Annotated in this window: 199 protein-coding genes and 1 tRNA gene; 121 read left to right on the forward strand and 79 right to left on the reverse strand. The window is 50.3% G+C overall.

The annotated features are described in order from the left end of the window. Positions 1-10: 10 nt before the first annotated feature. The 5 genes from Q1A04_RS01000 to Q1A04_RS01020 form a co-directional block, all read right to left on the reverse strand. Positions 11-373 (reverse strand): response regulator, encoded by a 363-nt coding sequence (locus tag Q1A04_RS01000; protein ID WP_299699956.1) that lies wholly within the window; start codon positions 371-373, stop codon positions 11-13. 35 nt (positions 374-408) lie between these two features. Beyond that, positions 409-1008, reverse strand: coding sequence for a chemotaxis protein CheW (locus tag Q1A04_RS01005; protein ID WP_299699959.1), 600 nt, complete (start codon positions 1006-1008; stop codon positions 409-411). 14 nt (positions 1009-1022) lie between these two features. Beyond that, the gene (locus Q1A04_RS01010) at positions 1023-5306 is read right to left on the reverse strand and encodes a HAMP domain-containing protein (RefSeq protein ID WP_299699962.1); all 4284 of its coding nucleotides are present in this window, start codon (positions 5304-5306) and stop codon (positions 1023-1025) included. A 134-nt stretch (positions 5307-5440) separates the two neighbouring features. After that, complete coding sequence (locus Q1A04_RS01015; RefSeq protein ID WP_299699965.1) at positions 5441-6187, reverse strand: ParA family protein; 747 nt, start codon at positions 6185-6187, stop codon at positions 5441-5443. Between the two features lie 89 nt (positions 6188-6276). Then, the gene (locus Q1A04_RS01020) at positions 6277-6768 is read right to left on the reverse strand and encodes a histidine phosphatase family protein (RefSeq protein ID WP_299699967.1); all 492 of its coding nucleotides are present in this window, start codon (positions 6766-6768) and stop codon (positions 6277-6279) included. Positions 6769-6935: 167 nt separating this feature from the next. Here Q1A04_RS01020 and topA point away from each other — a divergent pair, with 167 nt between their 5' ends. From topA to Q1A04_RS01035, 3 genes are all read left to right on the forward strand, one after another. Then, entirely contained in the window at positions 6936-9368 is a 2433-nt protein-coding gene (gene topA, locus Q1A04_RS01025) for a type I DNA topoisomerase (RefSeq protein WP_299699970.1), read from the forward strand. 159 nt (positions 9369-9527) lie between these two features. Next, the gene (locus Q1A04_RS01030) at positions 9528-10226 is read left to right on the forward strand and encodes an NAD-dependent deacylase (protein WP_299699973.1); all 699 of its coding nucleotides are present in this window, start codon (positions 9528-9530) and stop codon (positions 10224-10226) included. Positions 10227-10528: 302 nt separating this feature from the next. Beyond that, entirely contained in the window at positions 10529-13306 is a 2778-nt protein-coding gene (locus tag Q1A04_RS01035) for an outer membrane beta-barrel protein (protein WP_299699976.1), read from the forward strand. Positions 13307-13394: 88 nt separating this feature from the next. On the opposite strand, the gene Q1A04_RS01040 is transcribed toward Q1A04_RS01035, so the two are convergent. After that, positions 13395-14471 (reverse strand): o-succinylbenzoate synthase, encoded by a 1077-nt coding sequence (locus Q1A04_RS01040; RefSeq protein WP_299699979.1) that lies wholly within the window; start codon positions 14469-14471, stop codon positions 13395-13397. A gap of 154 nt (positions 14472-14625) precedes the next feature. Here Q1A04_RS01040 and egtB point away from each other — a divergent pair, with 154 nt between their 5' ends. From egtB to Q1A04_RS01060, 4 genes are all read left to right on the forward strand, one after another. After that, on the forward strand, positions 14626-15891 hold the full coding sequence (gene egtB / locus Q1A04_RS01045) for an ergothioneine biosynthesis protein EgtB (protein WP_299699982.1): 1266 nt from the start codon (positions 14626-14628) through the stop codon (positions 15889-15891). 4 nt (positions 15892-15895) lie between these two features. Beyond that, the gene (egtD, locus tag Q1A04_RS01050) at positions 15896-16903 is read left to right on the forward strand and encodes an L-histidine N(alpha)-methyltransferase (protein WP_299699985.1); all 1008 of its coding nucleotides are present in this window, start codon (positions 15896-15898) and stop codon (positions 16901-16903) included. A 202-nt stretch (positions 16904-17105) separates the two neighbouring features. Continuing rightward, a complete protein-coding gene (locus Q1A04_RS01055) occupies positions 17106-18446 on the forward strand; it encodes an MATE family efflux transporter (RefSeq protein ID WP_299699988.1) in 1341 nt (446 codons plus the stop codon). 140 nt (positions 18447-18586) lie between these two features. Next, positions 18587-19099: a DUF922 domain-containing protein gene (locus Q1A04_RS01060; protein WP_299699991.1), complete on the forward strand. Its 513-nt coding sequence runs from the start codon at positions 18587-18589 to the stop codon at positions 19097-19099. 74 nt (positions 19100-19173) lie between these two features. Here Q1A04_RS01060 and Q1A04_RS01065 read toward each other — a convergent pair whose 3' ends face one another. Beyond that, a complete protein-coding gene (locus Q1A04_RS01065; protein WP_299699994.1) occupies positions 19174-20715 on the reverse strand; it encodes an FAD-dependent oxidoreductase in 1542 nt (513 codons plus the stop codon). Between the two features lie 192 nt (positions 20716-20907). Between Q1A04_RS01065 and Q1A04_RS01070 the strand changes: the two genes are divergently transcribed. Further along, positions 20908-21264, forward strand: a complete 357-nt coding sequence (locus Q1A04_RS01070; protein WP_299699997.1) for a tRNA-binding protein — start codon at positions 20908-20910, stop codon at positions 21262-21264. Between the two features lie 7 nt (positions 21265-21271). Here the strand turns inward: Q1A04_RS01070 and Q1A04_RS01075 are convergent, their stop codons facing one another. Continuing rightward, positions 21272-21688 (reverse strand): DUF4296 domain-containing protein, encoded by a 417-nt coding sequence (locus Q1A04_RS01075; protein WP_299700000.1) that lies wholly within the window; start codon positions 21686-21688, stop codon positions 21272-21274. A gap of 59 nt (positions 21689-21747) precedes the next feature. Here Q1A04_RS01075 and Q1A04_RS01080 point away from each other — a divergent pair, with 59 nt between their 5' ends. The 7 genes from Q1A04_RS01080 (at position 21748) to Q1A04_RS01110 (ending at position 27245) form a co-directional block, all read left to right on the forward strand. Further along, positions 21748-22629: a DUF58 domain-containing protein gene (locus tag Q1A04_RS01080; RefSeq protein WP_299700003.1), complete on the forward strand. Its 882-nt coding sequence runs from the start codon at positions 21748-21750 to the stop codon at positions 22627-22629. After that, entirely contained in the window at positions 22622-23533 is a 912-nt protein-coding gene (locus tag Q1A04_RS01085) for a hypothetical protein (protein ID WP_299700006.1), read from the forward strand. Before Q1A04_RS01080 ends, Q1A04_RS01085 begins: the two co-directional genes overlap by 8 nt. Beyond that, complete coding sequence (locus Q1A04_RS01090) at positions 23514-24566, forward strand: VWA domain-containing protein (RefSeq protein WP_299700009.1); 1053 nt, start codon at positions 23514-23516, stop codon at positions 24564-24566. Before Q1A04_RS01085 ends, Q1A04_RS01090 begins: the two co-directional genes overlap by 20 nt. Before the next feature lie 88 nt (positions 24567-24654). Next, entirely contained in the window at positions 24655-25341 is a 687-nt protein-coding gene (locus tag Q1A04_RS01095; RefSeq protein ID WP_299700012.1) for a YggS family pyridoxal phosphate-dependent enzyme, read from the forward strand. Between the two features lie 40 nt (positions 25342-25381). After that, positions 25382-25837, forward strand: a complete 456-nt coding sequence (locus Q1A04_RS01100; RefSeq protein ID WP_299700015.1) for a DUF2750 domain-containing protein — start codon at positions 25382-25384, stop codon at positions 25835-25837. A gap of 114 nt (positions 25838-25951) precedes the next feature. Then, positions 25952-26827, forward strand: coding sequence for a glycerophosphodiester phosphodiesterase family protein (locus tag Q1A04_RS01105; RefSeq protein WP_299700019.1), 876 nt, complete (start codon positions 25952-25954; stop codon positions 26825-26827). A 94-nt stretch (positions 26828-26921) separates the two neighbouring features. Then, positions 26922-27245 (forward strand): DUF423 domain-containing protein, encoded by a 324-nt coding sequence (locus Q1A04_RS01110; RefSeq protein WP_299703613.1) that lies wholly within the window; start codon positions 26922-26924, stop codon positions 27243-27245. A gap of 73 nt (positions 27246-27318) precedes the next feature. Here Q1A04_RS01110 and Q1A04_RS01115 read toward each other — a convergent pair whose 3' ends face one another. The 3 genes from Q1A04_RS01115 to Q1A04_RS01125 form a co-directional block, all read right to left on the reverse strand. Beyond that, a complete protein-coding gene (locus Q1A04_RS01115; RefSeq protein ID WP_299700022.1) occupies positions 27319-27765 on the reverse strand; it encodes a DUF1573 domain-containing protein in 447 nt (148 codons plus the stop codon). A 79-nt stretch (positions 27766-27844) separates the two neighbouring features. Further along, on the reverse strand, positions 27845-29251 hold the full coding sequence (locus tag Q1A04_RS01120) for an AAA family ATPase (protein ID WP_299700025.1): 1407 nt from the start codon (positions 29249-29251) through the stop codon (positions 27845-27847). Positions 29252-29378: 127 nt separating this feature from the next. Then, positions 29379-29846, reverse strand: a complete 468-nt coding sequence (locus Q1A04_RS01125; RefSeq protein WP_299700028.1) for a PaaI family thioesterase — start codon at positions 29844-29846, stop codon at positions 29379-29381. Between the two features lie 37 nt (positions 29847-29883). On the opposite strand from Q1A04_RS01125, the gene Q1A04_RS01130 reads away from it, so the two are divergent. From Q1A04_RS01130 to coaD, 3 genes are all read left to right on the forward strand, one after another. Further along, a complete protein-coding gene (locus Q1A04_RS01130; RefSeq protein WP_299700031.1) occupies positions 29884-30372 on the forward strand; it encodes an NUDIX hydrolase in 489 nt (162 codons plus the stop codon). Between the two features lie 75 nt (positions 30373-30447). Further along, on the forward strand, positions 30448-31335 hold the full coding sequence (locus Q1A04_RS01135; RefSeq protein ID WP_299700034.1) for a DUF3822 family protein: 888 nt from the start codon (positions 30448-30450) through the stop codon (positions 31333-31335). Positions 31336-31520: 185 nt separating this feature from the next. Beyond that, positions 31521-32000: a pantetheine-phosphate adenylyltransferase gene (gene coaD / locus Q1A04_RS01140; RefSeq protein WP_299700037.1), complete on the forward strand. Its 480-nt coding sequence runs from the start codon at positions 31521-31523 to the stop codon at positions 31998-32000. On the opposite strand, the gene Q1A04_RS01145 is transcribed toward coaD, so the two are convergent. Next, positions 31954-32634 carry an NUDIX hydrolase gene (locus Q1A04_RS01145; protein WP_299700040.1) on the reverse strand — a complete coding sequence of 227 codons (681 nt, stop codon included), beginning with the start codon at positions 32632-32634 and terminating at the stop codon, positions 31954-31956. The two genes, coaD and Q1A04_RS01145, sit on opposite strands and share 47 nt — an antisense overlap. 108 nt (positions 32635-32742) lie before the next feature. Here Q1A04_RS01145 and pyrE point away from each other — a divergent pair, with 108 nt between their 5' ends. The 4 genes from pyrE (at position 32743) to Q1A04_RS01170 (ending at position 35991) form a co-directional block, all read left to right on the forward strand. Further along, positions 32743-33381 carry an orotate phosphoribosyltransferase gene (gene pyrE, locus Q1A04_RS01150; RefSeq protein ID WP_299700043.1) on the forward strand — a complete coding sequence of 213 codons (639 nt, stop codon included), beginning with the start codon at positions 32743-32745 and terminating at the stop codon, positions 33379-33381. An 18-nt stretch (positions 33382-33399) separates the two neighbouring features. Continuing rightward, positions 33400-33897 (forward strand): metallophosphoesterase family protein, encoded by a 498-nt coding sequence (locus Q1A04_RS01155; protein ID WP_299700046.1) that lies wholly within the window; start codon positions 33400-33402, stop codon positions 33895-33897. Between the two features lie 369 nt (positions 33898-34266). Then, positions 34267-35307 (forward strand): GntG family PLP-dependent aldolase, encoded by a 1041-nt coding sequence (locus Q1A04_RS01165; RefSeq protein ID WP_299700058.1) that lies wholly within the window; start codon positions 34267-34269, stop codon positions 35305-35307. Positions 35308-35355: 48 nt separating this feature from the next. After that, positions 35356-35991 (forward strand): DNA-3-methyladenine glycosylase, encoded by a 636-nt coding sequence (locus Q1A04_RS01170; protein WP_299700060.1) that lies wholly within the window; start codon positions 35356-35358, stop codon positions 35989-35991. 4 nt (positions 35992-35995) lie between these two features. Here the strand turns inward: Q1A04_RS01170 and Q1A04_RS01175 are convergent, their stop codons facing one another. Together Q1A04_RS01175 and Q1A04_RS01180 are read right to left on the reverse strand one after the other, a co-directional pair. Further along, entirely contained in the window at positions 35996-36907 is a 912-nt protein-coding gene (locus tag Q1A04_RS01175) for a DUF58 domain-containing protein (RefSeq protein WP_299700061.1), read from the reverse strand. A 12-nt stretch (positions 36908-36919) separates the two neighbouring features. Beyond that, positions 36920-37333, reverse strand: a complete 414-nt coding sequence (locus tag Q1A04_RS01180) for a septal ring lytic transglycosylase RlpA family protein (RefSeq protein ID WP_299700064.1) — start codon at positions 37331-37333, stop codon at positions 36920-36922. 147 nt (positions 37334-37480) lie between these two features. On the opposite strand from Q1A04_RS01180, the gene Q1A04_RS01185 reads away from it, so the two are divergent. Beyond that, the gene (locus Q1A04_RS01185) at positions 37481-37837 is read left to right on the forward strand and encodes a DUF3276 family protein (RefSeq protein ID WP_299700067.1); all 357 of its coding nucleotides are present in this window, start codon (positions 37481-37483) and stop codon (positions 37835-37837) included. Between the two features lie 132 nt (positions 37838-37969). Further along, complete coding sequence (ychF, locus tag Q1A04_RS01190; RefSeq protein WP_299700069.1) at positions 37970-39067, forward strand: redox-regulated ATPase YchF; 1098 nt, start codon at positions 37970-37972, stop codon at positions 39065-39067. Between the two features lie 318 nt (positions 39068-39385). Here ychF and Q1A04_RS01195 read toward each other — a convergent pair whose 3' ends face one another. Then, complete coding sequence (locus Q1A04_RS01195) at positions 39386-40705, reverse strand: DUF5103 domain-containing protein (protein WP_299700071.1); 1320 nt, start codon at positions 40703-40705, stop codon at positions 39386-39388. A 184-nt stretch (positions 40706-40889) separates the two neighbouring features. Here Q1A04_RS01195 and Q1A04_RS01200 point away from each other — a divergent pair, with 184 nt between their 5' ends. Then, positions 40890-41753, forward strand: coding sequence for an SDR family oxidoreductase (locus Q1A04_RS01200; protein ID WP_299700073.1), 864 nt, complete (start codon positions 40890-40892; stop codon positions 41751-41753). Positions 41754-41786: 33 nt separating this feature from the next. Here the strand turns inward: Q1A04_RS01200 and Q1A04_RS01205 are convergent, their stop codons facing one another. Both Q1A04_RS01205 and Q1A04_RS01210 read right to left on the reverse strand, forming a co-directional pair. Further along, entirely contained in the window at positions 41787-43145 is a 1359-nt protein-coding gene (locus Q1A04_RS01205) for an ATP-binding protein (RefSeq protein WP_299700075.1), read from the reverse strand. After that, positions 43135-44523: a sigma-54 dependent transcriptional regulator gene (locus Q1A04_RS01210; protein WP_299700077.1), complete on the reverse strand. Its 1389-nt coding sequence runs from the start codon at positions 44521-44523 to the stop codon at positions 43135-43137. The genes Q1A04_RS01205 and Q1A04_RS01210 overlap by 11 nt, the downstream gene beginning before the upstream one ends. A gap of 249 nt (positions 44524-44772) precedes the next feature. On the opposite strand from Q1A04_RS01210, the gene Q1A04_RS01215 reads away from it, so the two are divergent. The 4 genes from Q1A04_RS01215 (at position 44773) to Q1A04_RS01230 (ending at position 49243) form a co-directional block, all read left to right on the forward strand. Next, a complete protein-coding gene (locus Q1A04_RS01215; protein ID WP_299700079.1) occupies positions 44773-45480 on the forward strand; it encodes an ABC transporter ATP-binding protein in 708 nt (235 codons plus the stop codon). 12 nt (positions 45481-45492) lie between these two features. Next, the gene (locus Q1A04_RS01220) at positions 45493-47913 is read left to right on the forward strand and encodes an ABC transporter permease (protein ID WP_299700082.1); all 2421 of its coding nucleotides are present in this window, start codon (positions 45493-45495) and stop codon (positions 47911-47913) included. 150 nt (positions 47914-48063) lie between these two features. Beyond that, positions 48064-48135, forward strand: a tRNA-Glu gene (locus Q1A04_RS01225). Positions 48136-48241: 106 nt separating this feature from the next. After that, complete coding sequence (locus tag Q1A04_RS01230; protein WP_299700085.1) at positions 48242-49243, forward strand: endonuclease/exonuclease/phosphatase family protein; 1002 nt, start codon at positions 48242-48244, stop codon at positions 49241-49243. Between the two features lie 36 nt (positions 49244-49279). On the opposite strand, the gene Q1A04_RS01235 is transcribed toward Q1A04_RS01230, so the two are convergent. After that, positions 49280-49564, reverse strand: coding sequence for a hypothetical protein (locus Q1A04_RS01235; protein WP_299700088.1), 285 nt, complete (start codon positions 49562-49564; stop codon positions 49280-49282). A gap of 343 nt (positions 49565-49907) precedes the next feature. Here Q1A04_RS01235 and purL point away from each other — a divergent pair, with 343 nt between their 5' ends. The 3 genes from purL to Q1A04_RS01250 all read left to right on the forward strand — a co-directional run bounded on the left by purL (position 49908) and on the right by Q1A04_RS01250 (position 55670). Then, positions 49908-53591, forward strand: a complete 3684-nt coding sequence (gene purL / locus Q1A04_RS01240; protein ID WP_299700091.1) for a phosphoribosylformylglycinamidine synthase — start codon at positions 49908-49910, stop codon at positions 53589-53591. Between the two features lie 179 nt (positions 53592-53770). Continuing rightward, a complete protein-coding gene (locus tag Q1A04_RS01245) occupies positions 53771-54337 on the forward strand; it encodes a Crp/Fnr family transcriptional regulator (protein ID WP_299700094.1) in 567 nt (188 codons plus the stop codon). A gap of 70 nt (positions 54338-54407) precedes the next feature. Continuing rightward, entirely contained in the window at positions 54408-55670 is a 1263-nt protein-coding gene (locus Q1A04_RS01250) for an MFS transporter (RefSeq protein WP_299700097.1), read from the forward strand. A gap of 69 nt (positions 55671-55739) precedes the next feature. Here Q1A04_RS01250 and Q1A04_RS01255 read toward each other — a convergent pair whose 3' ends face one another. Beyond that, on the reverse strand, positions 55740-56123 hold the full coding sequence (locus tag Q1A04_RS01255) for a hypothetical protein (RefSeq protein WP_299700100.1): 384 nt from the start codon (positions 56121-56123) through the stop codon (positions 55740-55742). 218 nt (positions 56124-56341) lie between these two features. Between Q1A04_RS01255 and Q1A04_RS01260 the strand changes: the two genes are divergently transcribed. From Q1A04_RS01260 to Q1A04_RS01280, 5 genes are all read left to right on the forward strand, one after another. After that, positions 56342-56758, forward strand: a complete 417-nt coding sequence (locus Q1A04_RS01260; RefSeq protein WP_299700102.1) for an Rrf2 family transcriptional regulator — start codon at positions 56342-56344, stop codon at positions 56756-56758. Positions 56759-56867: 109 nt separating this feature from the next. Next, positions 56868-57158, forward strand: a complete 291-nt coding sequence (locus Q1A04_RS01265) for a DUF2061 domain-containing protein (protein WP_299700105.1) — start codon at positions 56868-56870, stop codon at positions 57156-57158. Then, positions 57124-57840, forward strand: coding sequence for a phosphoadenylyl-sulfate reductase (locus tag Q1A04_RS01270; protein ID WP_299700108.1), 717 nt, complete (start codon positions 57124-57126; stop codon positions 57838-57840). Before Q1A04_RS01265 ends, Q1A04_RS01270 begins: the two co-directional genes overlap by 35 nt. A gap of 7 nt (positions 57841-57847) precedes the next feature. Further along, entirely contained in the window at positions 57848-58753 is a 906-nt protein-coding gene (gene cysD, locus Q1A04_RS01275) for a sulfate adenylyltransferase subunit CysD (RefSeq protein WP_299700111.1), read from the forward strand. A gap of 3 nt (positions 58754-58756) precedes the next feature. Beyond that, a complete protein-coding gene (locus tag Q1A04_RS01280) occupies positions 58757-60004 on the forward strand; it encodes a GTP-binding protein (protein ID WP_299700114.1) in 1248 nt (415 codons plus the stop codon). Positions 60005-60093: 89 nt separating this feature from the next. On the opposite strand, the gene Q1A04_RS01285 is transcribed toward Q1A04_RS01280, so the two are convergent. From Q1A04_RS01285 to Q1A04_RS01295, 3 genes are all read right to left on the reverse strand, one after another. Next, positions 60094-60708: a MarC family protein gene (locus Q1A04_RS01285; RefSeq protein ID WP_299700117.1), complete on the reverse strand. Its 615-nt coding sequence runs from the start codon at positions 60706-60708 to the stop codon at positions 60094-60096. 81 nt (positions 60709-60789) lie between these two features. Continuing rightward, complete coding sequence (locus Q1A04_RS01290) at positions 60790-61470, reverse strand: site-2 protease family protein (RefSeq protein WP_299700120.1); 681 nt, start codon at positions 61468-61470, stop codon at positions 60790-60792. 95 nt (positions 61471-61565) lie between these two features. Further along, complete coding sequence (locus tag Q1A04_RS01295) at positions 61566-64343, reverse strand: cation-transporting P-type ATPase (protein WP_299700123.1); 2778 nt, start codon at positions 64341-64343, stop codon at positions 61566-61568. 216 nt (positions 64344-64559) lie between these two features. Between Q1A04_RS01295 and Q1A04_RS01300 the strand changes: the two genes are divergently transcribed. Continuing rightward, positions 64560-66443 carry a gamma-glutamyltransferase gene (locus tag Q1A04_RS01300; protein WP_299700126.1) on the forward strand — a complete coding sequence of 628 codons (1884 nt, stop codon included), beginning with the start codon at positions 64560-64562 and terminating at the stop codon, positions 66441-66443. Between the two features lie 4 nt (positions 66444-66447). Here Q1A04_RS01300 and Q1A04_RS01305 read toward each other — a convergent pair whose 3' ends face one another. Next, entirely contained in the window at positions 66448-67023 is a 576-nt protein-coding gene (locus tag Q1A04_RS01305; RefSeq protein ID WP_299700129.1) for a hypothetical protein, read from the reverse strand. 264 nt (positions 67024-67287) lie between these two features. Between Q1A04_RS01305 and Q1A04_RS01310 the strand changes: the two genes are divergently transcribed. After that, entirely contained in the window at positions 67288-67518 is a 231-nt protein-coding gene (locus Q1A04_RS01310; RefSeq protein ID WP_299700132.1) for a DUF6132 family protein, read from the forward strand. Beyond that, positions 67519-67764, forward strand: a complete 246-nt coding sequence (locus Q1A04_RS01315; RefSeq protein ID WP_299700135.1) for a hypothetical protein — start codon at positions 67519-67521, stop codon at positions 67762-67764. 50 nt (positions 67765-67814) lie between these two features. Here the strand turns inward: Q1A04_RS01315 and Q1A04_RS01320 are convergent, their stop codons facing one another. Beyond that, the gene (locus tag Q1A04_RS01320; RefSeq protein ID WP_299700138.1) at positions 67815-68069 is read right to left on the reverse strand and encodes a SemiSWEET transporter; all 255 of its coding nucleotides are present in this window, start codon (positions 68067-68069) and stop codon (positions 67815-67817) included. A 297-nt stretch (positions 68070-68366) separates the two neighbouring features. Here Q1A04_RS01320 and Q1A04_RS01325 point away from each other — a divergent pair, with 297 nt between their 5' ends. Beyond that, positions 68367-69506 carry a BamA/TamA family outer membrane protein gene (locus Q1A04_RS01325; protein WP_299700140.1) on the forward strand — a complete coding sequence of 380 codons (1140 nt, stop codon included), beginning with the start codon at positions 68367-68369 and terminating at the stop codon, positions 69504-69506. 29 nt (positions 69507-69535) lie between these two features. Here the strand turns inward: Q1A04_RS01325 and Q1A04_RS01330 are convergent, their stop codons facing one another. Both Q1A04_RS01330 and Q1A04_RS01335 read right to left on the reverse strand, forming a co-directional pair. Continuing rightward, complete coding sequence (locus Q1A04_RS01330; protein WP_299700143.1) at positions 69536-69919, reverse strand: response regulator; 384 nt, start codon at positions 69917-69919, stop codon at positions 69536-69538. Between the two features lie 5 nt (positions 69920-69924). Further along, positions 69925-71061 (reverse strand): PAS domain-containing sensor histidine kinase, encoded by a 1137-nt coding sequence (locus tag Q1A04_RS01335; RefSeq protein WP_299700146.1) that lies wholly within the window; start codon positions 71059-71061, stop codon positions 69925-69927. Positions 71062-71271: 210 nt separating this feature from the next. Between Q1A04_RS01335 and Q1A04_RS01340 the strand changes: the two genes are divergently transcribed. Beyond that, entirely contained in the window at positions 71272-71922 is a 651-nt protein-coding gene (locus Q1A04_RS01340) for an SIMPL domain-containing protein (protein WP_299700149.1), read from the forward strand. 12 nt (positions 71923-71934) lie between these two features. Here Q1A04_RS01340 and Q1A04_RS01345 read toward each other — a convergent pair whose 3' ends face one another. Continuing rightward, positions 71935-72603, reverse strand: coding sequence for an NAD(P)H-binding protein (locus tag Q1A04_RS01345; RefSeq protein WP_299700152.1), 669 nt, complete (start codon positions 72601-72603; stop codon positions 71935-71937). Between the two features lie 51 nt (positions 72604-72654). After that, positions 72655-73485 carry an SDR family NAD(P)-dependent oxidoreductase gene (locus Q1A04_RS01350; protein WP_299700155.1) on the reverse strand — a complete coding sequence of 277 codons (831 nt, stop codon included), beginning with the start codon at positions 73483-73485 and terminating at the stop codon, positions 72655-72657. Positions 73486-73711: 226 nt separating this feature from the next. Here Q1A04_RS01350 and Q1A04_RS01355 point away from each other — a divergent pair, with 226 nt between their 5' ends. Together Q1A04_RS01355 and Q1A04_RS01360 are read left to right on the forward strand one after the other, a co-directional pair. Continuing rightward, positions 73712-75091, forward strand: a complete 1380-nt coding sequence (locus tag Q1A04_RS01355; RefSeq protein ID WP_299700158.1) for a vitamin K epoxide reductase family protein — start codon at positions 73712-73714, stop codon at positions 75089-75091. A gap of 67 nt (positions 75092-75158) precedes the next feature. Then, positions 75159-75974: a hypothetical protein gene (locus tag Q1A04_RS01360; RefSeq protein WP_299700161.1), complete on the forward strand. Its 816-nt coding sequence runs from the start codon at positions 75159-75161 to the stop codon at positions 75972-75974. Between the two features lie 319 nt (positions 75975-76293). Here Q1A04_RS01360 and Q1A04_RS01365 read toward each other — a convergent pair whose 3' ends face one another. Beyond that, positions 76294-76812, reverse strand: a complete 519-nt coding sequence (locus Q1A04_RS01365) for a DUF488 family protein (protein ID WP_299700163.1) — start codon at positions 76810-76812, stop codon at positions 76294-76296. 230 nt (positions 76813-77042) lie between these two features. Here Q1A04_RS01365 and Q1A04_RS01370 point away from each other — a divergent pair, with 230 nt between their 5' ends. From Q1A04_RS01370 to Q1A04_RS01385, 4 genes are all read left to right on the forward strand, one after another. Further along, on the forward strand, positions 77043-77702 hold the full coding sequence (locus Q1A04_RS01370; RefSeq protein ID WP_299700168.1) for an NAD(P)H-dependent oxidoreductase: 660 nt from the start codon (positions 77043-77045) through the stop codon (positions 77700-77702). A 94-nt stretch (positions 77703-77796) separates the two neighbouring features. Then, complete coding sequence (locus Q1A04_RS01375; protein ID WP_299700171.1) at positions 77797-78375, forward strand: Crp/Fnr family transcriptional regulator; 579 nt, start codon at positions 77797-77799, stop codon at positions 78373-78375. Between the two features lie 236 nt (positions 78376-78611). Beyond that, entirely contained in the window at positions 78612-79445 is an 834-nt protein-coding gene (ygiD, locus tag Q1A04_RS01380; protein ID WP_299700174.1) for a 4,5-DOPA dioxygenase extradiol, read from the forward strand. 111 nt (positions 79446-79556) lie between these two features. Beyond that, a complete protein-coding gene (locus Q1A04_RS01385) occupies positions 79557-81257 on the forward strand; it encodes an arylsulfatase (protein ID WP_299700177.1) in 1701 nt (566 codons plus the stop codon). A gap of 24 nt (positions 81258-81281) precedes the next feature. Here the strand turns inward: Q1A04_RS01385 and Q1A04_RS01390 are convergent, their stop codons facing one another. The 7 genes from Q1A04_RS01390 to Q1A04_RS01420 form a co-directional block, all read right to left on the reverse strand. Further along, the gene (locus Q1A04_RS01390) at positions 81282-81797 is read right to left on the reverse strand and encodes a RidA family protein (RefSeq protein ID WP_299700179.1); all 516 of its coding nucleotides are present in this window, start codon (positions 81795-81797) and stop codon (positions 81282-81284) included. A gap of 102 nt (positions 81798-81899) precedes the next feature. Beyond that, on the reverse strand, positions 81900-82097 hold the full coding sequence (locus tag Q1A04_RS01395) for a hypothetical protein (RefSeq protein WP_299700181.1): 198 nt from the start codon (positions 82095-82097) through the stop codon (positions 81900-81902). A gap of 96 nt (positions 82098-82193) precedes the next feature. Further along, positions 82194-82880, reverse strand: a complete 687-nt coding sequence (locus Q1A04_RS01400) for a LytTR family DNA-binding domain-containing protein (protein ID WP_299700184.1) — start codon at positions 82878-82880, stop codon at positions 82194-82196. A 198-nt stretch (positions 82881-83078) separates the two neighbouring features. After that, positions 83079-84140, reverse strand: a complete 1062-nt coding sequence (locus Q1A04_RS01405) for a serine hydrolase (protein WP_299700186.1) — start codon at positions 84138-84140, stop codon at positions 83079-83081. A gap of 88 nt (positions 84141-84228) precedes the next feature. Further along, entirely contained in the window at positions 84229-85746 is a 1518-nt protein-coding gene (locus Q1A04_RS01410; RefSeq protein WP_299700188.1) for a histidine kinase, read from the reverse strand. Positions 85747-85821: 75 nt separating this feature from the next. Beyond that, a complete protein-coding gene (locus tag Q1A04_RS01415; protein ID WP_299700190.1) occupies positions 85822-86070 on the reverse strand; it encodes a hypothetical protein in 249 nt (82 codons plus the stop codon). Between the two features lie 438 nt (positions 86071-86508). Next, entirely contained in the window at positions 86509-87399 is an 891-nt protein-coding gene (locus Q1A04_RS01420; protein WP_299700193.1) for a hypothetical protein, read from the reverse strand. Positions 87400-87679: 280 nt separating this feature from the next. Here Q1A04_RS01420 and Q1A04_RS01425 point away from each other — a divergent pair, with 280 nt between their 5' ends. Continuing rightward, a complete protein-coding gene (locus tag Q1A04_RS01425; protein ID WP_299700196.1) occupies positions 87680-88252 on the forward strand; it encodes a hypothetical protein in 573 nt (190 codons plus the stop codon). 122 nt (positions 88253-88374) lie between these two features. Here Q1A04_RS01425 and Q1A04_RS01430 read toward each other — a convergent pair whose 3' ends face one another. The 3 genes from Q1A04_RS01430 to Q1A04_RS01440 are packed head-to-tail and all read right to left on the reverse strand — an operon-like array spanning position 88375 to position 94022. Beyond that, positions 88375-91242, reverse strand: a complete 2868-nt coding sequence (locus Q1A04_RS01430) for a type I restriction endonuclease subunit R (protein WP_299700198.1) — start codon at positions 91240-91242, stop codon at positions 88375-88377. A gap of 17 nt (positions 91243-91259) precedes the next feature. Then, positions 91260-92444 (reverse strand): restriction endonuclease subunit S, encoded by a 1185-nt coding sequence (locus tag Q1A04_RS01435; protein WP_299700200.1) that lies wholly within the window; start codon positions 92442-92444, stop codon positions 91260-91262. 3 nt (positions 92445-92447) lie between these two features. Continuing rightward, entirely contained in the window at positions 92448-94022 is a 1575-nt protein-coding gene (locus Q1A04_RS01440) for a type I restriction-modification system subunit M (protein WP_299700202.1), read from the reverse strand. A gap of 184 nt (positions 94023-94206) precedes the next feature. Here Q1A04_RS01440 and Q1A04_RS01445 point away from each other — a divergent pair, with 184 nt between their 5' ends. Beyond that, entirely contained in the window at positions 94207-95988 is a 1782-nt protein-coding gene (locus Q1A04_RS01445) for a mechanosensitive ion channel family protein (protein ID WP_299700203.1), read from the forward strand. A gap of 42 nt (positions 95989-96030) precedes the next feature. Here Q1A04_RS01445 and Q1A04_RS01450 read toward each other — a convergent pair whose 3' ends face one another. Continuing rightward, on the reverse strand, positions 96031-97002 hold the full coding sequence (locus tag Q1A04_RS01450) for an aldo/keto reductase (protein ID WP_299700205.1): 972 nt from the start codon (positions 97000-97002) through the stop codon (positions 96031-96033). A 141-nt stretch (positions 97003-97143) separates the two neighbouring features. On the opposite strand from Q1A04_RS01450, the gene Q1A04_RS01455 reads away from it, so the two are divergent. Continuing rightward, positions 97144-98298 (forward strand): serine hydrolase, encoded by a 1155-nt coding sequence (locus Q1A04_RS01455; RefSeq protein WP_299700208.1) that lies wholly within the window; start codon positions 97144-97146, stop codon positions 98296-98298. Between the two features lie 133 nt (positions 98299-98431). On the opposite strand, the gene Q1A04_RS01460 is transcribed toward Q1A04_RS01455, so the two are convergent. Further along, positions 98432-99331 carry a neutral zinc metallopeptidase gene (locus tag Q1A04_RS01460; protein ID WP_299700211.1) on the reverse strand — a complete coding sequence of 300 codons (900 nt, stop codon included), beginning with the start codon at positions 99329-99331 and terminating at the stop codon, positions 98432-98434. A gap of 172 nt (positions 99332-99503) precedes the next feature. Beyond that, positions 99504-99974 (reverse strand): fasciclin domain-containing protein, encoded by a 471-nt coding sequence (locus Q1A04_RS01465; RefSeq protein WP_299703614.1) that lies wholly within the window; start codon positions 99972-99974, stop codon positions 99504-99506. Between the two features lie 300 nt (positions 99975-100274). Here Q1A04_RS01465 and Q1A04_RS01470 point away from each other — a divergent pair, with 300 nt between their 5' ends. Continuing rightward, positions 100275-101354, forward strand: a complete 1080-nt coding sequence (locus Q1A04_RS01470; RefSeq protein WP_299700214.1) for an ATP-binding protein — start codon at positions 100275-100277, stop codon at positions 101352-101354. Here Q1A04_RS01470 and Q1A04_RS01475 read toward each other — a convergent pair. After that, a complete protein-coding gene (locus Q1A04_RS01475; protein ID WP_299700217.1) occupies positions 101341-103428 on the reverse strand; it encodes an acetate--CoA ligase family protein in 2088 nt (695 codons plus the stop codon). The genes Q1A04_RS01470 and Q1A04_RS01475 overlap by 14 nt on opposite strands. Before the next feature lie 68 nt (positions 103429-103496). Further along, on the reverse strand, positions 103497-103934 hold the full coding sequence (locus Q1A04_RS01480) for an STAS/SEC14 domain-containing protein (RefSeq protein WP_299700220.1): 438 nt from the start codon (positions 103932-103934) through the stop codon (positions 103497-103499). A gap of 153 nt (positions 103935-104087) precedes the next feature. On the opposite strand from Q1A04_RS01480, the gene Q1A04_RS01485 reads away from it, so the two are divergent. The 7 genes from Q1A04_RS01485 (at position 104088) to Q1A04_RS01515 (ending at position 109573) form a co-directional block, all read left to right on the forward strand. Further along, positions 104088-105482 carry an MATE family efflux transporter gene (locus Q1A04_RS01485; RefSeq protein WP_299700223.1) on the forward strand — a complete coding sequence of 465 codons (1395 nt, stop codon included), beginning with the start codon at positions 104088-104090 and terminating at the stop codon, positions 105480-105482. Between the two features lie 255 nt (positions 105483-105737). Beyond that, positions 105738-106031, forward strand: a complete 294-nt coding sequence (locus Q1A04_RS01490) for a hypothetical protein (RefSeq protein ID WP_299700226.1) — start codon at positions 105738-105740, stop codon at positions 106029-106031. Positions 106032-106107: 76 nt separating this feature from the next. After that, complete coding sequence (gene tatA, locus Q1A04_RS01495; protein ID WP_299700229.1) at positions 106108-106350, forward strand: twin-arginine translocase TatA/TatE family subunit; 243 nt, start codon at positions 106108-106110, stop codon at positions 106348-106350. 238 nt (positions 106351-106588) lie between these two features. After that, a complete protein-coding gene (locus Q1A04_RS01500; protein ID WP_299703616.1) occupies positions 106589-107236 on the forward strand; it encodes a ferritin-like domain-containing protein in 648 nt (215 codons plus the stop codon). 8 nt (positions 107237-107244) lie between these two features. Then, positions 107245-108045, forward strand: a complete 801-nt coding sequence (locus Q1A04_RS01505) for a ferritin-like domain-containing protein (RefSeq protein ID WP_299700231.1) — start codon at positions 107245-107247, stop codon at positions 108043-108045. A 174-nt stretch (positions 108046-108219) separates the two neighbouring features. Beyond that, positions 108220-108777 (forward strand): sigma-70 family RNA polymerase sigma factor, encoded by a 558-nt coding sequence (locus Q1A04_RS01510; RefSeq protein ID WP_299700234.1) that lies wholly within the window; start codon positions 108220-108222, stop codon positions 108775-108777. Further along, complete coding sequence (locus Q1A04_RS01515) at positions 108770-109573, forward strand: anti-sigma factor (protein WP_299700237.1); 804 nt, start codon at positions 108770-108772, stop codon at positions 109571-109573. Before Q1A04_RS01510 ends, Q1A04_RS01515 begins: the two co-directional genes overlap by 8 nt. Positions 109574-109613: 40 nt before the next feature. On the opposite strand, the gene Q1A04_RS01520 is transcribed toward Q1A04_RS01515, so the two are convergent. Next, on the reverse strand, positions 109614-110312 hold the full coding sequence (locus tag Q1A04_RS01520; RefSeq protein WP_299700239.1) for a hypothetical protein: 699 nt from the start codon (positions 110310-110312) through the stop codon (positions 109614-109616). A gap of 104 nt (positions 110313-110416) precedes the next feature. Beyond that, a complete protein-coding gene (locus tag Q1A04_RS01525; RefSeq protein ID WP_299700242.1) occupies positions 110417-111439 on the reverse strand; it encodes a medium chain dehydrogenase/reductase family protein in 1023 nt (340 codons plus the stop codon). 147 nt (positions 111440-111586) lie between these two features. On the opposite strand from Q1A04_RS01525, the gene Q1A04_RS01530 reads away from it, so the two are divergent. The 9 genes from Q1A04_RS01530 to Q1A04_RS01570 all read left to right on the forward strand — a co-directional run bounded on the left by Q1A04_RS01530 (position 111587) and on the right by Q1A04_RS01570 (position 123460). Next, the gene (locus Q1A04_RS01530) at positions 111587-112090 is read left to right on the forward strand and encodes a biopolymer transporter ExbD (RefSeq protein WP_299700244.1); all 504 of its coding nucleotides are present in this window, start codon (positions 111587-111589) and stop codon (positions 112088-112090) included. Positions 112091-112172: 82 nt separating this feature from the next. Next, positions 112173-112757, forward strand: coding sequence for a sigma-70 family RNA polymerase sigma factor (locus tag Q1A04_RS01535; RefSeq protein ID WP_299700246.1), 585 nt, complete (start codon positions 112173-112175; stop codon positions 112755-112757). Further along, complete coding sequence (locus tag Q1A04_RS01540) at positions 112744-113499, forward strand: carboxypeptidase-like regulatory domain-containing protein (RefSeq protein WP_299700249.1); 756 nt, start codon at positions 112744-112746, stop codon at positions 113497-113499. Before Q1A04_RS01535 ends, Q1A04_RS01540 begins: the two co-directional genes overlap by 14 nt. Before the next feature lie 230 nt (positions 113500-113729). Further along, the gene (locus Q1A04_RS01545; RefSeq protein ID WP_299700252.1) at positions 113730-115280 is read left to right on the forward strand and encodes a GAF domain-containing protein; all 1551 of its coding nucleotides are present in this window, start codon (positions 113730-113732) and stop codon (positions 115278-115280) included. A gap of 30 nt (positions 115281-115310) precedes the next feature. Continuing rightward, positions 115311-119423 (forward strand): chemotaxis protein CheB, encoded by a 4113-nt coding sequence (locus Q1A04_RS01550; protein WP_299700255.1) that lies wholly within the window; start codon positions 115311-115313, stop codon positions 119421-119423. A 13-nt stretch (positions 119424-119436) separates the two neighbouring features. Then, complete coding sequence (locus Q1A04_RS01555; RefSeq protein ID WP_299700258.1) at positions 119437-119721, forward strand: antibiotic biosynthesis monooxygenase family protein; 285 nt, start codon at positions 119437-119439, stop codon at positions 119719-119721. Positions 119722-119774: 53 nt separating this feature from the next. Then, positions 119775-120278, forward strand: coding sequence for an ankyrin repeat domain-containing protein (locus tag Q1A04_RS01560; protein WP_299700261.1), 504 nt, complete (start codon positions 119775-119777; stop codon positions 120276-120278). 36 nt (positions 120279-120314) lie between these two features. Then, entirely contained in the window at positions 120315-122861 is a 2547-nt protein-coding gene (hrpB, locus tag Q1A04_RS01565; RefSeq protein ID WP_299700264.1) for an ATP-dependent helicase HrpB, read from the forward strand. 386 nt (positions 122862-123247) lie between these two features. After that, a complete protein-coding gene (locus Q1A04_RS01570; RefSeq protein WP_299700267.1) occupies positions 123248-123460 on the forward strand; it encodes a hypothetical protein in 213 nt (70 codons plus the stop codon). A 79-nt stretch (positions 123461-123539) separates the two neighbouring features. Here the strand turns inward: Q1A04_RS01570 and Q1A04_RS01575 are convergent, their stop codons facing one another. The 12 genes from Q1A04_RS01575 to Q1A04_RS01630 all read right to left on the reverse strand — a co-directional run bounded on the left by Q1A04_RS01575 (position 123540) and on the right by Q1A04_RS01630 (position 140855). Continuing rightward, positions 123540-124187, reverse strand: coding sequence for a hypothetical protein (locus Q1A04_RS01575; RefSeq protein ID WP_299700270.1), 648 nt, complete (start codon positions 124185-124187; stop codon positions 123540-123542). Between the two features lie 5 nt (positions 124188-124192). After that, positions 124193-125962 carry a hypothetical protein gene (locus tag Q1A04_RS01580; protein ID WP_299700273.1) on the reverse strand — a complete coding sequence of 590 codons (1770 nt, stop codon included), beginning with the start codon at positions 125960-125962 and terminating at the stop codon, positions 124193-124195. A 9-nt stretch (positions 125963-125971) separates the two neighbouring features. Continuing rightward, a complete protein-coding gene (locus Q1A04_RS01585; protein ID WP_299700275.1) occupies positions 125972-126985 on the reverse strand; it encodes a hypothetical protein in 1014 nt (337 codons plus the stop codon). Between the two features lie 110 nt (positions 126986-127095). Continuing rightward, positions 127096-130560: a hypothetical protein gene (locus Q1A04_RS01590; protein WP_299700277.1), complete on the reverse strand. Its 3465-nt coding sequence runs from the start codon at positions 130558-130560 to the stop codon at positions 127096-127098. Between the two features lie 222 nt (positions 130561-130782). Beyond that, positions 130783-132234, reverse strand: a complete 1452-nt coding sequence (locus tag Q1A04_RS01595) for a hypothetical protein (RefSeq protein ID WP_299700279.1) — start codon at positions 132232-132234, stop codon at positions 130783-130785. Between the two features lie 2 nt (positions 132235-132236). After that, positions 132237-132650 carry a hypothetical protein gene (locus Q1A04_RS01600; protein WP_299700281.1) on the reverse strand — a complete coding sequence of 138 codons (414 nt, stop codon included), beginning with the start codon at positions 132648-132650 and terminating at the stop codon, positions 132237-132239. Between the two features lie 5 nt (positions 132651-132655). Continuing rightward, entirely contained in the window at positions 132656-134008 is a 1353-nt protein-coding gene (locus Q1A04_RS01605) for a hypothetical protein (protein WP_299700283.1), read from the reverse strand. 402 nt (positions 134009-134410) lie between these two features. After that, positions 134411-134842 carry a response regulator gene (locus Q1A04_RS01610; protein WP_299700285.1) on the reverse strand — a complete coding sequence of 144 codons (432 nt, stop codon included), beginning with the start codon at positions 134840-134842 and terminating at the stop codon, positions 134411-134413. Between the two features lie 48 nt (positions 134843-134890). Further along, on the reverse strand, positions 134891-137014 hold the full coding sequence (locus Q1A04_RS01615) for an ATP-binding protein (RefSeq protein ID WP_299700287.1): 2124 nt from the start codon (positions 137012-137014) through the stop codon (positions 134891-134893). 255 nt (positions 137015-137269) lie between these two features. Continuing rightward, complete coding sequence (locus Q1A04_RS01620; protein ID WP_299700289.1) at positions 137270-138670, reverse strand: pitrilysin family protein; 1401 nt, start codon at positions 138668-138670, stop codon at positions 137270-137272. A 5-nt stretch (positions 138671-138675) separates the two neighbouring features. Beyond that, a complete protein-coding gene (locus Q1A04_RS01625; protein ID WP_299700291.1) occupies positions 138676-140091 on the reverse strand; it encodes a pitrilysin family protein in 1416 nt (471 codons plus the stop codon). A 206-nt stretch (positions 140092-140297) separates the two neighbouring features. After that, positions 140298-140855, reverse strand: a complete 558-nt coding sequence (locus tag Q1A04_RS01630) for a fasciclin domain-containing protein (protein WP_299700293.1) — start codon at positions 140853-140855, stop codon at positions 140298-140300. A gap of 194 nt (positions 140856-141049) precedes the next feature. On the opposite strand from Q1A04_RS01630, the gene Q1A04_RS01635 reads away from it, so the two are divergent. Continuing rightward, positions 141050-142663: a class I SAM-dependent methyltransferase gene (locus Q1A04_RS01635; RefSeq protein ID WP_299700296.1), complete on the forward strand. Its 1614-nt coding sequence runs from the start codon at positions 141050-141052 to the stop codon at positions 142661-142663. A gap of 20 nt (positions 142664-142683) precedes the next feature. Beyond that, on the forward strand, positions 142684-143133 hold the full coding sequence (locus Q1A04_RS01640; RefSeq protein WP_299700298.1) for an N-acetyltransferase: 450 nt from the start codon (positions 142684-142686) through the stop codon (positions 143131-143133). Between the two features lie 30 nt (positions 143134-143163). On the opposite strand, the gene Q1A04_RS01645 is transcribed toward Q1A04_RS01640, so the two are convergent. Further along, entirely contained in the window at positions 143164-143721 is a 558-nt protein-coding gene (locus Q1A04_RS01645; protein ID WP_299700300.1) for a YceI family protein, read from the reverse strand. A 242-nt stretch (positions 143722-143963) separates the two neighbouring features. On the opposite strand from Q1A04_RS01645, the gene Q1A04_RS01650 reads away from it, so the two are divergent. After that, positions 143964-146069: a M13 family metallopeptidase gene (locus Q1A04_RS01650; protein ID WP_299700301.1), complete on the forward strand. Its 2106-nt coding sequence runs from the start codon at positions 143964-143966 to the stop codon at positions 146067-146069. 78 nt (positions 146070-146147) lie between these two features. Here the strand turns inward: Q1A04_RS01650 and Q1A04_RS01655 are convergent, their stop codons facing one another. After that, positions 146148-147674, reverse strand: coding sequence for a malate:quinone oxidoreductase (locus Q1A04_RS01655; RefSeq protein WP_299700302.1), 1527 nt, complete (start codon positions 147672-147674; stop codon positions 146148-146150). A 376-nt stretch (positions 147675-148050) separates the two neighbouring features. On the opposite strand from Q1A04_RS01655, the gene Q1A04_RS01660 reads away from it, so the two are divergent. Further along, positions 148051-149070 carry a hypothetical protein gene (locus Q1A04_RS01660; RefSeq protein ID WP_299700303.1) on the forward strand — a complete coding sequence of 340 codons (1020 nt, stop codon included), beginning with the start codon at positions 148051-148053 and terminating at the stop codon, positions 149068-149070. Positions 149071-149090: 20 nt separating this feature from the next. Here the strand turns inward: Q1A04_RS01660 and Q1A04_RS01665 are convergent, their stop codons facing one another. Beyond that, complete coding sequence (locus tag Q1A04_RS01665) at positions 149091-150614, reverse strand: PAS domain-containing sensor histidine kinase (RefSeq protein ID WP_299700304.1); 1524 nt, start codon at positions 150612-150614, stop codon at positions 149091-149093. Positions 150615-150628: 14 nt separating this feature from the next. Further along, positions 150629-151783, reverse strand: coding sequence for an acyl-CoA dehydrogenase family protein (locus tag Q1A04_RS01670; RefSeq protein WP_299700305.1), 1155 nt, complete (start codon positions 151781-151783; stop codon positions 150629-150631). 407 nt (positions 151784-152190) lie between these two features. On the opposite strand from Q1A04_RS01670, the gene Q1A04_RS01675 reads away from it, so the two are divergent. From Q1A04_RS01675 to Q1A04_RS01690, 4 genes are all read left to right on the forward strand, one after another. Next, on the forward strand, positions 152191-154713 hold the full coding sequence (locus tag Q1A04_RS01675) for a transglycosylase domain-containing protein (RefSeq protein WP_299700306.1): 2523 nt from the start codon (positions 152191-152193) through the stop codon (positions 154711-154713). 70 nt (positions 154714-154783) lie between these two features. Then, positions 154784-155458, forward strand: a complete 675-nt coding sequence (locus tag Q1A04_RS01680; RefSeq protein WP_299700308.1) for a response regulator transcription factor — start codon at positions 154784-154786, stop codon at positions 155456-155458. Next, positions 155458-156741, forward strand: coding sequence for a HAMP domain-containing sensor histidine kinase (locus Q1A04_RS01685; protein ID WP_299700309.1), 1284 nt, complete (start codon positions 155458-155460; stop codon positions 156739-156741). The genes Q1A04_RS01680 and Q1A04_RS01685 overlap by 1 nt, the downstream gene beginning before the upstream one ends. Before the next feature lie 130 nt (positions 156742-156871). Continuing rightward, positions 156872-158149, forward strand: coding sequence for an SdiA-regulated domain-containing protein (locus Q1A04_RS01690; RefSeq protein WP_299700312.1), 1278 nt, complete (start codon positions 156872-156874; stop codon positions 158147-158149). A gap of 62 nt (positions 158150-158211) precedes the next feature. On the opposite strand, the gene Q1A04_RS01695 is transcribed toward Q1A04_RS01690, so the two are convergent. From Q1A04_RS01695 to Q1A04_RS01705, 3 genes are all read right to left on the reverse strand, one after another. After that, on the reverse strand, positions 158212-159009 hold the full coding sequence (locus tag Q1A04_RS01695) for a phosphatase PAP2 family protein (protein ID WP_299700314.1): 798 nt from the start codon (positions 159007-159009) through the stop codon (positions 158212-158214). Positions 159010-159108: 99 nt separating this feature from the next. Next, positions 159109-159966, reverse strand: a complete 858-nt coding sequence (locus tag Q1A04_RS01700; protein WP_299700316.1) for an aminotransferase class IV — start codon at positions 159964-159966, stop codon at positions 159109-159111. Continuing rightward, entirely contained in the window at positions 159950-161056 is a 1107-nt protein-coding gene (locus tag Q1A04_RS01705; RefSeq protein ID WP_299703618.1) for a P1 family peptidase, read from the reverse strand. The genes Q1A04_RS01700 and Q1A04_RS01705 overlap by 17 nt, the downstream gene beginning before the upstream one ends. Positions 161057-161321: 265 nt before the next feature. Between Q1A04_RS01705 and Q1A04_RS01710 the strand changes: the two genes are divergently transcribed. The 4 genes from Q1A04_RS01710 to Q1A04_RS01725 all read left to right on the forward strand — a co-directional run bounded on the left by Q1A04_RS01710 (position 161322) and on the right by Q1A04_RS01725 (position 165069). Continuing rightward, the gene (locus Q1A04_RS01710; protein WP_299700318.1) at positions 161322-162035 is read left to right on the forward strand and encodes a S1/P1 nuclease; all 714 of its coding nucleotides are present in this window, start codon (positions 161322-161324) and stop codon (positions 162033-162035) included. 223 nt (positions 162036-162258) lie between these two features. After that, a complete protein-coding gene (locus Q1A04_RS01715) occupies positions 162259-162450 on the forward strand; it encodes a cold-shock protein (protein WP_007659836.1) in 192 nt (63 codons plus the stop codon). A gap of 119 nt (positions 162451-162569) precedes the next feature. Next, on the forward strand, positions 162570-163277 hold the full coding sequence (locus tag Q1A04_RS01720; RefSeq protein ID WP_299700321.1) for a hypothetical protein: 708 nt from the start codon (positions 162570-162572) through the stop codon (positions 163275-163277). A 139-nt stretch (positions 163278-163416) separates the two neighbouring features. Beyond that, positions 163417-165069, forward strand: coding sequence for a M1 family metallopeptidase (locus Q1A04_RS01725; protein WP_299700322.1), 1653 nt, complete (start codon positions 163417-163419; stop codon positions 165067-165069). A 206-nt stretch (positions 165070-165275) separates the two neighbouring features. On the opposite strand, the gene Q1A04_RS01730 is transcribed toward Q1A04_RS01725, so the two are convergent. Next, positions 165276-166400 carry a hypothetical protein gene (locus tag Q1A04_RS01730; protein WP_299700323.1) on the reverse strand — a complete coding sequence of 375 codons (1125 nt, stop codon included), beginning with the start codon at positions 166398-166400 and terminating at the stop codon, positions 165276-165278. Positions 166401-166655: 255 nt separating this feature from the next. Between Q1A04_RS01730 and Q1A04_RS01735 the strand changes: the two genes are divergently transcribed. From Q1A04_RS01735 to Q1A04_RS01755, 5 genes are all read left to right on the forward strand, one after another. After that, the gene (locus tag Q1A04_RS01735) at positions 166656-167177 is read left to right on the forward strand and encodes a DUF2911 domain-containing protein (protein WP_299700324.1); all 522 of its coding nucleotides are present in this window, start codon (positions 166656-166658) and stop codon (positions 167175-167177) included. Positions 167178-167247: 70 nt separating this feature from the next. After that, positions 167248-168063, forward strand: coding sequence for a membrane or secreted protein (locus Q1A04_RS01740; RefSeq protein ID WP_299700326.1), 816 nt, complete (start codon positions 167248-167250; stop codon positions 168061-168063). A 24-nt stretch (positions 168064-168087) separates the two neighbouring features. Next, positions 168088-168951 carry a restriction endonuclease gene (locus Q1A04_RS01745; RefSeq protein ID WP_299700328.1) on the forward strand — a complete coding sequence of 288 codons (864 nt, stop codon included), beginning with the start codon at positions 168088-168090 and terminating at the stop codon, positions 168949-168951. Continuing rightward, positions 168938-170449: a thymidine phosphorylase family protein gene (locus Q1A04_RS01750; RefSeq protein WP_299700330.1), complete on the forward strand. Its 1512-nt coding sequence runs from the start codon at positions 168938-168940 to the stop codon at positions 170447-170449. The genes Q1A04_RS01745 and Q1A04_RS01750 overlap by 14 nt, the downstream gene beginning before the upstream one ends. Then, positions 170446-171324: a ribose-phosphate pyrophosphokinase gene (locus Q1A04_RS01755; RefSeq protein ID WP_299700332.1), complete on the forward strand. Its 879-nt coding sequence runs from the start codon at positions 170446-170448 to the stop codon at positions 171322-171324. The genes Q1A04_RS01750 and Q1A04_RS01755 overlap by 4 nt, the downstream gene beginning before the upstream one ends. Here the strand turns inward: Q1A04_RS01755 and ppsA are convergent. Then, positions 171321-173729 (reverse strand): phosphoenolpyruvate synthase, encoded by a 2409-nt coding sequence (ppsA, locus tag Q1A04_RS01760; protein ID WP_299700334.1) that lies wholly within the window; start codon positions 173727-173729, stop codon positions 171321-171323. The genes Q1A04_RS01755 and ppsA overlap by 4 nt on opposite strands. Before the next feature lie 315 nt (positions 173730-174044). Here ppsA and Q1A04_RS01765 point away from each other — a divergent pair, with 315 nt between their 5' ends. The 19 genes from Q1A04_RS01765 to Q1A04_RS01855 all read left to right on the forward strand — a co-directional run bounded on the left by Q1A04_RS01765 (position 174045) and on the right by Q1A04_RS01855 (position 195363). After that, on the forward strand, positions 174045-174482 hold the full coding sequence (locus tag Q1A04_RS01765) for a CBS domain-containing protein (protein WP_299700336.1): 438 nt from the start codon (positions 174045-174047) through the stop codon (positions 174480-174482). Positions 174483-174513: 31 nt separating this feature from the next. After that, positions 174514-174948 carry an NADH-quinone oxidoreductase subunit A gene (locus Q1A04_RS01770; RefSeq protein WP_299700338.1) on the forward strand — a complete coding sequence of 145 codons (435 nt, stop codon included), beginning with the start codon at positions 174514-174516 and terminating at the stop codon, positions 174946-174948. 65 nt (positions 174949-175013) lie between these two features. Continuing rightward, positions 175014-175652 carry an NADH-quinone oxidoreductase subunit NuoB gene (gene nuoB, locus Q1A04_RS01775; RefSeq protein ID WP_299700340.1) on the forward strand — a complete coding sequence of 213 codons (639 nt, stop codon included), beginning with the start codon at positions 175014-175016 and terminating at the stop codon, positions 175650-175652. A gap of 553 nt (positions 175653-176205) precedes the next feature. Beyond that, positions 176206-177954 (forward strand): NADH-quinone oxidoreductase subunit C/D, encoded by a 1749-nt coding sequence (gene nuoC, locus Q1A04_RS01780; protein WP_299700342.1) that lies wholly within the window; start codon positions 176206-176208, stop codon positions 177952-177954. A gap of 58 nt (positions 177955-178012) precedes the next feature. Further along, positions 178013-178765 carry a hypothetical protein gene (locus tag Q1A04_RS01785; RefSeq protein ID WP_299700344.1) on the forward strand — a complete coding sequence of 251 codons (753 nt, stop codon included), beginning with the start codon at positions 178013-178015 and terminating at the stop codon, positions 178763-178765. A gap of 61 nt (positions 178766-178826) precedes the next feature. Further along, a complete protein-coding gene (gene nuoE / locus Q1A04_RS01790) occupies positions 178827-179291 on the forward strand; it encodes an NADH-quinone oxidoreductase subunit NuoE (RefSeq protein ID WP_299700346.1) in 465 nt (154 codons plus the stop codon). Positions 179292-179310: 19 nt separating this feature from the next. Continuing rightward, positions 179311-180612, forward strand: coding sequence for an NADH-quinone oxidoreductase subunit NuoF (gene nuoF / locus Q1A04_RS01795; protein WP_299700348.1), 1302 nt, complete (start codon positions 179311-179313; stop codon positions 180610-180612). Further along, the gene (nuoG, locus tag Q1A04_RS01800; protein WP_299700350.1) at positions 180594-183329 is read left to right on the forward strand and encodes an NADH-quinone oxidoreductase subunit NuoG; all 2736 of its coding nucleotides are present in this window, start codon (positions 180594-180596) and stop codon (positions 183327-183329) included. The genes nuoF and nuoG overlap by 19 nt, the downstream gene beginning before the upstream one ends. Next, the gene (nuoH, locus tag Q1A04_RS01805) at positions 183299-184276 is read left to right on the forward strand and encodes an NADH-quinone oxidoreductase subunit NuoH (protein ID WP_299700352.1); all 978 of its coding nucleotides are present in this window, start codon (positions 183299-183301) and stop codon (positions 184274-184276) included. The genes nuoG and nuoH overlap by 31 nt, the downstream gene beginning before the upstream one ends. A gap of 419 nt (positions 184277-184695) precedes the next feature. Continuing rightward, positions 184696-185211, forward strand: coding sequence for an NADH-quinone oxidoreductase subunit NuoI (gene nuoI, locus Q1A04_RS01810; protein WP_299700354.1), 516 nt, complete (start codon positions 184696-184698; stop codon positions 185209-185211). A 3-nt stretch (positions 185212-185214) separates the two neighbouring features. Beyond that, positions 185215-185775 carry an NADH-quinone oxidoreductase subunit J gene (gene nuoJ / locus Q1A04_RS01815; protein ID WP_299700356.1) on the forward strand — a complete coding sequence of 187 codons (561 nt, stop codon included), beginning with the start codon at positions 185215-185217 and terminating at the stop codon, positions 185773-185775. Next, entirely contained in the window at positions 185772-186080 is a 309-nt protein-coding gene (gene nuoK / locus Q1A04_RS01820) for an NADH-quinone oxidoreductase subunit NuoK (RefSeq protein ID WP_299700359.1), read from the forward strand. Before nuoJ ends, nuoK begins: the two co-directional genes overlap by 4 nt. A gap of 4 nt (positions 186081-186084) precedes the next feature. Beyond that, positions 186085-187971 carry an NADH-quinone oxidoreductase subunit L gene (gene nuoL, locus Q1A04_RS01825; protein WP_299700362.1) on the forward strand — a complete coding sequence of 629 codons (1887 nt, stop codon included), beginning with the start codon at positions 186085-186087 and terminating at the stop codon, positions 187969-187971. Then, positions 187968-189605, forward strand: a complete 1638-nt coding sequence (gene nuoM / locus Q1A04_RS01830) for an NADH-quinone oxidoreductase subunit M (RefSeq protein ID WP_299700365.1) — start codon at positions 187968-187970, stop codon at positions 189603-189605. Before nuoL ends, nuoM begins: the two co-directional genes overlap by 4 nt. Positions 189606-189611: 6 nt before the next feature. Continuing rightward, positions 189612-191069, forward strand: a complete 1458-nt coding sequence (locus tag Q1A04_RS01835) for an NADH-quinone oxidoreductase subunit N (RefSeq protein WP_299700368.1) — start codon at positions 189612-189614, stop codon at positions 191067-191069. 305 nt (positions 191070-191374) lie between these two features. After that, a complete protein-coding gene (locus Q1A04_RS01840; RefSeq protein ID WP_299700371.1) occupies positions 191375-192325 on the forward strand; it encodes a GNAT family N-acetyltransferase in 951 nt (316 codons plus the stop codon). 44 nt (positions 192326-192369) lie between these two features. After that, positions 192370-193512, forward strand: a complete 1143-nt coding sequence (locus Q1A04_RS01845; protein ID WP_299700374.1) for an alpha/beta hydrolase-fold protein — start codon at positions 192370-192372, stop codon at positions 193510-193512. 327 nt (positions 193513-193839) lie between these two features. After that, on the forward strand, positions 193840-194712 hold the full coding sequence (locus Q1A04_RS01850) for a lytic transglycosylase domain-containing protein (protein WP_299700377.1): 873 nt from the start codon (positions 193840-193842) through the stop codon (positions 194710-194712). A 132-nt stretch (positions 194713-194844) separates the two neighbouring features. After that, positions 194845-195363: a GreA/GreB family elongation factor gene (locus tag Q1A04_RS01855; protein ID WP_299700380.1), complete on the forward strand. Its 519-nt coding sequence runs from the start codon at positions 194845-194847 to the stop codon at positions 195361-195363. A 100-nt stretch (positions 195364-195463) separates the two neighbouring features. On the opposite strand, the gene Q1A04_RS01860 is transcribed toward Q1A04_RS01855, so the two are convergent. From Q1A04_RS01860 to Q1A04_RS01875, 4 genes are all read right to left on the reverse strand, one after another. Next, positions 195464-197236: an efflux RND transporter periplasmic adaptor subunit gene (locus Q1A04_RS01860; RefSeq protein WP_299700383.1), complete on the reverse strand. Its 1773-nt coding sequence runs from the start codon at positions 197234-197236 to the stop codon at positions 195464-195466. A gap of 299 nt (positions 197237-197535) precedes the next feature. Continuing rightward, complete coding sequence (locus Q1A04_RS01865; protein WP_299700386.1) at positions 197536-198975, reverse strand: TolC family protein; 1440 nt, start codon at positions 198973-198975, stop codon at positions 197536-197538. Continuing rightward, complete coding sequence (locus Q1A04_RS01870; RefSeq protein ID WP_299700389.1) at positions 198972-202733, reverse strand: efflux RND transporter permease subunit; 3762 nt, start codon at positions 202731-202733, stop codon at positions 198972-198974. Before Q1A04_RS01870 ends, Q1A04_RS01865 begins: the two co-directional genes overlap by 4 nt. Before the next feature lie 101 nt (positions 202734-202834). Beyond that, the gene (locus Q1A04_RS01875) at positions 202835-203260 is read right to left on the reverse strand and encodes a hypothetical protein (protein ID WP_299700391.1); all 426 of its coding nucleotides are present in this window, start codon (positions 203258-203260) and stop codon (positions 202835-202837) included. A 221-nt stretch (positions 203261-203481) separates the two neighbouring features. On the opposite strand from Q1A04_RS01875, the gene Q1A04_RS01880 reads away from it, so the two are divergent. The 3 genes from Q1A04_RS01880 (at position 203482) to Q1A04_RS01890 (ending at position 206364) form a co-directional block, all read left to right on the forward strand. After that, positions 203482-203940: a hypothetical protein gene (locus tag Q1A04_RS01880; protein ID WP_299700394.1), complete on the forward strand. Its 459-nt coding sequence runs from the start codon at positions 203482-203484 to the stop codon at positions 203938-203940. Positions 203941-204017: 77 nt separating this feature from the next. Next, positions 204018-205100 carry a COX15/CtaA family protein gene (locus Q1A04_RS01885; protein WP_299700397.1) on the forward strand — a complete coding sequence of 361 codons (1083 nt, stop codon included), beginning with the start codon at positions 204018-204020 and terminating at the stop codon, positions 205098-205100. 28 nt (positions 205101-205128) lie between these two features. Continuing rightward, on the forward strand, positions 205129-206364 hold the full coding sequence (locus tag Q1A04_RS01890; RefSeq protein ID WP_299700399.1) for a GAF domain-containing sensor histidine kinase: 1236 nt from the start codon (positions 205129-205131) through the stop codon (positions 206362-206364). 3 nt (positions 206365-206367) lie between these two features. Here the strand turns inward: Q1A04_RS01890 and Q1A04_RS01895 are convergent, their stop codons facing one another. Beyond that, the gene (locus Q1A04_RS01895) at positions 206368-207363 is read right to left on the reverse strand and encodes a type IX secretion system membrane protein PorP/SprF (RefSeq protein ID WP_299700402.1); all 996 of its coding nucleotides are present in this window, start codon (positions 207361-207363) and stop codon (positions 206368-206370) included. A gap of 6 nt (positions 207364-207369) precedes the next feature. Then, entirely contained in the window at positions 207370-211386 is a 4017-nt protein-coding gene (locus Q1A04_RS01900) for an Ig-like domain-containing protein (RefSeq protein WP_299700405.1), read from the reverse strand. Between the two features lie 402 nt (positions 211387-211788). Here Q1A04_RS01900 and Q1A04_RS01905 point away from each other — a divergent pair, with 402 nt between their 5' ends. Both Q1A04_RS01905 and Q1A04_RS01910 read left to right on the forward strand, forming a co-directional pair. Next, the gene (locus tag Q1A04_RS01905; protein ID WP_299700408.1) at positions 211789-212493 is read left to right on the forward strand and encodes a phosphatase PAP2 family protein; all 705 of its coding nucleotides are present in this window, start codon (positions 211789-211791) and stop codon (positions 212491-212493) included. Between the two features lie 112 nt (positions 212494-212605). Further along, positions 212606-215272 carry a cation-translocating P-type ATPase gene (locus tag Q1A04_RS01910; protein WP_299700411.1) on the forward strand — a complete coding sequence of 889 codons (2667 nt, stop codon included), beginning with the start codon at positions 212606-212608 and terminating at the stop codon, positions 215270-215272. 200 nt (positions 215273-215472) lie between these two features. Here the strand turns inward: Q1A04_RS01910 and Q1A04_RS01915 are convergent, their stop codons facing one another. Genes Q1A04_RS01915 through Q1A04_RS01930 form a run of 4 tightly spaced genes read right to left on the reverse strand, consistent with a single transcriptional unit; the run spans position 215473 to position 218468 of the window. After that, a complete protein-coding gene (locus Q1A04_RS01915; protein WP_299700414.1) occupies positions 215473-216681 on the reverse strand; it encodes a DUF3570 domain-containing protein in 1209 nt (402 codons plus the stop codon). Then, the gene (locus tag Q1A04_RS01920) at positions 216672-216899 is read right to left on the reverse strand and encodes a DUF4266 domain-containing protein (RefSeq protein ID WP_299700417.1); all 228 of its coding nucleotides are present in this window, start codon (positions 216897-216899) and stop codon (positions 216672-216674) included. The genes Q1A04_RS01915 and Q1A04_RS01920 overlap by 10 nt, the downstream gene beginning before the upstream one ends. Positions 216900-216904: 5 nt before the next feature. Then, positions 216905-217954, reverse strand: coding sequence for an FAD:protein FMN transferase (locus tag Q1A04_RS01925; protein WP_299700420.1), 1050 nt, complete (start codon positions 217952-217954; stop codon positions 216905-216907). Positions 217955-217997: 43 nt separating this feature from the next. Next, positions 217998-218468, reverse strand: a complete 471-nt coding sequence (locus tag Q1A04_RS01930; RefSeq protein ID WP_299700423.1) for a thioredoxin family protein — start codon at positions 218466-218468, stop codon at positions 217998-218000. 433 nt (positions 218469-218901) lie between these two features. On the opposite strand from Q1A04_RS01930, the gene Q1A04_RS01935 reads away from it, so the two are divergent. Beyond that, a complete protein-coding gene (locus Q1A04_RS01935) occupies positions 218902-219339 on the forward strand; it encodes a hypothetical protein (protein ID WP_299700426.1) in 438 nt (145 codons plus the stop codon). Between the two features lie 40 nt (positions 219340-219379). Here the strand turns inward: Q1A04_RS01935 and Q1A04_RS01940 are convergent, their stop codons facing one another. Continuing rightward, positions 219380-219889 carry a DUF2243 domain-containing protein gene (locus tag Q1A04_RS01940; protein ID WP_299700429.1) on the reverse strand — a complete coding sequence of 170 codons (510 nt, stop codon included), beginning with the start codon at positions 219887-219889 and terminating at the stop codon, positions 219380-219382. Between the two features lie 6 nt (positions 219890-219895). After that, positions 219896-220102 carry a hypothetical protein gene (locus Q1A04_RS01945; protein WP_299700432.1) on the reverse strand — a complete coding sequence of 69 codons (207 nt, stop codon included), beginning with the start codon at positions 220100-220102 and terminating at the stop codon, positions 219896-219898. Between the two features lie 200 nt (positions 220103-220302). Here Q1A04_RS01945 and Q1A04_RS01950 point away from each other — a divergent pair, with 200 nt between their 5' ends. From Q1A04_RS01950 to Q1A04_RS02000, 11 genes are all read left to right on the forward strand, one after another. Then, a complete protein-coding gene (locus tag Q1A04_RS01950; RefSeq protein ID WP_366943762.1) occupies positions 220303-220917 on the forward strand; it encodes a class I SAM-dependent methyltransferase in 615 nt (204 codons plus the stop codon). Positions 220918-220958: 41 nt separating this feature from the next. Continuing rightward, positions 220959-221801 (forward strand): universal stress protein, encoded by an 843-nt coding sequence (locus Q1A04_RS01955; protein WP_299700435.1) that lies wholly within the window; start codon positions 220959-220961, stop codon positions 221799-221801. A 63-nt stretch (positions 221802-221864) separates the two neighbouring features. Beyond that, positions 221865-223274 carry a porin gene (locus tag Q1A04_RS01960; RefSeq protein ID WP_299700438.1) on the forward strand — a complete coding sequence of 470 codons (1410 nt, stop codon included), beginning with the start codon at positions 221865-221867 and terminating at the stop codon, positions 223272-223274. A gap of 105 nt (positions 223275-223379) precedes the next feature. After that, the gene (locus Q1A04_RS01965; protein WP_299700441.1) at positions 223380-224030 is read left to right on the forward strand and encodes a peroxiredoxin; all 651 of its coding nucleotides are present in this window, start codon (positions 223380-223382) and stop codon (positions 224028-224030) included. 137 nt (positions 224031-224167) lie between these two features. After that, positions 224168-225505, forward strand: coding sequence for an MBL fold metallo-hydrolase (locus Q1A04_RS01970; RefSeq protein WP_299700444.1), 1338 nt, complete (start codon positions 224168-224170; stop codon positions 225503-225505). 118 nt (positions 225506-225623) lie between these two features. Then, the gene (locus Q1A04_RS01975) at positions 225624-226271 is read left to right on the forward strand and encodes a Crp/Fnr family transcriptional regulator (RefSeq protein WP_299700447.1); all 648 of its coding nucleotides are present in this window, start codon (positions 225624-225626) and stop codon (positions 226269-226271) included. A 225-nt stretch (positions 226272-226496) separates the two neighbouring features. After that, positions 226497-227360, forward strand: a complete 864-nt coding sequence (locus Q1A04_RS01980) for a sulfite exporter TauE/SafE family protein (protein WP_299700449.1) — start codon at positions 226497-226499, stop codon at positions 227358-227360. Between the two features lie 122 nt (positions 227361-227482). Beyond that, positions 227483-228895: an MBL fold metallo-hydrolase gene (locus Q1A04_RS01985; protein ID WP_299700452.1), complete on the forward strand. Its 1413-nt coding sequence runs from the start codon at positions 227483-227485 to the stop codon at positions 228893-228895. A 162-nt stretch (positions 228896-229057) separates the two neighbouring features. Further along, positions 229058-229387, forward strand: coding sequence for a rhodanese-like domain-containing protein (locus tag Q1A04_RS01990; RefSeq protein WP_299700455.1), 330 nt, complete (start codon positions 229058-229060; stop codon positions 229385-229387). A gap of 94 nt (positions 229388-229481) precedes the next feature. Further along, positions 229482-230039 (forward strand): YeeE/YedE thiosulfate transporter family protein, encoded by a 558-nt coding sequence (locus Q1A04_RS01995; protein WP_299700458.1) that lies wholly within the window; start codon positions 229482-229484, stop codon positions 230037-230039. 101 nt (positions 230040-230140) lie between these two features. Further along, entirely contained in the window at positions 230141-230554 is a 414-nt protein-coding gene (locus Q1A04_RS02000) for a DUF6691 family protein (RefSeq protein WP_299700461.1), read from the forward strand. The last annotated feature ends 132 nt before the right edge of the window (positions 230555-230686 follow it).

Here is a 230686-nt window from a genome sequence, read left to right on the forward strand (position 1 = left end):
CAGAAAAAGCTTACTCGTCGAGTGCTTTCTTTACCACCTCCAGCACCTTCTCTTCAGAGAAGGGCTTTACAATATAAGACAGGGCTCCATACTCCAAGGCCTCGTTCACGATCACCTCCTGCCCTACGGCACTTACGATGATGACTTTCATATCAGGCTGCTCTGCCTTTATACCCTTCAGCACATCCAGCCCTGTATTGTCTGGCAGAATCACATCAAGCGTGATCAGGTCCGGAGTCGTCTCCTTTGCCAGTTCCAAGGCTGTCTGCCCATTGGGAGCCTCGCCTACCACCTCATAGCCTGCATCAGTTAGCATGTTTTTGAGCATGGTGCGCATGTAGAATGAGTCGTCTACAATCAGAATTCTTTTCATACCTTAAAGTATAGCTTCAATTTGAATGAATCGCATTAGTTATTATGCAACGCCCTAATCTCATCCTGTGTCAGGATCTTGTACATGTCCAGCACGATAATGAGACGATTGTTGACTTTGGCAATGCCCTCGATATAATTTTCGTGGATGTTGATGTCCTGTAGGAAAGAGGGCGTTTTATCAATCTTGGTCATGGATAGGTTGAGCGACTGCGGCACTTCACGCACGATGACCCCAATGCTATATTCCCTTGCCTCGATTACGAGGGTATAGGTGATATTTGGGTTGAAATCGTCTGAGACCGGAGCCGGCCGAATGCCAAAGCGCTCTTCCAAGTTCATGATCGCGATAATATCACCGCGGATGTTGGCAACACCCTTAATGAAATCAGGCGTGCGAGGCATCCGTGTCACACTTGGTGTCACGGTAACCTCTTTTACCTGCTCTATTTTAATCCCATATTCCTCGGACCCAAGTTTGAAGACAATCAAGTGGATCATTTCCTCCTTTGTTGTCTCAGGTTTGGCCGTAGCCTCGGCGACAGATGTTTCTGTGGACTCCTGCGCTCGGTCAACCCCGTTCTCATTTAGCTGAGGAACGGCCTGTTCATCTTTCTTTTTCGCTTTTTCCTTCATCAGTCCAGAACGGTTTATTTACTGTTGTCCTCGCTATTTCTGTTTCTGGAGCTAACGGAGCTTAGTCTTGCGTTACCGGTCAGTTGTTTCACCTGCTTTGCTTTCGAAGGCATAGATGCCAGTCTACGGTTGTTCTGCGTATGGTTGAATACTAAGTTACCGTCTACAAGTTTGAAGGCTGAAATACTGATCTGCAGGTCTGCAGCAATGTCGTTCAGGTTCTGAGAAGAAGAAGTAAGTTCCTGCATCGAAGCGGACAGCTGCTTGGCCGTGCTGGCTACCTGCTGTGTACCAGAGGCCGTCTGCTCGGCAATGGCAACCACTTCTTCCACGTACTTCACTACGTCTCCGATCGATGACTTCTGTACTTCCGTCGCCGTCAGGATGTCCTGTGCGGTGCGAAGCGTTTCACCACTTGAAGCGGCAATGTTTTTGAAGGCACCGGATGCTTCGAATGTCGCATTCTTTCCTTTCAATACACGGCCTTCCATGGTCGAGATCGCCATCGCGGCAGAAGCTGTATCTTTCTTCACATCATCTACCAGCGTTGCAATCTCACTGGCTGACTTACGGGATCCTTCGGCCAGTTTGCGAATCTCTTCGGCTACTACCGCGAAACCACGTCCTGCCTCACCTGCACGGGCTGCCTCAATGGCAGCGTTCAGGGCAAGAAGGTTGGTCTGTGCGGCAATGTCCGTGATTACGCCTAGTGACTTGGAGATTTCCTGCGAACGAGCGCTTAGTACTTCAATTGTTTTAGAGGTAAGCGAAGCCGAGCTGGATATTTCCTCCATGTTCTTCACCACTTCCGCCACTGTTTTTAGACCCAGCTGCGAAGTTTCCTCACCCAGTAAGGCCGACTTGTTCACCACTTCCGCACGGTTGGCCGTGTCTTTCGTGGTTTTCATGATTTCCTCTATCAGTTTGAAAGCCTGGTCTGTCTTGAGGGCCTGATTCTGTGCACCTTCCGCCATTTGCTGCATGGCAAGCGCCACATCCAGCGTTACGCGGTTCATTTCAAGACCTTTACCGGCCATTTCCTCAGAGGAGCTTCCCACTACTAGTGATGAGTCATTGATCTCACCAAGAAGGGCATTCAGGTTATCAACCGCCAGATTCAAGGCATTGGCCATATCGAGGATGTCACCTGCGGTATGGGCCTCTACTTTTTGCGTCAGGTCACCTTCTGAAATCGCACGTACAACACGGGATACTTCCAGTACCGGCGTTACGATGGACTCCAATAGGTCATTCAGGGTATCAACCAGTTCTTTCCAGCTGCCGCCTACACCTTGCAGTGTCGCACGCTCGGTCAGTTTTCCTTCCACACCGGCTACTCTTGCCACACGGCTAACCTCACCCGCCAAGCGGTTCAAGTCAACCACCATGGTGTTGATCGTATCGGCTAGATCGGCTACCTCACCTCTTGCTTCGAGGGTCAGTTTCTGGGTCAAGTCACCTTTTGATACCGCGGTTACTACTTTTACAATGCCTCGTACCTGCGTTGTCAAGTTGGAGGCCATGGTATTTACATTATCAGTCAGGTCTTTCCAAGTACCGCCAACGTTCGGCACGTTTGCTTGGCCACCTAGTTTACCCTCTGTACCTACTTCAAGTGCCACACGGGTTACCTCACCGGCGAATATGTTCAGGGAGTCCACCATGCGGTTAATGTTTTCCTTCAACTCACCGAGTTCACCTTTCACATCCACAGACACTTTCTGCGTCAAGTCGCCTTTCGCAACAGCCGTTGCTACTTTGGCGATGTCACGCACTTGCAGCGTCAGGTTGGAGGCCATGGTGTTCACGTTATCGGTCAACTCTTTCCATGTACCGCGTACTTTTGGCACATTTGCCTGACCGCCGAGGCGTCCTTCTGTACCCACTTCACGCGCTACTCGAGTTACTTCGTCAGCGAAGATGTTGAGCGAGTCCACCATCTGGTTCAAGTTCTCCTTCAGGTCTAAGATCTCACCACGCACTTCCACTGTTATTTTCTGGCTTAAGTCGCCTTTCGCAACAGCAGTCGCTACTTTGGCAATGTCACGAACCTGAGAAGTCAGGTTGGACGCCATGTAGTTCACGTTATCGGTTAGGTCCTTCCAAGTACCACCAACGTTCGGCACGTTTGCTTGGCCACCTAGCTTACCTTCGGTACCCACCTCACGTGCCACACGCGTTACCTCGCTGGCAAACGAGCCGAGCTGGTCCACCATGATGTTGATCACGTCCTTGATCTGGAGGATCTCGCCGCGCACGTCCACCGTAATCTTCTGGGTCAGGTCGCCGCTGGCAATCGCCGTGGCTACCTTGGACACGTCTCGCAGCTGCACCGTCAGGTTGCCGGCCATCGCGTTCACGTTGTCCGTCAAGTCCTTCCAAGTACCCGCTACATTCGGCACATAGGCTTGACCGCCTAGCTGTCCTTCCGTACCCACTTCAAGGGCCACACGTGTTACCTCACCTGCGAAGATGTTAAGCGAGTCCACCATCTGGTTTAGGTTTTCCTTCAGATCAGCAAGCTCGCCTTTTACATTTACTGTTATTTTCTGGCTCAAATCACCTTTTGCTACTGCAGTCGCCACATTCGCAATGTCACGCACTTGCAGTGTCAGATTAGAGGCCATGTAGTTTACATTGTCAGTCAGTTCTTTCCAGATACCGGCTACGTTTGGCACGTTCGCCTGACCACCCAGTATACCTTCTGTACCCACTTCACGTGCCACACGGGTTACTTCCGCGCCAAACACATTCAGTCGGTCCACCATGTCGTTCAAGATGTCCTTCAGATCACCGAGCTCACCTTTCACGTCCACAGACACTTTCTGGGTCAAGTCACCTTTCGCCACCGCGGTTGCTACCTCGGCGATGTCACGTACCTGCAGTGTCAGGTTGCCTGCCATCAGATTCACGTTGTCGGTCAGTTCTTTCCAGGTACCTTCTACATTCGGTACTGCCGCCTGTCCGCCTAGTTTACCCTCTGTTCCTACTTCACGTGCCACGCGGGTTACCTCACCTGCGAAGATGTTAAGCGAGTCCACCATCTGGTTGATGATGTCTTTCAGCTCGGCCATCTCTCCGCGCACATTCACGGTGATTTTCTGTGTCAGGTCGCCTTTCGCAACTGCCGTAGATACGTTTGCAATGTCACGCATCTGAGAAGTCAGGTTGCTGGCCATGGTGTTCACATTGTCGGTGAGGTCTTTCCAAACTCCACCCACATTCGGCACTTTAGCTTGGCCGCCGAGACGTCCTTCCGTACCCACTTCACGCGCCACACGGGTTACTTCGTCAGCGAATATGTTTAGGGAGTCCACCATCTGGTTCATGTTATCCTTCAGCTGGGCAAACTCACCGCGCACATCCACGGATACTTTCTGAGCCAGATTTCCTTTCGCCACCGCAGTCGCCACATTCGAGATGTCACGTACCTGCGAGGTCAGGTTGCTGGCCATGGTATTTACATTATCTGTCAGGTCTTTCCATACACCGGCCACGTTTGGCACCGATGCCTGACCACCCAGTTTACCCTCGGTACCCACTTCGAGGGCCACACGCGTTACCTCCCCTGCGAACAGGTTCAGGTTGTCAATCGTGCGGTTGATGGTTTCGGCCATGACCTTGAAGTCACCGGATACCGGGATCTGGAATGTTTCGTCGAGATTACCACGCGAGATGTTCTTCAGTACTTTACCCACTTCAAGTACCGGAACCGCGATAGAATCCACTAGACCGTTAATGTTATTGATCATGTCCTTCCAGAAACCGGAAGCGTTCTCGGCCGAGGCACGGGCCTTTAGGTTACCCTCCACCCCTGCTACTTTGGAAATACGCGACACCTCACCACCTACACCACCGATCATTTCCACCATCGAGTTGTAGGCTTCGGCGATCTCGGCAAAAATATCGTCATTCTGTTTTGTCAAACGAACGGAGATATCCCCTTTTTTAAAGGCGTCTAGGGCATAGAGTACTTTATTGAGCTGTTCTCCGATATACTCCGGGCTCGATGGCAGCACTTGCTTGCGGCTCTGCTTACCATTCGGGCCGTTTTTTACCGGAATAGTGGTTGTTGCAGCGTTTGTCACAGTAGCAGCCTTCGAACCGGCATCGCCGTCTTTGGTAGCCGCCTTTTGCTCAACTACTGGCTTTTCCTCTTTCTCTTCCACGGTAGTAGTGGCGGCAGGAGCCTGTTGCTTGGCTTTAGCCCGTGAGGGAGTCGCTTTCTCTGGTTGGCTGGTTTCTACGTCACTGATGAGCTTGTCTTTGCTCAGCTTCAAATTTTTACCTAAGGCCATATGTTTAGGGTTGTATGGGTTTTTGCTTTTTGTTCAGTCCATCGTCAGCATCGAAATAGCGCGGCCGGCTGAACAGAACAAAGGGAATATAACGGCAATTTAATCAATTTCAGTCAAAGTATGCAAGCTATAGCTTAGCTAGCATGAAACTCCTCGGCCAATGCCTTGTAATCTTTGGCACCGTTGGAGGAAGTATCGTAATCCAGCACGCTCCTTCCAAAAGAAGGCGCCTCGGCCAATTTGACATTAAGTCGTATGTGATTGTCAAAAATCTTCTCCTGCACGTTTTCTCGCAGGTAATCGAGTACCTCCAGACTAAGCTTGCGCCGCACATCAAACATGACCACTACGATACCCTTGATTTTAAGTTTCGGGTTGAACGCCTTTCTTACTTTTGCAATGGTGTTCATGATCTGGTCTAGCCCCTGTAGCGTGAGTACCTCCATCTGCAAAGGTATAAGCACCTCGTGCGCGGCAGTCAGGGCGTTCAGTGTTAGGACGGAAAGCGAGGGCGGGCAGTCAATCAGCACATAATCAAAACCTTTCGCCTGTGCGAGCATGGTCTTCAGAAACTTTTCCCGTTCAGGCTGTGTGACGAGCGATATTTCCACATCCACAAGTTCATTGGATCCCGGTGCCACCCAAAGGCCGTCTTTCTCAACGATTATTTCCTGCATACTTTTAGAGCCTAGAAAAGCCTCCGCCAGCGTATGGTCCTGAGAAGAAACAGCAAGTGAGTAAGAAAGATTGCTTTGCGGGTCAAGGTCCAACAAAAGCACCTTATACCCCATTTTGCTAAGGGCGCTGCCCAGATTGATGGTGGTGGTAGTTTTGCCTGTGCCGCCTTTTTGGTTGATGACGGCTACTATTTTAGTTTTCATCCGTATTCGGCGATAGAAAAGGGTGCGAGTCTATTGAGTCTATAAAGTTATCAAAATTTTTCCATTAAATAAGACCAAAGGCGGGCTGACTAGTGAGGCGCGGCAAAAAACTGGTCCAATTTACCGATATTGATATGAATGTCCTGCCAACTTTCCAACTCGAGTTTAATGGCGAAAGCACCTGCAGGATCCAGATAGCCGACATGCTGCCCGGTGAGCGTGCGAACCAAACTCGTTATACCCGGGTTATGCCCTACCAAGAGCACATGCTTTGAGGTGTCGGGCACTTTTCCTAAGGCATTAGCCAGTACACTCTCACGGGCATTGTAGAGCTCAGGCAGGTAAGTGATCTCCTCTTCGTCGAAATAGAGCTTGTTGGCAAACAGCTTGGCGGTCAGGTTCGCACGGGGAGCCGGACTACTCAAAACGGTGTCCATTTGATGAAAGGTGTCGCGTAGCCACTGCCCCGTGACGCGGGCCTGATGTTGGCCGTTTTTTGTTAGCTCCCGTTCAAAATCAGGTTGGAGCGGAAAAGGATCATTTGACTCCGCATGGCGGCAGATGACTAATAATCGTTGCATATAAATAAAAAAGAGGTCCGTATAGTAACTTAAGGTATTAAAATCAGCCTGTTCTCCCAAACATAGATGGCATGTTAAACCTATGTTATCAATTTCAGGTTGTATTTGTTTGAAAAAAAATTTGAACTTTGGGCAAAATTCTAACGAATCGCCCCTAAATATAAAGGATGATAAAAAACTTAGTCATAGTCGAGTCGCCAGCCAAGGCCAAAACGATAGAAGGATATCTAGGAAAAGATTTTATAGTGAAATCGAGTTTCGGCCATGTGCGGGACCTGCCTAAAGACAACAACGCCATTGACATCAAAAATAAGTTCAAGCCGACCTACGTCATCTCGAGCGACAAGAAGGAAGTGGTGTCCCAGTTAAAAAAACTTGCCAAGGAAGCGGAGACCGTGTGGCTCGCATCGGACGACGACCGGGAGGGTGAAGCCATTTCATGGCACCTGACCGAAGCCCTCAATCTAAATGTAGCCAAGACACGTCGCATCGTTTTCCGCGAAATCACGAAGAACGCTATCCTCAATGCCATCAGCTCACCGCGTGGCATCGACATGGACCTCGTGAACGCCCAGCAGGCCCGCCGTGTACTCGACCGCCTCGTAGGTTTTGAGTTGTCACCTGTACTCTGGAAGAAGATCAAAACAGGTCTTTCGGCTGGACGCGTGCAGTCCGTGGCTGTGCGCCTCGTGGTGGAGCGCGAGCGTGAAATAGAAAAATTCAAAGCCGAGGCGACCTTCCGCATCACTGCTCAGTTTGATGTGCAGGGCAAAACGCTGGAGGCTGAATTGCCTGCTAAGTTTAAGACCGAAGAAGAGGCGCAGGCCTTTTTGCAGCGCTGTATCGGAGCCACCTATACCATTGGCAATCTCGAGACCAAGCCGCTCAAGCGCAGTCCCGCCCCTCCCTTTACCACCTCAACCCTGCAGCAAGAGGCCAGCCGCAAGCTGTATTTTTCTGTGGCCCAGACCATGACCGTGGCGCAGCGCCTGTACGAGGCCGGTAAAATCTCCTACATGCGTACCGACTCCCTCAATTTGTCGGACGAGGCAATACAAGGAGCATCGAACGCCATTACCAACTCTTTCGGAGAGAGATACGTGAAGACCCGCCGCTTCAAGACCAAGTCATCTGGCGCACAGGAAGCGCACGAAGCCATCCGCCCGACTGACTTTACACAGCTGACCGCGAGTAGCGATCGCAACGAACAGCGCCTGTATGAGCTGATCTGGAAGCGTGCCATCGCCTCGCAGATGGCGGATGCTGAAATTGAAAAGACAACGGCCACCATCGATATCTCCACGCAACCGGAGAAGCTTGTAGCTACCGGTGAGGTGATCAAATTTGAAGGTTTTCTGAAGGTATACATTGAGTCCAAGGACGACGAAGAAGGTGGTGATGAGGATGTAAAAGGCATGCTGCCACCTTTGAATATTGGCCAGTCGCTTGGCTTGCGCCAAATGCAGGCGACGCAGCGCTACTCCCGCCCTGCCCCAAGATATACGGAAGCCAGTCTTGTGAAGAAACTCGAGGAAATGGGCATCGGCCGTCCGTCTACCTACGCTCCTACCATCTCGACGGTGCAGAAGCGTGGTTACGTGGAGAAAGACAGTCGTGAGGGCAAGGAGCGTAAGTTCCAAGTGCTAACCTTAAAGGGCGACCAGATTTCAGCTCAGACCAAAACGGAAATAACAGGTGCCGAGAAGAGCAAGCTGTTCCCGACTGACACGGCCATGGTCGTGAATGACTTCTTGGTGGAGCACTTCCCGAATGTGATCGACTACTCGTTCACCGCCCGCGTGGAAGCTGAGTTCGATGAGATTGCGCACGGTCAACAGGAATGGGAACAGATGCTGGAGAACTTCTATGAGAAATTCCACAAGCGCATCGAGAATAGCGAAAACATCAACCGTGCCGACGTTTCGGGTGCCCGCGAGGTAGGCACCGACCCTATTTCTGGTCAGAAGATCCTTGCCAAGCTGGGTCGTTTCGGTCCTTACGTGCAGCTCGGCGAAGAAAACACGGAAACCGGTGAGAAGCCAGTATATGCCAGCCTACGTAAAGGACAGTTCATTGAGAGTCTAACACTGGAAGATGCATTGGACCTGTTCAAGCTGCCACGCATTGTGGGTGTGTATGAGGAAAAAGAAATGAAGGCGGCTATCGGGCGTTTTGGACCTTACATCAGCCATGCAAGCAAGTTCTACTCGCTGCCAAAGACAATGGACCCGATGACAGTAACGGCAGAAGAGGCCATTGCCCTGATCGAGGCCAAGCGCAAAGCCGATGCGGAAAAACTCATCAAGTCATTCCCGGAGAACCCGGACGTTCAGGTACTCAATGGCCGCTACGGACCCTACATTGTGGCGGGCAAGAAGAATGTGAAAATTCCGAAAGGCAAAGAACCGACTGAGCTTACCCTGCAAGAGTGCCTTGACCTCGCCGAACAGACACCGGAGAAGAAAGGCCGCGGTGGATTCAAGAAAAAAGCGGAGGCACCGGCGGCTGAAAAGAAACCGGCCGCTAAAAAGGCCGCTGCCAAGAAACCTGCCGCCAAAAAGCCGGCTGCGAAAAAGGCAGCCGCTCCGAAGAAGAAGTAAATAAGAAGAAGCCGCTCCTCACCGAGCGGCTTCTTTGCTTTATACCTGCAGGTATAGCTGGTACTAGGTATAGGTATAAATTTATTACTGTCTGTCAGTAGCTGTTTAAACCTAGTATGAGCGCTCGCAGTAAAATAGAACAAACAACATGAAGTCGGTATGGCAAAGAAAAGACTTGTGGTGCTCACGGGTGCAGGTATAAGCGCGGAGAGCGGCATTGCGACCTTCCGGGACGCCAACGGTCTTTGGGAAGGACACGATGTGATGGAAGTCGCTTCCCCACAGGGCTGGCGTAAGAACCCGGAGCTGGTGCTCGACTTTTACAACCAGCGCCGCAAGAACGCGCACAGTGTGAAACCTAACGCCGGACACGAAGCGCTGGCCGATCTGGAAAAAGAATTCGACGTGCGCATCATTACCCAAAACGTAGACGACCTGCATGAGCGGGCCGGCTCTTCCAATGTAATACACCTGCACGGCAAGCTATTTGAAAGCCGAAGCACCCTCGATCCTAGACTTATCTACAAAATGGAAAGTTGGGAGCTTAACCTTGGCGATAAATGCGAGAGAGGCTCACAGCTTCGTCCTAATATCGTGTGGTTTGGAGAACCTGTACCGGTGATGGAGCAGGCCATGGAAGAAACCCTCCAAGCCGATATTTTTCTTGTGGTCGGCACCTCGCTAGTTGTATACCCAGCCGCCGGCCTTGTAGACCTTGTGCCGGATGAGGCCCCCATTATGGTCGTGGACCCTAACCTCCCCTACATGCGACCAAGACAAAATCTGCACCTGTTTGAAGAAAAGGCCAGCACTGGTATGGTAAAAGTAGCTGAATTGTTGCGTGAGAAGCATCAATAGTCCGAACGCACACGCCTTATACCTAAAATTGACACGGGTCAACATGTAGCGGCTATACCTGTCCCTAGGAAAACCAAACAACCGCTTCACAGTGTAGCTTCGTCTGCCCACAAACAGCTTTCATAGAGATATCCTACCCGTTTATCTTATTCTGAAAATATTTCCAATAAGTGTTTAAACCTTAGCCCGCCTTTTCTATTCTAAAGGTACCATCAGGGAAGCTCTGCTTCTCTAATGGCGATCCATACGCTTTAGTACCTTATACTTTATATACCAACACTACTACTCAATTCTACATTCTGATGAGAAAATTATTCTCTTTGCTGATCATGTTGATCAGCGTCGCACAGGTTTACGCACAGGCAGTGACGGGAACCGTGCAGAGTGCCTCAGACAAAAGCGGCCTTCCGGGCGCCAGTGTCGTGCTTAAACGGGCAGCAAGTGATGCGGTGCTCTCCACCATGACAAACGGGAATGGTGAATTCCGATTTGAAAAAGTAACCTCTGGCAGCTATACCCTAGAAGTGCGCTTTCTTGGCTTCGACATGCTGACCAGAACAGTACAAGTAGAACAAGCGCCCGTAAACTTGGGCGTACTGGGTATGCAGGAACAGAATACTCGCCTGAGCGAGGTACAGGTAATCGGCCGCGCTCCGCTTGGCGAAATGAAAGGTGACACCTCCCAATTCAATGCCAAGGCCTTTAAAACGGCACCGGATGCGAGTGCAGAAGATCTGGTCACTAAAATGCCGGGCGTGCAGGTACAGGATGGCCGTATTCAGGCACAGGGCGAAGAAGTGCGCCAAGTGATGATCGACGGTAAACGCTTTACAGGTGATGATGTCACCAGCGCCATGCGAAACATCTCCTCAGACATGATCGAGAACGTACAGATCTTTGATGCTCAGAGCGATCAGGCAGCTTTCAGTGGGTTCGAAGATGGCAACCGCCTTAAGACTATCAACTTCATTACACGCAAAGACCGCCGACAAGGCTATACCGGCAAGATCTCAGCAGGTTATGGCACCGACGACCGTTACATGGCGGGTGCTGCCATCAATTACTTCAACAACGACAGAAGAATAACGGTAACGGGCCTGACAAATAACATCAACATGTTCGATTTCTCGGTTGGTGAAACACCGGGTGGCGGTATGCGTGGTCGCAGAGGCGGTTGGGGCGGTGGCTCTCCTATCGGTATCATCAATACCAACAACTTCGGCGTTAACTACCAAGACAAGTGGGGCAAGAAAGTCGACGTGAGCGCTAACTACAACTACACCAACCGTGACATCGTGAACAACCAATACCGTTTCCGTGATTTCGTATCGGATGATGCCGGTCTGCAGTATACTGAAGACGCCAACAACCGTGACATTGAAGATGGTCACCGTTTGAACATGCGCCTGCAGTACAACATCAATGAAAACAATCGCCTGCTTGTAACGCCAAGCCTAAGATTGCAACAGGATGATAACTTCACAGGCAGAAACGCCCGGACCTTTGATTTGGAAGGAACCCTGTCCGAGTCACTTAACCGCGCATCTTCTGATAACACGAACTTCAGCTTCAACAATAACATCCTTTACTCAAAGCGTTTTGGAAACACTGGCCGCATCCTGACTACGAACTTCAACACCAGCATCAACAACGTGGATGGGGACGGTTACCAGTTTGAGGAAACACAGAACTTTGAAAACCCTGACCGCAACGTACTGCGCGACCAGTACATTCGTCTGGACCGCGCGAATTTCAGCTGGTCAGGCAGCACCAACTACTCTCAGAAACTGGGCGAAAATTCACGTTGGCAGCTAGAGTACAGCATCGGCAACCAAATGCGTGACTCCGACCGCAGAACCTACGACTATGTAGAAACGGCCGGTGATTATACCAGCTTCAATACACCGCTGAGCAGCACGTTCAAGAGTGATTACCTGTCTCAGAACGTGGGCCCCAGCTATCAGTACCGCAACGACAACGCCAGACTCCAGCTCAATGCCCGCTACCAGTACGCCACACTCAACAGCGACAGCCAGTTCCCAGTTAATTTGGATCCGCTGGAGCGCAAGTTCAGCAACTTCCTGCCTTCTGCAGAGTACGAGTACAAGTTCTCTAAATCACAGAACCTGACGCTAAACCTGAGAACTAGTACCAATGTGCCTTCTGTGGAGCAGCTGCAGGAGGTACTCGATATCTCTAATCCACTGCAGGCGCGTATCGGTAATGATGAATTGGATCAGGACTACCAAACCCGTTTGATCATGCGCTACCGTAACTTCAATGCTGAAACCAATCGAGTGTTCTTTATCGGTATGTTCGGTACCATGACCAACAATTACGTGGCCAACAGTGTGTATACGACAAACGTGCCTGAAGGTATAGCAGAAGGCTATGAGCTGCGTCCGGGTGCCCGCCTGAGCCGCCCTGAGAACATGGATGGTTACTACAACGTGCGCTCTTTCTTCAACTACGGACAGCCGCTTAACTTCATTAGTTCTAACTTCAATGTGAACGGCTCGGTGGGTTATTCCAGAATACCGGGTAAGATTGATAACCAAATCAACTACGCCAACAACACAAACCTAGGTGCCGGCTTTAACATCAGCAGCAATATCAGCGAGAAAATTGACTTTACCGTGTCTACCTTCTCAAGTTACAATATTGTGTCGAACACCCTGCGCACGACGCAGAACAACAACTTCTTCAACCAGAACACGAGTGTGCGATACAATTGGATTCTGTGGAAAGACTTGGTCTACCGCACGGAGCTCAACCACCAGTACAACTCAGGTCTTTCTGCTGGAGTAGACAACAGCTTCCTGCTTTGGAACATGAGCTTGGGCAAGAAAATCTTCAAAGACAAGCAGGGAGAGATTAGCTTTAGCGTGAACGACCTGATGAACCAGAACGTGAGCATTCGTCGCAATATCACGGAGTCTTATGTGGAGGACGTACAGTCATCCGTGCTGCAGCGCTTCTTCATGCTTACCTTCTCTTATAATATCCGCAGCTTTAAAGGCGCGGCACCAGATGAGAACATGGAACGACGTGGTCCGGGAATGTACCGCGGAAGCCACTAAACTCAGAAAAGCCAACTAACAAAAAAGGCCTGCAGCAATTGCAGGCCTTTTTTGTTAGACTGTGCAAGAGGAATAATAGGGAATCTGCTTATATCTGCGGCAGATTTCCCCACACCGCCCCACTATACCAAAGCCGCCCTTCCCTGATCTCAAGTGGTGAAGCGATGTTGTTGTGGTAGAGCTGTCCGGTGCCGAGTCCCTGCGGCATGCTGACCTCATAGTTAGCCGTAAACTGGCTGATTGCATTAAGCCCGATGTTGGACTCCAGCGCCGAGGTCATCCACCAGCCGATCTTACGTTTCTCCGCCAAGTCGATCCAGTCAGCGCTCGCCTGCAGCCCTCCTACCAGTGTCGGTTTGAGAATAATGTATTGCGGCTTAATAAAATCTAACAGCTCCATCTGACGTGCAGACTCCTTCACACCAATCAACTCTTCGTCGAGCGCGATCGGTATAGGTGTATAGGCGCAAAGTTGTTGCATGTGTTCAAGTTGCCCCTGTTTTATCGGTTGCTCAATGGAGTGCAGGCTATACCTCGACAGTCGTTCCAGCTTGCGAAAAGCCCCGTCCGGTGCAAAGGCTCCGTTGGCATCAACTCGGATGGTCAGCTCTTCAGGGCCGGCTACCTCGCGAATTTGCTTGAGCAAATCCAATTCGGTTGCAAAGTCAAGACTACCGATTTTAAGCTTCAGACAGGTATAGCCCTCCCCCAGTTTTTTGCGGATCTGCTCTTGCATAAAAGCCTTGTCGCCCATCCAGATCAATCCATTGATAGGTATACCCTGCTCTCCTCGACTGAAAGTATTATCGTATAGCTTCCGCATACCTCCCTGCTTTAAATCCAATACAGCAGTCTCCAAAGCAAACCGGATCGAAGGAAAATCTTCTAGGGCATCAGATTCGAGCTCAGCCTTCAAGTCAGTCATACCCATTTCAGATTGATTAATCCAATCGATTACTTCATTAAGTTTTGGCAGAAGCGCAGGTATGGCGTCAATGCTCAGACCGGCTAAGGGAGCACATTCTCCTATCCCTCTAATAGCAGGATCAACACTCTCAGACAGCACCAGATAATATACCTGATGCGTGGTCATAGCCCCACGGGAGGTGCGGGCATCGAATTTGAACTGCAGCTGGTGCGGTATAAGTGAGAGACGGAGTGGCATAAACAATTAGGGCTTTGAATCGGTGGTATAATTGACTTTCTGAAAACAAAGTACGTAGAAATAGAGTTATTACGACAGTTCAGAAGCGTATAAAGCTTTGTTTCCTGCTTTACACATGACTTTTTCTAAATCTGTTTCCTACCCCTAAAAGCCTATGTCAGTTCTTGAAGCTTCACAAATACAGGCAGTTGCCCAGCGATTTGCTCTGACTAGAGCCCAAACTGAAAAAATATGCCAGCCGCTTGAACCCGAAGATACGGTAGTACAGCCCATGGTGGATGTGAGTCCGCCCAAATGGCACATGGCGCATACGACGTGGTTTTTTGAGCAGTTTGTGCTGCAACCCTACCTAAAGAACTACAAAGTATTTCATCCGAACTACAGTTTTCTGTTCAATTCATACTACAACAGCGTGGGAAACCGGGTACAGCGGGCCGAACGAAGCACACTCACGCGCCCGCCTCTTCGGGATGTTTACTCCTTTAGAGAACACGTAAACGAGCACATCGAGCAGCTGCTCCATACGCTGGATGAAGAAAAGTTGTCGGAGTTAATGCCTGTTCTGGAATTGGGCTTACAGCATGAGCAACAGCATCAGGAGTTGCTCATTACCGACATAAAGTATATTCTAAGCACTAACCCACTCTTGCCAGCTTACCAGCATCTGCACGATAAGACAACATCTACTGCTATACCTACTGCTGAATTTCTAGAGGTACCGGGGGGTATCTACCAAATTGGTTACAAAGGAGAAGACTTCTGCTTTGACAACGAGCTCGGCGTGCATGAGGTGCTGCTGGCCGACTTTAGCATCATGAACCGCTTGGTGACCAATGGGGAGTATTTAGAATTCGTAAAGGGCGGCGGGTATACTGATTTCCGGTTTTGGCTCGACGAGGGCCTAGCGTTGGTACGTGCATCCAACCTAAAAGCACCACTCTACTGGCTGGAGCAGGATGGCGACTGGATGCAGTATACCCTGCACGGATTGGAGAAACTTGATCTAAACAAACCAGTCTCCCACATCAGTTTCTATGAAGCGCAGGCCTATGCCTATTGGGCTGGCAAGCGCCTTTTAACTGAGTTTGAATGGGAAGCGGCGGCACAGGTATACCCGCCAAGCCAAGGTAATTTCCAAGATTCAGGTAGGTACGAGCCTACAGCCGCTACTAAAGCCATCGGCATGCAGCAACTGTACGGCGATGCTTGGGAATGGACTTACAGCGCCTACCACCCCTACCCGGGCTTTTCGACGGCACCCGGAGCTCTGGGAGAGTATAACGGCAAATTTATGATCAACCAAATGGTACTGCGGGGAGGGTCCTGTGCCACACCTCAGAACCATATCCGCACCACTTACCGCAACTTCTTTCACCCAGACAAACGCTGGCAGTTCACTGGAATCCGACTAGCCCAATAAAACTATGCTACTAAACACAACACAGACTTCTTTGATTGACCTGAGCCGCAAAACTGACGGCAGCCAAGATACTGCTGCCTTTGCCAACGACGTGCATACGGGACTTTCTCAGCTCCCGAAAAGCCTTCCGTCACGCTATTTCTACGACGCGGAAGGTAGCAGGCTTTTTCAGCAGATTATGGAATTGCCCGAGTATTACCTTACCCGTTCGGAGTATAGTTTGATCAACTCACAGAAGTCAGGTATGGCATCTGCCTTTGCCAAAGGCGGCTTTTTTCATCTGATAGACTTAGGTGCCGGAGATGCGCTCAAGACCAAGCTGCTGCTGCATGAGTTACAAAAGCAGCATTGCAGCTTCGACTATGTCCCCATCGACATCTCAGGGTCAGCCATGCAGGAGTTGACAGAGAAACTGCACACAGAAATGCCCGATTTGGACGCGCAGGCCGTAGTAGGCGAATACATTCAAGCGCTACAGTGGCTGCAGGCGAATAAAACAGAACGCAAAGTCGTGCTTTTCCTAGGCTCTAACATTGGCAACTTTGAGCGAGAGGATAGTCTTGAATTTCTAAAGCAGATAAGGGCTTGCCTTAGCCCCGGCGATTTGCTCTTGCTGGGCGTTGATTTGCGCAAGGACCCGGACACCATTCTGGCTGCCTACCGCGACGAAGCGGGGGTAACATCCGCTTTTAATCTAAACCTGCTCAATCGCATCAACCGCGAGTTGGGCGGTGACTTTGTTGTGGCCAACTTCCAACATTTTGCCCTATATGATCCGCAGGGGGGCGTTATGAAAAGCTTTTTAGTCAGTCAGCAAGATCAAACGGTATACTTAGAGGCGACCGGCCAGCGCTATACCTTCTCCGCTTGGGAAGCCGTCCATACCGAAAACTCCCATAAGTATACCATTGACCTCGTGCAAGAAATGGCAGACCAGTGTGGTTTTGAGACAGCACAAGTCTACCAAGATGAGCAGGGCTTATTTGCGGATGTGTTATTAAAGGTCCATTAAGAAGAATCACATGCTGCTGAGCAATCTTATCATGAAATCAAAAACAATTCTGATCACAGTCGCGCTATTATTGCTTCCCTTCCCGGCTAAGGGCATTGTGAAAGTGCTCAAAGGGAAACCTTCTGAAAAGGAATAAAAGCAGAAGCGGGTGAAGGAAAGGCAAAAAATTAGCTAATTTTGCATGCCTTTCCAATAAGCCGGTATGAGATCAGAAGAATACAGAGAGCACTTCCGAAAAAATTTCCATTTAGCGTATCCGGTTGTGCTGAGCCAGTTGGGGCATATAATGGTCAGCGTGTTCGACAGCCTGATGGTCGGCCAGATCGGGACCATTCCCTTGGCAGCGGCTTCGCTGGGCAACAGTATCTTTACCATCACGCTCGTCTTCGGCTTGGGGGTGTCTTACAGCATTACGCCCTTAATTGCCGCGGCGGACGGTCGCCGAAACTATACCCGCATTTCGCTGCTTCTGCTCAACGGACTGTTCTCTAATTTACTGCTGGGCATAGTGCTTTTCATAGCGGGCTATTTTCTCTCTCCCTACATTACATGGCTCAACCAACCCGAGGAAGTGGTGCGGCAGGCGATTCCCTATATGAACATTCTGTTCCTTTCCATGGTGCCGCTCATGGTGTTTCAGGCCTTCCGTCAGTTTGCCGAGGGGCTTTCGCTCACCAAGCAGGCTATGTACATCTCCATCGTGGCCAATGCGCTAAACATCGTCCTCAACTACATTCTGATATTCGGTAAACTGGGATTTGAGCCAATGGGTCTTGTTGGTGCCGGATGGGCCACGCTTATTTCCCGCATTATCATGGCCCTGATGATGGGTGGTTACGTCCTTTACGCAAAACGCTTTGCAGCCTTCCACCGCTTCCTGACTTTCCGCTACCTCTCCTTTGTGCACATGTATCATATCTTTCGCCTAGGACTGCCTATTTCGGGGCAAATGGTGTTTGAAATGGGAGCTTTCAGCTTTTCTGCCATCATGATTGGTTGGCTCGGAGCCCGCGAGCTGGCTGCGCACCAGATTGCCATCAATGTGGCCTCCGTTACCTACATGATGGCCAGCGGCATTGCAGCGGCGGCGACCATCCGGGTGGGAAATCAGAAGGGGCTTCGGAATTTCAGGTCCATGCGTATGGCAGGTATCAGCAGTTTTGCGATGGGCACTATTTTTATGATGGTCAGCGGATTGCTTATGATCGCTGGCAAAAATTTTATACCTTCACTTTACATTGATGATCCAATAGTTATCGAATTGGCCTCGACCCTACTCATCATAGCAGCACTGTTTCAGATTTCGGATGGTGTGCAGGTAGTGGGGCTTGGTGCTCTGCGAGGATTGGAAGATGTGCGGATTCCCGGGCTTATCTCTTTGATAGCCTATTGGGTGATTGGTCTACCAGTAGGGTATATACTTTGTTTTAAAGCCGGATTTGGTGCGAACGGAGTATGGACCGGCCTACTCGTGGGTCTTTCCGTTGCCGCTATATTACTATTTTGGCGCTTCAAAATGCTAAGCTATAGATTAGACAAATAAAATAATGCAAAATGGGCACCTATTTTAAAAAGCCTATGTTCCGCCTGTAGAGACTTTTAAACTTTTAGCCGATGTTTATCTTCACTCTATTTTTGAGCCTGTTGGTTGGGCTTTTACTGCCCCATCCTACCCCAGCCGGTATGTCACCGTCTGTCGTCTATGTTCCCGCCCCTCCTGTCGCTGCCAGCAATGAGCATGTGGCATGGTCATCCACCCGGAAATTAAATTGGGAGGATTTCAGGGCTACGCCAGAGTCCGACAATCCGCATCATGCCTTGACAGCCGCTAACCTTGCGGTGGATGCCCGCTGCAAAGACAACAAATTCTATTACGAGGTAAAATGCGTGTTCCTGCCGGGGGAGTCTTGGTCTAAGAATAAGCGGTCTGAGAAGCTGTTGGCTCACGAGCAACTGCATTTTGACCTAACAGAAGTGCATGCCCGCCTGTTACGCAAACAGCTCAATACCTTGGGAAACTCCTGCTCTAACCTGAAAACCAATCTCAATACAACAGTGGGTGAAGCCTTCAAGGCTTGGAAGGCGGAACAGAGTCAGTTCGACAAATTGTCCAGACACGGTTTGGAAGCCGAAACACAGCAGCAGTGGACTGAGAGCATCGCACAGCGCCTAAAGGAATTAGATGCTTGGAAATAAACCTCTACACTAATAAAAAACGCCTGCCTAAAGATGATTCAGGCAGGCGTTTTTATGTATCCATAACATCTAGCCTATTCCGCAGGCCCCAAGTCTTTGCTAGCTGGCCCTGTGATCACTTTGCCGAATGGGTCGAAGCGGGAGCCGTGACACGGACAGTCCCATGAGCTTTCCACGTCATTCCAATGCACGACACATCCTAGGTGCGTACAAACGGCTGAACACTGGTGACGCACGCCATCTTGGTCGCAGTAAACGGCCACCTTGCTCATTCCTTTGCGCATGATGCGGCCAGTGCCCGGCAATACCTCACTTGGGTCCTCTACGTCGCCGGGTGTAACATAATCCTTAAACTGAGCGGCCACATTCAGGTTCTCTTTGAGGAACTCGCCTACTGATTTCGTGCTTTTGCGGGCCGGATCATAGAGTTTCTCCCATGGGTTTGGGCGTCCCATAATCAAGTCGGTAATGAGCATACCGGCAATGGTGCCGTGTGTCATACCGTGTCCTGAGTCTCCGGTGGCGATGTAGACGTTATCCGAATCTCCCGGGTTACGGCCAATGAAGCCCAGCGCATCTACCGGCTCATACACTTGGCCAGACCAACGGTAGATCACATCTTTGGCCATCGGGAAGTGTTTGCGCATCCAGCGCTCCAGTGAATCGAATCGCTGGCTCAGATTAGTGTCCTGCCCGGTTTTATGGTCTTCACCGCCTACGATCAGCAGATCCAGTTCATCCGGGTTTTCCGAGGTCTCTTTCCCCTTGAGCAGGCGCACGTAATGGTAGGGGTCCTGCATGTCCCAGTACAGGGCATCGGGCACATCGCCCACCCTGACTGCCGCACCTATTGCATACGTGCGGTAGGGCGCCTGCTTGGTATGCATCGTCACCATATCATTGACGGGTGTGTTGGTAGTGACCACCAAGTGATTGGCCGCCACTTCATGGCCAGACTCCGAAACCACAGATACCACCGGGCCTGTGTCAAATCGTACGATCTTGGTTTTAGTAAAGATCCGTCCGCCCGCACCAATGAAAGCATTTGCTACTGCAGAAAGGTACTTCAATACGTGGAAATGGGCCTGATTCGGAAATTGAAGGCAGGGAAACTCGGTAAGCGTACTGAGCGGACTGTGCTTCCGGAGCACTACATCAAGCCAACCGATCTTCTGCAGCGCCTCTAGTTCCTGCATCAACTTTTCCTGTTCTTTGTTATCAGTGGCGAACATATATCCGTCCACACGGGCGAAGTCGCAGTCAATATTCTCCTCCTTGATGAGCTCCTCAATTTTATCAATCGCCTTGCCATGACTCTGGGCTGCCAGCCGGGCACCATCTTCACCAAAAAGACGAATCAACTCTGGAAATCCATCGTCAAGCGCGTTGGATAAGTGTGCGGTTGTGCGGCTTGTTTCACCTCCACAGATCTCTTTAGCCTCTACCAACACAACATTTAGCCCTTCTTTGGCCAGCAAGTAGGCTGTTGTTAGACCGGCTATACCTGCGCCTACCACGCACACATCACACTTTACATTATCGTGCAGCGGGTTTGTCTTCGGCATTGAAATATTTTCTACCCACACGGGTAAGCTTGCTCCGGATTCTCTTTTCATAGTTTTAGATTTTTTGCAAAGGTTGATCGGACTTATACTTATACCCTGAAAAACAGGATGAAAGCCGGTTGCATAGGATACGCTTGTATAAACCTAATGTTTCTTAAGTTATAACTGCCCTGAGCAATCTAGTCGCCAGTTTGTATGTTTGAATAGAGAATCTGTACCTTAGGGATTAGATAAATTAAAAGCATGCATATACCTCCAGAACCAGCAGAGATTATCTCTTGGCAGCATTTTGAGCAGACCGATATACGGGTGGGCACTATTGTGGAAGCGACCGAGTTTCCGGAAGCCCGCAAACCGGCTTACAAACTAATGGTAGACTTAGGACCTTTGGGAATAAAGAGATCGAGTGCGCAGATAACCAAGCATTATTCCTTAGAGGAATTGCCCGGCAAGCAGGTGCTGTGCGTGACCAACCTCGGAAAAAAGCAGATTGGAAAGTATATGTCGGAGGTACTGGTAACGGGTTTCGCTGATGATAACGGTGACATCGTGCTGGCACAACCGGCCGGGACCGTACCCAATGGCAGCAAATTGATGTAAAAAACGTTTAGTTGCCTCGTATAAAGTCCTGCGGCGTTTTGGTTGGCTCGGGTACCCTTACAGGTCTTGACGGTGCTTCGCTGCCTGCTCTCAATTTTGCCTCACGCACGCTCAGTGTGTCGAGTATAATCTCGTAGAGCCTGTTCATTTTTTTTATGTCGCTCAGGTAGTACCGGTAGGTGTCTCGGAACAGCTTTTCCTCCACTCCGTGGGCTTCCAAAATGCGCTGCTGCTCTAGGCTGTAAAGCATCATGGCCGTATCGGGGTACACAATGCGGTTCTCAATGCGGGCCTCCGCCACATGCACATCGGCAAGGATTTGCACCAGTTTCTGCTCAGGCAGCAGATTCTTAGGTGTTTTATCGCTTGTCTGGCCGCAACTGGCCAGAACAGCAAGAGAAAGTATGCAGAAAATTCTTTTCACGGATGTAATATTACGGTAATAAGTCCTAATTTTAAAATCTGAGGCGAAGGGGCACGATTATGAAAGAGCTAGTTCAGAAGCTGCGAAAATACGAGATCCGCATACGCAAGGCGATCAATACGCAACTGCAGGGCGATTTCCACTCCGTTTTCAAAGGGACGGGGCTGGAGTTCGACGACGTGCGCGCCTACCAGTACGGTGACGACGTGCGCACCATCGACTGGCACGTTTCCGCCAAGGGGCACGGGACATTCGTGAAGACCTACCGGGAGGAAAAAGAGCAGTCTGTCTTTCTGATGCTCGATGTGAGCGCCTCTCAAACCATCGGCACGGGCAAACAGCATAAACTGGACGTAGGCAAAGAAATTTGCGGTGTACTCTCCCTTGCCGCGGCAAGACAGCAGAGCCAGATCGGCATTATTTGCTTCAGCGACCAGAAAGAGAAGTACATAAAGCCTGCCAAAGGTATAGAACAGGCCTATACCTTGATAAAAGCGTTGCACGAACTGAAGCCCAAGTCAGTTAAAACAAACTTGGCAGCCGGAATAAAACTCACACTCGATATTGTGAAACGGCGCAGCATCATGCTGCTTATCTCTGATTTTATCGATGTGGACTATGAGAAGGAACTAGCCATGCTCGCCAAGCGCCATGACCTGATCGTGATACAGCTCTTAGACCTGCGTGAGCGCAGCATGCCGGGGCTGGGCATTGTACCTGTGGTGGATAAGGAGACTGGTAGAACGGTATGGCTAAACACGTCCGGACCCGAATTTCAGGAACACTATTTCGCCCAGTACAAACAAAATCAGGATCGTGTTATCAGAATCTGCCAAAAGTATCAGGCCAACTATTTAGCCATTCAGGCCAACGAGGATTATGTACTCCAACTGGTCAACCTCTTTAGGCTTCGAAACAGAACGTCCAAAAAAAGTGCGTAAAACCCTTCTTATATTTTTTTGCCTGTTTGTAACGGGCACTCAGGCTCAGCAGCTGCTCCCGCCATCTGGCAGTTTCAGCAAAGACTCCGTGTTTATTGGTGAGTTGCTGCGCTATACGCTGGTACACCGGCATCCGGCGGCCCAAGAAGTTATTCTGCCAGACTCCACGTTTGACTTCTCCCCTTTCGAACTAGTGCGGCAGGATTTTTACCCGACTGCGACGCGTGCAGGAATAAGCACTGACAGCACTGTGTATACATTGCGTACCTTCGAGACCCAGCCAATACAGCAGCTTGTGCTTCCAGCCACTGTGCTGCAGGGCACCGACACGCTGCAGGTTTTCGCCCGCCCGCATTCAGTTGTACTCCGCCAACTGGTGCGTACTGTTTCGGAACCGCTCAATCTGCGCACCCAAACAACGCTGGCACCTGTTGAGAAACGCTTCGACTGGCCCATCCTCCTGCTTTGGATTGTCACAATCGCTGCGTTGGCGGCACTGGTCTGGCTGATTTTCGGCCAAGTCATCAAGACGAAATACCAACTGTACCGCCTGCGAAAGGACCACCTGTACTTTAACTCACGTTACAACTCGCATGTAGACCGGTTTGTGAAGACCGGCACTCCCACAAGCATGGAGAAGGCTGTGGCTCTTTGGAAAAACTATCTGACAAAACTAGAGCGAAGCGCCATCAATTCCTTCACGACCAAGGAGATTGTGGAGTACTACAATGATGATGAACAGGTAAACCTAGCACTGCGCTTCTGCGATAAAGCCATCTACGGCAATGTGACCGCAGAGCCCGATCAAGAGACGAATCAAGCTCTAAGTATGCTGCGGCGATTTGCCCGGAGCCGTTATAAGACACACCGCGAAATAACACGCAATGTTAAAAATAAGCGATGACATGCTGGACTGGCTCAGCCTCGAATGGTTTAGCCTGAGCACCCTGCGCTCCTTTGACTGGGTATACCCGCTGGTGCTTTACGCCTTGCCTGTGGTGCCGCTACTGTTTTTGGCGAAGGGCCTTTTGCGTCTCAAGTCACGCAACAAGATTGACATGGCCATGTTCTCGGGTACTGTAAAGTGGCAGTGGTCTAGTTTACTTCGTTTTGTGCCAGATGTGATTTACATCCTTTTTATTATGCTTGTGCTGGTAGCCTTGGCAAGACCCCAGCGTATCAACGAGCAGATAGAGCAAACGGCAGAGGGCATCGACATTGTGCTGGTGCTGGATGTGTCGGGTTCTATGGAACTGCAGGATATAAAACCAAGCCGACTGGAGGCCGCCAAAGAAACGGCGATTAATTTTATAGATGGTCGTGTGGCCGATCGTATCGGAATCGTGGTCTTTGCGGGCGATGCCTACTCGCTGGTTCCGCTCACGACAGACTATGAACTGCTACGCGAGAATATCAGAACCATCGAGCCCGGCATGATTTCCAATGATGGTACCGCGATAGGCAGCGCGCTGGCTGTGGGCATCAACCGCATGCGCGACTCGCCCGCCAAAACAAAAGTGGCGATACTCATAAGCGACGGTGAAAACACGGCCGGTAGTCTTGACCCCACCATGGCCGCCCGCTTGGCCTTTGCCCACCAGATCAAGGTATATACTATCGGAATTGGCAAAGATGGCCTCGTGCCATACGATGTGGACGCCAACGGCAAAACTTTGTTAGTAGAAACACAGTTAGACGAGAAAAGTCTTCGCAATATAGCCAGTACCGGAGAAGGTGAATTTTTTAGGGCCGACACGCGTGATGCATTGCAAGAGGTTTTTCAGAGTATTGACAAGTATGAGAAGACAGAGGTAACGGAAAAGCGCTTCCGCGACACCTATGATTATTACCAAGTATACCTGAAATGGGCCCTGCTCCTGCTTGTATGCTGGATGCTCCTAAAGAATACGTTTATCACCAACGTGCTGGAAGACTGAGTGAAGTTTGCGAGTTCGAATGTTTAAGAATTTGGGAGTTTGGGTTGTCTCAAATTAATATAGAATATAGAAACCACTACATAAAACTATGTCTGATATTATCGATAATATCCGCGATTTTGATGCAAAGCTTTTGAATACGCCCTGCCGTTTGGTAGCCGTCTCGAAGACGCATTCTCCTGAGAAGATTATGGAGGCCTATAATGCCGGCCATCGTCTTTTTGGGGAGAATAAAGTACAGGAGTTGCTAGAGAAAAGGGAGCAACTCCCCCACGATATCGCTTGGCACCTCATCGGTCATCTACAGACTAACAAGGTGAAACAGATCGCACAGTTCATCGACACCATACAGTCGGTTGATAGCCTGAAACTACTGGCCGAAATAAACAAGCGAGCCGAGCAGTTTAATCGCACCGTACCTGTAAACTGCATGTTGCAGTTCGCCATTGCCGATGAAGAGACCAAGTACGGCATGAGCTACCAAGAGGCTGTTGATTTGCTGCAGTCGGAGGAGTACCGCAACATGCACTTCATTCGCATTACGGGCGTGATGGGCATTGCCACTAATACCTATGATGAGGAAAAGCTTCGCTCAGAGTTTCGTACCTTGCGCGACTATTTCGAACGCCTCAAAGAAACCTTTTTCTACGCTAACACGGATTTCAAAGAGATCTCTATGGGTATGACCTCTGACTGGAAATTAGCACTGGCTGAGGGCAGCACACTCATACGGGTGGGCAGCGGCATTTTTGGAGCGCGCCAATACAACAAATAACCAAACCGAACGAAATCAATCCACTATAATAACTTTTGCCATGCAAGAAAATACCAACGAGCACATGGAGGCCAATTACAGAAAATTCATTCAGCGCATTGTAGATACCGACAAAGTATGGGGCTTGACACATGACGATACGTGGGCTACTTCCAGCTCTGCCGAATTCGAAGAAGCCGAGGTTATTCTTTTCTGGTCCGACGCCGAAGGTGCCAAAACCTGCGCCGAAGACGATTGGAAAGAATATAAGCCAGAGTCTATCTCACTGGCAGAGTTTCTTGAAAACTGGTGCGTGGGTATGTATGGTGACCAACTGCTACTAGGTCCGGACTGGGATGCGAGCCTTAGTGGCCGCGAAATGGAACCGCTTGTAGTTGCACTTGATGTGATAAACGAACTCAAGAAAAAAGGAAAGACGCTGGAGTTCAACCAGTACGACAGCCAAGACGAGTTTGAGGAGCAGGTGATCGAAGCCTTGGAAGGCGAGGACGAATAAGCTTTCAAACAGGTATACTGTTGTAATAAATTGCTACCAATGGGGCATGTAAAATTGAGCAACCGTATACCTGCCCTTTTTCTACTCTCGGGTATTCTAGCAACCGCTTGCACCATGTCGAAGGAAACAGCCAATTTGTCTCCGCCACTGTCTGTTCAATTCCCAGCCTTTGACTTGGAAGGCCATAGAGGTGCGCGTGGGCTGATGCCGGAAAATACGGTGCCAGCTATGCTTAAGGCCATAGAACTTGGCGTGACTACTTTGGAGATGGACGCGCACATTACGCGGGACAAGCAGGTAGTCCTGTCACACGACCCTTTTATCAATCCAGAGCACGACCTGTTGCCAGATGGCAGTGAAATACCGCCATCACATAAACGCAGGTATGTGCTCTACCAGCTTGGTTACGACTCGATAAGATCGTTCGACGCCGGCTCCAAGTTCTATGATAAGTTTCCGCAACAGGAGAAAATCAAAACTCATAAACCCCTGCTATCTGAAGTAATCGACTCGGTACAGTTATACCTCAGGGAGCACCAATTGCCGCAGGTATACTACAACATCGAAACGAAATCAAAGCACAGCGGTGACGGCAAAATGCACCCTGAACCGGAGGAGTTTGTGGACTTGCTCATAGGTGTAATTGAGGAGAAAGGTATAGCGGAATGGGTAATCATCCAGTCATTTGATGTGCGCACCTTGCAGGTGTTGCGCCAAAAGTACCCGCATGTGAAAACCTCGTTGCTGGTCGAGAACCTGCGCGGATTAGACCATAATCTCAGCAAGCTGGGTTTTATACCGGAGGTATACAGCCCCTACTATAAACTAGTGACGCCAAAGCTGCTTCAACGTTGCCATGAGTTGGGGATGAAAGTAGTTCCTTGGACGGTCAACGAGCTGGAGGAAATGAGGCAGCTGAAGCAAATGGGGGTCGATGGGCTCATTTCGGATTATCCAAACCTCTACAAGGAGTTAGAAGCTGACAGATAATATGTAAATTGCCGCTCTTTAGAATTAACCTAAACCCAAAGTGACTCAAAAAACCATCCTCCTAATAGCCAGCGCACTGGGCGCACTCAGCGTGATGATAGGTGCTTTCGGAGCACATGCATTGGCGCCAATGCTGCAAGCCTCTAACCGCGTGGACACTTTCGAGACAGCCGTGAAATACCAGATGTACCATACCTTGGCACTATTGGCTGTTGGACTATTGCTGTTCCGGGTGGAGCACCCCGCTTTACAAATAGCCGCTTGGGCTTTTATCATCGGTATTGTCATTTTCTCCGGTTCGCTCTATACCCTGACCATGACCGGCATAACGTGGCTAGGTGCTATCACGCCGATTGGAGGCACCGCTTTAATCGTAGGCTGGGCCGCCCTGTTCTATGCGATTCTCAAAACCTTGTAAAAAACAGAATTGCTATAAAACACAAAAGCCCTCCAAATCGGAGGGCTTTTGTGTTTTATGATGAGAAGGCTGACTACTGCGTCTTTGCAGCGGCAGTGCCTTTTTCCTTAATATTTGTCACAATGTATACATAAGTCGGCTCACCCGTGTTGGAGTGAATGGTGATGGCTTTCTTCTGCTGCCCCATACGGCCGGCACTGTTATACTTAGCTATTACAAAACCGGTTTTGCCGGGCATAACGGCTTCCTTGGTCCAAGCCGGTGTCGTGCAGCCACAAGTCACGTCTACGCGATCTATGATCAACGGCTGCGTGCCTGTGTTAGTGAATGTAAAGGTATGCTCCACCACGTCGCCCTGTGCGATCTCACCGAAGTTATGCTCGGTGTTTTCGAATGAAATAGCTGGACCGGATTTGGCCTGCGCTTGCGGAGCTGAAGTCTGTTTTGCAGGACCTTGCTGGGCAACGGCGCCACCGGCTACCAGTGCTGTCATCGCGAAAGAAAGGAAGATTTTTTTCATGGGTATATAAGGTTTGGATATTGCTGTTACGATATACCTGATGTTAAGTTATAACGCATAGATATAAGTTTATAATATATCAGTCAACCAATAGATGTTTGTTAAAGTTCAGCAAGTATAGCTCTTCTGAAGAACGGGTAAGGGCCGTGTAAAGCCAACGGGCAAACTCCTCGTTCACCATGTCGTCTTTCAAGAATCCCTGATCCACAAAAACGGCCTTCCACTGTCCGCCCTGCGCTTTGTGGCAAGTCAATGCATAAGCGAATTTCACCTGCAAGGCATTCAGATATGGGTTCTTTTTAAGTTCTTTTGACCGCTCTCGTTTGTTCTTAATGTCCGCGTAATCCTGCAGAATCTCCTCATACAGTTTCTTGTTCTGATCGGCTGGCAAAGCAGGTGTATCGGTATACAGCGTGTCGAGCATGATCTTCACCTCCAGTTCCTCTTCATCCGGATAATCCACGAAGCGCACACGCACATCGGCAAACCGGAAACCGTACATGTCTTCGTAGCGGATGATCTTGGTGATCTCCACAAAGTCACCATTGGCCATAAAACCGATGTTGGACTCTTTGGGGAGCCAGAAATAATTGTTGCGCACGATCATCAGGTAATCCCCCACCCCGATCTCATCCTCCGTGAAAAAAATCTGCCGTCGGATGTGCTGGTTATACAGGTTGGCTGACTTATTGGAGCGACAGATCACGATCGCGTTTTCCACACCGAACTTGTCATAGGCATAGCGCAGCCCATCCTCCAGCTTCTCTCCCGTCATACGGTAAATGTCACGCCAGCCCTTGGTGTGTAGCTTTATATCGGGCTTATCGCCCTGCAGCTGGTTCCGCAGCTGGGTTGCATTCATGAGTATCCCGGATGCCTCCGCCTGGCGCATGACCTGCCGGAGCTCGATCTCACGTACCTGACAGCGAAAGTTGTGCTTCAGGTACTCGGCATTCAGCGAAGGGCTCATCGTCTGATTAACGGGCGGCAACTGAGCCGTGTCCCCAATCAGCAGGAGTTTGTTCGATTTGTTCTCAAAAACATAGCTCAGCAGATCCTGCAATAGGCCGTTCTGACCAAAGCCGCTGTCGTCAGAAATCATGGAGGCCTCGTCCACAATATAAAATGTCTTCTCCGCCTTGTTTGGCTGTCGGGAAAAGGCCAGCCCCTCGGAATAAGGATTGGCAGTTTGGCGGTATATTTTCTTGTGTATGGTAAAAGCCGTACGGCCACTATAAGACGCCATTACTTTGGCGGCCCTACCCGTAGGTGCAAGCAACACATACTTATAGTCAAAGCTTCTGAGAATTTTCACAAGAGAGGTTACCACGGTAGTCTTACCCGTACCGGCGTAGCCTTTGAGCAGAAACACGGATTTCTCCTCGTCCCTGTTCTGAATAAATTCGTCGAGCTTAGCAAAAAGCCGGGCCTGATCTTGGGTCGGCTCAAACGGAAAACTTGTTCTAAGTGCCTCTACTGGACGCATTTTTTTAAATTAAGAATTAATAATTAGAAATGATGCAGGTAGAAGCTTTCAATAACGACATCCAATCGAAATTACTGCTTCAGGCATAAACCTTTAAAACACATCAAAACAAAGACTTAAAGCTACCTTAAGAGCCATTACCGGTTCTACTGGCGATGTCCTCGGGTGTAATATTGGCCATGGAGGCGCTGGCTTTGGCGATGAGCAGGGGTTCCTGATCTCCTTTCACCACGTATACCTCCGCTTCACAAAAATTGATCTTGCGGCCCTGCTTTAGTACGATGCCTTTGGCCAACAGCTTATCGCCCACGCCCGGATGAAAGTAAGACACCTTGATCTCGGCTGTTACCACATGGTGATCTTTGGGAACAAGGCTAACAGCCGCGAAACCGGCCACAATATCGGCTAGGGTGGCAATAACACCGCCATGCGCAAAGCCCTTGTGCTGCTTGTGACGCTGCTCCAATACGAGCTCCCCTTCTACCCTACCTACTTCAATTTTAGTGACTTCAAAGCCCATGAGCTTCATAAATTCCTGCCGCTCGAGCTTTTCTTTTATATCCTCCTTGAAATCGGGATTAAACGTTTGAATCATTTTGTAAATTTACCACCTATACCCCGCTATCGCAAACATGAATACACTAAACCCGAACGCAGCCGCCTATGCCGATAAGGTCAGGCTGCGCGTGTGCGGCATTTGCCTGAGAGATGATAAATTACTACTTGTGCGCCATCAAGCCACTGTGCAAAACCAAGCCTTCTGGGCCCCTCCCGGTGGCGGATTACAGTTTGGCGAAACCATCGAAGAATGTCTGCAGCGTGAGGTGCTGGAAGAGACTGGTTTATCCACCAAGGTCAAGCGCTTCCTGTTCGTGAATGAGTTTATGGAGCCTCCCCTTCAGGCTGTTGAGCTATTCTTTGAACTTGAGATTAAGGAAGGAGAACTCATAAAAGGTATAGACCCGGAAGCAACTGCAGAACAGCAGCTTATTGAGGAAGTAGCCTTTTTAAGTCTGGATGAAATCAGGAAACTCCCGCTGGCTGACAAGCACAAGTCGCTGCACTACCTCTATTCGCTCGACGATCTGTTCGGTATGCCGCACCAGTTTTTGAACTCATAGTGTTTTGCCGCTGCATTGGCATATTTTTGTTATACTTGCATAAAGCAATATAGCACTACAGAGAGCTTCTATACTTTGGACACGATCAATACACATTTCCGGCTTTCCTATCAGATCAAGGATGAGGCCTTTCAGCTATCGCAGGCAGGCAATTGCCATCTCTACATCGCCATCAGCGGCCGTGCCATTCGTTTTGCCGTGGCTGATGTGGAGCGAAACAAGTTTGTGGTATTAGAAGATTATGAACTCATTACGGTTTTCACGCCCTTACAGGTAGCTGAACAGCTCAACTTAATAGCCGCCCAGAGCCCGATTTTGCAGGAGCAGCGCTGGCTGGATGTTCGTGTCAGCGTCAGCAACCATTACTTCACACTGGTTCCCGAGACACTCTTTGACCCGGCACACCAAGAGGACTACCTGCGCCTGCACAGCGACTTAGACCTACAGCAGCAGGTCATCCTGTTTAACCGTACCTGCGGACTGGAGGTGGTGAACATTTTCGCTATTGAGGGTGTAGTCTATCGCATGGCACAGAGTCTGTTCCCAGAGCGCAGCGTGCAATTTGTGCACCAGACAAGCTCACTTATCCGCAGTGCCTTACACCAGCCCGAACGCAAAGACGGTCGCTACATGTATCTGTTTGTGGAGCGCAACTATGTAACCATCCTCGTGGTCGATCAAAACGGGCTCCAGTTCTGCAATGTGTTCCACTACCTCAGCCCAGAGGACTTTATTTACTTCGTCATCTTCGTGATGCAAGAGCAGAAGATGAACCCGGAACAGGAGACCATCACCGCTTGGGGCGACATTACCCATGACTCCAGCCTCTTCAACGTGCTCAAAAAATACATCCGTCAGGTTCGATTTGGCAAGCGCCCGTCAGATGTGGGCTATAGCTACAAATTCGATGACATGTTTGAGCATCGCTATTTCGAACTGTACAGCTTACACTTTTGTGAGTAATTTAATTGTTGATTGCTGAATAGATATAAGATGAAGAACTTCGTTTAAAACTAGATATGCGGTAAGTGTGCCATCTTAATCTAGACTTTCAGCCTCAGCAGCTGCAAAACTCTAAAAGTCATTCAGCGATCAATAAGCAGTAACCCTCCTACAATTAACCATCAGCAACTAACAATACAACCCACATGCAAAAAATAGCGTTATTCCCGGGCTCTTTCGATCCGTTTACCAATGGGCATATGGACGTTGTTCTGCGCGGCTCCCGCATGTTCGATGAGGTTATTATAGCCATCGGGAATAACAGCAGCAAACAGCGTTACATTCCGGTTGAGAAGATGGTGGAGATAATTGAAGAGATTTTTAAGGACCAGCCTAACATCAAAGTGCAGTCCTACAAGGGGCTTACGGCAGAATTTGCTCGCGAAGTGGGGGCTAACTTTCTACTACGCGGTCTTCGCAATACAACTGACTTCGAGTACGAAAATACGATCGCGCAGGCCAACCACCATATCAACCGTGAGCTGGAAACAGTATTTCTGATCACTTCACCGGCACTGGCGGCGATCAGTTCGACGATCATCCGAGAAATTCACCGCTTCGGCGGTAACGTGGATGATTTTATACCTTTCCCGATTTCAAAGATTGGAGATATTCCCGCACAATAAAGGCAATGGAGGTGTAGGCTTTGGGTAGGACATCCATAGCCTCTTCCGGCGTCATCCAACGTACTTCTTCGATAAACTCCTCCGCCTGCGGCTTCATGAGGCTGTCGTCGGTGCAGTTCATCAAGAACCAGCTGGTTTTCTTGAGAATCTTTTTGCCTTTATACGCATAGGAGTGCCACGTCTTCGGCAGCTTTTCAAGGGCCTCTACTTTAATGTTGCACTCCTCCTCTACTTCACGTAGGGCACCTTCGAGCGTTTTCTCACGCTTGTTTAGCTTCCCTTTAGGCAAGTCCCACACGCCAAGTCGGTAGATCATCAAAATTTTGCCATCTTTCTGCACCAAGCCCCCGGCGGCTTTCACAATCTTGAATTGGTCTTTGAGGTGCTCGATCAGCTGCTTCTTTTTATTTGTCACCAGCGTAAGCGAATTCAGTTTTTTAAGCTTTTTCACTTCCATCAGGCGTACAATCCTGTCTATCAGCACCGTATCCACCCGCTTGATCAGCACATCGCCCACTAAGTCTTTCGAAGAGAAATGGTCATCGGCATCCAATACCAAGTCGTAGTGATGGCGGTATACCTTTTCGTTTGACTTTTTGAGGATAAGCGGAATATCGTTTATAAAAACGTTCATAGGGGAATTGCTCGTGTAACAGGTTTGAAATTTACACAAATGAATCAATATTTCACTCTAAAGAAAATACAGAGGCATAAAAAGGGGAAATATTTATTAAATTCGGCCATGGATAAACAGACAACAGCGCACCAAGTTGCCTCCTTCTTACTGGAGACAGAGGCAGTAAAACTTAGACCGGAACAGCCCTTTAAATGGAGCTCCGGCTGGAATTCGCCCATTTACTGCGACAACCGCATCACTTTGTCCTTCCCGTATATACGCAGCTACATTAAACAGGAGCTAGCCGAAACGATCAAAAAGAACTTTCCGGAGGCGGAGGCCATTGCCGGGGTAGCCACAGCAGGTATAGCGCAGGGCGTGCTTGTAGCCGATCTGCTCGAGATGCCTTTTCTCTATGTTCGTCCGGAGCCAAAGAGCCACGGCATGGCCAACCAGATAGAGGGCAAGCTAGTGGCTGGTCAGAAAGTCGTAATGGTGGAGGATTTGATCTCGACAGGGGGCAGTTCCCTGAAGGCGGCTGAAGCGGTTCGTTCCGCTGGAGGCAACGTCATCGGCATGGCAGCCATCTTTACCTATGGCTTCTCGCACGCCGAGGAAAACTTTAAGGAGGCAGGCATACCACTGCACTGCCTCAGCGATTACCAAGCCCTGACAGAGGCCGCTCTTAAGAACGGCTACATACCTGATTCGGCGATGGACACACTGGCAGCGTGGCGCAAGTCACCTGAAACATGGAAGGTATAGATTCGTCTAAGGTATAGCATGAAGATAGGCCTCCTCTCCGACACACACGACTACATGGATGAGCAAATCCTGCGGCACCTCGCAGATCGGGACGAGATCTGGCATGCCGGTGATTTCGGGACGGCTAGAGTAGCGGAGCAACTCAGCGCCGTGGCACCGCTGCGGGGGGTGTATGGGAACATAGACGGGCAGGATATTCGATCGCTATACCCCAAGGTGCTGCGCTTTGATGCCAATGGCTTGGATGTCATGATGACGCACATCGGCGGTTATCCCGGCAAGTATCACCCGGATGTACGGAAGGAGATTCAGGCCAATCCGCCCCAACTATACATTACAGGCCACTCCCATATCCTTAAGATCATGACCGATAAAAGCCTGCACAACCTGCTGCACATTAATCCGGGTGCGGCAGGCAGGCACGGCTTTCACAAGGTGCGCACGATGGTGCGATTCGCTATTGAGGCCGGAAAGGTACGGGACCTGCAGGTGATCGAACTAGGAAAAAAGGCATAAAAAAAGCGTGCCTGCTGGCGCAAGCACACTTTGAAGTCTTTCGAAAACCCGCCAACCGAAGCTTTCACAGCGTTGGCAGGCAGATGGTTTTACTTTGCCGTATAAGACTACTCAGCAGAAGCTTCTTCTTCCTTCTTGTTCTTTGGCGCTTCACCGAACTGAGCACGCAGCTCGTCCATGTCCACGTTCTTGATAACTGGTGTCAAAAGCAATTGCTTAATTCTGGCAACCTTGTTGTTTGCTCTTGCCTTATTCTTACGGTCTTTTCTTTTAAGTCTAGTAACTCCCATCGTTGCAAAATTTAAATTTGAAGGGCAAAAGTAAGTTATTATTTTTACAAAGTAAAGTATTTATAGCATCAAATTCGATATGAACATAACAGACCTTCGCTCCGACACCGTCACAAAGCCCACTCCTGACATGCTGCAGGCCATGTTTGCCGCTCAGGTTGGCGACGACGTGTACGAAGAAGACCCGACCATAAACGCCCTTGAGCAGAAAGCCGCCGACCTTTTTGGACTGGAAGCGGGCCTTTTCTGCCCTTCCGGCACCATGACCAACCAGATTGCCATCAAGGCGCATACCGAGCCGATGACGGAAGTGATCTGCGACATCACGGCCCATATCTACCAGTATGAAGGCGGCGGCATCATGTTTAACTCCGGTGCTTCAGTGGCCTTGGTTCACGGTGAGCGCGGCAAAATGACACCGGCTCAGGTGGAGGCGCATATCCGCCCCGACAACATCCACTACCCTCCTACCCGTCTGGTAGCCTTGGAGAACACCTGCAACAAGGGCGGTGGCGCTTATTATACCATTGACGAAATAGCCGCTGTATCAGAAGTATGCAAGCGACACGGAATTGCGCTACACTTGGATGGTGCCCGTGTTTTCAATGCGCTTGTTGCCTCCGGCGAGAACTCGCAGAATTACGGTAAATATTTCGACAGTATTTCCATCTGCCTTTCCAAAGGTTTGGGAGCTCCGGTTGGCTCCGTGCTGCTGGGCAAGAGGGACTTTATCAAAAAGTCGCGCCGCATCCGCAAGGTATTGGGAGGCGGCATACGGCAGGGCGGGTATCTGGCAGCGGCTGGTATTTATGCCCTAGATAACAACATTGAGCGTCTGGCTGAAGACCACCGCAAAGCCAAAAAAATAGAAGCTGTATTGAAAGAGGCGGATTATGTGGAGAGCGTTCTGTCTGTGCAGACCAACATTGTCATTTTCAAACTCAACGACAGGTATAAGGATGTGGATTTTGTAGCGGCACTGGCTGAAAATAACATCCGGGCGTCAAGCTTTGGTCCGCAGATGGTACGGTTCGTGACACACCTCGATGTGAGCGAAGGCATGTTGCAGCACGTGCTGCATGTGCTGAAAAAACTAAACGTACAGCAAGTAGAGGTATAGCTTCGGCTATACCTTCTTTTTTTAATCTATACCTGCGAAAGCATCCTTATGTCAGTTAACTTTTTCCCAGACTTCCCATCCTCATCGGTCATGTCGGTGTTCACTAAGGACCCAATCCTGATAGGTATAATCAGTCGCGGTAAGCCCTTGGAGTCTTCGAGGTCTGAGGACCTATACTTGAGAATGCTCAGCGCCATCGTGTCGCAGCAGCTCAGCACCAAAGCCGCCGCCACCATATTCGGCAGATTCAGAGAGCTATATTCAGAGCGCTACCCACATCCACACTTGGTGCTCGAAACCTCCGACGAAACCCTGCGAGGCGCTGGCCTCTCTTTTCAGAAAATTGGCTATGTGAGAAATGTGGCGGTCTTCGCACAGGCAGGAAATCTCGAGCACGCGGCTATCGACGCTATGGAAGATGAAGCCCTGATCAGTCACCTGACTCAGATTAAGGGCGTGGGACGCTGGACCGTTGAAATGCTGCTGATGTTTGCGTTGGAGCGACCTGATGTAATGCCTGTGGATGACCTAGGTATACAGAATGCCATGAAGCGGCACTATGGACTGGAAGAATCTGGCAAAGCTATGAAAGCCAAGATGCTGGAGATCGCAGAAAACTGGCGTCCTTACCGAACCATTGCCTGCAAGTATCTGTGGCAGTCGCTGGATAATACGCCAAAATAACACACTACTTCACCTTCGCCCGCTTCACTAAATAGCTGTACAGCACCTTGTCAAACGGTTCACTGATGTCAACCGGTACAAAATCAATTTTGTACTGCCCGCATTTGAGCTCCAACTCTCGCTTGTAATTAGCGACGGCTTGGCGGTAATGGTCCTTCACCTGTGAGGGTTGCAGTTTTAGCTCCTGCCCTGTCTCCACATCCACAAACACGTATGGCCGTTCTGCGAAATCGAACTCCTCTTCCGTTCGGCGGTCCATTACATGGAAAATGAGAACTTCGTGCTTTTGGTGCTTCAGGTGCTGCAGCGCAGCAAAGATCGCATCGCTATTTTCGTGCTGTCCCAGCATGTCGCTGAAAATAACAACCAGTGAGCGTTTCGGAATCTGCTGGGCAATCTGATGAATGACGCTAGGCACATCCGTTTGAGCTCGGGTGGGTTCTTCCTCCAGTTGCTTTTGCAAGAGCAGTAACAGCGTGTGTAGGTGTGAGGCCGTGGAGCGTACCGGCGTCTGCTGCCGGATGGTGTCAGCAAAGGTGACCAAGCCGACGGCATCGCGCTGTTTGCGCAGCAGGGTGGCCAAAGCAGCGGCACAGAGCACGCTGAAGGTGAGCTTCCCCCGACCTTCCATTGGGTAGTACATGGAGGGAGACACGTCTAGCAGGAGATGGCAGCGCAGGTTGGTCTCCTCCTCAAAGCGCTTCACGAAGAGCTTGTCGGTACGGGCGTATACCTTCCAGTCGATGTGGCGGGTGCTCTCCCCGCTGTTGTAAAGCCGGTGTTCCGAGAACTCAACCGAAAAACCGTGGTAAGGAGACTGGTGCAGGCCTGTTATAAAACCCTCCACCAATTGCTTCGCCAGAAATTCCATGTTCTCAAATTTCTGGATGTCGGCAAGGGTGAGCGGCTTCTTCATTGGACAGCGAGATTATCTTTTCTTGCCCGAAGGCACTATCTCAGAAACGATAGTTGCCATTTCTGGTTGCCCGTCATCCGGCAGTTCCCGCACTTGCACAGCAGCCACACCTTCCCGTATGAGCTCAATCTGCTGAGCGGCGGCTCTGGAGAGGTCGATAATGCGATGGCGGCTATGTGCCATACGGTCGTTGATGCGCACGATCACCGATTTGCCATTGCGCGCATTGGTAACCTCCACAATTGTGTTGAAGGGCAGTGAGGCATGTGCGGCTGTTAGTAGCGTTTTGTCGTAGCGTTCGCCGTTGGCGGTGCGATGACCGTGCATCCGATCCGCATAGTAAGAAGCTTTGCCGTCGGCGGTGTAAAGCGCAGTGCTTGAGTTAAACGAGAATAGAAATATAAGTATAAGAGAAAGTAAATTCATGCTATACTATATTTGGTCCGACGACAAATATAGAATTTATTCTCAGGAGGGCAGCAAAAGCTTAAATTTTAAATTCAAAAATTTTTATATATCAGAACAATATGTTAGCTTTAGGTTCATAAAGTTGAATTTAACGTCTATAACACGGTGGAAGAGAACAACGAAAAAGCAGAAATTTATTCCCAAAGGGTAAGAGCAGGGAAGAGAACGTATTTCTTTGATGTGAAATCAACTCGCTCAAATGACTTTTATGTGACGATCACGGAGAGCAAGCGCAAGTTTAAGGATGATGAGTTCTCTTATGAGAAACACAAGATCTTCCTTTACAAAGAGGACTTCGTGAAGTTTATGGAAGCACTGCAGGGCACGATAGATCACGTTAAATCCGAACTTTTGACAGAAGAGGCACTCGCCGCGCTCGAAAATCCGACAGCGCCTGAGGAACGCCCTGTTGTAGCGGCTAGCGCCGAAGTGACTTTCGATGAAGAACTGAAGTGGGAATAATCTCCCTGTTTTTAGTTTAGCGATTGAGAGCCCGTGTTTCCAGCATGGGCTTTTTTTATCCTCCACACCCCTGCCCTATACTTGCCGAATTTTCGTATCTTTGCGCCCTGATATAAAACAACATAAAGATAAATGGGACTAAGATGCGGAATCGTGGGACTGCCAAACGTAGGCAAGTCCACTTTGTTCAACGCCATTTCTAACGCTAAGGCAGAATCTGCCAACTACCCTTTCTGTACCATCGAGCCAAACGTGGGTGTGATCACTGTGCCTGACGAGCGTCTGCAGATACTCGAAGAACTGGTAAATCCACAGCGCGTGCTGCCTACCGTAATTGAGTTCGTGGATATTGCCGGTCTGGTAAAAGGCGCCAGCAAAGGCGAAGGGCTGGGCAACAAGTTCTTGGCTAACATCCGCGAGGTGGACGCCATCATTCACGTGGTGCGCTGCTTCGAAGACCCGAACATCGTACACGTTGCCGGTAAAGTGGACCCGATCTCCGACAAAGAGATCATCGACACCGAGCTTCAGCTGAAAGACCTAGAATCCATCGAAAAGATGATGATCAAGGTACAGCGTTCGGCCAAAGCCGGTGATGCCAAAGCGAAGAAAGAACTGGCTTCACTCGAGAAGTATAAGAACCACCTCGAGCAGGGCCTTAATGCCCGCAGCTTAGACGCTACCGAGGATGACAAAGAAACAGTTAGCGAACTGAACCTGCTCACTGACAAGCCAGTGATCTATGCCGCTAACGTGGACGAAAACTCCATGAACGATGGCAACGAGTTCTCAAAAGCCTTGGCTGAACATGTGAAAAACGAGAACGCACAGGTAGTGCTCATCTCCGCCTCCATCGAAGCGCAGATCGCCGAACTAACCGATCCGGAAGAGAAAGAAATGTTCTTGGCTGAGTATGGTTTGAAAGAGTCTGGTCTGAATAAGCTGATCCGTGCCTCTTATGAATTGCTTGATCTGATCACTTACTTCACCGCCGGTGTGAAAGAAGTTCGCGCTTGGACAATCGGCAAAGGCTGGAAAGCCCCTGCCGCTGCAGGTGTCATTCACTCAGACTTCGAAAAAGGATTTATCCGCGCCGAAGTGATCAAGCTGAAAGACTACCAAGAGTATAAGACAGAAGCGAAAATCAAGGAAGCCGGTAAGATGGCCGTTGAAGGAAAAGACTATGTGGTGCAGGACGGTGATATCATGCACTTCCGATTTAATGTGTAGCAAATAACACAGTGATAGTATAAAGAGAAAAGGCGGGAGATTTCCCGCCTTTTTCGTTTGTAAACAATGGACCTAAAACTACAAAACTGTATTTAACACAAACCAACTAATCATCTGTACACTATACCTGCGGCAAATGGGAACACCGCATTTATGACACTGATAGTCACTGATTCTGCCCTAACGTAAACAAGTTTATGATAGCGCCAAATCAGATCCTATCAGGCTATTGTCATACTCAAAGGTAACTCCGCTTTGTAGAACTGGAAATACCCATTTCTGGGTATTTTACAGCAGATACAAATATCGAATGTATACTTATCTTCTGTTAAAGAGTATTTCGTCATATCCAATCAGCAAGTCAGCGCGGGTGCCCGGCGGGCGGTAGTAGATTAGAATATCATAAGTATTGCCGGTGGCAAAGTGACTGCCCTCAAAATAACTGGCATCTACGGCTTGGCTGTTGGCCCGCTTCAGGGCATAGTGGTAATTGTAGTAGCCCTGTTTTAGAAGCAGGCGCCCGGTATAGGCCTGCCGCTCCTGATCGTAGCGCATGCGGGCATCTTCGTTCAATTGCCAGTCGGTGAGACCTCCCAGTATGTACACGGTGCCCTGCTCCTCCCCTGTCAACAGCTCAAAATCAACCCATGTATAATCTGCGTTCACGATTGAGTTGCCGTACTCACGGTTGCCATACAGCATTTTGCCATCCACATCCGGGTCTTGGCTGTATGCCATTTCGGCGCGGCTTTTGTCAGACTGTAACTCCACCACAATCGGATTAGTCTCTAAATTAATTTGCTCTATACCCAAGCCCTTAAATCGAATACTACGCGTATCAAAAGGACGGTACTCGCTCAGGCCCAAAAAGTGATCCTGCGCTTCAAAGAAGACGTACTCGAGGCGACGCTGGTCGTCCCGAACAAAAGTTGGTTTGGGATATACCTTCGCATTGTCCCAGCGGTGGTTCTGCCGCATAATGGCCTTTACGTCCTGCGCCGGGTTCACCAAAGCGTAATCCTTATAAAACACATTGAACTCAACAGGTTGGCGAGCGGCTTTCCCCTCAGGTCCAGTAGGGGCGCCCAGTTTGGCCGTAACAGCCACTAGATTTTGGTACACCAGTATGCGGCGCGTCAACAGCAGATTTCCCCCCTCCTCGCTCACCTGTAGAATATAATTACCGCTAAGTTTGACGCGCGGCACCCGAAAACGATAGTGCACATAAGGCACACGCGTGTTGATAGAATTCTGCACATCCGTAATAAAGAACTCATTGAAGTCGTTGAGGTACTGTGCGTCGTTCAGGCCGGAAGGAGTCCAGTCAGCGTTGCAGTGCACCAGCTTCGCTACAAGTCGCTGCGGACCGGCATTCAACCGGTCAAACTCCAAGAGGATCGGCTGCTCCTGTCCGAGTGAGATGACGGCAGGCTCCAGTACCGCCTCGGGACCGCCCGTAGCTCGGTAACATTGCACTGAGCGGATGCTCTGGTCGTATACATAATCTTCGTATCGGACGGTTTGTTGCGTCGCTGCGCCTGAGGTAGCGTAGCCCTGCTGCTCCAATGGTACGCAGGCTGCCATACCGAGGCAAAGACTCATAGCCGCAAAGGCAGTATAGAATGGTCTGAGTTTCATAATAATTTATAAGCCAGTGACCCTTGTCTTGCGCCGGGCCTGCCAAACATATAGCCGAAGATATGAATTTTTAAACAAAGCATGTCGGACTACGTAACGGAGCATTGTATTTTTCCTGCAATATACTGCAAATCAATTGCTTATCCCGTATAAGGATGAACACAAAACCATCAGACCCTTCTCTATGAAAAAAATTCTACTGGCCGGGGCCACGGGGCACTTGGGGAAGCACATCTTCCGGGACCTGAAACTCAAAGGATTTGATGTGCGTGTGTTGGCGCGCAGTGCTAAAAAAGCAAAAGCCCTGTTTCCAGATCCTGAGGAAGCTGTATTGGCCGACGCTACTAAACCCAGTACTTTGGAAGGCTGCTGTGAAGGTGTTGAAGTGGTGATCTCAGCCTTGGGAAAGAGCGTCAGTCTGCGTCATCAGGGAAACGGCTCCTTTCATGACATTGACTATAAGGCAAATTTGAATCTGCTAGGAGAAGCGAAGCAAGCGGGCGTGAAGCAGTTTATTTACATTTCGACTTTTGGCGTAGACAAATTTCCGGGATTGGCTTATTTTAAGGCGCATGCCGACTTCGAAAAAGCGCTTAAACAAAGTGGGCTTTCTTATACCATCCTGCAACCAGTCGCGCTCTTTTCGGCCTTCGAGGAAATGATGAATCTGGCCCGCCGTGGCAGATTCGGCCAGTTAGACATAGGCGAAAAGCTGGTTAACCCAGTTTATGATGGTGATGTGGCAAAAATAGCGGTGGATCATATCGGACAACCAAGCCAGACAATCCCCATAGGCGGGCCCTGTACCTATACCAGACAGGAGCTTACCCAAATGGTGTGTGAAGCGGCTGGGTATACGGGCCGTCTTCCTGAAATACCTTTCGAATATGTGGACTCGCTGCTGCCTTTTGTCAGGTTGTTAAGCCGAGGCCTTTACGATAAACTGGCTTTTATGGTCGCTGTCAGTAAAGTGGACTGCGTAGCTCCCGCCGTCGGACAACACAGTCTGGAGACATATTTTGAACTGGAGACAACGTTAAGCAACTGACAAAACTATTACCTCTTCCGTTTTCATCTTTCCTCAAAACCTGAGAATAAACGTAGTGCCTTTGTCCAGCGCGGAATTTACGGAGATAGAACCATTATGCAGGCGCATGATCTGTCTTGAAAGGCTGAGGCCTATACCTGAGCCATGCTGTTTAGTGGTGTAGAATGGAATGAAAATCTTGGAAGTAGCCTCGGGCGTCATACCCTGTCCGTTGTCCTCCACTTCGATACACACCCGGCTGCGTTCATCCAAGTATGCCCGTACCACGACCTGTTTTGTTTCCTTCTCCTGCACCGCTTCCATTGCATTTTTGATCAGGTTGATGAGTACCTGTTCCACCATGCCGCGATCTGCCGATAACAACAGACTGTCAGCGGAGACCTCCAGCCTGAAATCGATTCGTTGTTCGGCCAGTTGTTCACGCAACAACGTCTTGATCTCCTGCAGTAGTTCCACTACATTGATCCTAGTGGGGTTTGGAACCGTGATGCGAGTGAGGTTTCGGAAGTCATTCACAAAATGGATGAGGCTATCGCTGCGGCGGCTGATAATCTGGAGGCATTGTCGTATGTCGAGCAATTCATCCCGAAGCACGGTAATTTCTTCGGTTGTGGTGTCTTCCACATAGCCGCTGATTTCATCGCCGGCGCTGGCAGAAAGCGAAGCGATGGGCGTCACGGAGTTCATGATTTCATGCGTAAGCACCTTGATCAGGTTCTGCCAAGCCTCCATTTCTTTATCCTCCAGCTCCCCCTGAATATTCTGAATGGAGGCCAGTTTAACTTTATCCCCGAGCATCACCAACTCAATTACCTGCACCGACAGATTAGCCACGCTCCCACCCTGCCGTAACGGCACCAAGGCCTTCTCACCGTGTTCCAAGTTCTGCAGCTTGCCTGACAGGTCTGGATAATCAGTTTGAAGCTCCTGTACCTGATGCAACTGGCCAACCTGCAGCAGTTTGCGTGCTGCGTTGTTGAGCAAAAGAATAGTACCGTCCGATTTGTACGTAAGGATACCTGTACCGACATGCTGTACGATGGCTTCGAAGTAATGCAGATGCGCCTCCTTTTCTGCCCGCACTTCCCTGAACTTCGACATCACCTCATTCAGTCCCGTGGCCAGTTCGCGGTGTAACTTACCGCCCGCCGCAGCGGGTATGTGTTCCGTGAAGTCGTCGTGGCGTATCGCGTTCAAGAACTGCAGAAACTGCTTGTTGGTCCGCTCATAGATACGCACCAACAGAATTATTTGTAGCACCGCTAGCAGCAGTAATCCAATGAACGTTCCACGATAGGTCGGGTTAAGTCCGATGATAGCAATCAAGAAAACAGTGAACGACAGCAGTGCGAGCCGAAGCACTAGTTGCAGCCTATAGTTATTAAAGCGCATATTTCTCCAGTCTACGGTACAGGGCACCCCGAGAGAGCCCCAGTTCTTTGGCGGCTTTTGAAATATTGCCCTCATGTAGCTGCATCGCCCTTTGCACGGCCTGTCGCTCTAAGTCCTCCAAGTTCTGTGTTTCTGGAGCAGCCACGGAATTAGCATAAGAAACCGGCTGCTTATCGCTCATAAAGAAGAAATCCTCGGGTTGCAGCTCCCGGTTATCGCTCATAATAGAGGCTCTTTCGAGCACATGTTGCAGCTCCCGCACATTGCCCGGCCACGAATAGCGACGTAACTTGTCAAGTGCCGCATCTGAGAGCCGCTTGAGTGGCTGCTTATACTTCTTGGCGTATGCCTGAAGATAGTGGTCGGCGAATAACGGAATGTCCTCTAGGCGTTCGCGTAACGGCGGCAGATTCAATTCAACTGTATTAATGCGGTATAGGAGGTCTTGGCGGAATTCATGACGGTGCACCATTTCCTGCAGGGGCATGTTGGTAGCGCAGATCAGCCGCACATCGATCGGGATGGGTTTGTTGGTTCCCACCCGAATCACTTCGCGGCGCTGCAGCACGGTTAGCAGCTTACTTTGCAGGGCAGGCGACAGATTACCGATCTCGTCCAAGAAAAGCGTGCCGCCGTTAGCGGCCTCAAAACGCCCCACCCGGTCCTCACGGGCATCTGTAAAGGCTCCTTTCTTATGACCGAACAGCTCACTCTCAAACAAAGACTCTGTGATGGCGCCCATATCCACTGTCACAAACACTTTATCGGCACGGGCAGAGCGCTGGTGTATGGTGCGGGCAATCACTTCCTTCCCGGTGCCGTTCTCGCCCAGCAGCAGAATATCGGCATCGGTCTTGGCTACTTTGTCAATAATGGAAAACAAACTGCGCATCGCACGGCTATCGCCGGTTATCACAGGCTGCTGCGTTTGCAGTTCGGCGCTAAGAGTACGATTGACCTCTTTAAGCTGGGTTACTTCTTTGTAGGAATGGCGCAGTTTGGAGGCGGCGGTCAGCGTGGCTAGCAGCTTCTCATTCTGCCAAGGTTTCAGCACAAAGTCGGTCGCGCCCTCTTTAAGAGCACGCACGGCCATCTCCACATCCCCAAAGGCCGTTATCATCACCACCACGGCTGAAGGGTCATATTTCAGAATCTCTTTGAGCCAATAAAACCCCTCCTGTCCGCTCGTAATGTCCTGACTAAAATTCATGTCCAGCAGGATGATGTCAAACTCCTCATTGGAAACCAGAAAAGGGATCTTCTTCGGATTCTTTTCCATGGTGACTTCCTTCGCATACTTGCGAAGCAGCATCTTTGCCGAAAACAGAACGTCTTCGTTGTCGTCAATCACCAGTATTTTCCCAAGGTTCTGTTCCATTGCAGTTGAGGTAAGTCAGCAGACAGGTAGAAAAATGATGCCAGTCAGATTTAAAGGTTAATTTAAGATATTTTAACCAAAATCGCTTCTATACCTGTCCATTTTTGGACAGGTGGTGTCCATGCGTGGACAGCTTTGGGTTTTGCTATACCTCTTAAAGCCTGCAAAGTGGCCTGACGAAAATGGCACAGGTATAGCTATCAGTGTAGAATAACCCTCTTACTAAGCTAGCTAGTACACCAAACGACCATGAAGAAAATCATTATCGAAACCGTCCAGCTGGAGAAAAAGTACCTGACGGACACTGTAGAAACAACAGCTTTGGCTGGTGTGGATCTGCGCATCGTGCAGGGCGAGTTTGTTGCCATCATGGGACCTTCAGGTTGCGGTAAAACTACCTTACTTAACATATTGGGCTTACTGGATCTTCCATCGGGAGGCATCTTGCGCTTTCTAGATCAGGACGTTACAAATGCTTCAGAACGGAAGCGTGCCAGACTGCGAAAGGAAAACTTGGGCTTCGTTTTTCAAAGCTTCAATCTGATAGATGAACTGACTGTGCAGGAAAACATCGAACTGCCACTTTTCTATCAGGGCCTGCCACAGGCGGAAATTAAAGCCAAGACAAAAGAGGCCTTAGAACGTATTGGCATGTCCCATCGGCATGGTCACTTCCCGCAGCAGCTCTCAGGCGGACAGCAGCAGCGGGTGGCTATTGCCCGCGCAGTAGTGGCACGCCCGCATCTGATACTGGCAGATGAACCTACCGGCAACCTCGACTCGCAGCACGGACGCGAGGTAATGCAACTGCTGGCCGAGTTGAACAGCGAAGGCGCCACTATTGTCATGGTAACACACTCCCCGACCGACTCCGAGTACGCATACCGTATCATCAACATCTTCGACGGACAGGTTGTAACGGAGCGCGCTAACACAGCCATATCGAATATCCTTTAAGCCGCAAATGTCATGCTGAAGCTGTACTTCCATACCGCCCTTCGCTCGTTGCTCCGCAACCGGACTTACAGCGCACTCAATGTGCTGGGCTTAGCAATGGGCATTACCTGCAGTGTCCTGCTTTTTCTGGTTATACAGTACGAGCTTAGCTATGACGCCTTCCACAGCAAAGCAGACCGTATCTACCGCCTGAACATTGATGCGGATTACGGCGATGGCACCATTCAAACGACTTCTATACACTTCCCAGCCACACCCTTGCTTCGCAAGAACAACCCCGGTTTTGAGAACATCACCCAAATACACGTGGAGGAAGGTGGTCAGATAACCGTTGATGGCAGGAGCGGCCATGAACCAAAGCACTTCCGTGACGAAGGCCTTGTGGCTTTTGTGGAGCCAGAGTTCTTTGAGATTTTTGATTTTGATACGGGTGGTCAGGATCTGCGCCGTTTGTTGCGTGAGCCGAATGTGATCGTGCTAACCAGCAGTTTGGCAGACAGGTATTTCCCTAGCGAAAATGCGGTGGGTAAAACCGTGACTTTTAATAATGAACTGCTTCTCACAGTGGGGGCTGTCATACCTGACTTTCCCGTCACAACTGACTTCCCTTTTGTGCAGTTAATTTCTTACGCATCCCTTAAAAACTTTCTATCCTTTGATCTGAAAACATGGCATGTCTTGCACAGTAATCACACCGCATATGCCCTACTGCCAGCTAATCCAGATATAAAAAACATCACCAAGCAAGCAAATCGTACGGTGCACCGGCACATGCCTGACCAGCGATCTACCGGCGAACAGATCGTACTACAACCCCTTCGTGATATTCATTTTAATCCAAAATATGGTAATTACTCGCAGCGGACAATATCCAAAGAAGTGATCTGGTCCATGGCGCTGATAGGGCTGCTGCTTGTTATCACCGCCTGTATCAACTTTATCAATCTAGCCACGGCTCAGGCAGCGAGAAGGGCGAAAGAAATCGGTATACGCAAAGTCATGGGTAGTAATCCTTGGCAGATCATGCTGCAGTTTTTAGGCGAGACCTTCCTGATCACGCTGCTGGCTTCACTGCTGTCTGTTATGCTCACAGAACTGGCTTTGCCATACCTGAACGATTTACTCGGTCTACAAATAACTTTCAGCATTTTGCATCAACCGGGGCTCCGTCTTTTTTTGGCGTTGCAGGTGCTATTTGTCACGCTCTTTGCCGGCCTCTACCCTGCGTTTTTATTGGCGCGTTTCCAACCTATCAAAGCTCTGCATAGTCGCATGTCAGTACAGCAGGTGGGCGGTCTCCCCTTGCGCCGTTCACTGGTGGTGTTGCAGTTCACCATTTGCCAAGTGTTGATTATCTGCACGCTCATTGCAAATGAGCAAATGCAGTATTTCAGAAATAAAGACCTAGGCTTTGATAGAGACGCTATCGTGTCTTTGTGGCTACCGAGCAGTGGGGTCGGCAATTTGAAAGCCTTGCGCCAACAAATAATCAGCAGTCCGGCCGTGAGCAATGTATCATTTGGAATAGCGCCTCCCTCCTCCGAAATCATATCCCTCACCAGTTTTCGATTCGGCACCGCTTTGGAGGACGCTCCTTTCCAAGCCAATCTTAAATACACTGATGAACATTACTTAGAGCTATTCGATATTAAGCTACTTGCGGGTCGTATGTACAGAGATGAGGAGTATGCCCGTGACTCCATTATGCCTGTGCTTATCAATGAGACCCTGCGCCGCAAACTCGAATTGCAGAGTCCCGAAGAGGCCATAGGTAAAAACATTGCCCTAAGCGGCGGTCGGCAGAAAGCCATCATCGTGGGGGTGGTAGAGGATTTTCATCAGCACTCCCTCCGGTCCGTCATCGATCCGGCTATCATGGTACCAACCCACGACAACTATTTGTTCTTGATGGCCAAAGTGGACATGCAACAAGAGCAAGAAGCGCTAGCACACTTAGAACAGGTTTGGTATCAAGCTTACCCGGAAACTGTCTTCAATTATGAGTTTCTTGATGAAGTAATAAACCGATTCTACCGCAACGAGGCCCAGCAGAGTACCTTGTTCAAAGTATTTTCCTTCATCGCTATCTTAATAGGCTGCTTGGGGCTTTATGGATTGATTGCTTTTATGGCAGCACAGCGCACCAAAGAGATCGGCATACGCAAGGTACTGGGTGCTTCGGTTTTCCAAATCGTAATGCTCTTTTCCAAAGAGTTTGTGAAGTTGGTGCTGGTCGCCTTCCTGCTGTCGACGCCCATTGCGTGGTATATTATGTCCCATTGGCTGCAGCAGTTCGCTTACCGTATCAGTATAAGCTATATGCCATTTCTGCTGGCCGGAGCCGCCACGCTGTTCATCGCATTAGTCACCATGAGTTCACAAGCCATTCGGGCCGCTATGGCAAATCCGGTTTATTCGCTCAAGACAGAGTAATTATTCGAGAAACTTACCCTCTTAAATCGAAATTTTCAGATTCAAAATGAGCTACTTAGCACAGCAGGCCCATTTTTTTGACTAAAAAGCGAGTCAAGGTTTTGCAAAATAAAAGCTACCCGCTATATTTGCATCACAATTCGACAGAATGGTCCGTTCGTCTAGGGGTTAGGACTCCAGATTTTCATTCTGGCAACAGGGGTTCGATTCCCCTACGGACTACAAAAGCCGCTTCAGATAAGACTGGAGCGGCTTTTTTGATTCCATAACTTCCCCTTTTAATTAAATCCTAGCTGCACACTTCCTCATAAGCGTATGAAAGTATACCATGGAGACAGCAAAAAAACTAGGCTTTTACTTTTCGTTAGTGTCTGGCACACTAATGATTCTGATTACATTGCTGTCGCTGATTTACGACGTTCGGTTCTGGTATCTGAAAGCACTGGATTTTCCCAGAGTGCAGGTGTTGGTTGGCCTTCTCCTCTCACTTATCCTATTTGTGGCGGTAAATAACCGGTGGAAGCTCCCAGCTTATTTATTTATGGCTGGGTTGATTAGCTCTATTGCCCTGCAAACCCATTTTGTATTCCCATATACCAGATTAGCAAGTGAGGTAGTAGAAACCTTGCCCCCCGCTTCAGCGGAAAGCAGTCAAACCTTTAGCCTGTTGGTTGCTAATGTCTGGATGAAAAATAAGCAGGTAGCTGACTTCCTGAAAATCGTGTACGATGCAGATCCAGACATCGTGCTGGTGATGGTGACAAACAGTTGGTGGATAGAACGCCTTTCCCCTCTTCATAAAATTTATCCGCACAAAGTGGTTTACCCGCTGGACAACACGTATGGAATGGCACTATATTCCAAACTGCCGCTGCATAACTCGCAGGTAAAATTCTTAAAACACGAGCAGGTCCCTTCTATACACACGGAGGTAAATATCTCCGGCAAAGCATCTTTTGTCTTACATGCGATGCACCCGGTACCACCCAAGCCTAGCAAGCACCCGGATAATATTGGAGAAGAAGAAGTAGAACTCCTTAAGGTAGGCGTAATGGTGAAGCAAAGGCAATTACCGACGGTGGTAGCTGGAGATTTTAATGATGTCGCTTGGTCTAATACATCCCGCTTATTTGGTACCGACAGTAAACTTGGTGACATACGCATCGGGCGCGGGCTGTACAATTCCTTTGATGCTACTTCCTATATCATGAGGTGGCCGCTGGACCACATCTATGTGTCCGATGAATTTAAGGTGCTAAACTTGCAAAAACTTCCCAAGTTTGGATCAGATCATTTCCCTATATATGTTGAACTGGCACTTACGGAATAACCAGATAGTTTGCGCAACAGCAGGTATAGAGGTGAATTAGTATTCACTTCTCCTTTTAGCCTGTTCCTGCAGTGCTTTAAGTTCATGCTCGGCTGCCTTTAACCTGTTTTTTGCAGCTTTCTCGCGTTGCTGCGCTTCTTCTGCTAAACGCTGCGCCTCAAGCACTTCTCGTTCTAACTGTTCTACTTCTCGTTGCTGCGCTGCCACTGCCGGGTCATCAGACATTCTGCCGCTTCCAGTTAGGGCTGAGCAGCTAAGCATTAGCGGGAGAAGCAGCATGATACAAAAGTGTAAAATTGATTTATGTGTAAGTGTTTTCATAGTCTCATATTTTATATACAGTAGTTGTCTACGACTACTGTAACATATATGGTTCATTTTATAACACTTACAATTTACGGTTGATTTCTAAGCCTCTTAAACACAGAGCCAATCGGCTCAGATATGTAATTGGGATGACCATACTCTATAGAATCTCTTGGGATGATATAACTTTATAAATCCACTACACCTTTCTATTAATTAAACCATGCATCTGCTAGACATTTCATCTGGTTAGCGTCAATTTCAGCACAAGACAAATAGAATTGCCTACATACCTGCCCTCACCTATTCTATAATTATATTTAAACCTTAACTTTGTAGCTAGAAATAAAAAATAAGCATGCTTCACTTCTTTTTTAATCAGCCTTATACAGTTTACGCCGTACAAACCGAGCGGGAACTAAACGATACCGACATCCAAAAACTGGAATGGTTATTCGGCAACGCCACTCTAAAGCAGGAAACTGCGCTGAGTGGCTTTTTTGTTGGTCCACGTGCTGCCATGGTGACGCCTTGGAGTACCAATGCGGTGGAAATCACCCAAAACATGGGGATCGAAGGGATCATCCGCATTGAAGAGTTTAAAATCGTTGCAGAAGATTTCACGAATTTCGACCCAATGCTTTCTCAAAAGTACAGCAGTTTGGATCAGGAAATCTACACGATTGCTATTCAGCCCGAGCCTGTGCAGCCCGTTGAGGATATTGCAGCCTACAACAAACAGGAAGGCCTGTCGCTGAGCGAAGAGGAAGTGGACTACCTAAACCAACTGGCTGAAAGACTGGGCAGACAGCTTACTGACTCCGAAGTGTTCGGATTCTCGCAGGTGAACTCTGAGCACTGCCGCCACAAGATTTTTAATGGCAAATTCGTGATCGATGGCGAGGAGAAAGAGAGCTCGCTGTTCAAACTGATTCGCAAAACATCCGAAAAAAATCCGAACGACATCGTTTCGGCCTACAAAGATAACGTGGCCTTTATTAAAGGGCCGGTGGTGCAGCAGTTTGCACCGAAACGTGCTGATATACCTGACTTTTATCAAGTGAGTGATTTCGAATCGGTTATTTCGATCAAAGCGGAAACGCATAACTTCCCGACTACGGTAGAGCCCTTTAACGGAGCCGCTACAGGGTCTGGTGGTGAGATTCGGGACCGACTGGCCGGTGGACAGGGAGCGCTTCCGCTTGCCGGCACAGCGGTGTATATGACCGCCTTGTCGCGCCTTGAAAAAGACCGCCCATGGGAAAAGGCCACACAGGAAAGAAAATGGCTGTACCAGACACCAATGGATATCCTGATCAAGGCCTCTAACGGTGCCACTGATTTTGGCAACAAGTTCGGGCAGCCGCTCATAACGGGTTCTGTGCTAACCTTCGAACATGACGAGAAATCGGATGAATTAGAATCACCACGTAAACTGGGCTACGACAAAGTGATTATGCTGGCTGGTGGCGTAGGCTATGGCAAAGCGAACCAAGCGTTGAAAAAGCATCCGAAAACCGGCGATAAAATTGTGATCTTGGGCGGCGAGAATTACCGCATTGGTATGGGCGGTGCCGCCGTCTCTTCTGCCGATACCGGCGAGCATGGCACAGGCATTGAGTTGAACGCGATCCAGCGCTCTAACCCCGAGATGCAGAAACGTGCCGCCAACGCCATACGCGGTATGGTGGAGAGCGAGCATAACCCGATTGTTTCGATTCACGACCACGGTGCCGGCGGCCACTTGAACTGCCTTTCGGAACTGGTGGAAGAAACAGGCGGTAAAATAGACCTTGACAAATTGCCTGTAGGTGACCCTACCCTATCGGCCAAAGAGATTATAGGCAACGAGTCGCAGGAGCGTATGGGATTGGTAATCGGCGAAGACGACATTGCCACCCTCCAAAAGATAGCGGACCGAGAACGTGCGCCGATGTACACCGTAGGCGACGTAACCGGCGACCACCGCTTTACCTTCGAATCAGCCACCACGGGTCAGAAACCGATGGACTTGGAGCTAAGCGACATGTTCGGCAGCTCGCCTAAAGTGGTGATGAACGACAAAACAGTAGACAGATCCTACCAGCCGGTAACCTACGATCAAAGCCAACTGCATACTTACCTCGAGCAGGTGCTGCAACTGGAAGCCGTTGCTTGTAAAGACTGGCTTACAAACAAAGTAGACCGTTGCGTGGGTGGCCGTGTGGCGAAACAACAATGCGCCGGTCCGCTGCAATTGCCGCTAAACAACTGCGGTGTGATGGCACTTGACTTTCAGGGCAAGGAAGGTATAGCCACTTCCATTGGGCATTCCCCTATCTCAGCCCTGATCAATCCGGCAGCGGGCAGCCGCAATGCCATCGGCGAGTCTTTATCAAACATCGTTTGGGCTCCGTTAAAAGACGGTTTGCAAAGCGTATCGCTTTCAGCCAACTGGATGTGGGCCGCTAAGAACGGAGGGGAAGACGCCCGACTGTACAAAGCGGTGGAGGCCTGCTCTGATTTCGCGATTGCTTTAGGCATCAATATCCCGACAGGCAAGGACTCGCTGTCCATGAAGCAAAAGTACAAGGACGAGGACGTAATTGCGCCGGGCACAGTAATTATATCAGCAGCAGGAAATTGCAGCAACGTGCGCCAAGTGGTGGAGCCGGTACTGCAGCGTGATGGAGGAAATATTTACTACATCAACCTATCGAATGATGCCTTCAAACTGGGCGGTTCTTCTTTTGCACAGGTAGTAAACAAAATCGGCAACGAAACCCCTGATATTTCCGACGCGGGGCTGTTCAAGAATGCCTTCAATACTCTACAGCAGCTTATCAAAGAAGGTAAAATTGCCGCAGGCCATGACATTGGCAGTGGTGGTTTGATCACAACCCTGCTCGAGATGTGCTTTGCAGACAATAACTTAGGCGCATCTATTGATCTGACATCGCTAGGTGAAGTGGATAGCATGAAGGTGCTGTTCGCGGAAAACATCGGCGTGGTGTTTCAGGCTCCAGCAGAAGTAGAAGAAACGTTGAAAGCGAACAATGTACCGTTCCACAAAATAGGTACCAGCACTGCTAGTGCTTCTTTGGAGCTGAAAAACGGTGATGATGCTTACAGCTTCGATATTGCGCAGTTGCGTGATACTTGGTTTAAGACCTCTTACCTGCTCGACATCAAGCAAAGTGGTCCGCAAAACGCCAAAGATCGTTTCGAGAACTACAAGAAGCACGAACTGATTTACAAGTTCCCCGAGGGATTTGACGGCAAAAAGCCGGCTATCGATAGTTCCAAACCAAGAATTAAGGCGGCTATCATCCGAGAGAAAGGAAGTAACTCGGAGCGTGAAATGGCCAATGCCATGTACTTGGCTGGCTTCGACGTGAAAGATGTGCACATGACCGACCTGATCTCCGGAAGAGAGACACTGGAAGATATCCGCTTCATCGGGGCTGTGGGAGGCTTCTCCAACTCCGATGTACTGGGCTCTGCTAAAGGATGGGCTGGTGCCTTTATGTATAACGAGAAGGCAAAGAATGCCATTGAGAACTTCTTTAAGCGGGAAGACACCTTATCGGTAGGTATATGCAACGGTTGCCAGCTGTTTGTGGAGCTCGGCCTCATCAACATGGACCACGACAAGAAGCCGAAAATGCACCACAACCTAAGCCAGAAACACGAAAGCATCTTTACCTCCCTGACCATACAGGAGAATAAATCGGTTATGCTTTCCAGCTTAGCCGGCTGCACGCTGGGTGTTTGGGTATCCCATGGCGAAGGTCGCTTTAGCTTCCCACATCTGGAGGACAAATACCAAATCGTTTCCAAATACGGGTATGATACCTATCCGGCCTGCCCGAACGGCTCTGACTACAACACGGCCATGCTTTGCGATGAAACGGGTCGCCACTTAGTGATGATGCCACACATCGAGCGCTCGCTTCTGCAGTGGCAGTGGGCGCATTATCCTAAAGGCCGTCAGGATGAAGTATCTCCTTGGATGGAAGCCTTCGTAAATGCAAGAAAGTGGCTGGAGGCTAACGGCAAATAATAGAAACGAGATAATACGGTTGCCTGACACAACCATAGTTTAAGAATGCTATAAGTCGAAGCCTTTCTGTTTAAGAATTACAGCCCGGTCTGGTTCCTAAACAGGAAGGCTTCTTCGTTAGCACCTGTCGTATTGAATAGGCACGCTAGTGACTATTGCCTTTTTCCTGTTGCAGCTATATGAAAGATAGAATGTTTGAGTACTTCGATACCGTTCACCGCATATCCCCTGCGGCTCAACATGCCATTGCTGAAATATCAACAGAGATATCACTTCCCAAAAACAAAGACCTCCAACCTATCGGGCACACTTGCAAGACCATTTACTTCATGGTGAAAGGTATAGCCCGTATTTATTATTACAAGGACGGAGTGGACGTAACTGAGAGTTTTGAGTTCGAGAACGCCATCATCGCAAGGGTGGAGAGTCTATTTAGCGGAAGACCGTCTCGAAAGGGCATACAAGTAGTGGAAGATGCGGAATTGGTCGCCATAGATGCCAATAGGCTTTTCCAACTTTATGACAAGTTCCCAGAGATCGAAAGATTGTTCAGGAAGATATTCGAAGCAGATTATGTGAATCTGGTAAACCGATTGGAAAGCATTCAATTCCACACCGCTGAGGAGCGTTACAACGCGCTGGTCGCTGAATCACCTGAGGTGCTGCAGCGCATCCCCCTAAAACATATCGCTTCCTATCTGGGTATCACACAGGTAAGCCTAAGCCGCATCAGAGCGAAGAAATGATTATTTAACATATGTAAAATGCTCCCTTTTATATCCAAGGTACCTTTGTAATTATACACAAAAGGATACTATGGAACATATAAAGCTTGGACTGAAAGAGAACTGGCGGCAGTTTACGCTGCTGGTTATCATCAACGGCTTTGTGGGCGGTATGGTCGGCTTGGAGCGCTCCATCCTCCCGCAGATAGCAGAACAGGAATTCGCCATCGCAGCCAAAACGGCTATCCTTTCCTTCATCATCGTATTCGGCATCGTCAAAGCCATCACCAACTACTACACAGGTGCCTTGGCAAACCGATTCGGCAGAAAAAATCTGCTGGTGGCTGGCTGGGTAGTAGGCATTCCCATCCCGTTCATGCTCATGTTCGCGCCGGACTGGAACTGGATAATCGCGGCCAACGTGCTGCTGGGCATCAACCAAGGCTTAGCGTGGTCAAGCACGGTAGTGATGAAGATCGACCTTGTGGGTGAAAAACAACGTGGCTTTGCCATGGGATTGAACGAGTTCGCCGGCTATCTCTCGGTGGCTATAGTTGCCTTCCTGACAGGCTGGATAGCAGGTGAATACGGTATCAGACCATACCCCTTCTATCTCGGCATTGGACTGGTGATACTCGGACTGTTCGGCAGTATTTTCCTGATTAAGGACACCAAGCACCATGTCGCCAAGGAAACTACTACAAGTAACGTCCCAAAGCTGAAAAGCATCTTTTGGGACACGACTTGGAAAGATAAAAACTTAGGATCTGTGACTCAGGCAGGTCTGATTAACAACCTGAACGATGGCATGGCGTGGGGTATCTTCCCGATTATGCTGGCGGGCAGGGGTTTTACGTTGGAGCAGATCGGTATCGTTACCGCTGTATACCCTGCCGTGTGGGGACTTGGTCAACTGTTCACGGGAAAGATGGCGGACGTGTTCTGCAAGAAGAACATGCTCTTCATCGGTATGCTGCTGCAAGCCGTGGCGCTGGTGGCGCTGGTTTGGGCCACCTCCATGTGGCACTTCGTGGCACTCTCCTCTGTGCTCGGCTGGGGTACGGCAATGGTATACCCTACCTTTCTGGCTACCGTGGCGGAGTTCACGCACCCGCAGGACAGGGCGCAAAGCATCGGCATCTTCCGACTCTGGCGTGACTTGGGTTATGCCATCGGTGCCATTCTGACAGGCATCATCGCAGACCTTATAAGCATCAATGCGTCCATCCTGTTTATCGGAATACTAACCTTCCTATCTGCGGGAATCATCTTCTACAGGATGCACTGCGCTGACGAAAGGTACTTGAAAGTTGCCGATCACCTTGCAGGTGGCACCAAACATGCACCCGTCTGAACGAGGTATCCATAAAACAAAAGCCTGAGTATAACATTCTACTCGGGCTTTAAACGATTTTTTACGTTTTTACTCTATTACAGTAACTTGGCGTGTTTCAGCCAGTTTCCCATTGATCAGGAATTTCAAGGTATAGTCCCCGCTCGTTGATGGGTCGAATAGCACATGCACAGTTTCTTCCGCCATTACTGCAGCGCAGACCTGACTTCTATCTTCAATTACAATGTTGTAGCTGTAGGTCATCCCTGAAACTTTCTTCTCTACCTTGCTGATGGCATAGCACGGATTAGGTTTCTGGATCAACACGGCGATTTCTTGGGGTGATTTAGTATAGGATCTCTGATTCATAGTGATCTCAAGAACTTTGGATTCCGGCGAAGCATCCTCCTGCTTATCACAGGATACTAGTAAAATAAGCAAAAGGGGCAGGTAGAGGTAGGTTAAGGTTTTCATATTGGTTGTGGTATGGTTTTCAAATAGGTGACCCACAATTGAATACCGTAGTTGCATCGAGCTACTTGCTAACTTTAAACTATACCTTAGTCAACCTGTCTGAATCCCTTCTTATGCCAACTTTAAGCACCATCTTGTTGAAATACTTCTTAGTTTTGCATGGCAGCCTTATCCTTATCGGCAAAATTATTTAAAACAGTCTTCAAGAGCCCGAACAGATGTTGTCGAAAAAGACGAAATATGCTTTCCATGCACTTTCTTACTTGGCGGAAAATCAAGAGAGAGGTGCCGTACTTATCCAAGAAATCGCTTCCAATAAAAACATCTCCCACAAGTTTCTGGAAAACATCCTACTGGAATTGAAGAAAGCAGGCATCTTGGGCAGCAAAAAAGGCAAGGGTGGCGGCTACTACCTCATCAAAAAACCCGAAGAAATCACGCTTGCCAAAATAATCCGCCTACTAAACGGACCGATAGCTTGGCTGCCTTGCGTGAGCCTTAATTATTACGAAAAGTGCTCCGATTGTCCCGACGAGGCTACTTGCAACATGCACATCATTATGTGTCAGGTTCGTGATCAAACCTTGGGGGTTGTCGAAAACAAAACCCTCTCCGACCTTATCAAGCAAAAGTAACTGTCTCACAGCTTGCTAAATATCTTATATAGTAAATTTTGATTTTTTTTGGCTCATTACCCTACAAAGTTGGTAGACTTTGCATACTTTTGAAGCTCAAAGCAGAACCATGCTACTAGACCAACATCTTCAGAAAGCTTTCAGCAAAGGGGCCGACCCAAAGAAGGACAGTAAATTCAAGAGTGTTGCCAAGGCTGTTTCTTGGCGAATCTTAGGCACATTCGATACGATTGTTATTTCTTACCTGATCACCGGAGAGCTGAAAATGGCTTTTTCGATTGGCTCTATTGAAGTGTTTAGCAAAATCCTGCTCTATTATGTTCACGAACGGGTTTGGGAACGATTCACAGTAAAAAACGAAGCCAATGAACTTAAAAAATCAAATACCGTCGCTGCTTGAAGAATTGGCAGGCCTGTCGCTATCCGACTCCTTAGCATGGTTGGCAGGTAAATTCCCCGGTAGAGTTGCTTTTTCCACCGCGCTGGGTCAGGAAGACCAAGTGATCACGCACGCCATCTTTTCCGAAAAAATTCCCATCAGAATCTTCTCGCTCGATACCGGACGCTTGTTTCAGGAAACCTATACTCTTTGGAGTGAGACAGAGCGAAAGTATCAAAGCAAAATTGTCCCCTTCTTTCCAGAAGCCCCTGCCGTGGAGGCATTTGTTACTGAAAACGGAATAAACGGTTTCTATAATTCTGTCGAAAACCGCAAAGCCTGCTGCCATGTGCGCAAAGTGCTTCCGCTTACAAGAGCGCTGCAGGAGGTGGATGTTTGGGTAACCGGACTGCGTTCTGGACAGAGCGCCAACCGCAGCAATTTCAATCTGTTGGAGTGGGACGAGGCTTTTCAGGTGATCAAATTCAACCCGATCATCAACTGGTCATTTGACGAGATGGTCTCTTATCTACAGGAGCATGATGTCCCTTACAATAAGCTGCATGATCAGGGTTTCATCAGCATAGGCTGCGCTCCCTGCACCAGAGCGATTCTTCCGGGCGAAGAGCCGCGCGCTGGCAGGTGGTGGTGGGAACAGACCCAGAAAGAGTGCGGTCTGCATGCCAATTACTTTCAAAAATAACAACGCTATGGCTATACATACTGAAGTATTTCCTACCGAATTAGAAGACGAAGCGATTTACATCATCCGCGAGGTTGCCGCTCAGTTCGAGAAACCCGTGCTACTGTTTTCCGGCGGAAAAGACTCCATTACACTGGTGAGGCTTGCCCAAAAGGCGTTTTACCCGGCAAAAATACCATTCCCCCTGCTACACGTCGACACGGGTCACAACTTTGAGGAAACCATCCGTTTTAGGAATCAGCTGGTGGAAGAGCTGGGTCTGGAACTGATCGTGCGCTACGTGCAGGACAGCATCGACCAGCAAAAAGTGGTGGAGGAAACCGGAAAATATGCCAGCCGGAATGTATTGCAAACCGTCACGCTGCTCGATGCAATTGAAGAGTTTGGCTTTGACGCCTGCATCGGCGGCGCCCGACGAGACGAAGAAAAGGCCCGCGCCAAGGAGCGGATTTTCTCAGTACGCAACGACTTCGGCCAATGGGATGCTAAAAAGCAGCGACCGGAACTGTTCGACATGCTGAATGGCAGAATACATCTGGGCGAGAATGTGCGCGTCTTCCCGATAAGCAACTGGACGGAGCTGGATGTATGGAACTACATCAAAGAAGAGCAGCTGGCTATACCTTCCATTTACTACGCACACGAACGTGAGACTTTTGAGCGTGACGGGCAGATCCTCCCCTATTCAGCTTTTATGACGGTTACAGAAGACGAACCTATAAACACACGAATAGTTCGCTTCAGAACGGTTGGCGATATGACCTGCACAGCTGCTGTAGAGTCCACAGCCGTTGAGATTGATGACATCATCGATGAGATATTGAGTGCCACGGTATCAGAGCGGGGCGCCCGCATAGACGACAAGCGCTCTGAGGCAGCCATGGAAAAAAGAAAGCAATCAGGATATTTTTAAGGTATGGACGTTCTAAAAATAGCAACCGCGGGAAGTGTGGATGATGGGAAAAGCACCCTGATCGGCCGACTCCTGTTCGAGACCAATTCGATCACCACCGATAAGCTGCAGGCGATTGAGGCCAGCAGCAAAAAGAAAGGATTGGACTATGTGGACCTGTCACTCCTTACTGACGGCCTGATAGCGGAGCGGGAACAGGGCATCACCATTGACGTGGCTCACATCTACTTCTCCACCCCCAAGCGCAAGTTCATCATCGCCGACACGCCGGGGCACTTTGAGTATACCCGCAACATGGTCACCGGTGCCTCCAACGCCAATGTCTCCATGATTTTGGTAGACGCCCGCAATGGTGTGGTAGAGCAGACATTCCGGCACTTTTACATCTCCTGCCTGTTGCGTATACCTAAAGTGATCGTTTGCGTGAACAAGATGGACCTTGTGGGCTACACGCAACAAACCTTCGAGGAAATTAAATCTGAGTTCATGGCTTTTGCCGAGCAGGTGCGATTCGGAGGACAGGAAATAAGCTTTATACCGGTGTCTTCGCTATACGGAGGAAACCTTTTGAACCCGTCAGAGCACATGCCTTGGTATGAAGGCGCTCCTTTGCTCAGCTTACTGGAGCAAGTGCCACTGGAGCAGCAGCTGTCGGAAGAGGCAGGTCGTTTTCCGGTGCAATATGTCGTACGGCCGAAGTCAGAGGAATTCCACGATTACCGCGCCTATGCGGGGAAAGTAGCCAGCGGTCTGCTGCGCAAAGGAGAGCGGGTGGTCGTACTGCCAAGCGGACAGGAAACCACCATTGCCAAGATCGAGAAGTTTGGTCGCGAAATAGAGGCTGCGCAGGCCAAGGAATCCATCAGTCTATTATTGCAGGATGACGTCGATATTAGCCGCGGCGATATGATCGTGCCGCTTAATCAGCTGCCGCAGCAGAGCAGGCAACTGGAGGCCACCGTCTGCTGGATGGACAAGAAACCGCTGCGCGTGGGTGGCACTTACCTCGTGCAGCATGGTGTAAATGTTGCCAAAGCCAAAATAAGCGCGCTCTCCAATTTGGTAGATGTGGTTACGCTAGATAGGCAAGCTGATATAAGCGAACTAAAGCTGAACGAAATCGCCACTGTGCAACTGAGAACGGCGAAAGAAATCTTCTATGACGCCTTCGCCGTTAACAAAGCCAACGGCTCTTTCATCCTCATTGATGAGCAGACAAACGCGACAGTTGGTGTAGGGCTCATTAACTAGTACAGGTATAATAAAAGAGGGAGGGTGAGACAGTATTGCCTGTCTCACCCTCCCTCTTTTATTTCTTGTCACCAAACTTAGCCTCGGCTTTATACCTCCACATGCGCAAGTATAAGATTGCTTACCCCTGTCACCACCATATCGACACCAATAGCGCCGAGGAAAAATCCGTTGATGCGCAAAAGCAGCTCCATGTTCTTGTCAAATGCCAGCCTGACTTTTTTGGAGTGCATGCTGTTGCGTATCTGCTTTAACCCCATGATAACAGCATAGTTCGTAAGCACAATGATAGCCAGCGCCAGCACTCCCTGCCATAGTACCAACCGTTCAGACATCAGAACAGTGAGTGAGATAGTACCGGCCCCGACCATAAAAGGCAACGCAATTTCTGAGGCCAGATCGTGCAAATCCCCTTTGATCTGAATAAAGGCTTTCTTCCCCTGTACGATAAAAATATAAGCAAATGAAAACAGTACTATACCACCAAAAATCCTGAATGACTCAAAGTTGATCCGAAATACTTTCTGAAAAACCATGTCGCCAAAAAGGAGGAATACCAAAAATATGGAGAAAGAAATCACAGAAGCTTTCAAAAAAACAGAGCGGAAATCCGCATCTGACAGGTCCTGCATAATAGGCTTCAGGTAAAGGAAGAGGGCAAAGGGATTCAGCATTACAAGAAAGCTAAATATTGCTGCGATCATAGATTCTTTTTTGGGTTTATCTGCTATCTGTTACGGGGCACTCTACAGATAGATATAAGTTTATTTCCCCTTGCCCCCTTCTCACAATGGCACTTTCGGATACTGACGAATTTCTACCTCTTTTCCATTTTTACTATTAAGCAAACGACTTGGGCGGTTATTTTGCGCCACTTCGTGTGCTTTGGCAAGCGCATCTTCCTCATCCTCAAATGCCTGCACCAGCTTTTTATCATGGTCTAGTACACACCACTGCTTCTTATCCTCATTCCACCGAACACGGTAAATGTTATCTTCGACAGCTTTTTTGTTCCTGATCAGGTCTAGGATGATTTTACCATCGCTGGAGTTTCCGTCAGGGTATGGCATCGGCAGCAGTGCAAAAAAGATGTAGTACAAGGAGAAGTATGTGAACTGATAGGTAAAAATAGTCGCCTCCAGCATATCGTTCTCTATCAGGTGAATTACAATAACCGCCGCAATAGCATTGAACAGGGAACCACCTGCGAAAATGAGAATATTGGAAAGGCGTTGTCTGCGTTTTAGATTATCGAACGAACAGAAGCCATACCAAAAGTAATACTGGCGCACTTCGATTATCCCTATTCGAAATAATAGTCTTCCGCTGCCGATGATAACTTTTATGTTTTTGCCTCCCATGAGCCATGCAAAAAACACATGCCCCAATTCATGTAGAAAAGAGATGACGGGAAGCACAATGAAAAAGGCTAAAAAGAACTTCGGAATATCTTGTAGTCCAAACATAACACTCTGTTACGATTCCTGAGAATTGAGTTGTCGGTTCCTTTTTAGCTGCAATAAAAACGATGTTCCGTCTAGCATGCAGCTTAATCAAAACATTAGAAATCTTTCTTGACTGCTTTGATCGACTGAATGATTATGCTTGGCATCAAGGCTGTCACGACAATTAACCCCCATACCCTAGGTTCAAGATCATGGAAGGAAAGTATATCCGACACATAAGGTATAAAATAAGCTGCCACAAGCACCGCCACACATAAGGCCAGCGCCATCCAGATATATTTATTACGCGTGACTTGATTATCAAAGAGTTTTTCTGTCCCTTCGCGCATATTAAAAACATGAAGTAACTCTGCTAAGGCCAAACTGAAAAAAGCAATATTGTTCGTAATCTCCTCAGGCATGTCCCATACAAAATGCCCGAACAGATAAGCACCTGTTACACAAACGGCTATAATGAAACCGTATAAGCCTATTTGAATCCAGTTATACCTTGTTAGAACAGGCTCTTCGGGATTCTTCGGGGACTTTTGCATCACATCTGGGCTTCCCACCCCAATACCCAGTGCCAATGCAGGGAAAACATCTGAAAGAAGATTGATAAAAAGCAGCTGCAGCGGTAAAAGCGGCAGTGTAAAGAGCATGAAACTGATAATGGCAATAACGATAATCTCGCTGAGGTGGTAAGAGAGTTGGTACATGATAAATTTCCGGATATTCCCGAAAATAATCCGCCCCTCTTCTATGGCAGTGACAATTGAGTTGAAAGAATCGTCTTTCAGTACCATGTCTGACACCTCTTGGGCTACCTGTGTGCCACGCTTTCCCATGGCAATCCCAATGTTGGCCCGCTTTAGCGCAGGGGCGTCATTCACGCCATCGCCTGTCATGCCTACGATCTCGCCTTGCTCCTGAAAATGTTTGATTAGCTCTAACTTCTGACTGGGATCAACCCTTGAGAAAACCGGTGTCGTGACTAGTTTTTCGTTATGATCCTTCTCCAGTTCTTGCTGAAGATTCTTTCCATGCAGCACCGTATGGTCGCTCTCGTTGTCCTGATCCAACAGCTTTACCTGCCAACCAATATTAACGGCCGTACCGGGATGATCGCCCGTCACCATGATCAGTTTTATACCTGCCTCCTTACACTTCTCAATAGCGCCCGACACTTCTTTTCGTGGCGGGTCCAGAAAGCCAATCAAACCAGCGAATGTAAGCTCATTCAGGAAATCCTCGGCCTCTTCACCGTCAGGAAGCCGATCTGTCGATTTGTAAGCGAAGCCCAGTACACGGAGGCCGTTATTTGCCAGCTCCTCATTTCTGCTTAACCAGCGCTCTTTATCTTCTTTCGATAAGGACTTTTCCTCACCGTTCACCAACAGCTTGTCAGACCTATTCAAAATAGCACCTGCGGCCCCTTTTCCAGCCATGTAAAAATGATCATTCTCAGCATGAACCGTTCCCATCACCATACTTTCAGAATCGAAGGGATCATGCAGTTTACGCTCCAGTTTGCGCTGTTTTTGGTAAAAGTCTTCGTCGTACTCCCTTGAGAAATGGAGCAGGGCAACCTCTAAAGGATCTCCCTTCCCTTGGCTCTCTACCTCCTCTTCATCCTTTTCCGCCACTTCGTCTTTGTCCACTGCCATTGACTGCTCCCCCTTAAGACTGGCATCATTGGCGAGTACAGCAATTTTCACAATATGATAGAAGTTTTCCTGATCTTCAGGACTTTCAAACCCATCTACTGTTATTCTTCCATCCTGCCCATGCCAGTCCACCTGTTCTTTGGTTTCCTCGGGGAAATAAAGCGTGTCTACGGTGAGTTTATTCTGGGTAAGTGTGCCTGTTTTATCTGTGAAGATGACAGTGGTTTCACCCAGCGTTTCCACAGCTGCCAGCTTTTTAACAATCACATTTTTTTTGGCCAGACGCAACATTCCTCTAGCCAACGCAATACTGGCCACAATAGGCAGCCCCTCTGGTATGGCGGCCACCGTCCAGGCTATGGCAGTCTGTATGAGCGGGTATAGTTCTTTTCCAGAAATCCATCCAAACAGGAAGAAGAGGGCTGCGAGAGTCAGTGTAGCCCAGATCAGGTTTTTGGCTAAGCCATTTAATTTCTGGTTTAGCGGCGTTTGCTCCGCCTCCTCCTCACTTACCATGGCCGAAATATTGCCCAATTCAGTCTGCATGCCCGTCGCATACACCACTGCTTTACCCGACCCTCCCGTCACCGCCGTCCCTTTGAACATCACGTTGGTCCGGTCAGCTACCTGTGTTTCTCCTTCCAACGCTTCAGCATTCTTCTCCACCGGCACCGACTCCCCAGTAAGTGGCGATTCATCTATACCCAGCTCAGCAGCTTCAATGATGCGCGCATCGGCTGGCACCAGATCGCCTGCCTCCACTACGAGTATATCTCCGGGCACAAGTTCCTTCGCATCAATTTCCTCCTTCTTGCCTCCGCGAATTACCCGTGCCTCTATCACATCCATCTCCTTGAGTGCCTCCATGGATTTAGTAGCCTGATACTCCATCCAGAAACCTATGCCTGTATTAATAAGAATAACAATTAATATAAAGACCGCCTCCGGAATGTCACCAAAAGCAAAGGATATAACTGTCGCCGCCACCAGCAGGTAAATCACAGGGTTCTTAATCTGAGATAAAATGATGTCCCCAATACTTCTCTTGTCTTGTTCCTCCAGTTGATTTTGGCCATATTTTTCCTGTCGATTCCGAACTTCCTCCCTGCTAAGGCCCTGCTCTGAATCGGTTTGTAGCGCCACAACTATCTCCTGCGGGCTTTTCTGATAAGCATGCTCCACCGCTGCGCTATTATCTGACGTAAGATCCTGACTTTCCTTTTCCATGAAGAGATAACTATACCTATTCTATTATACTCAGATGCTCCGGCTGCGGCTTCAGAAAGTATGGTTTTTACAGAGCGAAAACATGTTTTCTTGAGTAGATGGCAAGTACAGTAGCCGGAGCGTGTCAATCCTGTTTTAGCTAGCAGCCGTACAACACGTTGTGCTGTTGTCAAGCACCCTATTTTTCACTAAATTGGCACTATAAACACACACCTCATGAAACGCATTCTAACCCTTTGCCTTGCGGCGTTTACCATACTCCCTGCTGTAGGACAGCAAACCCAAAAACCGGTATTGCACGGCAAGAACTGGATGGCCATTACCGGCAAACCCCTAGCCGCCACCGCCGGCGCCATGACCTTCCAGAAGGGGGGCAATGCTGTGGACGCGGCCTGCGCCATGCTCGCCGCCACCTGCACCATGTGGGATGTACTGAGCTGGGGAGGCGAGACACAGGCGCTCATCTACAATCCGAACACCAAAAAGGTCATCGCCATCAATGCACTGGGCGTGGCACCAACCGGGGCGACACCTAAATTTTTCAAAAGCAAAGGCTATAACTTTCCGCCGGAAAACGGACCGCTGGCCGCTACCACACCAGGCACGGCGGGCGGGCTGATGCACATGCTGGCTAACTACGGCACGCTGAGTCTGGAGCAGGTGCTGGCTCCTGCCATGGAAATGGCAGCCGGTTACCCAATGGAAGCGCAGACAGCCAACAGCATCGAGAAAAATAAGGAGCTCATTAAGCAGTGGCCTTACAGTAAAAAGGTGTTTCTGACGCACCCGGGTGAGAAGCGGGAAGCACCGGAAGCCGGTGAGATATTTGTGCAGGAGGACCTGCTGCAGACGCTGACGAAACTGGTGGAAGCGGAAAGGGCCGCGCTCAAGGCGGGCAAGAGTCGTAAAGAGGCCATTATGGCGGCTTATGACCGTTTTTACAAAGGGGATATCGCAGAGGAGTTTGTGCGCGGCTCCAAGGAGCAGGGCGGATTAATCACGATGCAGGATTTGGCCAAGTGGAAACCGATCGAGGAAGAGCCCCTCATGGTAAACTACAAAGGCGTGGAGGTATACAAAATGCAGCAGTGGACCCAAGGCCCCGTTATGCTGCAAGCTCTCAATATTCTGGAGAATTTAGATCTGAAGAGTATGGGCTATAACAGCACCCGGTACATCCATACTTTGTATCAAGCGATGAGCCTCTCCTTTGCTGACCGCGACTTTTACTACGGCGACCCCTACTTCAAACCGGAAGAGCCCATGAAAGGACTACTAAGCAAGGCATACGCCAAGCAACGCGCCAGCTTGATCCAATATGATAAAAACGACGCGAACATCGGCCCAGGAGACCCCTACCCGTTCGAAGGCAGAAAGAACCCTTACTTAAAGCTATTAAAAGAGCGCGGCTATGAGCCCGACACAACAAGACGCAACTTCGCACCTACGCACGACCAGCGCAACAATGGCTCTTCAATAGAGGAATATCAAGACCGCCTCTGGCGCGGCACCACCACCGTGGAGGCGGCTGACAAAGAGGGTTGGGTAGTATCCATTACCCCGAGTGGTGGCTGGCTTCCGGCTGTTATCGCGGGTAACACAGGTATAGGCATGAGCCAGCGCATGCAGAGCTTTGTGCTCGACCCCAGCCTGAACCCATACAATGTTGTGGAACCGGGCAAGAGACCACGCGTGACCCTCACCCCTTCCATGGCGCTGAAGGACGGCAAGCCATACCTATCTTTTGCCGTGCAGGGCGGTGACACACAGGACCAGAACCTGCTGCAGTTCTTCCTCAACACCGTGGAATTCGGCATGAACGTACAGCAAGCCGCAGAGGCCGCCAATATCAACACCAACCAGCTCTGGCTCTCGCTGGGCGGCACCAAGACCGACGACCGCAAACCAAAGCCGGGTCACATTCTGCTGCACGAAAGCACTCCTGAGTCGGTGCGTAACGAACTGAAGAAAATGGGCTATACCTTAAGTTTCGGTGATCGCACCAGCGGACCGATCAACGCGATCTTTTTCGACTGGAAGCACAACAGTTTCTGGGGCGGCTCCAGCAACCACGGCGAGGACTACGGCATAGGCTGGTAATCTCCTAAAACCGTTTTCCAAGACCTATACCTACCGAAAAGGTATCGTAGGCGTCTACGCGGTTATCATAGAAAACAGTAGGGGCAATATCCCAATGCGAGCCAATCTCGATTTCATACTCTAGGCCTGCACGGAAAACGAAAAGATTTTCGTGCGGCTCAACCTCTATACCCGGTCCAGCCAGCAGCACGAGCCCTTTCCAAGGCTTCCAAAGGGCATCTAGGGTGAAAAGCAGCGGTGTTTCACGGCGCAGGAAGTTCTCCCGCCCGCGCTCCACCTCAAAACTTATTAACTCGAGGTCGTTGTGTGAACCGATGCCCCACGTATCGTTGAACCAGTATTCTAGGTCTAGGCCCAAGGAAGGAACGATGAGCATGCCTTTTCCCGCTGTCGTTTGCGTGCCGATGTAGGTATGGTACATCATAATTCCTGCCCGCCAGTGCTTGAATTCGTGCGTCTCAGTATGTTGGTTCAAAGCTTGGCCGCCAGCCTCGTGGTGCTGGGCAAAAGTGGGCGCCGCCATCATAATGGCAATCAAGGCAGTCATCGTAGACTTCACCAGTTTAGAAATAATATTCATCTTAAGCGATCGGATTAATACCTGTTTAAAATTTACAGATGACAAAGGTAGAGCAGTGCAGGCGGGAGCTCAGTAACTTTTGTTACATAGCTGACTTTATAATACAGCAGATTCCAATGGCAGAAAGTATACGGGGTGGCTATGTGACATACGTCACTTTAGAGACGTACACTGTTGTATACCTTTGTGACATCCGGAGGCTCAGGCATTCCACTAGGATACTGCAAGCCTGCTTCACAACCGGATACTTAAAGCTGTAAGAAGATGTATAATCAATTGATTAAACTGGCCCCGAAGCTAGTAAGAGGCATTGCGATCGGAGGTATACTGGGGTATCTTTTCTATTATTTCTACGGCTGCAACGGCACCTGCCTCATCAGCTCAGACCCATGGACCAGCACCGCCTATGGTGCCTTTCTGGGTTTGCTCTTCTCCAGAAGGACGGGCAAAAAAACCTTGAAAACACAAGAACAGAAAGTTACAACCGAAGAATAAATGAACTACCTAAAACAACAACTTCTGACCGGATGGCACCTAGCCCGCTGGATCAGGCTGGCCCTCGGTGGTATCATGCTAGTGCAGGCCATTGACACACGCGAATATTTTTTCGGGGCAATCGCTTTATTTTTGTTGTACCAAGCCTTTACCAATACCGGTTGCTGCGGCATCAGTGGCTCCTGCTCTGTCCCTCCTGCCAAAACCAAAACTACTGAAACGCCTGAGGAGCAGCACGGGAAATAAGCCCATACCTGCCTGCACAGGGTAAAGGAGTACATTGAGGGTTAACGCCCCTATTTATACCTGAACTTGTAAAGCAGAATGATAGCCGCCAGTACCGAGGTGATGGCATTGGCCAGCATGATCGGAAAGTTGTTGGTGAGCAGACCGTAAGAGAGCCACAGAATAGTGCCCGTCGTGAAGATGAAGTACATGCTGGCCGAAATGCCCGAGGTGTCCTTCTCGCGTATCGTTTTGATCGCCTGCGGCAGAAAAGAAACCGTAGTACAGCAAGCCGCCACTATCCCCAACACCTCAATCCAATTCATAAGCTGATTTTAATTTAGCTTCAAAATTAGGAATTTCCCGTCAATAGACCACACACATCCGCTCCTAGCCTTTCCAGATTTTAGAAGGCTAATGCTTTCATTATCTCATACTTACTCTTTGGCCAATCTTTAACCTGTCTCAACGCTAAAATTCTTTGTTCCTACGCAGATTAGTGTTACAACATTTTTATATAATTTCGCCCCGCGAAAGCAAACATTGCCTATCCCAATCAGTTTCCATTTAAAGTTTTTTAACAGCATAACCGAAACCTCGTTTCCCGGAATCTGGCCAACACGATGAAGTCCCGCATACAGTTCATAGCAGTTTTTCTGCTTTCTTTTTGGCTGCAAAACGCTGCGGCTCAAGAGGGCAGTTTTCTTTCGAGGTATATCAACAAACTGGTAAACGATACCAGCGATGTTTCCAAGCCGCAGTTCCTGGTCTACCCCACCCTCGCCTACTCACCGGAAACGAGTTGGGAGATCGGCCTCAGTACGCTTTATGTATACTACGCCAAAAACGACACGGCCAACCGCCTGAGCGAGGTCAATGGCTTCACGTTTTTTACGCTCGAAAACCAGTACGGAATCTGGCTGGACCATGCCCTCTACTCAGACAAAAGCCGCTGGTTCGCGCTGGGCAGGGTGCGGGCGCAGAGCTTTCCCCTGCTCTACCACGGCATCGGTCCCAACTCGCCACGGGATTACCTTGCCTTGGTCGAGGCCAACCAAATCGAGATACGCGAACGGCTGCTGCGCCGCATGCGCCCGAATTTCTACATAGGTCCTCAGATTAATTTTCAGCACTTGGGCAATGTGGAATTTATACCTGCCAGCGACAGTCCCTATACCTTGCCCACCGGCAGCAGGGGCTCCAATAACATCGGTCTGGGTGTGGGTTTGGTGTATGATAATCGGCATAATGTGCTGAACGTGCGCGACGGTTTATTCTCAGAGCTGGCGCTCTACCGTTACGACAAGTTGTGGGGCAGTTCTTTCGAGTTCACCAACATCGTATCCGATACCCGCATTTACAAGTCCATGGGCGAACGAAACGTGCTGGCAGGGCAAGTGCTGGGGCAGTTCAATATGGGTGATGTGCCTTTTAACCAACTGGCGCTGATGGGCGGCGAGGGAATCATGCGCGGATATTACACGGGGCGTTACCGCGACAATAACCAGTTGGCGGTGCAGTTGGAGTACCGTTTTCTCCCGCTGCCCCTGAGCTTCTCCAAACGCATCGGTGCGGCGGTATTTGTGGGCACCGGAACCGTGTTCCCGGATTTCCGGAGCTTCGACGCCAAGTACCTGAAAGTAGCCGGTGGCGGTGGTTTGCGCTATCTGCTCTTTCCTAAAAAAGATATCTTTACACGCGCCGACGTAGCCTTTACCCGCGAGGGGCCGGGTTTCTACATTTACATCGGAGAGGCGTTCTAAAAGTCTAACAAGTCGCTTCTTGCGGGGCGCTAGACCATAATGTCGCGCAGCACATCCACGGTAAAGGGTTTGTTTATGAAGCCGGCTACTGCATGTTGCGCCGCCCGCTCCTGATCCTTGGGGTGCAGCGAGCTGCTGCAGATAAAGATCTTTGTGTCGCTTAGGTTAAGGTTACCCAGCCGGCTCACTTCCTCCAGAAATTCAAATCCGTCCATCACGGGCATTTTAATGTCCAGAAAAATAAGATCGGGCTGCTTTTCGCCGCTTGCAGCGTACTGCTGCAATTTTGTGAGGGCCTCGAGGCCGTTTTTCGCTGTGATGATCTCATTGCCTACACTGGCTTTTCGAAGCATCCTTTTCGATATAAAACACCAGTTCTCATCGTCATCCACCACCAATATTTTATCGATCATATACTTTATACAGCTGCTTTTAAATACAATATGAATTTAGAGCCGTCTCCTTCGTTGCTCTCCACTTCTATCCTGCCGCCGGCATTCTCCACGATGCGTTTTACCATGTATAATCCCACGCCGGTACCTTGCACGTGGTCGTGAAAACGTTTAAACATCGTAAACAGTTGTTGATGGTGACGCTTGTGTATACCCAGTCCGTTGTCCTGCACACTGAGGCGCACATAGGGCTCCTCTAAGCGGGTGTGAATATTGATCACGAGGTCTCGATCCGGAGACCTGTATTTCAAGGAGTTACTGATCAGGTTAAACAATACGCTCCGGAAGTTCTTCTTCGAAAACTTAAGCTGGTGCACCTCAAAATGGGTCTCAATAAAAATCCCATTTTCTTTTGTCGGGTAGCCCATATCCGCCAGTATGTCCTCATACACCTCCTGCACATTGATGATCTCATCAGACGCGCTCTCACTAAGATTTTTCTGCAGCCTGCTGATCTCCGTCAGATCCTCGATGGTGTGCTTAAACCTATCGACCGAGGACTCCACCCGTTGCAGGATTTCTTCCGTCTCCTCGTTCATGCAGCTCATTTCGGACAATTCTTCTTTCAGATAACCGATAAGGCCTTCGATGTTGGTGATCGGGGAGCGCAAGTCGTGCGAGGCGGTATAGATGAAGTTGTCGAGGTCTGAGTTAATGCGCTGGAGCTCGGTATTTTTGTGCTCCAGTGCGCTCTGCTGCCGCTCGGCCAATTTATCTTGCAGTTCTTTCTGCTTGGTTATGTCGCCGGTTACTTTGGTAAAGCCCACGTGCTCCCCAGCATCTGAGAAGATCGGCGTAAGCACAACGCTCGCCCAGAAAAGCGAGCCGTCCTTGCGCCTCCGCCAGTCCTCATTCTCGAAAATACCCTTTTCTAGCGCTATCGCCAGTTCTTCCTCTGGTTTGCCGGCCTGTTGGTACTCATCCGGGTGCAGAATGCCATAAAACTGCCCGATAATCTCCTCTTCGGTGTAGCCTTTCACGCGTTCGGCCCCTTCATTCCAGCTTGTAATAATACCATTTTTATCGGTAGTAAAAATAGCATAGCCCTTGATCTGGTTGATAAAAAGTATGCTAAGCTTTTCAGGTGAATTCAGTGGGTCCATAGTTCATTAAAGCGCGGTCGTATACCTTTTACTATAATTCAGGCAAGATGTTACCACATCCACAGCATTCGCATGTGCCCTGCTGTCCTATCTTCTCACCGCTGCTATACTTGCGCTATATTCCGATCATGCAAAATCTGCAAGAACAAACTATCACAATACAATATTTTCTATATATTAGTAAATAAATTTAACTAAAATCTTTCAGTTATGAAACGCAGACTACAGATCAGCGGCCGAGGCAAGCTCTCCATCGCTCCCGATATAGTTATACTCGCCTTCAGTGCCTCTGCGCATGACTGGGAGTACGAAAAAACCGTCAACGCTCTCAACACGAAGGTAGAAGAGCTCCGCAGCATCATTGAAAAAGAAGGCATCGAGCGGAAGAGCCTCAAAACAAAAGATTTTGGGATACACAAGGAAACGACTTGGAACCGCAAGACCGAAAAGTCGGAGTTCAACGGCTTCAAGGCTTCGCACAGCTTGGAGCTGGAATTGCCGCTTGAGAAAGGCATCATCAACAGCCTGCTGGCCCAGATCGCCAAAAAGTTAGACAACCTCGACTTCAGCATTTCCTTCGGGGTGAAGGAGGCCGCCGAACACCAGCAGCAGCTTATTTTGCAGGCCATCGCCAGAGCAAAAGAAAACGCCGCCCTTATTGCCGAGGCCACAGGCGTAGAGTTGCGCGAGATCCTCGAAATCGACTACTCTTACCGTGAGCTCACCATCCGCTCCCAGCGCCACGACTACGAGGTATATGAAAGCAACATGCTCATGGAAGCCTCCTCTCCCGCCCCGGACTTTGAGCCTGATGATATTGATGTGACCGAGACCGTCACCATTACGTGGCGGATCGGATAAATAAACTCCCGCTTACCGCTGGAGGTGTTCTCTCTCGGCCAAGTTAAATACTTGGTTTAAGGTATAGGTATGCACGCCCGGCTCAGCCGCTATACCTGCGTTGATCATAGCCTGCGCCACTACCTTGTCTTCGTAAGGCTTGTACTTGCCGGCTATACCTACTTTGTCCAAGAAGTGCATCACCTTATAGGCGGCTTCTTCTCCGAAGCGCTCCTCTTTCCGGTCGCCGTGCAGCAGACCGGGCTGAATGATGCTGATACTTTTGAAGTCTAGCTTTTTCACAGCCTCCTCCAGCGCGCCTTTCATACGGGAGTAGAAGATCAGAGAATCCGGGCTGGCACCTGAAGAGGAAACGAGCACGTAGGAAGGTATACCGTTTTGAGCGGCCGCCTCTGCGAACTTGTACTGGTAGTGGTAGTCGACCTTGTACTGCTCATTATGCCCACCCGCCTGTTTCAAGGTAGTGCCCAGCGTTGAGAAAAACACGTCCCCTTTCACCAAGTGTTGCCAGTCTTCCGGCTTGTCAAAATTAATGAGATGCTCTTCCAGTTTGGTGTCGGCTATACCTAAGGAGCTGCGTCCGAACACGATCACTTTGCTGAACCGGTTATCTGCCAGTAGCTGCTTTACCAGTTGTGTTCCCACCAAGCCGGTGGCGCCTATAACGAGTGCTGTTTTCATAGTATGGTTTGTTTATCTGTTCGTGTTATAGTTCTATACCTGCTAAACCCACTATTGTTTAACGACCCCGGTCAGCTGTTCAGATGCCTCCCAGAGTTTTGCGGCAACTTCCGGGCTTGCCTGCTGATTCTTGCGGCCGGGTCTGCGTTTGTAATAATACTCCCCATCCTGCCAGTCTTTGCCCGGCACCGTGCTGATGAGCCAGAGCAGGGTATCGGCACCTTTTTCGGGCGAGATCATAAAGAAGCGTCCCAAGAGTCCCTCATATAGCCACCTGATAAAGCCACTCCCTTCCCGCGCAAAACCTGTTTCTACCACACCCGGATGGAAGGAGGCCGCCCACACGCCTTTGAAGCGCGTACTGATCTCTTGGGCATGCAGGATGTTCATGAGCTTGGCTGCGCCATAAGCCCGCATCGCTTTATAGTTCTTTTCATTTTCGAGATCGCTGAAATCAATACGGCCCATCAAATTGGCCGCACTGGAGGTGTTGATCACGATCGCCTTAGAGGCTTCCAACCGCTCCTGCAGCAGGAGCGTCAGCAGGAAGCCCGACAGGTGATTGACCTGCAGCGTCATCTCGTGGCCGTCTTCGGTCAGGCGCCTATCCGCAATAATGCCGCCTACATTGTTGACCAGAACATCGATACGGGGATATTTCTCCAGCAGGTTCTGGGCAAAAGCACGCACGTCCGTAAAACGAGTGTAGTCCACCAGATAGTAATCGCAGCCAATCTCCTCAGCTAGTTTTTTGGTTTCGCTGGAGCGGCCTGTAATTACAACCTGTGCTCCCTTTTGGCGCAGTGCCCGGGCGGCGGCCGCGCCTATACCGGAACTACCGCCCGTGATGATGATGGTTTCGCCGCTGAGGTCTGTCGTCATGTTCTCTTTTTTGTCTTACACCGAATCAGGTATAGCTGTCAGCTTTGAGTAACGGAAAAAGAGGCTTTCCGGATGATTAAGATAAAACCATTCCTCATGCGCAGCATTCTTCATGGATCACTCTGATTAAACAAACACTACAAGCAAGCGTACCTTCAGAGGAAGAAATGAACCATCTGATTATAAGGCAATTAAAAACGATAGATCTAGGTAAACACGCTGCACTATGAACCTTACTTTTCGTCATCTTTTTTTTGTAAATAGTGAGATGTTTCCGCAGGAGAAGCGGCAAGTGCACGAAACGCATCATCAGAAAGTAAGCTGGGTATATTATTGTACCATTGTACTGGGGCTTTGGCTGATCGCCAACCCGCCCACATTTGGCTATAAGGTACCAGCCATGGTCTGGAGCGATATCCTAACCGGTCTGCTGCTTATCTTGCTGAGTTATTTTGCATTGAAGCCCTATAAACTGTGGGCGCAGTGGTTCATTGTCTTTTTAGGCGTGTGGCTTTTTATCGCCCCCATGGTCTTTTGGGCGGAGGAGGGTGCCGGGTTCCTAAACTCTTACATCGTAGGTATCCTAGTGGTGGCCTTCGGTATCATCATACCCCGACAGCCCGGTATAAAACTGTTCGCACAACCGGGGCCTAACGTCCCGCCGGGCTGGACTTACAATCCTTCCTCTTGGAACCAGCGTGTACCGGTAATCTTCTTGGCGTGGGTAGGTTTCTTTATAGCCCGCTACATGGGAGCCTTTCAAATGGAGTACATCGATACCATGTGGGACCCTTTCTTTGGAGACGGCACCCGAAAGGTACTCACTTCAGACGTTTCCAAATCTTTCCCGGTTTCGGATGCCGTCTTGGGTGCGTTTTCCTACATCATGGATGTTCTGTTTGGCTATGCTGGGGGCACGCACCGCTGGCGAACCATGCCGTGGGTGGTCATTATTTTCGGCATCATGATCGTGCCGCTGGGTGTGGTGAGCATTACCCTGATCATCCTGCAGCCGGTTTCGGTAGGGTACTGGTGCAGCCTGTGTCTGGCAAGCGCCCTGATCTCCCTGACCATGATCCCATTTGCGGTGGACGAGGTACTGGCAACCCTGCAACTGATGCGTTACGAGAAAAAGGTTCGCAACACCTCCTACTGGACATCCCTTTGGTTCGGGGGCACCATGGATGGCGGCAGCATAGAAGAAAAGAAGAACCTGGAAACACTGTTGGAGCTCACCTTCCGGGAATCTACCAAGGACTTTATAAGCAGACCTTGGAATCTTTTCCTCATCATGGCGCTGGGTGCTTGGACGATGTTGTCACCTTCTGTTTTGGGCTACAGCGGCACGCTGGCCGATAGCAGCCACATTGCAGGTGCGCTGATCATTACCTTTGCTGTTATCTCGATGTCAGAAGTGTGCCGACCGCTGCGGTTCATCCTCATACCCCTTGGGCTTTGGCTCATCGCGGCCATTTGGGTGCTCGGAACAGAGCAGGACGCTGCGATGTGGAACGGCATCATAAGCGGCATCATGCTGGTTGCGCTTGCTATACCAAAGGGAAAGGTGGTGGATAGAAGAGGAAGCTTTGACAAGTACATTAAGTAAGTAGATCTTGGTTGACTGGCAGTCATTTGCGTAGACAGAAAATCCCAATGAACAGGTCTTCAATATTATGAAAAACATTAAGACGCTCGCCATCCTAAACACCGTGTTTTTCCTGCTGCACCTGGTGCCCTCGCAGCTCACGCAGCTGGAGCTTTTCAATGACCAAACCATTGGAGAGGTGTCCGCCAAATATCCGGCGCTTTTCACCCCGGCAGGCATCACTTTTTCTATTTGGGGCCTCATCTATCTAGCGCTGTCAGCCTTCTGCATTTACCACCTCGTCAAAGCTTTTAAGGAACCTGCCTTGCATGAGGCCAATGTGGATTTGAAGGGGCTCGGCTTTCTATTCATGCTGAACAACCTAGCCACCGGTGCTTGGACCATCGCCTGGGTAAGCGAGAGGCTGGTACTCTCGGTAGTGCTTATCCTGATTCAGTTAATCACGCTGCTGTGGATACACCTGCGACTGGGCATATTTGACCCCAGCCGCTCTGCCGCTTCCCGCTGGTTTACGCAAGTGCCGCTTAGCCTATACTTTGGCTGGATCATCATCGCTACGGTCGCCAACATCAGCTCTGCTTTGGTGGGTTTAGGATGGGATGGCTTTGGTCTGAGCGAAAGCCTTTGGACCACGATCATGATCGTCGCGGCTACCCTCATCGTGGTATTTGTGGTCTATACCCGCACCAACCCTGTTGTGGGATTAGTAGGTATATGGGCGCTCTACGGCATCATCTTAAAACACAGGGAGCTAGGTATAGCAGAGAGCCCGCAGATCATCACAACCGCTTGGATCTGTTTGGCGGTACTGGGGTTGGTGGTGGGGCTGGTGTTTTATCTAAATCTCTCCCACTCTGTGATTTCGGAGAAAGGAGAAATCTAAAGTTTTTCATGCTCTAGCGCTTTCCTTGCATGCTATTATTTATACCTTATACCCCTTCCAATGGCATGGCCGTTACATTCTCGAAAACTATCCCCTTGAGGACAACCTAAAGCGGGAGCTTTAGAGTTGCGAGCAACGCTCAATAGGGGTGTAGATTCGGAGTTAAATTACCAATAAGTGGCAAATTTTAAATTCACCCACAACTGTAAACACCCTTCTGAGAGCTATGCTCGCAAGTTTCGAACTCCCGTTCTCACTTGTCCTCAAGGGGATAATTCGTAAGAATGATACTGCCCTACTTCCAATGGGGGTGTTCTAGCTATACCTTTGCTGGGTGTGTTTCCAAATATGCCGAGGTGAAAGGATGTTCTTTCGCTACCCCCTCCCCCATGATGTGCATCACAGTCCAGCCCCTTTCTTTGAGATAGTCCGAGATAATGGCGCGATGACACCGCCACCACACGGCTTCGGAACACATGTAGGCAGTTCTCTTTTGGTTGGCGACTTCTGTCAACTTCACTATAGCCTCTTCGAACTCCTTGGTTTCAGCGTAATCGGCATAGCCGCGGAAGGACTCGCTCCTCCAGACGGTGTGGGGCGAGTCAGGCCGAGGTTTTCTGCGGCCACCTAGCTCCTGTTCGGGCATATAACTGATTCCGGCTTCGGGCAGGTAAGTCTCCAAGGCTGACACGTTGAAGTGAGGGTACTTTTTAGAGCCAGGATAGCGGCGCACATCCGCCAGCACCTCAATCTGAAATGACTGCAGGACTGCCACAAATTCCTCCGGGCTTCTGGTAGAGTGACCGAATGTCCATATGGTGTTGTTCGTTGCTGACATTATAATTTCTTTTTGATGTTGCGGTACAGGTATAGGCTGTATACCTATACGTTGTCTTCCACTTCTACAGGCAAAAGTTGAGGCAGGGTATGCGTTGTATACCTGTCTATACTTTTTAAGAGCGGACCCGTTAAACAAATGACATTTGCAGGTAGTAAGATTACCTGTTGGGCCTGCACTGGCAACAAAGCACAGGCAACACTTGATACATTTTAATCTAATTAAAACAAATGGAAGAGCAACAAAACAGCGGTCGTGAACATACCAGCTTTCTGATTTTCTCCGCCTCACTCCGGAGCGGTTCGCTCAACACCAAGCTGGCAAAATTAGCGGCAAAGGTTATTGAGAAACATGGCGGCACCGTGGACTTTGCCGACATGGCGGACTTCGATTGCCCCACCTTTAACCAAGATTTGGAAGTAGACAATTTTCACCCCAAAGGAGCCGAAGCGTTTCGGGAGCGCATTCTGGCAAATGACGCCATGATCATTTCATCGCCGGAGTACAACGGCTCCATGCCCGGCAATCTGAAGAACATCATCGACTGGACCTCCCGATTCCGTCCACAGCCATTCCACCAGCACCATGCCCTGCTCATGTCAGCCTCTCCATCCATGGCGGGTGGCAACCGGGGATTATGGGCTTTGCGGGTTCCTTTTGAGCACCTCGGCACCCGGGTGTATCCGGATATGTTCTCGCTGGCTACGGCGCACGAAGCATTTGATGAAGATGGCAGCCTGAAAGATAAGACGCTTGCTAAAAGGTTTGAAGACAACTTGGTGGCGTTTATGAACCTAGTGGAAGCCTCCAAGCACTATCCGTGCATCAGGAAAGCTTGGGTAGAGTTCTTGGGAGAGAAACCGGCTAAGGAAACAGAGCGAGTGGAATAAACCATTAACTTGGATGCAGGTATAAGGGCCAGTGTCTATATGTCATCAAAAGCGGCTTTCTCCTCTATTGGAAGCTTTTAAAAATTAAGAGCCAATGTACGATTTATTCTTTCAGAATCTAAACGATAAAGTCGGGCTTACAGAAGAAGAAGAGGAGCAAATTAAATCCTACCTCACCTTTAAGAAGCTCCGAAAAAAGCAATACATCTTACAGGAAGGCGATGTGTGCAAAGTAATAGCTTTCGTAGAAAAAGGGGCGCTTCGTTCCTACTCTTTAGATGACAACAGCAATGAACGCATTATACAGTTTGGACTGGAGGGCTGGCTGATCTCAGATCTCTATAGTTTCCTGACGGAAGAGCCTGCTACGTATAACATAGATGCGCTGGAGGATTCAGAACTGGTGCTCATCAGCAAATCGGCTCACGAGAAGCTGTTGCAAACAATGCCTAAGTACGAGACCTTCACCCGACTGAATATTACAGGTGCCTACTTGGCTATGCAACGCCGTCTGACTTCCATCATGAGTGCCTCCGTGGAGGAGCGCTACCAAGACTTCATCGCCCTCTACCCGCACATTGCCCAGCGCGTTCCTCAGCACATGATCGCCTCTTATATGGGCCTTACGCCCGAAACTCTCAGCCGCATCAGAAAAAGGATTTCCTCTAAGTAATACGCCACACGACTGCTCGAAAGCATTGATTCAGATCAATGCTTTTTCTTGACCGGACGCAATGCATTCAGGCATGTTGCGGCCGTACCTTTGTATTGTCAATAAAGAAAACGCCGTGCAGCCTGTTACTGAATTGGTCAGTACATCCGGTTTTAACCCAATCGTGGCAGGTGACTTGGCAAGCTGTTATGCAACGAAAACAGTTTATTAAAACACTTTTAACGGGAGTAGCAGGTATGACCACACTAACCGCTTTCAATAGATTTACAGACAGCCTTGGGGAGCAGGAGCAGCTGATGCCTGTATTGTTTATAGGCCACGGCTCTCCTATGAATGGAATTTTAGATAATGAATTCAGCCAAAAATGGACAAAGCTGGCCAAGGATATTCCCACACCCAAAGCAGTGCTGGTGGTTTCGGCACACTGGCTCAGCAAAGGCACCCGCATCACGGCCATGGATTTCCCGAAGACCATTCACGATTTCGGGGGCTTCCCACAGGAGCTGTTCGAGGTGCAGTACAAGGCACCGGGCAGTCCGGAACTGGCGAAGGAAACTGCTTCCATTATCCAATCTACTGCAGTAGAAATGGATCACGACTGGGGCTTGGATCACGGCGCTTGGACCATCATCCGGCACATGTACCCAGAAGCAAACATACCCGTGTTGCAGCTCAGTATCGACTATACCAAGGGGCCACAGTACCATTATGAATTGTCCAAAGAACTGACAGCACTACGCAAAAAAGGCGTGCTCATCATGGGTAGCGGCAACATGGTGCACAACCTGCGCATGGTCGCTTGGGACAAACTAAACGAGTCGGAGTACGGCTTCGACTGGGCTGTGCAAATGAACACCACCTTTAAAGAACTGATTCGCAACGGGCAGCACGACAAGCTGATCAATTACGAGAAACTGGGCCGTGAGGCCATGCTAGCTATACCTACCCCGGAGCACTACTGGCCTCTGCTCTATACCTTGGGCCTGAAAGGCAACAAGGATGATGTTTCCTTCTTTAACGACAAAGTAGTGGGCGGCTCGCTGACCATGACGTCGGTGATGATCGGCTGATACGAAGATAGTTTTCTTTTTCTAAATGGCTGACGCTGAGCGCACATTACGCGTACTGCTATGGTAGGAGAATGCTAAACAAAGCTTTTCCATACACCAAACGAAAACCGCATGAGTCATCAACGGCAACCTAATTTCCTGCTCATTGTAGTGGATGATATGGGGTACTCCGATTGCCAGCCTTTCGGCGGCGAAATCAGGACGCCCAACTTGCAGCAACTGGCGGATAACGGTGTCTGCTTCCGGCAATTTCACACCTCTGCCCTATGCGCCCCCACCCGTGCTATGCTGCTGTCGGGCTGCGACAATCACCATGCCGGAATAGGCAACATGCCGACTGCGCATGCCACCAACCAATACATGCAGCCAGGCTACGAGGGTTATCTAAACAGCGATGTGATGACCATCCCCGAGATATTGAGGCCAGCAGGCTACCATACCTACATGGCTGGCAAATGGCACTTGGGTGAACAGAAGGACTGGCGTCCGCATACTCGGGGTTTTGAACGAACGTTTTCTTTTCTAGGGGGCGGCGTCAGCCACTTTCACGACCAGCGTGCTTTGAGCGCTTTCGAGCAGCCGCACACCGAGTATACAGAGGACGGAAAGACAGTCGAAAACCTGCCGGATGATTTCTACTCTTCTGACTATTATACCGACAAAATGATGCAGTATGTGTCGGAGCAGGAAGATGACTCCCCATTTTTTGCCTACTTGGCCTTTACCGCACCCCACGACCCCTTGCAGGTGCCGGACGAATGGCTGGATAAATATAGAAGGACCTACGATGGCGGCTACGATGCCATCCGGGAGCAGCGCCTGCAACGGATGAAGGAGCTGGAGCTGATACCAGAGGAACTCACCCGAAATGAAGGCAGTGGCCTGTTCAAAAAATGGGACGAGCTAAGCGAGGAAGAACGCAGGGAGGAAGCCCGGAAAATGGAGATTTACGCTGCCATGATTGAAAACCTTGACTGGAACCTAGGGCGACTTTTCGACAGGTTGAAGGAACTGAACAAATACGACGATACGATTATCTTCTTTCTGTCTGACAATGGTGCCAACCCCAAAGAGCCCTTCTTTTATGCGCCTAATACCGAAGAGTCGATAGCGGCGGAATATGATAACCGCTTGGAGAATTACGGCAGGATCAATTCGTTTATTTCCATTGGTGGTGCTTGGGCTGAAGTAGCCAACACCCCCTTGTCTTACTTTAAGCTCACTACTTACGAAGGTGGCACGCAGACTCCGCTTATTATATCCGGAAAGCGCATGCACAAACGCGGCGTGGTTACCGACGAAATGCTACATGTAACTGATCTCCTGCCTACCATTTTAGATTACGCCAATGTAAACTATCCGAATCCACATAATGCCCTGAAGCCACTCTATGGAAGGTCGCTCAAACCTTGCCTGCAAGAGGAAACAAAACAGCCGGTGCGAAATAAGTTTGACGTGCTGGGTTTCGAAATAGGTGAATGCAAAGCCGTGTTGAAAGGCGACTGGAAACTAATCTTCATGCCCCCTCCCTATGGCAAAGGCGAGGAATGGCATTTGTACAACCTGAAGGAAGACATCAAAGAAGAGAATAACCTAGCCGGGCAGTTTCCTGATAAGTTTAAGGAACTCAAAGCGGATTGGGAGGCGTATGCGCTTTCCGTTGGCTACATAAAATCCAATGGCGAGCCAGCGGTGGAGAAATTAGGCTATGAAGAATTTTACCGCTTCGACCCAAAAAACCGGATGGAACAGCACGAGAAAACGGAGGATGAGGCGTCCAGAGATGCTTCACCATCAGACTTGGTTGATTAACACGGCAAGTTAGTTGAAAGGCAGCTATTGCGCTATTTCCACGATCATCTCTACTTCCACTGCCATGTTAAACGGAAGCGCATTGGTACCTACCGCAGTCCGCGCATGTTTGCCCATGTCTCCAAAAACTGCGATCATCACATCGGAATACCCGTTGATCACTTTCGGCTGGTCGTAAAAGGTCGCGGCCGAATTCACATACCCATTCACTTTCACGATACGCTTTACCCGTTTCAGGTCACCCAGCTCTTTTTTCAATACCGCCAGTTGCAGCAGGGCAACCAACCTTGCCGCCTCATACCCCTGCTCCACGGTCAGGTCCTGTCCCAGCTTGCCCTCTATGTACTCCCCGCTGCTGTTACGCGGACCTTTGCCCGATAGGTAAATCAGATTTCCAACTTTTACGGCGTGTACGAAACTGCCACCGGCGGCCGGCACTTCCGGCAACTGGATGTTTAATCGCGCTAACTTTTCTTCCGGAGACTGCGCAAAAGCCACTAACGTGGTAAAGAACATCAAGATCAGCAGTAGTGTTTTCATACCTGTAGGATAGGTTATTTATAGCAATTAGATCAGAATTGTCACCCGCCCTGTCATTTCGACGAAAGGAGAAATCTGAAAACGTTTAAGATGAATTACAGATTATGAATTGTAAGCGTCGTATACATTCCAAGCCCACAGAATGAACGGGATGATGATGGTCCACCAGAAAAAGAAAGTCAGAATTCCGCCAAAGATCCAGATGAATATTCCTTTTAGAATGTGCCCTTTAATGAGCTGGCCTAGTCCCGGAATGAAGAAGGAGATCAAAGCCGGTAAACTGTGTGTTTGCTTTTTCATATCGTTTGAGTTAAGAGCCTAAACTGGGATTGTTGTTCATATACATAGCCTCCTTAAGAACAAAGGGACAAGTATCTATCAAAGACTTCGACTTTTTCAAATGGCCATCCCCTGCAGCTGCTGCAGGTAGGACGCTCCCACGGGTACCTCGTTTCCATGGATGCATACTTGGTGACGCTCTATTTTGTCGATCTGCTTTTTAGCCACGATATACGACCTGTGCACCCGCACAAAGCTGTCGGCGGGCAATTGCTCGGTCAGTTCCTGAATGGTCATGCGCGAGAGCAGTTTCTTGTCTTTCAGCACAAAGGTGACATAGTTGCCAGCCGCCTCTAGGTATAGGATCTCATCGTAGTGCACCTTCACCTGCTCATAACCTGTCTTCAGGAAGAGGTAATCCTTGACGGGGGCTACGGGGGAAATGCCGCGCAGATGCAGCAGCTCCTGGGCCTTGTTGCAGGCTTTCACGAAGCGGGGCAACGAGAAGGGCTTCAGCAGGTAGTCTACCGCGTCCAGTTCAAAACTGGTGACGGCGTGCTCAGAGTAGGCCGTCGTGAAGATCACCATTGGCTTTTTGGGCAGGCTCGTCACAAACTCCAAGCCCGAGATATCGGGCATCTTGATGTCCAGAAACAATAAATCCACCGACTCGTTCTGCAGGAACTCTAGGGCTTTGAAGGCATCCGTAAAGCAGCCCAGCAGCTCCAGAAAAGGCACCTTGGCGGCATGGGCCCGCACTACTTCCAAGGCCATTGGTTCGTCGTCTATCGCTATTGCGCGCATACCTGTTTCTTTTACTGTATACCTGTTTAGGGCTCCCCTATTTTACTACTTTTTCTGAACAAAAGCACTGTAAAAACCAAGAAATAGCGAAACAACCACTTACTGCCTTTTGACTCGAACCTGACAGCAGTGCCTTGCAGCTGTCGGGCATAAACTAGCAGATGCTCATGCAACACCTGCTGTTTACCTGTACGCCCGTTAATCTTGAGATTCCATTTTTGGTAAATCATATTCCTTATTTAACAGAATATGAAAGATCCCCATCACAATTTCTTTGTAAGGATAATCAACCCCATTAAAGGTATATGCAAAAGTCATGTCTTGTTTAGGCATATAAACCACAAGCGATTTAAATGCGTCCATACCTCCCATGTGGCCAATCATTTTTTCTTCCTGCAAAATAGGGATAGGGTACATTCCAATGCCAGGTTCTTTCTTCATTATCGCAAGGGAATTTTCAGATACTAATTTCCCATCAAAAAGACCGTTAATAAACTTATTAAGATCTTCTGGAGTTGAAATTATCCCTGCCGCTCCACGGGGAATGCTTAAGTCAATATGTGAAGGTTTTTCCCACACGCCATCTTTCTTTTCGTAGGAAGCTGACATGAATTTTTTAGGGTTATTTTCCCCGTAATAAGTATTTTTTAGCTTAAGGGGTTTAAGGATCCGCTTTTCCAGAATTTTAGCGAAATCTTTATTTTCAATATCTTCTAGAATGAAAGATAGTATGATATAATTCGTATTGGAATAGTCCCTTTTTTCCCCAGGAGAGAATACACTGCCGTTTTCTTTGATCTTGGACAACAACTCCTCCTTGCTTCTTTTTTCTACCATCCACTCGTTGAAATTTGGGGATTTTATAATATCAAAAATCCCACTTTGATGTTGTAGGAGTTGCTGTATGGTTATTCGATCTGCATTCGGTAACTGGGGATAAAATGTAGACAGTTTGGTTTCAAAAGATAAATTGCCCGCTTCAATCAGCTGCATGATAAGCGTAGCTGTAAACATTTTGGAAACGGAACCAGTCCTATAGGGTGTGGTAGCAGTTGATTTCACCTTTTTATCTACATCGGCATAGCCAATTGACTTTTGGTATAAACTTTCGCCCTTATGATAGACCGACAGACTACCCATTGCTTTATCATGTTTTTCTAACATGGAAAACAAACTGTCCATTTTGGCTGTCTGGAAATTCTGAGCTTTTACGCCTGTCGCGAAAAAGAAAAAACCGAATAAGAACACGACTATTTTCATGGTGCTGAATTTTTAAATTGATGATAGCTATTACATGGGTTTGCTTCAAACTCTAAACAGCTTCTGTGGCAACATAAAAATTCAGTGCCTACAACTGGAGTGTGAGGTGCACAAAAAATTCTTCTGGCGTGTCGCGGATGATCAGTTCGTGTCTGTCCGCATACAAGTAGTCGAGGCGCTGCTTCACATTTTTCAGCCCTATACCTGATTTGTCTTTCTCAGGGTCCTGCTCCGATTTTTTTTGCTTGCTGTTGTATACATCAAAGTACAGCTTGCCCTGATCTGTATGCAAGGTTATCCTAATCCAGGACCTGTGCTGCAGGCTGATACCGTGCTTAAAGGCATTCTCAATGAAAGGAATCAGCAGCATGGGCGCGATGTACTTATCCCCTACCACATCCTCTATTTTGGTTTCAATGGAGATGTTGGGCGAAGCCGAGGTGCGTAGCAGCTGCAGGTCGATGTAATTGCGCATGTACTCGATTTCGCGGGAGAGCAGGATTTTCTGCTGGTGGTTTTCGTGCAGCATGAAGCGCATCATGTCGCCAAGCATCTGGATGCCTTGTGCCGTGCGTTCGCTGTTCTCCTGCAGGGCCGTGCCGTACAGGGTGTTCAAGGCGTTGAACAGAAAGTGCGGGTTGATCTGGGAGCGCAGGAAATCGAGGTTAGCGCTAGTGGTGCCCAGCTCTTTCTTCAGCACAAACATCTCCTCTCTGCCCTTCATCTGGCGCTTGTAGATCAGCCAGATAACAGGACCCGTTACCAAGAATTGGAACAGGGCGTTCACAAAGCTAATTTCGAAGGCGCTATTTTCGCTGTGCAAGGCCACCATCAGCAGCAGGAAAACAGGAAAATACGCCAAGGCCAGTAGCAGCAGTACCCGTGCCTGGTACGCCAGGAATGGGCGTTTTGCCTTGCGGGCTGCTGGTATCAGGTAATGCGACGACACAACATACAGCACGATCGCATTGAGCGAGATGATCGCCCACAAGGCGGTCTCACTATCGCCGATGTTGAACATCACCATGATGAACACACTGACTAACCAACCCAAAGCCGCTGTGATCACCTCCTGCGTGACGAGGCGATACCGTGCCTGAATAGAGGCGGCATTGTCGAGGAGATAGTGCGCCACATACTTAATGAAGGTATAAAAGCTAAACACCAGCAACAACCACAGCGTGTTCTGAAAGCTGCCCTGGAAAATGTCTTCCCAGAATTCGTCGACTGAGTAATAGTTCGGGAGTAGGTAGCCTTTGAAATAGGTATCGGTGATGCCCGTCAGGAGCCCTACCCCAAAGAAGGTAAGCACAAGCAGGAGTACGTTCAGCCATACCGCCTCTTTGCGCATTAAGCGTGGCACTACCCTAAAGTTGAGCAGCAGAAAAGCGAGGTAGATACAGGTATAGCGCACGAGCTGGGGCCAGAAAAAATGCTCGTAGTAGTTGTAAACCACACCAGCCCGCATAAACTCATACTCGTTCGGACTATAGTCGATAAACAGTGAGAACAACGAGGAAACGAAGATGGCGGTGGCGGCCCAGAACTCTACCTTGTTGCGTTGGATAGGTTTGGCGATGGAGTTGTCTAAGGTTATATCAATCATAAAACAATGATACATGAATGGGTTGCGAATAAAAGATAAATGTGATGAACGCGGCTGATTTTGTGACGAAAGGCGCTAAAAAAGCACATCGAGCACAAAATGCAGCCACTGCGCCGACTGCCGCAGCACATCCAGCTCCTCGACGAGCAGGAGCCGCCCCGTAGCGCACTCCCGCAGCGTATGCAGCAACTGCAGCAACACAGGCTGTTCCCCAAGCAGACCCAGCGCACCGTAGAGTGAAAGCAGCAAGAGCAGACTGGTTTCTTTCAGTGCCTGCCAGCCATTCAAATGGTTGCTTTCCATGTGGTAGTGCCTCATTTCCATAGTCTCGTTGGATTAGCTTGTTCAACCAAAGCCTTTCAGTGCCTTAGCCGATATAAGATTAAGTAACAGGAAACGGAGGGGCAAGTAAATGTGATGAATGGAGGGAAAGATGTGATCAATGGGGGTATTTAGTGGGGGTATGCTATTGGTGTCTTCTCTGTTACGACAGGGAGGTTTTTTGCGCGATGTTCATTTGTATCTTTCAAATAACTCCGTTGCAGTGGATAAACATACGCTACCCTGTCATTTCGACGAGAGGAGGAATCTGAATAAAATCACCGATACCGCTCAGGTTTAGCTAAGTTACTACGGTGCAATAACCCCTGCTGCTAGATGATAATGTTGTGCGCTCAATTAAAACGGCAGTACTCTTCAAAGTTGATAGCATTCGGAAAAAATAGTTTATACTATATAAATCTAAGCTATTTGCAGTAAAAATTAAATATTTTCAACTATAACTGTAAATCTACCTGTGTTATTTCTTGGATCTGAATCATTAACGTAAAGTTTTAAAAAGCCATCCTTATCTGCTGTGATTGTTGCTTCATTACCGATGTAATGCCAAGTTCCCCCATCTCCTATAGTCGCTATAAGGCATCCGTGCGGATAGTTTCTTACAATACTATAATATTCAAAACCCCTTATACCTCGGGGGCCACCCGTGCCTGCAAAAAGCCCAAAGGAAACTTTACCTGAGGCTGTAACTTTAACTTTATCACCCTTTTTTAAATAAGTTCTAGTTGATGTTTTTCCGATAACTATGTATTCTTTTATAAAGGAAATTTTATCATTTTCTTCTTTAGGAGTATATCTATCTCCACCTAAGTTGGAGCTTGTTTTAGAATTTGGTTTAGAGTCTGATTTATATGATTCGTACTTACTTTTTGGTGTGATAGCAACTAAAACTTCTCCCTCTTCCCGATTTAAATAAATAGTTTTATCATCGAACTCAAAGAAGAAAGTGTTCTCATCTGCATATTCAATATCAGTTAATTTTGATATTTGATTATAATAATACTTAAATAAACCTTCATGAGCAGTTTTATCTTTAAAAGTGAATTTTCCATTCCCAAATGCCCAGATGTGTCGTTTTAATCCGTTTTTGCCATAAAATACTCTATCTGACTCATCTTTGTCCATTATAGTATATTCTAAATTATTTGCGTATTGCTTGACTTGGAAAATATCCCCTTTTTGATGCGAATCATACATTGAGATAAGTTGTTCAGCAGTAGGTATACTCTGAGCACATAAAGGTTTAATAAGCACTAGCTCCAAAAAGATAAGTGTAAAACTTAGTGCTGTTATAGTTATATAATTCTTACTCATTTTTACCTCTCTTCCTATTATTAACCCTTAATTCGACAACACTTAAATCAACACAATTTATGTCAAAACAAATCAAGCCAAACACCTGAATATCAAAGCATAAGCCTAGTATTTTTTACCTGCATTATTAACTTATGTTTACATATTTTAGTGAAAACAATACTTAAGATAGCTAACAGCTTTAAATTTTTAGCTTATAATTATTGTTTTATTTCAATAAATAGTACATTAAGTTATACTAAGATATTTGAATATGAATACCAGCTTGAACCCACCTCAAATGGAAATGCTGTTAACTGAGTACAAAGAGATTTCTAATAATATGAGAGCTTTCTGGAATGTGAGGTTAACTATACTAGGACTCATTGCATCACTTATAAGTATTTTGTTAGCACTACTAGAAACCTCGAATATTGTCCAGCTGCTGATCATAGAAGGGAGTTTACTGTTGATAATTACCGGCTCAGTTACTATCCATATTTCAATTACAAGGCATTTAGTAATTTACGGCATTAGACTTAGTGAAATTGAGGGTATATTTGTTAAAAAGGGCTTTTGGCATAAATGGGGGGCTTATGTAAAAAAACATCCTAATGTTACAAACACTAGAGCTATTGCAGTAGCAGATCAATTGTTAAACCTAGTAGTTCTGGTATATATAATATGGATGAACACAGCCTTTCTTGAAAGCAAAAATCTAGTTGGGTTATCTGCAACCGGATTATTATTTGCAATTGCGGTATTCAACGCCTTATATATCAGAAGAAATCTAAACCCTGGAAGTCATTGGATTAAAATGAAGATGGATTGGAAAAACATGGAAACAATTTCTGCCCAATCAGACATCAATTAAAATGATTTAAGTCAGATCCATTAATTAAAGCTTTTAAAGCTATGAGATAGAAGATTCTTACCTTCTCTTAATTCTTCGAGTAAATTTGAGTAACTATAATTTATCCTTTTTGCCTTAGATGTCTAAGGTCTATTCCCCATCCCACTAATAAACGTCTCCACAAACCCAATCACCTTAGCCGTAATCCGCTCAGCAATCGGCCTTCGCTCCAGCAGCTTCGGCCTCGCTGGCAACATATCCAGCACTTCATCTCTAAGCGGCTTTCGCTCCGTGAAAAGGTAGTTCCCCAGCACGGCTTGTAGCTTCACGGGGTCCAGTTGTTCTTCTTTACTCATCTTCTCGAAGGCGGCCATTTGCTCGCGCTGCCAGAAGCTTTCGAAGGCTTCTGGTACGTCGTCGGCGTCTTCTATGTGGGGCAGGTTCTCTTCTATGAATTTGCGGATGAGCTCGCGTTTGCTACGGAGTGTGGTCTCTCCGGTAAGGATGTCGATAATCTGCTTTTTCTGCTTCTCCTTGTCTTCCGGTTTGGCGCTGTTGAGTTTGGCCAGCAGCTTCAGGATGTAGGAGACGTTGATTTCATCGCGGTGAATCAACTCTAGCTCAAAGTCCACGTCATCGAGAATAGATTCCTTCTCTTTGGCGGTGTCTGTCTTTACCTTGTCGTATAGGTCCAGGTACTTGCTCTTGTAATCTTCGAAGCTTTGCTCGGTCATGGCTAGGTTAGCAAAGCTGAAATCGGCGAAGGTGGTGAGCACGTTCTTGATGCGCATCAGCTCCCGGAAGGCCTTCACGAACTCCAGCTCTTCTTCTTCACTTCGAAGGCTGTCTACGCTGCCGACGGTAGGCGCAATCTTCAGGAGCTCGGCAAAGGCGATGTTGAATTTGGTAACGTAGTCCTCGTATGGCTCCACCAGAATGACGTCTTTGGCATCCTTGTTCGAGAAGAGCGCAATGGCATCGTCGGTGGCTTGCTTCAGGTTACGGAACACCACGATGTTGCCCTGCGATTTCTGCTCAGTGTAAAGCCTGTTGGTGCGGCTGTAGGCTTGGATCAGGCCGTGGTATTTCAGGTTCTTGTCGACGTAAAGCGTGCTCAGCGGCGGGGAATCGAAGCCGGTCAGGAACATGTTCACGACCAGCAGCACGTCTACCTCTTTGTTCTTGGTGCGCTTCGAGACGTCGTTGTAATAGTTGTAAAAAGACTGGCTGTCTTTGGTGGAGAAACTGGTGCCGAACATGGTATTGTAATTCGCTATAAAGGCATCGAGTTTCTCGCGGGTGTGGCTGGTGGCGCTGTAGGCAAGCCGGGGCTCTGCGGCTACCAGCACATCATCGTCTTCGTCGAAGGTATAGGATCCATCAGCGCCTTTATCATCTTCGTTAGCGGCGTAGCTGAAGATGGTGGCGACTTTCAGGTTATGCTTGCCTTCGGCTTTGCGCTGCTGGAAGAGCTCGTAGTAGCGGATAAGCACCTCCACGCTGCTCACACAGAACATGCCGGTGAAGGTTTTACCGTGGGTCTTGCGGCCATGGTTCTCGATGATGTAGTCCACGATTTTCTCCAAGCGCTGCGGTGCTTCCAGCAGTTCCTTGGTGTCGATGTCCTCTACCTCAATGTCAATCTCGGTATTGCTTCTCTCCTTCTCTCTATACCTGCCGATGTACTCCACCGAGAACTTGAGCACGTTCTCGTCTTTGATGGCATCCGTAATCAGGTATTTGTGCAGGCACTCGTCGAAAAGGTCTTTGGTGGTGCGCTTGCCGTGGGCGTTCTTAATCACGTTGTCCGCGAAGATAGGCGTGCCCGTGAAACCGAACATTTGGGCTTTGGCGAAGAACTTCTTGATGCGGTTATGCGTCTCGCCGAACTGGCTGCGGTGGCACTCGTCAAAGATGAACACAATGCGCTCTTCGCGCAGCGCCTCCAGTTTGCCCGTGAACCTTGCCCCGCCAATCGCATTGTTGAGTTTTTGGATGGTGGTGACGATGAGTTTGGTGTCGCCGGAGAGTTGGTTGACCAGTGCCCAGGTATCGTCGGTGCCGTCTATGCTGCCGGCCGAGAAGCTGTTGAACTCCTTGGTGGTCTGGTAATCCAGGTCCTTGCGGTCCACCACGAACACGACCTTGTGCACCTTGGGGAGCTGCATGAGCAGCTGGCTGGCCTTAAAGGATGTGAGCGTTTTGCCTGAGCCGGTAGTATGCCAGATGTAGCCGTTCTTGTCGCTGTTCTTTACCTTTTCGATGATTGCCTCGGTGGCGTAGTACTGGTACGGACGGAACACCATCGGCATCTTCTTCGCTTCGTTGAGCACGATGTACTTGGTCACCATTTTGGCCATGTGGCAGGGCTCTAGGAAAGCCTTCGTGAAGGCTTCGAGCTGGGTGATGAGCTTGTTCTTATTATCGGCCCAGTAGAAGGTCTGCTTAAAGGTCTGCTTGTTGTTGTTGGCGTAGTACTTGGTGTTCACGCCGTTGCTGATGACGAACAGCTGCACGTATTGGTACAGGCCAAAGGACGTACTGAAGGAGTGCCGGTGGTAGCGGTTCACCTGATTGAAGGCCTCTTTCAGCTCTAGGCCGCGGCGCTTAAGTTCAATCTGCACCAGGGGCAGACCGTTGACCAGCAGCGTGACGTCATAGCGGTTTTTGTAAGTGCCTTCCATGCTCACCTGCTGGGTTACCTGGAACTGGTTCTGGCACCAGTGCTCCTGCTGCAGAAACTCCAGGTATACGCTGTCACCATTGTCCTTAGTGAGCTGCATCTTGTCCCGGAGTATCTTGGCGCGGTCGAACACATTGCCTTTGTTCAGGTGGTTGAGCACCCGCTCGAACTCCTTCCCAGTCAGCGACACCTGGTTGTGCTTTTCCAGCATTTGCTTCAGGTTGGCCAGCAACGCCTCCTCGTCTTTAATGGCGACGAAGGTATAGCCCAGCCCCTGCAGCTGCTTTACCAGGTTGTCTTCGAGTACCTGCTCCGGTTGTGTTCCCATAGGTTTTGCTTGGCGGACTAAACAAACATTTGCTGCAACAAGCCTTTCTTGAATTGCTGGGCTTGTTCTAGTTGTTTAGAAGTAAAGTTTATCTTGTTGTCGATGGAAGTAAGGAAGTTGGCGATTTTGACTTGTTCATCTATAGAAGGCTGACTGATTTTGATTTTATAGATGGTGGAAGTACTTAAACTTGGGACACCAGAAGCTTCGTTATATAACTTCCAGTTTATAGTTTGAAATTTATAGAATAGCCATTTGGGTAATGTGTTAGAAAGTACTTCTGTATAGAATAGTGTATCAACTGTCCAGAATGGAGTATCAATATAAACTGGTTTATCTATTGTTCCTTTTCTACCAATTAGTACTGATGGCTTATCGTATAAGTATGAATTAGTCCGGCCCATCAATCCACCTGTACCTAAGATAGGGTATTGACCATTTGAATCTAATACTTGCTTCTGGTCTTTTCCATACATTAACTTAGCAACATTACTTAGTCTCTTCTCCTCCCACTCCGGAAAATCATTGCCAACATCATCCTTGAACCTGATTTGCTGGGAGAAAATCTGCTGCATCACCCCTTTCTTATACTTCTCCAACAAGGCCTTCTTCTTCCTAAGCTGCTGGATTTTATTGTCAATGGCAGACAGGAATGAAGCTATTTTTTTTTGTTCAGGTATAGAAGGCACAAAGACTTTATCATTTAACACATAGGCATTATTGACCTTCATGTCATTCTTTGCACCTTTCTTAACTAATGGCCTTAAATAGCGGTTGACATTAGCATCTAAACCAAAATAGAAATCGAAAAATAAGCCTTGGGCTTTTTCTTCTTTAACTTTGTATACCGCATAAAGGGTTGAAACTATACCTGCTTTACCTTTATTAATCTTTATGATACCGTAAGGGTTGCTCTTTAACGGACTTTTTGTGTAGACTATATCGCCTGTTTCTACAATGTGATAGTTATGGACTGAAACACCTGCATAAGACCTACCCAAATGCTCAATTTGGTTAATAATTCCAAACTCACCCGAAACAGACAAGACATCTTCTTTCCCGAATTTAAGCTTTAAGTTCCTCTTTTTAGATTCGCTTAGGTATTCATTAAGCGGTTTATGTTCCCATTCACCCTCAAACTCTGGAAACCGAAGTATAGGTGCGTTCTTCACTGCTGCTGTTATTTCTTCTACTGCTTCCATGGCTTAAAAAGGTTTAGCTATACCCAGCTCGTCACAAAACGCAGCGATGGTGGTGTCGGTATTTTGCATTTCGTCTTCCAGTTGGGCGAGTGCTGCGGCTACTTCGTTCAGGTCTAATGCTTCTTCCTCCTCAAAGGTGTCCACGTAGCGCGGAATGTTTAGGTTGTAGTTGTTCTCGCGTATCTCCTGCAGGCTGGCAACATGGCTATACTTGTCCTCGGTTTTGCGCTCGCGGTAGGTCGAGATGATTTTATCAATATCTTCTTGGCGTAGAACATTCTGTGTGCCTCTTTCAAATTGTTCACTTGCATTTATAAATAATACGTTATCGGCATGCTCGCGGCATTTCTTGAACACCAGGATACAGGTAGGTATAGACGTGCCATAGAAGATGTTGGCCGGCAAACCGATGACGGCATCCAGGTAGTTGCGGTCCTCAATCAGGTACTGGCGGATGTGCCCTTCGGCTGCGCCCCGGAACAGCACACCATGCGGCAGCACCACAGCCATCGTTCCGTTCTCGGCCAAGTGGTGCACCATGTGCTGCACAAAGGCAAAGTCTGCTTTGGAGCTCGGGGCCAGCTTGCCGTACTGACTGAAGCGGTCGTCGGACATGTGCAGCGGGCTGGCGCTCCAGTTAGCCGAGAACGGCGGGTTGGCTACAATCGCCTCGAAGCGGTGCTCTAGGTGCTGCGGGTGCTCCAGTGTGTCTTCCTGCCGGATGTCGAACTTCTGGAAGTGCACATCGTGCAGAATCATGTTCATGCGGGCCAGGTTGTAAGTAGTGCGGTTGAGCTCCTGCCCGTAAAAGTTAGACACTTCCTCCACTTCCTTGGCTACGCGCAAGAGCAAAGAGCCCGAGCCGCAGGTAGGGTCGTACACCGATTTCAGCTTGGTCTTGCCGGTAGTCACTAGCTTGGCCAGCACCTTCGATACCTCCTGCGGGGTGTAGAACTCACCGGCCTTCTTGCCAGCGCCGCTCGCAAACTGCCCAATCAGGTATTCGTAGGCATCGCCTAGCACGTCGGCCTCGGTGTCCTCCAGCTTGAAGTCAATCTTGTCCAGGTGGCCCAGCACTTTCGCTATCAAGTCATTCTTGGCAGCCTCGGTGCGGCCCAGCTTGGTGGAAGTCAGGTCCAGGTCTTCAAACAGCTTGTTGAAGTCGTCCTCGCTCTCGGTGCCCATGGTGCTCTGCTCGATGTGCTTGAGCACCAGTGTCAGTTCATCTAGTATAAAGTTGCTCGCGCCTTCTTCCCTGCTGTTGGAGTTGCCTTTGCGAGCCAGTTCACCAAACAGTTCTGTCGGCTTCAGGAAATACCCCAGACTGGAAAGCGCTTCTTCTTTGATGGCCTCCAGGTACTCCTGCCCTTCTTCGGTATTCTCGTTTATGTCGTGGTACTTAATGCCATCTTCTGCCAGAATCTTGTTGGCGTACAGCTCCATCTTCTCCGACAGGTACTTGTAGAAGATAAAGCCAAGTATATAGTCCCGGAACTCGTCAGCGTCCATCTTGCCGCGCAAGGTGTTGGCGATGTTCCAGAGTTGTTGTTCTAATTGTCGTTTATGGTTTTCAGACATGGGTAAGCTGATAGGTAAAGGTTGTAATCAGGTATAGGTATAGAAATGATAAATCTTACAAGATATAACAAGATAGTGAAATTTATATACTTGGTGCAAGTTTAAACTTTACTGATGGCTGATATAGTACATAAGTAATTGACTTAGTGCACTTCATCCGCTTAAATTATTAGGGAGCCTGCTCATGACAGGCAAGTACGCACCTATACCTGCAACCTCACCCTCTCGCAACCCCACCTCTTCGCTGCCGTTATTTGTTGATGTAAGCGCGAAGCAGTTGGCAGGTATAAGCGTGTTGCCTGCTTTGCACCTCGCACCAACAGCCTCAAACACCATGCACCCTTCGCTACTCAGTTACTTATTTAAACAGTACTTCCGGGCTCCCTTCCGCTTGCTTCTGCTTAGCGCTGTTTTCCTGCTGGCTGTACCTTCGCTAGCTTGGGCCCAGGAAACTGAAAAGGATACAGTCATCGCCGAACCAACTTGGCCCGAAGACTCACTGGGAAGGCGCACACCTCGGGGTACCGTCACGGGGTTGATCCGGGCACTGGCTGACGAAGATTATACCAAAGCCGCCTTCTACCTCAACTTAGACATACCGGGCGGTCCTATAAAAGACGGGGCCGCCATGGCCCAAGCCCTGCAACGCCTGCTGGACCAGCGCAGTCAGACTGCTCCACGTTCTTGGATCAGCGAATCGCCGGATGGTGAACTGCAGGACAACCTGCCCCCGCACCTAGAGCGGGTAGGAACCGCCACCGTGAACGAAGAGACCTTTGACCTGCTGCTTGAAAAAACGCAGGGCCCGGCAGGTGGCCCGATCTGGCTGGTAGCATCCGAAACCATCAGCAAAGTGCCGCTGGAGACCGACACGCCATCTAGCACCGTGATCGAAAAAACCCTGCCTGATTTTCTGGAAGATAACCGCTGGGCAGGTGTTCCCGTGGGACACTGGCTGGGTATGTTGCTTATCGCGGTGGTGGCCTACCTGCTGGCATGGGGACTGACAGCGGCACTCACCTACCTGATCAACTTTGCCTGGCGCCGAACCCGGGACGAACCAACCTATGGCGTCATCCGAGCTTTCTCACTCCCTATTCGGCTATACTTGGCTGCCTGGATCCTCGTTATCCTGAGCCAGCGGCTGGGTATATCGTTTGTTCTGCGTCAACGCTTCAGTGAGCTTACCATCACCGTTGGCCTAGTGGCGATCATTCTGTTGCTCTGGCGTTTGGTGGACGCGCTCACTAATTTCAGTCAGCGGCGCCTGATCCAGCGCCGCAACATGGCGGGCATTTCGATCGTGTTGTTTCTGCGCCGGGGGGTGAAGGTGGCGCTGCTCGTTTTCGGTGTTATATTCCTGCTCGATACGCTGGGTTTTGATGTGACCACCGGTCTGGCTGCATTAGGTATAGGCGGTATCGCGCTGGCACTGGGTGCGCAAAAGACAGTAGAAAACTTTGTGGGCAGTGTCACCCTGATCGCAGACCAGCCCATTCGCGTAGGGGACTTTTGCAAAGTAGGCGATACCACGGGTACTGTGGAGCAGATCGGGATGCGCTCTACCCGCCTCCGCACAACCGAACGCACGGTTGTAACGATTCCGAACGGAGATTTTTCTTCTCAGAAGATCGAGAACTTCGCGCACCGCGACCGCTTTCTGTTTAACCCCATGCTTCGGCTACGATATGACACCACGCTTCCACAGATAAACGAGGTCCTGAGCGAACTGCGGCAGTTATTAGGCACGCACGATAAAGTGGAGCGGGCAAGCGCCCGGGTGCGCCTCACCGAAATTGCCACCGACAACCTGAAGCTCGAAGTGTTTGCCTACATTCTCACCAGTGATTTTAATGAGCAACTAGCCATCAAGGAAGGGCTGCTGCTGCAAATGATCGAGGTCGTCAATACCAAAGGCAACGGTTTTGCCCTGCCTGCCCAAATGCACGTCAGCAGCAATAACTAAAGCGTGCCACGTAAGTGAGAGGCTTTCTGTTATCAAGTCCTTCTACTGCGACCATTCGGTAGGTTCCCGGTCCCAGCGGTGCGACTTGAGCTGCTCCAGTAGTTCATCCGGCAACCCTCTCCCATCGCTGGCCTGCAGATTGGCCTGTACGTGGTGTGCTTTGCGCATTCCGGGAATGGTGGTACTCACATCCGGATTACTGATAATAAAACGCAGAGCCATCTCCGCCATGGTCATGCCAGCAGGCACAAGTGGTTTTAACCGATCGGCATGCGCCACACTGGACTTCAGATTTTCGGGCACAAAGTACGTGCTCCGCCAGTCGTCTTCGGGGAAAGTGGTCTCCGTTGTGAAAGTGCCGGTTAGGGTGCCTTCATCAAAAGGAACACGGGCAATGGTGGCGATATCGAGTTCGCGGCAAAGCGGGAAAAGTTTGTCTTCCGGGGCCTGATCGAAAATGTTGTAGATGACCTGCACGCTGCTGATGTGGCCGGTGCGCAAGGTATGGAGCACATTGTCAGGTTCCCAGCGATTCACGCTCACACCCATGTGCTGAATTTTGCCATCTGCTTTCAGCTTCTCCACAGCACGCTGCCATTCTTCCTGTTCAGCCCAGCTGTCTTCCCAAACATGGAACTGCTGCAGGTCGATGGTCTCCACCCCGAGGTTTTGCAGGCTTTTCTCGGTATAGGCAATGATATGGTCAGCGGGAAAACAGTCCTCGAGCTTGTAGGAGGCTTTCGACGGCCACTTCATGTTTTTGGGTGGAATCTTGGTGGCTACATACAGGCGCTTATCCGGATTGCGCCTGATCAGACGGCCAAGGATTTCTTCGCTTTTGCCTTTGCCGTAGCCCCAAGCCGTATCAAAAAAGTTGCAGCCGCCTTCCACGGCCAAATCCAAAGAGTGGTCTGACTGCTGGTCATCGGAACCGGTCCAGCCGGCCATACCCCACATGCCATAACCTACTTCGCTCACTTGCCAGCCTGTGCGGCCAAATCTTCTGTACTCCATACCTGTCTGTTTTCTGTTCTCAGTTCTGCATTCATACTGGTGTAAATATACAAGAGTTGTCGTTCTCACGGCCTTACCTCACGTGGCATTACCAATTTCTGGGATAGATGCTTATCTTAGGCTTCTCATACCCCACAACCTATGACACCGATGCTGACAAAAATCTGGAAGAAAGCCACGCTCACAACACTTGCTTTTATCGCCTTCACCCTGTCCGGCCATGGGCAGGAAGCAAAAACCGAGACAGACCTACAAGCCATTATGCAGCAGCATGACATGGTCGGGCTATCGGTTGCCGTGGTCAAGAAAGGTGAGATTGTCTACGCCAAGTCCTTCGGCCTAAAGGATGTTGAAAGCCAAACGCCACTCACCAACAACGACATTTTCAGGATCGCCTCTATCTCCAAGTCCTTTACCGTTACGGCGCTAATGCAATTGGTCGAGGCGGGTAAGCTCTCGCTGGATGAGGATGTCAGTAAGCTGGTGGGTTTTCAGGTGCTCAACCCCAAGTACCCGGAAAAGGTCATTACCCTGCGGATGATGCTTTCGCACACCTCCAGCATAAACGATAGCGAGGGCTACTTTACCCTCGACACCATCGATCCAGCCAAAAACTCGAACTGGGCTGCCTGCTACAACAACTACGAGCCCGGCACACGCTATGAGTATTGCAACCTAGGTTTCAACATGGCCGGCACCATACTGGAGAAACTGTCCGGTGAGCGCTTCGACCAATACGTGAAGCACCACATCCTGAACCCATTAGGACTGTACGGCGGCTATAACGTAGATTCCCTTGACGCCAGCCGCTTCGTGACCCTGTATGAATACAATGCTGACTCCAGTACATTCTCACCGTCACCATCGGCCTACGCCCCGCGCCGGCAGGAAATCAGAAGCTACAAGATGGGCTACAGCACGCCCATTTTCTCGCCCACTGGCGGCATGAAGATCTCGGCAACGGACTTGGCCAAGTATATGACGATGCACCTAAACAAAGGCGAGTATAAGGGTACTCGGATCATCTCGAAGAAGAGCGCCAAGCAAATGCAGAAAAAGATCGCCGACAATGGCTACGGTCTGGCGTTAAAAACGGAGTCTAATTTAATTACCGGCAAGGCTTTGGTTGGGCACACCGGCAATGCCTACGGACTTTACAGCGCCATGTTCTTTCAGCCAAAAGAGCAGTTTGGCTTTGTAGTTATCACGAATGGAACCAGCGCCCCTGAAGTGAATGAATACAACTTGGCACTGGCAGACGTCCTCAACAGCCTGTACAACAACTTAATTAAATAACTGGCCTCTCCTTTTCAATTTCCCCAAAACAAAACGGGCAGGCGCTTTATGGAAAAGCGCCTGCCCGTTTTGATTGATCGCACCTCCTATTTCATGCTTGCAAGGGTTGCGTCTTAGCACTTAACCTGTTGCGCTACAACTCCGACGCGTTAAAGGTATCGCCCTGATTCACATCGCCTGTCTCGAAGCCTTTTCTAAACCAACGGACCCGTTGGGCCGAGGTGCCGTGCGTGAAGGAGTCGGGCACCACCCTTCCGGTGGCCCGCTTTTGCAGCCGGTCATCGCCGATGGCGCTGGCCGCGTTCAGGGCCTCTTCCAAGTCGCCAGGCTCCATAATTTTTTTGTTTTTTTGAGTATGATGCGCCCACACACCGGCATAGAAATCAGCCTGCAACTCGACTCTTACCATCAGTTGATTGAATTCCGTCTGGGATAGTTGGCCCCGCATGGCGTTTACCTGATCCATGGTGCCCGTGAGGTTCTGCACATGGTGCCCCACCTCATGGCCCACCACATAGGCCTGCGCAAAGTCTCCTTCAGCACCCAGCTTGTGTTCCATTTCACTAAAAAAGCTCAAATCGATGTACAGTTTTTCATCGCCGGGACAGTAAAAAGGTCCTGAAGCGGAAGAAGCTGAACCACAGGCCGAGTTTACCTGTCCTGAAAACAGCACCAAGGTCGGTTCTCTGTAGCCATCAACAATCTTGTTCCAGACATCTTCGGTATCTGCCAGCACGACCGCCGTCTGTTCGGCCAGCGCCTGCTCTTCCGGGCTCGGCTGGTAGTCTGTCGACTGTGCGTACTGTGGCTCCCCACCCACAAACTGCTGCAGGAGCGTCAGGGGGTTGGTTCCTGTCAAGAATAGCAGCAGGGCGATCCCTGCCACAATTACCAGCCCCGCTTTCGAGAAAAGGAGCCGGAATAAAGGTATGAGCAGCATGGGACTGATGCCTCTGCCACCACCGAAACCGCCTCCTGATTGTCCTCTACGGTCTTCTATATTGCTGCTTTTTCTTCTGCCTTGCCATTTCATAATATACTTTTTGTAATAAGGTGAGTGATCATAAATAGGCTCATTTCCATTTTGCAAGGGAAAGTCTATACCTATATGCGCAGTATAACGGCAGGCAGCTTCACTTGGATGCAAAAACGGGCAGGCGCCTATGGGAAAAGCACCTGCCCGTTTCTAATGATTGAGAATGCTACTACATTTCAGATGGCGGCAACATTACTTTATCAATTATATGTACCACACCATTCGATGCTTCCACATCCGCCGTACTTACGTTGGCTTCATTGATCATCACACTACTGCCATCCAGCATCACTTTCAACTCAGCGCCATTCAATGTTTTAGCAGACATGTTATTCGTCAGATCAGTCGACTTCACGTTACCTTCCACGACGTGGTAAGTCAGGATGTTCACGAGCTGTTGCTTGTTTTCAGGCTTGAGGAGATTCTCCAAGGTACCGGCCGGTAAAGCGGCAAAGGCTTCGTTTGTCGGGGCAAACACGGTATAAGGACCTGCACCTTGCAAAGCTCCGACTAGGTCTGCTGCCTGCAGAGCCTGCACTAGTGTAGAGAGCGAAGGGGTTTCAGAAGCGAGCGCCACAATATCCTTGGATCCAGCGGTCATGGCATCGGATCCAGCGGTCATGGCATCGTCCGTGGTCATGGTGTCTTCTGTGGCCATCATCTCGGTGTCGTCTGTTACGGTTTCTGCGCTATCCGTGGTTTGGTTATCTGTGGTGCAGCCAAAAAGGAAGAGAGCAGAGAAAAAGAAAACGCTTAGTTTTTTCATACGTATTGGTTTTTAATTAATTGATTTACAGGGTAGAAACCAACTACTATCTCCTTTGTTCAAATTCTTTGACCTTCAGCTAAAAGTCATTTTTCATTTAGCTGACGAATTGGGCTTTGCTGACTTATTAATGCCTACCTTGTCTGAGAAGACAGACATTAATACCCCTACCTCATGGAACATTCATACAAAAAGAAGTCGCACAGCAAACTCATCGAGTTGAACGAAGAACTTGAGAATTATTTCAACAACACGATCATACCGCAGCTGTTCGTGGATTCTAACATGATCCTCCGAAAGTTCACGCCGCCTGCCATGAAGCACTTCAAGCTTACCGCCGACGACATTGGCAAGCACATCGATGACGTTTCCAGCAACATCCGTTTCCCTACCTTCATAGAGAACATCACTGAGGTGATCGAGAGCAACAAGGATCTGGAAAAGGAAATTCAAACCACTGACAAGAAATGGTACCAGATGAACATCCTGCCTTACATCGTGCGCAAGGAGAACAAGACTAACGGGGTCATCGTCACTTTTATCGATATCAATGACCGCATACAGACCCTGAGAGGCTACGAGCGGCTGAACAGGGACTATGAGAACATCATTCACTCCATTTCCCACGATATAAAAGGCCCCCTCTCTAACATAGAAGGGCTGACCAGGTTACTGCAGAATACACCAGATTCGAAAGAGGAAAGTCAGCATATCAAAGACATGCTCAGCGAGTCCGTTGCCAACCTCCGCCAGACGGTAGAAGATCTCGCTGACATTCAGCAGAGCGACACGGGCTTCGCCAAAGAACCGGAGCGTGTGAATTTTGAGAACGTGATCGAAGATGCCAAGCTTGCCCTCCGGGACAGAATAGCGGAGACTAACGCACAGATCAGCACACAAATAAAGGAATCAGAGATCTGCTTCTCCCGAAAAAATGTCAGAAGCATCGTTTACAACTTGCTCAGCAACGCCATTAAATTCCAAAAGCCGGACAGTACACCTGTCATATCCATCCAAACGGAAAAGTCAGGAGACTACATTCTACTTACCGTGAGCGACAATGGTACAGGTATAGCCGAAGACAAACTGGAGTCAGTGCTTGATCGCTATACTAGGCTAAACAGCGAAGTGGAGGGCACTGGTGTAGGACTGTTCATTGTGAAAAACATGGTGGAGCAGATGGGTGGTGAGATAAAGGCGGAAAGCACGTTAGGCGAAGGATCAACTTTCAAAGTGTACTTTAAGGCTGAGTAAGACTTGTGTACGATTCGGACAGGTCGTGAACAAGCACCCGCGCATCCACAGCCACTAGGTTATCAGCGATACCCATCAGCGGATTAATGTCCATTTCCCGGATCTCGGGAGCGGCTTCCAGCAGGGCACTGATGCGTAGGATGGTATCGATCAAAAGTTCTTCGTTCACACCGCTTTTGCCTCGGGTTCCCTGCAGGATGGGGTAAGACCGTAGGCGCCTGATCATGCGGATAGCCTCTTCCCTACCCACCGGTGCCAGCGCCGCCGATACATCCTTGAACACTTCCACAAAGATGCCGCCCAGTCCGCAGAGCACCAAGTGTCCGAAAGGCTCCTCTGCCTTCGCGCCCATGTACACCTCGGTTCCGCTTAGCTGCTGCTGCAGGAGCACGCCGTCGGCACCCTCCAGCGCCATCAGGCGGTCGTACACCCGCGCCACGTCCTCGATGTGCCGCACACCCAACACCACCCCTCCGATATCCGATTTGTGCACCGGCCCCGACACCTTCATCACCAGCGGAAAGCCCAAAACATCGGCTTGCGCCAGTGCCTTACGTTTGCTTTGCACAGTTGCCTGTTTCGCGGTAGGTATACCTGCCGCATCCAGCAGCTCGAAAACATGGTCGACGGGCAAATACCCTTGCGGTGCCCGATCGATAATGCGGCGGATTTTCTGTGTGTCGATCAGGGGCAAAACCGGATCGGCATAAGGAGGCTGCATTTTGTTTACCCGCGAGAGCACATAGCCAAAACTCACTTCGTCGGTGAAGTTCACGTGGCCCATGGTATGGAAATGGCTTACCTCCTCAGCGGCCTGTATAGCCGAGGGCAGGATCGGGAAAATGGGTTTGCGGGAGGAGCGCATTTTTTCGTGCAGCACCAGGTATACGTCATCCACCCGCCACATGCCGGTTGTGCCGAACACCACCACGGCGCCGTCTATCTCATCGAAGTCATGCTCCACGGCATCAAGAATCTCCCCGAGTTGTTGGGCATTGCCGGTCGCCAGAAAATCGATGGGATTGGCCACAGAAGAACCCGGGTATAGCTTGGCGAGCAGCGCCTCCGCTTTGGGCCCTTCGAGCTGCGGCACTTGCATGCCGCCTTTCACCAGAATGTCAGTCAGCATCACACCCGGTCCGCCGGCATGGGTCACCACCGCGATGCGGTCTCCTTTTAGGGGATTGATGGTAAAGATAGCGGCCACATACACCAGCTCGATGCGGCTGTAGCAGCGGATAATGCCCGCTTTCCGGAAGAGGGCGCTTACCGCCATACCTGAACCAGCTAAAGCGCCCGTGTGCGACGACACGGCTCTGGAACCTGCCTCGGTATTACCGGCTTTGATGGCGGCAATGCGGCAGCCTTTGTTCACGAGCGAACGAGCATATTTGAGAAAGCGCTGGGGATCGGCGATCTGCTCCATGTAAAGCAGTTTGATGGGGGAACTGTGCGCCGGGTCGTAGGTTTCGTCCCAGTACTGCAGCACATCCTCCACCCCGATCTGGGCGCTGTTTCCCACCGAGAAAATATCCCGGAACTTGAGTCCGCGCGGTATGGCCGACTCGAGCAGGTAGACCATAGTGGCACCAGATGCCGACACGCAGTCGCAGCCCATGGGGTCATAGGTCGGCACGGGCCCCGCAAACACGCCTTTGTATTTCCCTGTGATCACTCCGATGCAATTTGGCCCGACCAGCGTGCCACCCACCTCATGCACGATCTGCACGCAGCGTTCCTCTAGCGCTTTGCCCGCTTCACCAGTCTCGCTGAAACCAGCCGAAAACAGGATAAAAGCTTTGCAGTTTTTCTGAAAGGCCAGCGTGCGCAAGGTGTCTTCCACATAAGCGGCGGCGATGGCGATGATGGCCAGATCGACAGCAGGCAAGCGCTCCACATCCGGCACACAGGCAATGCCCTGCACCTGCTCCTCTTTGGGATTGACGCAGTAAACCTCACCCGCGAAGCCATGCCGCAGGATGTTGTGCAGGACTTTACCACCAGGTTTGGAGGTGTCGTTGGAGGCACCGACAATCGCGATGCTGTTGGGGTCGAGAAGCTGGGGACTGATCATGCGGGCTGAGATGTCTGCGCTATTTATTCGCCCTAAAGTAAAACAATCTAGCCCTGTTAAAAGATGACTTAGGTCAGTTTCAAACTAAGTTCGACATCTCTTTTCAGGCATTGCTGCCTGAGCCAATCGCCGGCGTCCATTAAATTGCCGAAAACGTCAGTTTGGAAATGGGTCTGTTCGTTGTGAAAGTTGGAAACGTCGGTGGAGGCGATGGCATCGGGGGCGTTAACCAAAGCCATGTGTTTTAGGCCAGCTTTGGCTACTGCCGGCGCCCACACATCGGTGGCCCAGTCAGTGGTGCGGATAGGCCCAAGCACCAACAGCATGTCATTGAGCACACAGGTGAAGCCCGAGGCTTCAATGGTTTCTAAGATAGCCTGCCCTCCTGTTTTGATATTGTTCTCGCTGAGGTAACCTTCCCAGATCACATGTATCCAGCTGTTGGCGGTATCAACTTTAATTGTCAAATATACTTTGCCAAAGGCGTTCGTAAGTTTAGTATTCATAAAAAGGCGGGCTAGTACTCAGACCTCCAACAAAGCATGGAATCCTTTTGGTTCAGCTGGCAGGCCCTCCGTGGAAATAATAATGGACGGCAATAACTAAACTTATACCTGCAGCCGTAATTCATCAAAAGCACCTCTCTTCTCTGCGCTTCTATGAGTGATAGCAAAAGCTTTCTGTACCTCGTTTGGTCTGCCGTAAAGGGCAAGGAGCAGGATTATACCACCCTCGGTATCCGGACGAGTATTGTGCTGCTGGCCGTGCCCATGATTCTGGAGATGCTGATGGAGTCGCTATTTGCAGTGGTCGACATTTTCTTTGTCGGCAAGCTGGGTCCGCATGCGCTGGCGACCGTCGGCCTAACCGAAACGGTGCTGATGGTGATCTACTCGGTGGGGATGGGCGTGAGCATTGCCGCCACGGCCTTGGTATCGCGCCGGATCGGTGAAAAGAACTACCGTGAGGCGGGCAATGTCACTTACCAGCTCATGGCCACGGGTGTGGTGCTCGCACTGCTCATGGGCTTTCTGGCGACGTGGTTTGCAGCCGATATCCTCACACTGATGGGGGCCGATACCGCCCTGCTCGACACCGGGCTCCACTATGCGCAGATCATCTTTGCCGGCAACCTCGTCATTATCATGCTCTTCCTCATCAACGGAATCTTCCGGGGGGCCGGTCAGCCGCACTTGGCTATGCGCGCACTCTGGATCGCCAACGGAGCCAACATTGTGCTAGACCCACTTCTGATCTTCGGCATCGGCACCTTCGAGGGCTGGGGACTGGACGGTGCGGCTTGGGCCACCACCATCGGTCGAAGTGTGGGCGTGGTCTACCAGTTATACCACCTCTTCAATGGCAAGCATCTGCTAAAAGTCGGGCGTGAGAATCTCGTCATTAGTTTCGCCATGATCAAGCGTATACTGGCGGTGTCGTCTGGCGGCATGGGCCAATACCTCATCGACTCCGCCAGTTGGATCTTCCTGACCCGTATCATCGCTGAGTTTGGCAGCAATGCGTTGGCCGGCTATACCATCGCCTTTCGCCTGATCGTGTTTGCCTTGCTGCCCGCTTGGGGTTTGTCCTCGGCAGCTGCCACACTGGTGGGTCAGAACTTGGGAGCGCAGAAGGCCAAACGCGCCGAACTGGCCGTATGGCTGACGGCGCGCTACAATGTCATCTTCATGGCGGCTGTCACCATCCTATTTCTTTTGTTCGGGGAGCACTTAGCCGCTTTCTTTGCTGAGGATGAAGCCGTGATTGACATCGCTTCCGAGGCGCTCCGGATCATCACGCTGGGCTACGTCTTTTTTGGGCTGGGCATGGTGATGGTGCAGGCTTTTAACGGGGCCGGTGATACCCGCACGCCCTCATTCATTAACATCGTAGTGCTCTGGCTGATCGAGATTCCGATGGCCTACCTATTGGCCAAAACCCTCGGCTTCGGGACAACCGGCATTTTCTTCTCGATCGCCTTCTGCCACTCCTTTCACGCCTTGGTCAGCTGGTGGCTTTTCAGGCGCGGCACTTGGAAAAAGGTGAAAGTATAAAGGGCTGTTATTACACTCTCAGCTGCGACCGCGAACACGTTAAATCCCAACTGACGAGACAACGCTTATATAGAAGATATTGATGATTATATATTGAACTTTGACATTATAAAGGCCAAGGTTACCACTTTTCGAAAAAAACAATTTAATTAAAGCGACAATACATCAAGTAATAGGATTTTTTAGCGTAAAGATAAACTCCTATTCTCAGCCTACTATGAAATAACCATTTGATTAACTTTTAGCCACAGTACCATGATCATCACCTCTATCCTCACCCTTATCGGGCTTTGCGGCACCTTGGCCATCATCGCCTACCTCAGACAAGTAGAAGACGCCATGGCGGAAGTACAGGAGCAGTTGGAAGTACCCGTTTGCCCCGTCTGCCACATAGCCCATCTCCCGCACGAAGACAAAAAAATGCACACGAGTAGCCTGCGAGGTATCAAAAGCTATTGCAAACGCCAAAGAAGAGCCGCCACCAGACTATACAGCGCGCGCAACCTGTCGCACATCGGTGCTCAACGCCGGGAGGAAATCGCGGCATAATAATTTTGCCTGTTTAAATCCGAATGGCTCGCCAGTTCGTTTGTATGCTCCATTTCAGAAATAAAAAACAGAAACTATGGAGACAACAGGTATATTATTATTCATTGGCGGCTTAGGCGGCCCCGAGGTGATCATGATCATCCTCATTTTTGTTTTGTTCTTTGGCGCCAAGCGCATACCTGAACTCGCAAAAGGATTGGGCCGCGGCATCCGGGAGTTCAAAGACGCCTCGAAAGAGATGAAAAGGGATATCGAGCACGCCACCGCCGCCAGTCCCGACGCTGAAAAAGCAGCGACAAAAAGCAATGTAAATTCATAAGAACGCGAAGCCCACCCTGACAGGTGGGCTTTGTGCTTTTTATACCTGCGCTTAAAAAAATTTGCATCCCCTAAATCCAAGCGATCAGGCTACACCGTAAGTCTCGCAACCCTACAGGGCAAGCGCTTCACAGGTAGGCGATTCGAATCCTTTTTAACAAAAGTTTAGAATTATGAAAAAAACACAAAACGAGTTACCCGAGAAAGACGGCGCCTTAAAAAGCAGCTTGGTTACACCCATGCAACGCCGTGTGTTCTTGCGTTACGCCGGGGCCTCCGCTGCCGCCGCCACCCTACTTTTTACTACCACCTCTTGCGACGATGACGACGACAATGGTCCCATGGACCCGATGGCCGTTGACCTAGGTTCCGGCGACACCGGTATCCTGAACTACGCCTACGCCCTCGAGCAACTGGAGGCCGCCTTCTATACTGAAGTGGTGACCAGGTCACTGAGCCTTTTCAGCCAGACGGAGCAGCAGATCATGCAGGACCTTAAAGGCCACGAAGGCATCCACCGCGATTTCCTCAAGGCCGCGCTCGGTTCAGCTGCCATACCTGACCTCGAGGTGAATTTCAGCTCGATCAACTTCAACGACAAAAACAGCGTCCTAACAACCGCGCGCACTTTCGAAGACCTAGGTGTGGCCGCTTATAATGGAGCCGGCAAACTGCTCGAAGACGCCGGTTTTCTGACACTCGCAGGCAAGATCGTATCGGTGGAGGCCCGCCATGCTGCCGTCATCCGCGACCTGATCTCGAATGGCACCTTCTCCGATACGGCCGACGCTAACGGACTGGATCCGGCCATGATGCCTGCTGATGTGCTCAATGCAGCATCTGCCTTCATCACCACGAAAATAAACGCGAACAACCTTCCTAAATAAGCCTTGCCATGAACATATTCAGAATAATAGAAGATATAGAAAAAGTAGACCCCGAAGTATACAACAGGATCGACTCCCGCCGAAGCGTATTCAAAAGCTTTGGCAGCATGGGCAAAAAGGCCGCGCTGGCCGCCATACCGGTTGCCCTCGGGGCTGTGTTTAACAAAGCCTATGGACAGAGCGCCGGCACGGTAGTGGAAGTGCTCAACTTCGCCTTGAAACTGGAGTACTTGGAGCGCAACTTTTACGCTGGAGGCTTGGCTGCCAACGGTCTTATTCCGGCTGGTGCCGCAAGAACCGCCATCGAGACGATTCAGATGCACGAGGCGCAGCACGTCGACATTCTCATTGCCACGATCCAAAGCCTGAACGGCACGCCGATCAGCGAGCCCACTTTTGATTTCGGAAAGAACTTTGCGGACTGGAACACCAATTACCAGACCTTCCTGACGCTGGCCCAAGCCTTTGAGGACACCGGTGTGCGCGCCTACAAAGGGCAGGCGGGCAACCTCATGAGCAACGATACCGTGCTGCAGGCCGCATTGCAGATCCACTCGGTGGAGGCGCGCCATGCAGCCCATATCCGCCGCATGCGCGACAACAAGGGTTGGATAGAAGGCGCCGCTGAAAACAGCAATGTACCGGCAGGTGCAGCGCCGGTTTACGCCGGAGAAGACAACGTGTCGCAAGGTGGTATAAACGATGTGAAGACGGTGGGTGCCGGCTACTCAGCCGCAATCGCCACCGGTGCATTTGACGAGCCGCTCACAAAAGAGCAGGTGGCGCAAATAGTTTCGCTGTTTGAGTAAACATATTCGGTAAACGGCTGTTTACCATCCGAATTCCCATAAGTGCTTCATAGCAAAAGGGCTGTACATAACGGCTCTTTTCCTGTGAAGCTTTGTGGTTTAAAGATAAATGTGTTACTTGTTCACTGCGCTTTGCGTATGCCTGCTTGGTGAATTGCCCTAAAGGTTACATAATTGGCTGACCAACGAATCAACGACAAACTCAAAGAAGACGATCTGGTGGCGCGGCTTCGCGCACGCGACAGCTCAGCCATGTCGCAGTTGTATGACATGTACAGCCCCACGCTGTACGGTGTTGTGCTGCAGATCGTGAAGGTGGAGGAAGTTGCCGAGGATGTGCTGCAGGAGGCATTTGTAAAGATCTGGAACTCGTTTGACAAGTACGACGCTTCCAAAGGCAGACTCTTTACTTGGATGATCAATATTTGTAGAAATCTGGCCATCGACACAATCCGATCGAAGCAGTACCGCGTAAGTAATCAGTCGGAAAATATTGAAGCGGATTCCCGAACCTATTACTATACCGATACCTTTAAACCCGAGCACATTGGTGTACGGGATATGGTGGACAATCTGAACCCGGAACAAAAACAGGTGATTGACCTGATGTATTTTAAAGGCCTCACCCAAAGCGAAATCGCTGAATCTTACAACATCCCCTTAGGCACAGTGAAAACACGGGTGCGCAGCGCTGTAAAACACTTAACAAGGATTTTTAAAGGACGTGCATAACGAGGACTACATAGCATCTGGTAAGCTGGAACTATACGCAGCCGGGGGCCTGACCGAGGCGGAGCGTGAGGAGGTGGAACGCCGTGCGGCTGCCTCGCCGGAGATCCGTATGGCCTTGGACGAAGCCTGCGCTGCCATGGAAGCCTATGCCGGTCTTCATGCCGTCAGCCCGAGACCTGCGCTCAAGAACAGGATCATGCAGCAGCTTGCGGTTGAGGAAGCGCCCGCCCGTACGCTTTACCAAGAAGCGGTTAGAGAGCCGAAAGCCTACAGATGGATGCTGGCCGCCAGTTTGGCCTTGGCGATTATCTCCGGCATACTGAGCTTTTATTTCTACAACCGCTGGCAGCAGGCGGAAGACAGGCTGGCCGGTGTGATGGCCTCGGAGCAACTACTGGCGCGCAATTTCCACCAGACCAATCTGCAACTGCAACAACAGGAGGAAACGCTTTCCATCCTGCGCAACCCGGACTTCCAAGCCGTTAGGTTACAGGGTGTGGAGAGTCATCCGGAAGCCCGCATGACAGTATACTGGAACCAGCGCCAGCAGCAGGTATACGTAGATCAGGTAGCGCTTCCGGCACCGCCCACCGGCAAACAGTACCAGCTGTGGGCACTGGCCGACGGCAAGCCAATTGATGCCGGTATGCTGGAAATGATAGATGGAAAAGCGGGACTGCAGCAGATGAAAAACATCGGCGCGGCACAGGCTTTCGCGGTTACGCTGGAACCGGCTGGCGGCAGTGCATCCCCCACCTTGGATGAACTCAGGGTAATGGGAAATGTCAGCTCTTAATGTTGCAAGCAAACATTTCGCTGCTTACCTATAAGTAGCTTTATACCAGTTCGGCTCCCAGTCCTTTGGAGGTGTACTTCACGTTGTTCCAGAACAGGCGACTGAAAATAGCTTGAAAGAGCGGGGTGGGCACATGCACTTCGGCGAGCTGCAGACTGGCCAACAAGCGCATCACTTCCTGCAGTTTCAGCAGGTGATCAGTCTCGCTCAGGTTGCTGAGTTCTTCTTTGCAGAACAGGAAGATGTTGGCAAGGCGATCATCGGTGCGCTCGATATAGTCCATGACCTCGTATACCCGCGACGGCAGTTCGCTCAGCATGGTAGTGGCGGCTACCTGATCGAATTTCCATAGCCTTGGTACGATGGGCGCCCCGAGTTGCTGGCTACGCTCTATGTCCGAGAGGCGCTTGTAGAGCAATAGCGCCAGCACCATGTTGTTGCAGCAATCGCTGCTCTGCCCCAGCTCCCGAAAGAGTACGATGGCCTGCTGCACTTTGCTGAATACCTGCTGCACCAAGTCCCGTTCCGCTGTGTGCCAGCCGCTTAGGCTCACCAGCTCATCGCTTATGGTAAAGAGCCCTGGATTCAGGAAAACCTCCTTTTCCACCTCCCGCACCATGTCCTGTAAACTGCTCGCCTGCAGCATGTGGTTGAAGAAAAGGAAGTAGGCGATCTGCTGGGCGGTCATGGGTACCTGCCTAAAAAGGAGCGTTGTTTTGATGGCTTCGGTCAGAATCATGGGCAGGATTTTTAAAACTCTGGAAATCAACAAGGTATTTCTCAAAGTTAAAAGAATAGGATGCCCATAACCAATACCCATAACTGGGTATTTTTAAGATGTTTTTAGACTGTGATTACCACTTTGCCAACAGACTTGCCCTGTTGGAAAAGCTTGATGGCCTCATGCATTTCGTCGAAGGCGAACACTTGCCCCACATGCTGCGGCTCGAGCTCGAGGGCCTGCAGCTTTTGCAGCAGCTCATGCATCAGGTCAGTCTGTTCGTAGAGGTAGATCAGGTTAAAACCCATCAGCGATTTGTTTTCGGTGGGCAGGCGCAGCGGGTCAATTTTGGGGCGGCGCAGAAAGCGCCAGAACAGGCTGGGGTAGTTGGGGCGGCTGCCGTGGCTGGAGAAGGAGGCGTTGCCATACACCACCATACGGCCCATCGGGGCCAGCGCCCGCCAGCCGAGCTCCAGTATGCGACCGCCGATGCACTCCATGATCAGGCAGAGGGGGCGTCCGTTGAGGGCCTGCTGCAATTCTTCGTAAAAGTCACTGCCGCGCAGGATCACCGCATCGTACGCCTCCTGCCGGCGCAGGAAGTCCACTTTGCCGGGTCGGCCCACGGTGCCGATGGTATAGGCGCCCAACTTTTTGCAGATGCGGTTCGCCAGAATACCCACGCCACCCGCCGCGCTGTGAATGAGCACCGCCATACCCGGTTTCAGGTTTCCCAGCTCTTTAAGCGCATAGTAGGCCGTAAGTCCCTGCACCAGAAAGCCAGCCCCCTGCTCATAGCTCCACCTGTCCGGCAGCGGAATAACATAGCGGTGATGGCTGTTGATGTGCGACACGTAGCCCCCGAACTTGGTGACTCCCATCACGCGGTCGCCGACCTGCCACTCCCCCACCGATTCGCCCACCGCCACAATCTCACCCGCAAACTCGAGCCCTGGTATAAAAGAGCCGGCGGGTGTGGCGCTGTAAAGCCCCTGCATGGCGAACACGTCTGCAAAATTGAGCCCAATGGCACGCACCCGAACGCATACTTCATCCGGCCCCGGTTCCTCGAGTGTTTCGGTGCGCAGCTGCAGGTTGTGAATGGCGCCCGCTTTGGGCATGCGGTATACCTGTCTCTCTATCATGGCGAATTAGTTGGCGTATTTCCAACACTACGAAAAAATTAAAAAAAACCTTGTGTGCCTTGTGGAATTTTTACGGAAGCGCCATCCACTATACAAAGGCAGCGGAAGTCCCGCCTGCCACATGCATCAAATAGAAAGGAAAGCACCATGGCACAGGTACAGGAAAAACAGAACCCGGCGAAAGGCAACAGAAGACGCGCGCGCAGCGGCGGTTTTCACCTCGACATGACCCCGATGGTGGACCTCGCGTTTCTCCTGCTCACCTTCTTCATGCTTACCACCACCTTCGCCAAACTCCAGACCATGGAGATCAACATGCCGACTGCGTATGGCCCCAACACGCCCATACCCGGCAAGAACGCCCTGACCGTGATACTCGGTGAAAAGGACCGGGTGTTCTACCATTTCGGATATGCCGGCGACGAGCCCGAAGTAGTGGAAACGGATTACTCGGCTTCAGGCCTGCGCCGAGTACTTCTCTCGGAGCAGGTGCGGCAGAATCCGAAACTGGTTGTACTGGTGAAAGCCGTCGAAACCTCGCGCTACAAGAATCTGGTGGACGCCTTGGACGAACTCCGCATTACCGACACCCGACGCTACGCCTTGGTGGCCCTGCAGGACGAAGACAGACAGTTGCTGGCCTCTCGGTGAGAAAATAGGAAGATTTGCGCATAACAAAGCATATACTTTCAACTATATTTACTTTATTTAAAGACGCGATACAGGTATACACATGTTTTTAAAGTTTTTCGCCAAAGACCGACAGCCCGATGATCTGGAGCTGGTACAACAGTACCGGCGCACCGGCGACTTGGACGTGATCGGAAAACTCTTTGAGCGGCATACGGAAATGGTATACCTGATCTGCCTCCGCTACCTAGAGGAGGAAGAGGAAAGCAAGGACGCCACCATGCAGGTGTTTGAGCAGCTCATGGTGGCCCTAAAGCGGCATGAGGTAACTAACTTTAAGTCGTGGCTGCACTCCCTCACCAAAAACCACTGCCTGCAGCTGCTGCGCACCAAACGCCTGAAAGGGAAAGCCACGCAGGCTCTGACACCCGAACAATACACCACCGATGGCGGCCTGCAGCTGAGCGATGCTGAGCAGCAAGAACTCGCCTTGCAGGCCTTGGAGCGCGGCTTGGTGCATCTGCCTGCCGAACAGCGTACCTGCCTTGAGCTGTTCTATCTGGAACAGAGAAGTTACAAAGAGATTGTGGAGTTGACCGGCTGTGACATGAAGCAGGTGAAAAGCTATATTCAGAACGGACGCCGGAACCTTAAAAATTACGTTGAGAAATACCATGCGCCACGATAAATTACAGACAAGCGAATGGGGACTAGAGGAACACCCTTCCACCGAGCTGCTGCGCCAGTATGAGGAAGGTGTGCTGCCGCCGGCCTCTAACTACGATGTGGAGCGCCACCTGCTCGATTGCGAGATGTGCGAGGACATACTCAGTGGTATGGCCCTGTCCGACCGCGGCCGAACCAAACAGGCGCGCAACCGCATTTGGCAGCGCATCAGAACCCGGTTGCGCCGCAAGCACCGGCCCCGCGCGCTGCACGGGCTCGCTGACTGGCGAGTGGCCTTGGGCGTGCTGATGATGTTCAGTTCTTTGGGCCTGCTGCTCTTTTACCACTATACCCGCACACTGGCGCAGGAGCGCGCCAACGTGCAGGCAAGCGAAGTGCTCCCCCCTACTCCTGAGGAACTGCTCGCCCGCACCATCGATGCGGCCATCGTGCTCGACATTCCGGCACCGCCGGTTAACCCGAGCCAGCAGCTGTCACCCGCTAAAACGGCGGTAGTACAAAACGAGGCGTCATTACAGGGGCGTGTGCTCGCTGAAGATGGACAAGGTATAGCCGGTGTGTTGCTGGAGGTACAAGGCAGCCAAGTACGTATGACCAGTGATCGACATGGAAATTTTAGCCTCCCCCTACCCGCCGGTGAGTACGAAGTTCGCATCAGTAAGCAAGGCTATCCACCACTGCAACAGACATTAAACAGTCCGGCAAAAGACGTAACGCTGCACTTGTCTCAACTCAATGAGTAAGGCAGTAACTAGGTATAAATACACAATGTCAAATAAGGGATAAATAGCCTGTTTTCTGACTTAAAGGAAGCTTTTTGAGCGTGATTAAATTGATTTAATAGAGGCCATAATTCGTCTGGGAAAGTAAAAATACTTAAATTACAGCCTGATAGCCTTTGTCAAAGGGAGTTCAGTCCGCATTTGCCGGCAGATCGTCTTCCCATTTAACCCCTGACAGAGGACCGAGGAATATGGAAAAAAACTACCTGTCGCAGCAACATGTGGGCGACAAAAACTATGATTCTGAATTTTGCGGCAGCATCCCGCTACACCAGATCAACCTGATACAACCCCACGGCCTACTGCTGGTGCTCGACAAAGCGCTTCGCATCAGACAGGTGAGTGAAAACACTGACAGCATGCTCGGCTTACCGCCGGATGCGCTGCACGACCAGCCCTTGGCCGCTTTCCTACCCGACCATGAAATGCGGGACCTGCAGCAAAAGCTGGGGCAGGAACAGGAACAAGTGAACATACCATTCGCACTCTCTTTTAAGACCGGTCAGGAAACCAAACACTTTACAGCCACCATTCTGCCCGAAGCGGAACAGATCCTGATTGAAATGGAGCCGGACCAAGGCACTGATGAGCAGTCGTTTCTATCCTTTTTTCAGCAGATCAAATACATTACCTCGCGCATCAAGCAGTCGGACTGCATTGCGGCTATCGCCCAGACGGCAGCCGATGAGTTCAGGAACTTTACGGGTTTTGACCGGGTCCTGATCTACCGATTCGATCCGCTTTGGAACGGTACCGTGATCGGGCAGGCCAAAACCGAGGACATGAGTGACTTGCTGGGTCTTCGCTTCCCGGCATCCGACGTGCCGAAACAGGCACGAGACCTCTATTTCAAAAACGCCTATAGACTTATCCCTGCACGAGAGTACGAACCGGTGCGCCTGCAGCCGATCCTTAACCCGATCACCAAGCGCTTCACGGATCTTACCAGCTGCAATCTGCGCAGCGTGGCAGGTGTGCATTTGGAGTACATGGGCAATATGGGAATTTCGGCGTCCATGTCGCTTCCCCTTATTATTGATGGGAAGCTATGGGGCCTCATCTCCTGCCACCACAAAACACCGAAGTACCCGAGTTATCAGGAGCGCACCGCCATGGAGCTGCTTGCCTCGATCACCTCGGTGCAGCTGGGTGCCTTCGAAAAACACTACAATAGTGAAAACAGGGCTAAGATGGGCGGGCTCCACACCCGCCTGCTCGAGCAGCTGTTTAAGGAAGAGTATTTTGCGAACGCCCTCCTGCAAGGGGAGCCCAGCATGCTGGACCTGCTCTCGCTGAGCGGTGCCGCCGTGCTGTATGAAGGACAAGTGCTAACAGCGGGTAAAACACCGCCGTTGTCAAAAATAAAAGAGCTGGCCTCTTGGCTTCGCCGTAACAGTGGCGACAAAACATTCGTAACTAACTCGCTTCCGCATATATACCCGAACAGCAAAGAATACAAGGACGAGGCCAGCGGACTGCTTGCCCTTGCCATCAACTCAGAGCAGGTCGAATATATTTTGGGGTTTCGGGAAGAAGTGCTGCATACCGTAAATTGGAGCGGCAACCCGGACCAAGCCATCCGTATGGAGCCGGACGGAAAAAGCTACCATCCTCGCAATTCCTTTGCCCTATACCAACAGACGGTGCAACTCACCGCGCTCCCTTGGCAGGACGAAGAGCTAGATGCCGCTGAAGCTTTGCGCAGTGCTGTGCTTGGCAAGATCATCCGCGAGAAACACTAAGTCGAATACTATTACCCTGGCAGTTCCAGTATGTTGCAGCAAGCACCTAACCATAAGGCGCAGAAAGTGAGCCCAAAACCAGCCGACCACTATCTGGTTGGCATCGGCGCCTCCGCAGGGGGGCTAGAAGCCATCCACAAGGTCTTTGACCACTTCCCGAGTAACTCCAGTTTCTCGTTCGTGATCATTCAGCACCTCTCGCCCGACCATAAGAGTCTGATGGCCGAGCTGCTGTCGAAACATACCCAGATGCAGGTGCGTGAAGCGGAGGACAACATGTTTACGCGGCCCAACTGCGTGTACGTGCTGCCCAGCGGCAAACAGCTCAGCCTGCAGAACGGAAGACTGCGCCTCACCGAAAAACCCCGCAACCGCGAACCGAACTTTGCCATCGATTCCTTTTTTGAATCACTCGCCGTGGACCGTGGGGCCTATGCCATCGCCGTGGTGCTCTCCGGTACGGGTACGGATGGCAGCAAAGGAATTCGCGCTATCAAACAGGCCGGTGGTCTGGTGGTGGTGCAAGACCCTAAATCCGCTAAGTTCGACGGCATGCCCCGCAGCGCCATCGATACCGGCGACGTGGACTTTGTGCTGCCCGCCGAACAGATACCACATGAGATCATGGAATACACCCGCCGGACGCCACTCGTAAAATCAATAATCGAGAATGGGAAAAAGAAGGAGGAGTCCAGCAACGACGAGGCGGTGCTAAAGAAAATACTGGAGTTGGTGTGCACCCACACCCAGATTGATTTCAACAACTACAAAACCCCTACCCTTAGCCGGCGCATCCACAAGCGCATGCAGTCCCTCAACCTAGACAGCATGCAGGCCTATCTGAATCATTTGTATGAAGATCCTGCCGAGATTAAAGTGCTCTGTCAGGAGTTTTTCATCAACGTAACCAGCTTCTTCCGTGACCCGGAGGCTTTCCGCCTGCTCGAACAGGAGGTGATCCCAAAGATCATCAGTGAGAAAGAGGAAGGCGAGCTGATCAAGGTATGGGTGGCCGCCTGTAGCACTGGTGAAGAGGTATACTCGCTCGCTATTCTGTTTAAGGAGGCATTTCAAAAGCTGGGCAGTAACGCTGAAGTGAAACTCTTCGCCACGGACATCGATCAGAAGGCCCTGCAAAAGGCATCGAGGGGAACCTATCCGGCCAGTATTGCCAAGTTTGTGTCGCAGGAGCGGCTGGACCGCTTCTTTCAGCGCAGCGGGAGCAAATACGTGGTTAGCGACGCTATCCGCAAGCTGGTGATCTTCGCGCAGCACGACCTGCAGAAAGATCCGCCTTTCAGCAAGATCGACCTGATCACCTGCCGCAACATGCTGATCTACCTCAACCCGACTTTGCAACACAAGGTGCTCTCGCTCTTCCCCTACGCCCTGAACATGGGGGGCTACCTGATGTTGGGACCGAGCGAGCATATGGGTGACATGCAGGAGTATTTCAAGGAAAAGGACCGCAAGTGGAAGCTTTTCCAAAAGGTGAAAGACCGCAGCAGCCTACAGCGCAGCTATGGGGTGTCGGAATACAACACCACGAGCATGCAGCAGAGTCAGGCCAGCCAGTACAAGACCATACAGCTCAACCGCTACAACGAGGCCTTTATGGATGCCTTGGCGGAAGACTTTAAGGTGACGGCCCTGTATGTGGACGCCAACTACCAGTTGCTGCACGGTATCGGTGACATTAACCGATTCCTAAAATTCCCGGATAAGCGCCTGCATTTCAACCTCATCAAAATGGTGCCGGAGGAACTGGCCGTAGTATTGAGCGTGGGGATACGCAAGGCGATTAAAACGAATAAAAGCGTCGCCAGCCGGCAAGTGGCGGTTAAGTTCGACAAAAAGGAGAAACTCGTTCTCACCTCTGTACGCCCGGTTACGATAGACAAAGGCCAACCGCCGGTGATACTGGTACTCCTGCAGGAAATGGGAGAAGTGAACCCGATCCCTAAAATATCGGACATCACACACGTATCAGATGCCGACTATTACCAGCAGCTAACCTCCTTGGAATCAGAACTTCGGGAGACGCGTGAGAACCTGCAGATGACCGTGCAGGATCTGAGCACGACCAATGAAGAACTGCAGTCGAGTAACGAGGAGCTCATGTCGAGTAACGAGGAACTGCAAAGCTCCAATGAGGAGATGCAGTCGCTGAACGAGGAACTGCATACTGTTAATTCTGAACACCAACTGAAGATAAAGGAACTGCAGGAACTCAATGAGGACTTGGACAACTACTTCAGAAGCTCCAACATCGGGCAGCTGTTCATAGACCATAATCTGGAAGTCCGCAAGTATACTCCCTCTTTGGAGCAACTCGTCAATATAATCGGAGGAGATATTGGCCGACCGGTATACCACCTGTCGCACAACCTGAAATACGACCGCCTGTTCGACGACATACGCCACGTGAACAACACCTCGCAGGAAATTGAGCAGGAAGTGGAGACGGAAAAAGGACGCTACTTCCTGATGCGCATCATCCCCTACCTGAAGCGGGATGGAAACAAAGACGGCGTAGTGGTGAGTTTTGTGGATGTGACCACCCTCAAAACACTCAGCAGCGTGGTGCAGGGTGTTTTGGACAGCTCGCTGAACAACATTATGGCCATGAAAGTGGAGCGTGATGATAAAAATCAGATCAGGGATTTATGCTGGTCCCTGCTCAACAAAAAAGCAGAGGAGCTCATAGGCGAGTCAAGCGCCAACCTGTTGAACAGAAGCGTTACAAGCACCATAGCCACCCTGCGCGAGAGCGGCCTCTACCGCAAATTTGCGCACGTGGTGGAAACCGGCACACCGCTTCACATTGAGCAGTACCTTAGCTTTGGCAAGCACAAGGCTTGGTATGAGATAGCCGCCGTAAAAATGGGCGACGGATTGACTGTTACGATGGCCGACATCACCGACAAGAAGAACAGCGAGGACCAAACCCTCCAAGCTTACGAAGACCTTAAGAAAGCGGAAGAGAATCTTACGGTACTCAACAACCAGCTAGAGCGCATTGTGCAGGAAAGAACCCGCGAACTGGCCTCCAGTGAAGAGCGTTTTCGCCTTGTTTCTATGGCCACCAACGATGTGGTATGGGACTGGAACTTGGCAGCCAATACGATCTGGTGGAGCGACGGCCTGCAGAAAATGCTGGGTTACGATGAGTCAGAAATGGAAGGCGGACTGGAGTCTTGGTTCTCGAAGCTGCACCCGGATGACCGTCAGGCAGTGGACAAGGGCATTAACCAAACCATCAACCAGAGCAAGGAGCAGTGGACTGGCGAATACCGCATCCAGCACAAGGAAGGATACTATGTGTATGTGTCCAATAGGGCCTATGTACTCTATAATGAGTATGGCGTGCCTTACCGTATGATCGGTTCTTTCATTGACCTGTCTGATCTCAAGCTGGCACAGGAGGAATTGCAGCAGACAAACGAGCACCTGCTGCGAGTGATCGAGGATCTGGACACCTTTGTGTATACCGCTTCGCACGACTTGAAATCACCAATCGCCAACATAGAGGGCCTGATGCTCGTGCTGGAAGAACAGATACAGGAAGCTGACCCGCTGCCGGGTGAGCCGACTGATCCCCTCTTTGTAATGATCAAGGACTCCATTATGCGTTTTAAAAACGTGATCAGGGACCTGACGGATATTGCCAAGGTACAGCGCGATGTGGATGGGGAAGCCGAACCGCTGCGCGTTGAATCGGTGTACGAAGAAGTGTATAAAGGCATAAAAGAAGAGGTAAAGCGCAAGAAAGCGGTTATTGAGGCGGACTTTGAGGATGCCCCTGAAATCAGTTTCTCTAAAAAGAACCTGCACAGCATCCTGTATAACCTGATGAGCAATGCACTCAAATACAGTTCCCCAGACCGAAGGCCGCACGTGAAAATAAAGAGCACCACGAAAGGAAACAAAGTGGTGCTAACCGTGGAGGATAATGGCCTAGGTATAAGCGAAGAGAATCAGCGCAAAATGTTCACCCTGTTCAAGCGCTTTCACTCGCATGTGGAGGGAACGGGCATGGGCCTTTACATCGTCAAGCGCATTATGGACAACTCGGGCGGACAGATAAAAGTAGAAAGCGAACAAGATCAGGGAACGATCTTCACCCTAACATTCCCACAGTAATATGTATATAGCCATGAGTCAGTTTGAGGTCGCCAACGGAATGGCGGCCGATGTGAAGGAAGCGTTTGTTAACAGACCCCACATGGTCGACAGCGAGAAGGGCTTTCTGGGCATGAAAGTTTTCACGCCGCAGGAGAATGAGAACGAGTTCTGGGTGATGACCACGTGGACAGATGAAACCAGCTACAGAGAGTGGTACAAGCAGCACATGAAGGAGTCGCACCAAGGTATACCGAAAGGCCTCAAACTAGTACCCGGCAGCCTGAAAGTGCGCTTTTTTGATTTGGTGAGCCACTGAATCCTTTTTTTGTCGTAGGTAAGCAAAAAGCGATCACCCTTATACCTTACAAGATGACTTTTTCCTCTTCCAGACCGGTTGACCTACTCTTAGATGCAGCACGCCGTGGCGACCTTACCGCACTCAAAAAACTAATAGACGAGGGAGCGAACGTAAATGAACCGGGTCCGCGCGGCTTCACACCGCTCATCATCGCCACTTATAACAACCAGCCTGCTGCGGCCCGAATGCTGCTGGAGGCAGGAGCCAATGTAAACGCACAGGATGCAGCCGGCAACACCGCCCTGATGGGACAGTGTTTTAATGGCTACGAGGGTATAGCCGAACTCCTGCTGGAGCATGGCGCTAAGCTCGATGTGCAGAACGGAAGCGGCGCTACCGGTCTGATGTTTGCCACTATGTACGGCTGCAACACTATGGTGAAGTTCATGCTCGAACAAGGCGCCAACACGGAGATCCGCGATAGCAACGGCCTTACTGCGCAGCAACTGGCTTCACAAGTAGGCAACGATGAGGCCCTGCAACTGTTTGCCGCCTCTGCCAAAAGCGAGTCCTGATACATTTCTCCTGAAGATTTCCCAACTTGCGGCTACATGACGTACGCTGCTCCCATACCTGAACTACCAAACCTGCCCGTAACAGAGGCCCTGCCAAGGCTTTTGCAGGCGCTCCAAACCGATAACCGCGCTGTGCTGGAGGCGCCTCCGGGCGCAGGCAAGACCACGCTCGTACCACTGGCCCTGCTCAGTGCGGATTGGCGGCAGGACGGAAAAATTCTGGTGCTGGAGCCCCGGCGACTGGCTACCCGCGCCGCCGCGCAGCGTATGGCAGATCTCCTCGGCGAACCGCTCGGGCAGACAGTCGGCTATTGGGTGCGTATGGAGCATGTCGTGTCAGGCCGCACACGGGTGGAGGTCGTGACGGAGGGTATACTCACCCGCATGCTGCAGGAAGACCCCGCCTTGGAAGGTGTGGCCGCTGTCATCTTCGATGAGTTTCACGAACGCAGTCTGCAGGCCGACCTCGGCTTGGCCCTTGCCTTGGACGCCCAAGCTGTGCTGCGTCCTGACTTGCGCATTCTGATCATGAGTGCTACCCTCGATGCAGCCGGTATCGGCAAGTGGCTGCAGGCCCCGATAATCCGAAGTGAGGGTCGTCTGTACCCTGTCGAAACGCATTACCTCTCTCCCGCTGAAGTAGCCGCCGCCGGTAGTCGTCCCGCAGAGCGCCTGAGCAACCTAGTGCCCAAAACAATTCGCAAAGCCCTGACGGAAGAACCGGAAGGCGACGTGCTCGTCTTTCTGCCGGGTATGGGCGAAATGCGCCGCGTAGCGGAGCAATTGGAGGACAGACTGCCTGCCACTACCGATCTGCACCTGCTGCACGGCGACTTGGCACTCTCCCGCCAGATAGCCGCCATACAGCCCGCCCCTGCCGGACGCCGAAAGGTGGTGCTGGCCACCAGCATCGCTGAAACCAGCTTAACGATAGAGGGCGTGAAAATCGTGGTGGACGGTGGCTTTGCCCGTATGCCCCGCTTCATACCACGTACCGGCCTAACTACACTAGTCACCACTCCTGTTTCAAAAGCCGCCGCTGACCAGCGCCGTGGTCGTGCCGGCCGACTGGGTCCGGGCGTTTGCTACCGTCTCTGGTCTACAGCAGACCAGCTACAGCTTCCCGAGCGGCAGGACCCGGAGGTATGCGAAGCCGATTTAGCAGGCTTGGCTCTTGAGCTGGCTATCTGGGGTATACAGGACGCTAACACGCTGCAATGGCTCGACAATCCGCCTACCGCTGCGCTTTCTCTTGCCCGAGCCCTCCTACTCGGACTAGAGGCCATCGACGCCAAAGGCCATGCGACAGCCCACGGCAAAGCTATTGCCTCGATGGGTTTGAGTCCTAGGTTGGGACACTTGGTGATCCGGGGCCGCGAACTCGGTCTTACCGAAACAGCCTGCGCCATGGCCGCCCTGTTGGCCGAGCGCGACATTATCAAATCGCAACATATACCGGCCGGTGCCCCCCTGCCCGATCTGGTTTTGCGACTAGAGATGCTCAGCGGGAAACGACCGCCTATACCCGGCTTCTCAAGAGATGAAAACGCCTTGCGACGCGTGCAGGAACAGGCGCAGCACCTGCGGCAGCGTCTGCGCGAACCCAAAGGCAGCATACAACCCCATGCAGCGGGCATACTCACCGCACTGGCCTACCCCGATCGGCTGGCCCAGCGCGAGAGTTCGGGACGGGTGCGTCTCATCACGGGCCAGCGCGCTAGCCTGTCGACTGAGCTTTTCGGCGAAGCGGACTACTACGGCATCGCTCATTTAGACACCGGGCAGCATCCACGCATCCTGCTGGCGGCTCCGCTCTCCAAAGAGGAAGTGCTTGAGCACTTTCATGCGCAGCTGGAAACGAAAGAAGAAGTGCGCTGGGATAGCACCACAGAACGGGTAGTAGCCCGTCGCATCACAACACTCGGAGCACTGTTATTGGAGGAGAAAAACATTGCGAATCCGAATCAAGAACAGGTAACCGAAGCGCTCATGCAGGCACTGCGAAGTAGAGGTATAAATCGTCTGCCATGGACAGATGATGCACTTCGCACCCGGCAACGACTTGCTTTTCTGCGGGAGTTCGCACCCGCAGATTGGCCCGACGTATCAGACGAGGTCTTGGAAGAAACTATGAACGAATGGCTGCAACCGCATTTGGCCGGCCTACGCAGTCTTGATCAAATTGCCCGCTTGGATTTGAACCAGATACTGCTCTCCCTCCTGTCATGGGAACAGCAACAGGATATGAACCGACTCGCCCCGACCCATCTGGAGGTACCAAGTGGCTCCCGCATCGCGCTTGATTACACCGATCCTACCACGCCCGTACTGGCTGTCCGTTTACAGGAAGTATTCGGGCTACTGGATACCCCACGCATTGTAGATGGGAAAGTACCGCTGCTGCTGCACTTGCTATCGCCAGCGTCGCGGCCCGTGCAGGTTACGCGCGACTTGCGCAGCTTCTGGAGTACGGGCTATTTTGACGTGCGCAAAGACCTGCGCGGTCGCTATCCTAAGCATCATTGGCCCGAAGACCCGCTTACGGCTCCCCCGACGAGAAGTATTAAAAGGAAAACCTCCTAGGGTATACCTGATAAAGCAGCTTTTAACGAAGGCCCTTTAAAATTATTTTTAAAACATTGTAACCCCCTTTCAAACAGCTCCGTATAAAAGAACGGCTAAAAGTTGAAAAGTTAATTGTTACAAACTAATCTTTTCAATAGAGAAAAGGACTCCTTAAAAGAGTCCTTTTCTTATTTAAGACGGGTTCATGTTTGTAAAGTATCGGCAATTAGAGTAGAGACAACTTTAATGCAGCAGGTCGATTATTGTATTTCTAGGAATAGACAATAGTTATTAATTATTGATTTATAACCTTTTAAAACAATAAACTCGTATACAAGTTAGAATATTACAAAAAAAATAATTTTTGCAATTGGATTTAATCTAGAACCATAAAAAATAAAACCATGAAAAAAGTAATGTATATCGGAGTTATCGCACTTGGAACACTAGGTATGGTAGCTTGCGACAGTGGAACAACCACAACTACTGACAGCGACGAAAGAGTAATCGACACGGATACTGTTTCAACTGAGTATGAAGTAGAAAGAACAACAGTAGAAACTGATACGACAGTGGAAACAGAAACTGTTGATATAGAAAATGAAAACCGTCAATAGATAGGAAGATAAATTCAAAGCAAAGCCAATTTGCTTGAAAGCAGAAGAGCTGGTCATTATTTGGCCAGCTCTTCTGTGTTTATTCCCCCAGTGTTCCGACCTTCGGCAGGATTTGAATGACAAATCGCCGATCCCGGGCATCGCCGGTCCTGCCGGCTCCCTCAAAACCGCTGCCCGCAGCGACCAGTTCGATCCGGTCTTTCGGAAACTTGATGCCCGAGCTCTGCCAGAATTTCATAAGTGCCACTGCCCTTTTGTAGCTCAGTTCCAGTGCATACTCCCGCTCTGTGATATTGCGCGGGTCACCTTTGGGATAACTGGCGGCTCGCCCATCAATCACGATCAGGTATTTTACGTCTTCGTCGTCAATGGAATTGATCACTTGGCTCAGGTTTTCACCGGCACGACGCAGAGGGCCAAGCGCGCGCTGCGGTATCTCGGCACGGCTCTGTTGGAAGAGCACATCTACTAGCAGTTCGTGCCGTTTGTGCCTTTCATTATACTGGAAATAGCGTTCGTCCAGTCGGCTCAAAGCCGACTTTATCTCATCCAGTTTTTTCTTCTCCTCTAACTCCACTTCGAGGCGGGCTAATGTCTGCTGGTTTTCGAGCGCCTTGTCCTGAAACAGCTTAAAACTCAGCACAAACAGCACGAGCATCACGAGGAAGAGTACCGTCATGAGATCTACATAGCTCGGCCAGAAAAAATCGCGGCTTTCCTTGCTCATGGCACTTACCTCCTATTATTTTGCCCGCCGAACAACCTGCCCAATGCGGCTTTCAATGGCCCCGGTTCGGCTGCTTTTGCCATGTTCACGTTGAGCATGTGCAGTTGACGGAGCAACTGCTGCTGTACCTGTGCATCGGCTTCCATCTTCTGCAACAGCTTTTCATTGGTCTGTCGGATTTCGTTGCTCAGCTGCTGTTGGGTGGTACCGAGCTGCTCTTGCTTTTGACTCAGGTTCTCGAATGGACGCATGTAATCGACGATGCGCGCGTATACGTTGTCTTCGTTTAGTATCCGGAAATGCTCCTGCCACTTTTCGTAGGCATTTTGCGCATCGCGTTCCTGATGTTGCAGTCTCGCTTCCATCAACTCGGTCAGGCGCAGGGCCGCCTTGTCGAAATACTGCTCCACCCGTGACGCTATGTTTTGCAGATCCTGCTCATGGCGGCCAAAGAAATCGACCTGCCGCTGTATGGACTCATCGTGTTTCTGTAAATAACCCGGCACCTGATCGAAGCCTTCCTGTAGGCCGGTCAGGCGGCTAAGCACCTGCCCGATGTTGTGGGTCAGCTCCCCACCTTTCTGCACCGACTCGTTCAGGGCCACTTGGTACTGCAGGAAATTCTGGAAAAGTTGCTCGCTTTCTTTCAGCTTGTCAAACACCTGCAGGTTGGCGTTGGCCATTTGGGTAAAGCCGATCTCGTCGAGCTTGTGGATGAACTCCTTCTGAACGCGGATGTTTTCGGAAAGCGAATCCACGATCGGTCGGAAACCCAGTATTTTGTCGAGGAAGTCCTTGTTGAAGGAGTCAAGCACCGATTTGAGGTTGCCGAGACTTGCCGCCATATCGGAGTTAAGCTTGGGCAGCAGGTTGGTCTGCAAGAAGGTATAGTACTCGTTCTGCAAACGATCGCGTATACTGCGGGCGTTCTTCAACTGATGATTACCCAGCAAAGTCAGTAGCAAACCGAAAAAGCTACCCGCCATGGCAATGAGTACGCCGAACAAAAAGCTAGGAATGTTCTGATCTGTAATAAAAGAGGAACCAACGGCTATACCTTCCTCTGCCGCTTCGGCCGTTACCAAGCCGGTAAATACCAGACTGGATAGGCCGATAATAACACCCGAGAAGGTACCCAACAAACCGATGTAGAGAGGCGTGGCAACCGTGGACTGTACTTCACTATCCATGGCCTCAGAATAGCGCTCGGCCACGTCTTTGAGGATGTCGAAATCGGCTGCGGCCCCCTTGTTACGGCGAAGGTACTGGTTCGTACTATCAATGATCTTGGCAAAGGTTTCGGAGGGCTGCTGCACCTCAATGAGGTCTGTTGTAGCCGTACCCTTCCCGCCCGAGGTGCTGGTTTTCATCAGTGCTTCGGGATCGCCTTGCACCAAAAAGATATTCCCTCCTGCCAACATTTTGTCCAGCTTTTCGAGGGGCATGGAATAGCGCGGCACCGGACCGCCCTTGGCCTCTACCTGCAAAGTATCTTTCTCGACGGCCACCACACGTTTCACCGCGGGGTTGGAGGGCATATACTCCCGAAAAGGCTGTCCGTCCAGCACCGCCTTGCGCAGGTCTTCCGCTGACTGGCCTATACTGGCAGCCGGAGCCGCCTGTTCAAGCATTTGTTCCCGAAGAGAGAGGCGCTCAGCAGAGGGAAAAAGCTGCTCTATTTGCCTGATCCGGCTCCGGGTACCCCTGTAGATGTACAGTTGGTAGCCCAGAATAGCCAGTATCAGGATTGCCTCAAAAACAAAAATGCCTGCCATGTAATGGGTTTACCTAAAATCGATGCGTGCTTTCTGTTCTATTTTCCAGCCATTACCCACTTTAGCCAGCACGCCGTCGTGCTGCTGCACCACCTGACTGACCATGCGGTTGGAGGGTTTCTCAAAAGAGAAGGCGTTTTCGAGCCGGTCTATACCTTGCGAAATCACAAAAGCGTGATTGCCCGCCAAATTAAAACGGTAATAGGTCATATTGCCGCCATCTTTTGGAACATCTACTTCAATATAGCTATCAGAATCAGGCTGCTGCTGCAACTGATGCTGGCGTATCAAACCGTCTTCAGGTATAATCGCATAGGCTTTGCCCGGATTTGCAGGTGACTCTGAAGGAAATGGCTCATCTGCCGCAATAGGTGCGGAAGGTGCCGTCACGGTGCTGTTGGCACTAGCCGCCTCCTGCTCGAGTTCGTCCAGCAGGCTACCACCGGCTATTTCCAGATTAACGGGCGTAGAACCGCTCTCCTGATCCGTCTCTACCGATTGGCTGGCATCCCGTGGCTCATTGCGTCTGCGGTTATCCCGTTTAGGGCGTCGCTGCTGGCCTTCCTCCTGCTGCTGGGTATGCCGCTCCTGCGTAGTTCTGTCCTCCGGTGCCCTTTCCTGTGACTGCGGTGGCATGTCGGTAGACTGTCTTTCCCGCTGTCTTCGCTCCTGCTGTCTTTCCTGTGGCTGTTCATCTTGTTGGGTTCGTTCCTGTGGCTGTCTCTCAGACTTGCCCTTTTTGGAGCGTTGTTTCTGGCGCTCTTCGTGGCGTTGCTCCTGCTGCTCGTGGCGTTCCTGACGTGGTTGGTTCCGACGTCCGTCCTCTTGTGATTCCTCCGCGCTTCGGCGGCCACGGCTGGAGTTGCCCTCCAATCTGCGGAGTCTCTCTTCCAGTATGTCAATGCGGTCTTTCTGTTTTTCGACCCGCTTGGTCATGATACGGTGCGAGCTGCTGGCTCGCAAAAAGGCAAAACCAGCCCCTACCAGTGCTATCAGACTTATTATTATGGCAATTGCATTCATTGTTTAGAGTATTATAAAGCGTTTGTTCTTTATGAATCAATTTTAAAAAGCCCAACCACCCCTTCCTGAAAGAAAAGGTGGCCGGAACAGGTATAGGATCTGTATCTCAATTAAGAAACCGTGCTTACCTGCGACTGCTGCCGGTAAAGTTCTTTGGAGAGCAGGTATAGCGACTGCTTGAGCGGCATAAAAAACATGGTCTCATGCAACGGCTCACGGTCAGTCAGGCCACGCACCGTATCCTCCAAGATCATGGTATAGCTGTCCTGCAAGTTAGATCGCATGAACTCAAGCACGCGCATCGGGTCCACTTCCACCCCCATAGAGCGCATCAGTGGAGAGATATCCGGATCATCGAGGAGCATTTCGAGGCAGGCCATCACATTGTCCATCACCTCTTGGCGCAACTCACCCGAAATCTGAGTTTTGGTTACCGGCGTGAGGGCTTCCGCTGTGTTGGCAGTGCCCGTCGGACGCATGATCGGGATGTTGGTCAGGTCATTGAGGTCTGTTCCCTCCAAGGCCATCGCACCACCGTTAGCTGTTACCTGTTTCGGATTGTCAACCAGCACCAGTTTGAAATTGGCCGGCGGTTCCTGCCCCGTCACTTTCTGGAAAATAGCTTTGGCATAGCGCTCCACATTCGATAGGTTATTTCCGGCACTGAGCAATTTGATGTACAAACTACCACGTCCACTGAAGGAGATATAGCGCGGTACTTTTACGTCGAGTTGCTGCACCAGCTGCGCGAGGTGGTACATAAGCGAACCGAAGTGCAGGTAGAACATCAGGCGAAGTTGACGGGCTTGCAAAAGCTGCTGGCTGTAGCTCAGCTCTTTGTCGTAGTTGAAGAGCAAACTGCTGATGTCAGCGGAGTTGAAATCTGGGTTATCCAGCGCTGTCTCTAGGAACTTGCGGTACTCGCGACCCTCTTCGGTGAGCGGGATGCGCAGCACATGATCCACGCCATACTGCAGCAGGCCATTGTCTTTTCGGGTCTTCACAGTAGCAAACCCATCACCCCATAGGTCGTTACCTGCAAAACGGAAAGAGGAACTGTGCGAAGGCTTGCGGTTGGTGAACAACAGCACGTCGGTGGTACCGCCGCCAATATCCACGTTGATGAGGTTCTCATCCTGACTCGGCACCACGGCACCTGTTCGTGACAAGAAGTAGAACGGCGCCACCGATTCGGTAATGCACACGGTGGTGCGGCCGTTCTTGAAGACATTGTTGTACACCCCATCCCACACATTCTGGAACATGTTGCGGGAGTATTCGTCGAAACTGAGCGGCGCAAACCACACGATCTTGGTGGCAGCAATATTGCCATTGTTCAGCGCCACCTTGTTGCGGATGAGGAGCATGATCTCGGTGAAAAAAGCCTCGATGCGGCGCTTGCCAGTATTGGTGAGGGTCTCGCTCCACTTCAGGTCAGTATGGTAGGTTTGCTTGTACTGGTCTTGGTGCGTGCCCTCAGTATTGATAGAGAAACCGATGTTGATGTTACCGAAAAGGTTGGTGATCTGGTTCTCAAAATCGATGGACTCGCAGGTAGCGGTACGGGTCGGGAAGTTGTATAGCGAACCGCCGGAGCCAATGATTAAAGGTATAAACTCTCGCTTAAGCAGCGTTTCAACGGCAAACAGTCGACCGAAGCCTCGTTTGTGGAAGCGCTGGTAATCGGTCAGGGCCGGGTCATCGGATGGTTTGTTGAGCATCACCAGTTGCTGATCGTTGGCGGTGATGTTGAACTCACGCGGGGCTTGGTTCGCTCCGGAGGTATAAGCGATGTGCGTGTTGGATGTTCCGAAATCGACAGCAAAAGTGAAGTTGTGTATACCTTGCTGCAGCTCCTGAAACTTAGGCACGATCAGCGCCTTTCCCGTTATGTCCACCCCGGCGTGCGTGAACTCCGCAAAATCGAAATGGGTGCCACGTACTTCATAGTAGGTACTGCCAGCGCTGCTGTTGCTCTTTTTGGTACGCGTATGCGCTGAGGCCGAAATGATACCGCCGCCGGACTCTAACTGCTTGCCACCCGCATAAAAACTGAGGGTATGGTTACGGTTCACGAGCAGCGGATCGATGTCCTCATCCACCAGCATCACTTTGTAGAAATCGTTGTAAGCAGGTGCATCTGTAAACTTGAAGAATGGGAACACCCCGAGCCCGATTCTAGATTTGATAATCTTACCTTTCTCAGGTATTTCATAACCGTGCGCATCTTTCGAATTGAGCGGATTATCATAATAACTGCGCTCGTATACCACGTCGCCTTTCTCAGTTGGTATGCGCAAGGTCACCCGCACATGGTTCAGATCAATATGAAAAGTGAGGTGATTGGCCAGATCCTGCGGCGCGAAATAGTCAAAGTACAAGTTGGTGATCGGCAACAGGTAATTAAAAGACTTCTCTGTTACCCCCGGCTGGTAGACCACTGTGCCACTATAGAAACGGTCTGTGTTGACTTCGTAAGGCACCTGCACCAGTGTTTCCTGCAGCAGGTCGTTGATGGTCAGGTAAGGATAGTTGAAGCCCACGCCCGGTAGGGAACGGTTCTCCAAGGGCTTCTCGTCTGAGTAGCCCACCACCGTGCTTGTCGGCCAAGCGAGGTTGTTGACATATTTGATGTTCGGGGCCAAACGCAGATCCGGCTTCAGTACGATCGGACGCTCTCCAGAGAATCCGGTATGGGTCGGACGAATGAACAGGTCGCTGCTTGTTACGGCGGTCTGGTCTTTCTTTACCAAGAAGTTCAGATGCCCCACATGTACCGGGTTCTGCTGGTAGTCCACCAACTGCAGGTACTCCGAGGCGATGGCTCCCTGCCCCACAGCGCCCGCCATGTTGATGTTGCGAAGCAGGTTCTCGTCGAGCGCATTGTATACAGCCGGGAAGGCCTGAATCATGGCAGGGTTAGACACGAAAAGCTTGTGCACATACTCTTTGAAGTCACGCTCCCGGTCTTCCAAGGACACGTAGTTGTGGTCGAAGTAAGTACCGATGTTTTGGGCGCGGTTAATAGTAAGCGGCTGCACATTCGGTGCCACAAACAGGAAGGTGAGTGGGGAAGTGCCGCCTATCAGTTGCATCTGCCTGTCGCCGCGGGCGTTAGTGGACTCGAAGAAGAACAGGAAGATATCCTCCACTCCTTGAAAGCGGCTGTCGTTCATAAACAGCTCCAGCGTACGGCCCAGCAGACTCGTGTTCGGATTGGACTGCATCGCCCCGAGTTGCTGTTGCTTGTTCCAGCGGCGAATGATGATCTTGTTACCGGCCTGTGCGTAGCTCTGGTGGTTATAGAGTAATTCCCACAGGTCCCAAAAGTGGGTGACGAACTTGTGATAAATAGTGTTGGTACCGGAGCCGCCAACACCCCGCTTCACGAAATCGAAAGCGGTCTCGAAAAGGTGCATGCGGGCAAAAGGTGTAGGTATGGAAGCATTGATCTTGAGTGCTCTGCCTCCGGAGCCATCGGTAATATCTTTGATCTCGGTGCTGGTGATTTGGCTGGTCTTGGCCCAGCCCTCCACGTTTGATCCGGTTTTATGAAGACGAAGTACTTTCGGCATGTTCGTTTGTTTTTATAAGGTGTGTTGCAGAGTTATAAGACTCTTTTCCTAAATTAATGCCTTTCAAATATGTAAATACAGCCATTTGAAAGCAGTACCTGATTGTCCCCTTGAGGGGACTATAGGGGTGTTCAGTTACAGCTGATGAATTAACAATTTTAATCCCAGTTATTGTCCGCTAACGATTACACCCCTCCGGTCCCCTCAAGGGGACAATTTCTATTAACTATACTTCAGCTTCTCCTCCACCAGCCTTTCCGTCGCCACTTCAAAAGCCTTGATCGTGGCTTTGAAAGGTTCGCGGTCTGAGATAGATTCTGAAGCGCGGTTGAGCTCTTTCACGAAGGCGCCCTGATGTATGCCCTTGTTCAGGAAGCCTGTCTCGATCTGCTTGTCCGATACCATGCGGTTGAAGTCGGTTTCGTTTAGATCCAGTGCGGCGAACGTACGCTCTTTACGTCCTAATTCGCGAAGCCAAGCTTGGTAGCCAAACTCTGGATGTGTCAGGAATTTACTCAGCTCTTTGAAGGACTGGTCGTTGCGTACGGCACTGCCCAAATCCACACTCTTGGCATAAGCCGCTTGTGCGTCGTCTGGCAAGTGCTTTGTAAAGTAGCGCTCAAAATAATGGAAGCGAATCAGCTGTGTGGCAATACGGTCACGCGTCTCGGTGTCGAGGTGCGAGAACTGCACATGGCTTACGTCTTCGCGCAAACCGAACTCATGGTATACCTCATTGCCCCCCAGCTCATTGTCTGAGTAGTCCATGAAGTCCACAATGGCCAAGGCGCTCAGTAGTTCCACCAAGTGCGCGTCGTTTTTCTGACTGGCGCGACCCGGGTTGTTCTCCATCGGTTTGTCCGGCGTGTCACCCATGTAATACACGGCATTGACCCCATTGAGATGATGCTGGTAATAGGACAGTGCATCTTTTGCCTTGGTCGTGAAGGTGTTCGAATCGATAAAGTCCGCCTCCACGCCTGCCGCCGGTTGCTCCAGCGAGAAGTAAGGCAATACCACCATGGCACCTGTTAAGGCGGAGTTTAAACTAGCCGCATTTGGAAGACCGGTGCGGGAGTCTTTGAAGTTTTTGAGCAGCAGAGGGAAGCCGGCGGCGCCTGTTCCTCCGAAGATCGAACTCACAAAGAAGATGCGGTCACCGGCCTGAAAGTTGGATGCAAAGAAGCGCATCTCCGGCGAGTCGATGATCTCGTTCAGCACCACGCTGCCCACGTTTGGACTGCCACGGAAGCCCACATCGAGGCTATTGTTGAGGTTTTCCGGCGTGAAGAGCAGATCGATAAGCGACTGACTGTCAATGTCAAGTTGGTTATACCCGACATGGTCTTTAAAAGGCTTGTTAATACCTCCGAAATCATACACAAAACTGTCACGGATCTTGGCATTGCCATCGCCGGCTATGCTGGACAGGGTGCTGATGTCGGTATGGAAAAAACCATCGTCGCGACGACCAAGCGAATCGTGAATCTGCTTATAGGTTTTAAGCAGCTCCACGGTGCGGTTCATGTCCCCGTTTTGTGTGTCCGGGTCTATGATGATGGGTACTATTTTATCGCAGTTTTGGATTTTGACACCCGCCGCCATGAGCATCACGAGCGAGCGAATGACGCGGGAGCCTGTGCCCCCTATTCCGAATACAAAAAGCTTTGCCATGTTTATTTTTTATTAGGCCACTTCACAGGGGTCGTCCATGCCTGCACGGAGCCCCTCTTGAGTAGAATGGAGAAAAGAAAGAAAAGAACCAAACTATAGATCACGTTCAGGAACGCGAACATAAAGGTATAGGAGTGAGTGTCGATGCCGTTGGCGTTGACCTGTACCACGGGGATGATAAAGGCGATGATGGCATTGAGCACGAGGAACATCACCCAGTGCTGGGTTTTATAGAGCCCGGTACTCATCATGCGGTTCAGCACATAGTAATAGATGAGTACAATCGCCAAGGTGATGATGATCAGCAACAGGCCTGTGTTCGGGAACACCACTTCACGGTAATCATTTGTGAAGTTGGCAGGGATCGGGCGGCCGAGAAACATCTCGTATAGCCCCCAGAAGAACTTTTGAATCATATGGGTTAGTCTGCTTTGTTGAATTGCACGCTTACATTAAAAATGTGGTCGCTCTGGTCCCGGTACAGGGCCTGCACACCGTCCATGATCTTGGTGAGCTGATACGTTCTGCCGGGTTCTTTTATCGGATTGTTATCGTTTTCGGTAGACCATTTTTCCACCCAAGCCGGGTATACGTGCGGTAGCTGAATATAGACCGATCCGGAATTGGCTGTCAGTTGGGTTACCTGTACCCGCACAAAGTGGGTATAGCGCGCCAGATCCGGCGTGGCCCTTATACCTTCGTCGGTTGCTATGACCGACACCATGGCAGCACGACAACCGTTGCCCATCACTTTCAGGTGCTGCTTCAGGTATGCAACACGCTGCATGTTAGCCGGTAGCGTGCTCAGGTCAATGCCAACGGTAAACTCCACCTGTTCATCCGGCTGCGGTTGCAGGTTAACGGAGGTACAGGGGTCCGCGTTGCGGCTGCTGCAGTACACAATGCCAGCGGGTTTGAAATTGCCTGATTTGAGCAGCGCCGAAAAAGGTGTAGTCTTGTACGCAAACCCAAAATACGCCTGTTGCTGCGGTAAATCGCGGAATACCCGGTTGATGACCACCTGCACGTCAGGCTGTTTGCCGATCACCCAAGTATAGAACGGTATTTGCTCTCCTTTCAGTATCCTGCGCACCTCCGGCTTTTTCACAGCGGGGTGGTAAGTACCATGGAAGGCAGATAGATCACCCAGCACAGCTACCACTAGTCCTTGCCGTTCCGCCTCGCGCAAAGCACCTCTGATATCGGAGTCCAGTGACAAAAACTGCCCCTGATCGCTGGGGCCGTGTATGAAATCGGAGATGATAACGGCAACCGCTTCGTGGTCTAAGGACTGCTGGAGGGCGGCACGAAGCATCTCGGGCAGGGGCGTGCCCCGCACATCATCTCTTATGCCGTTTGCGATGTATTTTTTGATGACATTGTAGGAAACGCTGTCCAGTACGGGTTTGCCTTGGGCATCCTCTTTGGCCAAGTAAAAAGCTTTGCGGTCCACATAGCGGCCATCCTGCACCTCGGAAACAAGCCTGTTCATACGCTCCTGAAACTCGGTGCCCGCCTTGCCCGCCACCACGGGCGGCATAAATCCCTTCATCCCGTTGGAGATCTCAAGGTATACGTTTACATGAACAGTCGAAGGTTCTTGCAGTTCAGTAGGCTCAGCGGGTGCCTCGGCAGAGGAGCGTCCCTGCGGAGGGACAGCGATGTCAGGGTCTCTTTCTTCTTCGGCACTCTGTTTGGTATAGCAGCCTGCCAGCGTCAGCAGTAGGCCTATTAATGCGATATGTATACTGTAGAACTTAGTGTTTGGAAGCATGCGCTATTTGGTTAAAAGCAATGGCAATACTGTAGAATCAGGTATAAGGTTGTGCCATGAGAAGCCGTTCCGGCCCCTTCGTGCTCCTGTTTTGAAACTTGAACGAAAAAGTAAGCAAATTAGATACGCATACAGCTATATATTCATATACTTGATTGCTAAGTAGCTTACCCTCTTGACTGGAAGATTATGCTACTTTTATTGGAGAGTATATCGTATAATTTGCTGGCGAGAAAGGCCGAATGAAGCGTGATCGGAAAAAATCGAAAAATATTTAGGGCCTTTGTAACCTTACCCAAAATGACCCCGTATAAAAGAATGGCTAAAAGTTGAAAAGTTAATTGTTACAAACTAATCTTTTCAATAAAAGAGAGACTCCTCATAAGGGGGTCTCTCTTTGTTTTATAACTGATTCTGTCTGCGTTCGAAATGAGCTTGCAGCAAATCCTCTAAAACTTGTTTCGTCAGCGGCTTCGTGAGAAAGTGCGTTATACCTGCCGCCGTTACCCGTTCCCTATCCTTCGGATTCAGGGAAGTAGTCAGTACCGCTATCAGGGCTGATGCCTTCGATGGGCAATCCAGTTCTTCAAAAGCTTTCAAGAAATCAAAACCATCCATCACGGGCATGTTGATGTCTAATAAAATAAGCTGAGGCATCTTGCTGACGTCTGCCTCATGTCCAAGGCATTTATCTCTGATGAGTTCAATGGCCTCCTTCCCATTGCGTGCGATATACAGTTCATCCGTGACTGCCGCTTTTTTAATCAGCAATTGGTTAATAAAGTTGGAAGCCTTGTCGTCGTCAACCAGCAGAATAGAATTTATTTTGAGCATATTTTTTTTGCAGCGTACGGAACAGTAACAGAAATCAGAAAAATGTGTTTAGTGCCTAAAGTATACTTTGAAGACTGATCCTATTCCCAAACGGCTTTCCACCTCTATCCTGCCACCGGCATTCTCCACGATTCTTTTGACAATGTATAGCCCGATGCCAGAGCCTTCCACATGGTCATGGAGCCGCTTGAACATGGAGAAAATCTTGTCTTCATCGGCCATGTTAATTCCCAACCCATTGTCAGCTACGGCTAGCATAATGGATTCTGGCGAAGTTTCAGTGAAAACACGTATAAAGGGCGGGCGATCAGGTGAACGGTATTTGAGTGCATTGCTTATCAGGTTATAGACAATACTCCTGATGTTTTTGGCAGAAAACTGCACCGCAGCGCCTTCGCTAATGTCCGTTTCAACTACTGCACCGGTCTCCTTGATAACTGATTCAAAGTCGAGCGTAACTTCCCCTACAACATCGGCCAAATTAATAAAGGACACATCATCACCAGCCTCACGCTGTATCTTGGCTACTTCCGTCAGGTCGGAAAGCGCCTTTTTGAAACGTTCGATTGAGCTATGGATAAGCCCAATTAGTTCTTGTACCAATTCAGAGGCCAAGGTATCATCAGACATACAGTCTGTGAGGGCATGCATCAGGCCTTCAATATTGGATATAGGGGCTTTCAGATCATGAGAGGCAGCATACACAAAATTATCCAAGTCAGCGTTGATGGCCAGCAGCTCCCCGTTCATCGCCTCGATCTCGCGGCGTGCCGCCACCTGCTCGCTTATGTCGATGGCAACCGCAATGATGCCGTCCATCTCTCCCTGCTCATTACGCACAGGCTGGTACACAAAGTTAAGGTAAGCTGTTTCCAGTTTTCCATTGCGCTCAAGGTCTACGGGAAGTTCGTTCGCCACAAAGGGCTGCTCCGTTTCATAGACCCCATCCAACAATTCTTTTATACCTTGGTCTTTTACCTCTGGCAGCGCCTCCAGAACAGGCTTGCCAATGAGATCCTCCTGGCGGCGGCCCCAAATCTGGCAAATACCGGGGTTAGCCAAATCGATAATATAATTAGGACCACGCAGTATGGTTATTCCCACGGGAGCCTGCTGAAACATTTCATTCAAAGCTTTCTGCTGTTTCATCACAGCTTCACGTGCCTGTGTACTGATGATGGACGTGGCGATCTGCCTACTCAGCAGTTTATGGAAATTCTGGTAATCATTGCTATACTCCAAGTGCGGATTTATACCTGCTACGAAGAAGCCGAGCACCTCTTCCTGCTCCGATCGCAAGATGGGTAGTATAACGGCTTTTCTAGGCAGCGCTGTCGTTGCAATTTCCTTCTGCGTATCTTTTGAGCCGAAGGGGGGATCAAAAAGGATGGGCTGTCTTTTTGTTAAGGCCTCTTTCATAGGGCACATACCAACCTTATCCAGCTTATTCAAGCTTACAACTTTCTGCACCTCATCAAGGGTCACATCACCTGATGTACCTGCCAATTTGGCTTCAGAAGTGCCCCTGTTCAACAGGTAAATCATGCTGTAGGGTATATCCTTGGAGTTCTCAGACAAGAGATCACAGGTAACCTGACAGGCCTGTTCTATTGTGTAAATCTGAGATAGTACTTCGGAAGCATTATTTAACGTGTTGAGGCGCCGCTGACTGAGTACAGAGTTTGTTTCTTCGTAACAGGCGCAAAATACGCCCTCCACTTCCCCCTTGTCATCGAAAGCGGGACTATAGGAAAAAGTCCAATAGGTCTCTTCTGCAAAGCCTTTTCTTTCCAAGTACAACAACAGGTTTTCTGCATAAAAGGCCTGCCCATTCTCTAAAATCCCTTCTGTAATATCTCCTACATTATCCCATATCTCCGACCATATGTCTCGGGCACTGCCGCCTAGCGCATCTGGATGTTTTTTACCCAATGCAGGTATATAGGCATCATTATAAAACTTATACAAACCCTTTGACCACCAAATGAACATGGGGAACTGGGAATGCAGCATAAGTCGGATATTGGTTTTCAAGCTTTGGGGCCAGTTGGCCGGGTCTCCGAGCGAATGGTTGTTCCAATCGTATTCCCGCATCAGGGCACCCATCTCGCCACCGCCCTGAAGAAATGCCAGCGCTTTGTTATTGGTCATACTACCATCTACTTCTCTCATAAATAAGGAATTTTTAATACAGGTAAGAAGCTACCCATATTCGTTACCAGACAATACCTTCGAAAGTTGGCAGGTCGTGGCCCTTGGAAACACAAACCCTAATATGCGAACATAAGCCTGATAAACAAAATCCAAGAGCTATCCTTTAAGCTTTACATAAAGAGATGGCATAGGGGCTTTTAAGCAAAAATGCCCCCTGTAACTGGAACAGGAGGCATTTTTTAAACTAAGTTCTATTGCGGCAAAATGACGGTGCTACAAGGCGTTCTTCTTTAGCTCCGCCTGAAACTTCTTCAACTGCGGATCGATCTGCTTTTTGTCGCCTACCACGACAAGCGTCATGTTTTTCGGCTGTATGTATTTCTGAACAGTTTGCTGTACCTGTTGCGGTGTAATGGCGTGGATGTTCTGCACCTGATTGGAGAGGAAACTGTCCGGCAGGTCGTGCAACTCCAGAAAACTAAGCTGGGAGATGATGCCCCAAGGCGAGGAGTTGCGGAGCACAAACAAACCGGCCTCATAGTTTTTGATGCCCTCCAGTTCTTCCTCTGATGGCGCTTCGGTGCTCAACCTGTTGATCTCGCGCAGGATCTCACGCAAGGAGTTTCCGGTATGCTCCGTGGTCACGTCAGCAACCTGCGCCCAATCGCCCACACGGTAGCGTGCTGCCAGTGTGCTGTAGGGCGAATAGGTATAGCCTTTGTCTTCGCGGATGTTGCGGGTTATACGGGACCCGAAGGAGCCGCCCAGCAGCGAGTTGGTTACACGCAGTGCCATGTAATCCGGGTGCGAGGGGTCTACCACCGGCAGGCCGAACACGATCGTGGACTGGGGCGCCCCCGGACGGTCCTGCACGATCATGGTGCCTTTGGTAACGGGCTTGGCCACTTCGATCTGCGGGGCGGGGCCTTTTGTCCAATTGCTCAGCGTGGAAGTAATTGCCTCTTTCATCTCCCCCTCATCGAACATGCCGGCCACGTATATCGTGGTACGATCGGCGCCGAACTGCTTCTGATAAAAATCGCGTACCTGTGCGGCCGTAAAGCCTTCAATCATGGCATCGGTTGGCAAGTCGCGTCCATAGGGATGATTGGCATAGATAGCTCCCCGGTACTTGGTCTGTGCGATAGAACCCGGTTGCTGGCGCTGCAGGTTGGTCTGCCGCTTGAAGTCATTCTTGATACGGTCGAGCTCCGACTCCGGGAAAGCCGGATTCTGTACCAAGTCAGCCATAATAGCAACCAGCTCCGGACCGTACTCTGAAAGCGCCGAACCGGAGATCCACGTCTGATTCGGCCCCACACTCACAGACAGCGATCCGCCAAGGCGGGCCACTTCCTCGGCCAGTTGGCGGGCGTTGCGGGTGGGGGTTCCCTCCTGCATCAGGTTGCCTACAATATCGGCAAGACCGTTTTCTTTTTCCGTCTCGTGCACGTTACCGACCTGCACTTCCATGCTCACCACCACCTTGGGGATTTCACCATAGGGCACCATGGTAGCCGAGAGGCCATTAGGGAGTTCAAACTCCTCTTTGGCAGGTAGTGTAAAGTTTTTCGGAGTGCCCCCTTCAGGCGGGGTTTGCTTCTGCGCCAAGGCTATACCTGATGTAAGGCCCAACATGGCGCTCAGTGTTATCGTGATTAGTTTCTTATACATAGCGATTAGCTTTTAGCGAGTGGGTTTACAACTAAGACAGTTCTGTTTGTCGGACGCAGATACTCCTGAATGGTTTTCTGCAACAACTCGGGCGTCACTTTTCTAAACTCCGCCTCTATGCGGTTGATGCGACTAGGATCGTCGTCGAATAGGGCGAAAGAGGCAAGCATGTCCGCTTTGCCAAAACCCGAGGAGGCGCTCAGTTGATCGTAGAGCGATGCGCGGATTTTAACGATCGCCAAATCAACCAGTTCCTGGCTGATACCCTCCTGCTGTAGCTTCTGTATTTCCTGATCCACCACAGCCATAATTTCGTCAGAGGCCACATTCTGATCGTGAATCAGGCTGCCCATCCACAGCATCGGTCCGTTGTAGTTGAACATGTTGCCAAGGAAGGCGTTGATGCCGCCGTCCACAGAGCCGGTATAGCCCCGCTCCTGCACCAGTGCCTGATAAAGGCGGCTGTCGTTGCCCTGCAGCAGAATCTGATCTAACAGCCCCATTGCATAGTACTCCGGTGAATTTCGCTCCGGCATGTGGTAGGCAAAGGCTATTGCTGGGCGGTTGGCAAGTTTGTCATCCTTGGTGAAACGCTGCTCCTTCTCCTGACGCGGTTCGGTCAGGTCAACAGGCTCGGGCAGCGTTGCGGAGGGTATATCGCCAAAGTATTGCTTCACCCAGTTCTTAGCATCTCCGGTTTCAAAGTCACCCACCACAACCAGTACGGCATTGTTTGGCGAGTAAAAGGTATCGAAGAAGGACTTTACGTCCTCTAGGTTGGCGGCGTCAAGGTCTTCTAAATCACCGTAGAAGTTATGCGCATTGTACCAGTTCTTGTTGGCGTACTGCGGCATGTCGAGCCATGGGAAGCCCCCATAAGGCTGATTGAGCACGTTTACTTTCACCTCATTCTTCACCACTCCCTGCTGGTTGGTCAGGTTCTCCTGTGTGATATTGAGTCCGCGCATGCGATCGGCCTCGGCCCAGAGCATGGTCTCCAGCTTATGCGCCGGCACAATCTCGAAATAGTTGGTAAAATCAAAGCGGGTTGAGCCGTTGAGGATACCGCCGTTTTTCTGCACCAGCTGGATGAACTCCATCTTGCCCAAGTTATCAGAGCCTTGGAACATCATGTGCTCAAAGAGATGGGCGAAACCGGTGCGGTCCTTCGGCTCGATGCGAAAGCCGATGTTGTAGTAAACGGCAATGGTAGCCAACGGAGCCGTTTTGTCTTGGGAGAGCACCACTTTAAGCCCATTGTCCAAGGTATAATAATCCACCGGAATCTGATAGGCGGAGCCGGTCGTGGCCGGGCTAACCGACTCAGCAGTTGCCGTAGTCGTGTCGGTTTCGGCTGTCGGGGTGGTGCGCTGGCTGCAGGCGGCGGTTCCCAGCAGCAGCACCAAGCTGCCCCATCTCATAATTCTTGCTAAAGGTTTGATTTTCATTATGCGCTGATTTTAAGGTTGAAGATATTTTAAGCCTTAATCCAGAGCCTTTTACGGAAACCGTATAAAATATATACTAAAAAATATGTTTAATTTTAAAATCTTACCCAGTCTATATAAAAACAGCCCGAGCTTATCCAGTAAGCTCGGGCTGTTTAAAAGATGACGATATAAGCCCGTTATTTTGGTAGCAGCACTTGGTCGATTACGTGGATGATGCCATTTGAAGTAGGTATGGAAGCCAGAATGTTCACCCCGTTCACAGTCGCCTGCTCACCGTTAAGCCCCAATGTAACGCGACCGCCGTTTACCTGACCTAGACTCATGTCATTGTCAAATCGCTCAATCGGAATTACGCCCACATACACGTGATACTGCAGCACATTCTTCAGATCGCTTTTGTTCTCAGGTTTGAGCAGGCCATCCACGGTACCTGCCGGCAGTTTATCAAATGCCGCGTTTGTTGGAGCGAACACCGTAAAAGGGCCTGCATTGGCTAGGGCATCCACAAGTCCGGCCGCTTTAACGGCAGCTACCAGTGTGGTATGGTCCTGTGAGCCGGAAGCAACCTGCACGATGTTCTGCTGCGACTGGTCGTCTGCCACAGCGGACTGTCCGGCACCCTGCGGTTCTTCTGTCTGTGTGGAGGCTACCGCCGTTTCTTGCTCGTTGGCGGTGTTGCAGGAGGCTAATAGGCCGAATCCCGCAAGGATCAATGTTAGATTTAAAATTTTCATGTCAGTTCGATGGTTTAGTTTCAGATGTAATATTGGAGAAATTTCTTACCTTGAAATATGACTGTGATTAGTCTAAAAAATGATATTTATTACTTTTACAGCTTGCCGCACACTGCTTAGGCCCTAAACTAGCCTAGGCCAAACAACATAGGCACGAAACGCCGTACATCACTTAGTGCGAACCACAACCGGATATGAGAAATAAGAACGAACTACGCGATACGATATTCCGCCACCTCGATGGCATCGTCACAGCCCCTACTGCCTTTAGCCTGCACCAGCACGGGGTGCTGCCCTACTTGCTGGAGGTTGGCGAGGCGACGCTTGAAGCACTTGTAAACCAATTCAAAGCCAACGATGGCTACCTCAATGTCGCACTCCGGGTGCTCTGTTCACAGGGCTGGCTCGAGCAGCAGCTCGACAATGTCACTGACCGGATCTCCTATCGCGTCACGGACCGAGGTCATATTGCCTTCAGGCTGGTATACCTGTATGAGGATGTGGTGAAGCTCATGCAACTGTCCGGCAAGTACCATCCCCGCAAATTTGAAAAGGAGCCCTACCAGCTATGGGCTCAGATCGCTGACAGGTATAAAAACAACTATGGGCTTACTTTGTCTGACGAAGGTGATGAGCGCGAGGTACAGCAACAGATCCTGCTCCACATAGAGGGCTTGCTGATGGGACCGACGATTGTGTTGCTGGGTATGAACGGCATGTTTCATAAATACTTCATGGAATCGCGTTTCAGCCCAGAGGAGTTTCACGAAAACCATGAGGACTTCCGAAAGATTCTGGACTTGTTCGCCCATTTGGGCTGGTTCCGAAAGGTGCGCGAGCAGTATGAATATACTGAAGAGGGTGTGTTCTTTGCCAAACGCGGAAGTGCCTATGGGGTGACCGTGTCGTACATCCCTACTTTCAGGCATCTGGATGACTTGATTTTCGGGAATCCGAATGTGCTCTGGGACAAGCCGGAGGGATCGCCTGAGTTACATGTGGACCGTGAGATGAACGTATGGGGCAGTGGTGGGGCTCACGCTACGTACTTCAATGTGATTGACGAGATTATCATCGAGCTCTTCAACCGGCCGATACACGAGCAGCCGAAAGGTATACTGGATATGGGTTGCGGTAACGGCGCTTTCCTGCAGCACATGTTCGACGTGATCGAGCGGCAAACCGCCCGCGGCAAGGTACTGGACCAGTACCCGCTCTTTCTAGTTGGTGCCGACTACAACCAAGCAGCCCTCAAGGTAACTCGCGCCAACCTCATTAAGGCAGACATTTGGGCCAAAGTGATCTGGGGCGACATTGGCAGGCCCGACCTGCTGGCCGATGACCTGCGCGAAAACTACAACATTAACCTGAAGGAACTGCTAAACGTACGCACCTTCCTTGACCACAACCGCATCTGGGAGCGCCCGAGCAAACGTACCGAAAGCAGGCTGAGTGAGTCTACAGGTGCCTTTGCCTTTCGGGGCATGCGCATTAGCAACAACGAGGTAGAGGACAACCTGCTGGAGCACCTCAAAAAATGGACGCCCTATGTGGATAAGTTCGGTCTGTTGACCATGGAACTGCATACCATCCCCCCTGCCTTGGCAGCAGCTAACCTTGGCAAAACAGCTGCCACCGCCTACGACGCAACCCATGGATTCTCAGACCAATACATCGTAGAGGTGGAAGTATTCCATAAAGTGGCAGGCGAAGCCGGCTTGCATCCTGATAAAGGTGCTTTCCGACGCTTTCCGGATTCTGACTTAGCTACGATCAGCATCAACCTGCTGAAGGGTAAACAAGATTAACTCAGCACTATACCTGTCTCATGATCACAATCCGTCACGCACAGCTCAGTGACCTCCGGGAGGTTAAAGCGATCGACCAGCTCCTTTTTGGGGCGGATAGCTACCCGCTTTTCGTACTGCGGCAGTTCTATGATGTGACAGGTGATTATCTGCTGGTGGCCGAAACAGCAGGTGAGCTTGTCGGCTATATGCTGGCGCATTACAATCAAGATAAATCCTTGGGCTGGCTGCTCTCACTAGGCGTACTCCCCGCACACAGGGGCAAGCGCATCGGCGAGAAGCTGATGGCCGCCTGCATAGGTCAGATGGAAACGAAGGGAGTTGCAACACTATACCTGACCGTACATCCCGACAATGCCGCTGGCATCAGCATTTATACCCGGTTGGGATTTGAAGTGAAGGAAGAGGTGGCAGACTATTACTTGGACGGCAGTCCGAGGCTCTTGATGAGCAAACAGATTAAAGTCTAGACGTTTGTTTCTAGCGCTAGTGATTTGGTTTTAATAGACCATTTGAAACTGTACCTGCAGCTGATCCTTTACTTTCATAGTTAATATGGAAGGTCGCTTGATACTGAATTGCTCTAAGCTGATCTCAAAGCCGCCTTCCACCACCATGTCCTCCCCTTGTCTGTACTGGCGTGCTGTGAACCCGATCTCCTGCGTCACGCCATGAAAGAAAAGCTGACCCTTTACAGCAAGCGCTCCGTCTCGCTCTGCAATTTCTGAGCTCACAAAGGTCACCTCCGGGTACCGCTCTGCTTCCGTTACTTTCAGCATATCCCGGTCCCGGCGACGGTTGCCGCTGTCAAAGGATCGGACGGGAACCGACACCTTTACCCGCTCAATCTGTTTACCCTGCTGTGATAAGAGCAACTCGCTGCTCACTTGTTTACTTATGCCCTGCACGGTATGTAAGGGGTGGCTCAGGGTATAACCAATGGTGCTGCTGGGTTTTGACGGTTTAACTGTCTGCTGTTGTGCTATGGCCATAGGCTCAAAGGCCATGAGGAGGGACACAATCGCCAGAAACAGGATCCAAAATGCAACAAGCTTCATACTATTGGTATACTGCTGGTCTTCTGCAAAGTTGAAGAGTATCTGCTTGATGCTGCAGGGGGCTCAAAAGCTTGGCGGCAAACTAAAAACAGCTTGCCTGTGTTATACCTGCTGCAACGCCCGGCATAAGGCTCAAAAAATAATCAGCATACATGTCGCTAATAAGCCTTATTTTAGGGCATTCAAAATAATTTCCGTTTAACGAAAGCTTTTTGAAATCTATTTAAAACATTCAATCTAACATGAAAAACACAAAAGACACCACCACCCTGTCTCACACAGAGAGAGAGACGTCTGTCTGGAAGAACCGCCTGAGGCTGCTGCTTTTCGGAGCGGCTACTTTCTGCGCTCTGGAGGCTTCGGCCCAAAATGGCGGTAAACCTGCCGGCCAGTCCAAGTTCATCGACAAGACCAACATGGACCTGAGCGTGAAACCGGGCGATGATTTTTATACCTATGCCAATGGCGTATGGCTGCGCAAAAACCCTGTTCCTGCCAAAGAAACCCGCTGGGGAAGCTTTAACCAGCTGCGTGACTTCAATATCATCGCTGTAAGAACGATCCTGAATGATGCCGCTGCCAAGAACAACGCACCCGCTGGCTCCATTGAGCGCCGCGTAGGTGATTTCTACGCCGCCGCCATGGACAGCGCTTCTATTGATAAATTGGGCTACGAGCCGATCAAAGCTGATCTGGAGCGCATTAAAGGTATACAGGATGTGAACGGTGTGCTGCATGAAGTGGCATATCTGCGCAGCACTGGTGCAGCAGCCCCAATGTTTGGCTTCTACGTGGGTCAGGACCGCAAGAATGTGGAAGTGATGATCCCGCAACTGAGCCAAGGTGGCACCACCCTGCCAGATCGCGACTACTACCTGAAGAATGATGCCCGCAGCACCCGCATTCAGGAGTCTTACAAGAATTACATCACGAAGCTCTTCACGCTGACTGGCACTGATCAAGCCACCGCCCAGAAAAACGCTGAGACCATCTTCAACATCGAGAAGAAGATGGCAGAAGCTCAGATGGCCCGCGTTGAGATGCGCGACCCACACAAGACGTACAACAAATTTGCCGTAGCAGACTTCAGCAACACCACGCCAAACATGGAATGGAAACAGCTGATGTCGAAGCTGAAGGTTACTGGTGAGGACACTATCTTGGTGAACAACCCGAAGTTCTTCACCGAGCTGAACGGTATGCTAACCTCTACGCCGGTAGCTGATTGGCAGACCTATCTGCAGTTCAATGTACTGAAGTCAGCAGCGCCATACCTGAGCTCTGACTTCGTAGATGCGAACTTCGCCTTCACGCAGACGCTGTCTGGCCAGAAGGTACAGACGCCACGCTGGCAGCGCATGGCACAGCTGACAGACGGCACTATAGGTGAGCTACTTGGACAGCTGTACGTGCAGAAGCACTTTAAGCCGGAAGCCAAAGCCAGAATGGACGAGATGATCGCCAATTTGATCAAGGCTTACGAGATCCGCATCAAAGGGCTGGACTGGATGACACCTGAAACAAAAGAGAAAGCACTTGCTAAACTCTATACCTTCCGTCCGAAAGTAGGATACCCAGAGAAATGGAAGACCTACCAAGATCTGGATATCAACCGCAACACGTTTTTCCAGAATGTGCGCAATGCTGGTCAGTGGGGCTACAACGACATGGTAAGCCAGCTAGGCAAGCCGGTTGACAGAACCAAATGGGGCATGACACCTCCGACCGTGAACGCCTACTACAGCCCGGTGATGAACGAAATCGTTTTCCCCGCTGGTATTCTGCAGTTCCCGTTCTTCGACCCGAATGCGGATGATGCCGTGAACTATGGTGGTATCGGTGCTGTGATCGGCCACGAGATCTCTCACGGTTTCGACGACTCAGGCAGCCAGTACGACAAAGACGGCAACCTGCGCAACTGGTGGACGGACGAAGACCGCGCCCGCTTCCAAGAAAGAGCGGACCAGCTGGTTCAGCAGTTCAATGATTATACTGTGCAGGACACCATCCATGTGAACGGTAAACTGACGCTGGGTGAGAACATCGGTGACTTGGGTGGCTTGAGCGCCGCTTACGAAGCCTTTAAGATGACAAAGCAGGGCAAGTCCAAGAAGAAGATCAACGGCTTCACGCCAGATCAGCGCTTCTTCCTGTCATGGGCTCAGGTATGGAGAACCAATATCCTTCCTGAGACAGAGGCACAGCTTATCCTGACGGACACGCACTCGCCGGGCAAATACCGTACGATCGGTGCGCCTGTGAACATGGACGCTTGGTACAAGGCCTTCAACGTGAAGCCGGGTGACAAGCTCTATATCGCACCAGAAGACAGAATAAGAATCTGGTAAGCTGGCTTATACCTAGCTACATGAAAACGCCTCTCAAACTTCGGTTTGAGAGGCGTTTTGTTTATACCTGTTTTGAGTTTATACCTGTTCGCGCTTCGGTTCAACCGGCTCCTTCAAACCCAGCACCTCACTGGTCCATGCGCGCACCTCCCGTAGCAGCGCTGCTTTCTCCGCCAAGGATTCTCCATAGGAAGGAATCATCTCATTGAGTTTGTTTTGCCATTCCTGAGACTGCATCTTTTCGGGGAAGCAGCGCTGCAGCAGGTTGATCATAATAGAAACCGCCGTAGACGCGCCCGGTGAGGCACCCAGCAGGGCCGCTAGTGACCCATCGGCACCGGCAACTATCTCTGTCCCGAACTCCAGCACACCACCGTGCTTAGGGTCTTTTTTGATCACCTGCACACGCTGCCCGGCAACTTCCAGCTGCCAGTCTTCGCTCCTAGCCTCCGGGTAATAAGCGCGCAAAGCCTCCACCCGCTCATCCGGCGACTGACGCACTTGATCGATCAGGTACTTGCTGAGCGGTAGGTTCTTCGCTCCGGCAGCGAGCATGGGGTGCAGGTTGTTTATTTTGAGTGAAAGCGGCAGATCGAAGAAAGATCCGTTTTTGAGAAACTTGGTGGTGAAGCCGGCATAGGGCCCAAAAAGCAGCTCCCGCTTGCCGTTGATGAAACGGGTGTCGAGGTGCGGCACGGACATAGGCGGCGAGCCTACTGAGGCCTTGCCGTATACCTTGGCTTGGTGCTGTTCGATCACAGCGGGGTTGGTGCATTTGAGCCACTGTCCGCTCACCGGGAAACCGCCAAAGCCTTTTCCCTCTGGTATACCTGACTTGAGCAAAAGTGGCAGTGAGCCACCACCCGCCCCGATAAACACAAAGTTAGCCCTTACTTTGTGCTTTTCTCCGCTGGCACGGTGTTTCACCCGTATGCGCCAGCTGTTGTCCTCTTTCTGGCGAAGCCTGCGCACCTCGTAGCCAAAGTGCAGTGTAACCCCGTCCATTTTGCTCAGTTGCTCAAACATACAGCGGGTGAGTGTTCCGAAGTTCACATCCGTTCCTTGGTCCATGCGTGTGGCAGCTACCTTCTCGATCAAGTCGCGGCCTTGCATCACGAGCGGCATCCAGTTCTCCAACTCTTCCACATCCTCCGAATAAAGCATCCCCTCAAAAAGGTGACACTGCGTGAGCGCTGCATGACGTTTTCTCAGGAACTCCACATTGCCATCACCCCATACAAAACTAATGTGCGGTATGCTCTGAATAAAATTCTCAGGCAATTGTATATGCTCCCGCTGTATGAGGTAGGCCCAGAACTGACGTGAAATTTCAAAGGATTCCGCAATACTCACAGCCTTGGATGTTTCGATGGAGCCGTCCGCTTTTTCTGGGGTGTAGTTCAACTCACAGAAAGCTGCATGGCCGGTCCCGGCATTGTTCCAAGCATCAGAACTTTCTGCCGCGGCTTCCTCCAATCGTTCAAACACGGCAATCCGCAGATCAGGCTGCAGCTCCTTCAGCATCATACCCAATGTTGCGCTCATTATACCTGCTCCAATCAATACGACATCCGCTTCTTCAGGTAGTCTATCTTCAGTTTTCATATCGTCTTCTTATATAAGGATTTCACTTGCCTCTATACTACGTGACACGCTTCGCAGGAGATAATTTTTATAAATAATCCAGAAAATTCATCCAAAAAATAAGTGGGTGAACTTGTAGGATTTAAGGGTAACCTGCCGGCAATAATAAGTAAACAGCATTGTATCAAAACAAATAGGACCGTATAATAACAGGTTTAATGCAAAAACAATAATAACCTTGAACTCAGCTAGTTATAATTTGGTTTCCCTTCCATAGCTATGTTAAGCATGCTATTTCCTCGCACCAAGGAAGCCACAAAATCACTGACGCTGTTTGCCATCGGACATTGGTCCGAACCTAATTTGCCTCGGCAAGGGCCTAGATATTTTGAGATACATGAATAATTCGATTTTGAGCTTGCAAAAGCACCAGCTAAAGGACATAAAACAACCGGTTTACATTTCTGAACAGGAAATGTCGCCCGATTCGCTTTCTATCAGTTACTGCCCGCGCATAAAGTTTATGTATGCGCAATGGTCCAAAAGCATTTGTTCATTTGAGTTAAAACATGCCATTCGGTTACTGGCACGTGCTGCGGTACTGCTGCGAGCCGAATTAATGCTTATAGATGTGCCCGCCGTTTTTCACTTGAATGAAGAAGACCGACGCTGGCTGAGCTCTTTTGTGCGCGAGGCTATGAAAAAATCACCAATACGTCGGGTTGCCAGAGTTCTCCCTCAAGGAAAAGAGACTGTTGGAATAGTGCATAGCGTTATGGAATCGGTTGGGGACTTACCTTATGAGGCAAAAGTCTTTGAGGATAAGGAGAAGGCGAAAGACTGGCTTTTGGAGGGTTTGAACAGGCAAACGTTGGAGGATGAAACTTTCCGTATACCGCTTAATTTCAACATGAAGCTGATACGGACAGAGCTCTTGCGGCGCGGTAAAGCGCACGTTCCAGTAGCCCCTGCCCAAAGCGGACAACAGATTTCAGCGGCCACTACCCTTCCCGAACAGCTGCAAGTACGCACTGACTTCGTGTCGATTGCCATTGATCAGAGCAGTGGAATTATGAACATGCACTGGTTGCGCGTGCCGCAAAGTCGGCAGTACCGCTACGGTATATTGAAAGCGGTTCGTGCGGTAACGGAACACCGACTTAGCTCGTTCCTTCTCAACAACCAGCGCCTCGGCGTTCTTACCCTCGAAGACCAAGGCTGGCTGATTAACACCGCGCAGCACGTGCTCCCAAAAACTAGGCTTAAAAAATTGGCTATGGTGACGTCGCCGGACGCCCTGCAACAGATGAGCAGTGAAGCAATCAGCGGTAAACTCAAGCAGGCCAACCCACAACTAGAGACCCGCTGCTTTCTGTCGGAGGAGGATGCCAGAGAGTGGCTGCAATCAGACAGGTAGCCTATTTAGTGCGATCTGAATCAAACTATCGGTAGAGACACAGAGAATGTGGTTCCTACGTTTTCCTTGCTCTCCACCTGCACTGTACCGCCGCTGTTGTTAACAATGCGTTTAACGATGTAAAGCCCCACGCCGCTCCCCTGCACGTGTACGTGCATGCGCTTAAATAGCTGGAAGACTCTCTCCTGCTTTCCGGCAGGTATACCAAGCCCGTTATCTTGTACCGTCAACACAAAAAAGCCATTCTGCATACTGGTTCTGACATGGATTTGAAGCGTTCGGTCAGGTGAGCGGTATTTGATCGCATTACTGAGCAGATTGAGAAGAATGCTCTTGAAGTTCTTTCTCGAGAAGTTGAGCGTAGGCGCTTCTTGAGTATAGACGTGTATTTCGGCGCCAGACTGTTCAACTTCCGTTTTCAAAAGCTGCTGCACATCCGCAGCCAGTTGGACGACATCCAGTTCAGAGGCTTCCTGCTCCATGTTGCGCTGCAGACGGGCCACTTTAGTAAGGTCCTCTATCGTACTTTTAAAGCGCTCCACGGAGCGGCGGATATGCTCCAGTTCGAGCAGTGCCTCCGCTTGCTGCGGGTCTAGTGTCTCTTCAAGCAGGTTTACAAGTCCTTCGATGTTCAGTATAGGTGACTTGAGGTCATGCGAGGCCGTGTACACGAAAGTGTCCAGATCCTCATTCACTCGACGTAACTCCTCATTCAACGTCTGCAATTCCTCCAAGTGGGCAAGGGTGTGCTGTTGCGCCTCCGTGGCTGAAGTCACATCGTTGACGATGGCAATTTTATAAGGGGCATTGCTGTTGGCATCAATGTCACCTATGGAAATTTCCAAAAACTTGCGCGCTTCCCCTTGAACGAGTTCAAACGTGCGCTTGTCCTTGCTGTGGTAGCCGTCTGTAATAAAATCCTGTAGGGCATTTCGCTCCGGCTCCGAAAAATGGGCAGAAAATTGAATACCCAATATTTCCTTATCCGTAAGGCCCAGCAAACGCAGAATGTAGGCGTTCACATTGAGCACCGTACCATCCTTTCCTAGCAAGGCAGCTCCGATCGGGGCCTCATCGAGCACACGGGTCATGTAGCTAACCCGCACCTTCTCCATGTAGTTTGGAGAAAAAGACTGCAAGTGAGAACTGGAGGAGCGTATGCGTACGTAATTACGGCGCTGCTCTGTACGCTGCAGCGAATCCTCGATAATGGGTACCAAGCCCGCTCCCAATTCGTTAGAAACCGTCTGGATGGTTGGTCCTACAAAGGGTGCGAACTGTAGCGCCTGCTTTACTTTCTGATGGTTGCTCTTATCATTGATAATAAGAACAGAAATGCCCTTGTCCTTGGAAAAAGCCTCCTGCGCAAGACGCACCGGATTATCGCTCTCCTCCCCGATGAGTAGGGCTCCGCACGTTTGCAGGCTTACCGAGTTCCCCCTAATGGCGCTATCCGCAATGGCTTCGAGCTGAATGCCTTTAAGGTTTTCTTCAAGCAATTGCAAAGTGGCATTATGCAGGCCAGTGTGTAAGATAAGTGTCATACCTTCTCCTCAGACTAACTATCCAGAATAGGTTGATCAAGCAGCGCCCGCCCTAGCCAAGTGTATAGCAGATCGGTGGTTGGTGCCATTACGTGTGCGGCACGAGCATCGCGCAGCAGTACGTCGAGGCGGGAGTTGTCACGATAGGCAATGCCACCGGCTAGCGTCATGGCTTCATTCACCACATCCACTGCGCAATTTGCAACCTCCGCTTTTGCTGAAAGTATAGGCAGTACGGCACCCGGGTCACCCAAGTCGGCCTGCTCCGTGGCATGGTAGATTAATCGGCGGGTGCGTTCAATGTTGGCCCAAAGCGTGCCGACACGGTGCTGCAGCAAAGCCAGCTGCGAAAGCGACATGCCACTGTGGCGGTGCGTGCGGTCCATCAGGTGCTGCCGCACATTGTCAAAAGCCGCCTGCGCAATGCCCAGATAAGTACCCGACATGGCAGTCAGGAAGAAAGGGGCCACCACTTGGAAAATATACCACAATTGATCGCCACGGGCACCTAACAGGTTCTGGGAAGGCACACGCACATCATTCAAAGTCAAGCTTCGGGAAGAGTTGCCCCGCATGCCAAGCCCTTTCCACTCGGGTCCCCACTCCAAGCCGTGGCGGTCTTTCTCCATCACCACACACGAAAACTCATGTAGCGTAGCATCCGGCTCCACTCCCATGGTAGACACTACATAAGAGTCGGCCTTGCCACCGTTGGTCACAAAAGTCTTGCTACCACGGATTAAGTACTGCTCATCTGGCTCGACGAGCAATTGCGTCTGAGGGAAGTAGAAATGAGAGCCTGAACCGGGTTCGCTCAGTGCTAGTGTAGTAAGATGCTCACCGGCAGCAATCGGCTCCAGAAAATCCTTCTGCTGCTGCGGGGTGGCTTTGGCGCCAATTACAGCTGTACCAACGCAATGCATTCCAAAGCAAAGTGCCGTTGATGCGGAAACACCGCCAATGGTTTCGCAGGTCCGGGCCAAGGCATAGAGCCCCTGCCCCATTCCGCCCGCTTCACGTGACACGACCAATCCGGCCAATCCGTTGCGTTGCATGGCCCTGATGCTTTCCTCAGGCCATTTGGCCTCTTGGTCTACACGTGGCGCCTCCTCTGTCACGGTCGTCTGCGTAACCTGATTAACCAGTTGCAGAATCTGATCTAAGTTCATGTAAAGGGTGTAATATAATGCGTATGGCCTAAAGTAGATGCTACTTCAGATCTTTCACCAAAATTACCTATAAAATTGCGGGATCACTAATTTTACAGCTGCGAACTAGCCAACAGCACGCCCCAAAAGCGATACCCCACTTATTGACAAATTGCACATACTTCTTTTTGGAGATGAGGGTTTGGATATAAGTCTGCCTGCCGCTACCTGTCTGATGGTATCTGCTTTGTATTAAAATTCTGAAATAGAACCGAATAAAAAGCGTTACTTCGAAAGTCACTTTAAAAAGAGATATGTCCGGTAAAGGGATTTTGTCGTACTGCTTGTGAAACTCAGGCAAGGTATGGCGTGGTTATTGCCTAATTCCGGCTGCACCTGCCTTAGCAGGATAGAAACACTTACCTTATATGAAGCGTTTGCTTTTAAAGCTTTTAAGATTAATTGTATACGGCATTATCGTGCCCCTACTTACATTCCTCGGGACACAGTTCCGACTTTTCTTTGAGAGTCAGAAACCCAAATTCACGGGAGCCTATTGGCAGCAGAAATGGCAGACTTTGCGCCAGTACAACTGGAAAGAGCCCAAATTGTCAGACTTACGCATCGTGTTTCGTATGGCGCTAAAAGGGCTGCTGTTCGTGCTCTTGGCCTTTACGGTATTCTACTTCGCGGTTTACACTGGCTTTATCGGCGGCTCCATACCTTCCCGTGCAGAGCTCAAGGCCATTCAGAACAACACCGCCTCCGAGGTATACTCCACTGACAACGTGCTGCTGGGCCGCTACTACATACAGGACCGCACCAATATCCGCTACGATGAGATAGCCCCCGTTGCCATCGATGCGCTGATCGCCACGGAGGATGTGCGCTTTTACGAGCACGGGGGCGTGGATACGCGCAGTGTGCTGCGTGTGTTCTTCAAAACATTACTGATGCGACAGGAGAACTCTGGCGGCGGCAGTACGCTGAGTCAGCAGCTGGCCAAGAACATGTTTCCGCGCAAGAGTCACCGCCGCTGGGATATGCCCGTCACCAAACTGCGCGAGATGATCATCGCCCGAAAGCTGGAGAGCATTTACACTAAACAAGAATTGTTGGAGCTTTACCTGAACACCGTGCCGATGGGCGGCAACCTGTACGGCATCGAGCGTGCCTCCCGCCGCTTCTTTAACACCACCGCCGACTCGCTCAAAACAGAACAGGCGGCCGTGCTGATCGGTATGCTCAAAGCCACAACCAGCTATAACCCGCGATTATACCCGGAGCGCTCACTGCAGCGCCGTAACGTGGTGTTGGGCCAGATGGCAAAATACAACTACCTAACGCCTCAACAGGCTGATTCCCTTAAAGAAAAACCACTTAAATTAAACTATCACTACACCACCCATAACGATGGCTTGGCTCCTTACTTTAGGGAACAGCTGCGGCAGGAACTGGTAAACTGGGCAGCATCGCAGCGCAAGAAAAACGGAGAACCCTACAACCTCTACACCGATGGTCTGAAGATTTACACGACCATCGACTCGCGTATGCAGCGCCATGCAGAACAGGCTGTACGCAAGCAGATGGCCCAGTTGCAGCAGCAGTTCAACACACACTGGAAAGGCCGCACGCCATGGGGGAAAGATGCCTCTGTGATACAGCTGGCTATGCAGCGCTCCGACCGCTATAAAAAACTTAAGGCAAACGGCGTATCTGATGAGGAGGTCTTGGAAACTTTCAGGAAGCCTATACCTATGAATGTGTTCAGTTGGAGTGGCAACACGTCTAAGCCCATGAGCCCGATGGATTCACTGGCCTATTACCAGCGCTTCCTGAATACTGGTCTGTTATCCATGGAGCCGAGCACGGGCTATGTGCGCGCTTGGGTGGGTGGCATCAATCACCACGTGTTCAAGTACGACCATGTCCGGTCACGCCGGCAGGTGGGCTCTACCTTTAAGCCTTTTGTGTATGCCGCCGCGTTGGAAAAAGGAATAGCCCCCTGCACCTATTTCGCCAACGAACAGACGGTGTACCCAGAGTACGAAGATTGGTCACCCCGAAACGCAAACGGACAATATGGCGGTGAGTATAGCATGCGCGGCGCTTTGGCACAGTCCGTCAACACCATTTCAGCTCAATTAATCTTGGAGACAGGCGTGGACCGCACAGCGGCCTTAGCCAAACGCATGGGTATACAGCAGGACCTGCCGCAGGTGCCGTCACTTGCGCTCGGCACCGCCGACCTCTCATTGCTGGAGATGGTGAGCGCCTACGCCTCTTTCTCCAATGGCGGATACAGGGCCGTACCTGTTTACATCACCCGCATCGAGGACCGCGACGGGCGCGTGTTGCGCCAACACCACAATGGCAGTGATTCCCGCCGCGTGCTTTCCCGTGAAAACGCCGCGATTATGCTACACTTGCTGCAGGGCGTTGTGGAAGAGGGGAGCGCAGCCAAGCTGCGCACGCAGTATGGCTTGCGCATGGACATCGCCGGAAAGACAGGCACCTCACAAGAGCATGCCGACGGCTGGTTCATCGGTGTTACACCGGATCTGGTGACGGGGGTATGGGTCGGAGCGGAAAGCCCAAAAGTGCGCTTCCGCACCATAACCGAGGGACAAGGCTCTCGCACGGCGCTTCCGGTATGGGGTGAGTTTATGCGTCGGGTAGCACAGGATAAGACCTACGCCGATCTGCGCAACAGCCGTTTCGCTCCGCTCCCTGCGCACTTGCACGGCCTTTTGAACTGCGATTCCTTCCGGGAAGCGCCGCCAGAGCCGGAGAATATCTTCGATAGGCTAACGGAACGTGTGGTAAGGACCTATGAGGACTGGAAGAACCAAGCCAAGCGCAACCAAGAGAAGAAGCGCGAAAGAGACCAAAGGCGACGTGAGAAGGAACGGGAGAAGAGAGAAAGAGAACGTCGTATCCGCATTTTCTAAACACTGCTAAACTCCAACAACAGAATTCCTACAGATTTCGTCCTTATACTTCGGTATTATACCCTCTCGGATGAAACTGCTGATAATAGAAGATGAAAGCGCACTGAACGCCTCCATTGTAGCGTACCTGCAACAGGTTGGCTATACCTGCGAGTCGGCAGAAGATTTTCGGAAGGCTTGGCGCAAGATCGCTAACCAAGACTACGACTGCGTTATCCTAGACCTGACCTTACCCGGAGGAAATGGACTCGACCTGATTAGGTTACTGAAGACCAATAACCCAGAGGCTGGCATCATTATCATTTCTGCGAAAAATGCGCTGGACGATAAAATCTCAGGGCTGGAATTAGGTGCAGACGATTACCTCACCAAACCCTTTCACCTTTCTGAACTGAATGCACGACTCAGATCTGTTATCAGACGGCGCAACATAACCAGTCAAAAAGTTATTCAACTAGGCAGCTTGGAAGTATACCCAGAGTCTGCCGAGGCCTTGGTGGAAGGGCGAAAAATGACACTCACAAAAAAAGAGTTCGAACTGCTCCTCTATTTTGTATCAAACAAAAACCGCGTGCTAACCAAGGACTCCATAGCCGAGCATCTTTGGGGAGATCATATCGAGACGCTAGACTCGCTCGACTTCGTGTATACCCATATCAAGAACCTGCGCCGGAAATTAATTGAAACAGGAGCTGAAGACCCCATTCAGACAATTTACGGCATGGGTTACAAATTCAACTACTGATGCGCATTCTCACTAAAACCAGCCTGTACTACCTGATCGTTTCAATTGTTGTGTTCTTATTGGGCGGGCTCAGTTTCTACAAAATCCTACAGACGGAGATATATGACGAAGTAGATGATCAACTCTTCACGGACAAAGAAAACATAATCGAATATATTCGGCGACATAATGAACTACCCAATGTAACATCAGGCATCTCAGAGGCTATTCTGGTAAAAGAACACAGCGACCGGATCAAGGTAATTGAGGCGCTAACTGATACCCTCATCTTTAGCGCCTACGACGAAGAGTATATCCCTTTCAGGAAACTATCTTTCATAGCTTACCAAAATGGCAAGCCTTTTCAGTATACGATCCTTAAATCCCTGATGGACTTCGAGGATTTGTTTGAAAGTACCATGCTAGCTATGGCGTGGATATTCTTGCTTTTATTGATAGGGCTGGCGGGTGTCAACTACTTCGTGAACAAGTATACATGGCTAAATTTTTATGACACACTAGACAAGGCGAAGCGCTACAGTCTGACACAGCGTGAGCCGCTATACCTAAACCCCACAAAAACCCGGGAGTTTCAGGAGTTGAATGATGTTTTACAGGCCATGACCAAGAAAATTCACAATGACTACATTAACCTGAAGGAGTTCACTGAAAATGCCTCACACGAAATTCAGACGCCGTTGGCGATTGTTAACAGCAAACTTGAGCTCTTCATGCAGTCAGATAACCTGACACAGCAGCAGGCTTCCATGCTTGAGGAAATGCACGCATCGGTCAATCGGCTATCTCGTCTTAACAAATCGCTGATCCTGCTCACACGAATTGAAAACAGAGAGTTCAGTGAGACTGAAGAGCTTCCGTTGCATGAGGTACTTCTTGAGCAGATCACCCACCTGCATGATATAATGCAAATGCACGAATTAGCCTATCAAGTAACATCTCTTGAACCAACAACACTTTCCATTAACAGAGGTTTGGCCGAAGTGCTGCTTTCTAATATTCTTCTGAACGCTATTCGCCATAATTGCCCCAGTGGTACTATCTATGTTAGCCTAACGGCACAGGAGCTTTGCATCAGCAACACAGGCAAGCCGCTAGACAGCTCGCCAGAGCAAATGTTTGAGCGCTTTATGAGCGGGAACAAAGCCGCAGGTTCCTTAGGTATAGGCTTAGCTATAGTGAGTAAAATCTGTAGTTTATACAAATTGCAGCCTGCCTACAATTATACCGATGGGCTACATAAACTTTGCCTGCAACTCCCCAAAAAATATGCAAATAGTTTTTAGGGTTTCGTTCAGAAAAGGAAAAGAGCTTAGCAGTTTTGCAGCATTAATTATTCTTGGTCAGCTCATTCTTCAGATTTGCTTCAGATTCCCGCTGTATACTAGATCATACAGTACTTAAATCTAAAGCAAAATGATAAGTAAACGATATATACTGGCTTGTATACTCTCTTCCCTGACCCTGTTTAGCGCGTGTGATAATATTTGGCTGAAACGGGATGTGCCGGATGCTGTTAAGGTTGGGTTTATAGAGACCTATCCAAACATCAAACAAGTTGACTGGGACAAAGAGAATGGGCTGTATGAGGCAGAGTTTAAAATAAGTGGAAGGGAGCGGGTTGCGCTATTTCAAGAGGACGGAAAGCTTGTAAGCTATACAGAAGAGATTGATGAAGAATTTCTTCCGGGGTCGATACACGCTTACTTACAGCAGTATTATCAAAATTATAAAGTTGAAGAAGTACATCGCATACAGGCATCCGATCAAACTACATTCAAGGTAGAACTAGAGCAAGGCAGCAAGGAAAAAATACTGCAATTCACTGAATCGGGTGAGCTGTTAAGAGAATCTTCAGAAGCACCGCAGAAAGAACAGGTCAAACAAAATGCTTCTCTGATTCCACTCTCAAAAAACAATACGGTGCTAATGGACAAACTGGGCACACCTGACAATAGTTGGGAACTGCCAGCAGTGCTGCGAGAAGTGTCAGGTATAGCTTTACTGCCTAACGGTACGATGGCATGCATTCAGGATGAAGAAGGTAAAATTTTTATTTTTGATCTGGCTGAGAAAAAAACTACCAGAGCGGTCCCATTTGCCGGCCCCGGTGATTATGAGGCCATTTCGGTGGCCGATGGGGATGCTTACGTACTCCGCAGTGATGGCACTATTTTCGAAGTTTCGGATTTCGAGTATGAAAAACCAACGGTTAAAAGTTACAAAATTTCTTTGCCTGCGACCATCAACATGGAGGGCATGGCCTATGATGCGCAGCACAACAGGCTTTTATTAGCGCCCAAAGGCTATGACCCTAGAATAAAAGGACACAAGGCGATTTATATCTTCTCTCTGGAAACAAAAAGGCTTGAGGGCGATCCATTAATTAAAATCCCCTTATCTCAGGTGGCTGCTTCATCAAAAAAACGAAGGTCTGATTATGATGTATTGCAGCCGTCCTCGCTTGAAATAAACCCTAGCAACCAAGCGCTATACCTGCTTGATGCCGTAAATCAGCGCATCTATATGTTGGAGCAGGACGGTAAGCTGAGCAAAAGCCTTACGCTGGATAAAAAAATATTGCGTCAAGCCGAGGGGCTCACATTTGATGAAGACGGCGCCATGTACATAGCCAGCGAGGGAAGCAAAAAAGGAAAGGGAGTAATTTTGAAATATACCAACGGACTCCAGTAAGCTAATAAACAGGCATGCAACAGACTAATGCGAATTTCATGAAGCCATTGCCACTTCCTTTTCTAAAGTATACGATAAACTAGCGCTATACCACCTGCTCCATTAGTATAGAAAGGCATCATGGCTAAGTTCTTTTTCTTTAAATGGCTTTGCGCAATCTTCTCTTGAATGAGGGGGTAAATCATATACACAGCCTCAGCAGACAAAATACCTATACCTGCTCCTACCAATACATCCGATAGCCAGTGTTTGTCGTTGAGAATGCGCATGGCACCCGTAGCAGTCGCAAAGGAATATCCTGCTATGCTATACCATACGCTACGGGCCCCATATTCCTTATGAAAAAAAGTGGCGTATGCGAAAGCCGTGCTGGTATGAGCTGATGGGAATGCATCGCGTGATGTTCCATTGGGGCGCTTAATGTCGGTTATTGATTTAAGGTTGTTTGTGATCGTGCGGTTGAGCAAATGTGTCATACCTAAAAGTATTGCCTGCTCTGTAAAATGATGCTCGCCGTGAACGCCGGCTAGATTAAGGCCAACAGCCATCGCCACTGGACCATGGTAAATATAGTCGTCCACATTGGTAGTAAAATCATTGTAGTGCCGCCGGACTACGCGCCTTAGCCCTCTGCTTCCCTCAAACAGCCCCTCATCATCCATGTGCATCAACCCGACACTAATCATGGTGACCGGTACAATCGCGGAACGTGCCACCCGCAACATACCCCGCTCCTCAAAAGGTTTTAGAGTAGAGTCATTTAGCTGCTCTACCACTGTAGTGTCAGGAATAAACCGATTCTCGTTTGAAATGGCAGTAACGGGAAAGAATAAGATAAATAGCAGTAAATAATTTTTCATAGTATGTGGCCTTAACACATACTATTTACATTGCAATTCTGAAGAAAGTCTGAAGTTTTATACTAAAAATTCGAAATAAAAGACAATTTGCTTAATCGCCTAAGATAAGCGCTTTTTCACATTTAGCTCCTCTAGCTCAATCAGATCCTGCAGAAGGCTCAAGGTTGCGTTGCCCGGTTTGCCACTGCCAATTACAACGTCGTCTATCTTCACGATGGGCAGAATCCGCTTGGTTGTGCTCGTCAGGAAGGCCTCTTTAGCTTGAAGCACTTCTTGCAGGGTAATGTCGCGTACCTCCGTCTTATACCTGCGACCGGCCAATTGCAATACATTTTTCCGGGTGATGCCGTACAGGATGTTGCTACTCGGTGTAACCACTGTGTCATCCTCCTGCACGATAAAGAAGTTACAGCGTGGAAACTCCGATACCACGCCATTCTTCACATAAAGCACCTCTTCCGCCCCGCGGTTTTTCAATTGCGTGATAAGTCGAATGCCCATGGTATAGTTAATCGATTTGACCTCCGGAAACTCCCGCACATAGTCGTGTGTCATGATGGATATGCCTCTTGACACTTTCTCCTCAGAAGGGAGCACAAGTGGCAGCTGCGTAATGAGCAGATTCGCGTCAGTCGGGGTATAACCATCTTCTGAATACCCTCCCGTCAGGATCATTTTCATACCGGCCACCTCTAGCCCGTTCGCTTCGGATAGCTTTTTTACTACCTGCCTCAATTCACTGCGGCTTAGCGGCACTTCCAAGCCCATGTGGCCGGCCGATTGATAAAAACGATCTAGGTAGTCCTCCATAAAAAGCGGAAGCCCCTGCTGCACTTTGATGAAATCGAACACCCCATAACCGCGCTGCACGGCCAAGTCGCTAATGTGCAAACTGGCTTGGTCCAGCGGTATGATCTGTCCGTGGTTGTAGGCGAATAGGTTATTTTCTGATGGCATTGTGTTTCTTCAAAATCTTGATGACAGGTTGAATCGGGAGGGCTTCTATTTTATGGTCATTACGGCCTTGCATGGTCTCCGCCGCAAAAAGGGAGTTTATAATGGCTTCTTCTGTTGCCTCAATCGTGGCCATGAAAAGCGGCGACATTTCGTCATTTCGCAGCAGCGTGAATGTTTGCGTTCTCTCACGAGAGGTATAAGGTATGCGTAAGTTGGGATCGGTGGAGAAAGCAATGACGTAATCGCCGCTGCCGTTGGAGGCGATGCCGCCCGTTTTGGCAAGTCCCATCATGGCGCGCTTGGCCATACGCTCCAAATTACGGGCGTCTAGGGGCGCATCTGTGGCCACCACGATCATGCAAGAGCCATCGGCGCTTTCCAGCACCTGCTTGCTGAAAGCGAACTGTCCCAGCTCCTCGCCTACCGGTACGCCGTCTATCTGCAGCACACCGCCAAAATTACTCTGCACCAGTACCCCCACAGTATAGCCGCCCAGACTGGCGGGCAATTTACGGGAGGCCGTGCCAATGCCGCCTTTATAGCCGAAACAGACCGTGCCGGTACCAGCACCCACATTACCCTCTGCCACTGCTCCGGGTTGTGCCTGTCGTATAGCCTCCAATACATGTTCTTCTGTTACGTGCCGGCCGCGAATGTCATTTAGGTAGCCGTCGTTGGTTTCGCCCACAAGCGCATTGACAGACTGTACCTGTTCGTTACCCGGCAGTTGCAAGGTATAGCCCACTACGGCATTCATGGCGGTGGCTACCCCCAATGTGTTGGTCAGGATGATGGGCGACTCCAGATTGCCTAGTTCCCGCACCTGTGTGCTGCCTGCCAGTTTGCCGAAGCCGTTTCCCACGTAAACCGCTGCCGGTACTTTATTCTGAAACAGATTGCCTTCGTGTGGCAGTATGGCCGTAACACCTGTTCGCACTTCTTTTCCTGAGATAAGGGTAGAGTGGCCCACACGGACACCTTTAACATCGGTGATGGCATTGTGCGTACCGGTCGGGAGCACACCGATGCGGATGCCGTAGTCACGGGCCCGTTTGCGCTCCTGTCCTTCGGTGTTGAGAATAGCAGCCATGATAAGTAAGCCAGTAAAAATTATTTTCATAACAAGGTATACCTAGAACGGTTAAAGCAAGGCTACGCTCCTAATGGATAAGATGGCGAATTACGCACACTGAACTATACAGCCTTTCCGCGCATTCTTCTAAAGAAATCACATTTAGGTAACACAATTAAGTAAAAAAGACTTTGTTTTGCAGCTTATAACCTTCCAATACTTATTATCCATGAAAAAAATAATTTGCGTCCTGCTATTTCTCCCTTTAATGATAGGACATGCCATGGCTTGGGGACAAAACGGACACCGAGCCGTGGGTCTGATAGCCGAACAGCACCTGAGCAAAAAGGCTAAAAAGAAAATCATGAAAGTGCTGCATGACAACTCCTTGGCGGAGGTATCGGTGTGGATGGACGATATTAAGTCTGACACCACCTATAACCACACGCATGACTGGCACTGGGTGACTATACCGGGCGGAAAGAAGTATGAGCAAACCGAGAAGAATCCGAACGGAGACCTCATCATGAAAATCGAGGACTTGGTGCGTGCTTTGAAAGATGACGATCTGACTGACAAGCAACACCAAGAGTACCTCAAATACCTAGTGCACTTGGTAGGCGATCTGCACCAGCCCCTGCATGTAGGCAAAGAAGGTGATATGGGTGGCAATGCGGTAAAACTGCAGTGGTTCGGCCAGCCTTCCAACCTGCACCGCGTTTGGGACAGTGATATGATAGACGGTAAAAACCTAAGCTTTACAGAGCTGGCGCATTTCGTAGGTACTCCATCTAAAACACAGGTGAAAGCATGGCAGGCCACCGGCGTGCGCGATTGGGCTTATGAATCTATGAAATTCCGCGAGCAGGTATACGACATACCAGCGGATGGGCGCCTTGGCTACCGCTACAGCTACGATAACTTTAGCACGGTGGAGCAGCGCATTTTGCAGGCGGGCGTGCGTCTGGCAGGTTTGCTGAACCAGATCTACGGCTAGTACGCCAGAAATATCTCTTAGAGCAGCCCCAGCAGCTATACACTCTTATGCACTGCGGGGGCTTCTTTTTTTATATTTCAATAAGCTATAAAGCACTTTTGCAGCCCATTTGAGCCAATTCTCTAATTATTTATCAACAATTTTAAAATTTCTTTAAAAAGTTGTACCTATTGTGAACGATTTAACGTTCTGAGGTGTCTAAAGAAAATAACAACAACATATCATGAGTAACGGAAAAGTAAAATTCTTTAATGAAACCAAGGGTTTCGGTTTTATCAAAGACAGTGAAACAAACGAAGAGTACTTCGTACACGTAACAGGTTTGATCGATGAGATCAGAGAAAACGACGAAGTAACATTCGAAGTGAAAGAAGGCAAAAAAGGACTAAACGCGGTAAATGTGAAACTGGCTTAGTCTGGTTATATATAAAGCGTAAATCAAACAAAGGGCTCCGCATGATGCGGGGCCCTTTGTCGTTATAGGCAACCTTTTTCCACCCGCTTGCATCTACCTATTAGCAAGAAAAAAGAGCTATGGAAAAGGAATTAAATCAACTCAAGCGTCAGGTAAGCTGGCTCAGGTATTATGCTGTTGCTAGTAGCCTTATTATGGTCACAATAATGTTGACGGCTGTTTCGTCCAGCAGTAACAAGGACATTATAAGGGCCAAGGGCATTATCATAGAGGACAGCGCAGGGCGTGACAGGATTCTTATCGGGACGCCCATCCCTGAGTCGCGTCACCGGATGAGAACAAATCTGGAGAGGGTGCGAAAAGAATGGGCCCCAGATCTTGGTGGGGACAAGTACATGGAACACTACGCCACCTATGAGCATGATGCCAATGGCATTGTTTTCCTAAATGAGCAGGGTTTCGACAAGATAGTGTTAGGTGAAAAAACACCTGATCCTAATACTGGTAAAAGATTAGTTGACGCAGCCGGTTTTACCTTTAATGATGATGAAGGCTTTGAAAGAGGCGGCTTGGGCATCTCTAAGACGACAGAAGGCAAGTACCGCGTTGTCTTTGGGATGGACGATGAGACCGGCGAGGCCATGCACCTGTTTGTACTGGAAGACGGCACCAAAGGAATTCAGGTTGCCTCTGATGACGGGCGCTTGATTTTAGGAAAAGCCAAAGCTGGAAGCGCCTTTTTTGGCAATAAAGAAGACTTTGCAGGTATAGCGGTTATGGACTCAAGCGGAAAAACTATTTGGGAAAAGAATGCGCTTAAAAAGTAGTGATTGTGTAGAGGCCACTGATCCTTCTGTCTGAATGACCATTCCTTCATCGGTCATACATTAAGCTGTCGCACAGCCAAATAATAATGCTCCTTTTCAAAATTTAACTATCTTTAATCTGTAGTTAAAAATAAAACCGATGAAATTATTTGCGCTGCCTGCCAAAGCTGCCCTTTCCGCTGCGATCGCCCTGTTTGCGCTGAGTTTCGATTCTGCTCAGGCTCAAAACTTCACTAGACAAGACACGCTGCGCGGCTCCATCACCCCGGAGCGCGCGTGGTGGGACCTCACCTATTACCATCTTGATATAAAGGTGAATCCCGCCGACAGTAGCATTCACGGTTCTAACACCATCCGTTACAAAGTGCTGGAGCCTTACCAGATCATGCAGATCGACCTGCAGCCACCCATGCGCATGGAAAAGGTATTGCAAAACGGGAAGCCACTGCATGTGCGGCAAGAAGGAAACGCCTACTTCGTACAGTTGGTGGAGGCGCAGCAGGTCGGAGCCGAAAACCAAGTGGAGGTTTTCTATGGCGGAAAGCCGAAAGTGAGCCCAAATCCGCCTTGGAGTGGAGGCATCACGTGGAAGCGCGATAGCAATGGCAATCCTTTTGTGGCTAGCTCTAACCAAGGGGCGGGCGCCAGTCTGTGGTGGCCCTGCAAAGACCATATGTACGACGAACCGGACAGCATGCTTATGAGTGTGGCCGTTCCCAAAGAACTGACTAATGTGTCGAATGGCAGATTGCGCGGCGTGGATGAAAACAAGGACGGGACCCGCACTTTCCACTGGGCGGTCACGAACCCGATTAACAACTATGGGGTGAACATAAACATCGGCGACTATGTGCACTTCGGGGAGAAATACAAAGGAGAGAAGGGCACGCTCGACTGCGACTATTGGGTATTGCGCGATAACCTTGAAAAAGCAAGGGTGCAATTTAAGGATGTGCGACGCACACTGCAGGCTTTCGAGCACTGGTTTGGCCCCTACCCTTTTTATGAGGACAGCTACAAGTTAGTAGAAGCCCCTTATCTGGGTATGGAGCACCAGAGTTCCGTGACCTATGGCAACGGCTACCAGAATGGTTACCGTGGGCGCGACCTAAGCGGGTCGGGCTGGGGCATGAAGTTCGACTACATTATCATCCACGAGACCGGACACGAGTGGTTTGCCAACAACATCACCTACAAAGATGCGGCCGACATGTGGATTCATGAAAGTTTCACGACCTATTCTGAGCCCCTGTTCGTCGAGTACCATTTTGGCAAGCAGGCGGGCAGCGAATATGTCATCGGAATTCGCCAGAACATTCGCAACGACAAGCCTATCATCGGGCACTATGATGTGAACAAGAGCGGCTCTGGGGATATGTACCCGAAAGGCGCCAACATGCTGCATACCTTGCGACAGGTCCTGAATGATGACGAGAAGTGGCGCGAGATATTGCGCGGTCTCAACCGAGATTTCTACCACCAGACCGTTACCACCCAACAGATCGAGGATTACCTTTCGCAGCACACAGGCCGCGACCTCAGCCGCTTCTTCAACCAGTACCTGCGCGATACCCGCATACCTGTGCTAGAGTACCGTCAAGAAAAGAAGAAGCTAAGCTACCGATGGGCTAATGCCGTGGACGGATTCGACATGCCAGTAAAGGTATACCTGAATGGTCAAGAAACATGGCTGGTGCCGACAACCGATTGGAAAGAAATGAAGAAGGTGAAAGCCGGGACCAAACTGACGGTAGACCCGAACTTCTATGTGCAGGAAGAGAAGGGAGTATAGGAGTTTGAAAGTTGGGGAGTTTGAGAGTTTAGGAGTTTAGAAAGAGAAGGGCCTTATTTCTTATGAAATAAGGCCCTTCTAATTAATTCATTATACAAACACATTAAGGTGCTTCTTGTGTCACTTAGTAATCATTAGTATAGGACCTGAATGAAGAACGAAGCTTTTCTTAACTCTCTAACTTTTTAACTCCAAAACTCCTAAACTCACTTCACTCCTATTTCCTTCAGCTCCTTTTCGAGTCGGAGGTTCCAGCGCTCTTGGGCTAGTTTGTCTAAGCCGTGGCGGGTTTCTTCATCGTACTGGTCTTGCAATTGATTCATCTCGCGGAAGGACTCTATGAACAGGTACTGTATGTTGCTGTTGTAGTCTGTCAGCGAAAGCTCATCAGGGTTTACCTTTTGCTTGAAGCGTTCTGACACTAGCTTCACGATATCAAAATGCCGCTGCTCGTGGTTCAGGCCATAGGGATCTTTAGCGCTCTCCTTTACCCATGATGAACTTTTGAGCACGTATACCTTCATGGTCAGATTGAGGTGGATGATGCCGTCTTTGACCTCTGTTTCGCCATCGTAGGCAAAGCTCGGGAACACGGTAGCTGAGAAGCGGCTGGCGCGATTGGCATCAGCCTTGAAATCCTCCCACTGGAGAGTTCTATGTGGCACGTAAAACACCGTATCCTGATCATTGCTACCCATGTAATCCGTAAAAGTCACTTTAATACCTTTGGCCAGTTTTGGGTTTGTGTTGGCCTCACGGTCCATCCAAGTGTTGAGGTAACGCAGCGCCTCCACCAGCGACTGCCGCAGCGCCGTTTCGGTCACCTCGTTCCGGTTAGCCGAACGCTCATACCTGCCGCCTCCCTTGTACTGCAGTAACGGAACAGTTTCGCCATCGCGGTTTAGTTCGAAGGCCATCTCCACCGCAATTTTCCCCTCTACCCTGCCACTTTCAGTAGCGGCTTCCTTTACCTGCATTTCTTTCAGGCGAATCACGACGGGGCGGAGCTTTTTGTTGGCAGGTATACCTTGCTGTACGAAAGTGCGAAAGGCGGTTAATCCGCCCCCCTGCAGGTCTATAGCCTTTGTTTTGGCAGACGCACCGGCTCCTACAGGCACGAGATAGGCCACCGTTTTTTTATCGCTTCGCTCATCAATCACCTCCGCAATGTAAAACTCCTTTGGGGAGAATGGCAGCTTCTCTGTGCGCAATTGCAAAACATCCGGATTGGAGGAAGGTATGCTGGCCACACTCACAAAAAGGAGGAACAGCAAAATCACAGGCAGGTATACTTTCCGCCTCAGTAAAGCAACATATAGGAAATTAGGCATGAAATCGATCAATTAACGATTAAGCGAAATACTGACAATAGTTTAACGCGTAGCAGCACTGAAACTGCCGCCGGTTTTGAGAAAACACCGCCTGTAGGCATTGCGTTCCTGTAAATCCCGCAAACTGAGGCACTATTTATCATAATAAGTCAACCTGTACGTTAAACCTTTTAAATTGCATACTGTCTATACTTTTGTAGGATTTTTTAGCTATCTTAGCAAAGCAATTGCTGCGTTTCCACTATTATTTTACATATGAAAAGATCGAGTAATCTTACCTATACCTTATTAGTTGCTTTCCTTTTCCTGTCGCTTAGCACATGGGCACAGAACGGCAATAAGAACAACCGCCCGAGTCCACCTGCTACGGCCACAGGCAAAATAGGCGATGCCCTTGTTTCCATCGATTACAGTAGTCCGACCGTAAAGAACCGCCCCGTTTGGGGGGAGCTTGTGCCTTATGGCAAAGTGTGGCGTGCAGGCGCCAACGAAGCCACCACCATTGAGTTCAGCCAAGACGTGCTCGTAGAGGGACGCCATTTGGCAAAGGGCAAGTACAGTTTCTATACTATCCCCGGTGAGAGCCAGTGGACCGTGATTTTCAACAAAGCCACCGGTCAGTGGGGTACGGAATATGATGAAAGGCAAGACGCACTGCGCGTGCGAGTAAAGCCACGTAGCACCAGTACGATGCACGAGCGTCTCTCCTACCATGTTGCCCGCAATGGCATCCTCATGCGTTGGGAAAAACTGGAACTGCCTGTCAAAATAAAATAAAGATAAACTTAGAGCCGCCTATACCTTGTATGGAGCGGCTTTTTTATGCCATAGCCATAACGATAGATCTATGATAAAACCATTGAAAAACACAGCAGCAGCCGGACTTGGGCTCCTGTTCCTGATCGGCTGTGCTGGCGCGGCCGCTACAGAAGAGTCTGATCAGTCTGCCACCACCAAATCAGACGGGGCCATTCAAGCTACCAACCCCAATCAAGGTCCTGAGCAGCAAGCCGCTAAATTTGAAGGTGCATGGCAATTGCAGAATGTAAAGGACAATCAGGTCGTGATGCTGTTGCAGGACGGTTTCTTTACAGTTGCCATGTATGATCAGCAAAACAAGCAGTTCCTAGGGACTACCGGCGGTACTTATTCCATAGCAGGTGACAAACTCACCATCAACCAAGAGTTCAATACCTTTGACTCCACGATGGTAGGCAGCTCCTCAATAGCAGACTTCAAACTGGAGAATAACCAGTGGATGATCAGCAATGGCCAAGAGACCGAAAACTGGGAAAGAATTCAAGAAAATACGTCCTCGCCGTTGGCAGGCACGTGGCGCATCACCGGCCGCGAGCGTGATGGGCAGATGAACACCATGCGCCCCGGTCCGCGCAAAACGTTAAAGGTCCTCTCCGGTACCCGCTTTCAGTGGATCGCTTTCAACTCCGAAACCGGTCAGTTTTCGGGCACGGGCGGTGGCACTTATACTGCCGAGGATGGCAAGTATACAGAGCATATCGAGTTTTTCTCGCGCGACAGCAGCCGGGTGGGCATTTCCCTCTCTTTCAATTTTGAAGTGAAAGACGGTAACTGGCACCATTCCGGACAGAGTAGCAAGGGCAGTCCGGTGAACGAGATCTGGTCTCGCATATCAAACGATTAATTTCCGCTCTCTACCCCTCCTACTATGGCTGATACACTGGACCATCTGGTCGTGACAAAGGCATCCGGCGAAAAAGTGCTTTTCTCTGTGGGCAAACTCCGACTGTCGCTGCGCAGATCCGGAGCCGACGAACAACAAACTGATGAGGTATTGCGCCAGTTGCAGCCGCAGTTGTACGAAGGCATCTCGACCAAGAAGATCTACCGCATGGCCTTCGGCATACTCAAGCGACTCTCCAACACAGCCGCTGCGAGGTATAGCCTTAAGCAGGGCATCATGCAGTTGGGGCCTTCGGGCTTTCCTTTCGAGAAGTTTGTAGCTGAAATCTTAAGCGCACAGGGCTACACAACGGAAATAGGTGTTTTCGTGGACGGCCACTGCGTGCGCCACGAAATAGATGTGCTTGCTGTGAAGGACTCAAAGCGCATAATGATCGAGTGCAAGTACCACAACCTGCACCGCAATAAATCCGATGTGAAGATTCCGATGTACATTCAATCCCGCTTTAAAGACGTGGAGAAGGTATGGCCTTCGGAGAATGAATTTGAAATCCGCTTCCATGAGGTATGGGTGATGACCAACACCCGATTTACTGATGATGCCATACGCTTTGCGTCCTGTATGCAAATGAAACTCATCGGCTGGGACTACCCCTCCAAGGGCGGCCTCAAAGACATGGTGGACTCTTTTCACCTCTATCCGCTTACCTGCCTCACAACCCTCACCAATGCGGAAAAGCAACGCTTACTCGACATGAAAATCGTGCTGTGCAGTGAGTTGCTGCACGATGAGAAGCTCTTGCACCGGGCTGGCTTGCGCGAGGAACGCGCCAGTCGTGTCATGAAGGAAGTGGAGAACCTTTGCAATAATGTTTATGCCAGAAAGTAACTCAAACATCCTTCGCCTCCGCCGGCTCGGCATCGACACGCATACCGAAAACATCATCTTCATGCGGGCCGATTGTCAGGTATGCCGCTCAGAGGGCTTTACGGCCAACACCCGGGTGTCCGTGAACCATGGGGCGCACAGCATCATCGCGACGTTGAATGTAATTACCTCCGAGCTGATACAGGAGGGCGAGGCTGTGCTGTCGGAAGAAGGTTTCCAACACTTGAAGGCACAGGAAGGCGACCTGATCACGGTGACGCATGTGCGGCCTATTCTGTCCTTCAGCGAAGTAAGGGCCAAAATGTTTGGCCGAAAGTTTAACGATGAGGCCATCCAGCGCATCATCACCGACATTACCCAAGGGCTGTACTCTAAAATAGAGATCGCCGCTTTTGTGACGGTTTGCTCCGGCGATAACCTCGCCTTGGATGAAGTAATCTACCTGACCCGCGCCATGATCGAATCGGGTTCGCGCCTTGAATGGAAAGAGAAACTGGTAGTGGACAAGCACTGTGTGGGCGGATTGCCGGGCAACCGCACTACCCCGATCGTGGTGCCCATTGTGGCAGCGGCCGGACTGGTTATACCCAAGACCTCTTCCAGAGCCATCACCTCCCCGGCTGGCACGGCCGACGTCATCGAAACCATGACGCCGGTAGACCTGACATTGGAACAGATAAAGGAGGTTGTGCAGAAAGAAGGCGGCTGCATGGCTTGGGGTGGCGCTGTGAAACTGAGTCCGGTAGACGACATCATCATCTCCGTAGAAAAAGCGCTCGATGTGGACAGCGCCGGGCAGATGATCGCCTCGGTGCTCTCTAAAAAAGCGGCAGCGGGATCTACCCATACCGTCATTGATATACCGGTGGGGCTCACGGCAAAAGTGCGCTCCAAAGAAGAAGCCTTTTTGCTAGAATATTATTTCCGGGCAGTGGGTCTGGCGATCGGGATGGAAGTGGAAGTACTGATTACCGACGGAACCCAACCAGTGGGCCGAGGTATAGGACCAGCCTTAGAGGCGATGGATGTGCTGTCCGTGCTGCGCAACGAACCGGACGCTCCTACCGACCTGCGGGACCGCTCTGTTCAGCTGGCTGGCCTGACGCTTGAAGTTGCGGGACTGGCACCGAAAGGAGCTGGTTTCGAAAAAGCGATGGAGATCCTGCAAAGCGGCGCGGCACTTGAAAAGTTTTATCGAATATGCACGGCGCAAGGCGGATTCAGGGAACCTGTTGCCGCTACGCTGCGCCATGAAGTTGTGGCCATGTCAAGCGGTGAGGTGCGCTCCGTGGACAACCGCAAACTGGCAAAAGTGGCTAAACTAGCCGGTGCGCCGAAGTCTCCCGGCGCAGGTATTTTGTTTCAGGCACCGGTTGGGAAGTACGTCCAGAAAGGTGAGATTTTGTTTACCATCTATTCTGAGTCGCAGGGCGAACTGAGCTACGCCCTTACCTACCTCCATAGTTCAGGACATATTGTAGAATTGGCAACCCCATGAAAACCCTCGTATTTGCCCTTCCCGGAAATGAGTCCTTTGCGCAATCACTCGCTAGCCTGTTAAACGCCGAGACGGGCGAAGCTGTCATACGGCGCTTTCCGGATGGAGAGAGTTATGTGCGTATTTTGTCAGATGTGCAGGATAGAAAAGTCGTGATGGTCTGCACATTGCACCAGCCTGACCAAAAGCTGTTGCCGCTTTATTTTATGGCTAAAACCGCAAAAGAGCTAGGTGCAGCCGAAGTGTGCCTTGTGGCTCCATACTTGGCTTACATGAGGCAGGACAAACAGTTTCATCCCGGCGAGGGTGTGACTTCCCGTTATTTTGCCGACTTGCTTTCCGGCACCGTGGACAGCCTCTATACCATCGACCCGCACCTGCACCGCTTCCACCACATGCACGAGCTCTACGCTATACCTGCCCAAGCCTTGCATGCCGCCCCTATTGTGGCTTCTTGGGTGAAGGCGCACATCAACAAGCCGATCCTGATCGGTCCGGACGAAGAGAGTCTGCAGTGGGTATCGGAAGTAGCCGGACTGGCGGACGCGCCATATTTGGTGTTGAACAAGACCCGCTTCGGCGACCGCGAAGTACAAGTGACGCAACCTGAGATGGACCGTTATCAGGACCATACGCCAGTACTCGTAGACGACATCATCTCAACGGCCCGCACCATGATCGAAACGGTGCAGCACCTGAAACAACTCACGCCACAAGCACCGGTTTGCATTGGCGTGCACGCCGTTTTTGCCGAAGGGGCTTATGAAGCTTTGCTGCAGGCTGGCGCCTCGCAGGTTATTACGTGCAACACCATACCACACGTGTCGAATGGTATACAGGTAGAAGCGCTGATGGCTAAGGCGATGCGTGTTTAAGAGACACCAATTTTTTGTTCTGCCTCCAGCATATTTTCCAGCCCTCTGAAAAAAGCATCCGGGTTAAAGGAAATGCTATTAATGCCATGCTCCACCAAGAAGGCAGCATATTCAGGGTAATCGCTGGGTGCCTGTCCACAAAGTCCGACTTTGGTACCGGTCTTTTTGGCTTTCTGCAAAGTCATTATAATCAGTTGTTGCACGGCCCGGTCGAAGGGCGAGAAGATATCGCTAAGCAATCCAGAGTCACGGTCTGCTCCCAATGAGAGTTGCGTCAGGTCGTTGGAACCGATGGAAAAACCGTCAAAGATCTCGGCAAATTCCTCGGCCAGTAAGGCATTGCTTGGTATCTCTACCATCACGTATAACTCAAGTCCATTTTCGCCCCGCTTCAAGCCATAATCCGCCATTAAGCTGATTACTTTCTCGCCTTCCATCACGGTGCGGCAAAACGGTATCATCAGCTTCACATTGGTCAGCCCCATCTCTTCCCGCACCTTTTTCATAGCCCGGCACTCCAGTTCGAACCCTTCTTGGTAGAGCGGGTGGTAATACCGCGAAGCGCCCCGCAGCCCGATCATCGGGTTTGCCTCGTCAGGCTCAAACTGATGACCTCCCACCAAATTGGCGTACTCGTTTGACTTGAAATCACTCATCCGAACGATCACATCCTTCGGATAAAAAGCTGCACCGATGATGCCTGTCGCTTCGGCTAACTTATCGACAAAATAGTCTTCCTTGTTCGGGTAGTGGTGCGTGAGTTGCTCGATTTTCTCACGCGCCTCCTTGTCCTCTACCTTGTCAAAATGCTTGAGCGCCATGGGGTGGATTTGGATGGAGTTGTTGATGATGAACTCCATGCGCATGAGCCCTACCCCATCGTTTGGCAGGAAGGAATACTTAAAAGCCTGTTCCGGGTCTCCTAATATCAGCATAGCCTTTGTCTTCGGCTTTCCGAGCTTGCTCATGTCCGTCTTTTTCTCATCCCACGCCAGTTTGCCTTCATAGACATAACCGGTCTCTCCTCCCGCTGTTGAAACAGTTACCTCCTGACCGTCCTGAATGGTTTTGGTAGCGTCGTTGGTTCCCAGTACGGCAACAGCTCCCACCTCCCGCGCCACAATGGCGGCATGACTCGTGCGGCCACCCTGTTCGGTAATGATGGCACTGGCTTTTTTGAGGATCGGATCCCAGTCGGGGTCGGTTTTGCGCGTGACAAGCACTTCGCCTTCCTGTAACTTACCGCTCTCGGAGGGGGAATGCAGGACACGGGCTATACCTGACACAATGCGATTGCTCAGTCCTATACCTGAACTCAGCACTTTGCCTTCTTCTTTCAAGGTATACTCCGTGAAAAAAGCCTCGTTCTTGTGCTGACTCTGCACCGTTTCAGGACGTGCCTGCACAATGAACAGATCACCCGAAATGCCGTCCTTGGCCCATTCTATGTCCATGGGCTGATCGTAGTGCTCCTCAATGCGCTTGCCCCATTTTGCCAAATGCACTACTTCTTCGTCAGTCAGCACAAATTGCTCCTGTTGCTCCTCTGGCGTGTCTAAATTGACAATAGCGTCCGTCGGGCTTTGCAGTTCCCCATCCGATTTCTCAGCGTATACCATGGTCTTGGCTTTGCTGCCGAGTTTGCGCGAAATGATGGGTTGCTTGGCCTTGTCAAGCATGGTTTTAAACACCACAAACTCATCGGTGTTCACGGCACCCTGCACTATGTTCTCACCCAGACCCCAAGAACCAGAGATCACCACGGCATTCTCAAAGCCAGTGTCCGGATCAAGCGTGAACATCACGCCGGAACAAGCCTTGTCAGAACGCACCATCGTTTGCACCCCCACCGACAAAGCCACCTGCATATGCTCAAACTCATTGTCGACCCGATACTTGATCGCACGGTCCGTGAACAGCGAAGCGTAGCTGTGGTGGCAAGCTTTGTATAGGTTATTGAGTCCGCTTACGTTCAGGTAAGTCTCTAGCTGTCCTGCAAAACTGGCGGTAGGCAAGTCTTCGGCGGTGGCGCTACTACGCACGGCCAACGAAATCTCATCGCCATACTCTGATTTCAGATAAGTATAACCCTTTTCAATCTCCTGCCGGATCTCCTCCGGAAAGCGGGCATTCAATATGAGTTCCCGCGCCTGTTTGCCAACCTCTGTTAGATTATGAAAATCATTGGTATCCAGACTGGCCAGAATGTCTGTCAGTCGTGCTTTCAAGTCGTTCTCTTCCAAAAAATGCCAGTACGCCTCAGAAGTGGTCGCGTAACCATCTGGCACCCGTATACCTTCCGGATTAAGTTGGTTGTACATTTCCCCGAGTGAGGCGTTTTTGCCACCCACTTTGCTTAGGTCCTTGTAACTGATGTCTTTGAACAATTTGATGAACGGTTCCATATCTGATTTGATTTAAGGCGACAGTATAGTATTGAATACAAAGGTGAGTGTGGCATGCAATGATATTAACGAAACCTCATATCCATGGTTTTACATCTTATACAAATCATTCTTGTATTAGTACTAGCACTTTCTTTTAAGATAATAGGTCGTTGCGCGTCATAACATCGGTCCTAAGTACGCTCCTCATTAATCGTTTTTTAATAATTTGTAATATTTTAAAGTAATTTTTAAACATTTCTTTTACCAAATTTTTCAACACACGTATAACACCCTAACATTCAAGTATGTATTTCAAGAGTAAGAGGAGGTTTTATGGGAACAGTTAGGCATATTCTCCAGAAGAAGGGCAATAAAGTTATTGCCATCGAACCCACCAGCACGGTATTCAAAGCATTGGAAATGATGGTGGAGCAAAACGTAGGAGCGCTTATCGTGATGGATCAGGGTAAGTTTGCCGGCATGTTCACGGAGCGGGATTATGCCCGCAAGGTGATATTGAAAGGAAAAGCCTCCCGCGATACATTGGTTCAGGAAATCATGAGCGAGCACCCGGTCGTTGTTTCGCCTGACACCACGCTTGAACAATGCATGGCGCTTATGACACAAAAATATATCCGCCACCTACCAGTGTTCGAAGATCAGAAGCTAGTAGGATTGGTGTCGATCGGGGATATTGTTAAATGCATGATGGATGAACAGAAATGCATTATCGAGGACCTCGAGCACTATATAACCGGGCACCACGAGTAGGTAGCCCGGATATCATTTAATTAGGAGAAACATGCAGGAAACAGCCGGATCAACAACGATACTGTGGCCATTGGTAGTCTACGGCGCCATCGTACTCAGCCTTGTACTACTCATTCTGGGCCTCTCCTATGTACTTGGTCAGCGCGGAAATTCACGTGCCACAGGCGAGCCTTACGAAGGCGGTATCGTCAGTGCAGGCGGTGCCCGCATCCGCTTCTCCTCGCAGTTTTACATGGTCGCCATGATGTTTGTGATTTTCGATGTGGAGACCATCTTCATTTTCGCTTGGGCCATCGCCTTCCCTGAACTGGGCTGGTATGGCTATTTCGGCGTGCTGGTATTTATTGTGATGTTGGTCGTGGTGCTGGTATACGAATGGCGCAACGGCGCATTGGACTTTGGTCCGGATGGCAAGAAAATACTGGCGGCCTATAAGCGTATGCTGCAGCAACCAAGTGTGAATTGATTTTCTGACAAAAGGCAGAGGAGTTTTCTTTACGAACAACGGACAACAATTAACGATCAACGCCCATGAAATGGTGGTTAAGTAAACCGGATGAACCAGCGAATGCCGTGACAGGCACCAGCTCCTACGAAGAGACCGTGCAGCAGAGCATCATGCTCACCACGCTGCAAGACCTGATCGGCTGGGGCCGTAAGAATTCCATGTGGCCGTTTCACTTCGGTTTGAGTTGTTGTTTCGTGGAGATGGCCACCAGCATGACGCCCAAATACGACGTAGCACGTTTCGGGGCGGAGGTAATCCGGGGTACTCCCAGAGAAGCTGACGTGATGATCATCGCTGGTACTGTCTTCATTAAAATGGCCCCCATCATCAAGCGGCTTCATGAGCAAATGATGGAGCCGAAGTGGGTGATCTCGATGGGCTCCTGTGCCAATTCCGGCGGCATGTACGACATCTACAGCGTAGTGCAAGGCGTCGACAAATTCCTGCCGGTGGATGTCTACGTACCCGGCTGTCCGCCGCGGCCCGATGCCTTTATGGAAGGGCTGATGCTGTTAGCTGACCGGGTAGGAAAAGAGAGAAGACCACTGAGTTGGACGATTGGGGAACAGGGGGTAATCAGACCGGAGAAAATAGAAGTAAAAGCAGGCAAGAAAGAACGCTGGAGCCAGATGAACGAGTTTCGATCGCCGGATGAGATATAGAGAGTTTAAGATTTAGGAAGTTTAGGAGTTTGAGAGTTAAGGGTTGTGTAGTGACAGGTTGTGAATTTGTCTGAATCATTATATAGGGCCCCTACCCCAAGGATTTTCAGGATTAGAGGATTAACAGGATTCTCTCAGGTACCGGGTCCAACCACCCCTAACCCCTCCTTGTCTAAGGCGGGGAATCCGGGGCTACTAAGGTTTAAAGTATAAGCCCTGTAGTGAGAGTTACACACTACTGGCACGCATTGAAAGACATACTTGCACGCTAGCAAAGAAGTAAAAAAAGGCGCTAGGTGCACCACCGACGATTTTTTGTTTGAGCGGTCAGCGAGTTCAAAATCGTCTTGATTTTTTTGCTTACTTTTTTCATCAAGGAAAAAAGTGAGTGCCCGCCGCACAGGCGAAACTATAAAACAAGGTAAGTAGCAATGAGCAACTGCGGTTGCTACGCAAGCAAGGTATAGATATAGTTACAAGTATAAACTTAGCATAAAAAAGAAACAGAGTACATGAGTTAACATATTACATCACATTCAAATGGCCTCCTACCATGAATAACAACAGCGGCATACTGGAGCAACTTAAGTCGCGGTACGGCGAAGATACGTTCAAGACGCAGACCACCAAGGATGACATCCTCACCCTCTGGCTTCCTATGGATCATGTGCCGGAAGTGCTGAAATTCCTGAAGCAAGACCTGCCGCAGCCCTTCCTCCTCCTTTTCGACCTGACGGCCATTGACGAACGCACCCGTAAACCCGAGAACGGCCATATACCTTACAGCTTCACGCTCATTTACCACCTCTTCTCTTTTGAGCGCAACACCTTCATCAGACTGAAAGCCGGACTCCGCGAGGACTTCCCGAAAGCCCCCAGCATCAGCGGCCTTTGGCAAAACGCCAACTGGTACGAGCGCGAAGTATACGATATGTTCGGCATCCGTTTCGAAGGGCATCCGCACCTCTCCCGCATCCTCATGCCGCGCACGTGGGTCGGCCATCCGCTCCGCAAAGAACACCCTGCCCGAGCCACCGAAATGGGACCTTTCCAGCTGTATGACGACAAGATAGACCTTGAGCAATCGGCCCTGCAGTTCAAACCCGAAGAGTGGGGACTTGCAAAGCACAGTGATGATACGGACTTCATGTTCCTCAACATCGGTCCGCAACACCCCGGCACGCACGGGGTTCTGCGCATTATTCTGCAGCTCGACGGCGAAGACATCGTGGACGCTATACCTGACATTGGCTTCCACCACCGCGGCGCTGAGAAAATGGGCGAGCGGCAGTCATGGCATACCTACATCCCTTATACCGACCGCGTGGATTACCTCGGCGGCGTGATGAACAACCTCGCCTATCTGCAGGCCGTGGAGAAACTGGCAGGTATAGAAGTGCCGGAACGTGTGAAGTATATCCGGGTGATGTTGTGTGAGCTTTTCCGCATCGCCAGTCACCTCGTGTGGTACGGCACTTTTGCGCAGGACGTGGGGCAGCTCTCGCCGGTATTCTATATGTTCACCGACCGCGAAAAGATATTTGACATCATCGAAGGCATCTGCGGGGGTCGCATGCACCCTAACTGGTTCCGCATCGGCGGTGTGGCGCAGGACCTGCCCATAGGCTGGGAGCAACTAGTGCAGCGCTTCATCGACTATTTCCCAAAACGCCTGAAAGAGTACGACGCGATGGTGATGAAGAACAGCATCTTCAAAGCCCGCACCGTCGGTATCGGTATCTTCACCAAGGACGAAGCCATCGAATGGGGCGTGACCGGACCTAACCTGCGTGCCTGCGGCTTCGAGTGGGACTTCCGCAAAATGCGCCCTTACTCTGGCTACGAAATGTTCGACTTCGAAGTGCCCACCGCTAGCAACGGCGACTGTTACGACCGCGCCGTGGTGCGTGTAGCCGAAATGCGCCAGAGCCTGCGCATCATCGAGCAATGCGTGAAGAACATGCCGGCCGGACCTTACAAGTCCAACCATCCCATCACCACGCCGCCTATCAAGCAAAACACCATGCACGATATCGAGACACTGATCACGCACTTTCTGGGTGTGACCTGGGGACCGGTCATTCCGCCGGGTGAAGCGATGAGCTGCATCGAAGCGACCAAAGGAGCCAACGGATACTATTTGACCAGTGACGGGAACACTTCCCCTTACCGGGTACGCATCCGCACTCCCTCGTTCCCGCACATGCAAATGCTCCCCTATATCACCCGCGGCTATACCGTAGCGGATTTGCTCTCGATACTCGGTGCTATGGATTATGTGCTGGCGGATATTGATAGGTAAAAGTTTGGGAGTTTAAGAGTTTGGGATTAGAGAGTTTAGGATTTTGAAAGTGTAAAATTTGAGAATCGGGATTTGCATATTGATTTGTTTGGCGGCCTTTGGGTTACAGGCGCAGGAACTTGATGAAAGTCAGGTGAAGCGGCTATACCTGTCGGTCACGGGTGGATTGGGCTTTATGGGTCCGCAAAGCGACATCGAGGATCAGATGCGCTCATCCGGATTGGGGGACACACAAACAGGTGGGTTCTTTAGCAGCGGCAGCACCGAGCACCCCAACAGTAGCAAAATCCCGACGATCGGTATTACGGCTAACTACTGGCTAAAAGGACGTCAGGGGGCGTCGCTCGAGGCGGGCTTAGTGGACTACATCGAAGTAAACGGCTACGATGACATTGGTATCGGAAACTACATCTTCTTGAGAAGCGCCATTTGGTCTACTTCGCTCAACTACATGCTGGGTTCACAAAACCGGAAACGCTATTTGAGTGTAGGTCCGGCCCTGATGCTACACCATGTGAAGGACGATGCAGCGGGCAGTATGACAGATGCACAGACCAATTGGCTGGTGGGTTTTAACGCCAGCTATACCGCGCACCTGATTGACAAGCCCCGTTGGTTTTTAGCTCTAAAAGCGAATGGACGCATCGCTCCAAAATCAGAAATCGGTCCTTTTATAGCCGAGCACCAGACCGGAATTATAAACCCACAACCTGAAGACCAACGCTCTGAATTTAGGCAAACGAAAGTCCGAACAAGCGGCTTCAACATCGGCCTGACCTTTGGCCTGAAACTAAAATCAAGGACTGGATGACGCTATACTTGGACAGGAAAAACATCCATTAATTCATCTAGCAATTTAACCACACAGCTATATGTTGACGGTAGAAGAAAAACACAAAATCGACCACGAAATCAGCTTAGTGCCTTCGCCCAAAAATGCCTGCATCGAAGCGCTGAAAATCGTGCAGCACAGCCATGGCTGGGTGTCGGACGAGAGCCTAAAAGATGTGGCAGACTATGTGGGGATGTCACCAGCGGAGCTCGACAGTGTGGCGACATTCTACAACTTGATTTTCCGCAGACCGGTGGGCCGGCATGTGATTCTGGTGTGCGACAGCATCAGTTGCTGGGTGATGGGCTACGAAGGCATCCGTGACCGCCTCACCGAAAAACTCAACATCAAATACGGCCAGACCACCGAAGACGGCCGCTTTACCTTGCTACCCAATTGCTGCCTCGGTACCTGCGACCGTGCCCCGGCCCTTATGATTGACAACGATTTGTACCGTGACCTGACGGTGGAACAACTGGACGAGATTCTGGAAAAGTATACCTAAAACCCAAGCGGGCATACCCATGGAGAAGCCCCTGACCCAACACATTGTCCCCGGACGCGCACCGCTCTCACTCAAAGAGTACGAAAAAGTGGGCGGCTACCAGTCCGTGCGCAAGATCCTCAAAGAAATGTCACCTGCCGACGTGCAGACTCTGGTCAAAGACTCGGATCTGCGCGGACGCGGCGGAGCGGGCTTCAACACCGGCCTAAAATGGAGCTTCGTGCCGATGGGACCCGAAGCGGCCAAGCCCAAATACCTCGTGGCAAACGCCGATGAAATGGAGCCCGGTACTTTCAAGGACCGTGTGCTTCTAGAAGGCAATCCGCACCAGTTGATAGAAGGAATGATTGTGGCATCTTATGCCATCGAAGCCAGCATTTCATACATTTTCATGCGTTGGGCTTACAAGGTGGCGGCACGGGAAATCATCAAGGCACTCGACGAAGCCTACGAAGCGGGTTATCTGGGGGAAAATATTCTGGGTTCAAGCTTCAGTCTGGACATGCACCTGCATACGGGCGTGGGCCGGTATATGTGCGGAGAAGAAACGGCCTTGCTCAATGCCCTTGAAGGCAAGCGGGCGAACCCACGCGCCAAGCCGCCTTTCCCACAGGTGAGCGGTTTGTTTGGCAAGCCAACCATAGTCAACAATGTGGAGACGCTTTGCTGTCTGCCGCACATCATCAACAACGGAGCAGAATGGTTTAAAAGTTTGAGCAAGACCGGAGACGCCGGTACCAAACTCTACGGCATTAGCGGTCGCGTGAAAAAGCCCGGTTGCTGGGAGCTGCCGATGGGCACGACCATCCGCGAACTGATTGAAGAGCACGGCGGCGGCATGCAGGACGGTTACCTGTTCAAAGGCCTTTTGCCGGGTGGCGCTTCCACGGATTTTTTGGTGGAAGAGCACATGGATGTGCCCATGGATTATACCGCCATACAGGCAGCCGGCAGTCGCATGGGTACAGGCACGATGATAATCCTTGATGACCAGACCTGCCCGGTCGGTTTCGTACACAACCTGCAGCATTTCTTTGCGCAGGAGTCCTGCGGTTTCTGTACGCCTTGCCGCGAAGGCTTGCCTTGGGTAGAAAAAATCCTCTTGGCCATCGACCGTGGTGAAGGCAAACCAGAACACCTCCTCACACTCGATTTTCATACCAAATACCTCGGCCCCGGCAACACGTTTTGTGCCCTTGCCCCCGGCGCCATGGAACCCCTACAGAGCGCTCTGAAATACTTCAGAGAAGATTTCGAACGACACATTCACGAACAACACTGTCCTTGGAGCAAAGCAAAAGTATGGCAACCATCTATATAGACGACAAACCCTACGAAGTACCTACAGGCAAAAACCTGTTGGAAGCCTGCCTCACCCTGGGCAAGGACCTTCCCTACTTTTGCTGGCATCCGGCCATGGGTTCCATCGGTGCCTGCAGGCAGTGCGCCGTGAAAGTATACAAGGACGAAAACGACACCAAAGGCAAACTCTTTATGTCGTGCATGGAACAGGTGAGGGACGGCATGCGGTTGTCCATCGCCGACATGGAAGCCAAGGAGTTTCGGGCGCACGTGATTGGCTGGCTCATGACCAACCACCCGCACGACTGCGCCGTTTGCGACGAAGGCGGCTCCTGCCACCTGCAGGACATGACGGTAATGACCGGCCACAATTACCGCGCGTACCGCTTCGACAAGCGCACCTATGTCAACCAGTACCTCGGACCTTTCATCAACCACGAAATGAACCGCTGCATACAGTGCTACCGCTGTGTGCGCTACTATAAAGACTATGCCGGCGGCAAAGACCTCGACGTGTTCGCCGCCCACAACCATTTGTATTTTGGCCGCCACGAAGATGGTGTATTGGAGAGTGAATTCAGCGGCAATCTGGTGGAAGTCTGCCCAACCGGCGTATTCACCGACAAGACCCTGAAACAGCACTATACCCGTAAATGGGACCTGACGATGGCCCCTTCCGTTTGCCACCACTGCAGCCTTGGTTGCAACATATCGGCAGGTGAACGCTACGGTACTTTGCGCAACATCACCAACCGATATAACGGCGAAGTGAACGGCTACTTCCTCTGCGACCGGGGCCGCTTCGGCTACGAGCACGTGAACCACGTCGGCAGAATCCGCAAGCCCTTGGTGCGTGCGCAACTGCCCGAAGCCACAGACAAATTAACTGCATTACAAGCTGCGGCAGCGGCTTTCAGAACCGGCAGCGTTATAGGCATTGGTTCGCCACGGGCTTCGCTGGAATCGAACTTTATGCTCAAGACCCTAGTCGGAGACGACAACTTCCACCACGGCGTATCGGATGCCGAGCATGATTTGGTGGACTTAGCGCTGAAGATTTTGAAAGAAGGCGCTGCTCGTACCCCATCGCTGCGGGAAGTGGAACAGGCTGATGCCGTGTTTATTTTAGGCGAGGATTTAATCAACACCGCCCCTATGCTGGCACTAGCTGTACGGCAATCGGTGCGCAGGCAACCCTCCCTCGAACACATCTCCAAAGCCAACATACCGGTATGGCAAGACGCTGCCGTGCGCGAATTAATGCAGGATGAAATGGGCCCACTCTTCATCGCCACCATCCACGATACCAAGCTCGACGAAATCGCCACCCATACCTACAACGATTCACCGGACGCCATCGCGCGACTGGGTTTTGCCGTGGCCAATTTTATCCATGCTAACTTCCCGGAAGTACCCGGACTCAATGAAGATGAAATACAGCTAGCGCGACAAATTGCTGATACACTGATGGCGGCAAAAAAACCACTCGTGATTTCAGGCACGCACTGCGGCAGCGAACGGGTACTCATGGCTACAGCCAACATTACCAATGCGCTGGCGGCGAAAGAAAAAGAAGCGGGCATTGTGCTCACCCTGCCAGAATGCAACAGCATGGGCTTGGCCATGCTCGGCGGACACAGACTGGAGTCGGCATTCGGAGCGGTGCTCAATGGCTATGCCGATACCGTCATCATCTTAGAAAACGACCTCTACCGACGAGCCAACGCAGGTATGGTAACCAACTTCCTGAAAACCGCCAAGAACGTGATTGTGCTGGACCATCTGCACAATGCCACCACCGAAGAAGCGGACATCTTACTCGCAGCCGGCACCTTTGCTGAAGCCGATGGTACCTTAATCAACAACGAAGGCCGGGCACAGCGCTTCTTTCAGGTATACCCGACAGGAGAAGACCTGCAGGAAAGCTGGCGCTGGCTCGGTGAATTGGGCACTTTGCTAGCCCACGACCAAATCAGTCACTGGCACGGCTTTGACGACGTGTTGCAGGCTATGGTGAAAGAAATGCCGGAGTTTAAAGGTGTAGACGCCGTCGCGCCGGGCACCGACTTCCGCATTGCCGGGCAGAAAATACCGCGGGCACCGCACCGTTTCAGCGGCCGTACTGCCATGCTGGCCAACATTAACGTGAACGAACCGAAGCCGCCAGTGGACCCAGACGCACCGCTTTCCTATACCATGGAAGGCTACCGCGGACAGCCACCATCATCGATGATTCCCTTCTTCTGGGCACCGGGCTGGAACTCGGCGCAGGCCACCAACAAATACCAACAGGAAGTTGGCGGCCACCTCAAAGGCGGCGACCCGGGCTTGCGCTTACTCAAACCGGACACCAGCCATACGGCCCCCTACACCCAGACCGTACCGCAGAAATTCCAGCCGCTGGAAGGCCACCTGTACATGCTGCCGCTTTATCACATTTTCGGTTCCGAAGAGCTTAGCATGCACTCCCCGCCCATTGTAGAGCGGGCGCCGGAGCCTTATGTGTTACTCAACGAAGAAGACGCCATCCAGATGAAGCTGCAGATGGGTGAGAATCTGAGCTTCACCATCGAAGGACAAGTCTACCAAGTGCCCGTGAAAATTAGTCCGCTGATACGCAGCGGCACGGCGGGCATGCCGGCGGGACTGCCCGGTATACCTTATGCTGAATTGCCTGCGTGGGCCATACTTAACCGAGAACTCAAATGGAAACAGCAACCCCAAACTACTTACTGATTATCGGCGGCGTGCTCTTCGTCATGCTCAACGTGGCGGCACTGCTTATTTGGGTTGAGCGACGCGGTCTGGCTTTGCTGCAGGACCGCTATGGACCAAACCGCGCGGGGCCTTTCGGCTTGCTGATTGTGGCCGCCGACTCCATCAAGCTGTTCTTCAAACAGGACTGGATTCCGCCTTTCGCCGATAAGCCCGTGTTCATTCTAGCCCCGGCCATTGTGGTGGTCACCGTGCTGATGTCCTTCGTCGTGATTCCCTTCGCGCCGGGCATTGTCGTGGCAGACCTGAACATTGGTTTGTTGTTCTTTCTGGCGATGTCCTCCATGGGTGCTTACAGTATCATACTCGGTGGCTGGGCCTCGAATAACAAGTACAGTTTGCTGGGTGCCATGCGTGGCGCTGCGCAGATGATTTCCTATGAAGTGTTCATGGGGCTTTCGCTGATGGGTGTGGTGATCATGGCTGGCTCGTTCAACTTAAGTACCATTGTGGAAGCGCAACGGGGCATGTGGTTTGTGGTTCCGCAAATCATTGGCTTCGTCATCTTCTTCATCGCAGGTATAGCCGAAACCCACCGCCTGCCTTTTGACGTGCCGGAAGCGGAAAGTGAGCTCGTAGCCGGATTCCACTCCGAGTACTCGGGTATGAAATTCGGTATGTTCTTCATCGGCGAATACATGGGCATCACGCTCATCTCCTGCATGATGGTCGTCCTGTTTTTTGGCGGCTGGCTCGGCCCGGATTTCCTACCGCCCATCGTCTGGTTCATCCTCAAGACAGCTTTCTTCCTAGGTATTTTTATCCTGTTACGTGCTTCCATGCCACGGCCTAGGTATGACCAACTGATGGAGTACGGCTGGAAGTATTTGCTGCCGCTAACACTGTTGAATCTGGTGGTGACGGCGGGGGTGTTGTTGTGGTTGAATGATGGGTTTGAAGGAGTTTAGGAGTTGGGGAGTTTGAGAGTTTAGGAGTTAGATAGTTGGGAAGCAAAACCTGTAGGGACAGGTCGCGACCTGTCCGAGTCGTGCACAGATATTGGCTGTTTACAAATGATAAAATATCCTACCACTACTAGCCCAAGGTGGGGAAATTTCGGGAATAAACAACCCACCCCTGCCCCTCCCAAGAGGGGAATTCTCGTGCAGGAAAGTCCCCCTTTGAAGGGGGCAGGGGGATGACAATCGTGCACGAGCTCCTTCCCCTGTTTTTAGGGGAAGGTTGGCATGGGGTAAATCCGCCATGCAACAGCTGTAGATACCAACACAAAAGCGGATTACAAATCCGCAAATACATAGGTTCCGGATTGCAAATCCGAAACAGCGAATGATGATGACAATAACAACGATAAACGAAAGGAGCACTTATGTTTAGTTTATTGCGCAGTATGTGGCTCACGTTTCTGCATGCGTTTCATAAGCGGGAAACCATTCAGTATCCGGAGCAAAAGGCCATTCTTCCGACACGTTGGCGGGGCCGCATTGTGTTGTCGCGCGACCCGGACGGGGGCGAACGCTGCGTGGCCTGCAACCTCTGTGCCGCTGCCTGCCCCGTGGACTGCATTGCCCTGCAGGCAACCGAAGACCCGACTGGCCGACGCTATCCCGAGTTCTTCCGCATTAACTTTTCGCGCTGCATTTTCTGCGGTTTTTGCGAAGACGCTTGCCCGACTTACGCCATCCAACTCATACCTGATTTTGAGATGGGCGAGTACAACCGCCAGAACCTCGTGTATGAAAAGGATGATCTCCTCATCAACGGGCAGGGCAAGTACCACGGCTACAATTACTACAAGGTAGCGGGTCTGGCCATTGGCGGAAAAGGCAAGGGTGAAGCCGAGAATGAATCGCCTCCAGTTGACATCAAAAGTTTACTCCCCTAGCCTATGGAACTGACATTTTATATAGCCGCAGCTGTCGCCGTGCTGGCCACCATCATGGTCATCACGCGCTACAACATGATTCATGCCCTGCTCTACCTCGTGGTGTCTTTTCTGGCCGTCGCGGTGGTGTTCCTGACCATGGGTGCTCCCTTTATGGCCGCGCTCGAAGTCATCGTATACGCCGGGGCCATTGTGGTACTTATCATCTTCGTGATTATGATGTTGAGCCTCACCCGCGAAGATGTGGAACAGGAAAAAGCTTGGCTCCAGCCCAAACTCTGGATGGGTCCTGCCCTCCTCTCGTTTGTCTTGCTCGCCGAACTGGTATACCTGTTGGTCATCGCCGAAATGCCCGCCGCCCCTGCCGTTGCCGGTAGTTACGTCGACGCTCGTGCCGTGGGACTTGCCTTGTATGGACCTTATGTATTGGGCGTGCAGCTATCCGGTATCCTCCTGATGGCGGGTATCGTCGGGGCGTACCACTTAGGTCGCCAGAAGAAGAAAGTCATTCATCGCTTCCTACAGGAAAAGGAACCGCAAAAGGAAAGGAGCGCCGCCATATGACGACAATCCCTATGGAGACCGGATTGTTGCTGGCGGGTGTGCTCTTCATGCTAGGGCTCATCAGTGTGATGATTCGCCGCAACATCATATTCATGCTCATTTCGGTGGAGATTATGCTCAATGCCGCCGGCTTGGCCTTTATTGTGGCGGGAAGTCACTGGGCGCAGCCAGACGGACAGATTATGTTCATCTTCATCCTCACGATGGCCGCCGCAGAAGTGTCGGTTGGTCTGGCCCTGATACTGCAGATTCATCACCAGCTGAAGACGCTCAACAGCGACGCGGCTAACTTTATGAGAGGATAACGCTATGGAAGAATTACTCTGGTTAATCCCCGCCCTGCCTTTTGCCGGCGCCCTCTTGCTGGTACTGCTCGGCAACCGCATCTCGCGTGCGCTGGTCTCGGCCATCGGGGTCGGGAGTGTGGGTATTTCCGCCGCCATCACGCTTGTGCTAGGTATAGAATATCTCACCTCGCGACCGTCCTTTATCCGGCAGGAAGTCTGGCAGTGGTTTGATGTAGCAGGCTTCAGTCCCTCCATCGCTTTCCACCTCGACGCCCTCTCGATGGTCTTCATATTCGTCATCACTTTCGTCGGGTTTCTGATTCATATCTACTCCACCGAGTACATGGCCGAAGACAAGGATTACGCCCGCTTCTTTGCCTGCATGAACCTCTTCGTGGGCTCCATGCTGATGCTCGTGATGGCCGATAACTTGCTCCTGCTATATTTGGGTTGGGAAGGCGTGGGCCTCTGCTCCTACCTGCTCATCGGTTTCTGGTACAAGGAGCCCGCCAACGGCTATGCCGCCCGTAAAGCCTTCATCATTACCCGTGTCGGTGACACGGCCATAGCCATCGGGTTGTTCATGCTCTTCCAGCAATTCGGCACCTTGCACATCCAAAGCATTTCCACGGAAGCGGTACAGGTATGGACTATTGGCAATGAAACGGCAGTCATCATTGCTTTTCTGTTGTTAGGCGGTGCGGTCGGCAAATCGGGTCAGTTGCCACTGCAGACGTGGTTGCCTGACGCGATGGCGGGTCCGACGCCGGTGAGTGCGCTCATACACGCCGCTACCATGGTGACGGCCGGTGTATACCTGATTGCCCGTATGCACGTGGTGTTTGAACTGGCTCCTGCGGCCATGATGGCTGTGGCGGTGATTGGCGCTATCACGCTATTGATTGCCGGTTTTGCCGCCCTCACGCAATACGACATCAAACGGGTACTCGCCTACTCTACCATTAGTCAGGTGGGTTATATGTTTCTGGCCTTGGGCGTGGGTGCTTGGTCGGCCGGTGTGTTCCACTTCATGATTCACGGCTTCTTCAAAGCGCTCCTTTTCCTCTGTGCCGGAGCGATTATTCTGGCACTGCACCACGAACAGGACATGCGCAAAATGGGCGGTCTAAGCAAGAAACTGCCGGTCGTGTTCTATACCTTTCTGATAGGCGCTGCCTCGCTGGCTGCCTTCCCGCTGGTGTCGGCGGGCTTCTACAGCAAGGACCAGATTTTGTGGCTGCAACTGGCCGGCGAGAACGGCAACATTTGGCTATACCTGGCCGGTTTGCTGGGCGCTTTCATCACTTCCATCTATACCTTCCGGATGGTCTTTCTGACCTTTTATGGCGAAGAGAAAACGCATGTCGGTCACAAACCGACTTGGGCGATTACAGTACCACTCATCGTACTTGCGGTGCTGTCTTTTGCGGGTGGTTTCATTGAGCTGCCGCACAATTTCGGCCACGTCGTACTGTTCTCCGACTTCCTGGCGCCTATCCTGCCCGCCGTGAGTATAGTCCCGGATTTTACCCAATATGAATGGATGTTGCAGCTACTGGCGGCGGTGATTTCGCTGGGCGGTATTTTCATCGCCTACCTCTTCTACTACAAAAAACCGGAGCTTATCGACAGCATCCATCGCTCCGAATTTGCCATGGCGGTTCATCGCTTCTGGCATTCGGGCTGGGGCTTCGACCAATTATATGACGCGCTCTTTGTGCGGCCTTATGTATACCTGTCGAAGGTGAATAAAAGTGACTTCATCGATTCCTTCTATACCTTCCTTGCCGACGCAACGCAAGGGCTACACGATCTCTTTTCTCGTAGCCAGACCGGCATCATGCGCAATTACGTGGCGGGTATAGTGGTCGGAGCGATTATGATTCTAACCATAAGTCTACTGCTATGATACTGGTCTGGCTAATTGTGATTCTGATGGTCGGCGGCGTGCTGGCTTGGATTTCCGGTAAAGTAAACCGCGCCCTGTCACGCTGGGTGGCACTGGGTTCAGTGTTGGCCGTGTTCGGGTTGACGCTATACCTGTGGTTGAGCAATCCGGTACCTGTGTTGGGCTCGGCTTGGCTAATACAATTCACCCAGCCATGGATTCCGCAATGGGGTATCAGTTTTAGTCTGGCGATTGATGGACTAAGCCTGCTCATGCTGCTGCTCACCTTTTTTATCGGGCTGCTGGCCGTGCTCATTTCGTGGCGGGAGATTCAGACCAAAGTTGCTTTCTTCCATTTTAACCTACTGTGGGTATTGGCAGGTATAACGGGCGTATTCCTCACGATGGACCTCTTCCTGTTTTACTTTTTCTGGGAAGTCATGCTCATACCGATGTACTTTCTCATCGGTATTTGGGGACACGAAAATCGCCGCTATGCCGCCTTTAAATTCTTCATCTTCACGCAGGCTTCCGGTTTGCTCATGCTGCTGGCCATACTCGGGCTGTACTTCATTCACGGCAACCAAACCGGTGTCTATACCTTCAGCTATTTCGAACTGCTAAACACTACGCTGGCACCTGAAGCGGCACGCCTCCTAATGTTCGGTTTCTTAGCCGCATTCTTAGTAAAATTGCCGGTGGTACCTTTCCACTCTTGGCTACCCGACGCACACTCCGAAGCCCCAACGGCGGGTAGTGTGATTCTGGCGGGACTGCTGCTTAAAACAGGTGCTTACGGTTTGCTTCGTTTCGTGCTGCCGCTCTTCCCGACGGCCACCGTGGAGTTCGCGCCCTGGGCCATGCTGCTCGGTGTAATCGGCATCATTTACGGAGCGATTCTCGCTTTCTCACAGACCGACCTGAAGCGACTGGTGGCCTATACCAGTGTGAGCCACATGGGCTTTGTGATACTGGGCGTATTTGCCTTTAACGAGTGGGCGCTGCAGGGCGTGGTCATGCAGATGATTACGCACGGATTGAGCACAGGGGCCCTTTTCATCATCGCCGGCTTCCTTTACGAGCGCCTCCATACCCGCGACATTCGGCAGATGGGCGGCTTCTGGTCCACGGCTCCCAAAATGGGGGTTATCGCGCTCATCTTCGTCATGGCCTCGCTCGGCCTTCCCGGACTCGGCAACTTCATCGCGGAATTCCTGACCTTGGTCGGCTCTTGGCAGGCCAACAACTGGCTGACGGTTTTCGCTACCATCGGTCTGGTGATGGCCACCATCTACTCGCTGCGCATCATGCAGAAAATCTTCTTCGAAGCCAATCACATGGAGCAAGCACTGCCCGACCTTAACGCTCGCGAAATGCTGATAGCTATACCTATGGTAGCCATGATTCTGTGGTTGGGCCTGTACCCGCAATCCGTGCTCGACACGGCACGCCCAAGCATTCAGGAGCAACTGCAGGCCTATACCGAAACACCTTTGGAACATGAGCACGTTGCCGAAGTAGCTGCTCCAGAAACGGAGACCTCGGTGGTTAATGATGTGGAATGGAAACCATCTTCAAATTTCCAAATTTCCACTTCTCCAAACCCATCCACCTCCAAAGCTTCAACTCCCCTCATCATTAAATCTTCAAATTAAAAAGATATGACCCTGACTGATTTCCAACACCTCATGCCACTGCTCATCCTCACCTTTGCGGTGCTGGTGTCCATGCTGGTGATTGCCGTGGGGCGCAATCATAAAATCATGTATGTGATTACGGCAGTATCTTTCTTGGCAGCTTTTGCCTCGCTATTTGAGCTGCGGGATGTGGGTCGCTATACCATCGAGCCACTGCTGGTCGTGGATGGATTTGGCGTCTTTTACATCGGTATGATGCTACTTGCAGCCCTGCTCATCAGCATGCTGTCCTATGCCTATTTCGAACAAAGGGAAGAGCGCAAAGAAGAGTATTACATGCTGCTGCTTTTGGCTACTATCGGTGCCTGCGTACTGGTCATTAGCAAGCATTTTGCCTCGCTGTTTTTAGGTATAGAAATCCTGAGTGTGTCGCTTTATGCTCTCATCGCCTACCTGCGCACCCGAGAGCGCTCTAACGAAGCGGGTATAAAATACCTCATTCTGGCAGCTTTCTCTTCGGCTTTCCTGCTCTTCGGAATGGCGCTCGTCTACGCCAGCACCGGCACCATGGAGTTTGCAGGTATAGCTGCGGCCATTGCCAATTTCACGGAACTACCGCTGCTACTCCTAACAGGCTTCGGTCTGATGATAGTTGGTATTGGCTTTAAGTTGAGCGTCGTGCCATTCCACATGTGGGCCCCGGATGTGTATGAAGGTGCGCCGGCTCCGGTGACAGCATTCATCGCCACGGTATCCAAAGGCGGGGTGCTGGGTGTGCTAATTCGTTTTTTCATGGAAGTCGATGGTTTCCGTTACCCGACACTCGTGCTGATTTTCACCATCGTGGCCATTGCCTCCATGTTAGCTGGCAATCTGCTGGCCCTGCTGCAGCGCAACGTCAAACGCATACTGGCTTACTCTTCCATCGCGCACCTCGGCTACTTATTGGTGGCCTTTCTGGCCGGCAACCAAATGGGTGTGGAAGCGGTAACTTTTTACCTTGTGGCTTACTTCATCACGACTGTGGGTGCCTTCGGGGTGGTGGCCATGCTATCGGACAAGGAGCGCGACGCAGAACAGCTCGAAGACTACCGCGCCCTGCTCTGGCGCAGGCCTTGGACCGCAGCTGTCTTCACTGCTATGCTACTCTCGCTGGCAGGTATACCGCTCACGGCTGGCTTTGTAGGAAAGTTCTACATTCTGGCGGCAGGCGTGAACACGCAGTTGTGGCTGCTGGTGGTCATGCTGGCGCTCAATAGTGTGATTGGTCTGTTCTACTACATTCGCATTGTTGCCGTCATGTTCCAACAACCTGAAGCCGAAGCTGAGATTCAGCCACGCGGCAGATTGCGACCTTCCATTTATGTAGCAAGCGTGGGGACGCTCACTGTGCTGGCTTTGCTGCTGGTTTACATTGGGGTGTACCCATCGGGGCTGCTGCAGATTATACAGGGACTGCTAGTGACGTCTACTGCTCCATAGTTAGGCGCTCAAACATCATCACACAAAGCCTTTCTAAAAAGAAAGGCTTTGTTTTTTTAAATGGCCGGACGCTAAACTCACAATTCTACTGGAAAAGCTATCATATTAAGACTCATGAAACAGTTGCACCATGATTATAATAATTTTTGACATCAAATAAACATCACCAACAATCGATATAATTAAAATTAATATTCACTTATTCATAAATAATCTCGTAATTAAAAGATAAAAGACAAAAACTTTTACCGCTTATCACTACCCTCAAAATTCGCCCAGCGACAACAATTAGCTACAAAGACGATATGAATGCCAAGAAAAAAAATGGCTTCCGGATAATACCATATCGTCTGGAACATGAACAAGCTCTCTTGGAAATAGAGCGCCAGTCGCCACAGGGCTTTATGGTGAAGCTGGAAATTTTGCGTGATCATTTCCTGAGCCGGGCAGCCTTGTTTGATGACTACGCCGCTTACGTGGTTCTTGGTCCTGACGATCAAGTTCTGGCCGGAGGTGTAGGTGCACAGGTTCCCATGCTGATAAACGGAGAGTTGCATCAGACAGGCTTCGGATTTGATGTGCTGGTCGACCCAGCCGTACGGAACAGAGGCATTGGCCGCGACCTAGCAACCTGTGTTCGGAAACGTTTTTTTGAGCCTAAAGGGTTAAAGCCTCAGTTCACCACGCTGCGGGCGGGCAACCTGACTATGCTGCATTTACTTTCCAAATCCTATCGCGACACCTACCTATATGAATTTTTATATCTAACTTTTCCAACAGCCCGTACCCTGCGTGTAGAGAATACTGCTATTGGCGAGCCTATCTTTGGTGCTTCACTTCTTTCTGACAGCGAAAATCTGAATAACTACCACGAGGTGACAGAAAGTGGGATTGGCTTGTGGCACACGCATCAAGTGTTCCAGCTCAAGGTAAAGTCCGTGAGCCCGGTATTAAGCGGTGGCTTGTGGCTTGGTAACCGGTTTATCCGAACAAACAAGTATGTGCCACTGGTAGGATCTGTGCTAAAGACGACAACCATTTTTAACCTGACCCAAGACAATATCCATACTTTGCCGGAGGTGTCGCTACAACTTTACCAACAGGGCATCAACTACATGCAGATTTGCTGCCAGCCCAACGATGCCGTATACCATGCCCTGCAGAAAAGCGCTCTTAATGCCTTCAGTCACTACATAGTAAGCACGCAAGAACTTAATCCTGATGAGCCGCTCAAGCTCGACGTCCGCTGTCTGTGACAATTCCCCTATCTTTGTCGGCAAAACCACACGCTGCCAACCCCATGAAACTGTTTCTGTTGCCCTTTCTTTTGATGCTCACCTTTTGCCAAATCGCCTTAGGACACCAGCAGCCGGATAGCACCCGCGTCACATTCCGGGTGCACGCTCCCACGCTACCAGATTCGCAGCGCATATACCTGAGCGGCGGCACTTCAGCGCTCGGCAATTGGCAACCTGATAAAGTGGCTTTGCAATATGTTGATGTTCAGGTATGGGAAAAGACGCTATACCTGAAAGAGAAGTCGGTACAATATAAATTCACGCTCGGCTCTTGGGACACAGAGGCCACCGACGACCAAGGCAAGCCGCTGCCGAATTTCAATCTGCAAATCAAGGGAGATACCACAGTGCAGCACGAGCTCCACCATTGGTTAGCGAAGACCAGCAAACCGATTGAAGGCGGTATTACCGGCACAGTAACCTACCACCACAATCTAAGCACCGACAGCCTGAAACCCCGAGACTTGATTGTGTGGTTGCCACCGGGCTACGCAAAGGGCAACAAACGATACCCGGTGCTGTACATGCACGACGGACAAAATGTGTTCGACCCGGCCACTAGCTCTTTCGGCGTGGACTGGCGCATCGACGAAACAGCCGACAGCCTGATCCGCAGCAAACAGATAAAACCCGCCATCATCGTCGGTATTTACAACACTTCGGATCGCATGGAAGAATATGTGCCGGGGCCCAAAGGAAATGCCTACATGGATTTTGTGGTAAACACCGTGAAGCCGCTTATTGACCAGACCTACCGCACCAAGTCAGGTTCCAAGCATACCTTAACCGGAGGCTCTTCAGCCGGTGGTATCATGGCCTTTATGCTGGCATGGGAACACCCAGATGTGTTTAGCAAGGCCATCTGTATGTCGCCCGCCTTCAAGATCATGCACATCGATTATGTGAAAGAGGTACAGACCTATACGGGTAAAAAGAAGAAGCTTAAATTCTACATCGACAATGGGGGTGTTGACTTGGAAGCCCGTCTACAACCGGGAATAGACGAGATGCTGCAGGTCCTGAAGGCGCAAGGCTATCGTGAGGGCAAAGACTACTTGTGGGTATTGGATGAAAAGGCACAGCACAATGAAGCAGCATGGGCTATGCGCATGCCAAAGGCACTAAGGTTTTTGCTAGGTAAATAAGGCTGAAAAGCCAATTTGCTATCCCTGAAATAAATATTAATAAACCTATATATTAGACAATCCTCCTGCTGGTTTAATCTTAGGCTTTATTTCCACTCTAATCCTACCTTAAATGGTGTATAAAGGCAATTTATGACCTAGTAAAAATCTGTAAAGGTCATTTTTTAATCTAAATACATCCCAATCCCGTGGCATCCTATTGCATTTTTCCTTACCTTGATACACAATTCAATTACAATTTTCGGGTTTTAGATACAGGTAAAAAGAAAGGAGCAAGCTATGGGACAGAAGTTTTTAAAGTACGGATGGATATTAGTGGCACCGCTAATGATTTTACAATTAAGCGGTGAGAATACCCTCAAGTTGAATGCCACGCCAAACGAGGGCAACGACAGGACATTTGAAACCAACAGGCAGATGTTCAGCTCTCCCGCCCTGCCTGATGCTATTACATTTGCAGGCGAGCCCGTGCCCCTTCATATGCCCGATGTAGCCGAACGCCTCGACCGAGAACTGCTAGCCAACTCCTACCTGCACACCAGCACCCTGCTAGCCCTTAAGCGTATGCAGCGCTACGTGCCTGAAATAAAGCAAATGCTCAAGGAAAACGACATTCCCGAGGACTTTGTATACCTCGCACTCGCCGAAAGCTTGCTGAGTCACGTCACCTCTCCAGCCGGTGCCTCCGGATTCTGGCAGCTAATGCCTGACACCGCCCGCGGTTATGGCATGGTGGTGAACGGTGAAATAGACGAGCGCTATCATATTCAGAAATCCACACTGGCGGCCTGCCGCTACCTCAAAACCGCCAAAGCAAAGTTTGGTACATGGACCGATGCCGCCGCCTCTTACAACCGCGGTATGGCGGGTATAGAGCGTGCCATGAAACAGCAGGGCGTAAGCAATTACTACGACCTCTACCTAAACGACGAGACTTCCCGCTACATGTTCCGCATTCTGGCTTTGAAGGAGATTCTGGGCAATCCTCAGAAATATGGATTCAACTTAGCTGAGGAACATGGCTACAAGCCGCTGCCAACCAAGCCACTCACCGTCAGCAAAACTATAACCGACCTTCCGGCTTTTGCATTGGAGCAAGGCATCAACTACAAAACATTGCGCCTCTATAACCCTTGGATCAGAGGGTATAAGCTGACGGTACCTGAAGGTAAGGAGTACGTGCTAGAGTTACCAATGTAATTTTCAAAGACTAAGAGAGTTGCTTATGTAATTTCTATCATGACAATACAGGTATAACACCTAATCTGAATCTACACTAGGCTAAAAGGGAGCAGCGGAAACATCCGTCGCTCCCTTTATGTATAATGGGGCATGAGTAGAGCATTTGTAAAAGAAGACGACGCGGGCGAAGCGCCCATCATTCCACCCCGGGCCGCCCTGCCTGCGGGTGTGCCTAATTACGTGCGTCCGCATGGATTGGAAAAACTGCGTGCTGAGTTAGAAGAAATGGAAGCAGAGCGCAGTAGCGTAGAGGCAAATCGCGAGAACGAGGCAGACCGTACCCGACAATTAACCATTCTCAACGGCAAACTAAGCGCCCTAAACGGACGAATCGCCAGCGCCAGAGTGATCGACCCGCTGGAGCAATCCGCCGATGAAGTACGCTTCGGAGCCACGGTTAAGCTGCGCACTATTAGCGGCGGCAAACCCGGCACTATACGAAGGTTCACCATCGTAGGCGTAGATGAAGCCGACGTCATGCAAGGCTTGATCGGTTTTGTAGCCCCTATTGCACAGGCCGTCACCGGTGCTAAAGTTGGTCAAAAGCTGCAGCTGAAACTAGGGCGTGTGGAAGAGGAAGTGGAAGTGATGGAGATCGGATATAACTGAACACTATAGCGAAGTAAAATGTCATTTCGACCACCGGGAGAAATCTGGAGTGCTATACTCGTTCAGATTTCTCACTAGCGTTCGAAATGACATTAATAGCTTAATGCTGGTGCCCCTGTGGCATTGCAGTGGGTTGATCTGAAGCCGGAGCTCCGGCATTCTGCCCTCTCCTATACGTTTCCTCTGTCTCTCCGCAAGTCAGCATGGCTTCACCGAAGTAAGGGTTGCGGATGTCCTTGATCTCGCTCAACCAGAAAGCGCCTTTATCGCCGAGGGCCATCGGGCAAGATTGTATATAGGCTACTTCATGCTGAATACCAAACACCTTCACAGCCTCTATCACGTGATCCGAAAGCGGCGAGAAGGCAGCCCGCTGCTTTTCCAGATCACGGCTTTTCTGAATCGCTTCGGCATTTGATTTCAGCGTTGGCAGCAAGGCCATCCACTGGTCGTGCAGCTTGCCATCCAGTTCGTTCATGTCCACTTCACCCAGTTTCATGGCAAAAGTGCCTGCCGCCTGACGGGCCGCAGGTATATCGGATGCCACCAGCGCATTTTTCAAAGTATAGTAGAGGTCTACCAGCGCGGTAAGCTGTGATTGGAAAGCCTCTGAAGCTTTAGGTCCGCCTGCCGGAGGAGGGGACATCATGCTGTAATTCCCTCGCAACTGCGCAGCACCATCCACGGCAAACACGCCGTTCGTCACTACTTCCTCGCCTTGCTGCAAGCCAGACTCCACTACATACCTGTCGCCCATGCGTGGCCCCAGCGTGATCTCACGCATCTCAAAAGCTGGCATCTCCTCTCCTTTCACTTTTACATACACCACCGAACGCTTACCGGTCCACAGCACGGCACTACTTGGCACCGACAGCGACTGTACTTTTGCGCCTGTAGACGTCTTGATGCGGGCATCGGCAAACATGCCTGGCTTCAATTGATTACCCGGGTTCTGCACCTCGGCCCGTACCTCAATAGCACGTGTTGTGGCATCCAGCACAGGCGTGATAAAGGCAACCTTGGCCGTGAACTCCTTACCCGGTATACCCGGCACAGTAAAGGTGATGTTACCACCCTGTTTTATCCACGACATATCAGCCTCGTAAGCGTCCAGCACCACCCAAACCGAAGACAGATTGGCTACTTCAAACAGTGCAGAGCCTGTGGTCACATAATCCCCGGCGCTCACCAATCGCTCTGTCACCACACCGGCGGCATCGGAGTAAATATCGAAATTGGTGATGATGTCCGAAGCGTTCTCTATGCGTTTGATTTGCGCGTCGGTAAGTTTCCAGAGCTTCAGCTTAGATCGGGCAGCTTCATAGAGTTCCGGCATTAGGTCTTTGGCACGGGCGGCTTCCTGCAGTTCGCGTTGTGCGGTGATTAGCTCCGGAGAATAGAGCGAAGCCAATCGCTCGCCACGGCGCACTTCCTGTCCCGTAAAGTTCACGTAGAGTCGCTCAATGCGCCCCGGAAACTTGGCCGTGATAGAAGAAACTTGCTGTTCGTTTAGAGCTACTCGTCCTGAAAGAACCAGTTCGTTCTCCGGATCCACCATCTCCAGTCTCGTGGTCTGAATATTAGAAAGCGCAATAGCTTCCGGCGTCATCTCTAGCACATAGCGGCTGGTCTTTCCGCCACTTCCGCCATTGCTCACCGGGATCAGATCCATGCCACAAAGCGGGCATTTACCGGGTCCGTCCTGCCTGATTTGCGGGTGCATGGAACAGGTATACTCGGTGGCGCCTGCCACCTCACCTTCATGATCGTGCGCTTGTTCCGACCCACGTCCGCCAAACAGCAGCCAGCCCAGCAGCAATCCGCCTAAAGCCACGAGTATGTAGGTTCCGATTTTTTTATTTCTTGGATTCATTTTTTTGATGATAATGAATTTATGTTTTTCTGATTTTCAGTGATTCAGTGCTTTTCTAGTCTGGTGTACAATTGGTACCCCCTCCTAAGGGGCAAGGCCTTTTCATTCTCGGAGACTATCCCCTTGAGGGGATTATAGGGGTGTAAATTCGGGTTTAAATGCCAACAATAGGCAATTTATAAATTCACCCGCAATTGCAAACACCCCTCTGCGCTCCCCTCAAGGGGAGAATTCGCTAGAATGAAATAACCTTAGCATACAATCATTCCAATTGCTAATTAATGCTATACCTTCAACTCTCAATTATCCCCCTGAATCATCCGGTTGATAGCCGACACGGCGATGTTTTGGTCGGTGACAGCCTGCAGTTGCTGTTGCCGTAAGCTGAGCAACGACTGCCGCTGGCGGATGATATCTTCTATACCTGTTCCAGAAACCGAGTAGTTTGTTGTAAGCAGTCGGATGGTCTGTTCCGTTAGCGTCACCTGATCTTCTAGCAAATTGATCCGGCTCACCGAGCTCTGGTACTGGTAAAGCAGATTCTCCAATTCCGTGAATAGCTCGCGCTCCGTTGCCTCCTTCTGGTAAATAGCTGCCTGTTGCGAGAACTCCGCTTCCTTCTTGGCCGCATTATACTTTTTACGATAAATTGGCAGTGTCAGGGTTACCATTGGCATCACCATGTTCTCGCCGCCCATTTGCATGCCATCGTCAGTGCGAGGCTTGAAGATCATGTAGTTCAACCCGACTCCGAACATTGGTCGGCCCATCAACTGCGCCATGCGCAATTGAGACTCTCGCGCCTTTTCGTCCCACTCATACATTTTGAGCATCGGATGGTTGGTCCGGATGGAGTCTTCGATTAGCGAAAGCGTAGCCGGCAATTCTGCAGGAAGAAGCGTGTCAGCCGAGATAACCGTCATACTTGGCCGGCGGCGCAGCAATTGGTTGAAAGCAAACTGCATCGGTCTGCGTGCCTCGTGGTGAATCAGGATCTGGTTTTCCAGTTCTTTCACCTGCAGACGAATCAACATCACGTCCACCATGGAAGAACCGCCGGAACTGCCCATACTGGACATGCTACTTCCGCCCGAGGCCATACTACCGCCACTGGCAGAACCAGAAGCTGCACTCCCACCGGAGCCACCCATACCTGCCATGCCGGAGCCGCCACCGCCGGCAGCACCTGAAGAACTACTTGCTCCACCAGTTGTGCCGCGAGCCGGAGTTGCTGCGCCAGAAGTACCACCCGCCGGGGCCGTCTTATACTTGGCAAGTGCCAATCGCTCCAGCGTCTTCATAATCTCCAGTTCCTTTTCCATCAGGATCGATTCCTGATCGTTCAGGTATAGCTGGTACCAAATGGTGCGCACCTCGTGGTATAGGTTGATCTTCGCCTCGATAAAGGAAGCGAATTTCATCTGCGCCATGTAGTTCGCTTCGTCGCGGGCCGCTTTTTGGGAGCCGAACCACGGGAACATCTGCATCACCGAAATGTCGCCTACCTGATTGCCCATAAACCGCTCCATCGGCCGCAGAAAGAAGTTAAAGGAAGCCTCCGGGTCTGGCAAAGCGCCCACCTGCGGGGCACGCTGCAGGGCCGCCTGATACTCAGCATAGCGCGCCTTCAGCGTGGGGCTGTTCTCGCCTGCCTCCACCAGATACTCTTCCAGCGTTTGCGCCTGAACTAAGGGCATCGCCCCTAGCAACAGGATTAAGATTGCCAGTATCTTTTTCATACAGTTTCTTTTTTGAATTTGAGTTCTTCGCGCCAGCTGTACAGCACCGGCACGATCAGCAAGGTGATCAGGGCTACTACCATTCCTCCGAAAGAAGGTATAGCCATCGGGATCATGATATCGGAGCCTCGCCCGGATGACGTGAGCACCGGCAAAAGCGCCAGCAAAGTGGTGGCGGTGGTCATCAGGCAGGGGCGCACGCGGCGTATACCAGCCTCCATCACCGCAGCGCGCACTTCGGCTCGCGTTTGCGGGGTGTTGTGCTCGAAGCTTTGTTTCAGGTACGTTCCCATCACCACGCCGTCGTCGGTGGCGATGCCGAACAAGGCAATAAAGCCAACCCATACCGCCACACTCAAGTTGAACGTGCGCATCTGGAAGAGCTCCCGCATGTTGGTCTCGCCAAAGGAGAAGTTCATGAACCAGCCCTGACTGTAGAGCCACAGCATCATGAAGCCCCCTGCAAAAGCCATGGCAATGGACGTGAAAATGAACAGCGACGTACTCACAGACCTGAACTGGAAATACAGGATCAGGAAGATGATAAGTAAGCTAAGCGGCACAATGAAGGCCAGTCTTTCTTCGGCACGAATCTGATTTTCGTAGTTCCCGGAGAATTTGTAACTCACACCTGCCGGCACGACCAGTTCGCCGGAAGCGATCTTCTCCTGCAGGTAGCGCTGCGCATCTTCCACCACCGTTACTTCGGCAAATCCCTCCCGCTTGTCGAGCAGAACGTAGCCCGTTAGGAATGAGTCTTCGCCGCGTATCATCATCGGGCCCGGACGGAACTCAACTTTGGCAATGGAAGCCAGTGGAATTTGACCACCGCTAGCATTCGAAATCATTATGCGGTTCACGGATTCCGGATCACTGCGATACTCGCGTGCGTAGCGGGCTCGGATGGAGTAGCGCTCACGGCCTTCGACCGTCGTGGTCAACGCCATACCGCCCATTGCTACTTCGATATACTCCTGCACATCGGCCACATTCAGACCATAACGACCCATGGCGCGACGGTCCAAGTCAATTTCCATGTAGGGCTTACCAAGTGAGCGGTCCGCGTATACAGCTTCCGGTTTCACCGACGGCACCTCTTTCAGAAGACGCTCCATTTGCATACTGAAGTCCTCAATGGTTTGCAAATCCGGGCCGTATACCTTCACTCCCATCGGGGCGCGCATACCGGTCTGCAGCATCACCAGTCGGGTTTCGATCGGTTGTAGTTTCGGAGCGGATGTCACACCCGGCAGTTCAGCCACCTCTACAATCTCGTTCCAGATATCGTCCGGCGTTCGGATGTGATCGCGCCACTGGCGGAAGTACTCGCCCCGCTTGTCTTCGATCAGGTTGCCTTTTTCATCGCGTATGAATTCGCCTTCATCATCTACTTTGAAGCGTACTTTACGGCCGTTTTCATCCGTGATGTATTCTGACTTGTATTGGATCACGTTCTCGTACATGGACATCGGAGCCGGGTCCAGCGCCGTTTCCGCACGACCCGCTTTGCCCACGACCATCTCCACTTCAGGTATAGCCGTGATCAGCATGTCGAGTTGCTGCACGTAGCGCTTGTTAGCCTCCACCCCGGTATGCGGCATGGAAGTCGGCATCAGCAGAAAAGCTCCCTCGTCCAGCGACGGCATGAACTCCTTGCCCATCCCCGGGAAGGTATGCACCATACTACTCCAAGGCGACGAGGTGCGCACGTTCACTCCCACTTTATCGAAGCCCGTTGCTACCCAGCCAAATACACCATTAAAGCCGATCCAAATGTTAAGGCCCAGCAGCATGATGATAGCCGGTATCAGCAGGAACGTCCCTTTATTCGCCAGACACCAGCCCAACACACGCGGATAGACCCTGATGAAGAGTGAGAACAGTCCCAGCACCAAACCGATAACTAGCAGGATGAAAATGAAGTTGACAAAATAACTAACCGACACACCTAGTGGCACCCATTCCGTGGCCAGCAACCACGACACGGCCAGTACCGCAATGGCTACCGTAATCAGGCTATGGTGTCGACTGAAGCGCTCCGGTTGGTAATAGTTGAGCAGGTTATTCGCTGCAATCAGGATCAGCGTTACACCTGCCAGTGGCACGATGAACAAGGCCACTACACCCAAGCCCACCAAGCCCCAGTTCAGGATCTTACTCCACGCTAGGTTGCGCGACTTCAATCCGAAAATGAGATGTGCAAAGGCTGGCATGATCAGCATAGTGAAAATCAGCGAAGCTACCAGCGCAAAGGTTTTGGTATAGGCGAGCGGACCGAACAATTTACCCTCCGCCGCCTCCAGCGTGAACACTGGTAGGAACGAGACAATGGTCGTAGAAACGGCCGTCAAGATCGCAGTGGCTACCTCTGTAGTGGCGTTGTATACAGTCTTGAGCAGCGACTGGCCCGGCGGAGCTTCCTCCATGTGTCGCAGGATGTTCTCGTTGAGAATAATCCCCAGATCGACCATGGTACCGATGGCGATGGCTATACCTGAAAGGGCAACGATGTTGGCGTCTACCCCGAAGTATTTCATCAAAATGAAGGTCATCAGCACGGCCAGTGGCAGCAAGGCCGAGATCAGAAGCGATGCCCGAAGGTTATAGACCATCACGATGATCACGATAATGGTGATCAGAATCTGCAGGATGATGGCGGTGTTGAGCGTCCCGAGTGTTTCGTTGATCAGCTGCGTCCGGTCATAGAAAGGCACCACTGTTACTTTGGAAACACGCCCGTCAGCCAGTTTCTTAGAAGGCAGACCGGCGGCAATATCGTCGAGTTTTGCTTTCACATTGTTGATTACAGCCAGCGGGTTGTCGCCGTAACGGGCGATCACGACGCCACCTACAGCCTCGGCCCCACTCTTGTCGAGCACGCCTAGCATGGAGCGGTCAGCCGGGCCAATATTCACCCGCCCAATATCGCGTATGCGGATCGGCACGTTGTTGGCCACCCGAACGGTCGCCTCTTCAATGTCGCTGATCTCCTTTACATAGCCCAATCCGCGCACCAGATACTCCACCTGATTGATTTCCACGGTGCTGGCGCCTACCTCTTGATTGCTGGCTTTGAGGGCGCTCATCACCTCCATCATGGAGACGTTATTGGCCTTCATTGCCACTGGGTCGAGGTCAACCTGATATTCTTTGATATAGCCTCCTACAGAAGCCACTTCGGCCACGCCCTGTGCTCCGGCCAAGGCGTATTTCACATAGAAATCCTGAATGCTGCGAAGCTCATGAAGGTCCCAGCCGCCTGCCGGATTACCCTCTTCGTCGCGGCCCTCCAAGGTATACCAGTATACCTGCCCGAGCGCTGTGGCGTCAGGTCCCAGTTTCGGGGTAGTTTCGGCAGGAAGCAGGTCGGCTGGCAGTGAATTGAGTTTTTCGAGTATGCGGGAGCGGCTCCAGTAGTACTCCACATCGTCCTCAAATATGACATAGATGCTCGAGAAGCCGAACATGGACGTGGAGCGAATGGTTTTCACGCCCGGCATACCTAAAAGGGAAGTCGTAAGCGGATAGGTGATCTGGTCCTCCACGTCCTGCGGAGAGCGGCCCATCCACTCGGTAAAAATGATCTGTTGGTTTTCGCCAATGTCGGGTATGGCGTCCACCGGTACCGGGTCACGGGGCAAGAAGTTCACGTTCCAGTTGAACGGCGCCACCATGATACCCCAAGCCACAATAAGGAGCAGCAGCAGGGTAGTCACCAACTTCTGTTCCAGGAAGAATTTAATTATGCTATTTAACATGCTCTATTCGATTGAATGCAAAAAGGAATGGCATTTTCCAGAAAGGAAAAACCAATAGCTATACCTGACCAGAAAAGCCGGGCATCATCGAAAAAGCAGGTTTATAGAAGAAAGGACTGCACGAGCACAGGGATGTCCTGCGCGAGCAAAGGCGGGGAATAGTCCGGCACATGAGTATAGGCCGGTTCGTAAAGTTCGAAAAGTGCAGACCATACCGCCGTAAAAGCAGCGATAAAAGTCATGTCTGGAACAGATAGTTTAAAGCTCGGGCTTAGCGTTTGCTCGTCTTCTACTTCCAGCACAATGGTCTGATCCTGACAGCAATCATCGTCCATGGCCGGCTTGTGGCAGTCCGGCAGGTTCTCGCGCTGTTTCTCCATTTCGCAGGCGGCGCTGTGCGAGAAGAAGGCTGTTGCCATTACCTCACCCGCGCACAAATGCTGCGTGATTGTCATCCCCAGCGAGGAGAAAACAACCAGCAAAGCCAGTGTCAGGGTCAGTATGGTGCGAATCAGCTTCAAATTCAAATGGGTCCGTTTAAACGAAGATACAGTTTCTTTTGCAAAATTAGTCAGTAAATGCCGTAGGTGCTTACAGATTTAGAATAAAATCTTACAAAAAACGACAGAAAGCCAAAGATCTACTCTAAAACGCACCTCGGTCCCGATATGATTCATTTCTTGCACAACTAAATATTCATGCAATAGCGTATAGCACTATAGAAAGATATGACAACAGGAAGAACACGATGAAAAATAACGAACAGGAAATACAGGGACGCGTGCGGGAAAGTACACCGGACAGTCTGAATGAGCGGGTTGATAGTTCTATTCGACAGAGCATAGCCCGCTACAAAGGGCGCAGCAAAGAAGAAATATCCGAGCGTATACGAGAACTTGATCAGGAATGGAGCGTGGAGCGCACATTGCAGGTCAATGCTGCCACACTGGCACTTTCAGGCACACTTTTGGGTGCATTTGTCAACAAACGCTGGTTTTTGATGCCGGGTATTGTCACGACTTTCCTGCTGCAGCACGGCATACAAGGTTGGTGCCCTCCCCTGCCCATCATGCGTGGACTAGGTATTCGCAGCCGCCGCGAAATAGACGAAGAGCGCTATGCCCTCAAAGCACTGCGAGGCGACTTTGATGACATATCCCCTAAAAGCTCACCAACGCAGATCTTGGATACGGTGCGAACTACGTAAGTACTTATTTTTCAGAAAAGTGATATTTATCATCTTATGACAGGCCAAAAACATGGATATTTGTCTTTTCCCATGTTATGCTTACTAAACCTGTCTCAATACCTGTAGTTCTCTGGCTCATCAGTGGCATTGTGCTGGTCGTGGCTATGGTCATCATTGGGGGCATCACCCGCCTGACCGGTTCCGGCCTCTCTATTACCGAATGGAACCTCATTTCAGGTACGCTGCCCCCGCTTTCAGAAGCCGAGTGGCTTGTCATGTTTGAGAAGTACAAACAGTTTCCAGAATACCAGAAGCTGAACTTCGGCATGGATCTCTCCGGCTTCAAGCAGATCTTTATGTGGGAGTACCTGCATCGCCTGCTGGGCCGCTTCATTGGCATCGTCTTCATTATACCTTTCCTTTATTTTCTGTACCGCAAAATGCTGGCGCCTTGGCTGGTCAAGCGTCTCATTTTTATCCTATTGCTAGGTATGGCACAGGGCGTAATGGGATGGGTGATGGTGATGAGCGGTCTTAGCGAAATGCCGCACGTAAGCCACTACCGACTGGCCGCGCACCTTTCGCTGGCCCTGCTGCTGGTGGGGGTTATCCTCTGGACGGTGGCGGATTTGTTGGCTCCTGCCCATGGCAGTTCAAAAGCCAAGCGCCCCGCTTATACCCTGTCTTGGCTGGTATTGGGCGCTATCATGCTGCAGATTGTGCTGGGAGCTTTTGTTGCTGGCTTAAAATCGGGTTTTTCTTACAATACGTGGCCGCTAATGCAGGGAGAAGTCTTCCCTAGTAACCTGAGCGACTCGCTTCCAATTAGTGACCTATTTAACAATGGAGTGGCAGTGCAGTTTATGCATCGCTGGTTCGCCTTTGTGGCCTTTGCCGGCATCGTACTCCTTTGGTATAAGGTCAGACAGCGGGTGCGGAACTTGAGTGCGCAAAGAATTGTCAATCTGCTCTTACTGACAGGTATAGCGCAGGTGCTGCTGGGTATATTTACGTTGGTACTTGCCGTTCCGCTCAGTCTAGGGGTACTGCATCAGTTAGTAGCTGTTTTACTCTTTGGGTTAGCCGTACTGGCAGTGCATTTCTTACGCCAGCCGGCATCTGTAACATCAGCTGAAAAGGATAGACTGGTAAAGTCTCCTCCCTATCAGCACGTTTAAATCAAAAGTACCCCAGTTTATTTCCATTATGCAAAATACAAAGCACCTAAAGGCTCCGTACACAAAAAACGAAGCCGATCGCATCTACGACTTGCTGTATTATGACTTGAATTTCAGCAGTCTTGAAAATGAATTTAAAGACCTTTCTACACTGGCCGCTTCTGTGGCCGGCACTGAGGTTTCCCTGCTCAATCTCATCGATATCTATACACAGTGGACCGTTGCCGGGCACGGGTTGCCAACGATGCTGACACCCCGCGAAAATACTGTTTGCCAATACACCATACTGGAGTCGGACCATCTGGAGGTAAAAGACATGCAGCAGGACGAACGCTTCAAAGACTTGGCCGGCATCAAGGACGGTCCCATGCTGCGCTATTATTTCGGTGTCCCGCTCCGTACGCCGAACGGCCATAACATCGGTTCACTCTGTGTGCTTGACAGTGGGGAGATTACCCTGTCGGCAGAAAAAGTGCAAGTCCTTAAAACAATAGCAGCTGAGATTGTAAATCGACTGAACAGATTGAAAGAAATACATTCACTGCGTCGTGAATTGGCAGAAGCGCGGGCCGTAAACAGAAGAGTGGCCCATGATATCCGCGGGCCGATCGGAGGTATCGTGGGACTGGCCCAAGTGCTGATCCGAAAAGAGGGTAAAAGTAGTGCAGAGGAGGTTCTCCGGATGAGCCAGATGATCCAGAAAAGTGGCAATTCGCTACTGGGGCTGGCCGAGGAGATCATGCGGGGTGAGCAAGGTCTGATAAGCGAACCCTCTCCTGAGGATGGCATCACGCTGCAAGGACTTAAAGCTAAGCTGGAAGAAATTTTTCAGCCGCAGGCTACTGACAAGGCGGTTGGCTTTGAAGTGAGCATCAATGAAATGCTCAGCACGATCACCTTTTCAAAAAACAAGCTGCTTCAGATCATTGTTAACTTAGTGACGAATGCGCTGAAGTTTACGCCTCCACTAGGTGAGGTAACTGTCAAACTGGACCTGACCTTGTCTCAAAATCACCGCATACTCAGCGTTCAGGTGCAGGACACAGGTATAGGCCTAAGCCCGGATCAGGTGGAGGCGATCATGAAAGGCCGAGCTTTGAGCACTTCGGGCACAAGTGGAGAGCTGGGCTACGGAATGGGTTTACAATTGGTGCAGCACCTGCTTGCAGGTCTGCAGGGGAAGCTCCTAGTGGAAAGCACACCCGGATTAGGATCCACTTTCGAACTACAAATCCCGATTGGTACTGTGGCACATTTAGAGTAGGCGTTACCAGAACATGACCCCACGCCCGGCAGTGCGCTCTGTTCCAAGGTTGCGCAAGGTATAGGCAAGCCCAATTTCGTTTGTAGACCGGCTGATCGAGCGGGCTTCTTGTATAGGGCTTTCATAGGCGTAGGTCATGCGGAATTGACCGTAGTGCAAGCCGGCTGCCACATGAAAGGCTTGGTCGTTGCGATAGCCCCCTCCGACCCAAAGAAGCTCATCGTACACCAGTTTTACCTGACCTTCTGCGGCGCCTTTCAGCTGTTCGTCGTATTGGTAAAGGCCGTTGAGAATAAGTCCAAAACGGTCTGCCAAAGCGGTACGAAAGCCGGCCTGTGCAATGTGCTTGCGGGTATACACGTCTTTCATAAAATTGTCATCGCTACTCATAAAATGACCTTTGGTAATGTCCTGCATGGCGTAGCCGAGGTAGTAATTAGCAGAGGCCAGCGCGAAACCTAAGTTCAGGTCAAATTTGCTCATGCTGTTCTGGTCACCCAGTACGTGCTGGTAACGGGGGTCGCCGTTGTTGTCCACCACCAGACTGTTGCCGTCGAGCCTGAAATTGTTATAGGTAAGGGAGGTTCCGAATCGCAAAGTAAGCGACTCCGAAAGCCGCACACCAGTACCGTAGTTCAGTCCCAGTTGCGTCTCTCTCGTTGGACCGAAGCGCTCCTGTAGTGCGATGAGGCCAAAGGCATGCTGTGCGCCCATATACCCGGTACGCGAGTCGCGGTATTGGTAGTGGCGGGTGCGGTCTGCTGACTTATCCAAATCCGCTAAATCCAACTCACCCGAGAAGAAAAGCGTTTTGGGGGCATCCTCAAAACCAGTCCACTGGTTACGGTAAAAGGTACGGAGCATAGAGCCTTCGTAGCCAGTGAGAGAAGGATTGTAGAAATGCTGATATGCTGAGAAATTGCTGATATACTTGCGGTTCTGCGCCTGCAGTCCCGAAATAGTCAATAGAAATATAGCTGTTAAAAATAATCTGTTCATGTAAGCTTACTTTAATACTGTTAACACACCCTTCTGCACAAGATTAATATCCTTCACCTCGATGATGTAGAAATAAGAACCCTCCTTTACCTGTCCGTCCTGACTACGGCCGTCCCAGCCCTGCTCCGGATTGGTGGTATGGAACAGTCTTCTGCCCGCTCGGTCAAACACCTGAATACTGATCTCGTCATAAAACTTAAGCTCAGGCACCGACCATGTATCATTAATACCGTCGTTGTCCGGTGAGAAGGCGTTTACAAATTTGATCGGATTAGCCGGTTGGTATACCTCCTTATTCAGGGTAAAAGTCTGCTCAAAACTGTTCTGGTAAGGATCAGTGGTACGCACCCGTATGTTGAAGTTGCGAATCCCCGACAGTCCGGTATTCGACTTCAGGTACAGCTTGTCATCCCTGAGTTCGAAGTAAGAGTTATGGTTATCACCTTGTCCGCTCACCAACTCATAGGTATGGGTTTGGTCGTCCGGATCGGTGGTGCTGAATGTCAGCAGCTCTTCAATGGGACTCGCATCGGGTTTAAAGGAGTTCTGACTGATCGCAATGGCGGTCGGCGGACGGTTCGGTTCCACGGTAACCGTGATACTGGCCATGCGATTGTCTTGGTTGGTGGTGTTTGGTTTCAATACCAGTTCACCCTGCAAAGTATAGGTACCCGCTTCCAGCCCGTTGTAATTGCCCGCCTGCCAGTTGATATCCAGCTCATCTGATTCACCATTGGTATAGCTCACCCCAACCTGTGTCGGCAAAGGCAAGTCTTCGAAACTTGTTCTGAAAGGCACACTGATCGCCGCAAGGCTACCCACAGTCACTATATTCTTTGTCATTTTCACTACCTGCGCCGTGGCATCCGCGCCTCGGTTACCGGCCGCATCCACTTGATAGAAAGCCACTGTTAATGTTCCGTCATGCAGACCGGACAGGTCGAGCTTATCTAAAGTGAATGAAGTGGCCGTTGTATTCGCAGTGCCTGTTACATCCGTGCCGCCTTTGTCGCTGCTGATGGTGTAGAAATAAGTGGCATTCTGCTCCGCCCCTTTCACGCTGAAAGAGACATTCTGCTGGTTGCTGTGATCTACCTTGTCTGTTCCGAAAGCTACGGTATAACCAGACGGAGCACTGCCATCATAATTGATGCGCAAAGAATTAGAGGCTGTATTTGGGTTACCCGCCGCATCCTGTACCTTGCCGGCTGTCATGCGAACGGTTACCTCTCCGTCGGCTGATGGTTTGATCACGGCGCTGTATGCTTGATTGCCTGTTTTCTTAAAATCGCTGGCAGTTCCGTTGCCTATTGTCAGATCAGCCACCGCAAAGCCTTCCACTTCTTCACTAAAGTTGACTGTAACGGTAAAGGACTGATTGGTCAGCTCAGGCGCGTCCGTACTTAACGTTACAGTCGGCGGCGTGGCATCGTACTGGCGCTTGAGTACATTTGAAGCTGTGTTACCGTTTCCGGCCAAATCTTCTACTTTGTCAGCTGCTAACTGCAAGCTTACTTCTCCAGCTTTTTCTGGAGTAAGCAACACGGTATACGTGGTGTTGTCCGTTTTCTGCAGATTGCTCAGTTTGCCATTGGTTGCGGTAAAAGAGCTTAGCGCAAGTCCGGTAACCGGCTCACTGAAAGTTATCGTAACAGGTATAGCGGCATTGGTTAGTTCGCCAGCCGTGGTGGCTAACGTAACCGTAGGAGGAGCCACATCATAAAGGCGCTTCAGTTCGGAGGAAGCTTCGTTGCCGTTCCCGGTTTCGTCTGTAGTTTTGTTAGCCGCCACGCTTACCACTACCTCGCCATCTGCTGTGGGTGTAATAGTGGCAGTATACACCCTCGCACTCTCCGCTTTAAAGTTGCCTGCTGTGCCATTTTTCACACTAATGTCAGCAGCTGCAAAGCCCGTTACAGCTTTATCAAAGGTAAACTTCACAGTAAATGGTGCTTTCACTAGCTGAGGGGCATCAGAGCTAAGCGTGACTTTCGGGCGCTTCAGGTCATAGGCGATCTCCAGCTTATTGGAAGCCGTGTTGCCGTTGCCGGCCAGATCCGTTGATTTGTTTGCTGCCAAACTGATGGCCGCAGTGCCCTGCCCGTTGGCCGGTGGCGTGATGGTGGCGGTATAGGTCGATTTATTGACTGCCTTGAAATCACTCAAGGCCCCTCCGGAAACGGTGATATCGCCAGCAGCGAGACCGTATACTTCTTCTGTAAACTTAAGCTGTGCCTGAAAGGCCTCTTTCACCGGTGCTTCAGCTTGTGTGCTGATGGCAACATCTGGTTTAGTAAGCTCAATGGTTACAGCAAAGGAATTGCTGACCTTACTCATATTGCCCACAATATCCGTGGCGGTGGCAGTGAAGCGGTAGACGCCTGCTGGAAGAGCCGTGCCTTCGTAGTTGAATACCCAATCACCACTGTTGTTAGCGGTTACCTTGCCCAATTCACCCCGTTCGGCTTCACTCACGGTCACCTCAACCCCGGCTTGTGCTTTACCTGAAATGCGAAGGGTGTTGTCAGATGTTACCTGATCGTCATCTCTAGGTCCGCGATCTTCTGTTACACCGCTGAATACTGGGGGTGTTGGCGGCTCCGTGATAATGGTCCAGCTATAGGTAGCCGGTGTCGCATCTTTGCGGCCGCCGGCATCTACGGCACGCACCGCAATGGTATAGCGCCCGTCGGCCAGATTGCTCAGGGTATAAGGATTGCTGACAGCTTCAAAATCGCCTCCGTTCAGGCTCACTTCAAAGTAAACAGGGCTCTTGTTACTGGCAAATTCAAATGTAGCCGATCTACTTTTTGATATTTCGTCGGGCTTTTTGGTGATGGTGGTTTCAGGGTTGTTAGAAGTTGTACTGGCCGGTTTCAAGAGAGGGTTGAGGGCCTTGAACCACTGATTGGCCATTTTCTGAAAACCTGTAGTATGTGGATGCACCAAGTCGTGCATGTCGCCTTGGTCAGCCGTGTACCAGAGCGAATACTTCAGTCCGGCCTCCCGCTCCATATCCACCACAATCACCCGGTCGCTTCGGGTGCGGATGCGGTTTTCAGCCATCGTTTTCACCCGCTGGTTAAAACGACTGGTCATTTCAGAGGTCCCGCGTGAATTGGCGTCTTCCAAACGATTGATGATCAATGCAAGTACAACGGTGACCTCTTTGCCAGCCCTAGCTTCGTAGGCATCTACTTCATCCAGTATGGACGCCATTTCCCCAATGGTTCTGTCGTCGTCTGAAAGACCGTAAAAGCCGCCGTTGGTACCCAAATGCAGTAGGATTACATCCGGATTATACTTATCCAGATAGGTGCCTGTACCGCGCGATACAGTTTCGCCTACCTGATTGCGGTAGCTACTTGTGCGCAGCAGGTCGAGAATATCGTTGGTACGTGCGGCTGAAAAACCCGCATTGTGGTCATTGGCTAGGAAAGCACTGCCTGAACGTTCACTGCCCACATAAGTGAAGCGGGCGTTTACACCCATCAACAGATCATACAGCTGTTTGCGGTAGGAGATGCGCTCGGAGTCAGGTCGGTTGTCACCTGATACGGTACCATGCGTGTTGGAGTCACCGAGCGGCATGATATTGAAGTTCTTGTTCTGCGCATGCGTGGTGGCGCTAACCGTACTGCTCCAGGGCGAGTCGCCGGAGTTGGTCACAGCCTTTACACGGTAGTAGTAAGTCTCGCCATAGCCCAGCCCGGTATCGCGGAAGGTATAGATCGTTTTGCCGCTGGTTAGGGCCACTGTGGCGTGATTCTGAAAACCGATATTTGGAAACAGCGAGCGTTCCACCACATATTGCGTGGCCCCTGTTACGGCATTCCACTGGATGGTAATGGCGCCCACCAAAGAAGGCTGTGCTTTAACAGCGGCGGGGGCTGAGGCAAAAAAGGCATAAGCACTTGGAACTGCTGCCCCTCTAAGACCTGAAAATGCCGACACACAAAAGAGTACTATAAAAAGTATAAGTCTCGCCTGCTCCCCATAGGCGAACGAGTAGATTTTATTCATATAAACAAAAGAGTCGAATTAAAATACCTTGCAGAGCTAATGTTATGCAGGTTCACAGGGCTAAACGAAAATCTTTTTGACAGGTTGAGTATTTGGACCAGAATATATAGTCGGATAGATTTTAGCCTATCAATTCAGCAATACATCCTACGAGAAAAAAGATGCTATTAAGTACCATCTGATGGTTGAAAATGATCTACAAATTCAACCCTGAATAGTTCATTTTCAAATCATCAAACACGTACAACACTATAAAACAACAAAACTAGCATATGTGAATATGGACCTTATAGGTTATTATAGCGGCCAGATCAGACACTCGGTATTACGTAGGGGTCAGGGTGTTGCTAAAGCGCCGGCTGCTGAATATGATGCGAACGATCACTAGCAAAGAGCGAACTTATGCAGCATTTTGCCCGAGAGATAGCTCACCTACTGGCACTACTTTCAGTTAAACTATTCTTGATTGGACTGTTTTTTCTGCTTAGTCTGTTCGTACTGTTTCATCTCATTCACGATGTTTTTGCAGACGGCGACACTGGATTTGACCACATGATGTTTGCCCTCGCCGATCGCATTTCATCACCGGGCATGACACGCACTATGCGCATCATTTCTTTTCTAGGCTCACCCCGTTACCTTATCATTGTGCCTGCCTTGTTGGTGCTGGTCTTTTCCTTTTACCGGGAAATGCGCTGGAACGGGCTTCGGGTTCTGATTATTTCCTTTACCGCTTCCATGCTTAATCAGCTGCTGAAAAATTATTATGAGCGCCCAAGACCTGCTACGGCTTTTATGGAAATGTCCGGGTTCAGTTTCCCTAGTGGCCATACCATGATTGGAGGCGTATTTCATGGACTACTCATTTATATCATCTGGACTACAGTTGGGAACAAGATTTGGCGCTGGGCCCTTTCGGTCTTTTTCACATTGGTGGTGGTGCTCGTTGGGCTAAGCCGTATTTATCTGAATGCACACTATGCGACGGATGTAGCTGCGGGCTATCTTATTGGATTGCTATGGCTAGTTCTTTCGCTGTATCTGCTTCGGCAAATTGAAAAAATATACGTAGCCAGATATAACCCCAGATTAAAACAACAGGGTTAGTAGCGCTGCTCTTCATTATATACCTTGCAATAGTCTATAAGTATGCGCAAGCTTACCCTCTCCCCTATTTTTCTTAGCTTGTGTTTTCAATGTCAAGTAACGATAGAACGACATGTGGTTTTCCAAATCAATAGAGGCAGTTCTGACTGAACTTAAGGTAGACCCGGCACAGGGACTCTCTGAAACAGAAGCGCAAGCCCGGCTGGAAAAGCATGGCCCTAACAAGCTGACGGCAAAAAAGAAAAAGAGCGTCTTTCAGATGTTCGTGGCGCAGCTGCGGGACTGGTTGATTTATGTATTGTTTGCCGCGGTGGTGATTACGCTGTTCATGGGTGAGTACATCGACTCCATCATCATCATGGCCGTGATTATCCTGAATGCCGTGCTGGGCGTAGTACAGGAAATAAAGGCGGGCAATGCCATCGAAGCGTTGCAAAAAATCGCTTCCCCCAAAGCCATTGTGCGCCGCGATAGTGTCGTGAAAGAGATTGATGCGGAAACGGTCGTGCCGGGCGACATACTGATACTGGACGCTGGCAGGTATATCGCCGCCGACCTGCGTTTGATTGAATCGGCCAACCTGCAGATAGAAGAGTCGGCCCTGACCGGCGAGTCCGTTCCATCTCCCAAAGATGCCACAATCATCCTGCCTGCACCTAATACTCCGCTTGGCGACCGCGATAATGCGGCTTTTATGTCAACCTTAGTGACGGCAGGCCGTGGTGTGGGAGTAACCGTGGGCACCGGTATGCAGACCGAAGTGGGGAAAATCGCCACTATCATCGACACCGAAGAAGAGTCTAAAACCCCGCTGGAAATCAGGCTAAGTAAACTCGGCAAATCACTCGGCAAGTTCGCCATTGGCATTTGCGTGCTCATTTTTGTGGTGGCTTTGTGGCAGGGGCGCGACCTGACAGAGATGTTTCTGATTTCGGTTTCGTTGGCGGTAGCCTCTATACCCGAGGGCTTGGCTGCCATCGTGGCGATTGTGCTTTCGATTGGCGTTACGAGTATGTCTAAACGCAACGCCATCATCCGGCGACTGCCTGCGGTGGAAACCTTGGGTTCTGTCAACATCATCTGTTCTGACAAAACGGGCACGCTCACACAGAACAAGATGACGGTCCTCCAATACTTCAATCTGGAGGGTGAAGTTACTGTGGAGCGGGAACAAGAAAACACCTCTACTGACGATGCCAAACTCCTTGCCAAAGCCATGGTGCTTTGCTCTGACGCCACCTACGAAAACGGTGAGGGTACAGGTGACCCGACCGAGATAGCCTTGCTTCTATTGGCAGACGATTTAGGTATAGACCGCGGGGCATTGACCAATCAAAACAAACGGATAGACGAGTTTTCGTTTGATTCGGACCGGAAACTGATGTCGACCCTGAATGAAGAGGACGGCAGGTACACGGTGTACACCAAAGGTGCCATCGACAATCTGTTGAAGCTTGCCACCCATGTGCAGGAAAAAGGACAGGTTGTGCCGATTTCGGAGAACCACATAAAAGCATTTCAGGAGGCCACAGCACACATGTCGGAACAGGCGCTTCGTACGCTGGGAGTTGCCTATAAGCCTGTAGACAGGGCAATCGGTGCCGCGGAGATGGAGCAAGACCTGATCCTGTTGGGGCTTGTCGGTATGATGGACCCACCGAGAACAGAAGTGAAAGACTCGGTGAGAAAAGCAAAAGACGCGGGCATTACCACCGTCATGATCACCGGCGACCACAAAATCACCGCCTTCGCCATCGCTAACGAACTAGGTATAGCCGACAACCTTGACCAAGTCATAACAGGGCAAGAAATTGATGAACTGATAGACAGCGATTTTAGCAATCGGGTTGGCAACTACCGCATATTCGCACGGGTTTCACCGGAACATAAGGTACGCATCGTGCGTGCCCTCAAGGCACAGGGTAATGTGGTTTCGATGACAGGAGACGGGGTAAACGATGCGCCCTCGCTCAACGCCGCTGACATTGGGGTAGCCATGGGCATTACGGGCACAGACGTGGCCAAAAGCGCTTCGGACATGATCCTGACGGACGATAATTTTGCCACCATCGTGTCGGCCATCGAACAGGGCAGAAACATTTACAACAACATCCGCAAAGCCGTTCTTTTCTTGCTGACCTGCAACCTTGGCGAAGTGGTCGCCATGTTTATCACGCTCATGATTGGCTGGGAAGCCCCCCTGATTGCGACGCAATTGCTCTGGATCAACCTCCTCACCGACTCCATGCCAGCCGTTGCGCTAGGTATGGACCCCGGCGATCCGGATGTGATGCAGGAAAAGCCCCGCAACCCGGAAGAAAGTTTTTTTACCGGCATTGCGGGTTGGCGTGTCATGGGTGGCGGCTTCCTGATCGGTGGCCTCACTATTTTCGCGTTCTGGTTCGGCTACTACGAGCACGGCTATACTCCTTTCGACGACGGAGTGCCAGTCGCCACGTTGGAGAATGCCAGAACGCTGGCGTTTATGACGCTCGTAGCCTGCCAGCTATTTTATGCTTTGGCCATGCGTCACCCCACAAAATCTATTTTCCAGCTAGGGGTTTTCACGAACAAGTATTTGATCGGTGCTATTGTGCTGGGGCTGGCACTGCAACTCATTGTCATAGGCATTCCTTTTATGCGCGAAGCTTTTAACCTGAAAACGCTGGATGCAAAAGGCTGGTGGATAGTAGTTTTACTGGGTTTGGTACCGCTAATAGTGAATGAATTAGGCAAAATATACCTGCGGGCTCGAAGAAATAAAACACTAGTTTTGTAAAGTCATTGAATTATGCAAGCAAGCTATCCCCTTGAGGACAAGAGAGAACGGGAGTTCGAAACTTGCGACCAAGGGTCAATAGGGGTGTAAATTTGTGTAGAAAAGACTTATAAATAGCCAATCTGAAATTTCCCCACAGTTGTAAACACCCCTCTGCGCTCCCCTCAAGGGGAGAGTTTTCTTAACACGAATAGTCTTACCTACCTCCTAGGCAGCGTGAAGTTCAAATCCACACTGATGATAAAAGCCTTGAGCCCGTCGCTGCGCCAGTAGTTAGCGCCACGAAGTTCTATACCTTTCAGTGAGGTTTTGTTCTTTGAGAATGGCAGTCCGAATTTCGCTATACCTGACAGCGGCGAATAACGCAACCCTATACCTGCCTTATGGCTGGTGAAGCCCGACAGATCGTAGTCGGAGGTATAGAACTCCTGATTTAGGCTGTGCTCTTTGTAAGGCGCAAAATAGTTGGCGCCCGTTTGGGTATGGAAGCGGTAAAAAGGATAGAACGAGAAGAAAGGACCGAACTTGATGGGTGTCTCCAGTTCGATGGTATTGCCCGTCACACCCCAGTTGTCGCTGTAAAATCGGTAGAAAAAACGTGTTGTCACGTAATCGTTCACATAGTAATTCACTCGCAAACCTACTGGGTATTTCAGACGCTGGTCGGGTAGTTGCTCCACTTGTGCCATCTCCTGTTCCCGGAAGTATACCCGGTGAAACGGCGTGGACAGCAAACCCGACTGGTACACGATATCAGCACTCAACGAAGCCTGCATTTTCTGGTTGATCACCTGCGAGAGCGTGGCCGAAAGATTGTAGGATTGGCGTTTGTTGGTGTTCACCCAAGGGGCGCCTTTCCGCAACTCCTCCGGGTATATCAGCGTCCAAGAATCATAATAGATCATACCTGTCAGGCTTAGCTCACGGTTACCGTCCCGCGACTCCTGCGCCCAGCCGGCCCCCACTGAAAGCGACTGGTAATCATACTCGGTGGAGCCCCCTAGGAACAAACTTCTGGTGGAGCGGGTCAGGCTGTTGCGTCGGCTTATACCTAGGTTTAGGTGCGTGCGCAAATCGGAGCTCGAAGCCGACGACACATTGTAGTCGATGTTATCGGTGGATGCCGAAGAGTAAAAATCCATACCGAAGCTAATGTTCAGATTGGTCACGGTGTCGAGCGGCACGTTCACGATGATGGTCGGCGTGACGTCAGTAAGTTGCTCTGTACCGATGCCTCCCGTCACAGGAGAATGGTTGCCGTCCTGACTATAGTAGCTGCCGAGAATATTCACTTCTGCCGGCTCCAGTTTGCGCACACGGCGCGTTGGGGCGGTTGTGTTTGTAGTCTGTGCAAAGGCTGTGGTGGCCATGGTACAGGCCATCAGCAAGCCGATATACCTTAGTTGCATCCGCACCCCCCTCCTACTTTACCACCGTTTGCGCCCGAAGCACCCTCCCGGTATGATTGAAAATTCGTTTCGAAGCGCTCCAGTTTGCGGGCGCTCAACTTCATCTCCTCCTCGTTCAGCAAGGTTTTCTGATAAGGCTTCACCACTTCGCAGCCACTCAAGGCACTAAGCGATAAAATGCCAAAGGCAAGGAGTACGGCGCTTTTAGAATACTTCATACCGGTTAGATTTTAGATGTTTTAGCAGGTATAGCCGCCTTGGCTGGCTGCGGCTTGTTGTTATAGAAATGCAGGTGCAGGTTGTCAGAGGGAACCATTTCATTTTCATCCGTCACCATTAGGCACTCCACGCCTTTCAGCTGGTTCACAAGGTATAGCCCCTCCTCTTTGCCGAGCACAAACACAGCCGTGGCCAGCGCATCAGCCAGCTCGGCATCAGGGCAGACGATGGTCACACTCTTCAGCCCCGTAACCGGATAACCCGTGCGTGGATCGATGATGTGGGCGTAGCGTTTGCCGTCTATCTCGGCATATTTTTCATAGCTGCCGGAGGTCACGACGGCGGTATGATCGGCGGTGAGCCAAGAGAAAACCTTTTCCTTGTCGGCAGGGTCGGCTATACCAATGTACCACAGCTGACCGTCAGCCTGTTTACCCCATGTGATCAGGTCGCCGGCGGCATTCACCACACCGCTCTTGATGCCCATGCTGCGCATCAGATCGCGGGCTTTGTTCGCTGCATAGCCTTTACCAATGGCGCCAAAGCCGATTTTCATGCCTTGCTCTTTCAGGTATACGCTGTGCGTTTCAGGTATAAGCTGTATTTTCTGATAGCCGATATGGCGTATGGAATTAGCGACTGCCTGCGAATCGGGCATGGCAGTCATGCTGCCGTCGAACTTCCACACCTTGTCCGCCGCCGCCCAAGTAATGTCAAAAGCCCCGCCCGTCAGCTCCGAAATGCGCAGGCTACGCCGGATGAGTTCGTACAGTTCCTCGTCGACCGGCACGGGCATTCCGCCTGCACTCCGGTTAATAGCGCTAGTCTGGGAAGTCGGTTGCCACTCCGAAATCAGCGCTTCGATCCGTTGAATTTCCTTTATACCTGCCTCAATGGCTTGGTTTGCCAGTTGCTCGTCCTCGGACACAGCCACCAGTTCAAAACGCGTACCCATCAGCAAGAGCACTTTCTTCTGCGCTTTGAGCTCCTGTTTGGGAGTCTGTGCCTGCGCGATACTGCCAGCAAGCAACAGCATCACCAGCAACGAATGCATGACTTTATACATGGAGGTGCAAGATTAAAATTTATCAGGCAATCTACTTCTGGTGCAGGAGTTGTTCAAGGTGCGTGATGTACTTGTCAGGCCCGCCGGGCTGATAGCCCGTCTTGCCCAGTACCTTGCCTTGCTCATCAGTCAGGACAACGAGCGGGAACAAGCCCTCTTGGTTGTATTTTTCAGCCAGTTGCTCGTTGGACTTTTTCTGTTCATCGGGGAGTTGGTTTTTCTTGAAGCGCGGGAAGTCAAGCTCTACCAGCACGAAATGGTCTTTGGCATAGTCCCGAAAGGCTGGCGTATCCCATACCTCTTTGCGCAGCATGATGCAGGGCTTGCACCAGTCTGACCCGGCGAATACCATCAAGATGGGTTTGTGCTCGGCAGCTGCCTGTTTAGCCGCTTCTTCGTAGCGGTGCTGCCACTTGGGCTCGTCAGTATTAGATTGTGCGCTGGCTGCGAAGCCAACAGATAGGAAAGCCCAGAACAGGGCAAAAGCAAGAGCACGTTTCATTGACACCTTGTTTAGTGGTTTGACAAAATCAGCCACCCCGTTGGTCAGGTATAGGCTAATCCCAGAAAAACTAGGTGTAAAGTTTAGTGCTTCAAATGTGGAAGAGATCTGTTCTTAAGGATTTAACGATATGTATCGCGACACTGTTTTAAAAGCTCCTTATTTATATTGAATATATTTTCATGATGATAACAATTCCATTTAGATCACTGATCAGAGGATTAATATTCAAATATGGTAAATGCACAACCATGGTTCTATAGTAGTAATATTAAGTTTTTTAAAAAAAATACAGTAAACCAAATTAACCATCTAGCGTTGAAAAGTAAAATATATCCCAAAATAATACCATGGTTGATTTTATCTAATATACTTGATTATTACTGGATTACAGTCCTTATAAAGGGCATTATCAAATCAAACACGAGAAGTCATGAAAGAAGACCTTAAAGAGAGTGGAAGAGGACTAAGTTACACACACATGATTATCTATGGTGTGGTAATTGAATTGATACTGGTTGCTATTCAGTTTTTATATGTGAGGATTTCCGGGGAGGTGGATGATACTAGTAAGTTTACAAACGAGTATATGCGAAACACAGGATTTCTGATCTTTCAGGTAATCGGCTTTTTTGTGTATGTATTCGCTACTTATTTTCTCACTAAGAGAATACAGCAAAATCTTATAAGCAAGCTAATATTATTCTTACTTGCAGGTGCAATAGTTGAATTGGCTTTCTATCTATTTATGCAGGCTGATTATGCGGGCGCTTTCCTCTACTCAATTCTAGACAAATTCGTAGCCGGTTTCTTTGGCTGGATCATATACAAGTTTGCTGATAGAGGACATCGTGTAGGCAAGGATTATTAAAAATGAAACGAGGTCTAACATACTTTAGACCTCGTTTTAATTACGCAGCTACTTCTGCCTCTCTTCTTCCCTTCTGCACCAGCATCCAGCCTAGGACAAGTATCACGACGGATATCCCTAAAAAACCGAAGTTCCAAGCCGACTGGTTGGAGGATATTTCACGCACGTTGTGGAGCACTAGAATATGATGGTCGATGATGCCCTCCACAATGTTAAAAATGCCAAAACCAAGCAACAGACTGCCACCGAAAATCCGGTTGGAAAGTACTGATTTGCGCTCGTACACTACCCGCCAGAGCAAGTAAATGCCTAGCGCCGTGGTTAGCCATGTAAAGGCATGGAAAATGCCATCCCAGAACATATTGGTCTCTTTATTCAACAGTGTGTCAGGGGGCAGTTTGGCCGAGATCATCTGATGCCACTGCAAGATTTGATGCAGCACGATGCCATCTACAAATCCGCCCATACCTATTCCGATCAGAGTGGCCGCCGCTATGAGCGGGCCCGTACGGACAGTTTTCACTTCTTCAATGGGTATTTGTCTTTTCATAGCGCCTTATTTGAGTTTGTGTAGTCTGTACACCGCCGCCCCGATAAAAAGAAAGGGCAGTAGCATGTAAAAGAAGAGTTTCAGAAAGCTTTCGTCGAATATGGCTGCCTGCAGCGGGCGGTTGCAAGTGGTACAGGCAAAGGCAGGAAGGCTGATTATCAGGAACAGCAAAAAAAGAATCACAAAACGAGGTATCAAAAAGGTTTTCATCATCAGCTATACCTGTTAAAATCACACCAATAAACTCCACACATATACCTGATATAAAGCCCTTTAGTTTCTTCACTAGCCGATTCCCAGTCTCGTACAGGCGATTCTCAAGCCTTGTTGTCAAAATATCCGGCTTATGTAACCATAGTCACTGAAAGCCTTCGATAAAGCGATGACCTTTGTAATGTCAATTAAACAGAACCATGATGCAGCAATTCTGGAACGATCGCTACCGCCAACAGGAGATGGTATATGGCAGCGAGCCAAACGTCTTTTTTAAAGAACAGCTACAGGGCCTGAAACCCGGCAAACTTTTGTTACCCGCCGAGGGAGAAGGACGAAATGCGGTATATGCCGCCTCGCAAGGCTGGGACGTGCTGGCCTTCGATTACAGCGAGGCCGGCCAAGCGAAAGCGTTGGCACTGGCTGCTAAGCAGGGTGTCAGCATAGACTACCGCTTGGCTGATGCCGAAGGTTTTAAAACCGAACCTGAAAGTTTTGATGCCGTGGCACTGATTTACGCACACCTCCCGGCCGACCTGCGCCAAGCCCTGCACCGCAAGGTACAGCAATGGCTCAAGCCCGGCGGCATAATCATATTGGAAGCTTTTCATCCGAAGCAATTGGGCTATACCTCGGGTGGCCCCAAAGACGAGTCCATGCTCTATACAGCCGACATGCTGCTGCAAGACTTCGCAGGCATGGAAGTGAAGGTGCTGGAGGAAAAGGAAGTTACCCTCAACGAAGGGGCACACCATAGCGGTGCCGGCTTCGTGACCCGGTTAGTAGCCACCAAACCGAAAGAACAAATCAGATAAACCATAAAATAGCTAAACAAGCGATAACCAAGCAACAGACAATGGAAAAAACACTCAACATTATGGTGCCCGTGGACTTCACGCCGGTATCATTCAAGGCCCTACAATTTTTGAACCTCCTGCTGGAGAAAGCTCCGCTTAACCTCCATCTGGTGCATGTGATTCAGGTGAACGCCGCCGAATGGGCCGGCACCACCGACTCCTCTGAAAGCATCGACAGAGAACAAATGTATGCCCAAGAGCAGCGGGCGAAGCAGCAATTCGACGAGCTCAGGAAACAGGCTGACATCGACTTCTCCAGCGCAGTAATATACGGCGGCCTTACCACAAGCCTAACCAAGTATGCCGAACAGCAGCAGATCGACCTGATCATCATGGGCACCGAGGGGGCTGATGGCTGGTACGAACGCCTCTCCGGTTCTGAAGCGCAGCACGTGGTGCGCCACACGCATATACCTGTCATCACGATCCAGAAGGACGCCTCTATCACGCCGATCAAAAACATCCTGTGGGTGGCCGATTTCTCAGCCGAGAAGCAGCCTGAGCAGTCAGTCAACACGATCAAGACACTGCAGCAGCTGTTTGGTGCCCAGTTGCACCTGCTACAGATCATCGATAAGGGGGACACGCCGAAACTGGACTCGATCAAAGCCAACATGCAGCGTTTTGCGGAGGAACTACAGCTGCAAAACTTCGAGCTGCACTTTAAGAGTGATGATAAAGTGCCGGCCGGTGTGCGCAATTTTAACCAAGAGTCAGAGATGGACCTAGTACTGATTGGCACGCACGGTCGCAAAGGTTTCAGCCACATTTTCTACGGCAGCATCGCCGAGACGCTTGTAAACCACTGTATCCGACCGCTACTCACTTATCACCTCAATTAAAATAACTTCACTTACAAAAACCGGGAGAACTATACTTCTCCCGGTCCTTACGATTAACAGATTATGCAAATAAAACTTGCGCTGGCAACCGCTTTGCTCATGTCTTTTTGGGGGCGTAGCGCTGCAGCTCAGGAACACCATGCCACAGAGCAGTTGCATGGCACCTTACAACAAACCGACACCGTACAGATCAGAAGTGCAAAGGACCTCTTCACAAAAGGTGAAGTGAAAGGGCACGTGCGCAACTACTTCATGGCTACGTTCAACCACGGTTCCCTCTCCGACAACTACGCAAATGCCATCGGAGCGGAAATCGCATATAAAACCGCCTCCTTGCATGGCTTCCGCTTTGGTTTTGCCGGACTATTTACCTATAACTTGTTCTCCTCAAACTTGGGCGAGCGCGACTTCATTGCTGAAAAGCACCCGAAACTGGAGATGGAGCTTTTCGATATCGAGGACCCGCACAACAAAGCCGATCTGGACCGACTGGATGAACTATACCTAGAATACAACTCCACAAAGCTTCGGGCGAAAGTGGGTCGATTTAGTTTCACCTCTCCGCTGATGAATCCGCAGGACACGCGCATGAAGCCCTACTCCTTTCAGGGTATAAAAGTGCAAGTGCCCCTGCAGGATAAGGGCCTTTTCACCATGGCTTGGTTTGATCATTTCTCACCCAGAAGTACCGTGGAGTGGTTTAAGGCGGACGAAACGATCGGAATTTTCTCACCGGGGGTTGATGAATGGGGCAACCCCTCGGCCTACGCGCACCACACCCAGACCAAAGGCGTGGCCGTGTCCGGCCTGCAGCTAAACCCTGATAAACGTCTGAAAGCCGAAGCTTGGAACTACTGGATTGAGAACGTATCCAACAACAGCTACGGCAGAGCAATTATTGAAGTGTCGCCACTGGTAAAGGCAGGCGTAGAAGGTTTGTACCAATTTCAAATCGGAAACGGTGGCAACCCTGAAAGTACACAGGTATACTTCCCGGATCAGAAGCAATGGCTGGCTGGCGGTATGCTGGCCTATGAACCCAATAACCTGCATTTGTCGCTTAACTACCTGCATATTGACGGGGACGGGCGCTTCCTGTTTCCGCGGGAATGGGGGCGTGAGCAGTTCTTTGCGACAATCTCCAGAGGCCGAATGGAAGGTATGGGCAAGTCGGATCTGCTTGTGGCCAAGGCCCGCAAAAAATGGGCAGGCAACTTCTCCTCAGAAGTAGCGCTAGCCAAATCTTGGCTGCCGGCACCAGACGATTACAAGTCTAACAAGTACGGTGCGATGTCCTATTGGGGCTGGGTCGCCGACCTGAACTATGCTCCTTCTAAACCATTGCTGGACGGGCTTAGCTTTCGATTACTTTACATCGGCAGGGCATCACCGGACATGGATATTCCGCTGAAGGACATGTATTACAATACCAACTTTCACAACATCAATTTCGTGACCCAGCTGACTTTTTAAGCCTTGTGTGACAAATGTCATATTTACTGTACTTAACCTTTGTTAATTTAGCATAAACTAATAAAGCAACAGCTGAATTAGACTTTTAACCTAAAACCCAAAACCATGGAAGAAGCAACAGTAAACACAATGCCGCGGATCGGTGATAAGGCGCCAGACTTTGAAGCCAACACTACCACCGGACCGCTCAAGTTCTCAGAATATAGCAAAGGAAGCTGGGTTATCCTGTTTTCGCACCCTGCCGACTTCACACCTGTCTGCACAACAGAGTTGAGCGGCTTTGCACAGGAGCAGGACAGCTTTTTCGCGCAGCACAACACCAAACTGATCGGTCTGAGCATCGACAGCATCCACTCGCATATCGCTTGGGTGCAGAACGTGCGCGAGAAGACCGGTGTATACTTCAAGTTCCCGATCATTGCCGACATCGACATGAAGGTAGCCAAGCTCTATGGTATGCTGCAGCCCGGTGAGAGCGAAACAGCAGCCGTTCGCGCGGTGTTTGTCATCGATCCGGAGGGCATTATCCGACTGATCATGTACTACCCGCTCAACGTGGGCCGCAACATGGAGGAAATCAAGCGGGTGTTGGTGGCCTTGCAAACTGCCTCTGAAAACCAAGTAGCCCTGCCGCTTAACTGGCAGCCCGGCGATAAGGTGATCGTTCCGCCACCAAAGAACTTGGCTGCGCTAGACGAGCGTGTTAACAGCGACCTCGAAATGGTGGACTTCTATCTGGCCAAAAAGAACCTATAAGAGCAAATAAATCGTAAAGCCCCCTATGTGACTTACATCACTGTGGGGGCTTTATACATACCGTATCTTTGTATCATAAATCGGAAAACCTCTTTTGAGTGATTTCCATGAATTATAAAAAGTAAAACCCAAAACCCATGAAGATAGAACAGTTTGAAGACAAAGGCTTAGCACATTACGCTTATGCCATACTGAGTGAAAAAACAGGTGAAGTAGTGTTGGTGGATCCGGCACGCAATCCACAGCCATACTACGACTTCGCAGAGAAAAACAATGCGAAAATAGTAGGCGTGATCGAGACGCACCCACACGCTGACTTCGTGAGTTCGCACTTGGAAATTCATGAGAAAACTGGTGCGACTATTTATGCCCACAGCATGGTTGGTGCCGACTACCCGCATACTGCATTTGACGAGGGTGCTGTTCTGGAGATCGGTGATGTGAAACTGAAATCAATCCATACCCCGGGTCACTCCCCTGACGGCATCAGCATTGTGCTGGAGCACGAAGGCAAGGATAAGGCCGTATTCACCGGCGATACCTTGTTCATTGGAGACGTGGGTCGTCCGGATTTGCGCGAGAGCGCTGGTAACATTACCGCCAAGCGTGAAGAGTTGGCTCGCCAGATGTACCACAGTACGCGCGAAAAGCTAATGAAGCTGGACGATGATGTGCTGGTATACCCTGCGCACGGAGCCGGAACGCTTTGCGGTAAAGGCCTGAGCGAAGCCAACAGCAGCACCATCGGAGCTGAGAAAATGAGCAACTACGCCCTGCAGGAAATGAGCGAAGACGCTTTTGTGAAAGTGCTCACAGAAGACCAGCCGTTTATACCGAAATACTTCGGCTACGATGTGGGGCTGAACAAACAAGGCGCGCCTTCCTACCAGCCTAGTCTGGATAAAGTGAAGAAGCTGGAGAAAAACTACAAGCCTAGCAAAGGCGCTGTCATCGTGGATGGTCGTAGCGAGAAAGTCTTCAAAAAAGGACACCTTGAAGGCGCGATCAACATCCAGAACGGCGGCAAGTTTGAGACGTGGCTGGGTAGCATCGTAGGCCCTAACGAGCGCTATTACCTGATCGCAGAATCAGAAGAAGAACTGAACGACCTGATCCAAAAAGCCTCCAAGATCGGTTATGAACTGTTGATCGAAGGTGCTTTTGTGCAGACCGAAGCCGCCGAGGAGAAATCTCCTGAAATCAATGTTACTGAATTTAAAGAGAATCAGAACCAGTATACCATCGTGGACATCCGCAATGCCTCTGAAGTGAAGGGTGGCAAATTCTTTGACAAGGCCATCAACATCCCGCTTCCAGAACTGCGTGAGCGTGCCAAAGAGATCCCGTCAGACAAACCAGTGGTAGTACACTGTGCCGGCGGTTACCGCTCAGCGGCAGGTAGCAGCATCATAGAGGCTGCCTTGCCAGACACGAAGGTGCTTGACCTGAGTGAAGCCGTAAACGACTTCAAATAAGCGACATATAAATTAATAATTACCAGTGCGGGTGCTTTTAGTGCCTGCACTGGTTTTTTGCTTTATACTTACTACCCGTTAAAATCTATTCAAACCTTTACGACACGTATACTATACCATGGAAATACCGCAGAAAGAAGATATCCTGAAAAGATTCCCGCAGTTTGAGCAAACCCTCCTCGACGAGATACTCGCACACAGCACGATCCGGCATGTGGAGGAAGGCGAAGAGGTGATGCGCACCGGGCAGTACATCCGCTCCACGGTGCTGCTCCTGAGCGGCCTGCTGAAGGTATACCGCGAGGATGACGAAGGCAATGAGTTCCTGATGTATTACCTCGAACCGGGAAGCGCCTGCGCCCTCTCCATGATGTGCACAGCCCGTAACGAGCAAAGCCAGATCATGGCGAAAGCCGTTACAGAATCAGAAGTTATTCTGATACCTTCTCACCTTTCTGAGCAATGGTTGGCCAAGTATAAGAGCTGGCACAATTTCGTGATCGCCTCCTACCGCCAGCGCTTCGAAGAGCTGTTGCAAACCCTCGACAGCATAGCCTTCAAAGGCCTCGACGAGCGCCTTTTGTTCTACCTCAAGCGCCACGTAAAAGTAAGCGGAAAAGAGATCCGCCTCTCCCATCAGCAAATCGCCCTCGAGCTCAATAGCTCCCGCGAAGTTATCTCCCGACTGCTCAAAAAACTAGAGCAAACCGGCGCCATCACCCTACACAGAAATTACATCGAAGTACATGATCTGGAAGTAGTTTAGAATGTTCTGAGTCCCGAGTTCTGAGTCGTGAATTGAATTCTAATTTCATGAATATATCTGCTCGTGAACAACCAGATCAGGTGTGAAAAACACACCTGTCTCCATATCCCAACACAGAACTCGAGATTCAGAACTCAGAACTCTTCCAAGTGTGATAATAGTCACTGCCAGCCCTTCAGGATCGCCCTACCTTTGTATCAGATTACAAAACAAACAACATAATCAATGGAAATACTAGGTTATATTGCGGCCCTCCTGATTGGGCTTTCTCTCGGATTAATCGGTGGCGGTGGCTCTATTCTGACGGTGCCGGTTTTGGTGTACCTGATCGGGTTAAGTCCCGTTATCTCAACGGCTTACTCCCTGTTTATCGTGGGACTTACCAGTCTGGTGGGTTCTTACAAGTTCTATAAAAATGGGTTGGTCAGCATGAAGACGGCCGTGGTGTTCGGTCTGCCCTCTATTGTGGCGGTATACCTGACGCGACGCTACTTGGTACCGGCCATACCAGAGGAAATTTTCTCGGTGGGTGACTTTATGGTGACCAAAGGCATTATGCTCATGCTGCTTTTCGCCGGCCTAATGGTGTTTGCCTCCATCAGCATGATCAAGAAAAAGAAAGTGCCTGTTACAGCTCCTACTGAACCTGTGGACATGGTGGACGAGAACATTGACACGGAAATAGACGTGGAAGGAAACGGCACGCCACACCCGAAGCCAAAATTCAACTACGGCGGCATTCTGGCCGAGGGTCTGGTAGTAGGTACCTTGACCGGTTTAGTTGGTGCTGGCGGTGGTTTCTTGATTATACCCGCGTTGGTACTGTTCAGTAAGCTCGACATGAAAATGGCCGTGGGTACCTCCCTTCTTATTATCGCGGCTAAGTCGCTCTTCGGATTCATCGGTGATATTTTCAACTACGAGATCGACTGGATGTTCCTCGGTATTTTCTCTGCCATTTCGATTGCCGGCATCTTTGTTGGCACCTATCTTTCCGCCAAGATCCATGCCGATAAACTTAAAACCGCTTTTGGTTGGTTCGTCTTGGTGATGGGCCTTTATATCATCGGAAAAGAGCTTTTCTTCTAAAAAAAATTACCTGCGTGACCAATGTCACTGTGTCGCGCTGATTATATGCTGATATTTGTATTGTCATCGGATGAGAAGGTGACAGCTAATTCAAAAAACAAAAAACTCAAAATTCTATACCCATGAAAGTAGAACAGATCTATACCGGATGTTTGGCACAGGGTGCTTACTACATCGAGAGTAAAGGCGAAGTAGCCATTGTTGACCCACTGCGTGAGATCAAACCATACTTGGAGAAAGCTGAAAAAGACAACGCTAAAATCAAGTATGTGCTGGAGACACACTTCCACGCCGACTTCGTTTCGGGTCACGTTGACCTGGCAAAAGCCACTGGCGCTCAAATCGTATTCGGTCCTAATGCCCAGCCTACTTTTGAGGCGCATATTGCCACCGACGGCGAAGAACTGAAACTAGGTGACGTGACGATCAAGGTGCTGCACACACCGGGTCACACCATGGAGTCTACTACTTTCCTGCTGCTCGACGAAAACGGCAAAGAGCACGCGATCTTCTCTGGCGACACGCTGTTTATCGGTGACGTAGGACGTCCTGACTTGGCTGTAAAATCTGACCTGACAGAAGAGCAACTGGCTCAACACCTGTTCGACTCACTGCGCAACAAGATCATGACCTTGCCTGATGACGTGATCGTTTACCCTGCGCACGGTGCTGGATCGGCTTGCGGCAAGAACATGAGCAAGGAAACAACCGACCTATTGGGTAACCAGAAAAAGAACAACTACGCCCTGCGTGCCGATATGTCGAAAGAGGAGTTCGTGAAAGAGGTGACAGAAGGTTTGCTTCCTCCTCCGGGCTACTTCCCGATGAACGTGAAGATGAACAAGGAAGGTTACGCGAACATCGAGGACGTACTAACACAAGGCCAGCAGGCGCTGTCACCAGAGGCTTTTGAAGCCGCTGTGAACGAAACAGGCGCTCTCGTGCTGGATACACGCCAGCCAGAGACTTTCGCTAAAGGGTTTATACCGAACTCCATCAACATCGGCATCGACGGTAACTTCGCCCCTTGGATCGGCGCTTTAATTCCGGATATTCAGCAGCCGATTCTGTTTATCGCTGACGAAGGCCGCGAAGAGGAAGTAGTAACAAGACTGGCCCGTGTAGGGTATGACTACGCATTGGGTTACCTGAAAGGCGGGTTTGAGGCTTGGAAAGCCGCAGGTATGGAAGTTGACTCTATCAAGTCAATCTCAGCTGCAGATTTCGCTGCCGACTATGCTAAAAACAACAGCATAAAAGTAGTGGATGTGCGCAAGCCGGGCGAGTATCAGGCAGAGCATGTGGAAACAGCTCAGCATGCACCGCTAGACTACCTGAACGACCACTTGGCCGAGCTGCCGAAAGAAGAGAATATGTACCTGCACTGTGCCGGTGGCTACCGCTCAATGATCGCAGCTTCTATCCTGAAGGCAAGAGGCTTTGACAACGTGGTCAACGTAGAAGGTGGCTTTAAGGCCATTTCAGAAACTGACGTGCCTAGAACGGCCTACGTTTGCCCTTCTACATTAAAATAAAATGGTTTAGTATAGTTGATTAAGTGTTTCGGGGTCGGTTAATAGCCGACCCCGATCATTTTGATAAAAACTACTGCGTGACCAAAGTCACTGAACCTGTTTAGTTATACCTGTACCTTTGTATTGTAAACTTTAATTCACTAACAACAAGACATAAAAGCCATGTTTAATATCTTCAAATCCGCTCCGAAGAACTACGAAGATCTGGACGGAAAAACATTCAAAACTAAATTCCAGAGCGCTCCAAAAGCTGAGCTGCTGGACGTGCGTACTGCTGGCGAGTTTGCTTCCGGCACCATCAAAGGCGCTAAGAACTTGGACGTAACCACGGGTCAGTTCCAGAACGCGCTTGGGTCACTGGACAAAGACAAAGAGTACTTTGTGTTCTGCCGCAGTGGCAACCGCAGCGGCTCTGCCTGTGAACTAATGAGCGCACAGGGATTTAAGTGCTACAACTTGGCGGGCGGCGTTGGCGCTTGGCCAAACAACTAAATAAAAAGCTACAGAGCAGAAATGGAAGGGGCACGCGACCTCGCTCCTTCTCTGCTTATCTCTCTAAATCACCAATTACTAAATAGATTAAAATATGTTAGAGCTTATAAGACAACCATGGCCATGGTATACCTCGGGTATCGTGATCGCTTTTGTCATGGTGTTGCTGTTGTTTTTCGGCAAGTCGTTCGGTTTTTCGGCTAACCTGCGTACTATCTGCTCAGCCTGCGGCGCTGGTAAAACGGTTAAGTTTTTTGATTTCGACTGGCGCTCCCAAAGTTGGAACCTGCTGTTTCTGGTAGGCGCTGTTATCGGCGGTTTTATCTCGGCTGAGTTTCTCTCTAACGGGGAGGCCGTTCAAATCTCTCAGGCCACCATTCAGGACTTGCAGCAGCTCGGCATTTCATCGCCGGACGGCATTCAGCCAGAGGAGATTTTCGGACTTAGTGCCGCCTTCACCCTCAAAGGATTTCTGATTCTGCTATTGGGTGGTTTCTCGATCGGTTTCGGTGCGCGCTACGCAGGCGGCTGTACTTCGGGGCACGCCATCAGTGGTTTGTCCAACCTGCAGCTACCCTCCCTGATTGCCGTGGTCGGCTTCTTCATAGGAGGTCTACTCACAACATATGTGCTGCTACCGCTGATTTTTTAATGAGTAAAGAATAATGATGAATGACTAGTTCTTTCTCATTCAATCATTATTCAGTACTCACTAATTATACATTTATCATTCGTCATTATTAATAAGTAACCGTGAAAAGTATAAAATTTATAATAGCCGGTATTCTGTTCGGCATCGTTATGAGTAAGTCGGAGGCTATTTCGTGGTTCCGTATTCAGGAGATGTTCCGATTCCAAGACTTCCATATGTACGGCATTATCGGGACGGCTGTCGTGCTGGGCACAATTGCCACCTTCGTGATCAAGAAGTACAAGCTACGCGACTTTCAAGGCAACCCGATCGTATTTACACCTAAGGAAATGTCTATTCCGCGCTACATCATTGGCGGTACCATTTTCGGCTTGGGTTGGGCACTGACAGGCGCTTGTCCGGGTCCGATGTTCGTAAACGTGGGCTACAGCTACTGGGCGATATTCATCGCGATTGGAGGCGCTTTGGCAGGAACGTATCTGTACGGTGCCATCAAAGACAGATTACCGCATTAAAAAAGAATTTGGCTAAGTGTTGAGTTTGTGCTGAAAGCCATCTGCCCCAAGCAGTGGCTTTCATGCATAACAAAGAAAAACAGGCAGGCAACGTAAGTCACTTCTTTGGCTAGAAATTTGTACTGTTGGGCA

This window comes from uncultured Pontibacter sp. (genome assembly GCF_947499215.1).
Lineage (GTDB): Bacteria > Bacteroidota > Bacteroidia > Cytophagales > Hymenobacteraceae > Pontibacter.

Coding starts and splice junctions, on each gene's coding strand:
- Q1A04_RS01000 (WP_299699956.1), bottom strand. CDS start 373: ATGAAAAGAATTCTGATTGTAGACGACTCATTCTACATGCGCACCATG.
- Q1A04_RS01005 (WP_299699959.1), bottom strand. CDS start 1,008: ATGAAGGAAAAAGCGAAAAAGAAAGATGAACAGGCCGTTCCTCAGCTA.
- Q1A04_RS01010 (WP_299699962.1), bottom strand. CDS start 5,306: ATGGCCTTAGGTAAAAATTTGAAGCTGAGCAAAGACAAGCTCATCAGT.
- Q1A04_RS01015 (WP_299699965.1), bottom strand. CDS start 6,187: ATGAAAACTAAAATAGTAGCCGTCATCAACCAAAAAGGCGGCACAGGC.
- Q1A04_RS01020 (WP_299699967.1), bottom strand. CDS start 6,768: ATGCAACGATTATTAGTCATCTGCCGCCATGCGGAGTCAAATGATCCT.
- topA (WP_299699970.1), top strand. CDS start 6,936: ATGATAAAAAACTTAGTCATAGTCGAGTCGCCAGCCAAGGCCAAAACG.
- Q1A04_RS01030 (WP_299699973.1), top strand. CDS start 9,528: ATGGCAAAGAAAAGACTTGTGGTGCTCACGGGTGCAGGTATAAGCGCG.
- Q1A04_RS01035 (WP_299699976.1), top strand. CDS start 10,529: ATGAGAAAATTATTCTCTTTGCTGATCATGTTGATCAGCGTCGCACAG.
- Q1A04_RS01040 (WP_299699979.1), bottom strand. CDS start 14,471: ATGCCACTCCGTCTCTCACTTATACCGCACCAGCTGCAGTTCAAATTC.
- egtB (WP_299699982.1), top strand. CDS start 14,626: ATGTCAGTTCTTGAAGCTTCACAAATACAGGCAGTTGCCCAGCGATTT.
- egtD (WP_299699985.1), top strand. CDS start 15,896: ATGCTACTAAACACAACACAGACTTCTTTGATTGACCTGAGCCGCAAA.
- Q1A04_RS01055 (WP_299699988.1), top strand. CDS start 17,106: ATGAGATCAGAAGAATACAGAGAGCACTTCCGAAAAAATTTCCATTTA.
- Q1A04_RS01060 (WP_299699991.1), top strand. CDS start 18,587: ATGTCACCGTCTGTCGTCTATGTTCCCGCCCCTCCTGTCGCTGCCAGC.
- Q1A04_RS01065 (WP_299699994.1), bottom strand. CDS start 20,715: ATGAAAAGAGAATCCGGAGCAAGCTTACCCGTGTGGGTAGAAAATATT.
- Q1A04_RS01070 (WP_299699997.1), top strand. CDS start 20,908: ATGCATATACCTCCAGAACCAGCAGAGATTATCTCTTGGCAGCATTTT.
- Q1A04_RS01080 (WP_299700003.1), top strand. CDS start 21,748: ATGAAAGAGCTAGTTCAGAAGCTGCGAAAATACGAGATCCGCATACGC.
- Q1A04_RS01090 (WP_299700009.1), top strand. CDS start 23,514: ATGTTAAAAATAAGCGATGACATGCTGGACTGGCTCAGCCTCGAATGG.
- Q1A04_RS01095 (WP_299700012.1), top strand. CDS start 24,655: ATGTCTGATATTATCGATAATATCCGCGATTTTGATGCAAAGCTTTTG.
- Q1A04_RS01100 (WP_299700015.1), top strand. CDS start 25,382: ATGCAAGAAAATACCAACGAGCACATGGAGGCCAATTACAGAAAATTC.
- Q1A04_RS01105 (WP_299700019.1), top strand. CDS start 25,952: ATGTCGAAGGAAACAGCCAATTTGTCTCCGCCACTGTCTGTTCAATTC.
- Q1A04_RS01110 (WP_299703613.1), top strand. CDS start 26,922: ATGATAGGTGCTTTCGGAGCACATGCATTGGCGCCAATGCTGCAAGCC.
- Q1A04_RS01115 (WP_299700022.1), bottom strand. CDS start 27,765: ATGAAAAAAATCTTCCTTTCTTTCGCGATGACAGCACTGGTAGCCGGT.
- Q1A04_RS01120 (WP_299700025.1), bottom strand. CDS start 29,251: ATGCGTCCAGTAGAGGCACTTAGAACAAGTTTTCCGTTTGAGCCGACC.
- Q1A04_RS01125 (WP_299700028.1), bottom strand. CDS start 29,846: ATGATTCAAACGTTTAATCCCGATTTCAAGGAGGATATAAAAGAAAAG.
- Q1A04_RS01130 (WP_299700031.1), top strand. CDS start 29,884: ATGAATACACTAAACCCGAACGCAGCCGCCTATGCCGATAAGGTCAGG.
- coaD (WP_299700037.1), top strand. CDS start 31,521: ATGCAAAAAATAGCGTTATTCCCGGGCTCTTTCGATCCGTTTACCAAT.
- Q1A04_RS01145 (WP_299700040.1), bottom strand. CDS start 32,634: ATGAACGTTTTTATAAACGATATTCCGCTTATCCTCAAAAAGTCAAAC.
- pyrE (WP_299700043.1), top strand. CDS start 32,743: ATGGATAAACAGACAACAGCGCACCAAGTTGCCTCCTTCTTACTGGAG.
- Q1A04_RS01155 (WP_299700046.1), top strand. CDS start 33,400: ATGAAGATAGGCCTCCTCTCCGACACACACGACTACATGGATGAGCAA.
- Q1A04_RS01165 (WP_299700058.1), top strand. CDS start 34,267: ATGAACATAACAGACCTTCGCTCCGACACCGTCACAAAGCCCACTCCT.
- Q1A04_RS01170 (WP_299700060.1), top strand. CDS start 35,356: ATGTCAGTTAACTTTTTCCCAGACTTCCCATCCTCATCGGTCATGTCG.
- Q1A04_RS01175 (WP_299700061.1), bottom strand. CDS start 36,907: ATGAAGAAGCCGCTCACCCTTGCCGACATCCAGAAATTTGAGAACATG.
- Q1A04_RS01180 (WP_299700064.1), bottom strand. CDS start 37,333: ATGAATTTACTTTCTCTTATACTTATATTTCTATTCTCGTTTAACTCA.
- ychF (WP_299700069.1), top strand. CDS start 37,970: ATGGGACTAAGATGCGGAATCGTGGGACTGCCAAACGTAGGCAAGTCC.
- Q1A04_RS01195 (WP_299700071.1), bottom strand. CDS start 40,705: ATGAAACTCAGACCATTCTATACTGCCTTTGCGGCTATGAGTCTTTGC.
- Q1A04_RS01200 (WP_299700073.1), top strand. CDS start 40,890: ATGAAAAAAATTCTACTGGCCGGGGCCACGGGGCACTTGGGGAAGCAC.
- Q1A04_RS01205 (WP_299700075.1), bottom strand. CDS start 43,145: ATGCGCTTTAATAACTATAGGCTGCAACTAGTGCTTCGGCTCGCACTG.
- Q1A04_RS01210 (WP_299700077.1), bottom strand. CDS start 44,523: ATGGAACAGAACCTTGGGAAAATACTGGTGATTGACGACAACGAAGAC.
- Q1A04_RS01215 (WP_299700079.1), top strand. CDS start 44,773: ATGAAGAAAATCATTATCGAAACCGTCCAGCTGGAGAAAAAGTACCTG.
- Q1A04_RS01220 (WP_299700082.1), top strand. CDS start 45,493: ATGCTGAAGCTGTACTTCCATACCGCCCTTCGCTCGTTGCTCCGCAAC.
- Q1A04_RS01230 (WP_299700085.1), top strand. CDS start 48,242: ATGGAGACAGCAAAAAAACTAGGCTTTTACTTTTCGTTAGTGTCTGGC.
- Q1A04_RS01235 (WP_299700088.1), bottom strand. CDS start 49,564: ATGAAAACACTTACACATAAATCAATTTTACACTTTTGTATCATGCTG.
- purL (WP_299700091.1), top strand. CDS start 49,908: ATGCTTCACTTCTTTTTTAATCAGCCTTATACAGTTTACGCCGTACAA.
- Q1A04_RS01245 (WP_299700094.1), top strand. CDS start 53,771: ATGAAAGATAGAATGTTTGAGTACTTCGATACCGTTCACCGCATATCC.
- Q1A04_RS01250 (WP_299700097.1), top strand. CDS start 54,408: ATGGAACATATAAAGCTTGGACTGAAAGAGAACTGGCGGCAGTTTACG.
- Q1A04_RS01255 (WP_299700100.1), bottom strand. CDS start 56,123: ATGAAAACCTTAACCTACCTCTACCTGCCCCTTTTGCTTATTTTACTA.
- Q1A04_RS01260 (WP_299700102.1), top strand. CDS start 56,342: ATGTTGTCGAAAAAGACGAAATATGCTTTCCATGCACTTTCTTACTTG.
- Q1A04_RS01265 (WP_299700105.1), top strand. CDS start 56,868: ATGCTACTAGACCAACATCTTCAGAAAGCTTTCAGCAAAGGGGCCGAC.
- Q1A04_RS01270 (WP_299700108.1), top strand. CDS start 57,124: ATGAACTTAAAAAATCAAATACCGTCGCTGCTTGAAGAATTGGCAGGC.
- cysD (WP_299700111.1), top strand. CDS start 57,848: ATGGCTATACATACTGAAGTATTTCCTACCGAATTAGAAGACGAAGCG.
- Q1A04_RS01280 (WP_299700114.1), top strand. CDS start 58,757: ATGGACGTTCTAAAAATAGCAACCGCGGGAAGTGTGGATGATGGGAAA.
- Q1A04_RS01285 (WP_299700117.1), bottom strand. CDS start 60,708: ATGATCGCAGCAATATTTAGCTTTCTTGTAATGCTGAATCCCTTTGCC.
- Q1A04_RS01290 (WP_299700120.1), bottom strand. CDS start 61,470: ATGTTTGGACTACAAGATATTCCGAAGTTCTTTTTAGCCTTTTTCATT.
- Q1A04_RS01295 (WP_299700123.1), bottom strand. CDS start 64,343: ATGGAAAAGGAAAGTCAGGATCTTACGTCAGATAATAGCGCAGCGGTG.
- Q1A04_RS01300 (WP_299700126.1), top strand. CDS start 64,560: ATGAAACGCATTCTAACCCTTTGCCTTGCGGCGTTTACCATACTCCCT.
- Q1A04_RS01305 (WP_299700129.1), bottom strand. CDS start 67,023: ATGAATATTATTTCTAAACTGGTGAAGTCTACGATGACTGCCTTGATT.
- Q1A04_RS01310 (WP_299700132.1), top strand. CDS start 67,288: ATGTATAATCAATTGATTAAACTGGCCCCGAAGCTAGTAAGAGGCATT.
- Q1A04_RS01315 (WP_299700135.1), top strand. CDS start 67,519: ATGAACTACCTAAAACAACAACTTCTGACCGGATGGCACCTAGCCCGC.
- Q1A04_RS01320 (WP_299700138.1), bottom strand. CDS start 68,069: ATGAATTGGATTGAGGTGTTGGGGATAGTGGCGGCTTGCTGTACTACG.
- Q1A04_RS01325 (WP_299700140.1), top strand. CDS start 68,367: ATGAAGTCCCGCATACAGTTCATAGCAGTTTTTCTGCTTTCTTTTTGG.
- Q1A04_RS01330 (WP_299700143.1), bottom strand. CDS start 69,919: ATGATCGATAAAATATTGGTGGTGGATGACGATGAGAACTGGTGTTTT.
- Q1A04_RS01335 (WP_299700146.1), bottom strand. CDS start 71,061: ATGGACCCACTGAATTCACCTGAAAAGCTTAGCATACTTTTTATCAAC.
- Q1A04_RS01340 (WP_299700149.1), top strand. CDS start 71,272: ATGAAACGCAGACTACAGATCAGCGGCCGAGGCAAGCTCTCCATCGCT.
- Q1A04_RS01345 (WP_299700152.1), bottom strand. CDS start 72,603: ATGAAAACAGCACTCGTTATAGGCGCCACCGGCTTGGTGGGAACACAA.
- Q1A04_RS01350 (WP_299700155.1), bottom strand. CDS start 73,485: ATGACGACAGACCTCAGCGGCGAAACCATCATCATCACGGGCGGTAGT.
- Q1A04_RS01355 (WP_299700158.1), top strand. CDS start 73,712: ATGAACCTTACTTTTCGTCATCTTTTTTTTGTAAATAGTGAGATGTTT.
- Q1A04_RS01360 (WP_299700161.1), top strand. CDS start 75,159: ATGAAAAACATTAAGACGCTCGCCATCCTAAACACCGTGTTTTTCCTG.
- Q1A04_RS01365 (WP_299700163.1), bottom strand. CDS start 76,812: ATGTCAGCAACGAACAACACCATATGGACATTCGGTCACTCTACCAGA.
- Q1A04_RS01370 (WP_299700168.1), top strand. CDS start 77,043: ATGGAAGAGCAACAAAACAGCGGTCGTGAACATACCAGCTTTCTGATT.
- Q1A04_RS01375 (WP_299700171.1), top strand. CDS start 77,797: ATGTACGATTTATTCTTTCAGAATCTAAACGATAAAGTCGGGCTTACA.
- ygiD (WP_299700174.1), top strand. CDS start 78,612: ATGACCACACTAACCGCTTTCAATAGATTTACAGACAGCCTTGGGGAG.
- Q1A04_RS01385 (WP_299700177.1), top strand. CDS start 79,557: ATGAGTCATCAACGGCAACCTAATTTCCTGCTCATTGTAGTGGATGAT.
- Q1A04_RS01390 (WP_299700179.1), bottom strand. CDS start 81,797: ATGAAAACACTACTGCTGATCTTGATGTTCTTTACCACGTTAGTGGCT.
- Q1A04_RS01395 (WP_299700181.1), bottom strand. CDS start 82,097: ATGAAAAAGCAAACACACAGTTTACCGGCTTTGATCTCCTTCTTCATT.
- Q1A04_RS01400 (WP_299700184.1), bottom strand. CDS start 82,880: ATGCGCGCAATAGCGATAGACGACGAACCAATGGCCTTGGAAGTAGTG.
- Q1A04_RS01405 (WP_299700186.1), bottom strand. CDS start 84,140: ATGAAAATAGTCGTGTTCTTATTCGGTTTTTTCTTTTTCGCGACAGGC.
- Q1A04_RS01410 (WP_299700188.1), bottom strand. CDS start 85,746: ATGATTGATATAACCTTAGACAACTCCATCGCCAAACCTATCCAACGC.
- Q1A04_RS01415 (WP_299700190.1), bottom strand. CDS start 86,070: ATGGAAATGAGGCACTACCACATGGAAAGCAACCATTTGAATGGCTGG.
- Q1A04_RS01420 (WP_299700193.1), bottom strand. CDS start 87,399: ATGAGTAAGAATTATATAACTATAACAGCACTAAGTTTTACACTTATC.
- Q1A04_RS01425 (WP_299700196.1), top strand. CDS start 87,680: ATGGAAATGCTGTTAACTGAGTACAAAGAGATTTCTAATAATATGAGA.
- Q1A04_RS01430 (WP_299700198.1), bottom strand. CDS start 91,242: ATGGGAACACAACCGGAGCAGGTACTCGAAGACAACCTGGTAAAGCAG.
- Q1A04_RS01435 (WP_299700200.1), bottom strand. CDS start 92,444: ATGGAAGCAGTAGAAGAAATAACAGCAGCAGTGAAGAACGCACCTATA.
- Q1A04_RS01440 (WP_299700202.1), bottom strand. CDS start 94,022: ATGTCTGAAAACCATAAACGACAATTAGAACAACAACTCTGGAACATC.
- Q1A04_RS01445 (WP_299700203.1), top strand. CDS start 94,207: ATGACAGGCAAGTACGCACCTATACCTGCAACCTCACCCTCTCGCAAC.
- Q1A04_RS01450 (WP_299700205.1), bottom strand. CDS start 97,002: ATGGAGTACAGAAGATTTGGCCGCACAGGCTGGCAAGTGAGCGAAGTA.
- Q1A04_RS01455 (WP_299700208.1), top strand. CDS start 97,144: ATGACACCGATGCTGACAAAAATCTGGAAGAAAGCCACGCTCACAACA.
- Q1A04_RS01460 (WP_299700211.1), bottom strand. CDS start 99,331: ATGAAATGGCAAGGCAGAAGAAAAAGCAGCAATATAGAAGACCGTAGA.
- Q1A04_RS01465 (WP_299703614.1), bottom strand. CDS start 99,974: ATGACCACGGACGATGCCATGACCGCTGGATCCGATGCCATGACCGCT.
- Q1A04_RS01470 (WP_299700214.1), top strand. CDS start 100,275: ATGGAACATTCATACAAAAAGAAGTCGCACAGCAAACTCATCGAGTTG.
- Q1A04_RS01475 (WP_299700217.1), bottom strand. CDS start 103,428: ATGATCAGTCCCCAGCTTCTCGACCCCAACAGCATCGCGATTGTCGGT.
- Q1A04_RS01480 (WP_299700220.1), bottom strand. CDS start 103,934: ATGAATACTAAACTTACGAACGCCTTTGGCAAAGTATATTTGACAATT.
- Q1A04_RS01485 (WP_299700223.1), top strand. CDS start 104,088: ATGAGTGATAGCAAAAGCTTTCTGTACCTCGTTTGGTCTGCCGTAAAG.
- Q1A04_RS01490 (WP_299700226.1), top strand. CDS start 105,738: ATGATCATCACCTCTATCCTCACCCTTATCGGGCTTTGCGGCACCTTG.
- tatA (WP_299700229.1), top strand. CDS start 106,108: ATGGAGACAACAGGTATATTATTATTCATTGGCGGCTTAGGCGGCCCC.
- Q1A04_RS01500 (WP_299703616.1), top strand. CDS start 106,589: ATGCAACGCCGTGTGTTCTTGCGTTACGCCGGGGCCTCCGCTGCCGCC.
- Q1A04_RS01505 (WP_299700231.1), top strand. CDS start 107,245: ATGAACATATTCAGAATAATAGAAGATATAGAAAAAGTAGACCCCGAA.
- Q1A04_RS01520 (WP_299700239.1), bottom strand. CDS start 110,312: ATGATTCTGACCGAAGCCATCAAAACAACGCTCCTTTTTAGGCAGGTA.
- Q1A04_RS01525 (WP_299700242.1), bottom strand. CDS start 111,439: ATGATAGAGAGACAGGTATACCGCATGCCCAAAGCGGGCGCCATTCAC.
- Q1A04_RS01530 (WP_299700244.1), top strand. CDS start 111,587: ATGGCACAGGTACAGGAAAAACAGAACCCGGCGAAAGGCAACAGAAGA.
- Q1A04_RS01535 (WP_299700246.1), top strand. CDS start 112,173: ATGTTTTTAAAGTTTTTCGCCAAAGACCGACAGCCCGATGATCTGGAG.
- Q1A04_RS01540 (WP_299700249.1), top strand. CDS start 112,744: ATGCGCCACGATAAATTACAGACAAGCGAATGGGGACTAGAGGAACAC.
- Q1A04_RS01545 (WP_299700252.1), top strand. CDS start 113,730: ATGGAAAAAAACTACCTGTCGCAGCAACATGTGGGCGACAAAAACTAT.
- Q1A04_RS01550 (WP_299700255.1), top strand. CDS start 115,311: ATGTTGCAGCAAGCACCTAACCATAAGGCGCAGAAAGTGAGCCCAAAA.
- Q1A04_RS01555 (WP_299700258.1), top strand. CDS start 119,437: ATGAGTCAGTTTGAGGTCGCCAACGGAATGGCGGCCGATGTGAAGGAA.
- Q1A04_RS01560 (WP_299700261.1), top strand. CDS start 119,775: ATGACTTTTTCCTCTTCCAGACCGGTTGACCTACTCTTAGATGCAGCA.
- hrpB (WP_299700264.1), top strand. CDS start 120,315: ATGACGTACGCTGCTCCCATACCTGAACTACCAAACCTGCCCGTAACA.
- Q1A04_RS01570 (WP_299700267.1), top strand. CDS start 123,248: ATGAAAAAAGTAATGTATATCGGAGTTATCGCACTTGGAACACTAGGT.
- Q1A04_RS01575 (WP_299700270.1), bottom strand. CDS start 124,187: ATGAGCAAGGAAAGCCGCGATTTTTTCTGGCCGAGCTATGTAGATCTC.
- Q1A04_RS01580 (WP_299700273.1), bottom strand. CDS start 125,962: ATGGCAGGCATTTTTGTTTTTGAGGCAATCCTGATACTGGCTATTCTG.
- Q1A04_RS01585 (WP_299700275.1), bottom strand. CDS start 126,985: ATGAATGCAATTGCCATAATAATAAGTCTGATAGCACTGGTAGGGGCT.
- Q1A04_RS01590 (WP_299700277.1), bottom strand. CDS start 130,560: ATGCCGAAAGTACTTCGTCTTCATAAAACCGGATCAAACGTGGAGGGC.
- Q1A04_RS01595 (WP_299700279.1), bottom strand. CDS start 132,234: ATGGCAAAGCTTTTTGTATTCGGAATAGGGGGCACAGGCTCCCGCGTC.
- Q1A04_RS01600 (WP_299700281.1), bottom strand. CDS start 132,650: ATGATTCAAAAGTTCTTCTGGGGGCTATACGAGATGTTTCTCGGCCGC.
- Q1A04_RS01605 (WP_299700283.1), bottom strand. CDS start 134,008: ATGCTTCCAAACACTAAGTTCTACAGTATACATATCGCATTAATAGGC.
- Q1A04_RS01610 (WP_299700285.1), bottom strand. CDS start 134,842: ATGCTCAAAATAAATTCTATTCTGCTGGTTGACGACGACAAGGCTTCC.
- Q1A04_RS01615 (WP_299700287.1), bottom strand. CDS start 137,014: ATGAGAGAAGTAGATGGTAGTATGACCAATAACAAAGCGCTGGCATTT.
- Q1A04_RS01620 (WP_299700289.1), bottom strand. CDS start 138,670: ATGTATAAGAAACTAATCACGATAACACTGAGCGCCATGTTGGGCCTT.
- Q1A04_RS01625 (WP_299700291.1), bottom strand. CDS start 140,091: ATGAGATGGGGCAGCTTGGTGCTGCTGCTGGGAACCGCCGCCTGCAGC.
- Q1A04_RS01630 (WP_299700293.1), bottom strand. CDS start 140,855: ATGAAAATTTTAAATCTAACATTGATCCTTGCGGGATTCGGCCTATTA.
- Q1A04_RS01635 (WP_299700296.1), top strand. CDS start 141,050: ATGAGAAATAAGAACGAACTACGCGATACGATATTCCGCCACCTCGAT.
- Q1A04_RS01640 (WP_299700298.1), top strand. CDS start 142,684: ATGATCACAATCCGTCACGCACAGCTCAGTGACCTCCGGGAGGTTAAA.
- Q1A04_RS01645 (WP_299700300.1), bottom strand. CDS start 143,721: ATGAAGCTTGTTGCATTTTGGATCCTGTTTCTGGCGATTGTGTCCCTC.
- Q1A04_RS01650 (WP_299700301.1), top strand. CDS start 143,964: ATGAAAAACACAAAAGACACCACCACCCTGTCTCACACAGAGAGAGAG.
- Q1A04_RS01655 (WP_299700302.1), bottom strand. CDS start 147,674: ATGAAAACTGAAGATAGACTACCTGAAGAAGCGGATGTCGTATTGATT.
- Q1A04_RS01660 (WP_299700303.1), top strand. CDS start 148,051: ATGAATAATTCGATTTTGAGCTTGCAAAAGCACCAGCTAAAGGACATA.
- Q1A04_RS01665 (WP_299700304.1), bottom strand. CDS start 150,614: ATGACACTTATCTTACACACTGGCCTGCATAATGCCACTTTGCAATTG.
- Q1A04_RS01670 (WP_299700305.1), bottom strand. CDS start 151,783: ATGAACTTAGATCAGATTCTGCAACTGGTTAATCAGGTTACGCAGACG.
- Q1A04_RS01675 (WP_299700306.1), top strand. CDS start 152,191: ATGAAGCGTTTGCTTTTAAAGCTTTTAAGATTAATTGTATACGGCATT.
- Q1A04_RS01680 (WP_299700308.1), top strand. CDS start 154,784: ATGAAACTGCTGATAATAGAAGATGAAAGCGCACTGAACGCCTCCATT.
- Q1A04_RS01685 (WP_299700309.1), top strand. CDS start 155,458: ATGCGCATTCTCACTAAAACCAGCCTGTACTACCTGATCGTTTCAATT.
- Q1A04_RS01690 (WP_299700312.1), top strand. CDS start 156,872: ATGATAAGTAAACGATATATACTGGCTTGTATACTCTCTTCCCTGACC.
- Q1A04_RS01695 (WP_299700314.1), bottom strand. CDS start 159,009: ATGAAAAATTATTTACTGCTATTTATCTTATTCTTTCCCGTTACTGCC.
- Q1A04_RS01700 (WP_299700316.1), bottom strand. CDS start 159,966: ATGCCATCAGAAAATAACCTATTCGCCTACAACCACGGACAGATCATA.
- Q1A04_RS01705 (WP_299703618.1), bottom strand. CDS start 161,056: ATGGCTGCTATTCTCAACACCGAAGGACAGGAGCGCAAACGGGCCCGT.
- Q1A04_RS01710 (WP_299700318.1), top strand. CDS start 161,322: ATGGCTTGGGGACAAAACGGACACCGAGCCGTGGGTCTGATAGCCGAA.
- Q1A04_RS01715 (WP_007659836.1), top strand. CDS start 162,259: ATGAGTAACGGAAAAGTAAAATTCTTTAATGAAACCAAGGGTTTCGGT.
- Q1A04_RS01720 (WP_299700321.1), top strand. CDS start 162,570: ATGGAAAAGGAATTAAATCAACTCAAGCGTCAGGTAAGCTGGCTCAGG.
- Q1A04_RS01725 (WP_299700322.1), top strand. CDS start 163,417: ATGAAATTATTTGCGCTGCCTGCCAAAGCTGCCCTTTCCGCTGCGATC.
- Q1A04_RS01730 (WP_299700323.1), bottom strand. CDS start 166,400: ATGCCTAATTTCCTATATGTTGCTTTACTGAGGCGGAAAGTATACCTG.
- Q1A04_RS01735 (WP_299700324.1), top strand. CDS start 166,656: ATGAAAAGATCGAGTAATCTTACCTATACCTTATTAGTTGCTTTCCTT.
- Q1A04_RS01740 (WP_299700326.1), top strand. CDS start 167,248: ATGATAAAACCATTGAAAAACACAGCAGCAGCCGGACTTGGGCTCCTG.
- Q1A04_RS01745 (WP_299700328.1), top strand. CDS start 168,088: ATGGCTGATACACTGGACCATCTGGTCGTGACAAAGGCATCCGGCGAA.
- Q1A04_RS01750 (WP_299700330.1), top strand. CDS start 168,938: ATGCCAGAAAGTAACTCAAACATCCTTCGCCTCCGCCGGCTCGGCATC.
- Q1A04_RS01755 (WP_299700332.1), top strand. CDS start 170,446: ATGAAAACCCTCGTATTTGCCCTTCCCGGAAATGAGTCCTTTGCGCAA.
- ppsA (WP_299700334.1), bottom strand. CDS start 173,729: ATGGAACCGTTCATCAAATTGTTCAAAGACATCAGTTACAAGGACCTA.
- Q1A04_RS01765 (WP_299700336.1), top strand. CDS start 174,045: ATGGGAACAGTTAGGCATATTCTCCAGAAGAAGGGCAATAAAGTTATT.
- Q1A04_RS01770 (WP_299700338.1), top strand. CDS start 174,514: ATGCAGGAAACAGCCGGATCAACAACGATACTGTGGCCATTGGTAGTC.
- nuoB (WP_299700340.1), top strand. CDS start 175,014: ATGAAATGGTGGTTAAGTAAACCGGATGAACCAGCGAATGCCGTGACA.
- nuoC (WP_299700342.1), top strand. CDS start 176,206: ATGAATAACAACAGCGGCATACTGGAGCAACTTAAGTCGCGGTACGGC.
- nuoE (WP_299700346.1), top strand. CDS start 178,827: ATGTTGACGGTAGAAGAAAAACACAAAATCGACCACGAAATCAGCTTA.
- nuoF (WP_299700348.1), top strand. CDS start 179,311: ATGGAGAAGCCCCTGACCCAACACATTGTCCCCGGACGCGCACCGCTC.
- nuoG (WP_299700350.1), top strand. CDS start 180,594: ATGGCAACCATCTATATAGACGACAAACCCTACGAAGTACCTACAGGC.
- nuoH (WP_299700352.1), top strand. CDS start 183,299: ATGGAAACAGCAACCCCAAACTACTTACTGATTATCGGCGGCGTGCTC.
- nuoI (WP_299700354.1), top strand. CDS start 184,696: ATGTTTAGTTTATTGCGCAGTATGTGGCTCACGTTTCTGCATGCGTTT.
- nuoJ (WP_299700356.1), top strand. CDS start 185,215: ATGGAACTGACATTTTATATAGCCGCAGCTGTCGCCGTGCTGGCCACC.
- nuoK (WP_299700359.1), top strand. CDS start 185,772: ATGACGACAATCCCTATGGAGACCGGATTGTTGCTGGCGGGTGTGCTC.
- nuoL (WP_299700362.1), top strand. CDS start 186,085: ATGGAAGAATTACTCTGGTTAATCCCCGCCCTGCCTTTTGCCGGCGCC.
- nuoM (WP_299700365.1), top strand. CDS start 187,968: ATGATACTGGTCTGGCTAATTGTGATTCTGATGGTCGGCGGCGTGCTG.
- Q1A04_RS01835 (WP_299700368.1), top strand. CDS start 189,612: ATGACCCTGACTGATTTCCAACACCTCATGCCACTGCTCATCCTCACC.
- Q1A04_RS01840 (WP_299700371.1), top strand. CDS start 191,375: ATGAATGCCAAGAAAAAAAATGGCTTCCGGATAATACCATATCGTCTG.
- Q1A04_RS01845 (WP_299700374.1), top strand. CDS start 192,370: ATGAAACTGTTTCTGTTGCCCTTTCTTTTGATGCTCACCTTTTGCCAA.
- Q1A04_RS01850 (WP_299700377.1), top strand. CDS start 193,840: ATGATTTTACAATTAAGCGGTGAGAATACCCTCAAGTTGAATGCCACG.
- Q1A04_RS01855 (WP_299700380.1), top strand. CDS start 194,845: ATGAGTAGAGCATTTGTAAAAGAAGACGACGCGGGCGAAGCGCCCATC.
- Q1A04_RS01860 (WP_299700383.1), bottom strand. CDS start 197,236: ATGAATCCAAGAAATAAAAAAATCGGAACCTACATACTCGTGGCTTTA.
- Q1A04_RS01865 (WP_299700386.1), bottom strand. CDS start 198,975: ATGAAAAAGATACTGGCAATCTTAATCCTGTTGCTAGGGGCGATGCCC.
- Q1A04_RS01870 (WP_299700389.1), bottom strand. CDS start 202,733: ATGTTAAATAGCATAATTAAATTCTTCCTGGAACAGAAGTTGGTGACT.
- Q1A04_RS01880 (WP_299700394.1), top strand. CDS start 203,482: ATGAAAAATAACGAACAGGAAATACAGGGACGCGTGCGGGAAAGTACA.
- Q1A04_RS01885 (WP_299700397.1), top strand. CDS start 204,018: ATGCTTACTAAACCTGTCTCAATACCTGTAGTTCTCTGGCTCATCAGT.
- Q1A04_RS01890 (WP_299700399.1), top strand. CDS start 205,129: ATGCAAAATACAAAGCACCTAAAGGCTCCGTACACAAAAAACGAAGCC.
- Q1A04_RS01895 (WP_299700402.1), bottom strand. CDS start 207,363: ATGAACAGATTATTTTTAACAGCTATATTTCTATTGACTATTTCGGGA.
- Q1A04_RS01900 (WP_299700405.1), bottom strand. CDS start 211,386: ATGAATAAAATCTACTCGTTCGCCTATGGGGAGCAGGCGAGACTTATA.
- Q1A04_RS01905 (WP_299700408.1), top strand. CDS start 211,789: ATGCAGCATTTTGCCCGAGAGATAGCTCACCTACTGGCACTACTTTCA.
- Q1A04_RS01910 (WP_299700411.1), top strand. CDS start 212,606: ATGTGGTTTTCCAAATCAATAGAGGCAGTTCTGACTGAACTTAAGGTA.
- Q1A04_RS01915 (WP_299700414.1), bottom strand. CDS start 216,681: ATGCAACTAAGGTATATCGGCTTGCTGATGGCCTGTACCATGGCCACC.
- Q1A04_RS01920 (WP_299700417.1), bottom strand. CDS start 216,899: ATGAAGTATTCTAAAAGCGCCGTACTCCTTGCCTTTGGCATTTTATCG.
- Q1A04_RS01925 (WP_299700420.1), bottom strand. CDS start 217,954: ATGCATTCGTTGCTGGTGATGCTGTTGCTTGCTGGCAGTATCGCGCAG.
- Q1A04_RS01930 (WP_299700423.1), bottom strand. CDS start 218,468: ATGAAACGTGCTCTTGCTTTTGCCCTGTTCTGGGCTTTCCTATCTGTT.
- Q1A04_RS01935 (WP_299700426.1), top strand. CDS start 218,902: ATGAAAGAAGACCTTAAAGAGAGTGGAAGAGGACTAAGTTACACACAC.
- Q1A04_RS01940 (WP_299700429.1), bottom strand. CDS start 219,889: ATGAAAAGACAAATACCCATTGAAGAAGTGAAAACTGTCCGTACGGGC.
- Q1A04_RS01945 (WP_299700432.1), bottom strand. CDS start 220,102: ATGATGAAAACCTTTTTGATACCTCGTTTTGTGATTCTTTTTTTGCTG.
- Q1A04_RS01950 (WP_366943762.1), top strand. CDS start 220,303: ATGATGCAGCAATTCTGGAACGATCGCTACCGCCAACAGGAGATGGTA.
- Q1A04_RS01955 (WP_299700435.1), top strand. CDS start 220,959: ATGGAAAAAACACTCAACATTATGGTGCCCGTGGACTTCACGCCGGTA.
- Q1A04_RS01960 (WP_299700438.1), top strand. CDS start 221,865: ATGCAAATAAAACTTGCGCTGGCAACCGCTTTGCTCATGTCTTTTTGG.
- Q1A04_RS01965 (WP_299700441.1), top strand. CDS start 223,380: ATGGAAGAAGCAACAGTAAACACAATGCCGCGGATCGGTGATAAGGCG.
- Q1A04_RS01970 (WP_299700444.1), top strand. CDS start 224,168: ATGAAGATAGAACAGTTTGAAGACAAAGGCTTAGCACATTACGCTTAT.
- Q1A04_RS01975 (WP_299700447.1), top strand. CDS start 225,624: ATGGAAATACCGCAGAAAGAAGATATCCTGAAAAGATTCCCGCAGTTT.
- Q1A04_RS01980 (WP_299700449.1), top strand. CDS start 226,497: ATGGAAATACTAGGTTATATTGCGGCCCTCCTGATTGGGCTTTCTCTC.
- Q1A04_RS01985 (WP_299700452.1), top strand. CDS start 227,483: ATGAAAGTAGAACAGATCTATACCGGATGTTTGGCACAGGGTGCTTAC.
- Q1A04_RS01990 (WP_299700455.1), top strand. CDS start 229,058: ATGTTTAATATCTTCAAATCCGCTCCGAAGAACTACGAAGATCTGGAC.
- Q1A04_RS01995 (WP_299700458.1), top strand. CDS start 229,482: ATGTTAGAGCTTATAAGACAACCATGGCCATGGTATACCTCGGGTATC.